This is a genomic window from Brenneria salicis ATCC 15712 = DSM 30166, from assembly GCF_003315515.1.
Taxonomy (GTDB): Bacteria; Pseudomonadota; Gammaproteobacteria; order Enterobacterales; family Enterobacteriaceae; genus Brenneria; species Brenneria salicis.
Genome location: NZ_QNRY01000001.1, coordinates 115344 through 317770 on the forward strand (window position 1 = coordinate 115344; position 202427 = coordinate 317770).

Genomic DNA, 202427 nt, shown 5'->3' on the forward strand with positions numbered 1-202427 from the left:
GCCGCCGATATGAAAGGTTCGCTGGCCGCGATGGTGGTGGCGGCGGAACGGTTTGTTGCCGCCAATCCCGATCATCAGGGACGTTTAGCCTTTCTCATCACCTCGGATGAGGAAGCCAGCGCCGTAAACGGTACGATCAAAGTAGTCGATGCGTTAATGGCGCGCGACGAGCGGCTCGATTATTGTCTGGTCGGCGAGCCATCCAGCACCAATGTGGTCGGCGATGTGGTGAAAAACGGTCGCCGTGGTTCCATCACCGCCAATCTGCGGGTACAAGGCGTGCAAGGTCATGTCGCTTATCCGCATCTGGCGGATAATCCCGTACACCGCGCCATGTCCGCGCTGCATGAACTGGTGGCGACGGAATGGGATCAAGGGAATGAATTCTTCCCGTCAACCAGTATGCAGATCGCCAACATTCATGCCGGCACCGGTAGCAATAATGTGATCCCTGGGGAGTTATCGGTACAGTTCAATTTCCGTTTCGGCACGGAACTGACGGATGAGCTTATCAAACAGCGTGTTGCGGATCTGTTTGATCGTCACCAACTGAACTACACTATCGACTGGAATCTTTCCGGTCAGCCATTTCTGACCACCCGTGGCGAACTGGTTGATGCGGTGGTTAATGCCGTAGAACATTACAACGAAGTGACACCCACACTGCTAACCAACGGCGGCACATCCGACGGACGTTTTATCGCTCGCATGGGAGCACAGGTCGTGGAACTCGGTCCGGTTAACGCCACAATACACAAAGTGGACGAGTGCGTCAGCGCGGCGGACTTACAGTTATTAAGCCGGATATATCAACGCGTTATGGAGCAACTAATCGCATGATGACGCATGCCATGCTTACCGGTAAAAGCGACCGTCATCTGGCCACATTAAGTGGCCTTCATCGTCTGCACCCTGACACCATCATCGCATTTCAGGCGATGCAGCAGGCGGCGGCCAAAGACGGGTTTAATCTGCAACCGGCCAGCACCTTTCGTGACTTTGAGCGCCAGCGTTTAATCTGGAATGGAAAATTCACCGGCGAGCGCCCGGTCATCGGCCATGATGGTCAACCGTTGGATATCCTGACCTTGAATGAAGGCGATCGCTGCAAGGCGATCTTGCGCTGGTCAGCGATGCCCGGCGCCAGCCGACATCACTGGGGCAGCGATCTGGATGTTTACGACCCGGATTTATTGCCGGAGGGGAAAAAGCTCCAGTTGGAGCCTTGGGAATATGAGGATGGCGGTTACTTTTCGTTGCTGAATATCTGGTTGAGCGAGCATATGCACGAATATGAATTCTATCGTCCGTATGCTCACGATCTTGGCGGCGTCGCAGCAGAACCCTGGCACATCAGCTATTATCCACTGGCGCAGTATGCGGAAGAACAGCTTACCTCAGAGATTATCCGCTCGGCATGGCAAGGCGAAGATATCGAAGGTTCTGAGTGGTTATGCCGACATCTGCCCCTGCTGTTTACCCGTTTTATCCATAACGTTGATGGAGCTTAATCATGGCATGGCTGGCTGACTACTGGTGGATAATCCTGATTATCCTGATAGGCATGTTGATCAACGGCATCAAAGAACTGCGCAATGTTGATCACACTGGCTTTTTACTCAATAAACCAAAACTTCCCCCACATCGCGACAATAACGATAAATGGGATGACGAAGACGATGACTGGCCGCAGAAAAAGCCCTGATGGCACAGTCATCAGGGTGCCGGAACAAAGCTTTCCGCCCGTTTATGCCGTCATGCCTTGCCGTAAATACCCCAGCGCATGATTCAGCATCTGTTCATTAATACCATGCCCGACGCCCGGTAAGGTATCCAGCGTGAAATGGGTTCCCAACGCCTCAAAGCACTGAGCGACGGCGCGGGCATGCTCTACCGCGACCACGCCATCCGCTTCGCCGTGAATCAGATGTACCGCGACATCCTTGAACACGTTATCGGGCAGCACGGCAAAACGTCCGCTGAAAGCCACAATCTGTCCGGCGAGTTGCGGTGCGGACTTTAAAGATTCCAGCGACATAATGCTGCCTTGCGAGAAACCAATCAGCGCCGTATGGGTGAAATCCACCCCGCTTTTCTGTTGCCAGAAACGGACGGTTTCCACAAACAGCGGGACAGCCGGTTCAACGCGCGCGTGACGATTTTCTTCCGTCACGCCTTGTACGGAAAACCACTGGCGCCCGTCCCCATATCCGGTGCTGAACGGCCCGCCAATGCTGACCACCAGCGCATCAGGAAACGCCGCGGCGAAATAGCGGCCAATCGGCGCCATGCCGCCCGCCGTATCGCCGACGCCATGAAAGAGTAAAAAAAACTGTTTTGGCATCGTGGGATTTTGTACCACAAGATAGTGCTGATTCACTTTGTTGCTCCTGCAAGCAACCGCTGCGTGATGGATATCGGCAACGGCCAGGTCATGATTTGACATTTACTATACGCCACGCGTCACAGGGAGAAATCGGGATTTATTGAATGAGATGTTCCATTTTTTGCAACAACGCGGTATTCCATCAACCCGCCGCCGGTCCAAATGTCGTCCAGTCGCGCCAATACGCATAAGATGCAACATCCTCATCATGCAGTGCGGCGGCGGTTTCCTCACGCCACTGCCGTAATAACGCCTTTTTCCCCGACCAGCCGGACAGAGTTGTTGACGACGCTTCATCAAGCGATTTTTCAATCAGCAGACGCAATGCCGGCAACGCCAGCCGGGAACGATAAACCAAGCGGCACAGCGACGCATAACAAGACGCCATCGGGCGGCTGGCAAACGCGAATCCGGCTAATGTGCGCCAGTCCTGCTCATCCAGCCCGGCGTTCTCATCCAGCGGCAGCGATAAATCAAGCGGAATGATGCGCCGCAGCCAGCCCCAGTCCCGCGCCAGTTGTCCCACGGCCTGTTCTACACATTGCCGCCCGGCGTTACTCAGGGGAAATAACGCCATCGCGTTGTAACAGCCGCTGCTGGATTCAAGATGGCTGCCGATACGCACCAGTTGAAAACCACATGACTGCCAGAACGCCGATAAATCCGGCTGATAACCAAAACTGACGGACAAATAATCCAGCCCCTGCGTCTGAGCCAGGCGTTTTTGTTGTTCAATCAACGCGTGCCCAATGCCTTGCCGACGGTGCGCCGCGGCGATGGCGATACGGCTAATACGCCGCGCCCGCAACATTGGCGCGTACCATAATCCGCCATGCGCCGCCAGCGACTGCGCCACCAGGTTTCCGCGAGGACGCCGCACCCCGGCCCAAACCGCATGCGCCAGTTCCGCGCACAACCCGCCCTCATCCACCATCCACAGCACGCCGCTTACCTCACCCGATGCGCGGGCGCTGTACACATGCATGCCGGGCGCATCCAGCAAGCGCCGCAGATCCAGCGGCGAGGTACGATAATGGGCGCTGCACAATAACGCGTAACATTGCCGCATCCGCGACGGCTGGCGCAGCCAGTCATCGGGATGCTCTTTGGTGATGTCCCATGACGAACACGACTCGCTAGTCGCGCCATCCGTCTGATTTTGCGCATGGGATAACGGTTCAGCGAACAGCAACGCATTATCCAGCACCCGCTCCAGCGGATCGTGACGCGCCCAACGCAACGGTTCGTCCAGCGTAAATGCCTGCCACTGCGGTAAACCCGCACAGAACTTCAGCAGAAACCCGCGTCCGGTGCCCTCATATCCCTGCACGGTGGTCGTCATCAGTATGCGGGGAAAATAGTGGAGCAGCGCGCTCAGGCGCGGCGATGGGATCGCCGCGGCTTCATCAATCAACAGCCAGTCAATCTGCGGCTGTGGATTGAGTCGGCAATACTCCAGCAGCGCATCGGGCGCCCAGAAGCGGACATCAGAGCGCGCATAGTGTTGGAGCACCGCCGTCGCCGAACGTGACGGCGCGGTTATCCAGCAGGGGCCGGCACAGCGTTGCGTCAACATGCCTGCCAGCGTCGATTTTCCCCGTCCGCGCGGCGCGGTAATGACATAAACGCCCGGCTGGGCGGCGAGCAGTTGAGCCAGAATATGTTGTTGTCCGGCGGTAGGTTCTCCGCTGACGGGCCGCCAGTCGGGTCGCCGGGTCAAGGGGGTGATCGTCAACGCCTGCCCCTGACGCCAGATCGCGACCTCATCATCCGCGAGCAGATGGCGCTGGGAATACTGAATAAATCGCGGTGCGGCAATCGGCTGCGTCTGTTCGCTCCAGCGCAGGCTGTCTTCATCCGGCAAGTGTCGCCACGTCCGCCACGGGGGAACCAACAATAATAGCCAGCTTCCCGCCTGAAGCGTCCCGGACAACATCGCCAGCGCCTCGACATCCAGCCCATAACGGGCATCAAACACCACGTGACCAAGTTCATGCCCAAGCCGTGTGCGAACTTTACCTGGGGCTAACGAGGTTACGCCCGTCGGCGCACGATCGCTGAGCCATAGCCAGTTTCCCCCGGCGTGAGCCGTGAGCGACAACGCCTGGGCCGCGCTCCACTCCTGCTCGCCGCTCAATACCAGCATGCGGCGAACACCGTAGCGGCATTGTTGAGATTGGCTGCTTAAAAAGTCACGCAACATGCCAGTCACCGCGAGATCAGTTCTTGCCGATCAGCAGAGACAGCAAACCGGCGGCGATTAATGGCCCGACAGGAACGCCGCGAAACAGAGCGACGCCCATCACTGTGCCGACCAGCAACCCCGCCACCACCGAAGGCTGGCTGCTCATCAGGGAAACACCGCGCGCGCCCAGCCACGACACCGCGACGCCAATCAACATCGCCAGCAGCGATTTCCAGTGCAGGAACGCGCTCATCACCTCGTTAGCGCTGATTTTTCCGCTGGCGATAGGCGCCATAACGCCAATGGTCAGAATGACGATCCCGATACTCAGACCGTATTTTTCCACCCACGGAAAATAGTTATTCAGCGGTGTAATACGCACCGCCAGTAAAATCAGGATCGCCAGCGTCACCGTCATGTTATGGCTGATAACGCCCAGTGCTGCCAGCGCCAGTAAAATTAACAAGGTCGGATCAAAATAGGCCATGAAAAATCCTTGCCCATGAATCAGAAAAATGTCGGCATTATTTCAACAACGTTCAACTCATCATCCACCAGACTGACCTGACGCCACTTATCGAACGTCAGGCACGGATGAGAGGCGCCAAACGCAATGATGTCGCCGACACGCAGGCCATGTTGCGCCGGTATTTGCAAAAAGACGTGCTGATCCATTATTGCCGTGACGCGGTAATCCGCCCCGAAGACCACGGCCTCGCGCTCATCCTCTCCAACGGGATAATGGCGCAACGGTTCGGGATAGTGCGCGTCAAACGCAATATCTCGTTTACCCAGCGCGATAATGGCGCATCCCGCTTCGGGCAGAGATTGCACATGCGCCCACACTTCCATGGCTGGCTGCAAGGCGCCGTCCATTTCCGGGTGACGGTGCAATACGCCAGTCTGCGCTGCTTTATATAACCCATGATCGTGAACCAGATAACATCCGGGCCGCAACAACGGAATAAAGCGCGAATCCACCTGTAAGCGCGTAAACTCGCCCGCGATCAAATCGTACCAGGCGGAGCCGGATGCGGTGACATAAGGATGACCGATGCCAAATTTTCCCTGTTCCTGTAACGACACCGCGGTTTCCACCAGATAAGCGGCAAACGCCCGGATCGCGCTTTCCGGTTGTTCGCCGTGGATCACGCCTTCATAGCCTTCAATGCCCGTCAGCGTCAGTGCAGGCGCGGCGTCGATAGCGGCCAACACCGCGTTAATCTGCTGATCGTTGCGGCACCCGCAGCGCCCCTGCGACACGCCGATTTCCAGCATCACGTTCAACTGCAATCCCTGAGCGCCAAAGTAATCTCCCAGCGCCCGCACATTATCCGGGTTTTCCACCAGACAGTGGAACTCCAACCCGCCTTGCTTCAGCAAACCGGCGATAATCGCCATATTGGGCTCGCCGACAAGCTGATTAGCCATCAGAATTCGCCGCACGCCGTGCTCATAAGCCACTGTGCTTTGTACCGCCGTCGCCAGCGTAATGCCCCATGCGCCCTGGTCTAGCTGACGCTGAAAAAGTGCGGGCGTCATGGTGGTTTTTCCGTGCGGCGCCAATTGCGCACGATGTTCATCAGCATAATTCTGCATCCAGCGCAGATTGTGCTCCAGCGCCCGTTGGTGCAGCACCAGTGCGGGCAGACTCACCTGTTTCAACAAGCTATCTTCCGGTCGGGCGGCGCCTTTCTCTCTATAGGACATGTCATGTACTCCAGTTTACCTTCTAACCAGGATCATCCGGTCCGTTCGATGTTCTACAGTGGATCATTTATGCGTCAATGCACAGAGAATGCGCCACTCATGAAACAAACGGGCATACGTGACCAGTGAGCGCAAGGCATCAGGGTAATGGTAATCAGAAGAGGATCATAGATTGATAAATTATAGATCGAAGCACACAGTCAGTCTGTCAGACGCATCACCAGTCTGACGGACCGCTACGTAAACGATTGCGCTGTTAGTCCAGTTTTACACCGATACGGAGTGCGACTTCTTCATACGCTTCAATCAGACCACCCAGACTCTGACGGAAACGGTCTTTATCCATTTTATTCAGCGTCGCTTTATCCCACAGCCGACTGCCATCAGGAGAAAACTCATCGCCCAACACGATTTCACCGTTGAATAAACCAAATTCCAATTTGAAATCCACCAGAATCAAACCGGCATCGCCAAACAGTTTGCTCAGCACATCATTCGCTTTGTAACTGAGTTCTTTCATGCGAGCCAGATTTTCTTCACTCACCCAGCCGAACGTCTTGCAGTAAGACTCGTTCACCATCGGATCGTGCATCGCATCGTTTTTCAGGAACAAATCAAATAGCGGCGGGTTCAATTCGATACCTTCCTCGATCCCCAGACGTTTTACCAGCGACCCGGCGGCACGGTTACGCACCACACACTCTACCGGCACCATCTCCAGTTTTTTTACCAGCACTTCCGTATCGGAAAGCAGGCTTACCATTTGCGTGGGGATCCCGGCTTCTTCCAGTTTGCTCATGATGAAATGGTTGAACTTGTTATTCACCATCCCTTTACGATCAAACTGTTCAATACGAGCACCATCCCCTGCTGACGTATCATTGCGAAACTCCAGCACCAGCAGATCAGGATCTTCAGTGGTGTAGACTGTTTTCGCCTTCCCACGATACAACTCAGCTAGCTTTTGCATCTTTTATTACTCCGCACAGTGAGGGCCAACCACAGACGGCCCGAGAATTTAACGCTTATCCCCTTCTTATTTGAAGCGACTACCGCCAGCGGTATTGGCGCCTCCCGCCCACTTGTCTGCACAAGCTCGTCAGGATGCCTGGTTTACTGCCGGACAGCGACTTCAATTACTTTGGGTATCAGGTTGTTGAATAATGAAGAAGGGCCGGAAAATCCGACCCTGACACGTTACTAATTAAACGCCGCCTGAAGTACGGCCACCAGCGCATCGTTTTGCGATTGGCTTAGCGTATGTCCTTTGCCGTCAATAAATTGCAGACTGCTGCGGTTATCAAGATCGCCGACCTGCAATTTGTAATCGCCATTAGGCAGTTCAGGATCTTTCGCGCCTAAATCATCCCAGGTGCCGCTGCCGGGCGCCTTGTAGGTGAGGGAAACCGAACCCTGCGGACGACTGCGATCATTGATGGTCATGCCGATCTTGCTCAAGGCCGCGGGCAGACGCTCCCACACCACGGTGTAAGGGCCACGGACAATCAACAGCGGCAAGCCGGTATCGTCCGAACCGCTCTGCACATCCAGCGATCCGCTGGCGCGGTTTGCCAACGCATTCTCGCGGGCGGTCGCCTGGCTGTCCAATGCTTCGCTGAGGGTGTTCAGCATCAGTCCGGTATAGCGCTGAATCTGGTCGGGCGCGGCGACAGGATTATTGTTCAACTGCAACGCCAGCAGTTTTACCACCAGCGCTATTTGGTAGCCCTGCTGCTGAACCGCAATCTGGTAACGTCCCTGATACGGGACATCTTCATCCTGACGTGGCCATGAGATCCAGTCCGTCGTCAATGTCTGACTGGCATCCTGACGATCGGCGATAGTGAACGATTTCTCTTGTAAAACACGGATGACCTGAGACCAAAGCTGGCTATTTTGCGCGTTGTTTTCTAACAACAACGTTGCCGTACCACCCGCAATCTGGGTTCGGGAACCATTCAACAAAGCCAATGGCTGCACCGGCGGGCGGATATCCAGATCTTTGCCGATAGCGCCCTTCAGGGTAGCGGGCGGTATATCATAGTCTCCGTTCTGAACCGGTAGAATGATCCCGCCCGGCGTGTTCAGCGCCTGGTGCTCCGGCGTCTCCAGATAGGATTCATCGCCGCTGACCTGACGCTTATAGCGTTGATCGCTGGAACAAGCCGCTAACAACATAACCAATGATATGCCAACGACTTTCGCCACCATCGACTTTTGTAATGAATAACTCATTAAATCTCCCTAACGATTACAGCAAACCCGCCTGCTTTAGCACTTGCCCGACCACCGTGCGACCAGAATCGGTTAACGGCGTCATCGGCAGGCGAAGCGTATCGGTCGCCATCAGTCCCAACTCCTTGCAAGCCCATTTCACCGGGATAGGATTGGGTTCGATAAATAATTTTTTATGCAACGGCATCAGACGCTGATTCAAACGACGCGCTTCAACAAAATTCCCCTGCGCCGCCAGCTTGCAAAGCTCGGCCATTTCACGGGCCGCGATATTGGCGGTGACGGAAATGACGCCTTTGCCGCCAAGCTGCATAAAGTCCAGACCACTGGCATCATCACCGCTCAGCAGAATAAAGTCTTCTCTGACCAGTTCTTGGATCTGACTAACCCGGCTTAAGTTCCCCGTGGCCTCTTTAATCGCAACAATATTTTTAATTTCAGATAAACGCGCGACCGTCTCCGGCAGCATGTCACAGCCAGTGCGGGAAGGCACGTTATATAGGATCTGCGGTAAGTCGGTATGCTCGGCAATCGCTTTGAAATGCTGATACAACCCTTCCTGAGTCGGGCGATTGTAATACGGCGTGACCGTCAGGCAACCCACCACCCCCGTACCGTGAAAACGTTTGGTTAATGAAATACCTTCTGCGGTAGCATTGGCGCCCGTGCCGGCAATAACCGGAATACGGCCATCACTCAGTTCCAGCGTCATCATCACCACATCGCCATGCTCATTATGGCTCAATGTGGCCGACTCCCCTGTCGTTCCGACAGAGACAATCGCTGATGTTCCGCTAGCGACATGATAATCAATCAGTTTTTTCAGGCTCGCACGATCGACGGCGCCTTTGGCGTCCATCGGTGTAACCAGCGCAACAAGACTTCCCGTAAACATTGGCCATTCCCTCCACAAACAAGTGCTTCATGGTACTTTTGACGTCTATGCAAAAGCAAGCGCGCAACAGCGTTGTCGGCGTCCGGCGCAGGTTTTTTTATGATACTGCGATCAACATTAAAAACGCTTCTGACGTTTTCTTCCACAGGCCGCCGCAAGCGGCGTTAAAAATGGCTCCCGGCAATTTTTTATGTTTACCATGTGGTTTTGATGAAGAAGGACAGGAAGCATCATTTTGCCGAGCTCACAAGAACATTATCTGGTCATTACGGCTCTGGGCGTCGATCGCCCCGGAATTGTCAACGCGATTACCCGCCACGTCAGCAGTTGCGGATGTAATATCGAAGATAGCCGTCTTGCCATGCTGGGCAAAGAATTCACCTTTATCATGCTACTTTCTGGAAGCTGGAACGCGATTAACCTGATCGAATCCACCCTGCCGCTAAAAGGGGCGGAAATGGATCTGCTGATCGTCATGAAACGCACCGAATCCCAGGCCCGGCTCCCCATGCCTTCCACCGTGTGGGTGAAAGTGGATGTCGCCGACTCGCCTCATATCATCGAGCGTTTTACCGACTTGTTCGATTCCCACCAGATGAACATTGCCGAACTGGTTTCCAAAACGCAAAGCGCCGAAGGCGACAAACCGCCGCAGTTGTATATTCAAATCACTGCGCACAGCCCTGCCATGCTGGACGGTTCAATAATTGAGTCGGCCTTCCATCAGCTATGTACAGAACTGCACGCACAAGGCAGTATTAGCGTCGTGAACTATCCACAGCATGAAGAGAAAAGACGGAGAGTAGTGATGAATACACTGAAAGCCGGTGATATCGCACCGAAATTTAGCTTGCCCGACCAGGATGGCGAACAAGTAAATTTGACCGACTTCCAGGGACAGAAAGTGTTGGTGTACTTCTACCCCAAAGCCATGACGCCGGGATGTACCGTACAAGCCTGCGGACTGCGCGACAATATGGATGACCTGAAAAAATATGGCGTTGAAGTGCTGGGCATCAGCACCGACAAACCTGAAAAATTGTCCCTCTTCACCGAAAAAGAGCTATTAAATTTCACGTTGTTATCGGATGAAAATCATGAGGTCGCCGGCGGATTTGGCGTCTGGGGCGAAAAAACCTTCATGGGGAAAACCTATGACGGCATTCATCGCATCAGCTTTCTGATCGATGAAGACGGTAAAGTGGAAAAGGTTTTTGACGATTTCAAAACCAGCAATCATCACGACATCGTTCTCAATTATCTGAAAGGCATTTAATCTCGCGTTTTCGGGTAATCCAACCGGCACCTTATCTTGGGGTGCTGGTTTCCATTGTGCGGTTTGCCACCCGCATTTGCTGTCTCCGCCGTGTTTTTCCCATCCGAATATTTCTTTGTTTGCCGCTGCTGGCTAAGATGGTTAGCTACTCTCTTTCATGTTGGCTGTTGAAAAGGTTATTTTCCGTTATGTCTAACCGGTTGAGAAAAACGGTCGCCGCCATTCTGCTTGGGACGCTACTGGCCAGCCCCCAGCTTCCCGTTCAGGCCGACATACAAGATCGGCTGCCAGATATCGGCACCACTGCCGGCGGCACGCTCAGCATCAATCAGGAACTGGCGATGGGCGATTTTTATGTCCGTCAGTTACGGGCCGGGGCGCCGCTGATTAACGACCCTTTGTTGTCCAATTACATTAATCAGTTGGGCAATCAGTTGGTGAAACAGGCGGATTCGGTGCGAACGCCTTTCCACTTTTTCCTGATCCGCAATGATGACATCAACGCTTTCGCCTTTTTTGGCGGTAACGTAGTGCTGCATTCCGCGCTGTTCCGCTACGCGGATAACGAAAGCGAACTGGCTTCGGTACTGGCGCATGAAATTTCACACGTCACACAGCGTCATCTGGCGCGAACGATGGAGTCGCAACAGCGCAACGCGCCGCTGACCTGGGTGGGCGCGTTGGGCTCCATTCTGCTGGCGATGGCGAATCCGCAGTTGGGTATGGCGGCGTTAAGCGGGACGATGGCAGGCGCCCAACAAGGCATGATCACGTTTACCCAGGCCAACGAACAGGAAGCGGATCGCATCGGTATCCAGGTGTTGCAACGCGCCGGCTTTGATCCGCAAGCCATGCCGAACTTCATGCAAAAACTGGCCGATCAATCACGCTATGCGTCAAAGCCGCCGGAAATTCTGCTTACTCATCCCTTGCCTGAAAGCCGTCTGGCGGATGCGCGAAACCGCGCCAATCAGATGCGTTCCACATCGGTTCAATCCTCACAGGATTTTCTGTTCGCCAAGGTCCGTACTTTCGGCATGTATGGTTCGCCGGACCGACCGCTTAGCGACGACCTGCTGGATGCCTGGGCAAAAGGAAATGCGCGTGAACAACAGGCCGCCCAATATGGGCAGGCTATCCGTCTGTATCAGGCCAAAAAATACGATGAAGCCCGTAATATCTTACAGCCGCTATTGAATAAGGCCCCCAATAGCCCGTGGTTTCTGGATTTAATGACAGATATCGATCTGGGGCAAAACCGTGCGGCTCAGGCCATCGTCCGGCTGCAAAACCAGGCGGGCGTACAAAGCAATCCGGTACTGCAACTTAACCTGGCCAATGCCTACGTTGAAGGGAAACAACCTGAGGCGGCAAGTAGAATTCTCTATCGCTATACCTATGCGCATCCTGACGATCCCAACGGTTGGGATTTGCTGGCGCAAGCCTCGGCCGCTAAGGGATCGCGGGCGGAAGAGTTATCGGCCAGAGCGGAAAGCATGGCGTTGAACGGACAACTGGATCAATCCATCCGGCTACTCGGCAATGCCAGTTCATTGGTGAAACTCGGCAGTCTGGAACAGGCCCGCTACGATGCGCGCATCGACCAGTTGCGCCAACTTCAGCAGCGTTTTCGTCAATATCAGAAATCCTGACACCAGACAGACTTTGAGGATGATTTACCGTGACCAAACACGTAACGATTTACCATAATCCGCGCTGTTCCAAAAGCCGAGAAACGTTGGCGCTGCTACAGCGACATGATATTAACCCTGAAGTCGTGCGCTATCTGGACACCCCGCCCGATGCCGCCACGCTCACCCGCCTGCTGCATCAGCTCGGCATGAAGAGCGCCCGCGATTTGATGCGCCGGAAAGAAGACATTTATCAGCAATTAAATCTTTCCGATTCGTCACTGACGGAAGCGGAACTGATTCAGGCGATGGTCGATAATCCCAAACTGATTGAACGCCCTATTGTGGTGGTCGGACAACAGGCTCGCCTTGGGCGTCCGCCGGAGCAGGTGCTGGAGATACTGTAAATTACAGTCCGAGGATCTCTTTTACAAAAGGAATAGTCAGTTTGCGCTGTGCGGTGATGGAAGCATGATCAAGCTGATCCAGCGTCATAAACAACGTGCGCATCTCACGATCCAGACGTTTGAGCAAAAAGCGGCTGACATCCTCCGGCAGTTCAAAACCACGTAGTTTCGCCCGCAGTTTCAGCGCTTCGCCCTTTTCCTCGTCGGACAAGGGTTGCAGTCTGTAAATCTGTCCCCAGTCAAGACGTGATGAGAGATCGGGAAGGCCGAGATTGAGCTGACGCGGAGGACGATCGCCGGTAATCAGCAAACGGGTGCGTCCGGTTTCCTGAATACGGTTATAGAGATTGAAGACGGCCATTTCCCAGGCTTCGTCGCCGGCAATGGATTCAATGTTATCGATGCATACCAGCGCCAGTTGTTCCATGCCATCCAGCACCTCGGGCACGAAATAGGCCCGTTTATCCAACGGCACGTAGCCAACCGCCTGTTCACGACGAGATAAATCGGCGCAAGCGGCATGCAGCAGATGGCTGCGACCGCCCCCTTCCCGCGACCAGAAGTAAATGTAACTTCCGTGTTCCTGACGCAACGCGTTGGTAATAGCGGCCAGAAGAGATGCGTTCTCTCCCGGATAGAAACTGGCGAACGTTTCGTCATCCGGTAAATAAAGTGGCAATGAAAGCTGTGCCGGCGTGTTCAGAATCACCTCAAGCAAGACAGGCAGGAAAACCAGCCGAGTCTATCACAGAAACCCGGCCCTGTTGAGGGCGTTCCTCAACAGGGGAAACAAGGCGGATTGCCACGGCTGAACAGCGCGTTAACGATGGGCGGTGTCTTGCGCATCAGGCGCATCAAGAATCACTTCTTCTTTGTGAAACAGACTAATCACCTTGAATAACAGGCTCATACCAATACCCACCACGGTAGCCAGCGCCATACCTTTCAGTTCGGTCGCGCCCAGATGAACTTTGGCGCCGCTGACGCCGATGATCAGGATCACCGAGGTCAGGATCAGGTTCTGCGCTTTGTTGTAATCCACTTTGGACTCAATCAGCACGCGGATCCCCGATGCGCCGATAACCCCATACAACAGTAGCGACACGCCGCCCATTACCGGCACCGGCACCGCCTGAATCGCCGCCGCCAGTTTACCCACGCAGGAAAGCAGAATGGCGATGATCGCCGCACCGCCAATCACCCAGGTACTGTATACCTTGGTGATCGCCAGCACACCGATGTTTTCGCCATAGGTGGTATTGGGCGTTGAACCAAAAAAGCCGGATAATACGGTAGAGAGGCCGTTGGCGAACATGGAACGATGCAGCCCCGGATCACGCATCAGATCTTTTTTGACGATATTGGCCGTCACAACCAGATGGCCGACATGCTCGGCGATAACCACCAATGCGGCGGGAAGAATCGTCAGAATGGCAAACCATTCGAAACGCGGCGTGTAAAACGTCGGCAGCGCGAACCAGCGCGCCTCACTGATGGCAGTAAAATCCACCACGCCCATGACAAATGACAGCGCATACCCCGCCAACACGCCAATCAGAATCGGGATAATCGCCAGAAAACCACGAAACATCACCGATCCGAGGATCGTCACCACCAGCGTGGTCAGCGAAATCGTTACCGCCGTGGTATCCCTAGGCGTACCGTCGGCGGGCAATAATCCCGCCATACCCGCAGCGACGCCCGCCAGTTCCAGGCCGATTACCGCGACAATCGCGCCCATTGCCGCAGGCGGAAATAACACATTCAGCCAGCCTGTCCCGGCCTTTTTGACAATCAGCGCCACCAGACAAAACAGCACGCCGCATAGGATAAAACCGCCCAGCGCAACCTCATAACCCAGCGGCAATAGCAGCAATACCGGAGAAATAAAGGCGAAGCTTGAACCCAGATAGGCGGGAATTTTGCCTTTACAGATAAACAGGTAAAGCAACGTCCCGATACCATTGAATAACAGGACGGTCGCTGGATTGATCTTGAACAGGATCGGCACCAGAACAGTGGCGCCAAACATCGCGAACAGATGTTGGAAGCTCAGCGGGATGGTTTGCAGCAAGGGCGGTCGTTCACTTACCCCGATGGCGCGACGAGTCATCTTTTATATCCTCTGTAACGTTGCTGTTTATTGTGTGCGGATTAATGTCCGCACCTGTTATGACAGCCAGACTCGCCCGCCGCGACGCAGCCGGTCCAGTCAGACTTTATGTTATTGCGGCGCGGTTCACGCCAAAAAAAAGCCGACTAATTCAGTCGGCCTGCCTGCTATTTAGTACCAAATATTTTATCGCCCGCGTCGCCCAGTCCTGGCATGATGTAACCACGCTCATTAAGCCCCTTATCGATCGCCGCCGTATAAAGCTCAACATCCGGGTGCGCGTTCTCCAGCGCGGCGATCCCTTCCGGGGCGGCAACCAGCACCAGCACTTTGATGCTTTGACAACCCGCTTTTTTCAGCAGGTCAATCGTGGCGATCATCGAACCGCCCGTTGCCAGCATCGGGTCAACCACCAGCGCCATACGCTCTTCGATGTTGGAAACCAGCTTCTGAAAATAGGGGACCGGCTCCAGCGTTTCTTCATTGCGGTAAATACCGACGACGCTGATACGGGCGCTGGGCACATTTTCCAGCACGCCCTCCATCATCCCCAGACCGGCTCGCAGGATAGGCACGACAGTAATTTTTTTGCCTTTGATTTGATCGACTTCAACCGGGCCGCACCAACCGTCAATGGTCACTTTTTCGGTGGCTAAATCAGCCGTTGCTTCATAGGTCAACAAACTTCCGACTTCTGAAGCCAACTCACGAAAACGCTTGGTGCTGATATCATTTTCGCGCATCAGGCCAAGTTTATGTTTGACGAGCGGATGTTTCACCTCGACGATCTTCATCATTATTCTCCCCGGGACAGTGGACGGACAAAAACGTCCAGGACGTTGCTAAACGCCGTTTACGGCGGCCCGCAGGACGGCGGGCGGGATAACCATCGCAAAAAAAATCGCCGGATTATACCGCTTTTTTACCTGGCGCTATACGGTAAGCCTGATCCAGATCAACCGATAAGGGAAATTACTGCGGATGCCCGATTGATTGCAAGCCGGGGAAAAATCGGCAACCGGCGACACATCACTCGCAAACGTTTGCCCACACTGCTAGAATTAGCGCGCTCAATTTTTTTAACCACAAATTGTAACCTCCGTGGGGACTCCGCAGTGACCGACAAAACCTCTCTCAGCTATAAAGACGCAGGCGTGGATATTGATGCTGGCAACGCATTAGTAGACCGTATCAAAGGTGTAGTGAAACAAACCCGTCGCCCGGAAGTCATGGGTGGGCTGGGTGGTTTCGGCGCCTTATGCGCCTTACCGCAAAAATACCGTGAACCGATTCTGGTTTCCGGCACTGACGGAGTCGGCACCAAGCTGAGTCTGGCAATGGATCTCAAACGTCACGATACGATCGGCGTCGATTTGGTCGCCATGTGTGTGAACGATCTGGTTGTTCAGGGCGCCGAGCCGCTGTTTTTCCTCGACTATTACGCCACAGGCAAGCTGGACGTGGATACGGCCGCCAGCGTGATCACCGGTATCGCGGAAGGCTGCAAACAGTCCGGCTGCGCGCTGGTCGGCGGCGAAACGGCTGAAATGCCGGGTATGTACCACGGCGAAGATTACGATGTCGCCGGTTTCTGCGTTGGCGTGGTTGAAAAATCCGAAATCATCGACGGCAGCAAAGTACAAGCCGGCGACGTTCTGATCGCCCTCGCCTCCAGCGGGCCGCACTCAAACGGTTACTCGCTGGTACGCAAAATTCTTACGGTCAGCCAGACCAATCCTGAGCAGTTTATGCTGGAAGGCAAAACATTGGCTGACCATCTGCTGGCGCCGACCAGAATTTACGTGAAATCGATCCTGTCCCTGATTGAACAGGTCGACGTACACGCGATCTCCCATCTGACCGGCGGCGGTTTCTGGGAAAATATTCCACGCGTGCTGCCGCAAGGTATGCAAGCGACGATTGATGAATCCAGTTGGCAATGGCCGGCGATCTTTAACTGGCTGCAACAGGCCGGCAATGTCAGCCGACACGAAATGTATCGCACTTTTAACTGTGGTGTTGGTATGATCATCGCAATGCCGACCGAGCAGGCAGACGAGGCCATCGCTTTATTGAACGGCAGTGGCGAAAATGCATGGAAAATCGGCGTCATTACGCAAACCGATGCCGGAGACTCAGTGGTTATTAACTGATGAAAAACATCGTTGTCTTAATATCTGGTCAGGGAAGCAACTTGCAGGCGTTGATTGACGCCTGCAAGCATGGACGAATGAAAGGGAAGATAGCCGCGGTATTCAGTAATAATCCCGACGCGTACGGTCTACAGATTGCACTGGAAGCCGATATCCCGACACATATCCTCAGCCCGGAAGCCTTTCCCGATCGCGTCGCCTATGATGCGGCGATGGCGCAGGAAATCGAGCAATATCACCCCGCGCTGGTTGTTCTGGCGGGCTATATGCGGATACTGAGTCCAGATTTCGTCGCGCAGTTTGCAGGCAAAATGCTCAACATCCATCCCTCGCTGTTGCCGAAATATCCCGGTCTACATACGCACCGCAAGGCGCTGGAAAATGGCGATGCCGTACACGGAACCTCGGTACATTTTGTCACCGACGATCTGGATGGCGGCCCGCTAATTATACAGGCGAAAGTGCCGGTCTTTAGCAATGATACGGAAGAAACGCTGAGCGCCCGCGTACAAACGCAGGAACACACTCTTTACCCTATGGTGGTGAATTGGTTCCTGAATGGACGTTTGGTGATGTGTGAAAACAAGGCATGGCTTGACGGCACGCGCATTCCCGCACAGGGTTATGCTGCGCAATAGCATAGCAACGATGAAATTGTCAGCCCGCCCTTAATCTGGCACGCCAGATTAAGGGTTTTCTTTCCCCTCCTCCCAGGCGCAACAGCCCCAGTGCCGCACAACGCTTTCAATAGTTAATTATCCTTACCCGCCCTACATAACCCATCGATATAAAAAGACATTCCTTTTTCCCCACAATTCCCCTACTCAATGTACGTTGTAAACAAGAATGACAATGATTATCTTTCGCTACCTGATTTTTTACCGATGCCATTATGCGTACCCTCTTACTCATTTCCCTATTACTGCTCAGTCCGTTTTCACTGGCTAAAACCGTTACCGATATTCAGGGCCGACAGGTCGAGATCCCGGATAACCCTCAGCGTATTATTCTGGGTGAAAGCCGGATGTTGTACACATTGGCGCTGCTGGAACCGGGTGATCCGGCAAAAAATGTGGTGGGTTGGCCGGGTGATATGCCGCGTTACGATGCACAAAGCTGGACGCGCTACACAGAAAAATTTTCACGAATTGCCCGCATCCCACAATTAGGTAACGGTAGTCTGCAAACCGTGAACGCGGAATCACTGCTACCGCTTAAACCCGATCTGGTGATTTTACCGCGTCTGGCAAAACACTCGGCTAACGAAGCGCAGTTGGAACAAACACTGGCACGCGCCGGGGTGCCGGTGATTTATGTCGATTTGCGCGTGGATTTGCTCAACAACACGCTGCCAAGTCTGCGCCTGCTGGGTGAAGTCCTGAATCAACAACCAAGAGCCGCCGCCTTCAGCGCCTTCTATCAGCAACATATGGCGGTGATTAAAGAGCGAATCGCCCAACATTACGGTAAAAAAACCACCGTGATGCTGCATCTGCATCTCGGCCGCCGCGATACCTGTTGCACCACGGCCGTCGGTGGAAATCTTGGCGATTTGCTGACGTTTGCCGGTGGTGAAAATATCGCCGCCGGCGCTATCAACAGCGTCTACGGCGAACTTAGCCCGGAACGCGTACTGGCGGCCAAACCCGATGTTTACATCGCCACCGGCATGGCGGGTCCCGACGGCAAGCGGTTCTCCAGCCTGATGCTGGGGCCAATGGTAACGAAAGCGCAAGCGCAAATCAGCTTCAGCAACCTGATCCGTCAGGAACCGATTCTTTCTCATCTTGAAGCGGTACAGACAGGCCGCGCCTGGAGCATGTGGCACAACTTCTACCTCAGCCCCTATCACGTGGTGATGGTGGAGATGTTTGCCAAAGCGTTATATCCCGACCTCTTTGCCGATCTTGATCCGCAACGCACCCTACAAGAACTTTACCAGCAATTTTTACCTATCGATTTTTCAGGGACTTATTGGAGCCAGCTTTCGCATGAATAACAAGACATTCCGTAACGGGTGGCCGTTGCTCGTTCTGCTGCCGTTTGGCGCGCAGGCGGCCAGCGCCGCCAAAGACGATACCCTGTTGGTTACCGCCACCAGCGAAGCACCCGCAGATACCGATTACCAACCGCATATGACTACTACCGGAACCCGTAGCGAAAGCCGCCTGCTTGATGTGCCGCAAGCGGTGAATGTGGTGCAAGCACAGGTACTCAAAGACCGTGCGGTGCGCAATATTGACGAAGCCTTGTATAACGTCAGCGGGATCACCCAATCCAACACGCTCGGCGGCACCCAGGATGCGCTTATCAAACGCGGCTTTGGCGATAACCGTGATGGTTCACTGTTTCGGGACGGCGTTCGCTCGATTCAGGCACGTAATTTCACGCCCACCAGCGAACGCGTCGAGGTACTGAAAGGCCCGGCGTCGATGTTATACGGCATGGGTGAGCCCGGCGGGATCATCAACATCATCAGCAAAAAACCCGAACTGCAACAGAAAACCCATATTGAAGGCTGGGGCAGCAGTTTTAACGGCGGCGGCGGTCAGTTGGATGTTACCGGGCCGCTGGGCGCGTCCGGGCTGGCTTACCGTATGGTGGTCGATCATAATGAAAACGACTACTGGCGTAACTTTGGCCGCAACCGCCAGACCACTATCGCGCCGTCGCTGATGTGGTACGGCGAAGACACCACCGTGCGGGTGGCATACGAACATATGGAATACCTGACGCCATTCGATCGCGGCACCGTTATCGACACCAACACCGGTAAGCCGGTGAATACCCCGCGTGATCGCCGTTTCGACGAGCATTACAACGCCACCCGCGGCGATCAGGATAGCATCACCCTGCAAGTCGAACGCAATCTGACCGACCGCTGGAAAAGCAGCCTGACTTACGCCTATAACCGCAACCGTTACAGCGATAATCAGGCGCGGGCGATGAGTTATGATGCCGATACCGGCAATCTGTCTCGCAGAGCAGACTCCACCGGCTATGCCCATGCTCAGACGCAGGCCGTGCAGTTAACGCTGAACGGCGATGTGGATTGGGGGCGCATCAATCACCAGTTGCTGTTCGGTTTTGTTTACGAAGCCGACCGCACATACCGCGGCGATATGCTGCAAGGATCCGCCTCTGACGTCTTTAATATTTACAACCCGGTCTACGGCAATCTTGCTGAATCCAGTTCGGTTATCGCCTCACAGAGCGATCAACGGGAAAATATCGACAGTACCGGCTTCTTTATGCAGGATGTGATCCGCCTGAACGACCGCTGGCAATTGTTGGGCGGTCTGCGCTACGACAGCTTCGATGTCATGGCCGGTAAAGGACGGCCGTTCGTTACTCGTACCGATAGCGCGTACAATCGCGTCGTGCCGCGCGCCGGAATTATTTACTGCCTGACGTCCTATTCTTCACTCTATGCCAGCTACAGCGAATCATTTAAGCCCAACTCGTCTATCGCGACGCAAATCGGCGCGCTGCCGCCTGAGATCGGCACATCCTACGAGATCGGCGCCAAGCTGGACTTGCCTAACCGTATTACCGGTAATCTGGCGCTGTTTGATATTGAAAAAAGTAACGTGATGGTCAGCGAAAGCATTGATGGCGAAACCGTTAGCCGCACCGCCGGGAAAGTTCGTTCACAGGGCGTTGAACTGGATCTGGCCGGCAAACTGACCGACTCGCTCAGTTTGATAGGTTCCTACGCTTATACCGATGCCCGCGTGACCGCCGATCCCGACAATGACGGCAACAGAATGCCGAATGCCGCCCGCCATACCGCGTCTTTATTCCTGACACAGGATTTCGGCAATATTGGTCTGGCTGGCGGCGATAACCTGCGCGCCGGCGCCGGGGCGCGTTATGTAAGCCGTCGCGCGGGCGATGCGGCAAACAGCTTCTATCTGGATGACTATACGGTGGCTGACGCGTTCGTGGCCTATAGCCTGCCGCTTAACGGCTATAAGGTAAAATGGCAGATCAACGTGAAAAACCTGTTTGATAAAACCTATTATCCGTCCAGCGGGAATAACCTGCGCGTCGCCATCGGTGAACCGCGTCAGGTGGTGCTGCGCGCCAGCGTGGATTTCTAATCGCCACGTACTGTTCGCCCCAACAGGTTCTGCGCTTATAACAGCAATGTGTAACAGCAATGTGGCCGGCATCGTCGGCCACATCATTATTTTATCCCGCGAACTGCCGGAACAGCGCTTTGCCGCGCAGCAATCGCACCCCCAGCCAGCCACCGCACAGCGACAACAGCAAGGCGGCGGACAACGGCAATGCCGCCCACATGATGAAGTTGGGTTCCCAGGCGAAGTTGAAGACCTGACGTTGCAGCGCCCACAACGCCGCTTCCGCGCCAATGGCGGCGGCGGTTCCCGCCACCAGTCCCAACACCGCAAACTCACACCAAAGGGTGGTGCGCAACAAACGCAGCCCCGCGCCCAACGTGCGGTAAACCATCAATTCCTGACGCCGCTGACGCATCCCCACCTGAATTTGCGCCAGCAACAGTAGCACGCCGCAGAACAGCACCAGTACCAACATGATTTCCAGCGCCCGGCTCACCTGCTGCAATACCTGACCGACCTGACGCAGAATGCTGCCGACATCCAGCACGCTCAATGTCGGGAACTGACGGTTAAGTTGCGTAATCATCTTCTCGTCGCCTTCATAGCGGAAACTGGTCAGCCAGGACTGCGGCTGGTTATCCAACGCGCCAGGCGGAAAGATAAAGAAGAAATTCGGGCGCAGGCTTTCCCAATCCACCTGCCGGAAACTGGTCACTTTGGCGCTGAACGGCTGCGTATCGGCGGTAAAGGTCAGCGTATCGCCGATTTTAATGCCCATCTCTTTGGCTTCTTCCCCGTCCATCGACACTTCACCCGCTTTCGGCGCTTGCCCCTCAAGCAGCACATTGTGTTCAGGAAGACCGTCCAGCCAGGTCAGATTCAGTTCCCGGTTGACCGTGTCGCCGCCGGGATCATCCTCACGGATCACTTCCGTCGCCGTCTGCTGATTAATCTCGGTCAGACGCGCACGAATAATCGGGTAAAATTGCGCCGGTTTAACCTGATGCTGTTCAAGGAAGGTTTTTACCTGCGGCACCTGCTCCGCGGTCATATTCAACAGAAAGTAATTCGGGCTGCCCGGCGGCAACTGCTGTTGCCAGCGATCCAGTAAATCTCCCCGCATCACCAACAGCAAAGCCAGCAACATGAACGATAATGAAAAAGCCGCCAGTTGGCTGAGCGTCGACCAGGGTTGACGCAGCAGACGGCTAATCGCCAGCCGCATTGACAGCCGCTGAACCGTCAGGCGGCGCAGCAATAGCAATCCGCCCCAGCCAATCACTCCCAGAAGTAGCGCCAGCACCGCCATGCCGCCCAACACGGCCCACAGAAGCGGACTGCCGCCGGACAGTATGGCAAGCAACCCCACCACGATCGCCAATACCACCGGCAGGTAATAGCGCAACGGCCAGACGTTCGCCACCACATCCTGACGCAATACGCGCAGCGGTTGTGTCGCCAGCAACAGGCGATAGGGGCGCAATCCGACCAGCAGTGAAATCAACACCAGCGAACCCAGCGCCCATACCCACGGCCACCACCCCGCGGCGGGCAGCGCCACGGGCAACACCGGCGCCAGCATTTTCATCAACAACGCTTCAAACCCCAGCCCGACCAGGCCGCCGCACAACGCCGCCAACCCCAGCACCGATAGCCATTGGCCGACGATCAGCCGCTGTAGCGCCGTTCTGTCGGCTCCCAGCGTTTTAAGCACCGCCACCAGATCATAACGACTACGGCAATAGTGGCTCATGGAAACCGCCACCGCCGCGATGGACAACAACAACGTCAACAAAGCCGAAAGCAGTAGGAATTGCTGCGAACGCTTCAACGATTGACTCAGCGCGCCTTCGGAATCCTCCATGCCGTACCAGCGCTGATCGGGCTTGAGCAACGGCTTGATAAAAGCGCTGAATTCACTGATTTGCTGCTCATTTCCGGTAAACATATAGCGCCAGGTAATACGCCCGCCGGGCTGGATGGCGCCGGTTTTTTCCACATCGTCCAGACTCATCAGAATTCGCGGCGCCGTTTGAAACGGATTAAAGCCGGCGTCCGGCTCCTGAATCACTTCCCCGCTAATCCGCAGAGACGTGTCACCCACATCCAGCATGTCACCGACCTTCAACCCCAGCAACGCCAGTAATCTTGGCGCCACCAGCACGGTGCCGGGCTCAACGCGCAAACCGGCTGGCCGCGTCTGCAACTCGCCGTATAACGGATAACGCTGGTCGGTCGCTTTTACCCGCGCCAGTTGCGGCGTATCGTCCGCGAACGTCATGGTCATGAAAGAAATCTGCCGGCTAAGCGTCAATCCTTGCTGCTGCGCTTGCGCAAGCCACGCTTCCGCCACCGGACGCGCGGCCCTCAGCACCCGATCGCCCGCCAGAAAATCACGGCTCTGCTGGCTCAGCCCTTTTTCCATTCGATCGCTGATCGTCCCCAGCGCCAGCACGCACGCCACGGCCAGCGTTAACGCCAGCCAGACAATCAATAAAGAAGGAGAACGCCATTCGCGCCAAAACCACCGCCAGATCATGCATCCTCCCTCAGCTTGCCATCCACCAGCCGCAAGCGGCGCTCGCAGCGGGCGGCAAGTTGTTCATCGTGCGTGACCAGAATCAGCGTGGTGGCGTAATCCCGATTGAGAGAAAACAACAGATCGACAATCCGCTCGCCGGTTTTACGATCCAGATTGCCGGTCGGCTCATCGGCAAACAGCACTTTAGGACGACCGCTAAACGCCCGCGCCAACGCGACGCGTTGTTGTTCGCCGCCGGAAAGCTGGGCCGGCAGATGATGTAAGCGTTCACCCAGCCCTAATTGCTGCAACAGTTGCGCGGCTTGCCCTCGGCTGTGGCTATCGCTCTCGCCGCGCAACAGCGCGGGAAGCTGGACATTTTCCAACGCATTCAACGTTGGCACCAGCATGAAAGACTGAAAGACAAACCCCACGTATCTGGCGCGCAGCGCGGCGCGCCCTTCCTCATCCAGTTTGCTCAGGGATTCTCCCATCAGGCTGACGTCGCCTTCACTGCCGTAATCCAGACCGGCCAGGATCCCCAGCAGCGTCGATTTCCCCGAACCGGATTCGCCGATCAACGCAATTGTCTGCGCGGGTTTGACAATGAGCTCAACTCCGGTAAGGATGGAAAGCCGATTCTCCCCTTGACCAACGTGCTTACTAAGATGATGAACTGCAAGAATGTTTTCCACGGGCCCGGTTTTGGTTGGCATAGCGCTCGCTGGACTGGTTTTCGCAAACATGTATCCGTCCTTTTCCTTCTGGGATTATGCAGTGTCCGCGCTTTGGCGGCGGACACTTTATTAATTCTGGGCGATAGCCTCAGTGCGGGCTACCAGATGCCGGTGGCTGAGGCCTGGCCTGCCGTGTTAAACCAACAGTGGCAGACACAGCGCAAAAACGCCAATATCGTTAATGCCAGTATCAGCGGAGATACCGCCGCTCAAGGGCTGGCGCGTCTTCCGGCCTTGCTGAAACAACATCAGCCGCGCTGGGTTCTGATCGAACTCGGCGGCAATGATGGACTACGGGGTTTTCCCGCTCCAAATATCGAGCAGGATCTGACCAAAATCATCACGCTGGTCAGGCAGGCCAAGGCCAAACCCCTGCTGATGCAAATCCGTCTGCCGACCAACTACGGACGCCGCTATACTGAATCGTTCAGCGCCATCTATCCACGGCTGGCGCGGCAGTTTGATCTTCCGCTGTTGCCTTTCTTTATGGAGCAGATCTATCAAAAAACCGAATGGATCATGGAAGACGGCATCCACCCAACCCGTGACGCCCAACCCTTTATCGCTGACTGGATGGCAAAACAGCTTGAACCATTAGTTAACCATGAGTCTTGATAAATAGGGCTTTTGAATTAGGTAAAGTTATGCAAAAAACGGTTTTGATTACCGGTTGCTCCAGCGGTATCGGCTTGATTGCCGCCCAGGATCTGCAACAACGCGGCTACCGTGTGCTTGCCGCCTGCCGCCGTGCCGATGACGCGGCGCGAATGACCGCGCTGGGTCTTGAAGGGATTGAACTGGATCTGGATGACGCCGCCAGCGTTGAGAAAGCCGCCGCGGAGGTGATCCGGTTGACCGATAACCGGCTGTATGCCCTATTTAATAACGCCGGATACGGCGTATACGGGCCGCTGAACAGCCTCTCCCGCCGGCAGTTTGAACAACAGTTCGCCAGTAATCTGTTCGGCACGCATCAGTTGACGCAACGATTATTGCCCGCCATGCTGCCCCACGGCGAAGGCCGAATTATTCAGACCAGTTCGGTGCTGGGACTGGTCGCCACGCCGGGACGCGGCGCGTACGCCGCCAGCAAATTCGCGCTGGAAGCGTGGTCGGATACGCTGCGGATGGAACTGTATGGCAGCGGGTTGCACGTCAGCCTGATTGAGCCCGGCCCGATCAGCACGCGTTTTACCGATAATGTCGCTCAGGCGCAAACGGATAATCCGGTCACCAACCCCGGCATCGCCCAACGATTTACGCTGCCGCCGGAAGCCATATTGCCTAAACTGCATCACGCGCTGGAAAGCCCGCGGCCAAAGCTGCGTTACCCGGTGACAGTGATTGCGCATTCGATGTCATGGCTGCGCCGTTTGCTGCCCGGGCGCTTACTGGATCATGTATTACGGCTCCGTTCCTGACATTTGGCTTGAAGTGGCGCATTCCGCCCCCACCTATGCCAAAACGGACGAGGATAAGAGAGAACGCATTATGTTAGAACAACAAGCCAATATTATGGATGTCAACGAATCCAACCTGCATGAGGTGCTGGAACACTCCGCGACACTGCCCGTGCTGTTTTATTTCTGGTCTGAACGCAGCCAGCACTGTCTGCAACTGGAACCGGTGCTGAACAAACTGGCGCAGGAATACGCCGGACAATTTATTCTGGCGAAAGTCGATTGCGATGCGGAACAGCGCGTCGCCGCCCAATTCGGCCTGCGCGCCATTCCAACCGTCTACCTGTTCAAAGACGGCCAGCCTTTGGATGGTTTTCAGGGGCCTCAACCGGAAGAAGCGGTTCGTGAACTGTTGCAGCGCGCGCTGCCGAAAGAAGAAGAGTTGAAAGTCGCCGAAGCGCAGCAGTTGATTCAGGAGGGCGATTTGCCGCAAGCCTTGCCGTTGCTCAGAGAAGCCTGGCAGTTAAGCCAGCAGCGCAGCGACATCGGCCTGATGCTGGCGGAAGTGCAGATTCAACTTAATCGCAGCGAAGACGCCGAAGCGGTGTTGGCGACGATCCCCTTGCAGGATCAGGACACCCGCTATCACAGCCTGGTCGCGCAGATTGAATTGCTCAGACAGGCCGCCGATACGCCGGAAATCCAACAACTACAGCAGCAGTTGGACGCTGATCCGCAAAACGCGGATCTGGCGGTGCAACTGGCGTTGCAACTGCATCAGGTGGAGCGAAACGAAGAGTCCCTTGAGTTGTTGATGGGCTTCCTGAAAAAAGATCTGGGCGCCGCCGAAGGCAACGCGCGCAAGACGCTGATGGATATTATGGCCGCATTAGGCACCGGCGACGCACTGGCCGCCCGCTATCGCCGCCAGCTTTACTCGCTGCTTTACTGATTTCAGCCCGACAGCAAGACGTAACGGCACGATATCCACCCGGATCGTCGTGTCGTTGTGATCTGAATACGTCACGCCGGATAAGGCGACAAGGTGGCGAAATAGCTCACCAGCAGCAGCACCAACATCACCTTAGCCAGCAACAACACGCTGTACAGGCTGAATGGCGGCGGCCACCCTAACAGCAGCCAGCCGCTGATCACGCCGGTGATGATATTCAACATCACCCAGACATGGCCGTACGGGAAAAACGCATCATGGTGGCAATGGCATCCCTGCGCGTTGCCGGATGGCGTCCCGCAGCCATCAGGAAGAACGGCGGAGGCAGGCCGCCGGCCCATAGTGCCGACGAGATCAGGTGCAGCACATGATTAATCCGCTGAATCATGCCCAACCCGCCTTCAAACGCCGCCGCGTGTCCGATGTACGCCATGCCGCACCACTGCGTCACGCAGACCAGCAAGATGATCCGATAGCGGGAAACGCCATGCGCGGCCAGCCCCAGACACGCCAGGAACGCCAGCACGATCTGCGCGCCCCATCCCCTGCCGACCGTCGTGCTCAGCACCGCCAGCCAGATAACGCTATCCGTCAGGCTGCGCCAGTCGCCGCTCATGATGACCAGTTGCAGCGACAGCATCGCGCTGGCGCACCCCAGCGTCATCCACAGAGTAATGCGCAATACCCGATCCAGCCGTTCAGCCAGATAATACCTGAAATCGCCCTGAGCCAGCCAGACGACATAAACCGCGCTGCCGGTGGTCAGCATCAAGGCGGAAAAATATCCCCAGCGCAGCGCCACATAGAGACTGTCCAGCGCCACGAACTACTTCACCGCAAAACGGTAACTGCCTTTAAGTTTATGGCCGTCAACCGACAGAACATGCCAGTTAACCTGATAGCGCCCGCTTGCCAACGGTTTCGCCAGCGTGACATTCATCTGATTGCGGGTTTCAGGCATAACCGAAGTGTTGCTGACCGATGGCGATTTTCTGGCGTCATCGACGATCTCAACGCCGCTGAACGCCGGTTCGATATTTTCCGAGAAAGTGAGCGTGAGCGTGTCGGGTGCGGTTTCGACGATACTGTCGGCTGCCGGGATCTGGCTTTTCAAATGAGCGTGAGCCCATATCGAGGGAGAAAATGCCATCGCCGTAACGGACAACAGCGCGCACCCGATCTTCAGTTTTAACGTCATATTCATTCATCCTGTCACATTAGTAATGGAAAACCAGTAAACACCACGACAAAGCCCACCAAGGGAAAAAAGAGAAATTACGCCAACGTTTCCACGACGTTGATCCAACCGTGACCACCGTAAACCGGCCAATCATTCAACCAGCGCCGCAGCATGTTCATGGCAAGCATCGCCACCACCTCCTGATGCGTGTTCAAGCTATAACGGGGAACGTTGTATTGTATCATTTGAGCGAATGTGCCTTGCGGCGTATGCAAGGCAATCATTAGTCGGTCATCTCGTCGGCCTCCGATCCGCAACGCCAGTTGACCGGTTTCCCCGGCAAACTGCGGTAAATCCAGCGCATCATCGTTCACCCGTAGTTCACCGCCCGCCAGCGGGACACTGGCCGACTGCAACCGCCAGTTCAGCAACCCCGCGGTAAAATCCTCACTGATTGCCAATACCAGGTTGTGCTCACGCAACCGCCGCGCTAGCTGGGCTGGCAACCCTTCCGTCCCTTCAAAGAGAGTATTTTCACCCGCAACGGCGCGTACCTGCTCCCACAACGCTTCCATTGCCGCCCGTTGCGAGGCCGGGCCGGTCAACTTCAATTCAATGATCGGCATGGCGGAGCGGTAGCCCAGCACCACGCCCGGCGGGAGAGACAGCGCATCCAGTTGGCTGGCCAGATCGCTTTCAGAACGGCCAAACGTGGTTAATCGCAAACATAATGGCGGCGCGGAGATAGCAAAACGATCGCGCAGCCGCGGCATGATCTGTTGGTCCACCATCACCTTGAATTCCGACGGCACGCCGGGCGTAAAAAACATCAGGCATTTATTGAGTCGCAACGCAAAACCACATGCCGTCCCCACTGGATTATCCACCATTTCGGCACTGGCGGGGATCTGCGCCTGCTTGCGGTTGCTGGGCGCCATGACCCGGCCCCGTTCGGTAAAGAAAACCTCCATCCGGGCCAGCCATTCGGCATGTTCAACCAGACCTTCCCCCGCGGCGGTGGCCGCCGCCAACGCGCTGAGATCATCACTGGTCGGCCCCAGCCCGCCATTGACGATCAAGACATCCGCAATCCGACTGCGTTGGGTAATCGCCGTCACCAGGGCATCGAGATCGTCTCCCACCGTCATCCGGCTGGTCATCGGCAGCCCGGCATGAAACAGATAATCCGCCAGCCAAGCCGCATTGGTATCAATAATCTGACCATGCAGCACTTCATCGCCGGTACATAACATCTCAACCCTAAGCATCGTATGCTCCTCGTGATTACGCCCTACCCACTTTAGAAACTCGGTTGGCGAAAGACAATTTTTAGTAAAAGAAAATTTTAGTAAAAGAAAATGTCTCTTTCTGATAACGTCGCTGACGGCTTGCGGATGTGAAAAGAGCGTGAATCGTCACGCTCTTCATTCGGCTCTTTATCGGTAACTATCAGAAATTCAGGCCGACACCGACATAAGCAGAGTCAGCCAGTTTGTTATCGGAGCGACCGCTTTCACCCGCCAGGTTGATGTAGCGATAGCCCACATCCACATTCAACGGGCCGAAGACCTGCCAGCGAACGCCGGCTTTGCCTTCAACGTAGTAATCGACATGGCTGGAAAAGGCGTCCGGGGAATAATAGCCTTCGCCGTACACAGAGAAGTAACGGTTAATCGGCCATTGCACACCACCGCCCAGCGCCAGCGCATGCCCGTCGCTGCCGCGATCCTGATTCAGATACAGCGCTTTGCCGCCGAGTGTCAGTTTTAGCGGGCCAACCGGAACGGTATAGCCCAATCCAAATCCGTAGAAGTCGTTATTGTCGTCGCCGTGAGCATAACTGACGTTAGCGCCCAATCCGGGTACGCCCAAACCAAAACCGACGCTGGCGCCGGAATAGTCACGTCCCGCCTCCCCGGAAAGGCTAATGGCATGAACTGAAGCGCTGGCCAGCAGCAAGCTTCCGGCACAGGCAATGACAAACTTTTTCATCTCAATATCCTTAAAATAGTAAACGCACGTGCAAAACCTATTGATATTTCCAGCGATTTTACCGCAACCACCCCGCCGCTCCAGCACAAAATTATCCTGAAGCCCGATTTATTCTTTTAATCAACTGAAAATATCGTCACATCTGCCGTCTGGCACGCACCTTCACCGGATCAGATCTTTTGATATTTTGCCTGCGCCCACGCGCTAACCTGCTGACGGGAGATTTTAATTCCGCCATTTTTCAATTCCGCAGGCAGTAAAAAATAGGCGACCGGACGCTGAAATCCGGCTAGCTGCGGCGCAAGCCAGTCACGGATGTCCGTCAGCGTGGCGGCGCCTGAGACGTCGAGCACCGCAACGGGCCGCTGACCAAACTCGGAGTCATCCACCGGCACCACGCAGGCTTGCCGGATATCTGGATGCGCCAGCAACACCGTTTCAATATTTTCCGGTTGAACGCCTTCCCCGCCGCTGAAAAACTGGTTATCCAGACGCCCAAGAATGCGCCACTCGCCTTCATCGAAAACGCCGCGATCCCGTGTGTGGAACCACCCCTGCGCGTCCGTCAGCGGAAGCAGGCGGCCATCACGCCAATAGCCCGACGCCAGCGTGCTGCCGCGCAACAACACTTCCTCGCCGAGCAAACGAATCTCACGTCCGCGCAGCGGCAACCCGACGCCAGCCCGACCATCGGCGCGTTTGGCGCATACCGTCGACGCCAGTTCCGTCAGACCATAGCCGCACCAACAGCGCACGCCGAGGGATTCGGCCTGCCGCGTCAGCGCCTGCGGGATCATCGCGCCGCCCAGCAATACCGAGCGTAACGAAGGGGGCAGCGTATTTTGCGCTAACAGCCGCCATAACTGCGTCGGCACCAGCGAAGCGTGAGTACAATCGCGCAGCGCGGATGCCAGCGGTTGCTGCGCCCGCACCACAATGGTTGCCCCGATCGCCAGCCAGCGCCACACAATCCCTTGCCCGGAAACATGAAATAGCGGCAACGACAGCAACCAGCTATCGGCCGCCGAGAAAGCCATCATCTCCAGCACGCCCTGCGCACTGGCAAGATGGGCGGAAAAAGTATGCGCGGCGGCTTTCGGCAATCCGCTGGAACCTGACGTCAGCGTCAGTGTCGCCAGTTGCTCAGGCTGCCAGCGCCGCTGAACGAATTGCGACGCAGAGGAAGGATCATCGGACACGCATGACAAGGCGGTCAAATCACCGGGCAACGGTTGCCCATCCAGACACACGCCGTACTGCATATCGAGCGAAGGCAGCAGATCATCGGTTAATGATCCGGGCAGTTTCGGGTTAAGCGGCAATAATCGCGCGCCGCACTGCAATAGCGCCAGATAACAGCACAACATCATGCCGCTGTTTTTGCCGCGCAGCGCCACGCCGCAACCGGGCGTCACGCCTTGCCGGGCAAAACCGGCGGCCAACTGATTGACCCGCTGAGCAAGCTGCCGCCAATCCCAGCGCGTCTCTCCGTCGATTAGCGCGACGGAAAGCGGCGTCTGTATAGCCCAATAGCGCCAGGGCCAGTCGGTCAGAATTGCCATACCGGTTCCAGTTGCTCAACCGCCAACAACGGCAAAGCGCTTGCCGGCCACGGACGTATGACTTGCGCCTGCATCAGATCCAGCGTATCAAGACCGGGGATAGTGTCTGGCGTCAGCCAATGCGCCAGCCGCGCCAGTTGAGTCAGCCCCAGACTGGATTCAATGCTGGAACTGATCACCGCCGTTAATCCCGCCTGATGCGCCTGTCGCACCAGTTGCCGACAGCGATCGAGGCTGCCCACCAGCGTAGGTTTGATCACGATCGCGCTCACGCCCGGTTCGGCCTCCACCCGGAAATCCGCTTCGCGCACGCTTTCATCCCAGGCGATATTAATCCCGGTTGCCTGCGCAAATTCGCGGGATTCCTGACGGGTTTTGCAAGGCTCTTCCAGAAATGCAATACGGGAACGCAAGGCGGGCGCGACATAACGGGCAAAGCCATCCGCTTTGGCGCGCGTCCAACTGCGGTTGGCGTCCAGACGCAGCTTCAGATCCGGCAGCGCTTCCAGCAACACATTGACGATCATGCCATCGCGCACCGCCTCATACAGACCGACTTTTACCTTCGCCACTTTTTCACCGGGCAAGGCCTGCAACGTGGCGAACAGTTCGTCAGGATCGCCGTTGCACAATGGCGCTTTGCGGTAATCCGCCGCCATCGGCAAGCGTTGATCCAGTTCGGCCTGAGCGCAACTTAAGCCGAACGCGACGGACGGCGGCAGGTCGTCAGCCCAGGCTTCCCCAGCCCGCCAGCGCGTGAGTTGTTCATGCGCGGCGCATTCCGCTTGCGCCAGCGTTTCGACACTGAATTCCGGCAGCGGCGCAATCTCGCCCAAGCCTTGCCGTTCGCCCTGTTGCAGACAGACGATCAGCCCGTCGCGGGTTTTCAGGCGCTGGTTACGCAACACCACGCCCGCTTCCATCGGCACACGGTAACGATAAAGCTTAACCTGACGCATTACGGATTCCGTTTGAATTTGCTGAAATCCGGCTGACGTTTTTCATTAAAGGCATTGCGGCCTTCCTGACCTTCATCAGTCATATAGAACAGCATGGTGGCGTTACCCGCCAGTTCCTGCAACCCGGCCTGCCCGTCGCAGTCGGCATTCAACGCCGCTTTCAGGCAACGCAGCGCCATCGGGCTGTTTTGCAACATTTCACGGCACCAGCGAACGGTTTCTTTTTCCAGTTCGCCCAGCGGAACCACGGTATTCACCAGTCCCATATCCAGCGCTTGAGCCGCATCATACTGACGGCACAGGAACCAGATTTCGCGCGCTTTTTTCTGACCGACGATACGCGCCATATAAGACGCGCCCCAGCCGCCGTCAAACGATCCCACGCGCGGCCCGGTCTGGCCGAAAATGGCATTGTCCGCCGCAATCGTCAGGTCGCACATCATATGCAGCACATGACCGCCGCCGATGGAATAACCCGCCACCATCGCCACCACCGGCTTCGGGCAGGTACGAATCTGACGCTGAAAATCCAGTACGTTCAGATGATGTACCCCGCTGTCGTCCTGATAGCCGCCGTAGTCGCCGCGTACTTTCTGATCGCCGCCGGAACAGAATGCCTTATCGCCCGCGCCCGTCAGAATAATTACGCCAATCCCGTCGTCATAACGCGCATTTTCCAGCGCGTGAATCATCTCTTTGACCGTTTGTGGGCGAAAAGCGTTACGTACCTGCGGACGGTTAATGGTGATTTTGGCGATGCCGTCCGTCGATTTGTGAAACAGAATATCGGTGAAATCGCCGCTGCAATCGTGCCATTCCACCGGGGCGTAAAGCCATTCTTCACTGGGATAAAGCATAAGTATTAATCCTTAACGGGATGCGAAATAAAAGAAAATATCCGGGCGGCATACGCCGCCGGATTCGCCTGATGCGCGTTATGACCGGCCTGCGTCACGCGCATTAATGGCAAGTCATACTGCATTGCCAGCATCTGAAATTTCAGGTCTCTGACGCCGCACAGATAACCAAATGGGATAACCAACCGCCGAAGTTTGTCCACCAGCCAGGGCTGACGCCCTAGCGAGGTGGCATCCAGCATTGCCGCCACCGCCGCGCCATGATTGTGGCGACGCAGGGCAACCAGGGCATGGCGCTGTCCGGCATCCAGATCGGCGAACACCGCCTGCCGATACCAATCGTCCAGCACGGTTTCCAGCGTCTCATGGCGAAAGCGCCGCGCCCAACGGAGGTCATGCGCTAATCGCGCCTCACGCAGATGCGCCGCATCAAGCCCCGGATTGCCGCCTTCCACCAATAGACCTTGCATTCCGCACGGCTGTGCGCAACAAGCGTGATACATGGCAAGCCGCCCGCCCAGCGAATAGCCCAGCAGCCAATAACGTTCGATGCCTTGCTGCGCGATGGTAAGCGCCAGTTGTTGGCTGAGTTGCGCAAAATCCCCGGCGGCCACACGCTGCGATGCGCCGTGTCCCGGTAAATCCACCAGCAACAGCGGCCAGTCGCCGCAAAAAGGGGTGATGGGCCGCCAGTCTTCGCCGCTGCCCAGCAGTCCATGCAGACAAACCAGCCACGGTTGTGCGGGCGATACCTTCACCGGCGTAATTCGTTGGCAACTCAATACGACCATAACGCCGCCTGCGACACCAGCGCGTTGAGCGTTTCCACGCCCTCTTTGGGCGGCACCACCACTTCCAGCACCGTGACGCCGCCCCGCGCCCAGCTACTGGCGACGGCATCCGCCAGCGTCTCCCAGCATTCGGCGCGGACATAATTGAGGCCAAACATGGCGGCGGCATGACTGAATTCGACGTGTTGCGGCATGCAGTAAAAAGCTTCCCGCTGCGCGGCGGGCGTCGGCAGCAGCGAAAAAATCTGTCCGCCATTGTTATTCACAATGATCAACACCAGCGGCGCGGACGCCTGACGCAGTAAAGCCAACGCATTGAGGTCGTATAAAGCGGAAAGATCGCCCACGATCCCAAGCGTCGCTTTACCCGTCGCCCGCTGAACGCCGGCCAGCGTCGAGATCAATCCATCAATACCGCTGGCGCCGCGGTTACCATAGACCGGGTATTGCAAAGGTAGTTGCGCCAGCGCGTCAATCAGACGCACCACCAGACTGTTGCCCACAAACAGTTGACCATCGGGCGGCAAAAATTCGGGGAGCCGCTGCGCCAGTTGCGCCTCGCCAAAACGATCACGCAGACAGGCGGCGACTTGCTGCTGGGTATGGCGGGCGATATGGCTCAAATCATCCGCCCAGGCGGTTTGCGTCAGCGCGGGATGCGCCGCCAACCAGTCGCTGACATCGGCAACCAGGCGACGACCACGATGATGCGCGGGATCAAGTCGTCCCGGCAGCGCATCCACCAGCCAAAATTCCTGCGGCTGGCACTGTTCCTGCCACTGCAACAGCCGCTTTCCGGTCAGGCTGGCACCAAATTGCACCACGATCTCAGCCTGCCGCAATCGCGTCAGCGCCGCCGGATTCGCCAGCCAGATATCCGCGCAAGGCAAGGGCTGACCACTTTGCGACAGGACATCGCCAATCAGCGGCCAACCTAATTCGTGTGCCCAACACGCCACTTGCCCCCCTTGCGCCGGACTAAGCCGTCCGGCGATCACCACGCCGCGTTTTTGTCGCCATTGACGCCAATCCGTCTGCACCGCCAGTGTGGTCTGACGCATTTCCCGCAGCCAGGGCGTCTCGCTTTGCCACCAGTCTCCCAGCGTCAGCAGCCAGTCCCGAAAAGCGTCCTCGTCATCGTCACCATATAGCGGCTCGGCAAAGGGGCAATTAATGTGCAACGCGCCGTGCGTCAGCTGCGCCATAGCGCTATCCAGCGAGGAAACCAACCAACTGGCGGGAATATCCGGCGTCGGGCGCGGTAGATCCAATGAGACAGTCGGGTGAGACGCATACAGTCCGTGCTGACAAATAGCCTGATTAGCGCCGCAATCAATCAATTCGGGAGGACGATCCGCCGTCAGCACCACCAGCCGCTCCCCGGTCAACCCCGCTTCGATGATCGCCGGATAAAGATTCGCCGCCGCCGTACCGGAGGTCACCACAATGGCGACCGGCTCATGAGAAGCTTTTGCCAGCCCCAAAGCCAAATGTCCCAACCCCCGCTCATCAAAATGGGTATGACACAACAATGCTCGATGATTGGCCGCCGACAGCGTCAGCGGCGTAGAACGGGAACCCGGCGCGATGCAAATGTGGCGGACGCCATGACGGGTCAGCGCTTCAAGCAGCAAGGAGGCCCAACGACGATTAAATACACTTGTTGCCATGATTGACTCAAAAGCTCAGGTTGCGGTTTCTGACGGTAATTATATTTTTTTTCACAGCGCCAACTTTGACATAAACCCGTGCCGGGTACAACAAAAATAAAACAAAACTATAACATATCGCCGTCTAACAGCGATTTCAGGCCTGCGGTTTTGTTTTCCAACTCCTGCCATTCTTGCTCTGGATCAGATCCGGCCACAATTCCAGCCCCGGCATACAGAATCAACCTATTGTCATGGATGTGCGCCGAACGCAGCGCGACGCAAAACTCCGCCTGCCGACGGGACAAGTAACCGGCAGAACCCGCATACCAGCCGCGATCGAAGGGTTCATTCCCGATAATGAAGCGCCGGGCGATGTGCCTGGGCAAACCGGCGACGGCGGCGGTCGGCTGCAAATCGTCAAGGCAAACGCTATCTGAAGGCTGTCTCAGCGTGGCCTGGATCGTGCGGCGCAAATGTTGTACTTTGCGTAGCCGCACTACTTCCGGCGGCATGACATCCAGCGACAACGCCGACTGTCGCAAGCGCTGACAAATGTCGTCCACCACCAACATGTTCTCACACTGGTTTTTGCTGTCTTTCATCAGCCACTGCGCCAATGCCGCTGCTTTTTCATCACATTTGTCGCTGACGACCGTGCCGGCCAACGCTTCGGTTTCAAGCTGTGTGTCGTGACGACGATAAAGTCGCTCCGGGCTGGAACCGAGAAAAGCCTGTCGCGCATCGTGCGCCAGCATAAAATGAAAACAGTGATGATTTGCCGCACAACTGGCGGCCATAAAGGTGGTTGCCTGCAACGGCTGTTTCAGCGTTAAGGTGGTCTTTCTTGCCAACACCACCTTCTCCATTTCGCCAGCCGCGATATTGTGCAACGCCTGTTGCAACAGATTACGCCATTGCTGACGATCCGGTTGATGCTCGACATCGCTCGCCTGCGTCTGTAAAGGCGGCAATGGACGCATCGGCAGCAAGAACTTGATGAATGCCGCAGCTTTATCAGCATCCTGCCTGAGTGATGTCTCACTGAATAAATTCACTCGCAGGCTCAGCGTATTCTCCTGACGCAATAGCTCCACACGGGGCAGAAAAAGATAACCGGGAGATGTGCCGGTACGAGGGTCACGCGGCGACTGGTCAAAGGCATTCAATCCCCAGACGCGTACAGGGTGGTCGCCGCCATGCCGCACGAGAAAATCTTCCGCTTCCTGAATATGATGAAAACCACAAACCTGGCCACATACCGCGGCCTCTTCACTGTCCTGACGATGCCGCCAGTAGAACTGAGGATAGGCAGGCTGCGTAGCCAGCCATGACAATAGATCAGACGGTTCACTGAGGGTCAATGAATGTGTTATCTGTCTGAACCCCGCATGCTCAGCTTGTGGTTGGCGTAAATCCTGCTGCATATGACGCAACAGGTCGGAAAGTTGTTTCACCCTAACCCCGGTAACCAGCGTAAAGCACAGGATTATACGGCAAAAAAAAGCGTTTTGGGTGAGGGGTTATTGAGGAGAATGAGAAGTAATTGTGGAGAAAACCCTGAAGATATATATCCTTGAACTTAAGCGAAGCTAATAAATACTATTTCATAAATGATGTTCATCATCATTGAAAATAACGATGACAACTATCGATAAAATTAATTTTCGTTATATAAATGTATTAAAAACTCAATTAACAATGCCGGAAAACCTGTCCCGAGAATATAAACCATGAGGTAAAAAAAATAACAAAAAATTGATATCTATAAAAATATCAAACTGCATTTACAAGAGTTGACATTATTTATGTTCACAGCCACCCTCCTTATTTAGTCACCATTAGTGACTATCCCGTTCTGGATATAATATATCAATGAAGATGCGTAATCTGATCGCATGAAATGACAAAAAAATATTACCGCCTAACACTAAAATATTTTTTCATCATTATTACTCTGTTTTTTTTATCTTCCTCGCCGGTTCCTGTAACCGGCTTTTTTTATCGCCGAAAACCCGCCCCCTAAAAAAATAGTGCTGAAAATAATATGGCCTCTACGGGTTACCGCACAGGATTCAACATGCGGCGAGGCCCGCAATAATCGGCGGGTAGTGAGCATCTTTTACACAACTTATGTTAACTTATCTGATAATCCATCGCAGCAACGTCAATAAATCATGAATCCTTCGATTCAATAAGTTAATTATGGTAGAAAGAAACCCTTATTACGTCTATCCGAAAGTGTCGTCAGGGAAATGAGCACAGCGCTGAACTCCGCATCGTTATGTACCGAACAACAACCTGGCCGAAAAGCCCAGGCCGCCACCCGCATCAGTTTTTTCGTCGCAGGCTTTGCTATGGCTGCCTGGGCGCCGCTGGTTCTTTTTGTTAAACATCGTCTGGACATCAACGACGCCTCTTTAGGCATGCTGCTGCTCTCTCTGGGAATTGGCTCGCTGCTGGCGATGCCGTTTGCCGGATTGCTCACCAGCAAGCTTGGCTGCCGCACCATTATCCTAACCGCCAGCGCGTTGCTGAGTGTTATTCTGCCGATGCTGACGCAGGCCGACACCATCCCGCTGATGGCGGTGACGCTGCTCTTTTTCGGCGCGGCGATCGGGATGATTGACGTATCCATGAATATTCAGGCGGTCATTGTCGAGCGCGCAAGCGGTCGGGCCATGATGTCCGGTTTTCACGGTTTCTTCAGTGTCGGCGGGATTGCCGGCGCCGGCGGCGTCAGCGCCTTGCTATGGCTGGGACTGTCGCCGCTGATGGCGCTGCTGGTTATTGTCGCCTTGCTGCTGGTCTTGATGTCAGTGGCGCAATCACACTTGCTGCGCGCCGCCAATAACACCGAAGGCGGCCCGATGTTTGCGATCCCGCGTGGCTGGGTCATGTTTATCGGCGTGTTGTGCTTCATCATGTTTCTCGCCGAAGGGGCGATTCTGGACTGGAGCGCGCTGTTTTTAAGCGCCGAACGCCATCTGAGCAGCGCGCAGGCCGGGATCGGCTACGCCGCGTTTTCTGTGGCGATGACCATCGGCAGACTGAGCGGCGATCGGGTGGTCAACGCCCTCGGACGCTACGCTATCCTGGCGGGCGGGAGCCTTTGCGCCGCATTGGGTCTGCTGTTGACCATCAGTATCGACAATGCGCTGACATCGATTCTTGGTTTCGTCATGGTGGGGATTGGCGCATCCAACGTAGTGCCGATTCTGTTCAGCGCGGCGGGTAATCAGAAAATCATGCCGGCGAGTCTGGCTATCGCCTCCATTACAACGGTAGGTTATGCTGGTATTCTGGTTGGCCCGACGCTACTAGGGTTTATCGCCCAACTCAGCAGCGTGTCGCTCGCTTTCGGTTGCGTCGCGCTGCTGTTGCTGATCGTGTGCGCCAGCGCGCGAGCCATTACCCGTCATCAGGAGCATTGATCAATGCCGGCCATCATCATGCGTTATTTTGCCCTGCTCGCCTTACTGCTGTGCGTCGTAACCGGTACGTTTGTCTATAACTACCTCGGCAACTGGCTGGCGGAAAAGAAACTTGCCTTGACCGATCTGACGCAAGGTATGCAAAAACGCATTGATACCTATCGTTTTTTCACTTATCAGATTTATGGCGGTCTGAATAATGGGCCGTCCTCCGACGAAAATATTGTCAGCGCCATCAGCCTGATGCCTAACGTCTTTTACGTGGAAAAGAATGGTCAGAAAACGGACGCGCTGGTATTTGGTCAGCATGATATATCCACACTGAATGCCGTCCGCCGCATCTCCCGGACGCTGGATATTCTGTGGGGGGCGGAAACTAACGTCTACTCTATGTATTATCTGAATGGGATAGATAACAGCCTGACGATGATCTCAACCCAGACATTGAAGGATATCTCATCTCAATTCCGTGGCAGCTACATTACCGCCATCGCCGAGGCGCGCAGAATGGAAATGCTGCAACAGGCCAATGCGCTGGATGAGCGGGAAAGTTTCTCGCCGATCCGCAAGCTGCGTTTTTATAACGATTACTATTTCACGCTGCGCACCACGTTCAATCAGCCCGGTCATTTGGCCACCATTCTTGCTTTTGATTTACCAATCAACGATCTTATTCCATCCACCCTGCCGCGTGAAAGTCTTCAGTTGCGGCAGGATCTGCCTTCAACCACAAGTTTTGATACCAGCAGCAGCGAAGATATGTCAGTTACCCGGTTAAGCGGCGCGCTGCTTGAAATATCGTCGCCGCTGGTGAATGCGCCGGTGAAAATTGTTTTTCAAATCCCGATAAAAACGCTGCTTACCGATACCCTGCGCAGTAATATCTGGCTGCTATTACTCAATCTGGCTTTATTGATATTCGCCATTGCCGGTTGCTATCTTTTCCGCCAGAAATATGCGCTTCCGGGAGAAGATCTCTCCCACAAGCTGAACAAACAGCTGAATATATATCATGAGACTATCACCCGTATTCCGATGGGCGTCTTGATTTATGACTTCGGCAGCAACAAAGTGATTGTGCAAAATGAACTGGCAGAACATTTATTACCGCATCTGAGTCTGCAAAAAGTCGCTAATATGGCGGATGAACATCAGGGGGTGATTCAGGTAACGGTGAATAATGAGATGTTTGAAATTCGCCAGTTCCGTAGCCAATATTCCGCCGACTATTGCCTGTTCCTGCTGCGCGAGCAAGATAAAGAGATTCTGGTGAATAGAAAGCTCCAACTGGCCCAGCGCGAATATGAGAAAAATGTGCAGGCCAGAAAGCGTCTGTTTAAAAACCTGTTGCACGAATTCAAACAACCCTTGCTGTCAGTGGATAAAAATCTACAGACGATTCGCCACACCCATGACGAGGACGAGCGGCGGCAGTTGACTGAACAACTGGCGATAGACATCGCCTGCGCCATTGAACTGCTGGACAATATCGCCTTGCAGGAAAAGCTGGAAGTTCAAGAGTGGAAACGCGTTAATGAAAGCTTCTCTCCGCTGACGATGATAGACAACCTGTTATTAGCGTGGCTGCCACGAATTAATCAGAAAGGGCTGTACCTGTTTAATCACTATAAACTGGATATCAATCAAACCTATACCGGTGATGGCGAACTACTGAAAAAGGCGCTGTCATTGTTGCTGAATTATTCCATCACCAATACGGAGTACGGCAAAATTACCGTTTCGGTCACCACAGATCCAAACATACCGGAACAACTGATAGTGCAAATCAGTGATACCGGCGCAGGGATATCGGGCACTGAACAGGATAACCTTAACCACCCGTTCCTTAATCCGACCACCAGCGATCGCTTCGGACAAAATTCAGGATTAACCCTATTTCTGTGTAATCAACTGTGTCATAAACTTGGCGGCCAGTTGAATATTAATAGTAAACCGGGACTTGGCGCCCACCATATTCTGACGGTAAAAATGACGCCCGAAGCCCTTCCGGTTGAGGAAGAAAAACTGCTGGACGGCATTACGGTAATGCTGGATATCACCGCCGATGAAATACAGCATATTGTCAGTCACCTTCTGACGGGCTGGGGCGCCAATTATTTCATTGATGATGAACGGCAGATTAATGAGAAAATAGATATCTGTATCACTGACGATCCCGAAAGAGCCACTGATAATTCTATATTACTGAGTGGCGATGATCTGACGTTAATTTCTCTGGCCCCAAACCGGCTGCGGACAAATTACAATATCAGCCAGCTTTTGCTGGAAGCATTACTTAAATTGATTGAACAGCAACTGGAAGCCACAGCGGATACGGAGCCGACGGCGGATAAGCATGATACGGCGTTTTATGCTGCTCAATTGGCGTCAAGTGACTATTATTCGCTGTTTACTGAGACAGTTCCCGATGATTTAAAGAGGCTGTATACTGAAGCGGAAGATGACGATTTTATGTCACTTTCGCAAACGGCACATCGGCTGAAAGGCGTGTTTGCCATGTTGAACCTCTATCCCGGCAAACAGTTGTGTGAGCAGCTTGAACAGCATATTACCGCGTATGACAGTGTACAGATCCAAGATGACCTTCATGAAATTGAACGATTTGTCAGTGCATTACTACAGCAAGGTAGCCAACAATATGAGTAACCTAACCGATGAGTAATCTAAACGTAATTATTGCCGACGACCATCCTATTGTTCTTTTTGGCATCAGAAAGGCGCTTGAACAAATTGAGTGGGTCAACGTTGTGGGTGAATTTGAAGATTCAACCGCACTGATCAATAACCTGCCAAAACTGGACGCCAATGTTTTAATTACCGATTTGTCCATGCCTGGCGACAAATATGGCGATGGCATTACCTTAATCAAATACATTAAACGTCACTTCCCCCATCTTTCCATTATCGTTCTGACCATGAACAATAATCCGGCCATTTTAAGTGTGGTTCTGGATTTGGATATTGAAGGGATTGTGCTGAAACAGGGTGCGCCGACCGACTTACCCAAGGCATTGGCGGCACTAAAGAAAGGCAAAAAATTCACGCCGGAAAGCGTCTCCAGAGTACTGGAAAAAATCAGTTCCAGCGGCTACGGCGACAAACGTCTGTCGCCGAAAGAAAGCGAAGTGTTGCGCCTGTTCGCCGAAGGCTTCCTGGTAACTGAGATTGCCAAGAAACTCAACCGCAGCATCAAAACCATCAGCAGCCAAAAGAAATCGGCGATGACCAAACTGGGCGTCGATAACGATATCGCTCTGCTCAACTACCTCTCTTCCGTCAACGGTGGTCCCGCTTCGACTGAAAGGAGCGAGTAAAGCCGTCGGTGACCGATGCGACATCAGGCAACGGTCACCGTTGCCTGATGGTGATGGCTTGCTTTCCGCCCGCTGTTACAGGAAAGGCGGTAAAGTTTATCAGGTTGCGGAGTTTTCTCTGGATTGACGCACCTCTTCGCTGTAATAGGACAGCGTTTGTTGCAGGATATTCAGCGTGACGGGTTTGGATAAACAGTTGTCCATACCCGCCTGTAAACAGCGCTGCCGCTCTTCGGCCAGCGCGTTCGCCGTCACGCCAATCACCGGGAAGCGTCGTCCCTGCTCTCGCAAGCATTGGGTCAACCGGTAACCATCCATATTCGGCATATTGACATCTGTCAGCACAATGTCGGCATGATGTTTATTTAACACGCTCAACGCATCCACCCCGTCATTGGCCGTCATCGCCATATACCCGAGTGAACCAAGCTGATCCGCCAGCAATCGTCGGTTAATCGGATGATCATCGACCACCAGAATCATGATATCGCCATTTTCGGTACGGTTATAATTGGTCAATGGTGTGGAAAATGAGAACGAAGCGTCTTTCGTTTTCGGACGATATATTCTTTCAAGTAAATCCGGCAAATACTGCGGCATGGAGGTGCTATGCAACCAGTACCCAGGGCTGATTTTCTGCGCGGAGCCCATATGTGAACCACAGAGCTCGATCCGCGTAAATGCATCGAATAACGCAGGCACCGGGTAATCGCTGATAATCACATCGTGGCTACCGATGGTCTGGTGCTGATAACGGAAAACGTGCAAGCCATGTTCCTGCAAAAAGGCGAGCAGATAAGACTCCAGTCGGGTATTGCGCACCATCAGCCAGCAGGTTTTCCCTTGCAGATTGGTATTGATGGAAACCGGAACATAACGCGCTTTATAAAGCGGAATTCGGATACCAAACTGGCTGCCCAGCCCTGGCTCCGAGTCGATTGAGATATCTCCGTCCATCAGATTGACCAGTTTCTCACAAATCGCCAGTCCCAGACCGGTGCCTTGAAAGTGGCGCTGCACGCCGCTTCCGGCCTGAAAGAAGGGATCAAACAGTTTCGCCGCTTCACGAGACTGGATACCCACGCCGGTATCACGCACCAGAAATTCCAGATAACCGTCCCGGCAACCCACCTGAAAAATAATACATCCGGTATCGGTGAACTTGATGGCATTACTCAACAAGTTGGACAGCACCTGCTGCAAACGCACCGGATCGCCCGACAAGCTGACAGGAACATTCGGATCAATAAAACAGTAGAGCGTAAGGCGTTTTTTCACCACCAACGGCAAATAGTTGCTGGTGATGTGGCTGATCACTTCGTGCGGCGCAAACTCGCTGGGTTCGATTTTCAGTTGCTCTGACTCAATCTTGGAAAAATCGAGAATGTCGCTGATGATCTTCAGCAACAGCGCCGAAGAATTATTCATTGCCGCAACCAGACGACTCACGTCCTTGGGCAACGCTTTCGTCTGTAATAAATCCAGGTTACCGATGATGCCATAAAGAGGCGTGCGTAATTCATGGCTGACGGTCGCCAGAAACATCGATTTGGACTGGCTGGCCTGCTCCGCGGCATTGGCCATTTCCTGTAGCGACTCTTCCATTTTCACCCGTGCGCTTACGTCAAGCAGCACACAGATCGCCACATTCTCATTACGATAGCGGGAATGTACAAAGCTGATTTGCAAATGATGATTTCTGCTGGTCATTACATCGACAAATTTCGATTGCTGCTCGCAAATAATACGGGTAATTCGCAGCCGATCTTCATGCGTGAGCAAATGCAGATAATTATGCGCCAGTTCATTACTGAGAATATTCGTGCCATCGTTAATCCGCAGAATACAGATGCCGATCGGCGCGGAAGCGACGATTTTACGGTTGAACTGCTCATTTTCCTCTAGCTGGAACGCATTCACTTCGGCGGGCAACGACATTTTCCGTTCAAAGATCCATGCCAGCACAAACAGTAAGATGGCTGACAGCGTATTGAGCAACGCCATATTAATGATCAGCGTGCTGATATGGGACAACAATACCTTCAGAGGCAGCGAATAAATAATACTGAACGCCGTGGGCGGCAGGCTCTTTTTCAGGATGATTTCATCATACCCGTTCACATAGCCGAAATAGTTATGATCTATCGGGTTGGTGCTGGCGGAAGGAATATAACTGCCTTTACCCTCAGAAAACTGTAGAACAGGCTGATTATATTGGTTAATCAATTGTGCGCTGATCGGGAATTTACCAACTGAAACGAAATAATCCAGACGAATGGTCTGCTCAATTCCCATGATCACTTCAAGCTTATTCCCCACATAAATAGGCGTCAGCGCGTATAAATAACCCACATCGGCTACCTGTGCGGGCGTAATCCAGTAGACCGTTTCATCGCGTGCCGGCATCTGAATCGCATTCTTTTGTTCCTGAAAACGATTCTGGACATTTTTCAGCAGGTTATCGCGATCCAGCGACTGATTGCGAATACCAAAATCCACCATGCACTGTTGATCGCCGCCGACAAAAAATACCCGGTTAAGATCGTATACGGCTGAAAAATTTTCTCGCCAACCATTAAAGAAATCACTTAAGGATTCCAGCGGATGGTAAGTTCCCCCATTGTCGGTGAAGCAATCAGCGCCGGATGCCAGCGAATAAATGGACAGGCCGGAATCTTCCTTTATCGGACGCGCTGATTTTTCCGGCGTCCCCACCAGACGATTGGCGGCCAGATATTTTAGCTCACGAACGATATCAGCGGCATGACGAATATATCCCTGCGATTGATCGAAACTCAGATTATATTCCTGACGCAGTTCAGATTCTTTTTTGTTCAATGCATTACTGATATAAAACACGGATATCAGCGCGCCAAGGGCCCATAGCATAATTGCCAGCACCCGAAACAAATAACGGGAAACTTTTAATGTCGTATGGAACGAAGCGAGATATTTCAAGTGGATACCGTTGAATTGAGAAAAAAATTAACCAGCGTCATAACCCTGCCGATACACTACCGATCCCGCATAAAAAAAGCCAGCGCATCACACGCCGGCCCAAGCTATTATCGATAAAACGGAGACTTATTCGTCGTCTTCCACCACATCATCATCGGTGTCGATATCGTCGGCCACGTCTTCGTCTTCGGCGATTTCGCCTTCAACGTTGACCACGCCATCCAACTCTTCATCTTCCACCGGTTCGGCAACACGTTGCAGACCCACCACATGTTCGTCTTCCGCTGTGCGGATCAATGTCACACCTTGGGTGTTACGGCCCACGATACTGACTTCAGACACGCGCGTGCGAACCAGCGTACCGGCATCGGTGATCATCATGATCTGATCGGCGGCGTCAACCTGCACGGCGCCCACTACTTTACCGTTGCGCTCGCTGACTTTGATGGAGATAACCCCTTTCGTGGCGCGGGACTTGGTCGGATACTCATTGACGGCGGTACGTTTGCCAAAACCATTCTGCGTCACGGTCAGGATATCGTCTTCACCGCGAGGAATAATCAACGAGACGACGCGATCCTCGCCTTGCAGATTGATACCACGCACCCCGGTGGCCGTCCGTCCCATGGAGCGCACCGCTTGTTCAGAGAAGCGCACCACTTTACCTTCCGCCGAGAACAACATCACCTCGTCCTGGCCGTCGGTCAAATCGACGCCGATCAGTTCATCACCCTCATTAAGGTTGACGGCGATAATACCGGCGCTACGCGGACGACTGAACTCCGTGAGGGCGGTTTTCTTCACCGTACCGCTGGCGGTGGCCATAAACACATGGCGGCCTTCTTCGTATTCCCGCACCGGAAGAATGGCGGTGATACGTTCATCCGCTTCGAGCGGCAGCAGGTTGACGATCGGACGGCCACGGGAACCACGGCTGGCTTCCGGCAATTGGTACACCTTCATCCAGTACAGGCGGCCACGGCTGGAGAAGCACAGGATGGTATCGTGGGTATTGGCCACCAGCAGACGATCGATAAAATCTTCTTCCTTAATGCGCGCGGCGGACTTGCCGCGCCCGCCACGGCGCTGGGCTTCATAGTCAGTCAGCGGCTGATATTTCACATATCCCTGATGAGACAAGGTCACGACCACGTCTTCCTGGTTGATCAGGTCTTCGATATTGATATCGGCGGTATTCGCGGTGATCTCAGTACGACGCTCATCGCTGTATTGCGTTTTAATCACTTCCAGTTCTTCACGAATGACTTCCATCAAACGTTCCGGGCTGGTGAGGATATAAAGCAATTCGGCGATTTGCGTCAGCAGATCTTTGTACTCATCCAGCAGTTTTTCATGCTCAAGGCCGGTCAGTTTCTGCAAACGCAGATCCAGAATCGCCTGCGCCTGCTGCTCGGTCAGATAATAACGGCCATCGCGGATACCGAATTCCGGCTCCAGCCACTCAGGACGCGCGGCGTCATCACCCGCACGCTCCAGCATGGTCGCCACCGTACCCAGTTCCCAGGGTTGGGCAAGCAACCCGGTTTTCGCTTCCGCCGGTGACGGCGCACGGCGGATCAGTTCGATAATCGGATCGATATTCGCCAGCGCGATCGCCAGACCTTCCAGAATGTGGGCGCGATCACGGGCTTTGCGCAGTTCAAAAATGGTGCGGCGCGTCACCACTTCACGGCGGTGACGCACAAAGGCGGCCAGAATATCTTTCAGCGGCATGATCTTCGGCTGGCCCTGATGCAGCGCCACCATGTTGATGCCGAAAGAGGTCTGCAATTGCGTCTGGGAGTAGAGGTTATTCAGCACCACTTCACCCACCGCGTCGCGCTTGATCTCAATAACGATACGCATACCGTCTTTATCGGATTCATCGCGTAACGCGCTGATGCCGTCAATACGCTTATCTTTTACCAGTTCGGCAATCTTCTCAATCAGGCGCGCTTTGTTCACCTGATAGGGGATTTCATGCACGATAATGGTTTCGCGCCCGGTTTTAGCATCGGCTTCCACTTCAGCGCGCGCGCGAATGTAAATCTTGCCGCGTCCGGTGCGGTACGCTTCTTCAATGCCGCGTCGGCCATTGATGATGGCGGCGGTCGGGAAGTCCGGCCCTTTAATGTGTTCCATCAGACCTTCAAGGCTGATGTTTTCGTCGTCAATATAGGCCAGACAGCCGTCCACCACTTCGGTGAGGTTATGAGGCGGAATATTGGTCGCCATCCCGACCGCGATACCGGAAGATCCGTTAACCAGCAGGTTGGGAATACGGGTTGGCATGACGTCAGGGATCTGCTCCGTGCCATCATAGTTCGGCACATAATCAACCGTATCTTTTTCCAGATCGGCCAGCAGTTCATGGGCGATTTTCGACATGCGTATTTCGGTATAACGCATGGCCGCGGCGGAGTCGCCGTCAATCGAACCAAAATTGCCCTGCCCGTCAACCAGCATGTAACGCAGCGAAAACGGCTGCGCCATACGCACGATGGTTTCGTAAACGGCGGAGTCGCCGTGCGGGTGATATTTACCGATCACATCCCCGACGACGCGGGCTGATTTTTTATAAGGTTTGTTCCAGTCGTTCCCCAATACACTCATCGCGAACAGTACGCGACGGTGTACTGGTTTTAGTCCATCACGAACATCCGGCAACGCACGTCCGACAATAACGGACATGGCATAGTCCAGATACGAGCTTTTTAGCTCTTCTTCAATGTTGACCGGTGTGATTTCTCTGGCAAGGTCGCTCATGGAGCCGCTATCCCTCTATTTATGCATCTACCCGAGTTCAAAAGGTGAAAAAGTATATCACAAACCGCCGATTCGGGGGAAACTCCCCGCACGCAAGAAACCAGCGACGCGCGCTCAGGCATGCCATTACCCCATTGATGATCGCGACATCGAGCGCTACAACATCGTGAGCGGTATCTATATACTCGCGTGTAATCGAAGATAACAAAGGTCATGATTGACATGAACGCTGAAAATCAAACCCAAAACGTCGACCAGCAGGAAATCGCTAAATTCGAGGCGATTGCTTCCCGCTGGTGGGACCTGGAAGGCGAATTCAAACCGTTGCACCGTATCAATCCCTTGCGGCTGGGCTATATTGCTCAGCGCTCGGAAGGGTTGTTTGGCAAGAAAGTGCTGGATGTCGGTTGCGGCGGCGGCATTCTGGCCGAAAGTATGGCGCGTGAAGGCGCCGAGGTGACCGGCCTGGACATGGGCGCCGAACCCTTGCAGGTCGCACGTTTGCACGCGCTGGAAAGCGGTATGACGGTGAATTATATCCAGGAAACCGTGGAGTCTCATGCCCAGACGCATCAGGGCCAATACGATGTCGTCACTTGCATGGAAATGCTGGAACATGTGCCCGATCCGCAGTCGGTGGTTCAGGCTTGCGCCAGACTGGTCAAACCGGGCGGTCATGTTTTCTTCTCCACCATTAACCGCAATGCCAAAGCCTGGCTGATGGCGGTGATTGGCGCGGAATACATTCTAAAGATACTGCCGCGCGGCACGCACGACATCAAAAAATTCATCCGTCCGGCGGAACTCATCGCGTGGGTTGATTGCACCCCGCTACGTGAGAAACATATCACCGGACTGCATTACAACCCGCTGACGGATCACTTCAAGCTTGGCGGGAATGTAGATGTGAACTATATGCTGCACACCCGGCATGAGGTCTAACCCACCGCTATTCGCGAAAAGCGCTATTGCAACCCGATGATCCCTGCCTGCGCGGGGATAGTAAAATCAGGCGCGGGAACAGGAGAAATGCATACCTGACATTCAGATAATTCCGAGTTTATTTTCCCGCGTTATGATTTGATCAATAACATCATTTTCGGCGCGAACAATAAAACGGCAGTCGATTAATTATTTCGTTTTTTCTTCCTCACCGGTTGACAACACCAGAGGGCCAGAGCAAACAGGCAGTTAGCGATTCAATAACATTTCCTCCCTAAGTTATCCACAAATTCCCCTGCTTTTGTTCACTTGCAATAACCGTTCTTTCTCATTATCTTGTTGTCAAACCAAACCAACACCCCTACATATAGTGTTTGCTGGTAGCAAAAAGACACAACTGTGTCCGGCGCGCCATTTTTCGCATGCGCCAATAATGGGGTAAAAATCGATAGGTGTGACTTCTCATGAACCAGAGCTTGCTCGTTACTAAACGCGATGGCGCCAAAGAAAAAATCAATCTGGATAAAATCCATCGCGTCATCACCTGGGCCGCGGAAGGTTTGCACAATGTCTCTGTTTCTCAGGTCGAGTTACGTTCCCATATTCAATTTTATGACGGCATCAAAACCTCTGATATCCATGAAACCATCATCAAGGCGGCAGCCGATCTGATTTCTCGTGAAAGCCCGGATTACCAATATCTGGCGGCGCGTCTGGCCATCTTCCACCTGCGCAAAAAAGCCTATGGTCAGTTTGAGCCGCCTGCACTGTTCGATCACGTCGCCAAAATGGTCGATATGGGCAAATACGACAAGCATTTGCTGGCGGACTATAGTGCGGAAGAGTTCGCCGAAATGGATGCCTTCATCGATCACTGGCGTGATATGAACTTCTCTTATGCCGCGGTTAAACAGCTTGAAGGGAAATATCTGGTTCAGAACCGCGTGACCGGCGATATCTACGAAAGCGCCCAGTTCCTGTATATTCTGGTCGCCGCCTGCCTGTTCTCCGGCTATGCCAAAGAAACGCGTCTGGGTTACATCAGACGCTTCTACGACGCGATTTCCACGTTCAAGATTTCGCTGCCGACCCCTATCATGGCGGGCGTGCGCACCCCGACCCGACAATTCAGTTCCTGCGTACTGATCGAATGCGGCGATAGCCTGGATTCCATCAACGCCACTTCCAGCGCTATCGTGAAATACGTATCTCAGCGTGCGGGCATCGGCATCAACGCGGGCGGTATCCGGGCGCTCGGCAGCCCGATCCGCGGCGGGGAAGCGTTCCATACCGGTTGTATTCCGTTTTATAAACATTTCCAGACCGCCGTGAAGTCCTGTTCTCAGGGCGGCGTGCGCGGTGGTGCGGCAACGCTGTTCTATCCGCTGTGGCATCTGGAGGTGGAAAGCCTGCTGGTGCTGAAAAACAACCGTGGCGTTGAAGGTAACCGCGTTCGTCACCTCGACTACGGCGTACAGTTAAACAAATTGATGTATCAACGTCTGGTCAAAGGCGGAGACATCACGCTATTCAGTCCGTCCGACGTACCGGGTTTGTATGACGCTTTCTTTGCCGATCAGGATGAATTTGAACGTCTGTATGTGCAATACGAGCAGGATGACAGTATCCGCAAACAACGGATCAAAGCGGTCGAACTGTTCTCACTGATGATGCAAGAGCGCGCATCAACCGGTCGTATCTATATTCAGAACGTGGATCATTGCAATACGCATAGCCCGTTTGATGCGCAAATCGCGCCGGTTCGCCAGTCCAACCTGTGTCTGGAGATTGCGCTGCCGACCAAGCCGTTGAATGACGTCAATGACGAAAACGGTGAAATCGCCCTGTGTACGCTGTCCGCGTTCAACCTCGGCGCTATCGAAAGTCTGGACGATCTGGAAGAACTGGCGACGCTCGCCGTTCGCGCGCTTGATGCCTTGCTGGATTATCAGGACTATCCGATCCCGGCGGCCCAGCGTGGCGCAATGGGACGCCGCACGCTGGGTATCGGCGTGATTAACTTCGCTTATTATCTGGCGAAGAATGGCGTGCGTTATTCCGACGGCAGCGCGAACAACCTGACTCATCGCACCTTTGAAGCTATTCAATACTATCTGTTGAAAGCCTCCAACGTGCTGGCCCGCGAACAAGGCGCCTGCCCGTGGTTTAATGAAACCACCTACTCTCACGGCATTCTGCCGATCGACACCTACAAGCGCGATCTTGACGCGATTTGTAATGAACCGCTGCATTATGACTGGGAAACGCTGCGTAAAGACATTCAGGAATTCGGTCTGCGCAACTCGACGCTGTCGGCATTGATGCCGTCCGAAACGTCTTCGCAAATTTCCAACGCCACCAACGGCATCGAACCGCCGCGCGGCCACATCAGCGTCAAGGCGTCAAAAGACGGTATCCTGCGTCAGGTGGTGCCGGAGTATGAAAGGCTGAAAGACGCTTACGAATTGCTGTGGGAAATGCCAAATAACGATGGTTATTTGCAACTGGTCGGCGTGATGCAGAAATTTGTCGATCAGGCTATTTCGTCCAATACCAACTATGATCCGTCACGCTTCCCGTCAGGAAAAGTGCCGATGAAACAGTTGCTGAAAGATTTGCTGACCGCGTATAAGTTCGGCGTAAAAACGCTCTACTACCAGAACACCCGTGATGGGGCGGAAGACGCGCAGGACGACCTGCTCGCCGAACCGCAGGATGACGGCTGCGAAGGCGGCGCGTGTAAGATTTAAGCTTTTAATGAAGGGTGCGCCGCAGCTTTCATACTTTTATGGCGGGCATGGCGGGTAATCCCTACCCGCCCTTACGCGCCGCAAGCGGCGTTAAAAAATGCTCCGGGCATTTTTTTGGAGATACCATGGCCTATACCACATTTTCACAGAATAAAAACGACCAGTTGCTTGAACCGATGTTCTTCGGTCAGTCGGTTAACGTCGCCCGTTACGATCAGCAGAAATATGAAATTTTCGAAAAGCTGATTGAAAAACAACTCTCCTTCTTCTGGCGCCCGGAAGAAGTTGACGTTTCCCGCGATCGTATTGACTACCAGGCGTTGCCGGAACATGAAAAACACATTTTTATCAGTAACCTGAAATATCAGACGTTGCTGGATTCCATTCAGGGCCGCAGCCCGAACGTCGCCCTGCTGCCGCTGATTTCCATTCCTGAACTGGAAACCTGGGTGGAAACCTGGGCGTTCTCCGAAACCATCCACTCACGTTCCTACACCCACATTATCCGCAACATCGTTAACGATCCGTCACTGGTGTTTGACGATATCGTGACCAATGAAGAAATTCTTAAACGCGCCAAAGATATTTCCTCCTACTATGATTCGCTCATCGAAATGACCAGCTATTATCATCTGCTGGGCGAGGGCACGCATCAGGTGAACGGCAAAACGATTACCGTTGATCTGTATGCGTTGAAAAAGAAGCTGTACCTGTGCCTGATGAGCGTTAACGCCCTCGAAGCGATCCGTTTCTATGTCAGCTTTGCCTGTTCATTCGCTTTTGCCGAACGTGAATTGATGGAAGGCAACGCGAAAATCATCAAACTGATTGCCCGCGATGAAGCACTGCACCTGACCGGCACCCAGCATATGCTCAACCTGATGCGCGCGGGACACGATGACCCGGATATGGCGAAAATCGCCGAAGAGTGCCAGCAGGAGTGCTATGATCTGTTCGTGCTCGCCGCACAACAGGAAAAAGAGTGGGCGGAATATCTGTTCCGTGATGGCTCCATGATCGGCCTTAACAAAGATATTCTGTGCCAATATGTGGAATACATCACCAACATCCGCATGCAGGCCGTTGGTCTGGCGCTGCCGTTTGAAATACGCACCAACCCGATCCCGTGGATTAACGCCTGGCTGGTTTCCGATAACGTTCAGGTCGCGCCGCAGGAAGTCGAGGTCAGTTCTTACCTGGTTGGTCAGATTGATTCTGAAATGAATGCCGACGATCTGAGTGACTTCCAGCTTTAACCATGAATAACGCCACTATCACACTGCGCCCGTCAGGTACGCAGCTTGCCTGCCCCGATAAAGGACGTTCATTGCTGGATGTACTGGAGTCGCATCAGGTGAGCGTTGAGTACCAGTGCCGTTCCGGTTATTGCGGCTCCTGCCGTTTGCGTCTGCTCAAAGGCCGCGTGGCTTATCGCCAGACGCCGCTGGCCTGTATTCGGCAAGACGAAATTCTGCCCTGTTGCTGTATGCCGTTGAGCGATATCGAACTGGATATGTAACCCCGGCGCCTGCCCCCGGCGCGCCTTCTCCCATCCGCTTAGATAAATCCTGCTTTTGTCGTGAACTACTGACTGTTTTTTGCCACTCACTAACACTTGTTACATTTCTGCCTGAATGTCATTCGCATCAGGCGTTTTTCAGTTACCGATCAAAAGGATGATATACAATGAAAATTCCACATATTAGTATAAACTCCCTGACCTCCTCCCACGCTTCCGCAAGCGCCTCATCTTCCTCAAAGACCAAAGCCCAAGGCACTATCGATAAAATCAACAATAACCTGGATACATTACGCGAGTTACAGCACTCACTATCGCTGCTGACCACCAAACGTGCAGCCAACTCCGCCGATCCGCTTATTCAGAAATTCGCCACCGATGCCATCGAGCTCAACAATCAAACGTTTAAGGCAACCGAAAATGCCGATGCCATCCTCAAGCAGTTGAAAAAAGGCAAACTGAATCATGAACACGCGGGTCCACACCATAATCTGCTGGCCGCAACGGATACCCTGATTGCAAACTGGGAATCATTAAAAGAGGGTTATGATGGTTACAGAAGGTGATGACAGAAAAAGTGAGTTATTGAACCAATACCTATAAAGCAACGGTGGTTTGACAACCGGCAGCAATCTTATAACTTTCTGCTTGAACGCATAATATCAGGTAAAAATACTCTCTATAGCGTGCTTAATCCCTTAAACTAAAGCATGCCAAAGATCAAAAAGGAAAGTAAGCATGCTGACATTTATTCCCGTTGTTATCTTCGTGGCGCTGATTATCGTCTGGTCCGGCGTCAAGATCGTACCGCAGGGCTATCAATGGACCGTCGAGAGCTTTGGCCGTTATACCAAAACGCTGATGCCCGGACTTAATCTGGTGATCCCTTTCATGGATCGTATTGGCCGGAAAATAAATATGATGGAACAGGTATTGGATATCCCGTCCCAGGAGGTGATTTCACGCGATAACGCCAATGTCGCCATTGATGCGGTGTGTTTTATTCAGGTTATCGATCCTGCGCGCGCCGCGTATGAAGTCAGCAATCTGGAACAGGCCATCGTCAACCTGACCATGACCAATTTTCGAACCGTGCTGGGTTCGATGGAACTCGACGAGATGCTTTCTCAGCGTGACAGCATCAACAGCCGCTTGCTGCATATCGTCGATGAAGCCACCAATCCGTGGGGCGTTAAAATCACCCGCATTGAAATCCGCGATGTACGTCCGCCTGCCGAACTGATTGCGGCGATGAATGCCCAGATGAAAGCGGAGCGTAACAAGCGCGCCGAGATCCTTGAAGCCGAGGGCGTGCGTCAGGACGCCATTTTGCGGGCCGAAGGAGAAAAACAGTCGCAGATCCTGAAAGCGGAAGGCGAACGACAGTCCGCCTTTTTAGAGGCGGAAGCGCGTGAGCGCGCTGCGGAAGCGGAAGCGCAGGCCACAAAAATGGTATCAGAAGCGATTGCCGCCGGTAATATTCAAGCGATTAACTATTTTGTCGCTCAGAAATATACCGATGCCCTGCAACAGATTGGTTCATCCAACAACAGTAAGGTCATCATGATGCCGCTGGAAGCCAGTAATCTGATGGGGGCTATCGGCGGTATCACCGAATTGCTCAAAGACAGCAAAGAGAGCCGGGGCCAATAATGGAAATCGAACTGGTGATGGAAAATGCGCACTGGTTCTGGCTGTCTCTCGGCGGTCTGTTACTGGCTGCCGAAATGTTGGGAGCCAGCGGCTATCTGCTGTGGAGCGGCGTCTCGGCGATACTGGTCGGACTGTTGGTGTGGGCCATGCCGTTTTCGTGGCCGTGGCAAGGCATCGCCTTTGCCGTGCTGACGATCATCACCGCCCTGCTCTGGTGGTACTGGTTGCGCAAGAGAACGCTTGCGCAACCACAGAACGCGCTAAATCAACGTGGACAACAACTAATTGGTTTGCGCGCGACGTTGAGCGAGCCCATCGTGGATGGTTTAGGGCGGGCCAGAATCGGCGATAGCACCTGGCGAGTCGCGTCACAACAGGATCTGGTTGCCGGGACGCATATTGAAGTGATTGCCGTTGAAGGCATCACGCTTTACGTGCGCGAAGTGAAACCTTAATCTCAGGCGGTATCATCGGCGGGACGCGTTGCCTCTGTGTGGCAACATCCCGCCAGATTGTTAATGATTGGGCAATCGGCGCCGCTATCGCCCGGACACTGCTCCGCTAATGCCAGTAAATGCAGGCGCATCGCCTTCAACTCTTCAATATGCGCTTCTATTTCCCGCACCTTGTTCATCGTGCGCGCTTTCACATCCGCACTATGGCGCTGCGGATCGTTAAACAGCGCCACCAGTTCACGACACTCATCAAGATTGAATCCTACTTGCCGCGCCTGACGCAGTAACGTCAACTCTTCGATATGATGGGCGTTATAGCTACGATAGCCATTTTCAGAACGTAGCGGCGCCGTCATTAATGATTTCTCTTCATAGAAGCGAATCGTCTTACTGGTAAGACCGGTTTTTTTAGCCACATCGCTAATATTCATCATCTCCCCCCTTGGTGGAAGAACGTAAGTCCGCCTCTATCAGAATGCCCCAGGGCGCACGGCAATGCGATCATGCTCCCGCCCTTGATGATGAATTGAGTGGCGAAAGTGTGATGCAAAGCACAGAGTATCATTGTGTGAACGCTGATTTTAACGTTTCCTGTTGCCAGAAAAATAAAACCTTGACCCTCCCCTTGATGGAAGGTTTAACCTGTTCAATGTGTCACAGAAACCCAACAACAGGTCAAGGCCGCCTATTGTTTACAACTTGCTCTTTTCTGCATCCGATAAGAAGACAAGCTGAATCCTGGCATTAACCTCGGCTGAACTCACAGGAGAAAACGATTATGTCGCACACCACCGTATTGTCATTGCAGGGACTCACCTGCGGACATTGCGTACAACGCGTAAAAACAACGCTGGAGGCGCTGCCCGCTGTCGAACAGGCCGAGGTCACGCTCGACAGCGCCACCGTCACCGGCGAGGCGGACGTTCAGGCGCTCATTAGCAGCATTGAGCAGGCCGGTTATCAGGCAAGCGTAGCGGAGTCCGCTCACCCAAAAACTGAGCCGCTGGCACAGGTAGCGATCACGCCGGAAGCGCTGCCAGCGGCCCAGTCCCCTCTTCCGGCAAACCCCACCACGGATAACCAGAATGACGACACGGTGCAACTGCTGCTTCAAGGCATGAGTTGCGCCAGTTGCGTTAATCGCGTTCAAAATGCGTTGCAACGCGTTGCAGGCGTCACGCAGGCGCGCGTCAATCTGGCGGAACGCAGCGCGCTGGTCAGCGGACACGCCGCGCATGCTGCTTTGATTACGGCGGTGGAACAGGCGGGCTACGGCGCGGAGATCATTCAGGATGAAGATAAACGGCGGGCGCGTCAGCAAGCAACGGCGCAGCAAACTATCCGCCGCTTTCAATGGCAGGCCGCGTTAGGGCTATTGTTAGGTGTACCGCTGATGCTCTGGGGCCTGCTCGGCGGCAGCATGACCTTGACGCCGGAAAGCCGCACGCCGTGGCTGGTGATTGGTCTGCTGACGCTGGCGGTGATGATTTTCGCGGGCGGACATTTTTATCGCAATGCCTGGCGCAGCCTGAAAAATGGCGGCGCGACAATGGATACGTTGGTGGCGCTCGGCACCGGCGCGGCCTGGCTCTATTCCATTACCGTCAATCTGTGGCCGGATATGTTTCCTATGGCGGCACGGCATCTTTACTATGAAGCCAGCGCCATGATTATCGGTCTGATTAATCTCGGTCATGCGCTGGAACAGCGCGCCCGGCTGCGCTCTTCACACGCGCTGGAAAGGCTGCTGGATCTCACCCCGCCCACCGCCCGTGTGGTGACGCCGGACGGCGAAAAAACCCTGCCGCTGACCGACGTGCAAACCGGCATGACGTTGCGGCTGACCACCGGCGATCGCATCCCTGTTGACGGCGAAATTCTGCAAGGAGAATTGTGGGTCGATGAAGCCATGTTGACCGGCGAACCCCTGCCCCGGCAAAAAGCGCCAGGCGATGCGGTGCACGCTGGTACGCTGGTACAGGATGGCAGCGCATTATTCCGGGCGGAGGCTATCGGCAACCAAACCACGCTGTCGCGCATTATCCGCCTGGTCAGACAGGCACAGAGCAGCAAACCCGCGATCGGCCAACTGGCGGATCGTATTTCCGCCGTGTTTGTTCCCGTAGTCGTTTTGATTGCCATCATCAGCGGCACAATCTGGTATTTCGTCGGCCCGGCGCCGCAAATCGTCTACACATTGGTCATCGCCACCACAGTGCTGATCATTGCCTGCCCATGCGCGCTGGGGCTGGCCACACCGATGTCGATCATTTCCGGCGTCGGGCGCGCCGCCGAACTGGGCGTACTGGTGCGGGATGCCGATGCGCTGCAACAGGCCAGCAAACTGGACGTTCTGGTATTCGATAAAACCGGCACGCTCACGGAAGGTCAGCCACGCGTCGTCGATATCCACACGTTTGGCGCGATAAGCGAACAACAGGCGCTAATCTGGGCGGCATCGCTGGAACAAAGATCTCATCATCCGTTGGCTAAAGCGCTGGTCGAACGGGCCGAAGGGTTGACATTAGCCAGCGTTGAGCAATTCCGCACCTTGAGAGGACTGGGCGTCAGCGGAGCAATCGCACAGGTTCCGCTGTTGCTCGGCAATCCGGCGCTGCTGGAACAACGCCAGATTGATACAGAAACCGGAGAGGCCCTGATTAATGCGCAGGCGCGGCGCGGTATTACGCCCGTGCTGCTGGCGGCGGACGGTCATATTGTCGCGTTGTTTTCCATTCAGGACCCCATGCGTCAGGATAGCGTTACCGCATTGCGACGTCTGCATCGGCAAGGTTACCAGTTGGTGATGCTGACGGGCGATAACCCGTTGACGGCAAACGCCATCGCCGAAGAAGCGGGGATCGATCAGGTGATCGCCGGCGTGCTGCCGGACGGTAAAGCCGACGCCATCAAACATCTGCAAGCACAGGGAAAGCGCGTTGCCATGATTGGCGACGGCATTAATGACGCACCGGCGCTGGCACAGGCCGACGTAGGGATCGCGATGGGCGGCGGCAGCGATATCGCGATCGAAACCGCGGCTATTACGTTGATGCGTCACAGCCTGCACGGTGTGGCCGATGCGCTGGCGCTTTCCCGCGCCACGCTGAGCAACATGAAACAGAACCTGCTTGGGGCTTTCATGTATAACACGCTGGGTATTCCGATCGCGGCAGGCGTGCTCTATCCCCTCACTGGTACGCTATTAAGCCCGGTGATTGCTGGCGCGGCGATGGCATTGTCCTCGATTACCGTCGTCAGTAACGCCAACCGGTTGCTGCGCTTCAAACCCAAAGACCGGTAGATGAATCGCTTGTATTGTCTGCCGTCTGGCGTTTAGCATGGTTGCCTCACTTCTGGAGACCGGATTTATGGGGCAACTGCTGCGTAGAATAGCGACTTTTCTTGGGTTTATTTCGCCTCTGACTTACGCCTATCCCGCGATTGATGTTCAACTCGCCAATCAACGCCTGTTTCATCTGGTTGGCAGTATCCATATGGGCAGTCTGGATATGGCGCCGTTACCCGATGAACTGTTGCAACAGCTACAGCATGCCACGGCCCTGATTGTCGAAGCCGATATTTCTGATATCGGCTCGCCTTTCACACAGACTGAAACCGAGCTTCCGCTGTCACAGCGACTGAGCCCGGCCAACTATCATCAGTTACGACAAATCTGCGCATCGCTGGCTGTCAGTGAGGACAGCATTGATGCGCTTCCCGCCTGGCAGGTCGCCTTGATGTTACAAGCTTATCAGGCCCAGAGGCTGGGGCTCAGACCGGATTACGGTATTGATTATCAACTGATTACGGCGGCAAAATCTCAGGGACTGCCCATCATTGAGCTTGAGGGGCAAGATACCCAGATCGCGTTGCTGCAACAGTTGCCGCAGGGTGGGCTGCGGTTGCTGGAAGATACGATTAAACACTGGCACATCAATGCCCGTCTGTTGCAAACCATGATTGGCTGGTGGCTGGAGCGCAAGCCCGGCAAACTTCCGCCTGACATGCCAGCCGCTTTCAGCAATGAGATGACCGATTTATTGATGAACCAGCGCAACCGTCGCTGGCAGCAGCAGCTTCAGGCGCTACCGCCCGGTAACTATGTGGTTGCCGTAGGCGCGCTGCATTTATATGGTGATGACAACCTACCGACATTATTACAGGCAAATTGAGCGCAACGTCGCCCGCAAGGACACTTGAATCATGACACCGGCAGTAAAACTACTTGAGAAAAACAGCATCGCTTTTACGCTGCACAGCTATCACCACGATAGTGAAGAAACCAACTTCGGTGAAGAAGCCGCCAAAAAACTGGGGCTAAATAAAGGGCAGGTTTATAAAACGCTGCTGGTTTCGCTGAATGGCGACGCTAAAAATCTGGCGGTGGCGGTAACGCCGGTCGCCGGTATGTTGGATTTAAAGAAAGTCGCCCGTGCGCTGTCGGCGAAAAAAGCGGATATGGCCGATCCGGTCATTGCACAGCGGGTTACGGGTTATCTGGTGGGCGGCATCAGCCCGTTGGGACAGAAAAAACGGTTGCCGACCGTGATTGATGAACCGGCGCGCCAGTTCCGCACCATTTATATTTCCGGCGGTAAACGCGGGCTGGATATCGAGTTGGCTGCCGATGATTTGGCCCGGTTGCTGCACGCCACCTTCGCCGATATTGCCAAACACGATTAAGCTACCGAAAAAAAAGCGGATGCGCGGATAATATAAATCAGACGCAGACGATCGGCGCCGCTTTTATTACCGGTCAAAATCAGGCCGACCTGACGGCCAGCCTGATAAGATGATTCATGCCGTCAGTCGGGCAAAGGCTGCGCGGATTTCCTGCTCAGACAGATCCAGCCCGATGAAAACCAACACGCTTTGCCGGACTTCGTCAGCTTGCCATTCTCTGTCCCAGTCGGCGCTATATAAACGCTGAACCCCCTGAAACAATAGGCGGCGGCTATCATCCTTAATCGCCAGAATGCCTTTATAACGCAGCAGATTATCGGAAAACTGTAGCAACAGGTTTTCCATCACATCCGATACCGCGGATAATTCAACCGGTTGATCCAGACTGACCACAATCGACTGAACGTTGTTTTGAGCAGGCGCGATAAAGCGAAACACCGGCGTTTTTACCGCCAGCCTGTCGTTGAGGATAAAACCGTCGATATTGAACAGCACGCTCAAATCAATATCGCCGTGTATCACCGGGTAAATCGGCGCTCTGGCATTGATGCGTTGAAGACGCTGCATCAACGCGTCGTCTTCGCCCGCCACATCGGTCTTGGTTAACAATATGCGATCGGCATAGCCTATCTGCGACTGAGCGATAGTGAACTGATCAAGCTGTTGCTGGGCATGTACCGCATCCACCAGCGTGATAATGCCGTCCAGCACAAAGCGTTCGCAAATCACCTCATGGGAGAAGAATGTCTGCGCCACCGGGCCGGGGTCGGCCATGCCGGTACATTCAATAATGACGTGATCGAAATTCAGGGTGCCGTTATCCACGCCATCGAGCAAATCAAGCAGCGCATCCGCCAACGCATTGGATTGCGTACAGCAAATACAGCCGTTGCTCAGCGTCGTGATCTGGCTCGCCCGTTCGCCAATCAGCACGTTGTCGATCGGTACTTCGCCGAATTCGTTTTCAATCACCGCAATGTTGTAGCCGTGATCGGCGTTCAGAATGTGTCGTAATAAAGTGGTTTTGCCCGCGCCCAGAAAGCCGGTCAGAATGGTGACATAAAGTGGTTGAGTCATAACAGGTTCCGATTCGTTAACAGCAACGCATACCGCCTTTGCCATCGCCGCCGTAACGCGCCTGCTGGCGCTCGCGGAAAAATTCTTCGTAAGTCATCATCGGTTTATCAGGATGATTGGTTTGCATATGCTGAACATAGGTGTCGTAGTCCGGCATACCCACCAGCATTCGCGCCGCCTGGCCCAAATACTTTCCCGCCTTTCCCAGATTACCAAACATCATTACCTCCGAACGGCCACCAGCGACGACCGCGATATAAAAATACCCTGTATAACGTTTATACATTATACAGGGTAGGCATACCCGTCATCTTTTGCGATCCGGCCATGTTAGCCGTCTCGCAAAATCCGACGGGGCGGCAACGCTTAGTGACCGGAAGAAACTTTCACGCCGCCTTCAGGAACCGGGATATACGGCGTTTCCTGATCGGTACGCTTATCGATCTTACGGGCTTCCAGCGCGGCTTTGATGCCGTAAGCAATAATGCTGTATACCACAATCAGGAACAGGATGCTCAAACCGGCGTTGGTATAGTTGTTTGTGACGATATGGTTCATGTTGGCAATCTGCTGCGCGCTCAAATCCGCGCCGCCTTCGGCAATCTTGCCTTTGAACATGTTGGCCATATAGAAGAAGCCTTCCAACTGCGGATTATCGCTGAACAGTTTCAGACCCAGCGCCCAGGTGGTGCAAATCAGCAACCAGATAGCCGGCAGCAACGTCACCCAGATGTACTGCGTGCGTTTCATCTTGATCAGGATCACCGTTCCCAGCACCAGCGCCACCGCAGCCAGCATCTGGTTGGAGATGCCGAACAGCGGCCACAAACTCTTCACGCCGCCCAGCGGATCCACAACGCCCTGATACAGCAGGTAACCCCACAATCCGACGCAGCCCGCCGTACCGATCATACCCGCCACCAGAGTGTCGGTTTTCTTCAGGAACGGTACGAAGTTGCCCAGCAGATCCTGCAACATAAAGCGACCGGCGCGCGTTCCCGCATCCAGCGCGGTCAAAATGAACAGCGCCTCAAACAGAATACCGAAGTGATACCAGAAGCCCATGTCCGCGCCCGGAATGATCTGGTGGAATACGTAGGCGATACCTACCGCCAGCGTCGGTGCGCCGCCTGCACGGTTGAGGACGGAAGGTTCACCGATATCTTTCGCCGTTTGCAGGATCTGATCAGGAGAGATCACGAAGCCCCAGGAACTCACTACTGCTGCGGCTTGTGTCGATACGTCCTGCAACTGCGCCAGGATCATCGGCGCGTCAGCCGTACCCAGTCTGTGCAGATCAGGCATGGTAATGCCCAGCGCCGCAGGCGGGGTATTCATCGCAAAATACAGGCCGGGTTCGATAATGGAAGCCGCAACCAGCGCCATGACCGCCACGAACGATTCCATCAGCATCGCGCCGTAACCAATGAAACGCGCATCCATTTCGTTAGCCAGCAATTTAGGCGTGGTGCCGGAAGAGATCAGCGCGTGGAAGCCGGATACCGCGCCACAGGCAATCGTAATAAACAGGAACGGGAACAGCGTGCCTTTCCATACCGGACCGGTGCCATCCACAAATTGCGTCACCGCTGGCATTTTCAGATCCGGGTTCAGGATCACGATGCCGATCGCCAGACCGACAATCACCCCGATTTTCAGGAACGTCGCCAGATAGTCACGCGGCGCCAGAATCAACCATACCGGCAGCAAGGCGGAGATAAATGCATAACCGATCAGCGTGAAGGTAATGGTGGTGTCTTTAAAGGTCAGCGCCGGGCCCCAGAACGGGTCGTGCGCCACAATACCGCCAAACCAGATGGACAATACCAGCAACACGATACCGATCACCGATACCTCGCCCACACGACCAGGGCGGATATAACGCATGTAGATCCCCATAAACAGGGCAATCGGCACGGTAGAACAGACGGTGAACACGCCCCACGGACTTTCCGCCAGCGCTTTTACCACAATCAACGCCAGCACCGCCAAAATAATAATCATGATCAGGAAACAGCCGAACAAGGCGATGGTGCCCGGCACCGGACCCAGTTCTTTCTTGACCATTTCACCCAGCGACGCGCCGTTACGACGCGTGGACAGGAACAGCACCATGAAATCCTGTACCGCGCCCGCCAGCACCACGCCACCCAGCAACCAAAGCGTACCCGGCAAGTAGCCGATCTGCGCCGCCAGAACCGGCCCCACCAGCGGCCCCGCACCGGCGATAGCCGCGAAGTGGTGTCCAAACAACACATTACGGTTGGTCGGCACATAGTTGAGGCCGTCGTTATTCACCACCGCCGGCGTCGCTCTGGTCGCATCCAACCTCATGACCTTCTGCGCGATATACAGACTGTAGTATCGATAGGCCACCAGATAGACGGCGACGGAAGCGACGATAATCCATAATGCACTGACATGCTCGCCGCGGCGCAGTGCGACCACGCCGAGGCAGGCAGCCCCGATGACCCCCAGGATCATCCAGGGGATGTGTTTAAGAAAGGTACTGCTCTTCATAAGACATCCTTCAATTTCAAATTGTAATTGTTTGATTTTGCTAGCGATAGAAAAGTAAACCCTGGTAACGCTTTAATGCGGCAACATAGGTTGCCGCGGATTTCGGATAAGGAAAATAATGACGGCACATTACGGTATCGCGCGTGCGTGCGTGGCGGGTATTTGGCTGGGCGGCAGAATAACGCGCTAAGCGGTTAAAATCGCCCGGTGAGTGGTTAGCGGAAAATGTCATGCCAACGCGGTGACGGTAATATCAGCGTTAACGCCGTGAAACATTCAGTTGGGGAGTCAGAAACGCATTGCGGAAATACTCACGGAAAGCCTGCATCGCCGGGGTAAACGCCGCATCGCGGTGCCAGGCCAGGCCGACGCACATCGGATGCACGACATCTTTCAAGGCGCGGGTTTCGATACGCCGTCCTTCCAGCGACCACGGACGATAAACCAGATCCGATAAAATCGCCACGCCCAGTCCGTTCGCCACCATGCTGCGCACCGCCTCCACCGAACTGGTGTGCAGCATGGCGCGCGGCCGGTGTCCGCTCAGATCCCAGTAGCGCATGGCGCTGTGATCCGCTTCATCAACCGTGAGCATAATAAAGGGCTCTTTCTCAACATCCGCCAGACTCACTTCCGACTTTTCACACAGCGGATGACGGCTCGGCAGCCATAAACGTCGCTCGGAATTAAACAGCTTCTCGGCAACAATTTCCGGGTGAGTCAGGTTATCCGTCAATACCAGCGAGATATCAAAGGCGCGATCGATCAAGCCCTGTTCGATATCGCTGCGTTCACGTTCATTGAGATTGATGGTGATGTGCGGAAAACCATAGGACAGGCGTTGCAGGTGAAACGGCAGAAAATAGCCCATTACCGTGTAACTCGCCGCTACATTCAATGCGCCGTTGATGCGGTTATCCGTGAGCGGCATCATCATCGCATCATCAACGCTGCGTAGAATGGAATAGGCGTGATTGAGAAAATAGCTGCCGTTTTCGGTCAACGTCATCCCGTGAACCGAACGAATAAACAACGGTTTCCCCAGCATATTTTCCAGTTCCTGGATCGCCGTGGTCACCGCCGATTGTGAAATATTCAAATGAATGGCGGCCTGAGATATTTGTCCCATTTCGGCGGTGGCGACGAAATACCGGACTTGACGTAATGTAATCATCTCTTTCTCTTATTTGTTTCAGCGTTCTGTTTTTCAGATATTCAGCCATCTAAAAATACGTCTTTCCGAATGGAAAAAATTCACTTTATATTATTTTTAAACAAAGCCATCACAAATAAGAAATAATTATGAAATATGAAATCGATCTGAATTCCGATATGGGTGAGAATTTCGGGCCGTGGGCGATAGGCGATAACATCGATAAAGAAATGATGTCTTATATAAGCTCCGCGAATATCGCCACCGGTTTTCACGCCGGCGATCCCAATACCATGAACCAGACCATTGAATGGGCGAAATATCATGGCGTAGCGATTGGCGCGCACCCTGGTTTTCGTGATTTAGTGGGGTTCGGCAGGCGGCACATTAATATTCAGCCGCAAGAGATCATCAATGACATTATTTATCAATTAGGCGCATTGCGTGAATTCGCCACCCTGCATCAATTACCGCTGCAACATATCAAACCGCACGGCGCGCTGTATATGCATCTGGCGCGAGATCAGGCCGCCGCACACTTATTTGTGCAAACACTGCATACGCTGGCCCCCGATTTATTGCTGTACTGCATGCATGGCTCCCATGTATGGCAAGCGGCGCAAAAACTACAACATCCGGTGGTTTGCGAGTTTTATGGCGACCGGGATTATGACCGCAACGGATCGATTGTGTTTGTTCGTCAGACCGGTCAACTCGACCCCGAACACGTGGCGCAGAAAGTATTACGCGCCTGTCGGGAGGGAAAAGTCCGCACCGTTGAAGGCGACGATATTCCCGTGGCGTTTGATTCGGTCTGTATACACAGTGATACGCCAGGGGCGCTGGCATTAATTAAAGCCACACGCGAACAACTTGATGATGCGGATATTCATGTTACCCCGCCTGCCAGAATAATTTCTTATCCCAAAAATTAATAACTCAAGGAGTGTTTTAGATGAAAGAATATGAGGTATGTTCTCCTTTACCCGGTATTTTTTATCGGCAACCCGCACCGGATGCAGCCGCGTTTATTGAGGAAAACGATATTGTTACTGAAAATACCGTCATTGGGTTAATTGAAGTCATGAAGCAATTCACCGAAGTTTATGCGGAACAGGCCGGACAATTAATTTCTTTTCACATCAATAACGGCGATGCTGTCGAACCCGGGCAAGTCATCGCCATCATAAAAACGCCGACATAAATACAACAAGAACGTTTTTCTGAGGAGGGAGAGATGAAAAGAACAATAACAAAACTACTTATCGCCAATCGTGGTGAAATCGCCGTTCGTATTATCCACGCGGCCAAAAGTCTGGGGATCCCGACGGTGGCGGCGTGCAGTGAGGCGGATACGGATTCTCTGCCCGCCCGTCTTGCCGATGAAGTCTATATTCTTGGTACGGCCCGCGCGGATCAAAGTTATCTGAATGCTGATGCGCTACTCCAGGGAGCCCAACACTGCGGCGCCAACGCGATTCATCCGGGATACGGTTTTCTGTCTGAAAATGCCGACTTTGCACAGGCGGTCGAACAGGCCGGTTTGATGTTTATCGGCCCGACTGCGCAAACCATCCGCATGATGGGAGACAAAGCGGTTGCCAGATGCACCGCGCAGGCGGCTGGCGTTCCCGTGGTGCCAGGCTCCGCCGCCGCGTTGGGTAATATTGATGAAGCCGTGCGTTGCGCGCAAGAGATTGGTTATCCGCTGTTGATTAAAGCGGCGGCTGGCGGCGGTGGCCGCGGCATCCGCGTTGTCGCCAATGAGACGGAACTGGCGCGTGATTTCCCCATTGCGCAAAACGAGTCCAATGCCGCATTTGGTTGCGGCGATGTCTATCTGGAACGTTTTATTCAACATGCCCGGCACATTGAGGTGCAAATACTGGGCGACGGCGAGCAGGTCGTGCATCTGTATGAGCGGGAGTGCTCGCTGCAACGTCGACGTCAGAAGATATTTGAGGAAGCGCCATCGCCTGCCCTTTCTCCCACGCAGCGCGACGCCATTTGCCAGAGTGCGCTGCAACTGGCGCAACAGCTAGGCTATCGCGGGGCGGGCACGCTGGAATACCTGTTTGACGCGGATACCGGCCAATTCTACTTCATTGAAATGAATACCCGCATTCAGGTCGAGCATCCGGTAACCGAGATGGTCACCGGCGTCGATCTGGTGCAATGGATGCTACGCATCGCACAAGGCGAAAAGCTCACGCTGCGTCAGCAAGATATTGCGCTCAGCGGCAGCGCCTGCGAGATGCGCATCAATGCCGAAGACCCGGCGCGCAACTTTTTTCCTTGCCCCGGCGTAGTCGACATACTGGTGTGGCCGCAGGGCGATGGGATCCGTATTGATAGCCATCTATTCAGCGGCTATCGTATCCCGCCCTATTACGATTCCCTGCTGGCAAAACTGGTGGTGCACGGCCACGATCGCCGACAAATGCTGGCGCGAGCCGAACAAGCCTTAGGCCAGTTGCGTCTGACCGGCGTCACCACCACCCAATCGCTGCACCAGTGGCTAATCGCGGACCCGCGTCTGCAAGCCGGCGAGTTTGATACCACGGCGCTGGAAAATTGGCTGCAAGAACGCACGCAAACCAAAACACCGCTTTGCCGGGAGGCCTGAAATGGAAAACTCTGCCATTCGTTACAGTTTTGGCGGTGATGAGCATCTTTTCGCCGAAATTGATCAAGCTATGTCGCTGACGGCCTTCTTCCGCGGCCTGGCCATCACCCACGCGGTTGAACAACGGGCGATCCCCGGCATCCTGGACATCTGCCTGGCTAATGCATCGTTTCAGATCCGCTTTAATCCCGATATCGTTGCGCCGCAAGCGCTGCTCGAAGCCGTGCAACTGGCGGAAAGCCAGGCGCAAAGCGTGAATCGGCTTGAGACGCGCATCATCGAAATTCCGGTGCTATACAACGACCCGTGGACGCGGGAAACACTGATGCGCTTTCGCGATCGCCATCAGGCGCCCGATGCGACCGATCTGGAATACGCCGCCAGCATCAATGGTTATCAGGATATCGACGCTTTTATCGGTGCTCATAGCGGGACGCCGTGGTTTGTGTCGATGGTCGGTTTTGTCGCCGGTTTACCGTTTATGTTCCAGATGGCCGGACAGGAAAAACAGATTCAGGTGCCCAAATATCTGCGCCCGCGCACCGACACGCCGCGCCTGTCGCTAGGGCATGGCGGGTGTTTCGGCTGTATCTATTCGGTGCGCGGCGCGGGCGGTTACCAGCTATTTGGCGTCACGCCCGCCCCTATCTATGATCCGCAACAGCGCCTGGACTATCTTCAGGAATCGCTGGTGTTTTTCCGTACCGGCGACATCGTGCAGTTTAAACCCATCGACCCGCAACGCTATGACCGCGATATCCAGGCGGTTGAGGCCGGAACCTTTGATCTGCGCATCCGGCCCGTAACATTCGAACTGGATAAATTTGTCGCCGATCCCTACGGGTATAAACACTATCTACAGGAGGTGCTCTATGCAGATTAATGTCCTCAAACCCGGACTGGCGACTTCCGTGCAGGATACGGGACGCGAAGGCTATTATCATCTCGGCATACCCCCCTCCGGCGGCCTGGATCAATATTCTCTGCGGATGGCGAATCTGCTGGTAGGCAACCCACAATCAGCCGCTGTGCTTGAAATTACGTTACTGGGGCCGGAACTGGAATTCACGGATAAAGGGTGGGTGGCGCTCTGCGGCGCGAGCATGAAACCGCAACTGGATGGGATGGAAATGCCCATGCATGCCGCTTTCAGCGTCAAGGCCGGACAGATCCTGCGTTTTGGTTATGCCGCCGCGGGGTGCCGCAGTTATCTGGCCGTGGCTGGCGGTATCGCCGTACCTGCCGCATTGGGCAGCCGCTCCACTTATTCATTGGGCGCGCTGGGCGGCCATCAGGGGCGTCGGCTGGAAGCGAATGACGTGCTGCCGATCGGAATTCCGAGCACCACAGTCAAACCGGGGATCAGCATCCCTGCTGATTATCTGCCGGTGCTTAGCAAGGAGGTATCGTTGCGCATGGTGCCTGGCTTGTACATTCATCGTGTGACCCCGGACGCGATAGAACAATTTTTTGCCGATAGCTGGTCAGTGGGAACGGAGGCGGACCGTATCGGCTACCGGCTGAAAGGCGGCAATCCGCTGGTTTTCCAGCCGCGCACGCCGCCGTTTGGCGCGGGCTCGGATCCCTCCAACATCGTGGATGCCTGTTATCCGATTGGTTCGATACAGGTCCCCGGCGGACTGGAACCGATTGTCCTATTGCGTGATGCGGTATCCGGCGGCGGTTATATGACGCTGGGAACGGTGATCAGTGCCGATTTGGATATCATCGGGCAGTTGCAGCCCAATTATCGCGTGCGTTTTGTGCCGATCTCACTGGAAGAAGCGCTGGAAGCGCGACGGCTATATCGTCAACGGCTGGATGGACTTGAACATTTATTTGTGAACTAAATCCATGAGGCCCATACGCAGAAACCAGCGACTGACGACGTTGAGCAAAGTTTCTTTCACCAGACGGCGCTTGAAAGGAATACCGAAGAGGTAACCCAATAACATCATTTTAATCAATCGCATGGATAAATGGCTGGTCGGTCATTATCGGGCAATTGAGATGGATTGCTTGTCGCGGATAAATTCGAAGTCGATGGCGGCATCAATTTTGCGCGCCAACGCCATCAGAAATTGCATGCCGGATTGAGCTACTTTTTTTAACATTTAACCAGAACTGGTTCCTGACGGTCCTTATGAAATAATAGTTATGATTTTGTTCAGACGCATAATCTCACCTCCTGCTTTACCGTAGCGCGGTGTGATTAACGGGAAAAGAAAAAGCTCTGTCGTAGCAGAGCCTTGAGGTTTCTTATGCGTTAAGTTGCTTAGCGTATAGTGATTTGGGTTAACGCATTTACGCGGCGATCAGTTCCAGGCGTTTGCCTAACGCCGCGATCGCCTTCTGGATGGTGTCGATTTTTGTGGAGTGATGCAGATCAAATAGCCGAGTTACTTCCTGTTTTTTAATCCCCATACGCGACGCCAGTTCAACCTGAGTTAAACCGGAATCGATAAAGACATTCAGCATGATGACTTTCGCCGCGACGCTGGATGGCACCTCAACATAATCACCGGTAACTTCTCCCGGCAACGGTACTCGCTGGTTATCCTCAAAGTAGAAATCAAAGGATGTCATCAGCGCATCAAGGGCCATCGCCAGCGCTTCTTCTCGCGTGTCGCCCTGAGTTAGGGCCTCCGGTATATCCGGGAACGAAACCACATAGCCGCCTGAATCCGGGTCTAACTCTAAATTTACTGGATATCGCATATCGATATGATGAATCTCCGCGAGTACCAGCCCCGAAGGGCTGGTTTGTTATTTCAGGCCAAGTTGCTTAAGAATTGCCTTTCTTAGCGGTTCCTTTATCTCAGCGCCGGGATGTCTTGGCATTACGCTTCGCCTCCCGTTGTATCTCAGTTTCAGATGGTTAGTACCGTTTGAAACCTCGACTCCTTGAGATTCAAGCCACCGCCTGAACTCGCTTTGCTTCACCATTCCTCCATTCTGTTGAATATGGGATTAAAGTAATCATTTATGCTTACCATATCAACATTTTTATTTACGTTTTTAAATGCAATTCTATCTGCACTGCCAGCCAATTAATGACAGGAACGGACATAAGACGAATCTGAATGAAAAATGATCTTTATCCGAGCGGCTATACCGGAAACAAGGCGTTGATATGAAAGTCCTGCTTGGACATAAGAACCAATCAATGACCGACATGTACAACGATGACCGGGGTAAAGAATGGATAACCATTGCCGTTTAAATAGCTCAGATTATACATTGTTTTAAGAAGAATTTTGACGGAAGTAAAAACAGCGGTTTTTGCCATCATCACAGAGGCAAAAACCGCTATTCCTATAAGTTACTTATAAACAATCTCACCTTTCGGCGCATAGGCTTGCGCATCCAGTGGGGAATGCTTCTGGATATACTGTTTCAACACTTCGGCATCGACAAAACCGGTATTTACGTAGCTGGGTAAGCTATCAATACGCGGATAGCCATCCCCGCCCATCGCGTAAAAATTCAGCGTAGCCATGCGATAAACTTTATCCGCCCGTAATGGCTCGCCTTTAATTTTAACATTTTGTACGCCTTTGCCATCGGCAATCAGGCTGACGTTAAGGAACTGCGCATAGGCGCCGGAATCGACCTGTTTATTGGCGACAACGGCCAGATATTTTTCGATTTCGCTGCCTTGCATATCCACATAAACCAGGGTGTTGGCAAAAGGCTGGACTTTCAGCACATTTTTATAGGTGATATCACCGGATTCAATGGAATCACGCACGCCGCCGCCACTCATGACCGCAAAGTCCGCGTTGGCGCGTTCAAGCTGCGCCGACAACAATACCCGCGCCAGATTGGTCTGGTGGAAACGAACCTGACTGCGATCGCCTTCCAGTTTTCCTTTGACGCTGCCGATTTTCACGTCCAGTTGCGTCTGGCCCTTCTCCTGGAACGGCGTCAGCATTTTCAACATCGCGGGGTCCTGCTCGATTTCCTGCGTGTAGAAAACCCGCTCGGTTTTGCCGTCCGCCGTCTCAACGTTTTTCTTCAGGTTGATCGGAACAAGCTGGTAATGCTCCAGTTTCAATTCACCATTACGAAAGGTAAAATCCGCACGGCCGACATATTTACCCCACTCATGCGCCTGAACAATCCAGGTGCCGTTTTGACGATCCGGGGCACACGGCGTACCCGGCACATAGTTCGCCTGTTTTTTATTTTCGCCGGCCATACAAACCGGATCTTGTGAATGACCGCCGACAATCATGTCCAGATAGCCCGCAGGCAGGCTGCGTGCCATTTCAACATCACCCGGCGCGTTGGAACCGTGATTACCGTCGTCATAATGTCCCATGTGCGTCGCGGCAATGATCACATCCGGTTTTTCCGCCCGACGCAGTTGCTCCACCACCTGTCGGGCCTCGGTCGCTGGCTGACGAAATTCGATATCCGTAAAAAACTCAGGATTGCCCAGTTTGGCGGTATCGTCGGTTGTCAGGCCGATAACCGCAATTTTCACCCCTTGTTTATCAAACAAGGCATAAGGCTCGAACAGACGCTTATTGGTGCTCTTTTGATAAATGTTGGCGGAAAGCAACGGAAAATTGGCCCATTTCTGCTGCTGACGCAGCACGGAAAGCGGATTATCAAATTCGTGATTACCTAGCACCATCGCATCATAGCCAACCATGCTCATACCACGAAAATCAGGTTCCGCATCCTGTAAATCCGACTCAGGCACCCCGGTATTAATATCGCCGCCGGAGAGCAACAGGACACTACCGCCCTTGCCGGCGACCTCCTGACGAATTTGCTCCACCAGGGTTTTCTGCGCCGCCAGCCCATACTCGCCATACTCGTTCTGCCAGAAATGCCCGTGGTGATCGTTGGTATGCAATACCGTGATGGCATACGTTTTATCTTTTTCCCAGGCCATTGCTCCCACGGACGTTAGCGCCAGCGATACCGCAACCGCACAGCCCAGAGCTTTTATTGAAAAACGCATGAAAAATCTCCCTTTATTTTTTAAATACCCAACAGAGATGGATAAAAGAATCCGGCCCATCAGACTAGCACAGACAGCCCCAGTCCGCTGGGAAGCGGCGAAAAGGCCATGATAACGGTATTTCTCAACCGATTCTCAGATCCAATTTAGATGATCCGCAGTCGCAGTGTCTTTCGTTGTCATGAATTCTTCCTAATATGGCGGGTTCATCAGAATAATCCATTTTCATGACGGTTATTCGCCATTTTCTCTGGCTTTCGGCTCACCGATGACGCGGTTTTATCGAGTAAGTGAAAAAACAGCGCAGGATGTTCACCAAGATACGCGCTTTATGGTAATAATTACGCATGTTTATCAATGCTTATCAGAAGAAACCGTGTCTAAATCTGTGTTACATTATGAATAGACGGGTAAGCTAACATTTTTCATAAAAAACCATTTTTTACCAAGCAAGATTTCTCTATATACAATAGAATTTATATATTGCCGCTGTTGCTGGCCTTGACGTCAGACAAAACCTACGAATTTATCTGCCTTTGCGCAAGCAGGGAATTCCGATGGATAGGAAGTCATTCAATCTGTTCTCATCATGTTTCGGTTGTGACGTCAGAGAAAAAAGAATAAATCCGCTCATTCACGTTTCACCTCATGGCACAAGGAGTCGGGATGCATGCTGCAACACCTCTAATTTCAACTATTTCCGCAGGACTGGTACTTGCCTTCCTTCTTGGTCTTCTGGCAAACCGCCTGCGCATCTCTCCTCTTGTTGGCTATCTGGTTGCCGGTGTGCTGGTCGGGCCGTTTACGCCAGGATTTGTCGCTGATACCTCGCTGGCGCCGGAGTTGGCCGAGTTAGGCGTTATTCTTTTGATGTTCGGCGTCGGTTTACACTTCTCCCTGAAAGATCTGATGGCGGTAAAATCCATCGCCATCCCCGGCGCCATCGCGCAGATCGTCGTCGCCACGCTGCTGGGCATGGGGCTTTCCGCCATCCTGGGCTGGAGTCTGGCAAACGGTCTGGTGTTCGGTCTCTGTCTTTCCACCGCCAGTACCGTTGTCCTGTTGCGGGCGCTGGAAGAGCGGCAGTTAGTTGACAGCCAGCGCGGTCAAATCGCCATCGGCTGGCTGATTGTCGAAGATCTGGCCATGGTGCTGACGCTGGTTCTGTTGCCCGCATTTGGCGACATGGTCGGTTCGGAAAATGCTGATACCGGTAAACTGCTGCGCGATCTGGGCTGGACCATCGGTAAAGTCGTTGCCTTTATTACCCTGATGATTGTCGTCGGACGTCGTCTGGTTCCCTGGGTACTGGCGAGAAGCGCCAGTACCGGTTCCCGCGAACTGTTTACGCTGGCAGTGCTTGCCATGGCACTGGGTATCGCTTTCGGCGCGGTGAAATTGTTTGATGTCTCTTTTGCGTTGGGCGCGTTCTTCGCCGGCGTGGTGCTGAATGAATCGGAACTCAGTCAGCGGGCGGCGCACGATACGCTGCCCCTGCGTGATGCTTTCGCGGTGCTGTTCTTTGTCTCCGTCGGTATGCTGTTCGACCCGATGATCCTGATCAACGACCCGATTGCGGTATTGATTACGCTGGCGATCATTGTGTTCGGCAAGTCGGCGGCGGCCTTTATGCTGGTACGGCTATTTGGTCACTCAAAACGCACCGCGTTGACGATTTCCGCGAGCCTGGCGCAAATCGGCGAGTTTGCTTTTATTCTCGCCGGTCTCGGCATCGCGCTTGGTCTGCTGTCGGAGGAAGGACGCAGTCTGGTGCTGGCCGGAGCAATCCTCTCCATCATGCTCAACCCGTTGATTTTTGCGCTGCTTGAACGCTATCTGGAAAAAAATGAAACCATTGAAGAACAGATTGTGGAAGAAGCGATTGAGGAAGAAAAACAGATCCCTGTCGATTTGTGCAACCATGCGCTGCTGGTCGGCTATGGTCGCGTCGGCAGTCTGATTGGCGCCAAACTGCATCAGGCTGGCTTTCCGGTCGTGGTGATTGAGAATTCCAGGGCGCGCGTCGATGCGCTGCGTGAGCAAGGCATCAAGGCCGTTCTCGGTAATGCGACGAAACCTGAAATCATGGAAATCGCCCGACTGGACTGTGCTCGCTGGCTGCTGCTCACCATTCCCAACGGCTATGAAGCGGGAGAGATCGTGGCGGCCGCCAGGGAAAAAAGGCCGGATCTGGAGATTATTGCGCGTGCGCATTATGACGATGAAGTCAGCTATATTACAGAGCACGGCGCCGATCAGGTTGTGATGGGCGAACGTGAAATCGCCAATAGCATGATCACATTGCTGAAACTGGATGAACAACCGACAACGCCACAGGAATATCCGATCTGATTATCGAAAAGCGTAATCAATTTTTCACCAAAAACAAGGCGGGACTGTCCCCGCCTTGTTTTTGAGCTTACTCTGCTTTGGCGACCAATTGCTCAAGCATATCAATGTGTAACGGATCATCGTTCAGCGCGGGAATATAGTGAAATGCTGCGCCGCCCGCATGCAGAAATATCTCCCGGTTCTGTTCCTGAATCTCTTCCAGCGTTTCCAGACAGTCCGCGGCAAAGCCGGGACACATGATCTGAATGTGTTTAACGCCTTGCGCCGGTAACCCCTGCAAGGTTTCATCCGTATAAGGCGTCAGCCACGGCTCGCGCCCGAAACGTGATTGAAAAGTCATCATCACTTTTTCTTCAGGCAAACCTAACGCGGCGATCAACGCATCGGTCGTCGCACGGCAACGCAGCGGATAATCATCCCCTTCAGCAGCGTAACGCTTAGGAATACCGTGGTAGGAGAGCACCAGTCGATCTGGCTCGCCATGTTCGGCAAAGGCCTGTTCCACCCGATGCTGCAACGCGGCAATATAGGCAGGGTGCTCAGCATAATCGCGAATGAAACGAATCGCGGGTAATTGTCGATAACGGCGTAACAGTGTCGCCAGACCATCCCAAACCGCAGCCGTGGTCGAACAGGAATACTGAGGATACATCGGTATCACCACCAGTTGCGTAACACCCTGCGATAGCAGTTTATCCAGCGCCGAATGCAGGCTGGGCGAACCATAACTCATCCCCAATTCAACAGGGACCTCAGGCAGACGCGCCGCCAGCGCCTGTTGCTGGCGGCGGCTAATCACCAGCAACGGCGATCCCCCCGCCATCCAGACGGACTGGTAGAGTTTTGCCACACGCGGAGAACGGAAAGGCAGAATGACGCCGCGCAGCAGCGGCCACCATAACAGACGAGAAGTATCCACCACACGTCTGTCGCTCAGGAACTCGGCCAGATAGCGCTTTACCGCCTGCGGCGTTGGTGCATCGGGCGTACCTAAATTCACCATTAGAACGCCGAGTTTCTCTAATCTCATACCTTCCCCTTAAGGCCAGCCGACTATCTATACGTTCAGCCCGCTATGCGACATATCAGAATCTTTATTGTAGCGAAAAAAACAAACAAATACGGGTAGATAGCATGGCTAAAACCAATGTCATCAATAGAGGAAAGCGAACAAAGCGGACGGCTGACGGACTTGTCCGCCATAAAAAATGCCAGACGTTGTCCGGCATCGGAAATGTTGAGTATCGTTGCGAAATCAGCCCAGGATGGTTTCCAGTTCAGCGCGGACTTCATCAACTTTGCGCGTGCCTTCCACTTTAAAATAACGGGTATTGCCCGCTTCGGCTTCTTTCTGGTAGTAAGCCACCAGCGGCGCGGTTTGCTGATGATATTCCACCAGACGTTTACGCACGGTTTCTTCCTGATCGTCTTTACGCGTCGTCAGATCTTCACCGGTGACGTCGTCTTTGCCTTCAACTTTCGGCAGATTGAATTTCACATGATAAACACGGCCTGACGCCGCGTGAACGCGACGGCCAACAATACGATCGACAATCAGTTCATCAGGAACAGCAAATTCGATTACATAATCCACATTGATGCCAGCCTCTTTCATGGCATCAGCCTGCGGGATGGTCCGTGGAAAGCCATCCAGCAGAAAACCGTTACGGCAATCATCCTGGGCGATACGTTCTTTAACCAGCGCAATGACCAATTCATCGGTAACCAGTTTACCGGCATCCATGATTTCTTTAGCTTGCTTACCCAGTTCAGAACCTGCTTTTACCGCGGCACGCAACATGTCACCGGTGGAAATCTGCGGGATCCCATATTTTTCCATGATGAATTGAGCCTGAGTACCTTTGCCTGCGCCCGGAGCGCCCAGCAGAATAATACGCATTGCGTAAATCCCCTTGCTATATAGTATTTATAAAATAAATTTGAAAAGCGCTAAACCATACCATTCCAGGCGGTTATCCTCAAGGAACGGACTCGCTTCAGCTTGTCGCCAACAGGTGAAAAAGTTGGCAAATCTTAATAGCGCGATGGCGATATCGATGAGTGTAGACGAATAAGGCCTGTTCAGTGAGGTAATGCGGGAGAAGACAGGTAGCCGCAAGCGGCGTGTTAAGACCCCGGTAGTCCGGGGTCGGGGAGCATCAAGCCGTCAGCAACTGGTTCATGCGACGGATGAATTGGTTAGGATCGTCCAGCGCACCGCGTTCCGCCAATAAAGCCTGATCAAGCAGCAGTTCCACCCATTCGGCGAATCCGGCTTCATCACTGACATCGGCAGCGCGCTTAACCAGCGGATGTTCCGGGTTAAGTTCAAAAATGTATTTCACTTCCGGGGCCTGTTGACCAGCAGCGGCAAACAGTTTCGCCATCTGCGTACTCATCTCATTAGCGTCAGTGACCACAATCGCCGGCGTATCCGTCAGACGGTGCGTCAGACGCACGTCTTTCACCCGCTCACCCAACAGCGTTTTCACGCGATCGACAAAAGGCTCCAGCGCTTTTTCCGCTTCTTTCTGCGCATCGTTTTCTTCATCCGCCAGCTTATCCAGCGCTTCATCCGCCTTACTGACCGACTGGAATGACTTGCCATCGAACTCGGTCAGATAGCTCATCATCCATTCGTCGATACGATCAGACAGCAGCAGTACCTCAATGCCTTTCTTGCGGAAAAGTTCCAGGTGCGGGCTGCTCTTCGCGGCGGCATAGCTATCCGCCGTGATGTAATAAATTTTTTCCTGACCTTCAACCATACGGCCAACATACTCTTCCAGCGACACCGTCTGTGCCGAGCTATCGGATTGTGTTGTCGCGAAGCGCAACAGTTTCGCGATCGCTTCACGGTTGCCGCCATCTTCAGCTGGGCCTTCTTTCAATACCAGGCCGAACTGCTGCCAGAGGGTCTGATATTTTTCGGCATCGTCTTTCGCCAGTTTTTCCAGCATCTGCAACACGCGTTTGGTCAGGGCATTTCGCAGATTCTGGGTGACGCGGCTATCCTGCAAAATTTCACGGGAAACGTTGAGCGGTAAATCATTGGAATCAATCAGACCGCGCACAAAACGCAGATAGTTCGGCATGAACTGCTCGGCGTCATCCATGATAAATACGCGCTGCACATACAGTTTCAAACCGTGTTTGTGGTCGCGGTTCCACATATCCCACGGCGCACGGGAGGGAATATACAGCAGGCTGGTATACTCCTGCTTGCCTTCGACACGGTTGTGGCTCCAGCTTAGCGGATCAGTAAAATCGTGAGCAATGTGCTTGTAGAACTCGTTATATTCTTCGTCGCTGACTTCAGATTTGCTGCGCGTCCACAGGGCTCGCGCCTTGTTGATCTTCTCCCAACTGACGGTTGCCTCGCCGCCTTCCTCTTCACTTTCCGTGCGCGTCTCGATCTCTACCGGCAACGCAATATGGTCGGAGTATTTGCTGATGATGGAACGCACGCGCCAGTCATCAAGAAACTCATCTTCCCCTTCACGCAGGTGCAACGTAATTTCAGTACCGCGATCGTCTTTGACGATATCGGCGATGGTATAGTCTCCCTCGCCCGCCGATTCCCAGAACACGCCCTGATCGGCAGCCGCGCCAGCCGCACGCGTGCGCACCGTCACTTTATCCGCCACGATAAAGGCGGAATAAAAGCCGACGCCGAACTGACCGATCAGTTGGCTGTCTTTAACCTGATCGGAACCCATTGATTCCAAAAAGGCTTTAGTACCGGATTTGGCGATGGTGCCCAGATTGTCAATCACCTCATCACGGCTCATACCAATGCCGTTGTCGGAAATCGTCAGAGTGCGTTTTTCTTTATTGGTCGAAACGCGCACGCGCAAGTCACCGTCGCCGGCATACAGTTCGGGGGCTGACAGTGCGCGAAAACGTAATTTATCTGCTGCATCGGAAGCGTTGGAGATCAATTCACGCAGGAAGATTTCTTTGTTGGAATACAGCGAATGGATCATCAAATGCAGCAGTTGCTTTACTTCGGACTGGAATCCACGGGTTTCTTGGCCTTTCATACTCATTGTTGCTTACCTCAATCCTAATATTATTCAGGCTGATGACGATGAGCATAGAGATGGGGATAAGCCATGATAATTTCAAGGGCAGAAGAAGCAAGACAATGCTAAACACGCGGAGAAATAGCGTATTCAACCGGCAGCCAGCCGCAACGCCGACCGCCGGTTGGCTTTAAAACCGGAAAGGCTGACGACCGGCAAGCGAATGGGAAAGCGTGGTGCCATCCACCATTTCCAACTCGCCTCCGACCGGCACGCCGTGCGCGATGCGGCTTGCCATCACACCGTGCTGCGCGCACAGTTCAGCTATGTAGTTGGCCGTCGCATCACCTTCCACCGTCGGATTGGTGGCCAGAATGACTTCATTGATCGATTCGCTTTGCAGCCGCTCTTCCAGTCGGCCCAGACCAATATCATCCGGCCCAATGCCATCAAGCGGCGACAAATGTCCCATCAGCACAAAGTAACGTCCGGCGAACTGCCCGGTCTGTTCGACGGCATGAATATCCGCCGGACTTTCCACCACGCAAATCTGACCATTTTGTCGACGGCGCGGGTTTGCACAAATGGTGCACATGTCCTGTTCGGTGAAGGTACGGCAATCGGCGCAATGGCCGATTTCAGACATCGCGCGGGTCAGCGACTGCGCCAGACGCATCCCCCCGCTTCGGTTACGCTGTAAAAGATGAAAAGCCATGCGTTGCGCCGATTTCGGCCCAACGCCCGGCAAGCAGCGCAACGCCTCCATCAGCGCTTCAAGCAGCGGACTGGTTTGCATCAGAACGGCATCTTAAAGCCTGGCGGCAACTGCATTCCGCTGGAAACAGAGGCCATTTTTTCTTTCTGCGTTTCAGCGATACGACGAGCCGCATCGTTGAATGCCGCCGCGACCAGATCTTCGAGCATTTCTTTGTCGTCTTCCAACAAGCTTTGATCGATCTCAACGCGACGACAGTTGTGCGCGCCATTGATAGTCATCTTCACCAGACCCGCGCCCGATTCTCCCGTGACTTCCAGATTGGCAATCTCTTCCTGCATCTGCTGCATTTTTTCCTGCATCTGCTGGGCTTGCTTCATCAGATTGCCAATTCCACCTTTACCAAACATAGTTTTCTCTCTATCGCTTCGGGCTGCGCACTCGCAGCGGTTAAACAGGGCGGATACTCTCTTCGTCCAGTTCCGCATCAAAGAAACGCCGCAGCGTTTGAATCGTATTATCAGCCAGAATCGACTGGCGCGCCTGCGCCAGCTTTTCTTCATAAATAACCTGACGCCACTCCAGCGGCGTCAGCACCGCCGGATTATCATCTTCGGTCACCAACAGTTCTATCGGATGTCCGTAGTGTGCGCTCAAGGCATCGGCCAGCGTTTGCTGCGCCGCCAATGAGTTTAGGTGACGCTGGGAAGAACGCAGATGCAGATGTATTTTACCTGTCTCCGGGATTTCCCTAAATGCATTTAACGCCAGTTGTTGTACCAGTTTTGGTAACGTCAGGCGATGAATTTCCGCCGCCCACTCATCACGTTGCAACGATTCTTCCGCCAGACGAGCCGCCAGTTCCGGCGTTTTTTCATGCTCCAAGGCCGAACGCAGCGCTTTCGGCGTGGTGACGTCCGCTTTTACATGCTCCGCTTTATTTTGCGCGCGCCAACGATAGGCTTCTGGCTTTTTAGGCGCGGCAGAGGCCAAATTTTTCTCGTTTTGCCGTTGCGTGCCGCGCTCGGTCACCGAAGCTAAACGCTCAAGTGCCGCGGTTGCCGGCCGCGTTTTATCAGACGCCGCCGGTTCAGCCTTTTTTGGCGGCGTCGCTCTCTGCTTGCGCAATAGCTGGCTACGCGCCTGCAACAGTTGCGATGTCGCGTCAGACAGATTGCCGTCGGCCGGGCTTTCAGAGTTCGGGGGGACAGGGTCATGTTCCGCCAGCACCGGCGGGATGAAAACCGCATCGTCAGGCGGTACGGAATCTGATGGATAAGGCGGCGGCGCAAACCCATTATCCGGCGGCGCTGGGGCGTGCAACGGATTATTTTGCAACGCATTGCCTTGAAAATAATTATTCTGAGGCAGATCATTTTGAGACAGATTATTCTCAGACTGATTACCCTGCGGCGCGGCCTTTGCTGGCTTTACCGTGGCCGCTAAAGCAGGCGCCTCGATTATCTGTTGCGGATGAAACGCCAGCGCTCGCAGTAACGCCATTTCTACCCCCATGCGGGGGGCCGGGGCATAAGGCAATTCTTTGCGGCCAATCAGCAACGTTTGGTAGTAAAGCTGCACATCCGCTGGCGGCAGCGTGCGGGCCAAATCTCGCAAGCGAGCTTCAACCTGCGCGTAATCCTGGCTCAACGCGCTCGGCAGCAGTTGCACCATAGCAATACGATGCAGCAACGTCAGGGTTTCCACCAGCAACGCTTCCCAGTCAACCCCGCGCTCTGCTGCATGATCGAGCAAGGACATCACCTGCGCGCCATCGGCTTTCACCAACGCTTCGATAATCGCCAGCGGTTGCTCATCATCCAATGTACGCAGCATCTGGCTGACCGCCCCGGTCGTCACCTGCCCTTGCCCCATGGCGATCGCCTGATCGGTCAGGCTCAGCGCATCACGCAGGCTGCCGTCGGCGGCGCGCGCCAGCAATTGCAATGCTCTGGGTTCGCTTGCCAGTTGTTCGGCTTCCAGCACTTGCTCCAGATGCGCCCGAATCTGTTCGACATCCAGCGCTTTCAGATGGAATTGCAGGCAGCGCGATAAAATCGTCACAGGCAGCTTTTGCGGATCGGTGGTAGCCAGCAGGAATTTGACGTGCGGCGGCGGTTCTTCCAGCGTTTTCAGCAACGCATTGAAGCTGTGCCGCGACAACATATGCACTTCATCGATCAGGTAGACCTTGAAGCGCCCGCAAGCCGGCGCATATTGCACATTGTCCAATAGTTCGCGGGTATCTTCGACCTTGGTGCGTGAAGCCGCGTCAATCTCGATTAAATCGACAAAACGGCCCTGCTCGATTTCACGGCAATTCTCGCATTGTCCGCAAGGGGTCGCCGTGACGCCCTGCTCGCAATTCAGCCCCTTTGCCAGCAAACGCGCGATAGTGGTTTTCCCCACGCCGCGCGTGCCGGAAAACAAATAGGCATGATGAATTCTGCCTAAAGAAAGGCCATTGGCCAGCGCGGTCAGGACATGCTCCTGACCAACGACATTGGCAAAGGTTTGAGGGCGCCACTTACGGGCAAGAACCTGATAGCTCATCAATACCGCAGCAGTTGAGTTATTGAGGAGATCATGCTAACACAGCCGCGCCGCTATCGGCGAGGCTGTTATGATTAATGTCCGGGGAAGTCAACCAGGCTATAGCAGTTTACGCCCATCGCTTCCAGACGTTGCGCGCCCCCCAGATCGAACAGATTAATGACGAAAGCGGCGTCGGTAACCTTGCCGCCTAACCGACGGATCAGTTTAACCGTCGCTTCAATCGTTCCGCCGGTTGCCAGCAGATCATCAATAACCAGTACGTTATCCGTGGAATTAATGGCATCACAGTGAATTTCCAGCTTGTCAGTGCCGTATTCCAGTTCGTAGCTCTCGTTGATGGCCGGACGCGGCAATTTTCCCGGTTTGCGAACAGGAACGAACCCAACACCCAACGCGAGCGCCACAGGCGCGCCAAACAGAAACCCGCGCGCTTCCGTTCCCACGACTTTTGTAATCCCCGCAGCACGGTAGCGATTAGTCAGCATCTCAATGCTGGCGGCATACGCAGTGGGATCTTCCAACAGGCTGGTTACATCACGGAAAAGAATTCCCGGTTTTGGATAGTCGGGAATGCTTTTGATACTGTTTTTAATCAATTCGGGCTGCTGCGCTGTCATCATCTCGGTGCCTGATAAAACGTTCCAATCATACTATGCCTGCCCACCCCGTCTTCCTGCGCTTCATCTTCGGATGACCCATGCAATGGCAAAAAAAGGAAATGGCGGCCTGCGCACGAAAACGGTCAAATCTAGTCAAACTGGCAGATAAAAGCAACCATACGGCGCTTCGCCAGCATGTTTTTGTGACGGGCTGACGCTAAGCGCCATTAAAAATTTCTTTCAGAAATTTTTTGTTGTTTCGGATCAATAACCGGTAGACGAAGCATAAAAGTCAGTAAAATTACCAGAATAACCAGGATCAATATTCTTACCCAATTCATTTTAACCAGCCAGAGCGAGAGCGCAAACGTGCATAAAATGACGATAATCGCCTTCCATTTCGCCCCCGGCGGCAACGCCCGGTATTGCTGCCAATGACGTAAATAACCGCCGAACCACGAGCGGTAAAGCAGCCAATAATGAAAGCGCGGCGACGAACGGGCAAAACACCACGCCGCCAACAATAGAAACGGCGTTGTAGGCAGCAAGGGCAGCACAACGCCAAGCGTTGCCAGAATGACGGCAATCCACCCCACTATTATCAACGCCACACGATACATATTCACCCTTGCGCTCTAAAAACATCGGCTACGACAATCACACTTTATCACCAACTTTTCCGGCGGGTTAGTTAAGATATACTCACGCAGAATAACCACAATAACTTGTACCAGCCGATCATTGCAGGCAAGCTGGGCTATCTGCCCGGCGTAGGGGAATCATGTGAACACTCACCAACTGCTGCTGGCTCTTGAACAGCAGATAGCGATGCTGGCAAAAGAAATTGAGCCGATGGCGGACAAATCCGTTTCTCAGTCGCGTTTCGATCGCCAGTTATTCAGCAGCTATGGTACGCGCCTGAAAGATTACTTTGCGGAAGTCGGTGAGAATTTGCATCTGATCCGACATCTGGTGGCGGAACAACGCACAGAGCGGGTCGCGTTCATGACCGAAAAACTGGTCAGGCAAATTACCGCGCTGCAACGCGAATTGGCGACACAATCCTTACGGCGCCGGGAACAGCCTGCAACAACCGCAACAGAGGATCATTATCACAAACTGGCGGAACATCAGGATTACGAACGCCGCCTGCTGGCCATGATCCATGACAAAGAAAGTCTGTTAAGTCGGCAAACACGGCTCAATGAACAACAAAGATTGCAAAAAGAACTGGCTGCGCTGGAAGGCCGGTTATCTCGCTGCCGTCAGGCCCTCACCCGGCTGGAACGCTTGATCGAGCGCCACGAGCAAGGCCTGTAAAACCCGCGTCCTTTCTGCTATATCTGCAAACCCATGCAGAATAAGATTGAGGGAAATTCGCATGTCACTGGAAAACGCCCCGCCAGAGGTCAAACTGGCAGTCGATCTGATTGTGTTATTGGAATATAACAAAATCGAACCTAAAATTGCGCTAACCGCACTGGAAATTGTACGGGCAGATTTTCAAAAGAAAGCAAAGCGGGAAGAAAAAACCAGCGGGAGCTAAGACTTACCGGATCTAGGCTCACACCGTGGTTTGACGAAGCGCCATGCTGGAACAGAGCATATCAATAAATGCATCGGTCAACGCAGGCGCTTCCTGTTCAAGATTGAAACTCTCAGGCATGAACAACCAATTTTCCATAATGCCTGAGAAATAAGCGCGCAAGGCGATAGCGGCGCGGCGGGGATGAATATCCGCTGGCAACATGCCCATACGGATGCACCGTACCAGATTATCTTCAATATCGATATAGCAGGAAAGATACAATGCCTTGCGCGCATTATGCGATTGCAACATTTCGCCAACAAACTCGCATTTATGAAAGATGATTTCCATCATCGAGCGCCACTGGGTGTCACTGACGGTCAAGCGAAGCATAAAAATCATTAATTCACGCATCACATGGAGTGGATCATCAGGAAATTTTGTCTGATAATCTATTTCAAAATCATTAATTTTTGATTCTGCCAGTGTCCAGATTTCATCGAATAACTCAGCTTTGTTTTTGAAGTGCCAGTAAATCGCACCACGGGTAACCCCAGCAGCAGCGGCGATGTCAGCCAGTGACGTGGCAGAAACACCGTGCTCTGAGAATACTCTCAACGCTGCATCAATGATTTGCTGTCGGGTTTCCTGAGCTTGTTGTTTGGTTTTTCGTGCCATATCGCTGTCTTTGAAAGAAAGTGTGATTTACATACATTCGAGTATGTATGTAACATAGCATCAATAGAAAATTATCGCAGCAATGGGTTTTAAGCTTGTGATCCATTGGTCAATTTCAAATCGGACACTTGAGGTTTATCTATGAACAAAAACAGAGGGCTGAAGCCTCTGGCGGCAGTTCTGATGCTTTCTGGCGGCTTAATTCTCGCAGGATGTGATGATAGTGGAAATCAACAAGGGGAAGGAAGCCAGCAGGCGCCGGAAGTCGGTATTGTAACACTGAAAACCCAACCTTTGAATGTCACGACTGATTTGCCTGGCCGCACCAATGCTTACCGCATTGCGGAAGTTCGTCCTCAGGTTGGCGGAATTATCCTGAAACGTAACTTTGTCGAAGGAAGTGACGTGCAAGCCGGCGATTCATTGTATCAGATCGATCCCGCGACTTATCAAGCCAATTATAACAGCGCTAAAGGCTCACTGGCACAGGCACAGGCCAGCGCCGAAATCGCCCGTCTGACTGTTAATCGTTATAAGCCGTTGCTGGGAACGAATTACATCAGCAAACAAGATTACGATCAGGCGGTTGCAACCTCCCGTCAGGCTGATGCCGCCGTGCAAGCGGCAAAAGCGACGGTAGATACGGCGCAAATCAATCTCGCTTATACCAAAGTCATTTCGCCGATATCAGGCCGGATTGGTAAATCCACGGTCACTGAGGGCGCGCTGGTTTCCACCGGTCAAACCAACGCATTAACCACCGTACAGCAGCTTGATCCGATTTATGTAGATGTCACGCAATCCAGTAATGATTTTCTGCAACTGAAAAAAGATTTGGAAAGCGGCGCGCTGAAACAGAGCGAAGGTAAAGCAACCATTCGCCTGCTGCTGGAGGACGGTTCAGAATACAGCCTGCCGGGGACGCTGGAGTTTTCTGATGTTACCGTTGATGAAACTACGGGTTCCATCACCTTGCGTGCCATCCTTCCTAACCCGCAACACAACCTGCTTCCCGGCATGTTTGTCCGTGCACGGCTTGAAGCCGGCGTAAACACCAATGCGCTGTTGGTTCCGCAACAAGGGGTTACCCGCGATCCCCGTGGCCAAGCGACGGCGATGGTGGTCGGAGAAGGCGATAAAGTCGAAGTGCGCGCCCTTAAAACCACCAAAGCAATTGGTGATAAATGGTTGGTGGCGGAAGGCCTGAAAGAAGGTGATCGCGTGATTGTCACCGGTCTGCAAAAAATCAGGCCGGGCGTGCAAGTGCAGGCAAAAGAAGTGGCTCAAGGCAGTGAGCAGACGCAGCAATCAGCAACTGAACCCGCGAAGTCTTAACAGGAGCCGGTAATTCATGGCTAAGTTTTTTATTGATCGACCCATTTTTGCATGGGTTCTCGCCATTATGGTGATGCTGACGGGGATGCTGGCAATTGTAAAATTGCCTATTGCCCAATATCCGACGATCGCGCCGCCAGCGATTGAAGTGACGGCAACTTATTCTGGGGCCGACGCATCGACGTTGCAAGACTCCGTGACGCAGGTTATTGAACAAAACATGAACGGTATCGATAATCTGATGTACATGTCGTCAAGTAGCGATTCGTCAGGTACCGTCCAGATTACTCTGACCTTTGATGCCGGCACCGATGCGGATATTGCGCAGGTTCAGGTACAGAACAAATTGCAATTGGCGATGCCTTTGCTGCCGCAGGAAGTTCAACAACAAGGGGTGAACGTCCAAAAATCCAGCAGCAGCTTCCTGATGGTTGCCGCCTTTATTAGTGAAGACGGCAAATTATCCCAGGAAGATATCGCCGACTATGTCGCAGCTAATGTCAAAGATCCAATCAGCCGAACCTCCGGCGTGGGTGACGCCCAGTTGTTTGGAGCGCAATACGCGATGCGTATCTGGCTGGACCCGAATAAACTGAACAACTATCAGCTGACAACGAGCGATGTCACTTCGGCAATCACGGTACAGAACAACCAGATTGCCGCAGGTCAGTTGGGTGGGGCGCCGCCGGTGCCAGGTCAGCAACTGAACTCATCAATCATTGCACAGACCCGTCTGAGCTCGCCGGAAGAATTCGCCAAAATTCTGCTAAAGGTGAATACTGATGGTTCACAGGTTCGGCTAAGAGATGTGGCGCGAGTCGAACTCGGCGCCGAAAGCTATGACATTATCGCCCGCTTCAACGGCCAGCCGGCTGCGGGGATTGGTATCAAACTGGCTACTGGCGCAAACGCGCTGGATACCTCAACCGCGGTAAAAAATGAACTGTCCAAGCTGGAGGAGTTCTTCCCTGACGGGTTAAAAGTGGTTTATCCCTATGACACTACCCCCTTCGTACAAATCTCGATTAACGAAGTGGTAAAAACACTGATAGAAGCTATCGTTCTGGTATTCCTGGTGATGTATCTGTTCTTGCAGAACTTCCGCGCCACGCTGATCCCCACGATAGCCGTGCCGGTTGTTCTGTTGGGGACTTTCGCCATTCTGTCAGCGTTTGGTTACTCCATTAACACGTTAACCATGTTTGCGATGGTGCTGGCGATCGGGCTTCTGGTGGATGACGCCATCGTGGTGGTAGAAAACGTCGAGCGCGTCATGGCGGAGGACGGCTTGCCGCCGAAAGAAGCGACAAAACGCTCCATGGAACAGATTCAGGGCGCGCTGGTGGGTATTGCCCTGGTGCTCTCCGCCGTGTTTGTGCCGATGGCGTTCACAGGTGGTTCCACCGGGGCCATTTACCGACAATTCTCGATAACCATCGTATCTGCAATGGTGCTGTCGGTATTAGTGGCGCTGATTTTGACTCCGGCTCTGTGCGCGACCTTATTAAAACCGATCGCTAAAGGCGACCACGGGGAGAAGAAAGGTTTCTTCGGTTGGTTTAATAACCTGTTTGAAAAGAGCACGAACCACTATACCGATAGCGTGGCCAACATTCTGCGCAGCACGGGGCGCTATCTGGTCGTTTATCTGCTGATAGTGGTGGGACTGGCTTTCCTGTTCCTGCGCCTGCCCAGCTCATTCCTGCCGGATGAAGATCAGGGCGTTCTGCTTAACATCGTGCAATTACCCGCCGGCGCCACGCAGGAAAACACGCAAAAAGTGCTCGATACCCTGACCCAGTACTATATGGAATATGAGAAAGACACCGTTCGTTCCGTCTTTGCCATCAACGGGTTTGGCTTCTCAGGTCGGGGACAAAATGCGGGGCTGGCGTTCGTCAGCCTGAAGGACTGGAGCGAACGTAGCGGGACTGAAAATAAAGTCAACGCCATCGCTCAACGCGCAAACGCTGCGTTCAGCCAGATCAAAGAGGCTATTGTGGTGGCCGCTAACGTGCCGGCGATTGTCGAACTGGGTACCGCCACCGGCTTTGACTTCCAGTTGATCGATCAGGCCAATCTGGGACACCAAAAATTGACCGAAGCGCGTAACCAACTGCTGGGCATGGCCGCACAACGTCCTGACATGCTGGTGAAGGTGCGTCCTAACGGCATGGAAGATACGCCGCAATTCCGTCTTGATATCGATCAGGAAAAAGCGCAAGCGCTTGGCGTCTCCCTGTCCGACATAAACTCGACGCTGGCGACGGCGCTCGGCGGCAGCTATGTGAATGACTTCGTCGATCGTGGCCGTGTGAAAAAAGTGTATGTGCAGGCGGATGCGCCTTTCCGTATGCTGCCGGATGATATCAAGAACTGGTACATACGCGGCGGTAGCGGACAGATGGTGCCCTTCTCGGCCTTCACCAATAGTCATTGGGAATATGGCTCGCCACGTCTGGAACGTTACAATGGCCAACCTTCAATGCAGATTCAAGGTGAAGCCGCGCCAGGAAAAAGTACCGGAGAAGCAATGGCGCTAATGGAAGAACTCGTTACCAAGTTACCGCAAGGCATTGGCTACGAATGGACGGGAATGTCTTATCAGGAACGGCTATCGGGTAATCAGGCACCGGCAATCTACGCGATCTCGCTTATTGTGGTCTTCCTGTGTCTGGCTGCGCTTTATGAAAGCTGGTCCATTCCGTTCTCCGTTATGCTGGTTGTCCCTCTGGGGATCATCGGGGCATTGATTGCAGCCAACATGCGCGGTCTTGAAAATGACGTTTACTTCAAAGTGGGGCTGCTGACCACCATCGGGCTATCGGCGAAGAACGCCATATTGATAGTCGAATTCGCCAAAGACCTGATGGAAAAAGAAGGCAAAGGGCTTATCGAAGCGACGCTTGATGCGGTACGGATGCGTTTACGTCCCATCCTGATGACGTCACTGGCCTTTATCCTTGGCGTGGTTCCCCTGGTTATCAGTTCCGGCGCGGGCTCAGGGGCGCAGAACGCGGTGGGAACAGGCGTGATGGGCGGGATGATCACGGCTACCGTTCTGGCGATATTCTTCGTTCCGGTATTCTTTGTGGTGGTACGCCGCCGCTTCGGAAAGAAGATTGATGATTCAGAACAACCTGCCAAGGTAGAGCATCACTAAGATTCCATTCACTTATATCAAAGGGCCGCGTAAATGCGGCCTTTTTTAATTGCCATCATCTTTACCGCTTTAGACACGTCTTCAAGTAAAAGAAGAGTTATTTACATGCGGGCTCATCGCAATACGAGGCGGAGAAAAGAGAAGCGACTAACCCTTCCCTATCGAGTTATCACCGTTATGTTATGCACGTTATGAATATTTTTATAACTCATCAGATAAAAACTGCTAAAACAATAAGATAACCAAATCTCATCGCGAATGCGATCTCCTTATCATCTTGCGTTTATAGTCGAATTAATTTAATTATCTAATATGAGTATTATTATCTGACTATTTACATATCAATATGCTGAACAGGTAAACCTGGGAAATAGCGGCGAAAAGCTTATCTATTAACCGCGAATCTTGCTGACTCTTTTGCTATAGTCATAAGAGAATGACGTGATTTGTATCAACATGGCACGGTTTAAACGCCATATGTTAGTATTTGAATGGAAAGTGAACTTGTTGATATCAGGAGGTACAGTAACCGTTGTTGCCCAATTTATGACTGCCAGAATCATAGACCTAACGATTTTGATCGCAACATCATGAATACAGAAGCATGGCTAAAATCTTTTATGAATTTCGTCAGTCTACCTGTTTACCAGGTGTTAACCGCAGTAACACTGAATAACGGCTTGACGGAGGATTGATATGGATGAGTACACACCGAAACATTATGATATTGCCCAACTCAGATTCTTATGTGAGAATCTATGCGACGAAAGTATTGCAACGTTAGGTGATAGCAGTCACGGTTGGGTCAATGACCCTACATCTGCGATCAATCTCCAATTAAATGAACTTATTGAGCATATAGCTACATTTATTCTCACATTTAAAATAAAATACCCTAACGAAAGCGAGCTTTCTCAGCAGGTTGAAAAGTATTTAGACGACACCTACGTTTTGTTTAGCAACTATGGAATCAATGATGCTGAACTACGTCGCTGGCAGAAATCTAAAGCTGAACTATTCGGAATGTTCTCAGAAGCGGACATCTGTACGCCTGCTAAAACTTAAGCAATAATTTGTTTTATATTAATTAACCACCAGGCATTGTTTGCATAAAGGACATTATGAAAAAAATCGATTATTTGATGCGTTTACGTAAATGCACGACCATTGATACGCTTGAACGCGTTATTGAGAAAAACAAGTATGAACTCTCCAATGACGAACTGGAGATGTTCTATTCCGCTGCGGATCACCGTCTGGCAGAACTGACGATGAACAAGCTTTATGACAAAGTCCCCACCGCTGTATGGAAATACGTCCGTTAATTCTCAGCCACAAAGTTTACAAACGTTGATATAAAAACATTGTGCCGATACTTTTATCGGCCAATGTCTTCTTTCGTTCTTTTATGTATTAATAAAGCAAGAGTTGTAACAAAGTGTACACCCTGCGCGAGAAATAATTCGAATCGCATGTTTTTATAAACAATATTAACTTTTTATCCTGCATAACTTTTATCAATCACATTGATAGTTTCCGAAAATAACAAAAATTATTCTTTATATAGGATCATAGGATATAAACCGGTTCGGGTTTACATCGGCTAATGGTTTACATCATTGACAATTCGTCTGGAGCGGATTGGAACACGACTAGTTGCAGCACTAAGAAAGCCAGATCATGCATCATCACCCTTAAACATTTAACTAAGGATGTTTAGATAGCAATCTATTATGCAAGATGATATTGGGGTGGGAGATAAATGGGTGGAGGCCCTGCCAGCTACATCCCGGCACACACGTCTCCTGCTGCGGCTGCTTCCTTCCAGACCTGACCGAGTCCACAGGTTAATGTTGCGGGAGAACCGACAGGGCCTCCATTGACGACTCAATGACAAGATATTTGCTATCTCATTAGAGAGCGGAGGGCATTATCGGTGATGGGATAGTCAATTGCAAGCTAACACCTTCCAACCGTTGTTTTCTTGCCCAGACACCTATGTCACTATACATTTTTCTGCGCTAGAAATTTTCCGCACTACAGCAAACTCAGGAAGACAGGAACACCTTGATGACAGGAGAGAATGACAATTTTCGCCAACGTATATTCCAGATTGTAGCGGCTATTCCTTATGGCAGAGTTACAACGTATGGCGAAGTCGCGCTGCTGGCAGGTTCTCCGCGCGCTTCCAGACAAGTTGGCGGCGTGTTAAAGCGGTTACCGGATGGCAGCAAACTTCCCTGGCACCGGGCGATCAATCGTAAAGGTGAAATATCGCTTTTTGGCGACGACTATCAGCGCCAGAAATCCGCGCTGATAGCCGAAGGGGTTGTTTTTGACTGCTACGGCAGAATCGATCTGCAACGCTTCAGATGGCAGTACGCACCGTAGCGCAGTGCGTACTGCGGGCGGATTACCAGTTGGTTTGTACTGATGGCGCCGACATCTCTGGCGATGTCGTGACGGATGGCTGTAGCCCCACCGAAGGTTGGGATTGTTGTGTTGGGGCGAGCGTCGACTCGGACTGTTTGGTCGGTAATGGAACGGAAGCGACCGGAACCAGGATCAGATCGGCTTTACTCACGCCGTTGTAGATAACCGGCGACACATTCTCTGTCACCATGACGATTCTGTTATCTATCGCAATCGCCGCACTCAGCAGGATACGCGCGTTAGGCTGGATATCAGCCGGTTGATACGGCAAGGAAAACTGGAAAGGCGCCTGCTTGCCTACTGTGCGCATTACATGCTGGGCAATGACTTTTGAAGGCGCATCAGCGAGTGAGGCATCGGATACCGTCACCGTTAAAACCGCATTGGGCGGCAAAGCAATACGCTGACGAATATTCACCGTGCCGCTGACAGCCGGCATGGAAATGGCGGGATATTGAGACGATGCGCTGGTGACTGGCGCGCCGGTTTGTGGAGAAACGCCATAGTCGCCCCTTTCGGCGCACGCTGACAGCGCCATGGATAACGTGATGCAGCCTAAGGTATGCCATAATTTCATTCGGACAGTCTCCTCTTATTCTTGTCAGACTACTGGCATCAGAAAAAACCAGCGTTCATTAAAAGTATGGTTCACTTAACACATCAATTATGGTGCAAAATTCTGATATTTTCATAAAAGGTGATTTTAATAACTAAACCAAACGCATAAACCATCCATGTCATGGTAAATTATCTCATAATGCCTGATTTTATAAATCCTAACCATTTCAACCTGTTGAAAGGAAGAAACGCAGTAATTCCTGACATTCAGGCTGGATCATCAATAACTAATGAGGCCGAATAATATGAGCCAGGCACTACAAAATCTTCTCGACCTCCTGAATCTGGAGAAAATTGAGGAAAGATTATTCCGGGGACAAAGTGATGATTTAGGGCTGCGCCAGGTGTTTGGCGGTCAGGTCGTCGGTCAGGCGCTCTGTGCGGCGAAACAAACCGTGCCCATTGAGCGCGGCATCCACTCATTCCACAGTTATTTTCTCCTGCCTGGCGATAGCCAGAAACCTATAATCTATGATGTAGAGAATCTGCGGGATGGCAACAGCTTTAGCGCCCGTCGGGTGAACGCCATTCAAAATGGCAAACCGATTTTCTCCATGACCGCCTCATTCCAGAGTCCTGAACAGGGTTTTGAACATCAAAACGTGATGCCTGTCATCACTCCCCCGGAAAAACTTAAATCTGAGCAGGACATTGCAGAAAGCATGGCGCACTTATTACCACCCCAGTTTCGAGATAAATTTACCCGACCGCGGCCAATTGAGATGCGCCCGGTGAAATCTCATAATCCGCTAAAAGGGGAAGTCGAAGAACCAGTACGGCATGTGTGGTGCAAAGCCAATGGCCCGTTACCGGACGATACGCGAATCCACCAGTATCTGCTCGGTTACACGTCTGACTGCAATTTTCTGTTAACGGCCCTGCAACCTCACGGCGTAGGATTTCTCGAACCCGGAATGCAGGTTGCGACCATTGATCATTCTATGTGGTTCCATCGTCCTTTCCGTCTGGATGACTGGTTGTTGTATACCGTGGAAAGCACTTCGGCGTCGGGCGCAAGAGGTTTTGTGCGTGGACAGTTTTATACACGTGCAGGCGTACTGGTCGCATCCAGTGTTCAGGAAGGCGTAATCCGCCGTCACCCCCATTAAAAACTCGTTGGTGGCAGGACAAAAAACAGGGCGCGAGATCATTCTCGCGCCCTGTTCCATTTATATCAGCATGACTGATAAGCCAGACTGCATCACTTACTGGTTGTAAGCATTTTCGCCATGGCTGTTGACATCCAGACCTTCGCGCTCTTGTTCTTCCGGTACACGCAGACCAACAACCATATCTGCAACCTTGAACGCGATAAACGCGGCGACGCCAGACCACACGAACGTAACAATAACGCTGAACAGCTGTACCCAAACCTGGTGAACCATCGTGACGCCTTCAGCGTAGCCTGTACCACCCAGAGAAGCGGAGGTGAACACACCGGTCAGGATGCAGCCAACGACGCCGCACACACCGTGAACACCGAACACATCGCACGGGTCATCAACACGCAGCCATCTTTTCAGTACGGTACATCCCCATAGACCAGCAATACCACCCGCCAGACCGATGATCAACGCGCCACCGACGCCAACTGTACCCGCTGCCGGCGTAATGGCAACCAGACCGGCGATACAACCAGAACACGCACCCAGCAGAGAAGGCTTGCCACGCACCATCCACTCGCCAGCAACCCATGCAAGAATCGCCGCTGCGGTGGCAATTACCGTGTTCAGGAAAGCCAGCGCCGCAATACCGTTGGCCGCACCAGCAGAACCGGCGTTAAAGCCGAACCAGCCGATGTACAGGATCGCCGTACCAATAAAGACCATCGGCAGACTGTGCGGTTTAAACGCTTCTTTACCGAAACCAGCGCGTTTGCCCAACAGATAGGCGCCAACCAGACCGGCAACCGCGGCGTTGATATGCACAACAGTACCGCCCGCGAAGTCCAGCGCGCCATCAGCGGCCAGATAACCACCGCCCCAAACCATATGGGTCATCGGCAGATAGGAGAACGTCAGCCACAGTGCGACGAAAATCAACACGGCGGAGAAGCGGATACGTTCAGCAATCGCCCCCACAATCAGCGCAACCGTGATGCAGGCAAAAGACGCCTGATAAGCCACATGCACAAACTGATAGAAGGTTCCTGTTACCGATTCAACACCGATACCTTTGAGCATAAACGCGGAGAAATCGCCAAAGAACGCGTTGCCCTCGCTGAATGCCAGGCTATAGCCGTACACCACCCACAGGATACATACCATGGCAAAGGCGACGGTAACCTGAGTCATCATGGAAAGTACGTTCTTCGAACGGATCAGACCACCATAAAACAGTGCGATGCCAGGTATAGTCATAAAAAGTACCAGAGCGGTACAAATCATAATAAATGCATTATCTGCTTTATCGATCGTTGGAGCGGCTGCCATCGCCCAGGACGGGAGCAAAGTCGCTACACCAAGACCTAATGAGGAGACAAGTTTTTTCATTTTCATCCATCCCTATTTACGAATCTAAGTCAGGTGTTAAAGTGCGGCTTCGTCGGTTTCACCAGTACGAATACGAATAACCCTTTGTAATTCAGAAACAAAAATCTTGCCGTCGCCAATTTTTCCGGTATAAGCCGCTTTGCTGATCACATCAATGACTTCGTCCAGCTGATCATCAGCAATAGCGATATCGATTTTTACTTTTGGTAGAAAGTTAACGCTGTACTCCGCGCCACGATACAATTCAGCATGTCCTTTCTGGCGTCCAAATCCCTTCACCTCGGTGACGGTGAGCCCCTGGATGCCGACAGAAGACAATGCTTCACGCACATCCTCCAGCTTGAATGGTTTTATCACCACAGTAACCAGTTTCATTCATCTTCCCCCTAACCATTAAGTTCAGACTTACGCCCGCCACTATTTAGAATTACGTTTTTTTCGGATTACGATCATCTCGAATGATCTACACGCGATTATTAAAGCAAAGGATGTGCCATAAATGATTTATCTGATTCAGATCAATGAGAGAACACTGATAAGGTCTACTACAAGCTGAAAAAAACGCCAACTGGAGAAAAAAAGCCAAAAAAGCGGCGCAATGGAAGCACCAAAAAAGTGCATTGCGCCATTTTTTGGTGCATATAGGCAAAAAACAGAAGGGATATGCCTAGTGATGGTGCGAAGTCATGGGAAGGCAGTCGTTCTGCCCCACATGCTCAGGTGCATTGGCTGCTTATTAAGCCAGGAGCGATTGCTTATTCCCTTCCGCCGTCGCCAGCGCTTCGCCAACCAATTGCAACTGGTACATTTGATAATACCGTCCTTGCTGGCGCAGTAACTGTTGATGGGTTCCCTGCTCGACGGTTTGTCCGCGATGAAGCACCATGATGGTATCCGCATCGACAATGGTTGAGAGTCGATGTGCGATGACAATCAGCGTCGTTTGTTCACGAATGACCTTAAGCGCTTTCTGAATCGCCTGCTCCGTTCCTGAATCGATATTCGCTGTTGCTTCATCAAGGATCAAAATCCTGGGGGGTTGCACCAGCACACGGGCGATAGCCAGCAATTGCTTCTGCCCGGTGGACAGGTTATTCCCCTGCTCACCGATACGCGTATGCAATCCTTCTGGAAACGAGCGTACCAATTCAGACAGTTGCACGATATCCAGCACTCGCCAGACGTCGTCCTCGCTGATATCGCGTCCCAGCGTCACATTCATATACATCGACTCCGCCAGCACCACCGGATCCTGCTGCACCATAGCCACATTTTGCCGCAATACCTGATGTGACAACGTTTGCAGTGGGCGGCCATCCAGACGAATTTCTCCCTTACTGGGCGAATAATAGCCCATCAGCAAATTCGCCAGCGTACTTTTGCCGCTGCCCGTATGCCCTACCAGCGCGACAAATCCTCGTTCGGGGATCGTCAACGAAATATGCTGCAAGACGCGCGTCTGGTCCGCGTCATAAGAGAATGAAACGTTATCAATCTCGACGCTGCCGCCAGCCAGCGCACGCGTATCCTGACCGTAATCCTGTTTCACGCCATCCATCAGTTCGAATATACGTTCGCCCGCGACAACAGCCTGTTGCAGCATGGACTGTTGCGTGGTCAGTTCAATGAGCGGTTCATTCAGACGGCCAAGATAGTTAATGAATGCATACAGAACCCCGACGCCGACCGAACCCACGGAACTGAAACCGAATTGCAGCAGCAAACCGCACAACACCATGGCAGAAAACAGGCTGAGCAGCGGACGTAAAAGAAAACCATCCAGACGTAGCGTCTGCATGCGCGCCCGATAATGTTCACGGCTGGCAGCCCCCAGCCTTGCGCCAAAACGCGCCTGCTGGCTGAATTGCTGTATTACGCTCATACCGCTGATGACTTCGTTAAAGCCATCATTGATATCCGCCAGATAACTGCGCACCCGCCGCACAATCGGCGTACTGTATCGCTGATAAATCATCATAACGATGATGACCGCCGGGAAAATGGTCAACGCGACCAGCGCCATGCGCCAGTCCAGACTGAACATCGCCACCATCATGGCGCCGATAAGCGCCGCGCTGCGCAATACCGTCGAAACAACCATGACATACAGATCTTTCACGACTTCGGTATCGTTCGTGACACGCGAAATCAATTGGCCCACCGGTTGGGTGTCAAACGTGCTGAGCGGCTGACGTAACGCGGCATCCATCACGTCGGTTCGCAACTGCTGTACCACGCCCACGGCGATCCGGTTGAACAGCAGAGCCTGAAAATAGTGCAGGACGGCGGCCAAAATCTGCAACAGGATATACGCCATGGCGAGTCCGGCAGCTATCGCCAGCGGGAATTCGCCTTTAGCCACCAGATGGTCAATGAAATAACTGACCAATACCGGGCCGGAAACCTCTGCCGCCGCCGCGATCCAAAGCATCACCACGCCAAACGCCAGCGGCTTACGCCACGGAGAGCCATAAGCCAGCAGTCGTTTTAACGTCGGCCAAAGCTGTTTAGGGCTATTCATCCTTTGCTCCTTCCGCCTGCGGCGCGTCATCCAGCGCAGCCTCCAATTGTTGATAGCGATACATATCGCGATACCAACCCGCCTGCGTCACCAGATCACGATGATGACCGCGCTGAGCCACATGCCCTTGTTGCAGAACCAGAATTTCATTGGCGTCAGTCAGCGCCGACAGACGGTGCGCACTGATAATCAACGTGCGCTGTTCACCCCATTGCTTCAGATTCTGCAAAATCTGGTGCTCTGTCCGTCCGTCGACCGCTGACAGCGCATCATCCAGCACCAGAATCTCAGCTTCCAGCAACAGGGCGCGGGCAATGGCAATCCGCTGCTTCTGACCACCGGACAGCATCACGCCCCGCTCGCCCACTTCCGTGTTATATCCCTGGGGAAGCCGCAGAATATCTTCATGCACGCTGGCGAGCCGTGCCGCCTGTTCTATCTGCGACTGCGTCGCATCAGGTCGCCCTAACGCAATATTGCTCGCCACGGTATCGGAAAACAGAAAAGGCGTTTGTCCGACGACGGCAAAACGATGACGCCATTCATCCAGCCGGATAGCGGACAACGGCAGATTGTGATACTGGATATCGCCTGATTTGATATCAAAATGTCGAAGAATCAATGCCAGCACCGTGCTTTTCCCCGAACCGGTCGGGCCGCAGAGCCCAAGCATGCTGCCAGGCGCCAACGTAAAGCGGATATGGTCCAAAACAGGACGTGAGCTTTCAGGATAGTGAAATTCATCAATATTGACGCTCAGCGTTCCCCGACCATCAGGCAGGGAGGCAGAACCTTCCGCGACCACCTGTTCTTCCGACAAAAGCTGCCGAATACGGCTATAGGCGGCGCTTCCCCGCTCAACGATATTGAACATCCATGCCAACGCCAGCATCGGCCAAATCATCAGACCAAGATACATCACGAAGCTGGTCAACAACCCCAGCGTCAACGAACCGTTGATAACCATCCAACTGCCGCCACCGATAGCCAACAGGTGCGACAAGCCCACGGCGATATAAATGGTGGGATCAAAGCGCGCATCAACCCTTGCGACGCGCATATTTTTAGCGCCGGCATCCGCCGCAACATCGGCAAAACGCCGGGATTGATAGTCTTCCAGCCCGAATGATTTAATCATGCGAATACTGGTCAGGCTTTCCTGCGCTTGATCATTAAGAGACGAAAACGCCGCCTGAGCCGCTTTGAAACGCTGGTGCAACTGCGTGCCGTAATGTGTGATTACCAGCGCCATCACCGGCATGGGCAATAACGCCAGCAGTGTCAGTTGCCAGCTAATCTGGGTACACATTACAATCAGAACCGCACACCCCATCACCATGGAGTCCACCAGCGTGAGTACGCCCTCCCCCGCGGCAAAGACCACACGGTCGACATCATTGGTGGCGCGCGCCATCAAATCGCCCGTGCGATGACGAAGGTAAAAGGCAGGATGCTGGCGGCTCAACTGGTGGTAAAAGTCTTCCCGTAGTTCAACGGCCAACTGATAGGACGCACCGAATAGCAACACGCGCCAGACATAGCGCAGCAGATAAACCATGACAGCCGTCAGCAGCATCACGCCGATCCACTGCATCACCTCAGCCGTCGACATACCACGCTGAGTGACCCCGTCAACAATGACGCCGACCAGTTTTGGCGGCAGCAGTTGCAGGATGGCGATCACAATCAGCAACGCCACCGCCCCGACATAACGTCGCCATTCACGACGAAAATACCAGCCTAGTTGAGCAAACAGTCTCACGCAGTTTTAATTCCAATATCCAGAGGAGTCGTTACAAACTCAGAAAAACGATTATACCGAAAGCTTATGAATGATAATCAATCATAATGATAAAGGCAGTGCGGTAGTGTGCTTAATACGCTCCATGGCAAAACTGGATGTAACATCAACCAGGCCGGGAATACCATTCACCAAACGTTTATAGAAATCATCATAACTTTTCATATCAGCGACCTGAACCTGCATCAGATAATCATACTCTCCCGCCATGCGATAGAAAGACAAGACTTCGGGCATTTCTGATACCACACGGGTAAACGTTTGATACCATTCACTGTTATGCTGCTGTGTCTTCAACAGAACGAACGCGGTAAGCCCCAGGCCCAATAGTTCGTTATCCAACAAGGCGACGCGCGCCCGGATGTAGCCCTCTTCCTCCAGACGCTTCAACCGTTTCCAGCATGGCGTTGACGTAAGATTGACCGACTCCGCCAGCGACTGAAGCGACAGCGTGCAATCCTTTTGCAGCAAACTCAGCAAAGCACGATCTATTTTATCTAACATGAGCTTATTCCGTAGAAAAACTTTCTCTAATTTCACGATTCAGAAGATAAAAAAGCAATCTTTTTTTCTGGAAAACTCGTTAAGCTAATTCCATCGCCGCTTAAACGGGTTTACATCATGAACACTAGCTGGGTAAAACAGGCCATCAGCGCCATAGAAGCTGACTTCCAACGCTCCGCCGATACGCATCTCATCCGTCTGACATTACCGAATTACCCCGGTATCTATTTCTATTTAAAAGATGAAAGCACGCACCCCAGCGGCAGCCTGGAACACCGTCTGGCGCGTTCTTTATTTCTGTACGGCCTGTGCAATGGTTGGATCACCGAAGGCACGCCGATTATCGAGGCATCCTCCGGCAGCACCGCCGTCTCCGAAGCCTATTTCGCACGTCTGCTGGGATTACCCTTTATCGCCGTTATGCCGGCCTGCACAGCCAAACGGAAAATAGAGCAAATCACCTTTTATGGTGGCCGCTGTCACTTTGTCGAACAAGCGGGGCAGATCTATGCCGCCTCCGAGCAATTGGCCAAAGAACTGAACGGCCATTATATGGATCAGTTTACCTACGCAGAGCGAGCCACCGACTGGCGCGGTAACAATAACATCGCCGATAGCATCTACCGCCAGATGTCTCGCGAGCCCAATCCAGTGCCAGATTATATTGTCATGGGTGCAGGCACCGGCGGCACATCCGCAACATTGGGGCGTTATATCCGCTATCAAGGCTTTAATACACAACTGGTGGTCGTGGACCCGGAAAATTCGGTTTTCTACGACTGCTATCAACAACGTGATCGTTCGCTTACCGGCGCATGCGGCAGCCGAATCGAAGGGATCGGTCGTCCAAGGGCGGAACCGTCGTTCATTCCTGAGGTCATCGACAGCATGATCAAAGTCCCCGACGCCGCCAGCATCGCCACACTCTACTGGCTGGAAGGTATTCTGGGCCGCAAAGTCGGCGCATCCACAGGCACTAATGTCTGGGGAATGCTTCAACTGGCAACACAGATGGTCGCTCAAGGTAAACAAGGCGCGATTGTCACCCTGTTGTGCGATAGCGGCGAGCGCTATCTGGACACTTACTACAATAGCGCCTGGGTCGAAAAAAATATCGGTGATCTTAAGCCTTATCTCAATAGGCTTAATACCAAAGCGGAATACACCCTCGCCGTGGAACCGGCTAGGGCCTGAGCAGGTTCCCGCAGAAGACGCCGTCATCGCTGAATGGCGACGGTTTTTCAGGTAACATACCCGCTTTATCCTCATAGCCTCGTTACAGATTGAGGTTCACACTGCGTCAAGGTGAATGAAGAATGAAGCGCGCTGTTGTTGTTTTTAGCGGTGGACAAGATTCCACAACCTGCCTGATTCAGGCGCTGCAAAACTACGATGAAGTCCACTGTATAACTTTCAATTACGGGCAACGTCATCGGGCAGAAATTGATATCGCCAGAGAGCTTGCGCTGACTTTGGGCGTCGCCGCCCATAAAGTTCTCGATGTGGGTTTGCTCAATGAATTAGCCGCCAGCAGTCTGACGCGGGAAAATATTCCTGTTCCTGACTATGACGCCAATGCGCAAGGCGTACCCAGCACCTTTGTTCCCGGAAGAAACATCCTTTTCCTGACACTGGCATCCATTTACGCCTATCAGGTTGACGCGCAAGCCGTCATTACCGGTGTATGTGAAACCGATTTCTCCGGCTACCCCGACTGTCGGGATGAGTTCATCAAAGCATTGAATCAAGCCATTGTGCTTGGCATCGCGCGCGATATTCGCTTTGAAACGCCGCTGATGTGGCTCAATAAAGCAGAAACCTGGGCGCTGGCGGATTATTATCAACAGTTGGATACTGTCCGCTATCATACCCTGACGTGCTATAACGGCATTAAAGGCGACGGTTGCGGTCAATGCGCGGCCTGCCATTTACGCGCTAACGGGCTGAAACAATATCAGGACGAACCGGCTAAAATTATGTTGGCGTTAAAGCATAAGAGCGGTTTGAAATAATCAGGCTAAGTCAGAGGTTCAGGCAAGAACGTTGACCGTCTTGCCTGAATTTCCCTGATGTCAACAATAAGACGCAAACACCGTACAAACCAGAAGGCGCTCAGCCAGAGACTTCTGAATGATATCCCGCTTCCTCCTTTCCCTCGGCGATATCCCACATGACGAATAGCATTCATGTACTCGCGTCGCTCACCTTCAAGCTGCAGGGCCTTTTGCGTTAGGCCAGCCAAAGCTCGCAACCGAATCGCATTTCATCGCCCGGTTGCAAACAGCATCACAGTTTTAAGCGAGAGAGATTACGCTCCACCAGCGCGGCGCCAATCCCCGGCACTTCTTTTAATTGCTCGATCTGCGTGAAAGGACCATTTTGTTCGCGATAATTGACGATAGCTTCGGCTTTCTTAAGACCTATGCCGTTCATCACCTCAGCTAATTCGGTCGCCGTTCCCGTATTGATACTTACTTCATCCTCATCAACATTCGGCAGTTGCGCTTTCTCCGCTTTTTGCCCAGATAAAGCCGGTTTTACCACCGCCGCATTATCAGCCTTGGCAACGGCCTGAGCGAGTAGCGGTAACCCAGACAGACTCATTCCCATTATCAGACAAAACGCTTTTATTGCTGATTTCTTCATGCTGTTTCCTCCTTGTGTTTGACAGCACGGCTACCTTGCCGAAGCACGCGGTTTATCGCAAACAGCAGAATTTAAATGTGGAAAAGGCCGCGAAAGCGACCTTTTGTTGTTGCAACAGTTTGCAAATTTATGCGGAGCTTATTGCTATTCCTGCGCAGCGTTACCCATCTTGATTTTGGCTTCGCTACGCAAGCTGGTCAGCAAGGCATCAAACAGAGAACCCAGCGAACTTTGCTGTATCTGGCTGGCAAACTGCGCCTTCTGCTGATCGTTGAGCGCATGAGGCGTCACACCATCCAATGCGACGAGGACCACATTGCCCGCCTGATCCTGAGAAATACCATAAGACGGCTTATCGTTGACCGGATAAGGCAGTGCGAAGACAGACTCCGCCATCACGTCGCCTTGAGAAATAGAAGACATCGTTTTGGCCTCGCCAAAGATCAGATTTGCCGCTTTCAGCGCATCATCTTTACCCTGTTTCAGTTCGGCCAGAATTTTTTCCGCATCAACGCGGGCCTGCTGTTCCGCTTTCTGACGTTTAACCGTCTGCATCACCTGATCGCGAACCTGATCCAACGGACGCGTGGTTTCCGCTTTATGGTCAGTAATACGAATAACGAAAGCACGATCGCCATCCACATTGATCACATCGGAGTTACTGCCCGGAGCGCCGTTATCGCCCAGCAGCGCGCCATCAAAGAGCACCTGAGTCACCGGCTGGAAATTCAATACAGCAGGAACCTGCTCGCGAGTAAACCAATCCGTTTGCAGGGCCTTGACGCCAGCGGCTTCTTCGGCAGAAGCCAGAGACTCGTTGTCGTTGCTTGCCGCCTCGCTGACCTTCTGTTGCAGCGCGTAATACTCATCCAGCGCTTTTTCCTGCTTAACTTTAGCGGTAATCTCCGCTCGAACTTCACCCAGCGGTTTAATCTGTGACGGCTGAATATCATCCAGACGCACAATCAAATACCCCACGGAGGATTTTATCGCCGCAGACATCTGACCTTTTTCAGCCAGATTAGCCTGCCTGAGTTCATCTATCGTAGAGTTTTCGTCCATCCAGCCCAAATCGCCGCCGTTGCGACGTGAAATCACATCAGTCGATTTTTCTTTCGCCACGGTCGCAAAATCGGCGCCTTGCTTCAACTCATCCAGAACCACCTGTGCGTCGGTTTCGGTTTTCACCTGAATAACACTGAATTTCTTACGTGCTGGCTGCGTGTAGTCGGCTTTATTTTTTTCGTAAAAATCGGCGATATCACTGTCATTGACCGTGGTTTTATCCATGATCCCCGCCGCATCCAGCGTGATATAACTTACTTTAAACGCTTCAGGCGCAATAAAACGGCTCTTGTTCTGGTCGTAATAACTCTGAATTTCTTCATCAGCAACAGTCTGCCCTTTGGCGATGGCTTCAACATCGATCGTCGCCTGCCGCACCACGCGATCCTGAGCCGCCTGCTTCACCAGATTGTCGATTTCCTGAGGCAGCATGAACGAACTATTACCGAAACCACGAATCAGTTGCTGCGACATGAGTTGTTTACGCAACACTTGGGCATACATATCCGGCGTCAGCCCCAGACGACGGATCTGATCCAGATATTTTTCGTTATCGAAACGGTTATTGGTTTGAAACGCAGGGACTGCGAAAATCGCCTGCTTGATCTGTTCATCACTGATATTCAGCCCAAGTTTATTGGCATATTGGTCCAGCAATGCTTCGTCAATCAATTGAGCAAGAGCCTGCTTGCGCAAGTTCTGCATATAACCGTCATTGCTCGCCAGAATAGAGAAATTCTCGCCCAATGCTTCCTGCTGACGATTGCGCTCGTTCTGTACCGCTTGCTCCAACTGGGAACGGCTAATTTCCTGTCCATTAACCTTTGCCGCATAGTCCCCGGAACCACCAATAAGATAATCACCAACGCCGGTTAAAACGAATGATGCAATGATCAAAGCAAGAATAATTTTGAGCACGACGTTGTTAGCGGCCGCGCGTAAATTGTCCATCATAATGTGACAATACTCCGCTGTAGAATGGATAAAACTCCCTGCGCTGGCCGAGGCCATGCATCCTTGCGCCTTGCGATTGCCTTAGCCGGGAAACCAGACCAGGACACACTTAAGCTGTTGTCCGGCACTTGAATTGCCAGTAAAAAACATCAGGAATGCTTCTTAGCGTTGCGTTGGCAACGACCCGCAGGGTGTTGGCATGAATAGTCCCTTATAAATAAAAGGCACATCATAAAATGATGCGCCTCGTATCTTACCCTACCAATATCTCTGCGTCAGGTAATGTTTGGCGGTATGAAGTGATGTCTGCCAAACCTGTGACGCAATAATCAGTTAACGGCGTCTTTCAGCGTCTTACCGGCACGGAAACCCGGTACTTTCGCTGCGGGAATACTGATTTCTTTACCAGTTTGCGGGTTACGACCGGTACGAGCAGCGCGTTCACGCACTGAGAACGTACCAAAACCAACCAAAGCAACATCATCCCCGTCTTTCAGAGATTCGGTAACGGAACCAATAATTGCATCTAACACACGCCCTGCCGCCGCTTTGGAAATGTCAGCATCTGCGGCAATTTTGTCGATCAATTGTGACTTGTTCACTCTCTCATCCCCTCTGGCATTCTCTCATCGCGCTGAATATCCCAAGACGCGACACGTAGCTTTATATCAATCCTGTCAGACCTTAGCAAGTTACAGCTAAAACCAACAGTGCTCTAAGTTAGCGGTACAAAAAAAAGCTGGCAAGCATGATTTGACTTACCAACTCTGATTTTCTCAAGGGTTTATGCGATAGGTCACTATTTTGCCTTGGCCTTTGCTTTCGGGGTGGAAACCACCTGCATGCCATAAGGCGCATTCTGCAACGCTAATGCCAGAACTTCTTCGATACGCTTCACAGGATGAATATCCAGATCGGCAATCACGTTCTGCGGAATTTCTTCAAGATCACGTTTGTTATCATCCGGGATCAATACCGTTTTGATACCGCCGCGATGAGCAGCCAGCAGTTTCTCTTTCAGACCGCCGATGGGCAGCACCAAACCACGTAACGTGATTTCGCCGGTCATCGCTACGTCAGCCCGTACCGGGTTGCCGGTCAAACAGGATACCAGCGCGGTACACATTGCTATACCGGCACTTGGCCCGTCTTTTGGCGTCGCCCCTTCCGGCACGTGAACGTGAATATCGCGTTTTTCATAGAAATCCGCATTGATACCCAATTTCTCCGCTCTGGCGCGAACCACGGTGAGCGCGGCCTGGATAGACTCCTGCATCACTTCACCCAGCGAACCGGTGTAGGTCAGTTTGCCTTTACCCGGAACGCAGGCCGTTTCGATGGTAAGCAGATCGCCGCCCACTTCCGTCCAGGCCAATCCGGTCACCTGACCAACGCGGTTTTCATCGTCCGCCCGGCCATAATCAAAACGTTGCACACCGAGAAAATCTTTCAGATTATCGCCCGCTATCTGGATATGTTTAACTGATTTATCCATCAATAACGTTTTCACCGCCTTACGACACAGTTTGGAAATTTCACGCTCCAGACTACGCACTCCCGCTTCACGGGTATAGTAGCGGATAATACCGACAATCGCGCTGTCATCCACCGACAACTCGCCTTTTTTCAGCGCGTTGCGTTCAATCTGTTTGGGCAACAGATGCTGTTTGGCGATGTTCAGCTTTTCGTCTTCGGTATAGCCGGACAGACGAATCACTTCCATACGATCCAACAACGGCGCTGGAATGTTCATCGAGTTGGATGTCGCAACGAACATGACGTCCGACAGGTCGTAATCGACTTCCAGATAGTGATCGTTAAACGCCACATTCTGTTCTGGATCAAGCACTTCCAACAAAGCCGATGCCGGATCGCCACGCATGTCGGAAGACATTTTGTCGATCTCATCCAACAAGAACAGCGGATTTTTCACTCCGACTTTCGCCATTTTCTGGATCAGTTTGCCCGGCATGGAACCAATGTAAGTACGGCGGTGACCACGAATCTCGGCCTCATCGCGCACCCCGCCCAACGCCATACGCACATACTGACGTCCGGTGGCTTTGGCGATGGACTGTCCTAATGAGGTTTTACCTACCCCCGGCGGCCCGACCAGACACAGGATTGGCCCTTTGATCTTGCTGACGCGGCTTTGTACGGCCAGATATTCCAGAATGCGTTCCTTAACGCGCTCAAGGCCATAATGGTCGGTATCAAGCATTTCCTGCGCTTTGAGCAAATCTTTCTTCACTTTGCTGCGCGCATTCCACGGCACCTGCACCATCCAGTCGATGTAGCTGCGCACCACAGTCGCTTCTGCCGACATCGGCGACATCATTTTAAGCTTTTGCAGTTCCGCTTCGGTTTTTTCACGCGCTTCTTTCGGCATTTTCGCCGCTTCAATCTTGCGCTTTAACGCTTCATGTTCATCTGGCGCATCGTCCATCTCGCCAAGTTCTTTCTGAATCGCTTTCATTTGCTCATTCAGATAGTACTCGCGCTGACTTTTTTCCATCTGCTTCTTAACGCGGCCACGGATGCGTTTTTCGACCTGCAACAGATCGATTTCAGACTCCATCATCGCCATCAGATACTCAAGACGCTCCGTGATATCGGACATTTCGAGTACAGACTGCTTATCCGCCAATTTCAAAGGCATGTGCGCCGCGATGGTATCAGCCAGACGCGCGGCGTCATCAATGCTGTTTAGAGAGGTCAGGACTTCGGGCGGGATCTTTTTATTCAGTTTGATATATCCCTCAAACTGATTGATTGCCGTGCGCATCAGAACTTCCTGCTCACGCTCCTCAATCGCCGGGGAGTCCAGGTATTCCGCCTGAGCAGCAAAGTGCTCACCGCTGTCGGACAATGTCGTAATGCGCGCGCGCTGCAACCCTTCGACCAGCACTTTGACCGTGCCGTCCGGCAGTTTCAGCATTTGAAGAATCGAGGCTACCGTCCCTACCGAGAAAAGATCGTTAATACTTGGCTCATCCGTTGAGGCTTCTTTCTGTGCCACCAGCATGATCTTTTTATCATGATCCATTGCGGCTTCAAGGCACCGAATCGACTTCTCCCGACCAACAAACAACGGAATGACCATGTGCGGATAAACCACCACATCGCGCAGCGGCAATACGGGGATTTCTATGCGTTCGGAACGCTCAGGGTTCATAGAGCTCTCTCTTAGTTTCGTTTCCGCCAGGTTAAGGGAATCACGTGAAACACGATCTTCACGGGTTTCACCAAATAGGTATTCGAGTATATGGGGATAAATATCTTACATTCAACGACCAGAATACGCGTAAAAGCGAATGGGGGATAAAATCCCCCATTTTTATCTTTCAAAACGTCTGTTTTGGCTAATTATTCGCCGGACGCCTGCTGAGCTTCAGGCTTGCCGTAAATCAGAAGCGGTTCGGATTGGCCGTCAATCACTGATTCATCAATGACAACCTTATCAACGCTCTCCAGTGATGGCAGGTCGTACATGGTATCCAGCAAGGCCGCTTCGACAATCGAACGCAGACCGCGAGCGCCGGTTTTACGCGCCATGGCTTTCTTCGCGATTGCCGTCAGCGCTTCGTCACGGAACTCCAGTTCAACGCCTTCCAGGTTAAACAGCGCCTGATACTGTTTGGTCAGGGCGTTTTTCGGCTCACGCAGAATCTGAATCAGCTCTTCTTCGTTCAGTTCCCTGAGCGTGGCGACCACCGGCAAACGGCCAATAAACTCAGGAATCAAACCAAATTTGATCAAATCACCCGGTTCAACCTGGCCCAGCAGTTCCCCCTCGGTGGTTTTTTCCGCCGAACCTTTCACCGTGGCGCCAAAACCGATGCCGCGGCCAGTATCGGTACGCTGCTCAATCACCTTATCCAGACCGGCAAACGCCCCGCCGCAAATAAAGAGGATCTTGGAGGTATCGACCTGCAAGAACTCCTGCTGGGGATGTTTACGCCCGCCTTGCGGCGGAACGGCGGCGATCGTGCCTTCGATCAGTTTCAGCAAGGCTTGCTGCACACCTTCGCCCGACACGTCGCGTGTGATGGACGGATTGTCGGATTTGCGTGAAATCTTGTCGATTTCATCGATATAGACAATACCGCGTTGTGCTTTCTGCACATCGTAATCACATTTTTGCAGCAGTTTCTGGATGATGTTTTCAACGTCCTCACCCACATAACCGGCTTCAGTCAACGTTGTCGCATCGGCCATGGTAAATGGCACATCCAGGAAACGAGCCAGTGTTTCAGCCAGCAGGGTTTTACCGCTACCCGTCGGGCCAATCAGCAGGATGTTGCTTTTGCCCAGTTCAATGCCGTTGCTGCTGTCGCCGTTGCGTAACCGCTTGTAGTGGTTGTATACCGCAACGGACAGCACTTTCTTGGCCTGTTCCTGTCCGATGACGTAATCATCAAGATGACGGCGGATTTCATGTGGCGTCGGCAACGCGCTACGCTCACGATGCGGCGCAACTTCTTTAATTTCTTCGCGAATAATGTCGTTACACAAGTCAACACATTCATCGCAGATATACACTGACGGCCCGGCAATCAGCTTGCGTACTTCATGCTGGCTTTTGCCGCAGAAAGAGCAGTACAGCAACTTTCCTGAACCGTCTTTGCGCTTATCTGTCATCAGTAAACCTCTTTTTAGTCTTTTGCCCGCAGGCCAACCACAGCGATATCGCTACAGCGAACGCCGATATTTTATAGCCAATACGCGCAAAAAACATCGCATCACAGACTATCGGCCTTACACTGATTTTTGCCACTATAGACAATCAACATAGCAGAGTATTATTCACGATGCGTGAATACAGAGTCCACCAGACCATAGTCTACTGCTTCATTGGCAGAGAGGAAACGGTCACGCTCGGTGTCTCTCTCTATCACATCAATAGACTGACCTGTATGTTTCGCCAATAGTTCATTCATTCTGGCTTTTACTTTCAGTATTTCTTTGGCATGAATTTCAATATCCGTGGCCTGCCCCTGAAACCCGCCCAGCGGCTGATGGATCATCACCCGCGAATTCGGCAGGCAGATACGTTTGCCTTTTGCGCCGGCGGCCAGCAGGAACGATCCCATGGAACATGCTTGTCCCATACAAATAGTGCTGACATCAGGCTTGATGAACTGCATTGTGTCATAAATGGACATGCCCGCAGTAATGACGCCGCCTGGCGAGTTAATGTACAGGAAAATATCTTTTTCCGGGTTTTCGGCTTCAAGGAACAGCATCTGCGCCACTACCAGATTCGCCATATGATCTTCGACCTGACCGGTCAGAAAGATTATCCGTTCTTTCAGCAGGCGGGAATAAATATCGTAAGAACGCTCCCCACGTGAGGTTTGTTCAACCACCATCGGCACTAAAGCCATATGAGGTGCTTGTTTTTCTTGTTCGCCACTGTATGACATTCACGTCTCCTAGATAAAAGGCGTCCGGCGCCATTCCTGCCCGATTCTACTTGAGATAAAGGGTAATGACCATGCTCACGCACTGGCGTCACTCATCAGCATGGCGGCAGGATTAGGATTATACCGCTGCGCCATCATGCGCCCGCTGTTATTGCGATTATTTGGGGGTTAATGCATCGCTTTTCAAGCTTACACTACCCATTGTTTTATATTAAAGAGTTATCAGCAATAACCCAGCCGCCATTCTTTAATATAGTGCAAGTCAACTTATCCTGTTCAAAGAAAACAACTAATCCATGATGGAGTTCAAACAGAAAAAAAGCCCGCGCCATCAGGCTACGGGCTTTATAGCCGGAAAATAGACTCTTCCGGCGCTGGCAACAGCAGAGAGACGTAATGGACTTATGCGGTCGCGGTCTGATTCATCAGTTCGTTGAAGCTGACTGATTTTTCAACCACTTTCGCTTTGGCAAGCACGGTTTCCACCGCTTGCTCTTCCAGTGCGACATTACGCATGTTGTTCATCATTTCTTTGTTTTTGCTGTAGAACTCGATAACTTCCTGCGGATCTTCGTAAGCGGAAGCCATTTCTTCGATCAACGAGTTGACGCGCGCATCATCGGCTTTCAACTCATTGGCGCTGATCACTTCACCCAGCAGCAAACCAACAACGACGCGGCGTTTTGCCTGCTCTTCGAACAGTTCGCGCGGCAGTTCCAAGGCCTGTTTTTCGTTACCGCCAAAGCGCTGTGCCGCCTGACGACGCAGCACATCAATTTCGCTTTCAATCAGTGCGGCTGGAACGTCGATCTCATTCGCGTTAACCAGGCCGTCCAGAACCTGAGTCTTGATGCGGTTACGGATCGCGCCTTTCAGTTCACGCTCCATGTTTTTGCGCACTTCAGCACGCAGGCCTTCCTGAGAACCATCAGCCACACCGAAACGCTTGATGAAGTCTTCAGTCAGTTCCGGCAGTTCACGCTCTTCAACTTTCTTCAGCACGATAGCGAACTGAGCCGCCTTACCTTTCAGATTTTCAGCGTGATAATCTTCCGGGAAGTTAACGTCGATGGTGAATTCTTCACCAGCCTTATGGCCGACCACACCGTTTTCAAAGCCAGGGATCATGCGGTTCTGACCCATTGCCAGTACGAAATCGGTGGCCTTGCCGCCTTCGAACTCTTCACCGTCGATAGAACCGATGAAATCGATGGTGACGCGGTCTTCAGCGGCAGCGGCACGATCAGTTTCTTTCCAGGTTGCCTGTTGTTTACGCAGCGTTTCCAGCATGGTATCAACATCAGCTTCAGTCACTTCAACAACTGGTTTTTCAACTTCAATCGCATCCAGACCTTTCAGCTCCACTTCCGGGTACACTTCAAACTCAACGGAGTAAGTGAAGTCTTCCCCCTGTTTGTATTCGCCCGGAACATAGTTCGGCGCACCAACCGGGTTAATCTTTTCTTTGATGATGGCGTCAACGAAGTTACGTTGCATCAAATCGCCCAGCACATCCTGACGCACAGAGGCGCCACAACGCTGAGCAACAACCGTCATCGGCACTTTGCCTTTACGAAAGCCGTCAATACGTACTTTTTTGGCCACGTTGACCAGTTCGCTCTTAACCGCGCTCTCGATGCTGTCAGCAGCAACGGTAATCGTTACACGGCGCCCAAGGCCTTGAGTGGTTTCCACAGAAACTTGCATCTTGTTACCTCAAAAAATCACAGTGCTCGGTCAACCCCAAAACTATTCTCACCACAGCAAAGCCTGCTCCAAACATGCTCGACATGAGTGACAGTCGACACAAGTGAAAAAAGCCTCACAAAACCGGGACGTCGGTGTCTTACCAGACCCTGTTCCCTGTAGTCAGAAGCGTCCCGAATACATTCTGGAAAAATAGACGCGGCATTATAGCGGTATAGATAGGATGAGTCGAGGACGGCGGATTGACTATTACAGCAAGCTATTCGCACTTTTATCTATAACCCGTTCCGAAACAGACCGGAACGGGTTATACAGGCGCGCAATGACATGGTGCCCGCGCCGCCGCAAGGAGGAGATGAAGGCACTGCATTCTGCAAACCGCTCCATTCCTGCGCCGTGTAAGTATGCAGCGCCAGCGCGTGCACCGACCCAGCCAGTTCCGCCGCCAGGACGCGATAAATAGCCCGATGACGCCCTAACATCCGCTCCCCGACAAAACGATCGCTGACCATCACCACCTTGAAGTGGCTTTCCGATCCCGCCGTTACGTTATGACGATAGCTTTCATCAGTGACTTCCAGGTGCACAGGCTCAAACGCCACACGCAACTTTTCTTCTAACGTTTTATGCATCATACGGCTACCCTTTCGGCTTTGGAAAAGTTTAGTCTCAGCTAAACGCCCTCTGTCATTTACCGCGCTTCCGATTCCCTTCGATTTTAACTGTTTTCAAACCGTTATGCTTTAACACCGCAGGCAACAGATAATAAATAACAATGCCATGCCGTATCCCCGGCGGCACTGATGTGATAAAAAACCAGCTTGCCAACGCAATGGCGCGGAAAAGACAAATTTCAGAACAATTTACCGGTGCTCTGCTCTTTTCCCAGGCGGTGGCGATGATATGATATCAGTAATTTTTACCGGCTCACCACTCCAATCATCACTGAGAAAAGACGAATGTTAAAAAAATTATTTTTCCCTCTTCTTGCCGTCATCCTGCTTGCCGGATGCGCCGCCAAAAGCAACACCTTGAACATTACGCCTAACATCACGCTTCCTTCACAGGATCCGACCCTGATGGGCGTCACTATCAGTATTAACGGCGCGGATCAACGTGCTGATCAAGCGTTGGCCAAAGTGAACCGCGAAGGACAATTGATCACGCTAACCCCGTCACGCGATCTGCGTTTCCTGTTGCAGGAGGCGCTGGAAAAACAAATGACGGCGCGCGGCTATATGATTGGCGCCGGCGGTCCGGTTGCGCTACAAATCATCGTTAATCATCTGTATGCCGATGTCTCTGAAGGCAACCTGCGCTATAACATCACCACCAAAGCCGATATTTCTATCGTCTCTCAGGCGGCAAATGGCAACAAGCAGGTGAAAAACTATCGTGCGGCCTATAACGTTCAGGGCGCCTTCACAGCGACCAATGAAAAAATCACCAATGCGGTCAACACGGTGTTAGGCGATGTCATTAACGACATGGCGCAGGACACCAGCGTCAGTGACTTTATCAAGACTAACGCTCGTTAATTACTTTAATCCGCTTCCGTTGCGCACAGGCTTGCCTCGCAGCGCAAAGGAAAGGACTCTCCATGTTTAGTGGTGTCATCAATCTGTTCAGCCAACGTAATTCGCGTTTTCTGCTATTGCTTGGCTTCGCCTCCGGTTTACCGCTGGCGCTCACTTCCGGCACGCTGCAAGCCTGGATGACCGTGGAAAATGTGGATTTGAAGACCATCGGTTTTTTCTCCCTGGTCGGTCAAGCCTATGTATTCAAATTCCTCTGGTCGCCGGTGATGGATCGTTATACGCCGCCATTTCTGGGACGCCGACGCGGATGGCTGCTGCTGTGCCAACTGTTGCTTATAGTCGCCATTGTCTGTATGGGGTTGATGAATCCCGCCCGCGATCTGTGGTTGCTGGCGGCGCTGGCGGTCATGGTCGCCTTCTTTTCAGCCTCGCAGGACATTGTTTTCGACGCTTATAAAACGGACCTGCTGGCGCCGCAAGAACGCGGCGCCGGGGCCGCCACATCGGTGCTCGGCTATCGTCTGGCGATGCTGGTTTCCGGCGGTCTGGCGTTATGGATTGCCGACAGGTTGTTAGGCTGGCAGGCAACCTACTGGCTTATGGCCGGATTAATGCTGATGGGCGTGATCTCGACGCTGTTGGCGCCGGAACCGAATAATACCCAGCCGGCGCCGCGCTCCCTGGAACAGGCGATCGTCGCCCCGTTGCGCGACTTTTTCGCACGTAACAACGCCTGGCTCATTCTGCTGCTGATTGTGCTGTATAAACTCGGCGACGCCTTTGCCATCAGCCTGACCACCACGTTTCTGATCCGCGGCGCCGGTTTTAACGCCGGCGACGTCGGTTTGGTCAATAAAACGCTGGGGCTATTCGCCACTATTGTCGGCGCCTTATACGGCGGCTTGCTGATGCAGCGCCTGAAACTGTTCAGCGCCTTAATGCTGTTCGGCATCCTTCAGGCGGTATCCAACGCGGGATACTGGCTGCTGGCAATAACCGATAAGAACCTATTCACCATGGGCAGCGCCGTGTTTCTGGAAAATCTGTGCGGCGGGATGGGAACCGCCGCTTTTGTGGCATTATTGATGACGCTGTGCAATAAATCATTTTCCGCCACTCAATTCGCCCTGCTTTCCGCCCTTTCCGCCGTGGGACGCGTATATGTAGGCCCGATAGCGGGTTGGTTTGTCGAATCCTATGGTTGGGCGTGGTTCTATCTCTTCTCGATTATTGCCGCGCTGCCCGGCCTTTTCCTGCTGCTGATATGCCGCAATACGCTGGACTACACGCAGAAAACCGATAGTTTCCAGCTACGCAGCGCTTTTCCTTATTGCTACAAGGCGGCGCTGCGCGTGCTCGCTATCGGGTCAATCCTGCTGGGATTGTGGTTGATGCTGTTAATCACTAATGCATTGGGATGGACGTCGCAGGCGCGGATGGCGGAGTATTTACTGAGCGCCGGTGGCGGGCTGGCGCTGCTTGGCATTCTGTCAGGCAGTCTGTTGGACTATCTCGCGCTGCGATCCCCCTTCGCGGATAAGCGGTGAACGCAGGTTATGCAGATAAGTGGATAACAAGTCGAATCCGCACTTTTATCCACTTATTAAATTAAGTTTTTCTTCATAATCGGACGAAAAAAAATTTTTTACCCTGCGAAGAATATTTTTTTGCACTACTCTGCTTTATGGCGCATAAGCGTTTCACAGCGGAAAATACCAGCGAACAGAAAATAATCTCGCATACAGTGGTAATTTTTTATTATCCATCCATACTTTTTATCAGCGTGTCGGCTTAATCCTCTGTTTTTTATAATCATTTTTATTTTCATGTTACCGTTGTGATAATAAGGGCAAAAAACAGCAACAACAGGCTGACATACTCTTAATCATGTTTACAGTACAGTAACCTTCCCGTAAAATGCCCGCTCGCGTGAAATGACAATAGAGCCCTTGCTATTGAGGTCGCTAGATGAGACTCAGGAAATACAATAGAATTTTTGGGATGTTGTCTTTATTTGCCTCCGCTATTTTGCTCAGCGGTTGCGATATGGCACTGATGAACCCCAAAGGACAGGTCGGGTTAGAGCAACGATCGTTGATACTGACGGCCCTTGGGCTGATGTTGATCGTCGTCATCCCCGTCATCATTATGACGATTGCCTTTGCCTGGAAGTTCCGTGCTTCCAACGACAAGGCGAATTACACACCAAACTGGTCACACTCCAACAAGATAGAAGCGGTTGTCTGGACCGTGCCCATCATCATTATCGTTATCCTCGGCGTCATTACCTGGAAAACAACCCATGCGCTTGATCCTTACAAGCCGTTGGAATCCGACGTCAAGCCGATTAACGTCGAAGTCATTTCGCTCGACTGGAAATGGCTGTTTGTTTACCCGGATCTGGGCATCGCCAGCGTTAATGAACTCGCTTTCCCAGCCAACACGCCAGTGGCGTTCAAAATCACTTCTGACTCGGTAATGAACTCGTTCTTCATTCCTCGTCTTGGCGGACAGATTTACGCTATGGCCGGTATGCAGACCAAGTTACACCTGATTGCCAATGAGCCGGGAAAATATGACGGTATTTCCGGGGGGTATAGCGGAAGAGGCTTCTCCGGCATGAAATTTACCGCCATTGCTACGCCAAGCCAGCAGGAATTCGACCAGTGGGTTGCCAACATCCGTGCGTCTTCCAAGACACTTAACAGCATGGATGAATTCAACAAACTGGCTCAGCCGAGTGAATATCATCCCGTGGAATACTTCTCCAGTGTTCAACCGGATTTGTTCAGGAATATTATTATCAAATTCACAGGCAACGGCATGATCATGCAACATCATAGTGAAGGCATGAAGCAAGACCAAAACATGCAGCACAATGAGAGTATAAACATGAGCGAGCATAGCTCGCACCAAGGAGCCGAGGGATAATACGATGTTCGGAAAACTTACACTCGATGCGGTTCCGTATCATGAACCCATCATCATGGTCACCGTGGCGGCGATCATTGTCGGCGGCCTGGCGCTGCTGGCGGCAATAACCTATTTCGGCAAGTGGAAATGGTTATGGTCTGAATGGTTCACCTCCGTGGATCACAAGAAAATCGGCATCATGTATATCATCGTCGCGTTGGTGATGATGGTGCGTGGTTTTGCCGATGCCATCATGATGCGCGGTCAACAGGCGCTTGCCTCGGCCGGACAAGAAGGCTTCCTTAACGCCCACCACTACGATCAAATCTTTACCGCCCACGGCGTTATCATGATTTTCTTCGTAGCAACGCCGTTTGTGGTGGGTTTGATGAACCTGGCGGTGCCGTTGCAAATCGGCGCGCGCGACGTAGCCTTCCCGTTCCTGAACTCCCTGAGTTTCTGGCTGTTTGTGGCTGGCGTGGTTCTGATCAACGTCTCGCTGGGCGTGGGTGAGTTTGCTCAGACCGGCTGGGTGGCTTATCCGCCGCTTTCCGGTAAGGAGTACAGTCCCGGCGTCGGGGTCGATTACTGGATATGGAGCTTACAGATATCCGGTCTGGGCACCACGCTGACGGGGGTCAACTTCTTCTCCACGATTATGAAAATGCGCGCGCCTGGCATGACGCTGATGAAAATGCCGGTCTTTACCTGGACTGCATTGTGCACCAACGTGCTGATTATTGCCGCGTTCCCGATCCTGACGGTGACGATTGCGCTGTTGACGCTTGACCGTTACCTCGGCACCCATTTCTTTACCAATGATATGGGCGGCAACATGATGATGTACATCAACCTGATATGGGCCTGGGGTCACCCTGAGGTTTATATTCTGGTGTTGCCGGTATTTGGTATCTATTCGGAAGTGGTCGCCACCTTCTGTAAGAAACGGCTGTTTGGCTACACTTCCCTGGTGTGGGCGACGATCGCGATTACCGTTCTGTCGTTCGTGGTTTGGCTGCACCACTTCTTTACCATGGGCTCCGGGGCGAACGTAAACGCTTTCTTTGGGATCGCCACCATGATTATTTCAATCCCGACCGGGGTTAAAATTTTCAACTGGCTGTTCACCATGTATCAGGGGCGCATTCAGTTACATTCCACCATGCTGTGGACCATTGGTTTCATCATCACCTTCTCCATCGGTGGGATGACCGGCGTGTTGTTGGCGGTTCCCGGCGCTAACTTCGTGCTGCATAACAGCCTGTTCCTGATTGCTCACTTCCACAACGTGATCATCGGCGGCGTGGTGTTCGGATGCTTTGCCGGTATCACTTACTGGTTCCCGAAAGCGTTTGGCTTCACTCTGAACGAAACCTGGGGCAAGCGTGCGTTCTGGTTCTGGATCATCGGTTTCTTTGTGGCCTTTATGCCGCTGTACGCGCTGGGTTTCATGGGCATGACTCGTCGTCTGAGCCAACAAATCAACCCGGAATTCCATCCGTTGCTCTTGGTGGCCTCGATGGGCGCCGCGCTGATTGCCCTAGGGATTCTGTGCCAGGTCATTCAGTTCTATGTCAGTATCCGCGATCGTCATCAGAACCGCGAGCTGACGGGCGATCCTTGGGGTGGCCGTACACTGGAGTGGTCAACCTCCTCTCCGGCGCCATTCTATAACTTCGCCACCGTACCGCACGTTGATGATCGCGATGCCTTCTGGGATGCCAAAGAGAAAGGCGAAGCCTACAAGAAACCTGCTGGTTATGAAGAAATCCACATGCCGAAAAACACCGGCGCCGGTGTGATTATCTCCGCATTCAGTCTGGTGTTCGGTTTTGCCATGATCTGGCACATCTGGTGGATGGCGATCATCGGGTTTGCCGGCATGATTGTGACCTGGATTGTGCACAGCTTTAATCAGGATGTTGATTACTACGTCCCGGTTAAAGAAATTGAACAAATTGAGAATCAGAATTTTGATCAACTCAGCAAAGCAGGTCTGAAAAATGTCAACTGAAACTCTGACTAACCAAAACGCCCATGCCGAGCATGGGCACCATGACGCAGGCGACACCAAGGTATTCGGCTTCTGGATCTACCTGATGAGCGACTGCATCCTGTTTGCGTCTTTGTTCGCAACCTATGCGGTGTTGGTTAACGGAACGGCGGGCGGACCGGCAGGCAAGGACATTTTCGACCTGTCCTTTGTGCTGGTGGAAACGTTCTTCCTGCTGTTCAGCAGTATTACCTACGGCATGGCGATGATCGCCATGAACAAGGGCAACAAATCTCAGGTCAATACCTGGTTGGGTCTGACCTTCCTGTTCGGTCTGGCGTTCATCGCGATGGAAATCTATGAATTCCATCACCTGATCGCCGAAGGCTACGGCCCGGATCGCAGCGCTTTCCTGTCCGCCTTCTTTGCCTTGGTCGGTACGCACGGCATCCACGTTACCGCTGGTCTGATCTGGCTGGTCATCATGATGATTCTGGTAGCCAAACGTGGCCTGACCGCCGTTAACAGAACCCGTCTGATGTGTCTGAGCCTGTTCTGGCACTTCCTTGACGTGGTCTGGATTTGTGTCTTCACCGTTGTTTATCTGATGGGGGCGATGTAATGATTCCTTCAACAACCGATCATGCAGGCGCCAGCCACGGTAGCGTAAAATCCTATCTGATTGGCTTTGTTCTGTCCGTTATTCTGACCGTCATCCCTTTCGGCCTGGTAATGGCTGGTTCAGCTTCACCAGGCGTTATCCTGCTCACGGTTCTGGGATGCGCGGTTATTCAGATAGTGGTGCACCTGGTGTACTTCCTGCATCTGAATACCTCGTCGGAACAACAGTGGAATGTGGTAGCCCTGGCGTTTACCGTCCTGATTATCGCAATTGTCGTGGTGGGCTCCATCTGGATTATGATGAATGCGCACCAGAACATGATGCTCCAGTAACCGAGCCGTAAAAGATGATTAAGCAATACCTGCAAGTCACTAAACCAGGAATTATTTTCGGTAATCTAATTTCTGTAATCGGCGGATTTCTCCTTGCTGCCCAAGGCAGCATTGATTATCCCCTGTTTCTCGCCACCCTCGTTGGGGTATCGCTGGTTGTTGCGTCTGGTTGCGTGTTTAACAACGTCATTGACCGCGATATCGACAAAAAAATGGAGAGAACCAGAAATCGTGTTCTGGTTAAGGGACTTATTTCACTGAAGGTAACGCTGGTTTACGCTTCATTGTTGGGTATTGCAGGCTTCACGCTGCTGTACACCGCGGCCAACCCGCTGGCCATGTGGCTGGCGGTAATGGGATTTGTGGTTTATGTCGGTGTTTATAGTCTGTATATGAAGCGTCATTCTGTTTACGGCACGCTGATTGGCAGTCTGTCAGGCGCCGCGCCGCCGGTTATCGGTTATTGCGCCGTCAGTAACCAGTTCGATGCGGGCGCCCTGATCCTGTTGCTGATTTTCAGCCTGTGGCAAATGCCCCACTCCTACGCGATTGCCATTTTCCGCTTCAAGGATTATCAGGCCGCCAATATCCCGGTTTTACCGGTGGTGAAAGGGATTTCTGTGGCGAAAAATCATATTACGCTCTATATCCTGGCGTTTATGATTGCCACGTTGATGCTGTCTCTGGGCGGCTATGCGGGTTATAAATATCTTGTTGTCGCCGCCGCCGTCAGCGTATGGTGGCTGGGAATGGCATTGTCTGGCTATAAAAATGCCAATGATGATCGGATCTGGGCCAAAAAACTGTTTGTGTTTTCCATTGTCGCCATCACCTCGCTGAGTGTGATGATGTCCGTTGATTCCATCGCGCCAGCACAGGAAGCATTGCTGACCTATTTGCGCTAACAGACATTGCCTTTACGATCTTCATGCTGAAAACAGGCGGCCCACCGCCTGTTTTTTATTGCGGGCTATCCCTGCCCGCCCCCCTTCGGGCCGCCGCAAGCGGCGTTAAAAATCGCTCCCGGCGATTTTTTATTTCTGTGCACATTTTCCCGCCTTGCTATATCACCTAACTAAGCGATAGCCGATCATCTGCTGTCGGGAACTTATTTTACGCCGGGGCCACTCAGAGAAAATAAGCGTGGCCCTTTGCTACGTGTAAGGAAAACAACGGAGAGAATTAATGAAAGGCATTTCAACTTATCAAGACTCAGGACGCTTCGAAGAAATATCATTAGCCTCTTCAAGTTATGTTTCGACATTATATAACAATATACTTGATAAGCCTGACTTTAAAGCTGGCTTAACCGAGCATGCGCACCTATCGGCAAAATTTGAATCTGAAGCCAAATGCAGCATATTGGAAGGATTTGGCTATATAGCAAAACACGTCAATCCACATAAAACATGGAAAATATTGACTAATCTTACGACTTTTATGAAGGATGGTAATTTTTCCTTTAATCGTAATTGTATTTATTGCAGTAAAGCGGTTGATTTGAATATCTATGCGATGGTTAGCAATAATTACAATACATTCTATGTAGCAGATAAAGCAGAGTCGGGAAAACTGGACGAGGACATCGCTATGATGCAACAGCATGCCGTTACCTCGCAATCAGCTGTTTCCACATTACTTTTCTCCAATATTAAACAGGGAGAAAGGGCCATCATCGCCGTACCATTAAAAAACAGAAACTTTAGCCACTGTATGAATTTCGTACACCACAGCGGCGGCGGTATTGTCATCGATGGGCAACAGAATAAATTGTATAACTTTAATATCGAAGCAGATAAAAAAAAATTTGACTCACTCTATGGTGTCGAATCCAGTGTCATAAAAGCAGCGCGAATATATATAACGGGGAAAGCGCCAGAAATGAATAATCAAGCCTGGGAAATGGTTAAGTACCCTCATTCTCTGGAATCTGACTGGAAGAAATTGTAAAAGAAACGCCATCCAGTCGACCCGACCATCGCCAACCCGATGATGTTCTAACCAATATTCGTCGTCTTAATCGCCGCTGAATAAGTCGCAAATGGTTTGCGCCAGCCCCTGCAAGACTATAACCCGCCATTCTAATGCCGTTGGCCGGATAATGAAGCCAATAGACTCGCCAATTGAACGATGAAAGGGATATCGTTTACGGCGTGCCGAATAAAGAACTAGAATAGCGCCGACAGTTTTCCAGAGGTATGAATGAACGATAACAAGATGACGTCAGGCGAGTTGCGCGCCACATGGGGTTTGGGAACGGTATTTTCGCTACGCATGCTCGGCATGTTTATGGTGCTGCCGGTTCTGACCACCTATGGCATGGCGCTGCAAGGCGCCAGTGAAGCGCTTATCGGTATCGCGATCGGCATCTATGGTCTGATGCAGGCGGTGTTTCAGATCCCGTTCGGGCTGTTGTCGGATCGGGTGGGCAGAAAACCGTTAATCGTCGGGGGATTGCTGATTTTCGCGCTGGGCAGCATTATTGCCGCCCTCAGTGATTCAATCTGGGGGATTATTCTTGGTCGGGCTTTGCAGGGGTCGGGCGCGATTTCGGCGGCTGTCATGGCCTTGCTTTCCGATCTGACTCGCGAACAGAACCGCACCAAAGCCATGGCGTTTATAGGCGTCAGCTTTGGCGTCACCTTCGCCATCGCCATGGTTGTCGGCCCTATCGTCACCCATGCATTTGGCTTGCAGGCGCTTTTCTGGGGTATCGCGGTGCTGGCTCTGCTGGGGATCGTCATCACGCTCACCATGATCCCCGCAGCGCCGGCGCATATCCTCAATCGGGAATCGGCCATTGTTCAGGGCGGTTTTCATAAGGTGATGGCTAATAGCCGGTTGCTAAAACTGAACTTCGGCATTATGTGTTTGCATACCTTGCTGATGTCCAGTTTCGTTGCCCTGCCACGGGTGCTTGAACAAGCAGGCTTGCCCGCGCAGGATCACTGGAAAGTCTATCTGGTTACCATGCTGATCTCATTCGCCGGGGTCGTGCCGTTTATCATTTATGCCGAATTAAAACGGCGGATGAAGCAGGTTTTTGTCGGTTGCATCGTCGTCCTTATCGCGGCTGAATTGGTGTTATGGCAGGCGGGAAGCCATCTCTGGCAGATTATTTTTGGGGTGCAGTTGTTCTTTCTGGCCTTCAATGTGATGGAGGCTCTGCTGCCCTCACTCATCAGCAAAGAATCCCCTGCGGGCTATAAAGGTACGGCGATGGGCGTCTACTCGACCACGCAATTTCTTGGCGTTGCGCTAGGCGGCAGTCTGGGTGGAGGAATTTTCGAACTGTACGGGGCGTCTTGGGTATTTATCGCGGGTGCCGTGATTGCCGCCATCTGGCTACTGATCGGATTTACCATGCAGGAACCGCCCTACCTGAGCAGCCTCAGAATTACGCTTTCCGATCTGGCATTAAGAGATCGCGGACTTGAGCAGAAAATGCGTACTCAACCGGGCGTGGCCGAAGTGGTCATCGTACCTGATGAGTACAGCGCTTACGTCAAAATCGACAATAAAAAAACCAGCAGAAAACAACTGGAACAACTGGTCAACCCGTTATAAAAAATCGCCGGGAGCGATTTTTAACGTTGCAAAGCAACAGCCTTCAGTAAATCAAACAGGCCAGCTTACGCTGACCTCAAAATCAGTTAATCGCGAAAATTGGTGAACTGGAACGGCTGGCCAAGATCGGCGCCGCGTACCAACGCCATTGCGCCTTGCAAATCGTCACGAGATTTCCCCGTCACGCGGATCTGTTCACCCTGAATCTGCGCCTGCACTTTCAGCTTGCTGTCTTTAATCAGTTTCACAATCTTTTTCGCCAGCGAGCTTTCAATGCCCTGCTTCAGTTTCGCCTCAACGCTGTAGGTTTTCCCACTATGATCCATTTCTTCAGGCACTTCCAGCGATCCGCCTTCAATGCCGCGCTTCATCAGCTTCTCACGCAAGATATCGATCAATTGCTGCACCTGAAAATCCGACTCGCTGGCTGCCTTGATACTCTGTGATTTTTCATTCAGTTCAAAGCTGGCCGGAACATTTCGGAAATCCCAACGGGTGCTGAGCTCTCGTGTCGCATTTTCCACCGCATTGCGGACTTCCTGCATATCAATTTCCGAAACAATATCGAAAGATGGCATAATTGTTCTCCTGACAAGTTTGATCCGGCGAGCATAATAACCGCTCTGTTGTTACAAACAAAATGCATAAACAAAATGTATAAATAAAATGCGCACCGCGATCAGATTTATTGCGCTCAGATTTTACTCTGTTACCCTGATTTGCCCGTAGCCTCTGATATTGGAAAACGCACCGTGTGCGCATGACCGGCATGAGAACGACCGTTCCCGTATCAATTACAAAGGGAGAGTCCAATGAAAATAACCGTTCTTGGTTGCGGCGCCCTCGGTCAGTTATGGCTTGCCGCCCTGAATCAACAGGGACACGACGTTCAGGGGTGGCTGCGTATCCCGCAACCTTTTTGCTCCGTCAATGTGACCATGCTGAATGGTCATCACTGTAATCTGAACCTGACGGCGAACGATCCGGATCATCTGGCGCATAGCGAACTCTTGCTGGTAACGCTGAAAGCCTGGCAGGTTTCCAATGCCGTCGCCGCATTGCTGCCGCAACTCAATCCGCATTGCACCATTTTGCTGTTGCATAACGGTATGGGTACGCTTGAAGAATTGCCCGCGCACCAGCAACCGTTGATTGTCGGTATTACCACTCACGCGGCGCGGCGCGATGCCACCACGGTGGTGCATGTGGCCGCCGGCACCACCCATATCGGCTCAATGAAGAATGGCGAACAGCAAAGCCAGTTTGCCGAGATTCTGCACCAGGCATTACCTGACGTCGCCTGGCACAATAACATCACGGCGACGTGTTGGCTTAAACTGGCCGCGAACTGCGTCATCAATCCGTTGACCGCCATCTACCATTGCACCAATGGTGAATTACAGGCTTATTCAGCGCAGATCCAAACGCTTTGTCAGGAAATTGCCGATGTGATGGATCGCGAAGGATTCCATACATCGCGCGACAGTTTGCAAATCTATATTGGCCAAATTATTCAGAATACGGCAGCCAATACGTCATCAATGCTGCAAGACATTATCGGGCAGCGTCATACCGAAATTGACTACATTACCGGTTATCTATTGCGCCGAGCTCGCGTCCACGGCCTGACACTGCCCGAAAACAGCCGCCTCTTTGAACAAATCAAGCGTAAGGAAAATTAATATGAGCGCATCGGTGCTGGTATGTCTGGCTCCTGGTAGTGAAGAAATCGAAGCCGTCACGACTATCGACCTGCTGGTCAGAGCGGGAATTCAGGTCACGCTTGCCAGCGTTGCCAATGACGGTAACCTGGAAATCGCCTGTTCCCGCGGCGTGCGATTACTGGCGGATGCGCCATTGGTAAAAGTGGCGGATCGTCATTTTGACGCGCTGGTGTTACCCGGCGGGCTAAAAGGGGCCGAATGTTTTCGTGATAGTCCAATTTTGGTGGAGTGTATTCGTCAGGCCAATCAGGATGGAAAAATTGTGGCGGCGATGTGTGCGACGCCCGCGCTGGTGCTTGAATACCATCAGCTTTTCCCGATCGGCAATATGACCGGTTTCCCGGATTTAAAAGATAAGATCGCCGCCGAAAAATGGATGGAAAAACGGGTGGTTTACGATCCGCGGGTCAATCTCTTAACCACCCAAGGGCCGGGAACCAGCATGGATTTTGCCCTGAAACTGATCGACCTGTTGCTGGGCAAGGAAAAAGCGGCAGAAGTCGCCGCGCAACTGGTACTGCCGCCCGGTATTTACAACTATCGGGATTGATCGGCCGCCTTTCCGATCCATCCAGGCAATACCGAAGCGTACTTCTCCCTTTAACAAACCACGGCAGGGTTCGCCGCTTTCAACAGCCGATAAAGCGCCCGGGGATCAAGCGCCTTACAGATCCCCTTTGGTTTCTGCATCGCGGTGTCTTCCGCAGCCAACATAGCATTGACAATCGCTTCATGCGTGCTTTCCACCGCCGCCAGATAAATCTCGTCGAAGCACTCATCATTTACATAGTGGAAAGATTGATGGGCCGCTGAAAGCTGAGGCAGCGGCGCGGCATTCGCGGTGCTAAACGCCAGAAAGATATCCCCGGAGTTATTCCCGCCGGGGCTACCCGATTGCGAGATCCCCAGCCCGGCACGTCTGGCCAGACGCTGTAACTGATGCGGCATCATCGGCGCATCGGTCGCCAGTATCACAATGATCGAACCACGTTCTCGCGTCAGTGCCTCCGGCGGTTCGTCATCAATCATTTTACCCAGTGGAACACCAAACAGATTAAACCACGAGCGCTGGCCGTAATTCGCCTGCACTAAAGCGCCTAACATATATTTTTCATCCCCGATATAAAAACAGCGCGAAGCTGTTCCGGTTCCACCTTTAAATCCATAACAAATCATACCATTACCGCCGCCCACATTTCCTTCCGCCACCGGCCCGTCATGCGCGGAATTCAACGCGGCAAGAGCATCATCAACGGTCACATGCAATCCATTGATATCGTTGATAACGCCATCATAGGTTTCGGCAACGACCGGCATCGCCCAGATATGATGCTGCTCCCAGACATCATGGTAACGCTCAATCATCCAGCGCACGGCGGCCTGATGCACTGTGCCCGTGGAATGCGTATTGGTCAGACAAATGGGGCCGACAAAATAACCGCCATCCTTTATCCAGTGGGTGCCGGTCATTTCGCCATTACCATTGAGCGCATGATAGCCTGCCCAAACCGGCTGCGGCTCAGTTTGATGACCACGCGGTAAAATGGCGCTAACACCCGTTTTAATTTGTTTTCCAGTCTGGCTGGTACCATTTATGGTCTGGTAGCCAACCAACACCCCCGGCACATCGGTAATCGCATTATGGGTTCCCGTCTGGCCTGCGAATTTTAATCCCAACTGACGCGCTCTTGGTTTAGACATAACTATTTCCTTTAATCCTGTACACGCCGGCTTCTTATATAGAGCCCGACAGCCGCGATAAATAAAGAGCCAAGAATTAATAACGTCGCAATCACATTGATTTCCGGTTTTATTCCCCGCCTGATCATGCCGTATATCTGTACCGGCAGCGTAGTGGCGTCGACGCCGGAAATAAAATAAGTAATAACCAGATCATCCAGCGAAATAATAAAAGCCAGCAATGCGCCGCCAATCACACTGGGCAGAATCATTGGTAATGTAATTCGTCTGAACGTTATCCATCTCGTCGCGCCCAAATCCGCCGACGCCTCCTCCAACCGGGAGTCCATGCCCGCTAGCCGTGCGCTGACAATGAGAAAAACGTAACTGCACAAGAATGTACAATGGCCGATAATAATGGATATTTTCCCCAACGTAATCCCGACATTAACAAAAAATATCAATAATGCGATCCCCAGAACGATATCCGGCATCATCATCGGCATATATAACAGCAACCGATAAAAGCCTTGTAGTCTAAAGCGATATCGTGCCAGCGCCAAGGCGGTTGTCGTGCCGATGATCGTCGATATGATGGTGGTGCTTAGTGAAATAACCAGACTATTTTTCAGCGCCTGCAGTAATTGATTGGTCGAATCGATATATAACGCACTTTCATTTAATTTATTGTCAAAACCAAACAATGACAAATACCAGTCAAAACTGAATCCCTGCCAAATCATCATATTGATAGGGTTAGCGTTAAATGAATAGATCACAATCAATAAAATTGGACAATAAAGAAAAATAAAAAAGGCAAGACCATAAAGATCCAGCGACCACTTCATCCAGCGAGTAAAGATATGCTTTTTCATACGTTACCCTATTTAATCTGACTGACCTAATCAATACCAGAACGATGCTGAGTGAGGTAAAAATTGAGTATCAGTACGCATAACACCATTAACATTAACAACATTGATATGGCAGAGCCAAAAGGCCAGTTGCGGGCGGACAAGAATTGCTGCTCGATCAGACTGCCGACCATAATGACTTTGGCGCCGCCAAGTAATGAGGGAACAATAAAATTGCCTAATACCGGAATAAAAACCATCACCGAACCGGCAATAATACCGGGCAACGTTAATGGGAAAGTGATGCGCCAGAAGGTTTGCCAGTAATTGGCGCCCAGATCATAAGAGGCATAAATCAAACTCCGATCAATCTTTTCCACACTGGCATAAACCGGCAAAAACATAAAAGGAATATAGATATAAATCATACCGATTAATACGGCGGTCTCTGTATAAATAAGATTAAGCGGTTGCTCGGCAAACCCAATACGCTGTAAAAAATTATTAAGAAATCCGGTTGGCCGTAGAATAAGCACCCACGCATACAGCCGGACAACCAGGCTGGCGAAAAAAGGCAGTGTAATCAGAAATAACAAAAAATTACGCACCTTTACCGGCTTGCTGCTTACCCAGAAAGCGATGGGGTAACAGATAAGCAAAGAAATAACGACACTGGTTAACGCAATGCGTATTGAGGTAACAATGATCTCCAGATACAGAATATCGAACGCTTCAAATTGACCATCAGCCCAGCCTAATATCCGGCCATAATTATCGGAATAGAAATTCCATTCCACGCCGCCATACAGTCCAGGGGTTAGCAAACTAAACAGGATCATGATAGCCAGCGGTATTAAAAAGAATCCGCCCAGCAGTAGCGTGATCGGTGATAATAACCCGATCAATCTCACTTTATGCATGAAAGCCAGGTTAAACATTCGCATCCTCCTGACAAGGTAATAAATGACAGGAAGCGATGTCATACCAGAGCGTAATGGTATCGCCAGATTTGAATGCGTGCTCTGTCGTCAATGAACGATTACCAATTAATACCTTAAGCGATTCATTTTTTCCTGAATCAAAAATGACCTCAATGTCTTTTCCCATGAAGATGACTTGCCGAATAATACCGTCAATTCTGGCGTATTGAACATTATCGTCATTGGGTTTTTGCAAAAGAAAATGTTGCGGCCGCAACAATAACTGCCAGCGCGCGCCCCGTTTATAGACAACGCCGGCTTTCACCCTGGCGTTAAAAACATCGCCAGCCAGACTGGTTAATACCAAATGATCCGGCGCGATATCAGTAATACAGACATCGATCAGATTGCTTTCGCCAATAAAACCAGCCACAAAGCGATTTGCGGGTTGATCATAAATCGCCGTCGGATCGCCGTTTTGCTGAATTTTTCCGCCGTTCAGCACAATAATGCGATCTGACATGGTCAGGGCTTCTTCCTGATCATGGGTGACGAAAATAAAAGAGATTTTCAGTTCAGTTTGCAGTCGCTTAAGCTCAAGCTGCATATTTTGCCGCAGATGACGATCTAATGCCGACAGAGGTTCATCTAACAATAACAATGTCGGCCGGTTGACTATCGCCCTGGCCAGCGCCACTCGCTGCTGCTGACCGCCGGAGAGTTGCGAGGGCTTGCGCTTTTCCATACCCAGCATCCCCACCATCTCAAGCGTTTCGGCCACCCGGCGATTGCGCTCACTCCGCAGCACGCCCTGCACATCCAACCCGTAGCCCACATTATCGGCAATATTCAGATGCGGAAATAAAGCATAACTCTGAAATACGGTATTTACCGGCCGCCGGTGGGCGGGAATATCATTAGCCTTGTTTCCCAGTATTTGCAATTCACCACTGTCCAGCGACTCAAATCCACTGATAACTCTGAGCAACGTGGTTTTTCCACACCCGGACGGCCCCAGCAATGTGACAAATTCATTATCCCGCACTTGCAAATTAATGCCGTCCAGGGCTTTGACATTCCCCCCTTCCGGCGTCTGATAGTATTTGACGGCATTATCCAACGTAACAACCGAACGGAAGTTATGGCTATCATTCATAATTACTCCGGCGTGGGTAAGTAAAAAATAAAGAGCTACATTAATTCGCGCTGCGGAACCGGGTCCAGACACGATCGTACTGGCGCAAATAGGGACCCAGATCCTCAAATATTTGCAGCCGATCTCTGACTTCCGCCGACGGGTTGGCCGCCGGATTGTTTTTTAAACTTGCCGGTAATAAATCAATCGCTTTACGATTGGGTATGCCATTCATTTGCTGAGCCGTGTTCATTGCCGCAATTTCCGGTTTCAGAAAGAATTGCATGAATTTTTTAGCATTCTCTTTATTTGGCGCATTTTTTAGCACACACATATTTTCCTGATACATGGTGGCTCCCTCTTCGGGAATAACATAGGCGAGATTATCGGGATCCTGAGAGACGTACATCAGCGCGCCGACAAAATAATGCGCGGCAGCGACATCGCCGGACTGAACTAACGGAATACTTTCATAAGTGAAGGCTGATATCAGCGGCTTTTTCGCCGTCAGCCAGTCAGCCGCCAGTTTTAAATCATCGCTGCTGTGGGTATTGACCGATTTATTATTGACGATAAGCCCAACGCTAAGCGTTTCGCGCATATCATCAAGCATAATGACCTTTTTGCCGCGCTCCGCTTCGGCAAAAAAATCACGCCAGGACGTGATGGGTTTATCTACCTTGTTTTTATTATAGAAAATGCCGACGCTGCCCCAGGCATACGGCAGACAATATTCCCCTTTGGGGTCTGTTTTGGCGCGCAAAAACTGCGGATCAATATTGCTGAAGTCTGCGACCTGATTGATATCCGTTTTTTCCAGCAACTTGAGCGTTGCCATAACATCCTGCATATGAACCGAAGGAAAGACGATATCGTAACCACTGGCGCCCGCCTGAATCTTGGCCAGCATCTCTTCATTATTGCCATACGTATCCAGTTTCACCTTGATGCCGGTTTCCTGGGTAAACGCCGTCAATACCGCCGGATTAATATAATCTCCCCAGTTATACAGTCGTAACTCACCATCAGCGTATGCCGACAGACTGGTCAGCATGGCGGATGCCAGCACAGATAAACAGATACGCTTAGCGGTTTTTGCAACACGAATAGACATATTGACTCTCCGTCTGAGTGGCGACTGCCTTGAGATATCAGACAAATAAACCATCCCTGATAAGACAGACGCCGGATTGAACGGCTGATAGAAACATGATGTGTGACAGGCTTCATCTTTGCTACCAGCGAAATTTATGACATATTTATGTCTTCGCTCAACAGACTGCAATCTTTATGCCATTACAAAGCATTTAATGGTATTTATTTACCAAAATAATATCAAAAGGTATTTTGATGTCAGAAGATCAACCGGGTGGACGTATGATTACAGAAAGAATAGAAAGTCTGGATGGCAAGCTAACCCCGGCGGAACGCACCCTGTGGGCCTATATCCAGGCCAATCTGGAAGGGATTGCGTTTGAAAATGGTGCAACCCTTGCCCAAAAAAGTGGCGTTAGCCCCAATACCGTCAGCCGCTTTCTGCGACGCCTGGGCTATAAAGGATTACAGGGTCTGAAAGAAGATCTGCGTGATGACGTCCGGGTTCAGTCATTGCTGAACACCACATTGCTGTCACGGGTTGAACAGCAATCGGATGACTTGAGCATCCATCTCAATAAAGAGATCGATGCGCTGGTTAAATTCTGGGAACAGCTTTGCAGCCAGCATTGGCAGGAGATTGTCGATCGCGTCCGCCATGCGGAGAAAGTGTTTATCTGTGGTTTTCAGACCATTCGCGGGATGGCGGAGGATTTCTCCAATCGCTTGTCCCTTGTCCGCTCGGATGTTGAATTTCTGGATTTATACAGCGGCGTGCTGGGGCAATGGCTGGATAGCTATGAAAAGCGTTGCTGCGTCATTTTAATCGACATTGCGCCTTACGCCGAGGTCGGGGTCGCTTTTGCCAATGAATGTATAAAAGATAACGCCGATCTGGTGGTTTTTACCGATGAGTATGGCATTGCCAAATATATGAATACGCCCTACATCGTGACCATGACCACTAAAACCGGGTTGATTCTGGAATCAACCGGTGGTTTAGCCAGCGCCCTCAATGTGTTGCTGCATTGTGTCGCCTCTAAAAATAAAGTGCAACTTAAACAGCGACTTGAGGCGTATGAAAATCGGGTGAAATGTCTGAAGCTTTATCGCTCATAAAGCAGTCCCTGCCCTGATCCCAAGATCAGGACAGGGCGGTGCGCTTACGGGCGATACACTTTTACGTTAGTGAACCCTTGCTCACGCAGATAAAGCGCTTGTAAGCGGCTCATCACGCCGCGCTCGCAATAGAGCAGATAGGTTTTATTCTGATCCATAGAGCCGAACTGCGTGCTCAGCTTATAGAACGGCAGCGCCTTGACTTCTATCTCCGTCAGCGACAACGGCTTATCTTCCTGTTCATCCGGCGCACGGATATCCAGCAGCACATCTGTCGGCGCAAACGCCACCACGGTTTCCACTTCAACCACTTCCTGCCGGGTTTGCTCGGCAATTTCACGGATATCAATATTGCGGGCTTCGCTGACGACCCGCTCCAGGATCGCAAAATCAAAGTGGCTTTCTTCCTCTTCAATTTTCGACTTCACCGCTTTTACCGTCGGGCTTCTGGAGATCACGCCGCAATATTCCGGCATCGTTTTGGCGAAATCTTCCGTACCCAGTTCACGCGCTTGCTTGATGATGTGCTCTTTGTCATGGGAAATCAGCGGACGCAAAATCAGCGTATCGGACGCGTTATCAATCAGACGCAGATTAGTGAGCGTCTGGCTGGAAACCTGACCAAGCGCCTCTCCCGTCACCAGCGCCTGCACTCCATAGCGTTCCGCCATCTGCGACGCCGCACGCACCATCATACGTTTAAGCACCACGCCCATCTGACCATCGTCGACTTTCTCCAGGATCTCACCGACCACCGGTTCAAAATCAATGGCGATAAATCGCACCCGGTGCGAACTGCCATAACGATTCCACAAATAGTGCGCCACCTGTTTAACGCCAATTTCATGCGCCGCGCCGCCCAGATTAAAGAAGCAGTAATGCACGCGGCAGCCGCGGCGCATCAACATATAGCTGGATACGCTCGAATCAAAACCGCCCGAAATCAGCGACAGCACATCTTCCTGCGTCCCGATCGGGAAACCGCCGAGCCCCTCATGGCGGGCGTTAATCAGCAGCAGACGCTCCTGATCGATTTCCAGATGAACCGTTATCTGCGGCGACGTGAGGTTCACCCGCGCCGTTTCGATATGCTGATTTAGGCCGCCGCCGACATAGCGTTCTACGTCCTGAGAGCTAAAGTCATGCTTACCGCGGCGTTTTACCCGCACACAGAAGGTTTTTCCAACCAGTTGCTCGCGATACAGCGCCAGCGTCTGCTCAAAAATGTCGTGAACATCGGTATAGGTTCGCTCTTCAACATCAAGAATGTGATGGATGCCGGGGATCCGCGTCAATGCATTAAGGATGGCTTCACGCCGGCTTTCTTCTTTTGCCCGAACTTCGATATGATCCCAATGACGGACAATCGCCAGTGTTGCATCCTGGTGTTTTAAAATGTTGCGAATGTTACCGGTTAGAATTTTGATAAAACGCAACCGCACGGATTGGCTTTTGATGGTGATTTCCGGGAACAATTTAATGATAAACTTCATGGTGGCTGTCGTTACTTGGTCAGACAGCGGTAAATAAATTCACCGCTGAGCGCTAAAATCACGTTATCGGTAAAATCAGCATCACTAAGGAGGATTTTACCCATAGCATCCAGGGCGCGGAGTATATCATTATATGAAGCTATACTGTGCGCTTTCACCGTATAATCGTATGGTCATCCTTGGGTGATCAAACGCAAAATAATGCTATGCCGCGATCAAGGTCGCAGCGTATAAATCAGGACTCAAAACCTATGCCCAAAAAAACAGCGCTGCCGGTCAGCTTTGAAAACGCACTGAACGAACTGGAAAAAATCGTTACCCGGCTGGAATCGGGCGAGTTGCCGTTGGAAGAGGCGCTGAATGCGTTTGAGCATGGAATACAGTTGGCGCGTCAGGGTCAGCAGACATTACAGCAGGCGGAACAACGGGTACAGATCCTGCTGAGCGACGAACCGGATGCAACTTTGTCGCCGTTTAGCCCGGATAGTGAATCGCTATGACCGATTTCACAACGCAGTTGAATGCTCACTACCAGCGTACAAACCGTGTATTAAGCCACTATCTCGCCGCTCTTCCCTTTCAGAGTAGTCCACTGGTTAACGCCATGGGTTATGGTGCATTGTTGGGCGGCAAGCGGCTGCGGCCATTTCTGGTCTATAGCACAGGTGAACTGTTCGGCGTGTCTTTGGCAAGCCTGGATGCGCCAGCCGCGGCGGTGGAATGTATTCATGCCTATTCGTTAATCCATGATGACCTGCCGGCAATGGACGATGATGATTTGCGCCGCGGTCAGCCGACCTGCCACATTAAATTTGGCGAAGCCAGCGCTATTCTGGCCGGCGATGCGCTGCAAACGCTGGCCTTTTCTATTTTGGCCGATGTCCCCATGCCGCAGGTTGCCGATCGCGATCGGCTGGCGATGTTGTCCGAACTGGCGCAGGCCAGCGGCGTGGCCGGTATGTGTGGCGGACAGGCGCTGGATCTGGCCGCGGAAGGCCATCAGGTGGATTTAGCCGCGCTGGAGCAAATTCACCGTCACAAGACGGGCGCCTTGATCAGAGCGGCGGTAAGGCTGGGCGCGTTGGCGGCAGGCGAAACGGGCCGTGCCGCGTTGCCGTATCTTGATCGCTACGCCAATGCGATCGGTCTGGCCTTTCAGGTGCAGGACGATATATTGGATGTGGTGGGCGATACCGCCACGCTTGGCAAGCATCAGGGTGCCGATCAACAGTTGGGTAAAAGCACTTATCCCGGTTTATTGGGGCTGGAGAAGGCGCGTGAAAAAGCATGGGATCTCTATCAGGAATCACTGGACTCTTTGGATGATTTAGCGGCCTCCAGTCCGATACCATTGGACATCGCGCCATTACAGGCGTTGGCGAATTTCATCGTTGAGCGCGATAAATAATAAATTTCAACCTAATACCCGATAGCTTTCGATATGCGATCAGACAGCAGCAACAACCGCTATCGCAACATTTTGAAAAATAAAAGGTATAAAAACCTCTGAATGAGTCTCTAATGCGTTTTGATACAGCGAAATATCCTACTCTGGCGATAGTGGAAACACCTGACGAACTTCGTCTGTTGCCGAAAGAAAGTCTGCCGAAGCTATGTGATGAACTTCGTCAATATTTGCTGGACAGCGTCAGCCGTTCAAGCGGTCATTTTGCCTCAGGATTAGGGACGGTTGAGCTCACGGTCGCCTTGCATTACGTTTACAACACGCCTTTTGATCATCTGGTGTGGGATGTGGGACATCAGGCCTACCCGCACAAGATCCTGACCGGACGCCGCGATCGTATTTCCACCATCCGGCAGAAAGGCGGCCTGCATCCCTTCCCGTGGCGCGATGAAAGCGAATACGACGTATTAAGCGTCGGTCACTCATCCACCTCCATCAGCGCCGGATTAGGTATGGCCGTCGCCGCCGAGCGTGAGGGAAAAGGCCGCCGCACCGTCTGTGTTATTGGCGATGGCGCGATCACCGCGGGCATGGCTTTTGAAGCCATGAACCACGCCGGTGATATCCGTTCCGATCTGTTGGTGGTGCTGAACGACAATGAAATGTCGATTTCGGAAAACGTCGGAGCGCTGAACAATCACCTGGCGCAATTGCTGTCCGGCAAGCTTTACGCCAGCCTGCGCGAAGGCGGTAAAAAAGTGCTGTCCGGCCTGCCGCCGATCAAGGAACTGGTAAAACGCACCGAAGAGCACCTGAAAGGCATGGTGGTGCCGGGTACGCTGTTCGAAGAGCTTGGCTTTAATTATATCGGCCCGGTTGACGGTCACGATGTGCAGACACTGGCGCAGACCCTGAAAAATATGCGCGGCCTGAAAGGTCCGCAACTGCTGCATATCATGACTAAGAAAGGCAAAGGCTATGCGCCAGCCGAACAGGATCCGATTAGCTGGCATGCCGTGCCGAAGTTTGATCCTGCCAGCGGCACCTTGCCGAAAAGCAAAGACGGCGCGTTGCCGAAGTATTCGCAGATTTTCGGTCAATGGCTACAGGAAACCGCCGCCAAAGACAGCAAACTGATGGCCGTCACGCCGGCCATGCGTGAAGGCTCAGGCATGGTGCAATTCTCAAAAGACTATCCACAGCAATACTTTGATGTGGCGATTGCCGAACAGCACGCCGTTACTTTTGCCGCAGGTCTGACGGTGGGCGGCTATAATCCGGTTGTCGCCATTTACTCCACCTTCTTGCAGCGCGCCTACGATCAAGTCATCCATGATGTCGCCATTCAGAATTTACCGGTGATGTTCGCCATCGATCGCGGCGGTATCGTCGGTGCGGATGGACAAACCCATCAAGGCGCATTCGATCTCTCTTTTTTGCGCTGCATTCCAAACATGATCATCATGACGCCCAGCGACGAAAACGAATGCCGTCAGATGCTCCACACCGGCTATCACTATCAGAAAGGCCCAACGGCGGTGCGCTACCCGCGCGGCAGCGGTACGGGAGCGGAACTGACCCCGTTGGTTGAGTTGCCGATCGGCAAAGGCATCGTCCGGCGGCGGGGAGAAAATCTCGCCATCCTAAACTTCGGCACGCTGCTGCCCGAAGCGCACAAAGTGGCCGATAAACTGAACGCGACGCTGGTGGATATGCGTTTTGTCAAACCGCTGGATGAAGCGTTGATTCTGGAACTGGCCGCGACGCATCAATCGTTTATCACGCTGGAAGAAAACGCCATTATGGGCGGCGCTGGTAGCGGCGTTAACGAGTTCGTGATGGCGAAACGTCTTGCTATCCGCGTACTTAACCTTGGTCTGCCGGATACATTTATTCCACAGGGCAGTCAGGAAGAAATTCGTGCCGATCTCGGTCTGGATGCATCAGGCATTGAGTACCGCATCGCGGCATGGCAGGCATGAACACCGCCTCAATCGCGGAATAACGTTATCATCTCCGTTATTCCGCACCCTTCCCATTTTTATCATTCTGACGGAACCACAAACGCTGCCTTGCCACCCAGAATTAAAAAGGGGAGACAGCATGAGTAATATGCGTGGCTTTCATTTCGTCATAGCCAAATTAATGAAGCAGTACCAGATTAATGCAGCCAAGGCAGCGGAAAACGGACACGATGTCTATATCATTACGCTGGAAAATGGGATGCAGGTTTTTCTGTTGGGCAATCAGCCGGAATACCTGAATATCTTAAGCCCGGCATCAACATTCACAGAGGTAGAGACGATCCCTCATCATGTGCTGCTATCGCTGCTATCCATGAACATGTGGAACACTAAACATCCGGTTTTCAATATCAGCTTTGACATCCACAAGATGCAGATCATGCTTTCATGCCGGCAGGCACTGGCTGAGTTGGATCAGGCAGAGACTTATCAACTGGTGGGCACCTTTATCAACACAGCATTAAAGTTGAAAGAGTGGATAGACCAACAAATGGAAACCATCTCCGCCAAGAAATAGACCACGCGGCATACCGTATACAGGGATGAGCTTTAAATAGATTTTAACATATTTAAATTTAATAAGGAAAACATATGTTTAACGCTTCACACAACAGATATTTTCCCGGTGGCGTTACAGTAAATCCGCTGGAACTTTTCAATCAGGAACCCGTCGTCAAATTACATGAGGCCGTCAGCGCCCAGGAATTGGGCATCGGCGTTTATGAAGGCAAACACATACGCGTGAACTCATCCACCACGGAGCACCTGCAACTGGCGCAGGAAACTTTGCGTAAGACTAAAATGATGATGCCCTACGGCGCGGGGAATCAAAAAGTAGAGATGGTTTATACCAGAGGAGAAAGTTCGGCGCGAGTGATAATGCACAGAGCAACAACCAAAAAGAGCGCCGCCATCCCTAATGCATTAATGGCGGCTCGTTATCAGGCCGGTAACTGTAACGAAATGGCTGATGTAAGCTACACGTTGCTGGCGCAAAAGCGCATCAATGCGCCGGTGCTGTTGCTAGACGACAATGATTGGGATCATAAATACGTCCTTATCGGCGATCCGCGCGATCAAATCTGGGGAGAGAAAAACACCGTGGTCGTCGATCCCTGGGTCAGATATCCTTCGGCAACTACGCTGGATCAGAGCATCAAACGCAATCCTTCCTCCAACGTGCAATATCAAAGAGCGCCCAATGCGGCCCCCTTACCCAGCGCCCAGGAGTTGAACAGCATCAATCACATTACTACCGCGGAAATCAATCAATTTCTCGTGGCGGAAAAACTTCCGCCAATAGGCGTGAATCTTCTGCGGCATTTTTACCAAACTGTTCTTCAGAACATGAGCGACGAGAAAATCGTTGCTCAAGATCCGAGCACCCGCTACTCATCAGATAACGTCAACGCCAGAACGATGGATGATATCGCGCAGGCAACCGTGTCCAGGCAACGTGCGGCACAACAAGTCTGGGATACTTTATCTAACGACTGATAATAACCAATCTTTCGCGGCGTATGCCGATACCCCACGGGGACACCGTTGATTACAGCCAATAATATCCCATGCCATACAGGACTCCGGCGGCAATGACACCGGCGACAATATCATCAATCATGATCCCCATGCCGCCGTGGACATTACGGTCAAACCAGCGGATAGGCCACGGTTTCCAGATATCCAGACCACGAAACAACACAAAACCCGCCGCAACCCATTGCCACTCATTCACCGGCAACGCCATCAGTGTTATCCACATGCCGATAAACTCGTCCCAGACGATGCTGCCGTGATCGTGCACGCCCATATCTTTGGCCGTCTGATGACACAGATACACGCCGATACAGATGCTGAACATCACCAGCAGCGAGTAAAGCTCAAGTGGCAGAAATGATATCAGATACCACAATGGGATCGCCGCCAGCGAGCCCATTGTGCCAGGCATCCAGGGTGATAAACCGCTACCGAATCCGGTCGCCAACAGATGCCATGGATTAGCCAGATGCAGCCGTTGCCTGGCGGTGTCAGGCACTTTAGTTTTGCTCGCTAAAATGGTCATAACCCTTCCAGTTAAACTCAATTTCTTTCTCACCCTGGAAGAATCGTAATCCCTCAGATGAAGGCCCGATTTGCCCGATACACGTAAAGTCCGCGCCAGCGTGTCCGAGCGCGATATCCAAAGCGCCGCGATTAATCTCAGGTACGGTAAAGCACAGTTCGTAATCCTCACCACCGGATAAGGTCCAACGCAGCGCCTGATCCGCATCAATGCGCCGTTCATCCATACAACTGCGCAACCAGGGAGATTGAGGGAGTGTATCCACATTAATACGTGCGCCGCATTCACTGGCTTTCAGGATATGTTGCAAATCAGAAATCAAACCGTCGGAAACATCAATCGCCGAACTTGCCAGATCGCGCAGCGCCTGACCTTGCAGTATTCTTGGTTGCGGGCGTAGATGGCGTTGAAGCAACGCTTGCCGGGTTTCGCTATCGGCAATGTGTAATCGGTTCTGAAGGATCGCCAGTCCAGCGGCGCTGTCGCCCAATGAACCCGTCACATAAATCCAATCGCCGATTCGCGCGCCACGCCGGGTTAACGCTCGTCCCGCGGGAACCAGACCGTGAACCGTCAGCGTCAAACTTAACGGGCCGTGCGTCGTATCGCCGCCGATAAGTTGCATACCGTAATAGTCGAGTAACTCGAACAGGCTATCGCTATAGGCGCAAAGCCAGTCGCTTTTGTTTTCAGGCAGAGTGATGGCCAGAGACAGCCAGGCGGGATCGGCCCCCATCGCGGCCAGATCGCTAAGATTCACCGCCAATGATTTGTAACCCAAATCAGCGGGATTAATATCGGGAAGAAAATGAACACCGGATACCAGCGTATCGGTACTCACCGCCAGCCACTGCTTTTCAGCCACCGTCAGCAACGCGCAATCGTCACCGATACCTAACTCAACATCCCGACGTGAACTTCCGACCCGATTGAAATAGCGGGCAATAAGGTCAAACTCACCTTCAACCATAACCTTTCCAGCCAGCGTTTAATTCAAAAGACCAGGGCCGGATATCCGGCCCTGACTCACTTATTTCTTTATCTTTCTTACAGATGGCGCGGCCTTGTCGAGTACGCCATTGACAAACTTATGGCTATCCTCCGCACCAAACACCTTAGCCAGTTCGATGGCCTCGTTAATCGCCACCTTGTAGGGAACATCGTCGCGCTTACTGAGCTCAAACATCGCCAGACGCAGAATCGCTCTTTCCACCTGCCCCAGTTCATCAAGCTGACGTGACAGAAAAGGCTCCATCAACAGATCAAGCTTCTCAGCCTGAGTAGACACCCCTGCCAGCAACTCACGAAAATAGGTGATGTCGACATCTTTGACATCCTGCTCGCTCAGGAATTGGTGTTCAATATCGGCAATATCGTTCTGAGACAACTGCCAGGAATAAAGCACTTGAACCGCACATTCACGGGCGCGGCGACGAGCAGCAGGTTTCACGGACTTCCCCTTAACTTAATAATCAGGCTTACTTGATATATCCAAGTTGCAGGTGCGTTGGCTTTCCTGCAACTCGAATTATTCAGGATATCGCTTTTAATACATTAATCATTTCCAGCGCGGTCAGGGCAGCTTCTGCACCTTTATTACCCGCTTTCGTGCCAGCACGTTCAATCGCCTGCTCAATGTTTTCCGTCGTCAGCACCCCAAATGCAACGGGGATTTCACTGCTCATGGCAACCTGAGACAAACCGGAACTGCATTCGCCGGCAACAAATTCAAAATGGGCGGTTCCGCCACGGATAACCGTTCCCAGCGCAACCACCGCATCATAGCCGCCATTTGCCGAACTCTTGGTCAGTGCACGCACGGCTAAAGGCAACTCATAGGCGCCTGGCACCCAGACGACGGTAATATTGTCGTCTTTCACCTGACCAATACGCTTTAATGCATCGATCGCGCCTTCTAACAGGCTGTCATTAATGAAGTGGTTAAAACGCGCAATTGCAATCGCCACGCGGGCATCAGGAGTAGCAACAACACCTTCAATAACGTTCATAGCTTTCCTTTATCTGGTCTTATACCCCGCAGGGGGCGGATTCTATCATATTCTTCCGATTACGTATCCGGTTTTGTCTGGCGTCACGTTTTCGGCATCAACCGTAAACGCAGGTCCGGCCCGATCTGGCGGACATCATTGATGGTAAACGCCGGCGCCTGCGACAGTTCATTCAACCCCGGCAACACGCATAACGGACGAGCGCTATCGCCTAAAAGCTTCGGCGCGAGATATACGATAAGCTCGTCAACCACGCCCGCGTTGAGTAAGGCGCCCGCCAGCGTCGCCCCGGCCTCCACCCACACCGAGTTGATCTGCCGCTTACCGAGGATCATCATCAATGCGACCAAATCCACACCGCCTTGGTACGGCGGCAACCGTAGTTGTTCGACACCGTCAGGCCAACGCTGTTCATCCTGCTGAAGACGCGCCAGCCAGGTTTGGCCTAGCTGAGAAATAACCCGATGCTGTGGCGTTACACGCTGTTGGCTATCAACAATAATACGTACAGGCTGACGGACATGCGCTTGAGGGTAAATCCGCTGCGTCTGTGCGCCCAGTTCCGGCCAACGCACTGTTAATGAGGGATCGTCGGCCAGTATGGTTGCGCTGCTGCTGAGAATTGCGGCGCTTTCGGCACGAAAACGCTGCACGTCATGCCGCGCCTGCGCCGAGGTGATCCACTGGCTTTCGCCTGACGCCATTGCCGTTCGTCCATCCAGCGACGCCGCCATTTTCAAACGCACATAAGGCAGTCCGGTGCGCATCCGCTTCAGAAAACCAGGATTAATATTCTCCGCTTCAGACATCATCAGGCCATGATTCACCTCGAGACCGGCCTGTTGCAGACGATGCAAACCGCGTCCCGCCACCTGTGGGTTTGGGTCCTGCATCGCGGCGACAACGCGTGCAACTCCCGCAGCGATAAGCGCATCGGCGCAAGGCGGGGTTCTGCCATGATGACTACATGGCTCCAGCGTGACATACGCGGTCGCGCCACGAGCTCGCTCTCCCGCCATCCGCAGCGCATGCACTTCCGCATGAGGCTCTCCCGCGCGCAGGTGATAGCCTTCACCGACAATTTCGCCGTCACGCACAATCACACAGCCGACATTCGGATTAGGGGAAGTGGTAAAACGGCCAAGACGCGCCAGTTCAAGCGCCCTGGCCATGTATGGCTCATCGTGCGCCGGCATCGCTTTACATTGCGGAATTGCCATTCCCTGAACCTCTTGTTTTTGACGACCAATAAACCGTTACATCAGACTTAATCTTGTAAGCGGGCAATTTCTTCACCAAATTCACGAATATCCTCAAAGCTGCGATACACCGATGCAAACCGGATATAAGCCACCTTATCCAGTTTTTTAAGCGCATCCATAACCAGATTGCCCACCATTTTGGCGGTCACTTCACGCTCGCCCGTGGCACGTAAATGAGATTTGATGTGATTGATCGCCATCTCAACATCATCGGAACTGACAGGCCGCTTTTCCAGCGCTTTAAGCATGCCGCTTCGTAATTTATCCTCGTTGAAAGGCTCACGCACATCGTTGCTTTTTATGATGCGCGGCATGACCAACTCCGCGATTTCGAATGTGGTAAAACGCTCATTACACATCAGACATTGCCGACGTCGGCGCACCTGCGAGCCCTCACCCACCAGACGGGAATCAATAACTTTGGTATCAACAGCGGAACAAAATGGGCAATGCATGATGTTTTCTGACCAGAGATCCTTTACGTAGAGACAGTTTACCCTGAATTAAGCAAGTAACCAAAACTCCTGCGCGTTGTTGCGAGGGGACTCGCATGCTCAGGCAACAGCATGAAAAAAGCCGGTCGTCTATGACTTACCCGTAATCGCAGCTACACTGTCAGAAAAAGGAATCAAGGATTAGTATTAATAAAACATCCAAGGGGAACAGCAGAGATGAGAACCCGAACCCGATATCGTATGTTGGCGATTTTACCCGCTTTATTTATTCTGGCTGGCTGCACACAACAACGCCAGGCGCCGGCATTACAGAATCAGTTGAGTCAGTTAAATCAGCAGTTGCAAACACTTACTGACCAGTCCATCGCCCTGGAACAACAGAACTCACTGAATGTTCAATCGACTGTTGGCGTGTATCTGCTTCCTGCCGCGCAAAGTCATGCGATTTTGCAGAGCGGTATTGGCAAACTCAGCATCTCACTCAGTCATGTCGAATCCGAAGCCAACGGCACGCGTGCCTTGCTGCATATTCGCACCAGCGACGCGAGCGGTCTTCCGGCGTTCAGCGCGCAACTGGACTGGGGACAAATCGATCCCGTCAGCGGCAAGCCATTAACCCGTGATATACAGACGCAATCATTTATCGTAACGCCCACGCTGTTGCCGAAATCTGAAGCGGTGGTTGAACTACGTCTCAGCGGATTGTCACCGGAACAGTTAGGCTTTATTCGTTTACATCGTCTGGAAGAAGTATCGGCGCCGCCGCCCGTCGCGGCCATCGAAGCGCCGTGATCCGGTCAATTTCAGACGTGCAGACGTAAAAAACCCCGCGCGCAGCGGGGTTTAAATTGCATCTGATTGATTAAGGCAGAATCGAAGGCTGATCCGCGCCCTCTTTTTCGACTTTCTGTATCAGCAAGTGTTCGCGCTTCATACCCAGTTTCAACGCCAATGCCGATGCGACATAGATGGAAGACACCGTACCGATCGACACGCCGATCAGCATCGCCAGCGAGAAGCCTTCCAGCATCGCGCCGCCAAAGATATACAGCATCAACACCACCACCAGCGTGGTGGCGGAGGTCATGATGGTACGGCTCAGCGTCTGGGTCAGCGAGATATTCATGATTTCATAAGGCGTCCCGCGGCGGATCTTGCGGAAGTTCTCACGAATACGGTCCGACACCACGATGCTGTCGTTCAGCGAGTAGCCGATAACCGACATCAACGAGGCGACGATCGTCAGGTCAATCTCTATCTTGAAAAGCGACAATACCCCCAGCGTGATAATCACATCATGCGCGAGCGCAATCACCGCCCCTAGCGCCAGACGCCACTCAAAGCGAAAACCGACATAGATCAGGATACAGATCAGCGCGCTCAGCAGCGCCATGCCGCCTGCCTGCGCCAGATCGCTGCCCACGCTGGGACCAACAAACTCGATTCGTTTTACTGTCGCGTGTTGTTCCGTCCCGGCGTTGATCACGCTCAACACCCGGCTCCCCAACTCCTGACCGGATGTACCGACGCTTGGCGGCATACGCACCATGACGTCACGGCTGCTGCCGAAATTCTGGATCAGCGGATCGTTAAAACCGGCTTTTTCCAGCGAATCACGGATCTGATCCAGATCGGCGGGTTTTTCGAGGTTGATCTCAATCACCGTACCGCCGGTGAAGTCCAACCCCCAGTTAAAACCACGTACGCCCATGACGATCAGCGAGAGGATCAGCAACGAACCTGAAATCAGGAACGCCACATTGTCCCAACGCATAAAGTCATACACCTTGCGGCCGTAGTTGAGTTGTTCAACAGTATAGTCCTGTGCCACAACGCACTCCTCAGATTGACAGCTTGTTAATGCGTTTGCCGCCGTAAAGCAGGTTAACGATGGCACGAGTACCGACGATCGCCGTAAACATCGAGGTCGCCACCCCGATTGCCGTGGTGATGGCAAAACCTTTGATTGAACCCGTCCCCACAGCATAAAGGATCACGGCCGTAATCAAGGTCGTCAGGTTGGCATCCACGATACTGGAGAATGCGCCTTTGTAACCTTCGTGAATCGCTTGCTGGACTGAACGTCCGTTTTTCAGTTCTTCTTTAATACGCTCGTTTATCAATACGTTCGCATCAACAGCCACCGCCAGCGTCAATACAATACCGGCAATACCCGGCATGGTTAACGTTGCCCCCGGCAACAAGGACATGATGCCGACGATCATCACCAGATTCGCCACCAGCGCGGTTGTCGCAATCACGCCGAATTTACGGTAGTACACCACCATAAAGACGATGGATGCGATCAAGCCCCACAAACAGGCTTCCAGACCCTGAGTGATATTCTGCATCCCCAGCGTCGGCCCGATGGTCCGCTCCTCCACAATCTGGATGGGCGCAATCAATGCGCCGGCGCGCAATAACAGGGAAAGCTGGCGGGCTTCATTCGGATTGTCGATGCCGGTGATACGGAAGCTGTTCCCCAGACGCGACTGGATCGTCGCCACGTTGATCACTTCTTCCTGTTTCTCCAGAATCGCCCGTCCGGCGGCGTCTTTCTTGCCGCTGTCTTTGTATTCGACAAACAGCGTCGCCATCAGTTTGCCGATGCTGTCTTTGGTGAAGTTGGACATGGTGTTGCCGCCGGCGCTGTCCAGCGAAATATTCACCTGCGGACGGTTGTATTCATCCGTGCTCGACGTTGAATCCGTGATGTGATCGCCCGTCAGAATCACACGCTTGAACAGCACGACCGGCGAACCGTCACGCATGTTTTTCACTTCGGAATCGCCCGGCACACGGCCATTGGCCGCCGCGGTCGCATCGGCATCGCTGTTCACCAGCCGGAATTCCAGCGTCGCCGTCGCGCCCAAAATTTCTTTGGCCCGCGCGGTGTCCTGGATGCCCGGCAATTCAACCACAATGCGATCCGCGCCCTGACGTTGCACCAGCGGTTCGGCGACCCCCAGTTGGTTCACCCGGTTACGCAGGATATTGATGTTCTGCTGAACGGCATATTCACGCGCTTCACGCAGACGTTCATCGCTCATTACCGCCCGCAGCAGATTGCCGCTGCCGCCGCTGATGACCAAATCACGGTGGCGGGGCGTCAGATAGCTGACGCCTTCATCACGCGTCTGCCCATCGCGGAAACGGATTTCGACGCCATAGTTGTCGGTTTTACGCACTGCGGCGTAAGGAATATTTTTCTCACGCAGATCGCTGCGTAAAGAATCCATCGCCTGCTCTTGCAGTTTACCCAGCGCCGTATCCATATCCACTTCCATCAGGAAGTGAACGCCGCCGCGCAGATCAAGGCCGAGCTTCATCGGCTCCGCGCCCAGAACACGCAGCCAGGTCGGGGTAGCCGGCGCCAGGTTGAGCGCCACCACAAATTTGTCGCCCAATTCGCTCAGGAGGGCTTCGCGCGCACGGATCTGTACGTCCGGATTAGAGAAGCGAGCCAGAATCGCACCATTTTCCAATGCAATTGACTTACTGGTGATATTTTGTTCTTTTAGGACATTCTGGACTTGGATCAGCGTCGTTTCGCTGGCGGCGGTTCCCCGCGCGCCAGTAACTTGTACCGCCGGATCCTCACCATAGAGGTTAGGAAGCGCATAAAGCAGACCGATGACCAAAGCCACGATCAGCGTCAGGTACTTCCACAAAGGATAACGGTTTAACACGGCAGTTCCCTTCGGGAAAATCAAAAATTACAGAGCCTTGATAGTGCCCTTCGGCAGCACGGCAGCCACGAAATCACGTTTGATGACCACTTCATTGGTTTCGTTCAGCGCAATGGCGATGTAGCCCGTCTCGGAAACTTTGGTCACACGGCCTACCAGACCGCCGGTGGTCAGGACTTCATCGCCCTTGCTGATGGAATCCATTAACTTTTTATGTTCCTTGGCGCGCTTTTGCTGAGGACGCAGGATCATAAAGTAGAAAATCAGACCGAAAACGGCCAGCATAATAACCAGAGAGTACGGGCTTCCCTGAGCCGGAGCGCCAGTTGCTGCCACAGCATCGGAGATAAAAAGACTCATTTATATTTCCTCTTTTTTGTCAAAAAGATAAGTTATCAAGACGACGAAATTGAATAATACAGGATCCACATTAAAGCCAGCCGTTAATTGCTCTGCGCAACGTCTTTTTCAGCAAGCGGCGGAATGGGTTTTCCTATCCGTTGGTAAAACTCCACCACAAAGTGCTCTAATTTACCCTCTTCAATGGCCTGACGTAAACCCGCCATCAAACGTTGATAATAACGCAAATTATGAATGGTATTGAGCCGTGCGCCGAGTATTTCGTTGCAACGGTCAAGATGATGCAAGTAAGCGCAGCTATAACTGCGACACGTATAACAATCACAATGTTCATCAAGCGGGCTGACATCATCCTTATGCCTGGCATTACGGATTTTCACCACGCCGTCAGTCACAAACAGATGACCGTTACGCGCATTACGCGTCGGCATAACACAGTCGAACATATCAATGCCGCGCCGGACACCTTCCACCAAATCTTCCGGCTTGCCGACGCCCATCAGATAACGCGGCTTATCTTCCGGTATCTGCGGGCAGACATGTTCCAGAATGCGATGCATGTCCGCTTTCGGTTCGCCGACCGCCAAACCGCCCACAGCGTACCCATCAAAACCAATGTCTACCAGCCCTTTTACCGATACATCTCGTAAATCTTCGTAAACACCACCCTGAATAATGCCGAACAGCGCATTGTGATTATTCAATGCGTTGAAACGCTGACGACTGCGCCTAGCCCAACGCAATGACATTTCCATCGAGCGCTTGGCGTAATCCCAGTCGGCGGGGTAAGGCGTGCACTCATCAAAAATCATGACGATGTCGGAACCGAGATCATACTGAATCTCCATTGATTTTTCCGGGCTGAGAAAAATTGCATCGCCATTGATGGGGTTGCGGAAGTGAACGCCCTCTTCCGTAATTTTGCGGATATCGCCCAGGCTGAAAACCTGGAAACCGCCGGAATCGGTGAGGATCGGGCCATGCCACTGCATGAAATCATGCAAATCGCCGTGCAGCTTCATAATTTCCTGACCAGGACGCAACCACAGGTGGAAGGTATTGCCGAGCAGGATCTGCGCGCCGGTGTCTTTTACCTCTTCCGGCGTCATGCCTTTGACCGTACCGTAAGTCCCCACCGGCATAAAAGCCGGGGTTTCCACCACGCCACGTTCAAAAGTCAATTTGCCGCGCCGGGCGCGGCCATCTGTTGTTTGTAACTGGAACTTCACTTAGCCTCCGGCATCAGAAAAACAGTCTGATGGATAGCAAAAAGAGGCGCATTCTAACAACCATCAAACCCGCACCACAAGCCAGCCATCGCGCCTATTTAACTTTCACTTGTGTAAATTTTTATAGATTTATACCGACAGGGTGCGCCTTCTGTCTAATTAGAGAACAACCATCAGTGCAAGGACGCGCCGTCTCCCTGACCTAAGATAACAATAAGCAAATAAGATTATAATTGACAATAAAGCTTATTTGCTTATTGTGTATAAGTATTACCAAGCAAGGTATGGTTCTGTAAAAACTGAGGGATTATGGTTCTGGTTAGTTGGTCAAAACGGGCATTAAAACAACTCGGCGCGATTGACACCAGATACCGGAAACGCATCAAGGATAAAGCAGGCGAATTAACCCGCTTTCCTGATGTGAAACTGGATCTGAAAAAGCTCGAATTATCCGGCAAACAGTATAGATTAAGGGTTGGCGATTACCGTATCCTCTTTGAGTTAATCGACGGCACACCGCAAATTTGCGAGATACTTGAAGTCAAGCGCAGAACGTCAACAACATACTGAAGCGGGGAAACCAACCCAATTCCTAAATTGAAAGATATTTCGCCAACCGAAATTAAATGTTGGAGCGACAATGAGCATACAAGTTATACACGACAAAAATGGCAACCCTGAGTACGCCGTGGTTCCATACGAACTGTATCAACGCCTGATTGCCAATTCAGATGATGGCGCGCTTTATGAGAGTGTTCCTTATGTGTCTGACGATGATGATGACGTTACCATTCCTCACAATGTGGTCAGTATCCATATCGATCAGGATGTGAGCATACAGGCAGCATGGAGAATTTTACGAGGAATGTCGCAACAGGAAGTGGCTAAAGCTCTCGGCATTACCCAGGCCGCCGTTTCTCAACTGGAGTCACCTGATTCAAAACCACAGAAACGCACCAGAAAAAAACTGGCTGAACTGTACGATTGCAAACCAGAACAATTAATTCTGTGATCAGCAGCCCGGTCCCGTCCGGGTTATACGTTCCCTTTTCTCGCGCTACGCTCCCGATCGCCTCTGCAATAACCGCGTACATAGTGCCGGAGTTCGTTACGCCATCAATTTCAATTTAGCGGCGAAGGCAGGTAATTCAGGAATCGACCTGTTCCTGTTCAGCCTGCGGATTTCGCGTGATGAACATCGCGTCTCCATAGCTGAAAAAACGATATTGCTCAGCCACCGCTTGCCGGTAGGCGGACATCGTATGTTGATATCCGGCGAACGCCGCGACCAGCATAATCAATGTCGATTCAGGCAGATGGAAATTGGTGATGAGTGCGTCGATCACCTGATAGCGGTAGCCGGGATAGATAAAGATACGGGTATCGCCAAAAAACGGGGCGAGCAGCGCGTCCTGACTGGCCTGGGCCGCGCTCTCCAGCGAGCGGACCGAGGTGGTTCCCACCGCGATGACCCGATTGCCGCGGGCTTTACACGCCAGCACCGCATCGACGACATCCTGCGGTACTTCGGCATATTCAGCGTGCATCACATGATCCTCGATCGTCTCAACGCGCACCGGCTGAAAAGTTCCCGCGCCAACGTGCAGCGTCACGAAGGCCATCTGCACGCCTTTTTCCCGTAAAGCCGCCAGCATCGGTTCATCGAAATGCAACCCCGCGGTGGGCGCCGCCACCGCGCCCGGACGCTGACTGTAGACCGTCTGATAGAGTTCGCGGTCAGACTCCTCGTCTGGCCGATCAATATAAGGCGGCAACGGGATATGGCCGATATCATTGAGGATCGCCAATACGTCGCGGGCATCATCAAAATGCAGTTCAAACAACGCATCGTGACGCGCCGCCATCGTTGCCCTGACGCTTTCATCATCACCCAGCAACAGCGCCGCGCCAGGCTTCGGCGCTTTTGACGCGCGCACATGCGCCAGAACGCGGTGCTCATCCAGTACACGCTCAACCAGCACTTCGAGCTTGCCGCCGCTAGCCTTGCGGCCAAACAGCCGGGCCGGGATCACCCGCGTATTGTTGAAGACCAGCAAATCGCCGGCATCCAGTTCATCCAATAAGTCGGTAAAGATGCCATGCGTCAGATTTCCCGTCGGCCCATCCAGCGACAACAGGTGGCAACCGCTGCGCTGCGCTTGCGGATAACGGGCAATCAGTGATTGGGGAAGGTCAAATGAAAAATCGGCAACGCGCATGGCAATTCACTTAGCTGTTTCATACATTAAAAATGGGCGGCCTAGTCTAGAGCCGTGCGCGTCCGGCTGCAAGAAATAAGCACTGCGTCACAGAATGCATTATACTGGCGCGATGAATTTTCTTGCTCACCTCCATTTAGCCACGCTCGCCGACAGTTCGCTGTTAGGCAATTTGATGGCGGATTTCGTTCGCGGTGATCCTCAGGATAGTTATGCGGCGGAGGTTGTCTCCGGTATCCGTTTACATCGCCGGGTTGATGTCCTGACCGATAGCCTTGCGGAAGTCAGACTGGCGCGTCAGTATTTCAGCGACATTCACCGCCGGGTCGCGCCGATCACGCTTGACGTGCTGTGGGATCATTTTCTGGCGAAACATTGGCAGCAGGTGGAACCCGCGCTTCCGCTGGCTGCGTTCGTCAACCAAGCCCGGTTGCAAATTACGCCGCATCTGGCGCAAACGCCCGAGGGCTTCCAGCATCTGAATCGCTATCTTTGGCCGGAGCGTTGGCTGGAACGGTACGCGGAGTTGCCGTTTATCGCCGATGTTCTGCACCGAATGGCGGTAAGACGGCCCAAACTGGCAGCCTTATCCGGTTCATTCAGCGATATTGAGCGGCACTATCTTCAATTTGAAACGCTCTTCTGGCAATTTTATCCGGTGATGATGCATCTAGCGAAGATACGGCAACTATAAGAAAGTCGGTTGTTCGGTCATTGGAGCAGGTTATATAAGGCGTTGATATGTTCTGCCGATTTATTCAATCGTTGAAAGCTATCTCATCGATTGGTTCGTTTGACTATATTCGCCCGGCCAGAATCCCCATACTGAGTGTTGATTTCGGTAATCCATCCACCATTAACAACAATTTACAGGAGTAATTATGGTCCTGGTAACTCGTGAAGCCCCTGACTTCACCGCTGCCGCTGTTTTAGGTAGTGGCGAAATCGTTGAAAATTTTAATCTGAAAAAACACATCAACGGTAAACCGGCGGTGATCTTCTTCTGGCCGATGGATTTCACTTTCGTTTGCCCGTCAGAACTGATCGCCTTCGATCACCGTTATGCTGAATTCCAAAAACGCGGCGTTGAAGTGGTCGGCGTCTCCTTCGACTCTGAATTCGTTCACAACGCATGGCGTAAAACCCCGGTAGACAAAGGCGGCATTGGTGAAGTGAAATATGCCATGGTTGCTGATATCAAGCGTGAAATCCAGAAAGCCTACGGCATCGAACACCCGGACGCGGGCGTGGCGCTGCGTGGTTCTTTCCTGATCGATAAAAACGGTATTGTTCGCCACCAGGTGGTTAACGATCTGCCGCTGGGCCGTAACATTGATGAAATGCTGCGTATGGTTGACGCGCTGCAATTCCACGAAGAACATGGCGAAGTCTGCCCTGCCCAGTGGGAGAAAGGGAAAACCGGTATGGGCGCATCGCCGGACGGCGTAGCGAAATACCTGTCTGAAAACGCAGACAAACTGTAATTCTCCGCTCGTTCCTGCTTAGCACGCGACAGCCAAAAGCCGGTTGGTTCAAACAATCGGCTTTTTACTTTTGATACCCGCCCCACTCGGTCGTCCTCATTTCCGCTCATATGCAGCATGACGCTATTTTTCATCTTTCCCTAAAACAAATTTCCCCCCAACAACCCTTCTCAGAACAAAAGGTTGACTGAACACGCCGATCCCTTAGCCTTACATTGACTTACTATTAACGCAGACGGGAAAAAAGGAGAATACATGCAACAAAACCTGGCGCTGTGGCTGGAAAATGAAGGGATGCAACACGCGGGCATCATTGCATTACTGATTGTTGTCGGACTGATCCTGCTGATTTCAGCCATCATCCATCTGATTTTTCATCAGATAGTGTTGAAAAAGATGGTATTACGTTCAGTACATAAAACGGAAACCACCGGCGCGCCCGGTTGGAAACAAGCGTTAAGCCAACATAATCTGTTTAATCGTCTGGCCTTTCTGCTTCAGGGCGTCATTCTCAATATTCAGGTCGTGCTGTGGCTGCCGTCCCAGAGTGAAACCCGTGAAGCGCTGGTGATCTGTTCCCAGGTCTGGATCATGGTTTTCGCGTTGCTGGTGCTGTTCTCACTCCTTGATATTCTGCTGGCCGTCTCCGCGCGTTCAACTATCGCCACCCAACTGCCGCTGCGGGGGATATTTCAAAGTCTGAAACTGATCGCCACCATCGTGATCGGCATCATGGTGGTGTCATTGCTGATTGGAAAATCGCCGTTGATTCTCATCAGTGGCTTGGGTGCCATGACCGCCGTCCTAATGCTGATTTTCAAAGATCCGATTATGGGCCTGGTGGCCGGTATCCAGCTTTCAGCCAACGACATGTTGTTGTTGGGGGACTGGCTGGAAATGCCGAAATACGGCGCCGACGGCGCGGTAATCGATATCGGGCTGACCACGGTTAAAGTCAAAAACTGGGACAATACCATCACCACCATTCCTACCTATGCCTTGATATCGGACTCATTCAAAAACTGGCGCGCGATGTCGGAATCAGGGGGACGGCGCATCAAGCGTAGCGTCAACATTGATACCACCAGCGTACATTTCATGACCGAAAGCGAACGTGAGCGGCTGCTGCGCAGCAAGCTGCTTTCACCCTATATCGAGAATAAAACCAGTGAGTTGCAGCAGCACAATACGCAATCGAATATTGACCTCAATTCACCGCTCAACGGACGTCGGCTAACCAATCTGGGCACCTTCCGCGCTTATCTTCAGGCTTATCTGCGGGCGCATCCGGGGATCCATAACGGCATGATGCTGATGGTGCGTCAGTTGGCGCCAACGCCGGAAGGCCTGCCGCTGGAAATTTATGCCTTTACCAATACTACCGTCTGGGTGGAGTACGAAGGCATACAGGCGGATATATTTGATCACCTGTTTGCGGTGCTGCCCGAATTCGATCTGCGCGTGCATCAGACGCCCACAGGACATGATATGCAAGCGCTGGCGCAGCAGGTCATTTCGGCCCGTTAAAAACAAACGGGGATGAAGCGTTCACTTCATCCCCGCGCCACCCCGCATCAGCGGATTTTTATATCATTGCCGCTGATATCGCGTCTTAATCATGTAGCCAATCAGCAGCAGGACAATCCAGATAACGCCGACATAAAGCGAAACCCGCGTATCGGGGAAGTAACCGATCAGGCCAATGATAAAGATCAGGAACAGGATGCCGAAAGCTGAAGTGATGGCCCCGCCACGCAACGGGAACGCCAGCGCCTTCACTTCATCACGGCTCAGACCGAGGCGAAAAGCAATCTGGGAGAACAGGATCATGATCCACACCCAGACGGTGGCGAACGTCGCCAGCGATGCGATCACCAGGAATACTTTCCCCGGCATGATGTAGTTCAGGTATACCGCGACCAACAATGCCAGCATCATGACGACGACCGTCACCCAGGGAATGCCGCGCGTCGAAATGCGGCTGAACACTTTCGGCGCATGGCCTTGTTGCGCCATACCGTGCAGCATACGTCCCACGCCAAATACATTGCTATTGATAGCCGAAAGGGACGCGGTGATGACGACGAAATTCAGGATACCGGCGGCGGCGGGAATGCCCATATTCTGGAACGTCAGCACAAAAGGACTACCGTTGGTGCCAACTTGATCCCACGGGTAAATCGACATGATGACGAACAACGTGCCGACATAAAACACCAGAATGCGCCACGGCACCGAGTTAATGGCGCGCGGGATGGATTTCTTCGGTTCCTGCGCTTCACCTGCCGTAATCCCGATGATTTCCACGCCGCCATAAGCGAACATCACCAGTTGCAGAGAAAGGATCATGCCCATCACGCCATTGCTGAAGAACCCGCCATTGGTCCACAAATTATGGATCCCGGTCGGTTCGCCGCCGTTGCCGATCCCCCAGATGATGATGCCGAAACCAGCGACGATCATGATGATAATGGTGGCGACTTTGAAGAAAGAGAGCCAGAACTCCAGTTCACCGAAGGCTTTCACATTCATCAGATTGATGGCGCCGATGATCAGCACCACGCTCAGCACCCACACCCAATGCGGTACAGCCGGGAACCAGACGCCCATATAAATGCCGAAAGCGGTCACATCGGCGATGGCGACAATCAGCATCTCGAAACAGTAGGTCCAACCGGTGATATAGCCGGCCAACGGGCCAAGATAATCCTGCGCATAACGCGAGAAAGAACTGGACTGCGGGTTATTGACGGACATCTCTCCCAGCGCCCGCATGATGATATAAGCCACCACCCCGCCGATCAGGTAAGCCAGCAATACGCTGGGTCCCGCCATTTGAATGGCGCTGGCCGAACCATAAAAAAGGCCGGTACCAATCGCCGAACCCAGAGCGATAAAACGAATATGCCGCGTACTTAACCCACGCCTGAGCTTAGCGGATTGTTGTTCCATAGATAAGTAACCTGTCTGCCAAAAGAAAAACCACAGGCGCCCGGCCTGTGGTACGTAAATCAAAAGCGAACCCGATTATTGATGGACCGTCACTTCCTGACGCCCGCAGAGGCGGTCATAAATCACGGCTGCCAGCAGCACCAGCAGAGATGGCGGCACCCACGCCAACCCTTGCTCGCTCAGCGGCAGATTCAACGCCCACTCAGGCAACCCTGTTTTGAAAGAGGAGGATTTTATGCCATCAATGACGCCGAACAACAGACTAATCAACATCACCGGCGCCACGATACGCGAAGGGTTATTCCACCAACGCAGCGTAAAACTCAGCAGAACCAGAACGATGCAAGGCGGATAAATCGCGGTCAGCACCGGGATGGACAGTTGAATCAAGTTGCTCAGACCAAGATTCGACACCACCATCGAGAACGCGCCCAACACGAATACCAGCGAACGGTAAGAGAACGGCAGGTATTGAGAGAAAAACTCCGCGCAGGCGCAGGTCAGGCCCACCGCCGTCACCATACAGGCGATGAAAATCAGCAATGCCAGGAAGCTGCTCCCCATATTGCCGGAGGTGTACTGGACATAGGCATGCAGAATTTCCGCCCCATTACTCGCTTCCGGCACCAACGAACCGCTGGCCGCACCTAACTGGAACAGGCTGAGATACACCAGCGTCAAACCAATCCCCGCAATCAGACCGGCCAACACGGTATAGCGCGTCAGCAGCGCTGCGCTTTCAACCCCGCGCGAACGCGCGGCATTGACGATCACAATCCCGAACACCATTGCCCCAAGGGTATCCATAGTGAGGTAACCGTTCACAAAACCGCTGGAAAACGGCACTTGCTCATAGGCTTCGACTGCCGGAACATGCGTGCCGGCAGGCAGGAACACGGCGGCAATGCCAAGCACCGTCAGCGCGGCGATTTTCAGCGGGGCCAGCACATGTCCGACCGAGTCCAGCAGTCGTCCTGGGTACAACGACACCCCGATGACAATCGCAAAGTAAATCAGGCTATAAATCAGTAACGGAGAAGCCTCATTGCCTACCAGCGGCGCAATGCCCACTTCAAAAGAAACCGTTGCCGTGCGCGGCGTGGCAAATAACGGGCCGACAGCCAGATAACAAACCGTCGCCAGCAGCACACCCGCTTTTTTGCCAATAGGTGAACTGAGCGCGTCAATGCCTCCGCCGACACGCGCCAGCGCAATCACGGTCAGCACCGGCAAGCCCACCGCGGTCAGCAGGAAACCCATTGCCGCGCTCCACATCTGTTCGCCAGCCTGCAACCCGACGATCGGCGGAAAAATAATATTCCCCGCACCGACAAACAAGGCAAAGGTCATAAACCCCAATGCCACGATATCCTTGGATGTTAAACGATGACTCATAGTGATGTTGTGTTGCCTGTTTCAATCGAAAAAAGGAATACCTGTGCCGCGACCGCTGTGCATCAGGGCAGTCAGTCGCACGGTCAATATGCAGGTTTGGACATTACATTTTGGCTGGCAGCCATATTGGGGGCTAAGTAAACCGTTTATAGCGAGAAAAGACAAGGCGAGTTCTAAAAACCAGAACTTTAAACCAAACAATGTCTATAATCTGGCATATAAGGCTTTAAATCGAAAATCAGATAACACATGATTTGTGCATATATTAGTACATCAGCGCAATAAAACTGATGCAAATTAACCAATGATGCGTGAAATTGATCATAAATAAAAATTATTGCACAAAAAACATACCACCATGTTGATTGCGGCTGAAATGCGCCATCTTTTCATCGTGTCGAAAGGGCATTAAGTCGAGAAGGAATTAAAGAACAAAGGCCATGTAGAAGAGGATAAACCCCGGCGCTGGAACGCCAGTCTCCGGGGTTGGCTTTTAGTGAACATCACCACACGCGGCTGGCAATATCAACCACCCGTTTCAGTTTGTCCCATTGCTGCGCTTCCGTCAGGGAATTACCCTCTTCAGTCGAAGCAAATCCGCATTGCGGGCTGAGGCAAATTTGATTGATATCCACAAATCTGGCCGCTTCAGCAATACGCGCCTGTACCGTTTCCACATTTTCCAGGGCGCCGGTTTTGGTGGTGATTAATCCCAGCACCACTTGCTGATGTCCCGGTTTGATAAATCGCAGCGGCTCGAAGCCTCCCGCACGTTCAGTATCATATTCGAGGAAGAACGCATCCACGTTGACTTCGCCAAACAGTATTTCCGCCACCGGTTCATAACCGCCCTCTGAGATCCAGGTGGAGCGGAAATTCCCACGACACACATGTAACCCTATCGTCAGATCATCAGGCTTATCCGCCAGCGCTTTATTCAGCACATCGGCATAAGTACGCGCCAGCCGGTCAGGGTCTTCTCCCCGCTCGCGGATTTGGCGTTTTTGATCGTCGGAACACAGATAACCCCAAACGGTATCATCCAGTTGCAGATAACGGCATCCCGCCTGATAGAACGCATGAATCGCATCACGCCAGGCTTGCGCCAGGTCGTCAAAATACGCGGCCAAATCCGGGTAAACCTGCTTATCAATCGCTTTGCGGCCACCCCGGAAATGCATCACACTGGGGCTGGGGATGGTCATTTTCGCCACCGCATCACCGGCGATACGGTTCAGATAGCGGAAATGGTCCAGCATGGGATGCTGCGGATTAAATCTGACTTTATCGACCACCCGAATCGCATGAGATTTGGTCTGAATGCCGTTAAATTGAATACCTTGTTCCGCTTCATAGCGCTCCACCCCATGCAACCCGGCAAAGAAATCAAAATGCCACCAGGCGCGGCGAAGCTCGCCGTCGGTTACCACCTGCAGGCCGGTCTGACGCTGTAACTCAACCACCCGCAAGATCTCCCGATCCTCGACTTCGCGCAGTTGGGCGGCATTAATATCGCCTGTCTGAAACTGAATACGGGCCTGCTTGAGTGCTTCCGGGCGTAGTAAACTGCCGACTACATCCGCACGAAAAGGCGGAAGTGTTTTCGCCATATGTCGCTCCTTACCATCCCTATGCCATTAACAGCGGCTGACAGATGGTCTTTTTATGAAAGAATTACCGGATTAAATAGTTGCTTGGTTAAATAGTTACGCGCAAACATAATAGCCGTCTGGACGTCTAAAAATACAAATATCCTTTCATGCATGGAAAAATGGAGCAACAGAAGATTTTTCACCTGCCATGAATTTTTTTCATGACAGGTCAGCTTGCACGCCGTTAACGTCTGCAACGTTAACGACAAATTTCATGCAGCGTGTTTTCCGTCAGACAGATGGTTTCACGGTGTTTTCAGCCAGCGAGACAGGGACGATCAACCGGTTAGGCAGCGTAAACCCAAAGCGGGACCCCAAACCTTCTTCGCTGATGATTTCCAGCCGTGAATCATGGTGGCTAAGCGCATGTTTCACAATCGCCAGCCCCAATCCACTGCCGCCCGTCTGTCGCGAACGCGCTTTATCAACGCGGTAGAAGCGCTCGGTCAGGCGCGGCAGATGCTTAGGCGCAATGCCCAGCCCATTATCACTGACCTGAAACTGCGCCCCTTGCGGACTCTTCTGCCAGCACACTTCAATGCGCGTTCCGGCTGGCGTATGATTGACCGCGTTATATACCAAATTCGACACCGCGCTACGCAACTGCTCTTCATTTCCAAAGACCTGAAGATTATCATTGACGCGAAACACCACTTCATGACGCCCCTGACTCAGGGTTTGCGCTTCGCGCTGCAAGACACGCAATATCAGCGGCATATCGACTTTCTCATTCAAATCAATGGCGGCGGCGGCTTCAATCCTTGAGAGCGTCAGCAGTTGCTTCACCAATCCCTCCATACGGCGCGTATGCTCCTGCATGGTGTTCAGCGCCTTATTGCGTAGCGAGCTATCCAGCGTTTCATCCTGCATCATCTCCAGATAGCCTTGCAACACCGTCAAAGGAGTCCGTAATTCATGACTGACATTGGCAAAAAATTTGCGTCTGGCCCCCTCAAGCTGATGCATCTGCGTAATATCACGCACCACCATCAGTAGCTGCCCCTCTGAATACGGCATCACGCGAAATTCAACATGATGGCCGTTGTTCAGTTGCAGGGTCAGCGGCTTGCTGAAATCACGCGTTTTCATATAACGAGCAAATTCAGGGTAGCGCAGCAGGTTGAGGATATTCTGGCCGTTATCTTCCGGCCAACGGAAGTTCAACAGATGCTGCGCCAAATGGTTGCACCAGAAGATGGAACCCACTTCGGTGGTGATGACCAACGCATCCGGCAGAGATTCAGCGCCGCTGCGAAAGCGCTTTATCAACAACGCCAACTCACGCCGACGCCGGCGATTGCGCAATTGCATCTGATACAAGCCATAAAACAACGGTTCCCAACTCCAGCGGCCAGACGGCGGAGTCATACTGCGGTCAACCCACAGCCAATAGGAAAGTTTTAGTTGATTATAAAAGTTCCAGCACAGGAGGGCTAAAACTGCGGCCAGTAAAAACCAGGGCAAATAACCAAAAATCAGCCCTAGCAATAAAGCGGGCAAGCAAAAAAAAGCCAGCTCCAACGCCAGCCTTTTCCACGATAGAGGTTCTAGCACGTTGATGTTTCTCCGGCACAATTACCTTCAGTAACGCGTTGAAAAACGATATCCCGTTCCCCGAACGGTCTGCACCATTTTTTCATGACCGCTGGTTTCCAGTGCTTTGCGCAACCGCCGGATATGCACATCGACGGTACGATCTTCAACATAAACGTTAGTGCCCCAAACGTTATTCAGCAACTGTTCCCGACTGTATACCCGCTCCGGGTGAGTCATAAAGAAATGCAGCAACTTAAACTCTGTCGGCCCCATATCCAGCGCGTGTTCTTCGGTCGTCACCCGGTGGGAAGTCGGGTCCAGACTCAAGCCGCGCATTTCAATGACTTCTTCCACCGCCATCGGTGAAATTCGCCGCATCACGGCCTTGATGCGCGCAACCAACTCTTTCGGGGAGAACGGTTTGATAATGTAATCATCCGCCCCGACTTCAAGACCGCGAACACGATCCTCTTCCTCGCCGCGCGCGGTCAACATCATAACGGGGATATCGCGGGTAAGCGCTTCCCGCTTCATATGCTTAATGAATTGCAGCCCCGATCCGCTGGGCAGCATCCAATCCAACAACACCAGTTCTGGAAACGGCTCCGCAAGCCGCTTAACCGCACTGTCATAATCTTCAGCTTCGACTGGCTGATAGCCATTCTGCTCCAAAACAAAGCAGACCATTTCACGAATCGGTGCTTCATCCTCTACGACCAATATGCGTCTTGCCATGGTTAATCCTGTCGTTAGTCATCGTCGCGGTTAGCATACGCCGAGCATTATGCGTCAGTTTTGTGACATTTTTATTAAAATGTCATGTAGTGAGAACTCGGCCTCTACTCGACAACATATTTTCGACCCGCTTTCCAAAAACAGGTTTTCGCGGCGACAGCCGTCGCGGTGGTTGTTTATAATCACCGGCATTGCAATGACAGCCATTCAGGGAGTTCCATGCGTATTATTCACACCGCCGACTGGCATTTGGGACAGTATTTTTATACCAAAAGCCGTGCCGCCGAGCATCAGGCCTTCCTGCATTGGCTGATCGCCCAGGTTGAACAGCATCAGGTGGATGCAGTAATAGTAGCTGGCGATATCTTTGATAACGGTTCGCCGCCCAGTTACGCCAGAGAAATGTATTACCGTTTCGTGGTCGAACTGCAACGCACAGGCTGCCAACTGGTGGTGTTGGGCGGTAATCATGATTCCGTCGCCACGCTGAACGAATCACGGGATCTGCTGGCCTGCCTGAATACGCGCGTCATCGCCAGTACCGATGGCGATCCCGATAAGCAAGTGATGGTGCTGGAAAACCGTCAGCATCAGCCCGGCGCCATCCTCTGCGCTATCCCGTTTTTACGTCCGCGAGATCTGATGAGCAGTCAGGCCGGACAATCCGGTGAGGAAAAGCAACTGACTTTGCTGAATGCCATCGCCGCACACTACCAACAGTGTTATCAACTGGCGTGCCGCCAGCGTGATGCGCTGGGGCTGCCATTGCCCATCATCGCCACCGGCCACCTGACCACCGTCGGCGTCACCGCCTCCGACTCGGTGCGGGATATTTACATCGGCACCCTGGATGCGTTCCCGGCACAAGCGTTCCCCCCCGCCGACTATATCGCGCTCGGCCATATCCACCGACCGCAACGTGTGACGCAAAGCGCGCATATACGTTACAGCGGCTCGCCCATTCCGTTGAGCTTCGATGAATTGGGCAGCGAAAAATCCGTTTGTCTGGTGACATTCGCGCCGGACAGTCCGCCGATCATCGACGCGCTGCCGGTGCCGGTCACCCAGCCGATGCAACTTATCAAAGCCAACCTGACGGACATAGAGCGCCAGCTTGCCGTCTTTGCCGATTATCAAGGGGAAAAACCGATCTGGCTGGATATTGAAATCACCACGCAAGCTTATCTGAGCGATATCCAGAAACGCATTCAGGCGCTGACCGACGGCTTAGCCGTTGAGGTATTGCTGCTGCGCCGCAACCGTGAACAACATCAGCAAGCCATCGCCCGACAGGAAAAAGAGACGCTGGATGAACTGACCGTACACGACGTGTTTGAACGTCGGCTGGCGACCGCCGTTGATCTGGAGGAATCCCGCCAGCAGCGGGTACGCGTGCTGTTTGGGCAGGTAATTAATGAATTGGAACAGGGTGAACTCGCCGAATGAAAATCCTCAGTCTGCGCTTAAAAAATCTCAATGCCCTGCAAGGGGAATGGAAAATCGACTTCACCCAGGAACCGTTCTCCAGCAACGGCCTGTTTGCCATTACCGGGCCGACCGGCGCCGGGAAAACCACGCTGCTGGACGCCATTTGTCTGGCGCTCTACCACGAAACGCCGCGGCTCAAAAACATTTCCGCCGGTCAAAACGAACTGATGACGCGCGGTACGGCGGAATGTCTGGCCGAGGTGGAATTCGAGGTCAGAGGCGTTGGCTATCGCGCCTTCTGGAGTCAGCGACGGGCCAGAAACGCGGCGCAAGGCAATCTGCAAACGCCGAAAGCGGAACTGGCTCTGATTGAGAACGGCAAGATCCTGAGTGAAAAACTGACGGACAAACTGGCGATGACCGCGGACATCACCGGTCTGAATTTTGACCGTTTTACCCGCTCCATGATGCTGTCGCAGGGGCAGTTCGCCGCCTTTCTTAATGCAAATGCGAATGATCGGGCGGAACTGCTGGAAGAACTGACGGGCACAGACATCTACGGCCTGATTTCCGAGCGTGTCTTCGACAGGCACAAGCAAGCCAGAAACGCGCTGGATACCTTACAGGCCAAAGCCGCCGGTATTGAACTGCTTAATGACGAACAGCGTCAGCAACTGGAAAACGAGCTTGCCGCCCTGCTCCGGCAGGAGCAAAACGTTAACGCAGAACGTGAGCTAGCGCTGACTCATCAACGTTGGTTTGATCTGTTGGCGCAGCGCCAGTCATCCCTCGCCACGGCGAAAACACAGCATGCCGCGGCTGAAACCGCCATGTTGCAGGCCCAGCCGCAATTGGCAAAGCTGGCGCAAAGCGAACCGGCGGAAAAACTCCGCCCGCTCCAACAGGAGCGGGAACGCTATCAACGCGAATCCGCCGACCTGACGCAGCAGGTTGTCCGGCTGATGGAACAGCAGCAAACCCAGACTGCCACGCTCGCCGCACTACGCGAACAAGAAGAACAAGCCGTTCAGACACTACGCGAACATGCAAATTTTCGTCAACAGCAAGAAACGCTGATTAATGAGCAAGTGATCCCGCTCGATCATCAGATCAAGACGCTGCAACAGCAGGCGGAGAAACAACGGCAGGAACGCGAACAGGCCGTGGCGCGTCAACAAGCGACGCAACACCAACAGGCCCAAAACGAGCAGCAACGGCAAACGACCCGGCAGCAGATTGAACAGCTTACCGCCTATCAACAGCAGCATGTCCATCATCAGCATTGGGGAGAACATCTCTCGCTGTGGCGCGCGCAATTTCAGCGACAGCAACAATTGCAGGATGAGACAACCAACCTGCGGCAAAAGCAGACCGCCTTTGCCGGACAAGCGGAACAGTTAAGGCAAACAGCCGGATCGTTAACCGCACAGCAGAGTGCGCGGCAAGCTACCGTTGAGGAAGCGCAACGGCAGTTCACGCAACATCAGCAGACAATGGACGCTCAGGAGGCCGCTCAGCCTCTCGCCGCACTGTATCAGCAGCTAAGTCAGTCCATCTCCTGGCGTCCTGAGCGTCAGCAACTGGCAACCACACTGGCGTTGTTCCAACGGTTAACACTGCGTCAGCAACAGGTGGAAAAGCAGCAGAATCCGTTGCGGGAATCGATCCAACAGTTGGAAACAGAGCAGAAACAGCAGCGGAAAACATGGGAACAACGGCGCGATCATCTGGCCGATATGGAAAAATGTTATCAGTTGGAATTGCGCATTGTTCAGTTGGAAGCCGAGCGGGATCGCTTACAGCCGGGCGAAGCATGCCCGCTGTGCGGCTCAACCCATCACCCGGCGATTGCCAGCTACCAGGCGCTGCGACCCTCACAAACCGAGCAACGCCTGCTTCAATTGCGACAGGAAACCAGTCAGTCGGAAAATGCGCTGACACATGGCGATGCACGACTTGCCTCATTAAATCAACAGTTTCAGCAACAATCCGAGGAGGCTTGCCGGCTGGCTGATGAATACCAGACGCTGCTGCAACAGTGGCAAGAGGTCAGTAAGCGCTTACAAGTGGAGTTTCCCCCTGATCAAGCCGCTGAAGTGACCGACTGGCTGACGCAAAGTGAAATCAGGGAGCAACAGATTCAACAGCAGATCGTCGTCCGGGAGCAGGCGCAAAAGCAGTGGCAGGAAAGTAAGGATTCACTGACTAACGCCAATGCCGCGCTGCAAAATACCCAACCAGCGATCGCCCTGAATAATCAACAGCAGCAGACGCTGCAACAGGCGCAGGATGAGGTTCAGCAATCACTACAACGGCTGCACACACAGCAAACGCAGCATCAACAGTCATTGGCGGATACGTTAAAGACGTTCGCCCTGCCCCTGCCAGCCATAACGGAACAAGCGGATTGGCTGGCGCAGCGAACGGATGAATGGCAACGCTGGAGAAATACCGAACAGGCGTTGCAACAGAACGTAAACCAACTCACGGCATTAGAGACGCAATATCACCATCTGACCAATATGCTGGCGGAAACGACGCAACAGGCGCAAGCGCTGACCCAGCAACAGGCCTTGCTATGCAAAGCGTTGGAGGCATGCCGACAGCAACGGCGGCAGATTTTTGGCCGCCAACAGACAGCGGAAGTCAGCAACCAACTGCGTCAACTCAGCCAGCACTATGAACAAGCCTGTCAGCAGGTACAGCAACAACGTCAACAGACCGAGTCAACCCTCAGTCGTCTGAACGGTGAGCTAAGCAGCGTCATACAGCAGCACACCCGCGTTGCCGCGTTGACTCAACAGGCCGCACAGCACTTCGCGCAAGCGTTGCAACAAAGCGGCTTCTCCGATGAAACCGCCTTCAACCATGCCTTACTTGATGAGCAAGAGTGTTGCCGATTACAGGAATGGAGAGAAAAGCTGTCTCAGGCGCGCCAGCAGGCCATTGCCTTATATCAGCAGGCAGAACAGCAATTACTGACTCACCGGCAACAGCGACCCGCCACACTCGCCGAGGACGCCACACCGCCCGCCATTGAGCAGGCGTTGGCCGCGCATCAGGAAAAAATGAAAGCAAATCATCAACAACAGGGTGAAATCCGCCAGCGGCTCAATGACGATCAGCGGCATCGGCAAAACCAGCAGGCGCTGTTGACCGAAATCGCGCAAAGTCAGCAACACTATGATGACTGGAGTTGCCTCAATGATCTGATTGGCTCACAGAAAGGCGATAAATTCCGCCGTTTCGCCCAAGGTCTGACGCTGGATCATCTGGTATATCTGGCTAATCGGCAGCTTTCCCGCTTACATGGCCGCTATCAGCTACAGCGGAAAACCAGCGAAGAACTGGAGCTTCAAGTGGTGGATACCTGGCAGGCAGACGCCATCAGGGATACCCGTACCCTGTCTGGCGGCGAGAGCTTTCTGGTCAGTCTGGCGCTGGCGCTGGCGCTTTCCGATCTGGTGAGTAATAAAACCAGTATTGATTCGCTGTTTCTGGATGAAGGCTTTGGTACGCTGGATGCAGAAACCCTCGATATCGCGTTGGACGCGCTGGATAATCTTAACGCCTCCGGTAAGACGATCGGCGTCATCAGTCATGTCGAGGCGATGAAAGAGCGCATCCCGGTGCAGATCAAAGTGGAAAAAGTAAACGGTTTGGGACTTAGCCGTCTGGCGCCGCAGTTTGCGCGGTGCGGCGGCGCTGAATGATCTCATTTTATGCTACATAAGCCCGCCGAATTGGTTATCATGCGCGCTGCATCAATAAACCCGCGTGCAAACCTGCGCGCCCAGTCAGGGATAACACCATGCTGTGGTTTAAAAACTTAATGATTTACCGCTTAAGCCGGGACGCTGTTTTATCCAAAGGGAACGTTCTATCGGCGGATGAACTGGAAAAACAGCTTGCCAGCTTTGCTTTTACGCCCTGCGGTAGTCAGGACATGATGAAAACCGGTTGGGTATCGCCCATGGGTTCTCACAGTGATGCATTGACGCACATCGTGAATGGACAGATCGTTATCTGCGCTCGCAAAGAAGAGAAAATTCTGCCTTCACCGGTAATTAAACAAACGCTGCAAGCCAAAATCGAGCGTCTGGAAGCGGAACAACACCGCAAGCTTAAAAAGACCGAAAAAGACTCCCTGAAAGACGAAGTGCTGCACAGCCTGCTGCCGCGCGCTTTCAGCCGGTTCAGTCAGGTCTGGTTATGGATTGATACGGTAAATGGCCTGATCATGGTGGATGCGGCCAGCGCTAAAAAAGCCGAGGATACGCTGGCGCTGTTGCGTAAAACGCTTGGTTCGCTGCCTGTCGTGCCGCTTACCCTGGAAAATCCAATAGAACTGACGTTGACCGAATGGGTGCGTTCCGGCGAACCGCCGGCGGGTTTCACCTTACAGGATGAGGCCGAGTTGAAAGCCATTCTGGAAGATGGCGGGGTTATTCGCTGTAAGAAGCAGGATCTGGTGAGCGACGAGATAGCCGTCCACATTGAAGCCGGTAAGTTGGTCACCAAACTGGCGTTGGAATGGCAGGAACGTCTGCAACTGGTGCTGTCGGACGACGGGTCGCTGAAACGACTGAAATTCTCCGATACGTTGCGTGAGCAGAATGATGACATTGACCGGGATGATTTTGCGCAGCGTTTCGATGCCGATTTTATTCTGATGACCAGCGAACTGGCGGCCCTGATCAGTAATCTGATTGAAGCGCTGGGCGGCGAGGCGCAGCGCTAATCTCGCTATGAATGTACGGCCCTTAGTGATGCCCGCCGTTAACCAACATGGTTGCGACGGGCATCATGCCTATACTTTGAAGTGTCCAATTACCGCCGTCAAATCGTCGGCCTGAGACTGCAACGCAGCGGATGCCGCCGCAGACTCCTGAACCAACGCCGCATTCTGCTGCACCATCGAGTCCAACTGCGCGACCGCTTTGTTGATTTCATGGATGCCGCGCATCTGTTCATCGGCCGCATGGGTGATCTCAGACATCACCGTCGTTACCGTTGAGACCCCGCCAACAATTTCATTCATGGTACTGCTGGCCTGGCGCACCTGTGTCGAACCGGATGTGACGCTGGCAACGGTCGATTCAATCAGCGCTTTAATCTCTTTCGCCGCCTGCGCGCTGCGCTGCGCCAGATTACGCACTTCACCCGCGACTACGGCGAAACCGCGCCCCTGCTCGCCAGCCCGCGCCGCTTCCACCGCCGCATTGAGCGCCAGGATATTCGTCTGGAAGGCGATGCCGTCAATCACGCCGATAATATCGCCGATTTTGCCGGACGCGGCCACAATATCCTCCATTGTGACAATCACATCAGACACGACCTTTCCGCCCACCCCGGCATCTTTCGCCAGCGTCAGCGCTTTTGCATTCACCTGCTGCGCAGAACCGGCAGATTGCGTCACCGTTGCGGAAATCTGCTCCAACGCCACCGCCGTTTGCTGAATACTCGACGCCGCAGACTCAGTGCGCGACGACAGGTCATTATTTCCCGCCGAGATTTCATCCGCCGCCATCTGTAACGAGGCGCTGATATCACGGATCTGAGACATGACCTGGCCAAGCTTATCGATAAAGATATTAAATGAACGCGCGATCTGCGCGACCTCATCATGCCCTTCATCCGGCAAGCGCTGCGTCAGATCGTTGTTGCCATGACTGATGTCGTCCATCGCATCACGGATCAACAGCAAGCGCTTCAGCGTTGACGTAATGATGAATCCAACCACCAGCGAACCGAGTAATGCAATCACCAGCAGCGTACCGACCGAGGTGAACAGCAAAGAGCGCATGCCTTCGGTGGCTTCGGCTCTATCCAGCGCCACCAACATATACCAATCCGTGCCGCGGATCGGCCGGGCGAGCACCAGTTTTATCGCGCCCGCGACATCAATGGCCAGCGGACGTGTCGCCGCGATTAACGCACTCAGATCAATACCCGGCGCGATCCCGGCAATATTCTTCAATGTGAGCTTTTCATCGGGATGCGCAATAATCGTGCCGTCACGCGCGATCAACACGCCAAAGCTGGCAGGCGTTGGATGGATTGACTTCACGTTCTCAATCACACTCTGCATGGTCACATCGCTGCCCAGCACCCCCTTGACCGTGCCGCCATCCGACACCGGCGCGGCGAAAGAAACAATCAATTCTTTGGTCGAAACATCGACATAAGGCGCGGTGACAATCGGTTTGCCTGCTTTCACCGCCTGTTGATACCAGGGACGGATCGTCGGGTTATAATCCGCGGGGATCCCCGCAGGATCGGAAAATTTCGCGGTTTTATCCTCATATCCCATATAAACATTAATGAATCCGCCAGAAGCGGCTACCTGTTTAAACAGAGGAATAGGATCGCTATTGGTCAGCACGTTGTCGTTGAGCGCGGTAACCATCAGGGTTTTAGATTGCACCCATTCGCCAATCGCCATACTGTGGCTGGTCGCTACCGCATTCAGCATGTTATCGATGGAATCCTCATTAGAGTTATTTGCTATGGTGTAATTAAGAAAAGTATTAATGGCGAGAGAAAGTACAACGATTGTCGTACAAGCCGCCAAAATGCGGCCACGTGTTGTTTTCAGCATAGGAGACTCTTAGCATGGAATTGTAATATCTTTCATAACGGCATAATAAAATAAAACTTGAGCCAGATCTCATTAAGCCGTGTTAATTTACCGAGACGCGCGCAGAAGTAATTAAACAGTTTAACCAACCTTTTAATAAAAATAAAACATTAACATTCATAATTAAGAATGTAACGAATTAAATTTTTAAGAATAATGAAACGGACAGCAGATAAAACCACACACAAACAATAAGAAAAAATATATCACCTGATAATTAAAATAACTTATAACCCATATTATATATTACAGATGGCAGATTATACGCTAAAAAATACTATGGGAGCGAAAATAAACAAAAACACCGCTTTTCATAAACAAAAAAAGCGGCGCATAATAACCAACTTTAGCAGAAGAGCAGCATTACAGATATTTACATAAATAAGAAGAGGCTTCCACCACCTGCAAATTGAACTCGCTCTGGGCAGGAACAAAAAACGAATCCCCCGGCATAAATACCTGCCAGTCAGGTGCGCCCGGCAACAAGACTTTCAGCGCGCCGGTAATCACCGTCATTTCTTCCGCACCTCCCGTCGCAAACGTATACTCTCCCGCGTCCATCACACCAACACTGGCGCGGCCAATGCTACCGCTATCAAAGCCAATGGATTTCACTTTCCCTGCAAAATACTCGTTTACCTTCAGCATAACGCGGCACCTATCGTCGGAAAAAATCAAGAAAAGTCATCTTAAAAGGAGAACCGCGCCACTGTCACTATCTATTCAATAAAAGTGCGCTATCGGTAACACCAACTGATGATTATTTTGCTAGCCGCGTTATGCGGCCGACAGGCGCAGCACCTGTATCACATCCGCTACAATCATCGCCGGCGCTTGCGTCGCATCCACAATATGATGGGCGACGCCACGGTAAAGCGCTTCGCGCGCGGCCAGCACATCCGCCATCTCTTCGGCGATAGGCCGACCGGTGAGCGTGGGCCGCTGCTGATCCAGCGGATTTACCTCAAGGCGTTGCGCCAGTAGCTCAGCGCTGGCGTGCAGATAAATCACAATACCGCGTTCATGCATAAAACGCCTGTTGGCTTCCGCCAACACCATACCGCCGCCAGTGGCAATGACGCGGCGATTAGACGCAACCTGCTGTAATGCCAGACTCTCGCGTTGCCGAAACCCCTGCCATCCTTCCTGCGCCACCACCTCGGCCACCGTCATCTTACTGCTCTGTTGCATAAACACATCAGTATCGACGAAGTCATATCCTAACGCCCGCGATAGTTGCTCCCCGACCGTGGTTTTCCCACAGCCTCTGGCGCCAACCATAAAAATGGGTTGTGTCATCTAATGACGTATCCTTATTTTCACCAAACCCGTTTTGACAACATCATGATACGGTCAGGTCATCAACGTTGGTTAAACCCACTGGCAATGTCTTGTGATGTAACAGCCATGCGCTGCTTTTATCATCAGCCATTGCCACAGAAAGCAGCCCCGAGATAAATAACGGGGCCGTCGCACTTCGCTATAAATAACCGTCAGCTTGCAAGATAGCACTGCTTGCGCGCACGTGCCGGCATCGGTTAATAAGTATGGAAATATTCCTGAATCACCGCCGGATTCGTGGTTTTCGTCAACGCCAGCATCAGCAGAATACGTGATTTAGCCGGATTGAGCGAATCCGACACCAGCCCCGGCTGACCAGCATCCGGCGGAACAACGCCACTACCGGTACGGCTGGAACGAACCACGACAATACCTTTGCTTTCCGCCTTGCGGATACCGGCGTTACTGCGTTTGGAAACGCTGCCCGCGCCCATGCCCGCATAGACGATCCCTTTTACGCCATGTGCTATCGCCGGATCATACAGGTATTCAGGATCATCCTGATAGCCATAAATAATATCGACTGGCGGCAGTTTTTCCAGTTGGCTTACGTCAAAAATCGAACGGGTGGTGTGGATCTTGTCCAGACGGTTCTGGTAATAGATTCTGTCACCGATAATCACGCCGAGGTAGCCCTCTTCCGGCGCTTTGAACGTGTCCAGGGTTGATGCATTGGTTTTAGTGATAAAACGCGCCGATCCAATACGATCGTTCATCACCACCATCACCCCGCGGCCACGCGCGTTTTTATCCGCCGTACAGATTCATCGGGCCATCGGCGCTGATCGACGTGGCTGGCCGCATGGCCGCCGCAAAAACAACCGGTTTGTCGCTTTTTACCGTCAGGTTGAGAAAGTAAGGCGACTCATCAAGCGTATCCGTACCATGCGTGATGACCACGCCATCAACATCCTCACGCGCCAGCAGTGCATTAACCTTTTTACCGAGCTTCAACAGCACATCGCTGGTCATGTTTTCACTACCGATATTGGCCACCTGCTCGCCTGTGATATTGGCCAGCGTTTTCAATTCAGGGACGGCATTGATCAGCGTATCCACGCCCAACGCCCCGGCCTGATATCCTGTGGTTTGCGTATTCGCCGCCGCAGAACCGGCGATGGTGCCGCCCGTCGCCAAAATCACAATGTTGGGCCGATGTTCCGCCGCGCCGACCAGCGCAGAAAAACACACCACTACGATCACAAACAATGATTTAAACATCCTTTCCATAATCTATACCAACCTACTGGTCTTGCCGACAAGCCGAACCGCGCTGCCCGGAACGACCGTCCGTGAGTGGATGACGTATGCTTCTGTCAGAGGAAAGCTGACATCGGGCCGTATGATGCCCCAGCCACTGCTGACTGTATAGCGTTGGTCATCGCATCATGGATGATTGCCTATTGCCCACCGGCAAGCCGCAATAGTCGGTGCAGGGGAGGAATGCCCTATGCAGAATAAGCCGAATACGGCGGAGTCCGGTATTTCCTTTTTATTCAGGTTAACAATCTGAATATCTCGTTAAAAACGAATAAAATATTTTTATAAAAATAAAATAATAAATAAAAGGAGAGGAAAACCACAATCAGCCAGACAATACATAAACTCCGCCATGAGTTTCATTTAATTATTGTCATAACGTCTTTTCATTATATAGTCATATTGATGTGCGTCAGGAATCACCCAGTATTTCCCTCGGTTATAGAGGAAATAATATTCGTGTGATACAAGGAATAAACTAATGTTTAAGTATCTGACATCACTATTTTTACTTACAGCGGCTTTTTCTTCTCAAGCCACAGACACCCTGCTCATGCTGCTCAAGGAGGATAATGTCTCCAACTTAATCCGTGCTGCCGTACCGATTTACCTGCTCGCCGCCCATGCGTCACATGACGTTTAGAAAGAAGGAAACAGACGACAGATGAAACTATCATCGAAGGGAAAGCCAGCTTTCTTCTCAGCCCCGGCAATCCTGGCCAATCTGATTGTCGCTGTTGCCCTGCTGTTTATCGCGGGTTGCAGCGAAAAATCCTATGACATCACACCGCTTGGGCAAACCTCATTTGCTCGTTACCAACAGGAAACCACACGTTGGGTGGAGCAAAATCGGGTATTCCAGACCGATGACAAAAGTATGGTTCACCAACTCGCGTAGCCGACTCATCTGGTATGGCAATCCGCCCGCCGATACCGCTTCTTCACGGGTGCTCATCCGCAGCGATCGTCTTCCCGAATGGCGTATCAGTCAGTTTTCACCTATGTCGATCCTGTTCTCGCCAGAGAACGAAACCTATGGTCCGGCAGGCGTGGTGGTTATTTGCGCCAATGGGCAAACCAGCAACAGTCCGCAACAATGTCAGGACCGGCGCTCACTCTGGTACTCCGATTGGGGCTATCAGGAAGAGGGAAAAATCCACATATGTCTGACTTTCAATCCCTATTTCGACTGGCAAACCCAGATCATGAATGAGGTGCTGGCGGAAGGTTGAGCCGTAATATGCTCTTGGGTGATTGTCATTATTCGGTCATCAACATCGTCTATCATGGCAAGCAAATCTGTCAGCCATTAAGGAACTTATGGCCACCATATCTGCTCCGAGCATTCAAAAAAGCATCTGGTTCCCACCCACAGCACTGGATCTTTGCATCCCGACGCCGGATGTGTCCCCCAATACCAATAACGCCACAGTATTAGAGATTTTCGGCAAGAACAAAGCGTTGGTTAGCCTGCCGGTGGTGGAGAATGGCCGTCCGTTCGGGCTGATTAATCGCCATATTTTCATGTCGCAGATGTCGCGGCCTTTTTACCGCGAACTTTATGATAAAAAAAGTTGCATTGCCTTTATGGACAAAAATCCGCTGATCATTGATGCCGCGGCATCACTGAACAGCGTCGCGGATCAGACGGTGACGAATGGCGATAAATCGCTGACCGATGGCTTTATCGTCACTCAAAACGGTCGTTATATCGGCATAGGTTTAGGGATTGACCTGATCAAAGCGGTGTCCGCCATGCATCTCCATCAACACCAGCAGATCATGCAAAGCATTGAGTATGCACGGGTGATCCAGGAAGCGATGCTCACCACCTCACGGCAAGCCATGTCGCGTTCACTGACAGACTGGTGTCTGACCTGGGAACCACGCGATTGTGTCGGCGGCGACAGCTATTACTTCAAAACCTACCAACAAAGCTGGCTTGCCGTCATTGCGGATTGCACCGGCCACGGCGTACCCGGCGCGTTTATGACCCTGATTTTTTCCTCAGCGCTGGAACAGGCGCTGACGCAACATGGCCCGCAGACACCGTCGCTGTTGCTCCAGGGCATTAATCAACACATCAAGAATACGCTTGGCCAGCGTGGTGAGACACACCAGTCCGTCGCCTCCAACGATGGTTGCGATGCGATAGTGATGTTTTGCGACGCCGCCACCAATACCCTCGCCTGGGCCAATGCCCGTATGACCGCGTTCAGCGTGGCGCGGCACACCGCTCAGATAAGCGTGCTTGACACTGATCGCATGGGCGTCGGCTATACGGATACGCCATACGATTATCAATGGCCAAACCACCAATTGAAGCTAAATGACGGCGATCTCGTTTTTACCGCCACGGACGGGATGACGGATCAAATTGGCGGTGAACGACGGATTATGTTCGGCAAGCGTCGGCTACAGGCATTTTTGCTGCGTCACCAGACACAGCCAATGCGCGAACTTGCCAGCCAATTATTACAAGAACATAAAATCTATCAGGGACATCAGATCAGAAGGGATGATTTAACCTTTTGGGGCTTTCGATATTTTCTTAATCAGGCGAAGCGCGATTATGTCAGAGACTAAGTACACCGAGTTCTTCGACACCACACATCAGCATGATATCACCCTGTATTACGTGGGGTATTTTTCACAAAACATCATTAGCTCATTGGCTGAAACGGTGCGGTTGCAGCTTGAAAAAAAACAGGTGCCGGCGGGCATCCGCCGCAAACTCTTTTCGGCTTTTATTGAAATGGTGCAAAACATTATCCGCTATTCCGCCGCCGATCTCGCCATCGTCGATCAAGCGCATGAAGTTCGCCACGGCGCCGTATGCATCGGTTATGAAAACGGGAAATATTTTTTACTTTCCGCCAATCAGGTCACCCCGGAAGATATTGAGAAACTGCGGGTGCGCCTTGAACCTCTACGTTATATGACCATCGATGAAATCAGGCTTGCTTACAAAGCCTCTCTGCGCGATCAGGCGCCGCCCTGGAGCAAGGGCGCCGATATCGGGTTACTGACCGTCGCGCGCGATGCCAGTGAGCCGCTTCAGTTCACCTTTCAGGCGGATGCATCAACGGGCCTGCCTACGTTTTATCTGAAGGCGATTATTTGAAATGACAAACATAACCAACATGGACAATCTCAATATCGCAGGAACGCCTTGTACGCCGACCGTGGATTTCGACTTTACGCTTCACCGTCTTGCTTTATCCGGTGAATCCTATCCTGAAAATGCGGCCGCGTTTTATCGTCCTCTGATTGCGCAAATCGAAAATTATCTCCACCAGCTACTCGCCAGCAACCAGGGGGATACGTCGCCCTCCCCGATTGCTATCGAGATTCATGTGTCGCTGGTTTATTTCAACAGTTCCAGCACCAAGATGCTCTTCAGTCTGTTCGATACCTTGAACCAGGCGGCTGAACAGGGGCTGGAAATAATCTTGTATTGGTACTATGACAAGGACGACGATATCGCGGCGGAATTTGGCGAAGAACTGCATATCGATTTTCCGGCACTTACTTTCCACAGCCAGATTCAGGAGTAAATACGCCATGAGTACGTTTGAATTATTTACACCGGAATATGACATTTTGCTCGCGGCCCGCCGGGTCGCCAACCAGCAGGATATGCCGGCGGAGGTGTATCGGGATACGCTGCTGACGCTTGCGGAGCACTACCAGCGTTTAGTCAGAGAATCCCACCGGTTGATCTCGCGCAGCGATCGCGCGGAAAAGGAATTAAACCGCCTGAACCATCAATTACACAAGCTGGCCACCGAACTGGAATATAAAGCCACGCACGATCCGCTGACCAATGTCTATAATCGCGGCGCCATTATTGATCGTATCAATCAGACGCTGGAACAGAATCAGGCCGGGCTGATTGTTCTGGATATCGATAACTTCAAACGAATCAATGATGCCTACGGTCACCCCACCGGCGACCGCGTCATCTGCGCGTTAATGGCGCGGGTACAATGGGTGCTGGCAGAGATAGGGAGCATTGGCAGAGTCGGCGGCGAAGAGTTCACGATTTTGCTGGATGGCTTTACGCTGCAACAAGCCGTGAAGATTGCCGAGGATATTCACCAGAGCCTCAACAGCACGCCAATCGAGGTCTTGCCGCAGCAGTTAATAACCGCAAGCTTCGGCGTCAGTTGGGCGCCGCCCAAAACCGGGTTCGACGCGCTCTATGGCTGCGCCGATATTGCGTTGTACCGGGCCAAAAATCAGGGCAGAAACCGGGTTGAATATCAATAGCGCCCATGTTGACGCTATTTATCACCACCGCGGCGAGCAGACTGAGACGTTAACCCGTCAGGCCCTGTTGCGACAAATCAATATCCTTGCCGCGCCCGGCCAACCGCTTCACCCAGTTGCCACACAGCCATGGCGTAGTGAGTGCTGTGGTTGTAACGGGTAATGACATAGAAATTCGGCAGTCCATACCAGTATTGGTATCCACTACCGATATCAAGACGCAGTAAACTGGCTTCATCATAACCGCCCAGCGTGGTCTGTGGCCGTAACCCGGCGGCCTGTAACGTGGCGACGGCGTAGCGCGTATTGAAGCCCGTACTCAATGACGGCGCTTGCCCGCTGGCCGGAACCGCGATCGCACCCCCGCTGACCCAACCATGCGCCTTGAAGTAGTTGGCCACGCTGCCGATGGCATCAACCGGGTCCCACAGATTGATATGGCCGTCGCCATCGAAATCCACCGCATAATTCTTGAACGAGGACGGCATAAACTGACCGTAACCCATCGCCCCGGCATAGGAACCGCGCAGGCTGAGGGGATCATTGTCTTCGGCGCGCGACATCAGCAGAAAAGTTTCCAGTTCGCCGGTAAAGTACGTGGCGCGACGCGGATAGGCGAAAGACAACGTCGCCAGCGCATCAATAATGCGGGTTTTGCCCATGATCCGGCCCCAACGGGTTTCCACGCCGATAATACCGACGATAATCTCCGGCGGCACGCCATAGATTTGTCCGGCGCGCTGCAATGCATCCTGATACTGATCCCAGAACGCCACGCCATTTTGCACATTATCCGGGGTAATAAACTTATTGCGGTAACGGAGCCACGCGCCGTTCGGCCCTGACGGAACACCGCTGCTCGGCGCCTGGCGATCCATCAGGCGAATCACCCAGTCGAGCCGTTTTGTCTGACCCAGCACTTCGAGCAATTGCTGGCGATCGAAACCATGTTCTCGCACCATTTTATCGACAAAGGCCGCCGTTGCCGGATTAAAAGCAAAATCACCGTCTTGCAGATGCTGCGCATGCGCAGGCTGAAGCAAAAAACCACCTTTGACCACCGCAGCGCTCTGGGGCGCCGCCAGGGAAGGCGCCGGTTTGCTGCTACAGGCACAGAGCACGGCAAACAGCGGAAGGAGAATCACCAAATGACGCATCAGATATCCGTATTACCAGCCAGGGAAAAGGTTATGACTATGTTAAAGCATTGTCTGACGGGAAAACACCGGAATATGCGCTTATTGTTGCGCCCTGTCCCGACTGACTTCAGGGGCGCGGCGCATCAGTTTTTCTTCACAAATTCGGATTTCAATTTCATCGCGCCAAAGCCATCAATCTTGCAATCAATGTTATGGTCGCCTTCCACCAAACGAATGCCTTTTACGCGCGTACCAATTTTCAGCGAGGAAGAACTGCCTTTTACTTTCAGATCCTTAATCACCGTAACGGTATCGCCGTCGGCCAGCAAATTACCGTTGGCGTCCCTGACGATCAATCCTTCTTCCTGGGTCGCCGCCTCAGCGCCGGCGGCCCATTCATGACCACATTCAGGGCAGTTGAGTAATTCACCGTCCTGCCAGGTATATTCGGAACTGCATTTTGGGCAATTAGGTAATGGCTGCATCATTAAACTCCTGAAAAAATAATAACAAAGATAAGTAAAATCATAGGTTAATTACCATATAGGCGTGATTTTACCTTTTTCTGGTGTTTTTTGATAGTGATGCCATATTTATGACATTCTTACGGTGGAACGCACCGAACGGGAGTGAGAAGTGAGAATGAAAATTGAGGATGCGGATTGAGAAGAATGTGTCGATGCGGGACGACGCATCGACACATTGCAGGCTGACTAGTTATTCAACATGCTGTTTAGCAGGATCGTGGTGATTATCCCCGTCGCTGCCGCAATCAACACATAGTTTCCGTCAATATACGCCCAATGTTGACCTGACGGCGGTTTATATAAACCGCGATCGCGCCAGTCAGTCACGCGATAATCATCGCCCCGGAAACGTTTGGGAACCGCATGTCCTTTTCTAAAATCACGCCCATTCCAGGAAAAATGATCACGTTCCGCACCGGCACGGCCACGGCGATCTCCGCCCCTTACATCATTAGCATTTGCGCCGGATCTCACCGATTGCCGCTGATTTCTTTCACCCTCACGCTGAACCTGCTGTTTTTGCTGCCCCGGTTGGCTGAGTTGCCGCTGATCTCCCTGCTGCCCACCCGGTCCTTCCGCCCAGGATACGGTCGAAAAACCACTGGTTACGGTAAACATCGCCGCCACCAGCGCTAATATTTTTTTATTCATCATCGACTCCCCTTCATCGTCAGCTATACCGGCTAGTGAAGGCACTATCGTTGACCGCGCCGCCAACTGAAATAACGAAATATCTTAAAAAATCCCTTATTAACGATGATTTACCCAAGGCTGACGCTTTTCTGACATCTGAAACAATTTTTTACCTTTTGTTCCCGACACCGGGGGGCGACATGGTGGCTTAATCCCGCCTTTCGGTCTGAACGTCTTCTCTCATCAGTCATTTTTTTTCTCTCCACAAATGGTGCAATTGATTAACAATTATTCCGCAGCCGCTGGCATCGATAGTGATTGAACCCTCCAGGATCAGTTCTCTTTATGAGGGTGTTCCGTCAGTTAGCCCGCCTCGGCGCGCGGCAAGCGAACTGTTCATTTTTCGTGCAGTCAGCGCCCCGATTCAGTGCAGCGGCCTCATGATTTACCATTTGATTTTTATTGGAAAATTTATCATTGACAACGCTTTGAATCGCTTCTTATAGTGACCGGGACTTATCCGCAAGAACGCCAACGCTGTCGGCTTGTGGTTATGGCAATAGAGCCCTCGCAATGTCATCTGACTTTGCCGGGCTTTTTTTTTGCTTTTTTTTCAGACCCATTTTTCGCACCCATTCTTCACACCAACGCCAGGGGTATTTATGTCCAGAATGAAATGTCATTACGCCGCGTTACCGCTCGCACTGGCAGCCGCATTTGCCGTGACCTACTCAGGTCTGGCTGGCGCGGCGGAAAAACCGGTAAAAATAGGTTTGCTGGAAGATGCATCAGGTAACTTTGCCTTACCCGTCATACCCAAGATCCATGCGACAGAACTCGCCGTTGAAGAGATCAATGCCAAAGGCGGTATCCTCGGTCGCCCAATTGAACTGGTGAAATACGATACGCAATCCGATAACACCCGCTTCCAGCAAATGGCGCGGCGTTTGATTAAAAACGACAAAGTCGATGTCGTATTCGGCGCCTTTTCCAGCGCCTCGCGCGAAGCCATCCGTCCCATCATGGATCGTGAAAAGCAGATGTACTGGTACAACAACCAGTATGAAGGCGGGGTGTGCGACAGTAACGTCTTTGTGACTGGCGCGGTGCCGGAACAACAGTTTTCCACGCTGATCCCGTGGATGATGGAGAAATACGGCAAGAAAGTGTACACCATCGCGGCTGATTATAACTTTGGTCAGATCTCCGCCGAATGGGTACGTAAAATTGTGACAGAGAATGGCGGCACTATGGTGGGGGAAGAGTTTATTCCGCTCAGCGTGTCGCAGTTCGGTCAAACCATCCAAAATATTCAGAAAGCCAAACCTGACTTTGTGATGACGTTATTGGTGGGGGCCAACCAATCCTCCTACTACGAGCAAGCCGCCGCCGCCAAACTCGGCCTGCCGATGGGCAGTTCAGTTAACGTCGGTCAGGCTTACGAGCACAAACGCTTCAAGCCGCCCGCGCTGAAAGACATGTATATCACCGCCAACTACATTGAAGAAGTGGATACACCGGCCAGTAACGATTTCAAACAGCGTTTCCGCGCCAAATTCCCTAACGAGCCGTATATCAATCAGGAGGCCGCCAATGCCTATGATGCGGTTTATCTGTACAAGTTGGCGGTGGAGAAAGCGGGCAGCACCGATATGGTCGCCGTGCGCAACGCGCTGGAAGCCGGGGATATCTGTACGGACGGCCCGTCAGGAAAAGTTTGTATCGATCCGAAAAGTCATCACCTGAGCCACACCATCTATCTGGCCCATGTGAAAGACGACCACTCCATCGAGATACCGAAGGTATGGAACGACATCAAGCCATACTGGTTGGGTGAAGCAGGCTGCAATCTGCCGGTTAAACCGGATACCAGCCAGTACACCCCGTCTAATCCGCCGAAAGCCTGATTTACGTTCTGCGTCAGAGAGAAGCCGTATCCTCTCTGACGTCATCGGTTTATTTGCTGTGTCAGTCAGGACACTGAGGATTGCCCGCAGATGTTAACGCTATCCTTTCTTTATTCCGTGATTTACCCGTTCGGCGATAACGTCGCCTATCTGGTGCTGGCCGCACTCGGTCTGGCGGTGATCTTCGGCATGATGGGCGTGATCAACCTCGCCCACGGTGAATTCATTATGTGCGGCGCTTACGTCACCATTCTGATGAACAAGGCGGGCCTGCCGCTGCCGTTAGCCATGCTGAGCGGCACGCTGGCCGCCGCCTTCGCCGGCGGTGTGGTGGAGCGTCTGGTGGTACGCCATCTTTATGGCCGATTGTATGACTCCGTCGTCGCTACCTGGGCGATCAGCCTGATTGTGCAACAAAGTATGCTGCTGATTGCCGGCCCCTCGCTGGAAGGGCTTTCCACCCCGTTCGGATCATTTACCCTCGGCGATTACTCTTTCGCCACTTATCGGGCCATCCTGCCGTTGATCGCGATTGCGGTATTGGCGGCGCTATATTGGCTGTTCTTCCATACCAATTACGGCGTGTGCGCCCGCGCCACCATTCAAAACGCGAAGATGGCCGCCTGCCTCGGACTGGAAACCGATCGCATCTATACGCTGACCTTCGCCCTCGGCGCCGGGCTTGCCGGGTTAGCCGGCGCGATCTACGCCCCAACGTTGACGGCGGTTCCGACCATGGGAAGCAGCTTTATTGTGCAGGCCTTTGTGTCGGTGGTGGTTGGCGGCGCAAACGTACTGGTCGGCACTATTCCCGCAGCCATGGCTTTAGGCGCGATCCAGACCGGACTCAACGCCTGGTACGGACAGTTGGCCGGACAGATTGGCCTGCTGCTGACGGCGGTATTGGTGATCCGTTTATTGCCCAACGGCGTTGGCAGCCTGTTTACCCGCAATCGCTAGGAGAGCAACGTGACGATGACTTCAGTTAATGTTTCTACCGGCAGTGCGTCCAAGCGCAGTCTGAACAACAGCATAGTGATAAGCGGAATTATTCTGGCCATCGCCCTGCTGTTGCCGCTGGTGCTGGATAGCGCGTTGATTGGCGACTTCGCCTATTTCCTGTTGTGGACCTTTTGCGCCATCGGGCTGGCCGCCATGTGGGGCCACGGCGGTATTCTTTCATTCGGCCAAACCGCTTTCTTCGGGCTGGCCGGTTATACCTACGGCGTGATGACGCTCAATTTCGGCGATGGCGTGCTCTCCACCTGGTCCGGGTTGTTGTTCGCCTTGTTGCTGGCCGCCGCTGTCGCCGCGGCGTTGGGTTACCTGATGTTCTACGGCGGCGTCACCGGGATTTTCATCGGTATCGTCACGCTCTCTTTCACCCTGGTGCTTGAAACGTTCATGTCGCAAACGGCGGGACCGCAGTGGGTGATTGGCAGTGCGCGCCTCAACGGTTTCAATGGCATGTCCGGCATGCCGCCGCTCTCGTTGCCCGGCGCGGACGGCGAACTGTTTACGTTGGAAGGAAACGCCTTTTACTACCTGATTGTCCTGCTGCTGGCGGTGATTTATTGGGGCGTTCGCCGTCTGCTGCGCTCCAATTTTGGCTTGACGCTGGCTTCCATTCGTGAAAATCCCCGGCGGGCGGAAATGCTTGGCATAGATATCCGTCGTTATCAGTTGCTGGTGTTCGTGCTGGGGGGCGTGTTGTCCGGTTTATCCGGCGCGCTGTACACCATCTGGGGATCTTACATCACGCCGTCATCAATGGGATTAACCGCCGCCGCGATGCCGGTTATCTGGGTCGCCACCGCGGGACGGAAAAATATCTTCGGCACCGTGGTCATCACCGCGCTAATGGTATGGCTGTCGCAGTGGCTGGCGGTTTACGGCAGCGAATACGCCATGATCCTGCTGGGTTTTATCCTGCTGTTTGTGGTTCTGGCCGCGCCAAACGGATTGCTGCCGTGGCTGGCGGAAAAAATCCGCCGCCTGACCGTCAGGCATCAAACCAAACGCAATGTGCAACATAAAGGGGCCAGGCCATGAACCAACACCAGCAGGATCTGATCCTTGAAACCAAAGGGCTGAGCAAACGCTTCGGCGGCGTTCAGGTCATTAATCAGGTGGATATGCAAATCCACCGCGGCGAAGTGCGCTGCGTCATCGGCCCGAACGGGGCGGGGAAAAGCACGTTTTTCAAATTGCTCACCGGGGAGCATGCGCCGAGCGGCGGCGAGATCCGTTTCTTTGAACATCGGCTGAATTCGCTGGCGCCCTTTCAACGTATCCAGATGGGCATGAGCATTAAGTTTCAAATTCCGGGAATTTTTCCCGATCTCAGTGTGGAACAACATTTGCAACTGTCGTTGAGTCACCTAAGACCGCAAGTTCGGCATGAGGCCGCCGGCATTGATGAACTGCTGCAACGCTTCAAGCTCAGTACGGAAAAGCGTCAGTTGGCGGGAAATTTATCGCACGGCAAAAAACAGTGGCTGGAAATCGCCATGGCCGCGTCGTTGCGTCCGGCGTTGCTGATGCTCGACGAACCCGTAGCCGGGTTGTCGGTAGAAGAAACCTACCTCACCGGCGAATTGATTAAAGCCATGCAGCAAGACGGTCTGACGTTGATGGTGGTTGAGCATGATATGACCTTTGTGCGTCAAATCGCATCACGGGTTACCGTGCTGCACGGCGGTCGCGTATTCGCTGATGGCGAAGCCGCGCAGGTACTGGCGCAGGACGATGTCGCGGGCATTTATTTGGGGAAAGCCGGATGAACGACGTGTTATTGCAGGTGAATGGGATCACCGGCGGTTACGGCAGCGGGCAGGTGCTTAACGGCGCGACGCTGCAACTGCACGCCGCCGAAGTGTTAGGACTGATTGGCCGTAACGGGGTCGGCAAAACCACGCTGATGCGCACCCTGATCGGCGTCGTCCCCGTCAGGCAAGGCTGCATCATGCTGGGGGAAACGGATATCACGCAGGCCACCGCACAGCGCCGCGCCAGATTGGGCATCGGCTATGTGCCGCAGGGACGCGAGGTCTTCAGCGGTTTAACGGTGGCGGAGAACCTTCAGGTAGGTATGCAGTTTGTCCGTGAGCACCGCGAATTCGCTCAGGATCTGCTGGAGCGGGTGCTGGAGTATTTCCCTATTTTGCGTCAGCGCCTGAAACAAAAGGCCGGCACCATGAGCGGCGGTGAGCAACAGCAACTGGTGATCGCCAGAGCGCTGGTCGGTTCGCCCAAAATCCTGCTGCTCGATGAGCCCTCTGAAGGCGTTCAGCCTTCCATTGTTCATATTATCGCCGACACGCTGGTGCGGATCGCCCGTGAACTGCGAGTCGCCGTGATCCTGGTCGAACAGGATATCGCCATGATCCAACGCGCCGCCCAGCGCTGCTGCGTGATGGATAAAGGCCAGGTGATTGAAACCCTGACACAGCGCCAACTTTCCGACGACCTTTTGATGCGTCATCATCTGGCGTTGTGATTCGTGTCGGACTAACCCGGTTTATTCGGTGGAGAACTACCTATGAAATGGCTTGAAGACTCAATTATGCGCAAACGCGGCGTGGGGGCCGAACGTAAACCGGTCACCCACCACCTGACCGAAGAAATGCAAAAAGAATTTCACTACACTATCGGGCCTTATTCCACGCCGGTGCTGACGATTGAACCGGGCGACCGGGTGATCGTCGATACCAGAGATGCATTTGAAGGCGCGATCAAATCCGAACAGGATATGCCCAGCGCGTTACTGAACATGCCGTTCCTTAACCCGCAGAACGGCCCGATCATGGTCAACGGCGCGGAAAAAGGCGATGTGCTGGCGGTGTATATCGAATCCATGCTGCCTCGCGGCGCCGACCCCTACGGGATCTGCGCCATGATCCCGCATTTCGGCGGACTGACCGGCACCGACCTTACCGCGATGCTCAACGATCCGTTGCCGGAAAAGGTACGCATGATCAAGCTCGACAGTGAAAAAGTGTATTGGAGCAAACGCCATACCCTGCCTTACAAACCGCATATCGGCACGCTCAGCGTTTCGCCGGAAATCGACTCCATCAACTCGCTGACGCCGGATAATCACGGCGGCAATATGGATGTACCGGATATCGGCCCCGGCAGCATTACCTATCTGCCGGTACGCTCGCCGGGCGGACGCTTGTTTATCGGCGATGCTCACGCCTGTCAGGGCGACGGCGAAATCTGCGGCACGGCGGTAGAATTCAGTTCGATTACCACCATTAAAGTAGACTTGATCAAGCACTGGAAGCTTTCATGGCCGCGCATGGAAAACGCGGAATCCATCATGAGCATCGGCAGCGCCCGCCCGCTGGAAGACGCCACGCGCATCGCTTACCGCGATCTGATCTACTGGCTGGTGGAAGATTTTGGTTTCGAACAGTGGGATGCCTACATGCTGCTCAGTCAGTGCGGCAAAGTCCGCCTCGGTAATATGGTCGATCCCAAATACACCGTCGGCGCCATGCTCAACAAGACATTGCTGGCGCAATGATGATTCGCCCGGACACGTCGGGTGCCGGGCGAACCGTAACCGTTTTCCAAGCCAAACAAGCAGGTTTATATGGGTTCAGCCACACCAGTCAACATTGGTTTACTTTATTCTTCCAGCGGCGTAACCGCCGCGTTGGAACTGTCGCAATGGCGTGGAGCTACCCAGGCCATTACGGAAATCAACCAGAACGGCGGGATCAATGGCCGGTTGCTGAACGCGATACATTACGATCCGCAATCTGAGGATGCCCAGTTCCGCGCTCTGGCCGAACGGCTGATCGTCTCAGACAACGTCAATGTGATCTTTGGCGGCTATACCTCCAGCAGCCGCAAGGCGATGTCGCCGATTGTGGAAAAGTATCAGCGCCTGCTGTTTTACTCCCAACTGTATGAGGGCTTTGAGTTTTCAGAAAATATTCTCTATGGCGGGGCGGCCCCGAACCAGAACTGCGTGCAACTGGCGGATTATCTCGCCACGCATTTTGGGGCAAGGGTTTACATGGTCGGTTCACGTTACGTTTACCCTTACGAAAGCAATCGCAATATGCAGGAGTTGATACTGCAATATCCCGATGGCGCCGTTGTCGGGGAGCGCTATCTGGCGTTGAACGCCCCTTACGAAGCGTTTTTGCCGGTGGTGGAGGATATCAGAAAGAAACAGCCGGACTTTATTTTCAGCACCGTCGTCGGCCAGACAGTGCCTTTTCTTTACCGCGCCTATCACGAAGCCGGGCTTGATCCTGCCCATATGCCGATCGGCAGTCTCAATACCTCGGAAACCGAGATCGCCATGATGGGGGCGGAACTGGCTGTCGGTCATTACACCTCCGCCCCTTATTTTCAAAGCATCAACAGTAAGGCTAATCAGGCCGCGCTTGAGCAATTCCATCGACAGTTCGGGCCGGACGTGAATACCGACCTGAACTGGGAGGCCACCTACAGCCAGGTGCATATGTTTGCCAGAGCGATGCAGGAGTGCGGCAGCGATAGCATTCATCATCTGTTGCCCGCGCTGCGCGGCAGCGAATTCGATGCGCCGCAGGGCCGAATTCGCATCGATCCACTCAATCAGCACACCGGACTCTATCCCCGAATCGGCAAAGCGAACGCATCAGGACAATTCACCGTGGTCAGCGAGTCACGCCGTATCGTCGCGCCGGATCCCTATATGACCAATCAGATTCAGGGAGACTGGGTCACCAAACTGACAAAAGTGGAGTATCCCAATGCGCCATAACGACGACCCGCGAACCAGTGCCACCGCCTTACTACTCAGCCGGGGAATTCGTTGTGTGGTGCTGCATCCTGACGATGACGATGGCGAAACCCTGACCAATCACCTGCGGCGAATGGGCTTTAAAGTACGGGCATACTGGCCCGTGCCCGATACGTTGCCCGCTGATACTGATTTGGTGTTCTTTGCGCTGCAATTCGATCGCGCCGAACCGGAGATGTCCTGGCTCGACCTGAATAAGCATGCGTTGATCACCATCAGCAGTTATGAAAACCCGACGTTTATCGATAAAACGCTGAGTCTGGGCGCCAGCGCGACCATTACCACCCCGGTCAGAGCTTCCGGGCTGCTGTCTACCATGGTGTTTGCTTTGCACCATGCTCAGCAGCGCCGGCAAATGACCGATCGTATTGAACGACTGGAAAAAAAGATGGTCGGCCTGCGTCAGGTCAGTGAAGCCAAAGCCATTTTGATGCGTATGCATAACATTGGTGAAGAACAGGCTTACGAGATCCTGCGTCATCAGGCGATGGACAAACGCATCACTGTCGATGAGATGGCCCGCGCCTTGATTCAGGCAAACGACATTTTTTCGTGGACTACGCCGGACAGTACGTCTGGCCGCAAAAACGGATGAGCACGCTTAACCGATGAACGCCGGGATGCCGTAAACCTGCGCCAACACCAGAACCACTAACCGTTTGTGAGGATAATGATGTCTATCGCCCCTTTTCTCGCCGCTGCCGTACAGTTTGAACCGACGTTAGCCGCTAAAGACGACAATATTCGTCAGTTGCTGACAATGGTGGAACAAGCTGCCCAACAAGGCGCAAAACTGATCACCACCCCGGAAATGGCCACCACCGGTTACTGCTGGTATGACCGCCATGAAATTTCGTCCATGGTGGAAACCATTCCCGGCGATACTACCGGACGCTTTGCTGCCTTAGCACAGCGTTATCAATGCTATATCGTGCTCGGTATGCCGGAAGTGGATGCCACGACGTCATTGTATTACAACAGCGCCGTGTTGATTGGTCCGCAAGGCGTTATCGGCTGTCACCGCAAAAGTCATCCCTATATTTCCGAACCCAAATGGGCGGCGGCGGGCGATCTCGGTCATCAGGTCTTTGATACGCCGATTGGCCGCATCGGGATGCTGGTCTGCATGGACATTCATTACCCGGAAACCGCACGCTTACTGGCTCTGGACGGTGCGGACATCATTTGCCACATCAGTAACTGGCTGGCGGAACGTACTCCCGCCCCTTACTGGATTAGCCGTGCCATGGAAAACAGTTGCTACCTGATTGAAAGTAACCGCTGGGGGCTGGAACGCGGCGTACAATTCAGCGGCGGCAGTTGCATCATCGAACCCGACGGTCATATCGCTGCTGTTATTGATGATGGCGACGGCATTGCCTTTGCCGACATTGACATTCGCCGCAGCCGCCAACATCAGGTACTGGGCCAACCGGTATTCAGCCAGCGCCGTCCCGACCATTATCAGCCGCTGCTCAGCGATAGCTTCTTATGGAACCCGCAGGATTTCTTCGGCCTGTACGGATATCGCCCGCTGCCCGCCGGACGTCAAAGCCGCATCAGCGTGGCGCAATATTCACCGGATGAACAGGTAGAGGATAATCTGGCGCGGATTATCGCGCTGACCGAAGCGGCGCTCAGCGAACAAGGCAGCGAACTGCTGATATTTCCCGAACGCGCGCTGACGGGTAACGCCGCGCCAGAAGTTAATGCGCAAAGCGCGGAGAGCCCCGCCGTACAAAGCCTGACGCGCTTAGCCATGAAACGGCGCATACATCTGGTGGTAGGGATGGCCGAACGCGAAGGCGATACGTGTTACAACACGCAGATGTTGTTCGGCCCGCCGGGTATCATTGGGCGTTACCGCCAGATGCATCTGTCCGAAGCCGACCAACGGTGGGCAACCGCGGGAGATGAGTGGACAACCCTGGACACCCCGCTGGGACGCATTGGTTTGCTGCTGGGCAATGACCTCCTGCTGCCGGAAGCGGCGCGAATTCTGGCATTGGAAGGATGCGACATCCTTGCCTGTTCCGCCGCGCTGTCCGGCGGTTTTACCGGTTCACACCCCGGTAGCGCGGTAAAACAGAATTACCCGATCCCAACGGGCGCCGATCCGTTGCACTGGCACCTCGCACGCACACGGGCCGGGGAAAATAACCTCTACCTGGCCTTCGCCAATGCGGTAGACGCGAACAACGGCGGCTTCAGCGGCATTTTCGGCCCAGAAACCTTCCGTTTTCCCCGTAATGAACAGCTATTGTGGCAGGAACAAGCGATCGTCACACAGACGATCGATACCCGTCCGGTCGCCAACAGCGATTACCCAACCAACGTAGTACGCAGAAAGGATCTGGTCGCCATGCGCCTGCCCCATCATTATACCCTGTTGATTATTGGTTAAGTTTTATTTAACCAAACCGGACGGCGCAACATCAGATTATCTGGTAATGGCATACCATTGCAGCATCTCACGTCTGCCATCGAGATATTGCGCATGGTTGTAGGTGCCACGGATAGCATTCTTATCAACATGCGCCAGTTGGGTTTCAATCCATGCGGTGTTGTAGCCCTGTTCGTGAAGAACGGTGCTCATGGTATGACGGAAGCCGTGACCCGTAACCCGGCCTGTATAGCCAATTCGCTTGAATACCTGATTGATACTGGCTTCGCTCATGGTCTTGCTAGGATCATTGCGTCCCGGAAACAGTAAAGGAAATTGCCCCGTCATTGCTCTGATTTGTTCGATAATGGCTAACGCTTGGGTAGATAGCGGGATGATATGGGGACGGCGCATTTTCATGCGTTCAGCAGAAATTTCCCATAGCGCTTTATCAGTATCGATTTCAGACCATAATGCACCGCGCAATTCCCCTGTTCTCAGGCCAGTAATGATCAGCAATCTTGCTGCCAGCACCATCAATTCACTACCAGAGTAGCCAGCAAGGGCTTTAAAAAAGGCGGGAAGCTCTTCTATGGTCAGGAATGGGTAATGATGTGTAGACTCATGCCCCTGCATGGCACTGGTGAGATCAGGCGCGGGATTATACTCGGCTCTGCCTGTCACGATGGCATAGCGAAACACTTCACCGCAGCGTTGATGCACTTTCTTGGCTTTCTCGGTCGCCCCTCGGTCTTCCATCTTTTTAAGCACATTTAGCAGTTCCAACGGCTTGATGTCTGCAACAGGGCGTTGACCAATGAACGGGAAGACGTCTTTGTTGAAGGCTTCAAGAATGTCAGAGTCATACCCCGCAGACCATTTCTTCACTTTCATGCTGTGCCATTCGAGCGCAATTTGCTGAAAGGTATTTTTCACTTCTTCGATTTGGGCTTGTTTACTTTCTTGCTTAAACGCACTCGGATCAACCCCATTAACCAGCAGCTTTTTAGCATCATCTCTTTTGCTTCTGGCATCGGCTAAGGTAATGGTCGGGTAGACACCAAACACCACACGTTTTTCTTTACCTGCGATACGGTATTTCATGCGCCAGCTTTTGGTGCCGTTAGGGAACACCTCCAGATACATGCCCCCACCATCTGCTAACTTGTAGGGTTTATCTTTGGGCTTGGCAGTCTCTACCTGTCTGGCATTGAGCTTCATTTGGGGGCATCTCCTTTAGACCGAACACGATATGCCCCCACCGATGCCCCCAACTCACCGTAGATTTCTGTGAACGTGAGTAGACGAGTAGAGACAATAAGGGCCGTGAAACCGCGTATTATAAGGGTTTAAAGGGTGTTTGAGTAGACTTAGGGAGACGTTAAAATAGGTAGGATGGTGCCGATAATAGGAGTCGAACCTACGACCTTCGCATTACGAATGCGCTGCTCTACCAACTAAGCTATATCGGCCTTAAGACTCGTCGTGGCGAATGCCAGACGTGAACTACGGGGTGACAAACTAGTGAAAACGACACATCAAGTCAAGCGTTTGGCTGTCGTCTGCTGGTTTTATAATCGTCTTGAGCCCGATAAGGATCCTCTGATAATTTTCCAAGCTAATAACAGAGGATCCTATAACTTTCAGGTTTAAAAGAGAGGTTATGGACGCACCAGATCATCGCCGTAACCAATCCATTTGTAGGTGGTTAGCGCTTCTAATCCCATCGGGCCGCGAGCGTGCAGTTTCTGTGTGCTGACCGCGACTTCCGCGCCCAGACCAAACTGTCCGCCGTCGGTAAAGCGCGTGCTGGCATTCACATAAACCGCCGAGGAATCCACTGTCCGAACGAAGCGTTCCGCGTTGCTCAGAGAGCGCGTCAGAATCGCATCCGAGTGCTGCGTACCATGCTGGCGAATATGGGCGATGGCCTGATCCAGGTCGTCCACCAGCGTGACATTCAGGTCGTTGGAAAGCCATTCGTCATCATAGTCAGCTTCTTCCACCGCAACCACCTTCGCCGGGCCTTCACTCAGATATGGCATCGCCGATGTGCTGGCATGTAGCGTCACGCCGGCCTGCGCCATTTTCCTGCTCAGTTCCGGCAGGAAGGTGGCGGCAATGCTTTGCTGAACCAGCAGGGTTTCCAGACTGTTACAGGCGCTGGGGCGCTGAACTTTAGCGCTCTCGATGACCGTCAGCGCGTTGTCAAAATCAATGCTTTCGTCCGCGTAGATGTGACACACCCCGATGCCCCCGGTAATCACCGGGATGGTCGATTGCTCACGGCACAGTTTATGCAAGCCCGCGCCGCCGCGAGGAATGAGCATGTCCACATAACGATCCAGTCTGAGTAACTGATTCACCAGTTCGCGATCGGGACTTTCAATCGCCTGAACCGCGGCGGCAGGCAGGCCGCATTGTGCCAGCGCCTGTTGAATGACTTTTACCGTCGCCGCATTGGTGCGATAAGTCTCTTTACCACCGCGTAGAATGACCGCATTACCTGTTTTCAGGCACAGGGAAGCCACATCAATCGTTACGTTGGGCCGTGCTTCATAAATCACGCCAACCACGCCGAGGGGTACACGCCGACGCTCCAGCTTGAGGCCGTTATCCAACATGCTGCCATCAATGATTTGCCCGACCGGATCAGTTAAACGGCACACCTGGCGTACATCGTCGGCGATAGCCGTCAGACGCGCAGGCGTCAGCAGCAAGCGATCCTGTAACGCGTCGCTCATGCCGTTCTGTCGCGCATCGGCCAGATCCCGTTCGTTGGCGGCCAATATTGTCGCGCTCTCCGCTTCGAGCAAATCCGCTATCATCAGCAACGCGCGATCTTTTTCAGCCGTGCTCAGCACCGCTAACTGATAAGACGCCGCTTTTGCCGCTTTGCCCATCTGTTCAAGCATGGCTTGCTCCTTAATTGATAATCATGTCGTCCCGATGAACTGCCACCGGGCCGTATTCATAACCGAGAATATCGTCAATCTGCTGGGAGTGATGCCCGGCAATCATACGCAGCGCATCACTGTTATAGCGGGTGACGGCGTGGGCGATATCGCGCCCCATCAGGCTGCGAATACGGATAACTTCACCACGGGAGAAATTCCCCGCCACGTCGCGGATACCTTTGGGCAGCAACGAACTGCCGCGTTCGAGAATGGCCGACAATGCGCCATCATCCACGGTTATCTCACCGGCTGGCGGCGCGCCGAAGATCCAGCGTTTGCGCCTTTCCAATGGCGCTTCCAGCGCATGGAAGCGCGTGCCGACAGAAACGTCGGCAATCACATCCCCAATCACCCCCGGCTTGCCGCCCGCGGCAATCACGACATCGATACCCGCACGGCAAGCCACATCCGCCGCCTGGAGCTTGGTCGACATGCCTCCGGTGCCCAATCCCGATACGCTATCGCCCGCAATGCTGCGCAACGCATCGTTAATTCCGGTTACTTCACGGATCAATTCCGCCGCCGGATTTTTACGCGGATCGGCGGTAAACAGCCCGGCCTGATCGGTTAGCAGCAGCAATTTATCCGCATCAGCGAGAATGGCAGCCAACGCGGAAAGGTTATCATTATCGCCGACTTTGATTTCAGCCGTCGCCACCGCATCATTTTCATTGATAACCGGAACAATGTGGTTATCTAGCAGCGCCCGCATGGTGTCACGCGCGTTCAGAAAGCGTTCGCGATCCTCCAGATCCGCACGGGTCAGCAACATCTGTCCGATGTGGATACCATAAATGGAAAATAGCTGTTCCCAGAGTTGGATCAGGCGGCTTTGCCCCACGGCTGCCAGCAGTTGTTTGGTCGCAATGGTCGCGGGGAGCTCAGGGTAACCCAGATGCTCACGACCAGCGGCAATCGCCCCTGACGTGACAATCACGATTTTGTGTCCCGCCGCATGTTGCTGCGCGCACTGACGAACCAGTTCAACAATATGGGCGCGATTAAGACGGCGTGAACCGCCCGTCAACACGCTGGTGCCAAGTTTCACAACCAAGGTCTGGCTGCCGCTCATAATTTCTCTACCGTTAGTCGTCATAAAAAAGACAAATCAGGGAAACGTTGTAACAGGACAGACGCGTTATGCCAACAGGCTCAACGCGAAAACCTGTGAATAAAATAGGGGATCAAAGGGGAAATATCACGGTCGTGCGGTTAATGCACAGGCGGGTTCCAACGATTTCAGCAATTTTTCCAAACGAACATGGAATGCTTGTTGGGTTTTTTCAAGTTGAGCCATCACGTCTTTATCTTTGATTTTCTCTTCACACCAGTTACCGCTTTTATCATACAAACCAAAATGGTAGTCATAGCTAAAAACATGTCCCTGATCTTCCAGCGTCAACCACCAGCCCCAGAACTCCCGTTTCTCAGGCGCAGGTTTGACGTTGACGCAAACGGCCAGACAATCGAAGAAAAAATGTTGGTGTTCGCACTGCCCTTCACGCAAGTAGGGTCCCAACGATGCAAAGTTCTTCATGAGCCTGCTTTTCGGGTGTCCACTCGGTAACATCATCAGCAATCTCCTCAGGTTGAATCTTCTTTTTAGCAGAGAATGGCGATTTATCAACTCACCGGCGAAATAATGCAGCAAGGACAACCGTATGCACTAAGCTAATTGTTTGCCCAGCCAGTTGCTGATCTCCTGCAATGCTCGATGAAAGTTTTGATAGACCGGTGAAAAATTAACCGGCAACAATTTCCCCCTCGTGGACGAGTTGACGATTAAGGCAGCCTCTTCCTTCGGACTCACCACATCATTATCCCAGTATCCGGCCAGCATGGGTGTGGGACAACGGCGGCCCAGCAATCCTTGCGTTTTCAGTGAATAGCGTCCCAGTTCCGTTTTCAATGCCATATCGGTAGAGAATGGCATCCCCAGCCGACTGGCCAGCACATCCATAAACATATCCGGCACCTGTTGCTGGCGCTGCGTATCACACAGTAAGTGATGCACCACCGGCCCCAGACAGGCGACCGCACGTAAACGCTGCGATTCGAGATAGGCCAGGCGCACCGCGATATTGGCGCCAAAGCGAAAACCAAACGTGCCGACGCGACAGTGATCAACCCAGGGCACATCCGCTAACGCCCGTAAAACCTGTTGATGCAGGAAACTCGAATCCTGATCCAGCTTCCAGCGAGACGAGAACCCCACGGAGGGAACATCGATAGTCAACATCGCCATACCCGCCGGCGCCAGGTAATCACGAAACAGGCGATGATAATCGCTTTGCAGCGTATCCAGACTGCCGCACACCAGAATGGTGGGGAAAGGCGCTTCGTCTTGTTGAGGTAAATGCAGGAAGCCGGTCAGTGATCCGCCTCCCTGAATCGGAAAAGTGAGCTCTTTTAACTCATAAGGAAGATATTTCGCCGCTTCTTCATAAGCGCGGTTAGCAAGGGTCTGCGCCTGCTCTGCCAGTTCATCGCCTTTAATATACGGATAAGCCGCAATACTATAGAGATTGGCGGCATTCAGCCAGTATTGGCCGTTTTGCGCGCAATCGGTTCTGTCCATGGCTTGCTGTTGCCAGTTTGCGCCCTGCTTAGCCCACTCGTAAATCCAGTTGCCGCTACGGTAACCAATCACGGTGTCCAGCAAATGTTCGCTGCTTCTTTTCTCATTGCTCACGGCGATACGCGCCAATACCGCTTCAATATCCCACGGATCGACTCCGCGCCAGATCCACATCAACCGGTTGATCATTCGATACCAGTTACGGGTATTCTCGCCTTCCAGCGTGTAATGCACACCCAACGCTTCCGATGTATGACGCGTCCGCCTGACCAGCGTGGAGGTTTCCGCGTGTTTAAAGGAGGGTTTGAAGAGGGTTTCAGACAGATTAGCTTGCGCCAAAGCGACCTCCATTAATGTAAACCGCCGTTAGCGGACCAACAAACCATTGCCATATTAACAATACCAGAATTAATAAACCTGAATTAATAAACACAGAGTGTAACGGACTCACGGTGATGAAGACAAACGGCGCAGCGCAGAAGTGCAAACGCCACTCAAAGCGCCGCCTGTTGCCTCGCGCATGATGCATTCAACGATTCGACAGCCGCTATAAAAAACAATCGCCATAAACAACAATGCCCGGCGGAACCGGGCATTGAAGCAGACAATAAATAGCGATTAACGGCCAGACAACGGCGGCACAAATACCACGCCCATATCCCACGGCTGTTCGATCCAGGTATCCTGCGGGATATCGACGATGTAGTCGTCAACCAGCGGTTTGCCTGCGGGTTTAGCGAAAATGGTGACAAACCTCGCTTTAGGGTACATGTCGCGAATCGCTTTGGCCGTACCGCCGGTATCAACCAGATCATCGACAACGATAAAGCCTTCGCCATCACCTTCTGCGCGCTTGAGCACTTTCATTTCACGCTGGTTATCATGGTCATAGCTGGAAATGCAAACGGTATCAACATGACGGATCCCCAGTTCACGCGCCAGCAGCGCTGCGGGAACCAACCCGCCGCGGCTAACAGCAATAATGCCTTTCCATTGTTCGGCAGGCAATAAACGCTGCGCCAGTTTGCGGGCCTGGATTTGCAACATATCCCAGGTTACAACGTACTTTTCGCTCATAAAATATATCCCAGCCGAATCGAAGATAATTGGCTTAATTTGAGTCTGAGGGGAAAAAAGGTTGCGCGAGATTATAGATATCCAACGCCATAAAAACCAGTATTTCTCAGCCTGAGAATCAGGTTTTCGCACTATCCATGCTGTCCAAATCAAAATTCAGCGTTACGTCAGTACAAATAAGGGTGGCAAGCGCGTCGCCAATTTTCCCCGCTCCCGGCAGAAAGTGATATTCTGTCGCAACAGGCCATATCGGATGGCTGATCGTGATTAACCTTCCACCTGTCGCGCCTGAACACCAGACGCCCAAAACAGGCTCGATGATAAAGGAGACGCAAAAAGTGTCTGAATTGTCTCAACTTGCCCCGCAACCGTTGTGGGACATTTTTGCCAAGATCTGTTCTATTCCTCATCCGTCTTACCATGAAGAAGCGCTGGCGGCACACATCCTTGAGTGGGCGAAAGAAAAAGGCATTCATGCCGAGCGCGATCAGGTTGGCAATATCCTGTTGCGCAAAGCGGCTACCGCGGGTATGGAAAAGCGCAAACCGGTGGTGCTACAGGCGCACCTGGATATGGTGCCGCAGAAAAACAATGACACCGTGCATGATTTCACCACCGATCCCATCCAACCGTATATTGATGGCGAATGGGTAAAAGCCCGCGGCACCACGCTGGGCGCCGACAATGGCATCGGTATGGCGTCGGCGCTGGCAGTGCTGGCGGATAGCAGCGTCAAACACGGTCCGCTGGAAGTTCTGCTGACCATGACCGAAGAATCCGGTATGGATGGCGCTTTTGGCCTGCAACCGAACTGGCTGCAAGGTGAAATCCTGATCAACACCGATTCGGAAGAAGAAGGCGAAATTTACATGGGTTGTGCCGGCGGCATTGACTTCATTACCCGTTTACCGTTGGTGCGTGAAGCGCTGCCGGCTGGCTATCAGACGCTGAAACTGATCATCAAAGGTCTGAAAGGCGGTCATTCCGGCTGTGATATTCATCTCGGTCTGGGTAACGCCAACAAATTGCTGGCCCGTTTCCTGTTTGAACAGGCGGAAAAACTGGATCTCCGTATTCTTGATTTGAACGGTGGTACGCTGCGTAACGCTATTCCTCGTGAATCCTTTGTCACGCTGGCATTGCCGGCAGCCAACGTCGATCACCTGAAAGCATCAGCGCAGGCGTATCTGTCTACGCTGAAAAATGAACTGGCTGCCGTCGAGAAAAATTTGAACATCCTGATGGAAACCCGTGATGCTCCAGCACTGGCGCTGACCAAAGATAGCCGCGATCGGCTGCTGGCATTGCTGAACGCCATGCCAAACGGGGTGATCCGCATGAGTGATGCCGTAAAAGGCGTGGTGGAAACCTCATTAAATCTCGGCGTCGTCACCATGAACGAGCGGGAAACGGAAATCGTCTGTCTGATCCGCTCACTGGTCGATAGCGGCAAAGACTACGTTGTGAGCATGCTTACTGCGCTGGGACAACTGGCGGGCGCGCATGCCTCGCCCAAAGGCGGCTATCCAGGCTGGCAGCCGGATGCAAACTCACAAGTGATGCAATTGGCGCGCGAAACATACCAGAAGCTATTCAATAAAACGCCGAGCATCATGGTGATCCATGCCGGACTGGAATGCGGTCTGTTCAAAAAGCCCTATCCAGATATGGACATGGTTTCCATCGGGCCAACCATCACCGGGCCGCATTCACCGGACGAACAAGTTCATATCGCCAGTGTGGGCCAGTACTGGCAACTGCTTACGGCGTTGCTGAAAGCCATTCCTGAACGCACGTAATCATCAGGTGATAAGAGGCGGCGGCAAAGGCCGCCTCTTTGCAGCAGACACCGGCAATTGCTTATTCCCAGTTCAGCACCAGTTGCCGTTCAATTTGCGGATCAAGCAGCGTGACATGCAACCCTACCAGCCGCACGCCACGCGTCTCCCGCCGTTCCTCCCAGGTTTGCCGCGCCAGCCTGACCAGATCCTGTTTGTTCAATACCGGCCACACATGTTCCTGCGTCGTTTGCCGAAAATCATCAAACTTTAGTTTAACGCCCTGTCGGGCGATATGCAGATCGGGTTTTACCCGTTTTAACCGCAATTCAAGTTCCTGATACAACTGTTCAATCAGCCCTTCGCATTCATGCCAGTGATGGATATCTTTCGCCAACGTTTTCTCAACCCCCACCGACTTGCGCAACCGATCGGGCGAGACAGGCCGCTCATCAATGCCGTGACAGCGCTCCCACAGGATACGGCCAAATTTTCCGAAGCTTTTCAGCAGCTGCGCCAGTTCATGGCGGCGCACATCAGCACAGGTCAGCATTCCTTTTTCCTCCAGGCGTTTGGCGGTGACCTTACCGACGCCGGGGATCTTCTCCAGCGGTAGTTGCAAAATAAAGGTATCCACCTGATCAGGCGGGATCACATATTGACCGTTGGGTTTATTGATCTCGGAAGCGACTTTGGCGAGGAATTTGATTGGCGCCACGCCTGCCGATGCGGTCAGGCCCAGTTCCCTGAAAATCGTCTGCCGGATTTCTTCCGCCATCAACGTCGCAGATCCATTGCAATAAAGGCTGTGGGTAACATCCAGATAGGCTTCATCCAGAGAAAGCGGTTCAATAAGCGAGGTATAGCGAGCGAAAATATCTCGGATCTGGCGGGACGCGGCCTTGTAAACCTCCATTCTGCCGGAGAGCAAGGTCAGATGGGGACAGAGACGTAACGCCGTGGCCGTCGCCATCGCGCTACGCACACCATAGCGACGCGCAGGGTAATTCGCAGTGCTGATTACGCCCCGGCGTTCGGAACTGCCGCCAATCGCCAGCGGAATATCGCGCAGACGCGGATTATCACGCATCTCAATGGCCGCGTAGAAGCAATCCATATCCACATGAATGATTTTTCGCATGCTCACCCCCGAAAGACTGTACAAATATACAGAAAAATAAGAAATCAGACAAGCAGTGAAGCCTGTCGGGGGTTGATTGCCGCAATCGTCATTCTTTTCCACTCATCGAATGTTCGGCATTAACGTATTAAAAAAAAAGCCGTTCATGCTTGATTAAAATGAAAGCAATGATAATGTGAATTTGTTTTTCATTCGCCTAAAGGCATCAGGAATACGGGACGAAATTCACCGTATAGAACACAGCATTTATTTCATCAGGATCCATAATGCAAAAAATTGCGTTATCTTTTGCGATGTTGTTTTTTTTGCCCGCCATTGTTCTTACCAGTGCAGCCAGTGAGCCCGCGCCGGTAGCCATAGCAAAAGAATTGAAACAGCAATTATCAGGCTCGCCGATTTATATTCAAATATTTAAGGAAGAGAGAGTATTAGAACTCTATGCCAAAGTCGGAAATAGTTATCGCTTATTGGATAATTATCCAATTTGTAAATATTCAGGCGGATTGGGGCCGAAGCGTATCGAAGGTGATTTTAAAAGCCCTGAAGGGTTCTATCAGGTTGATGTTCGGCACCTTAAGCCAGACAGCCAATATTACCGGGCGATTAACATCGGTTTTCCCAATGACTATGATAAATCGCAGGGATACTCCGGCAAATATCTGATGATCCACGGCGAATGCGTATCCGTCGGCTGTTATGCCATGACCAACCAGTATATGGAAGAAATCTATCATTACGCGGAACGCGCGTTTCAAAACGGTCAGATGAAAATCGATATCGCCATTTATCCGTTTCGCATGACGGAACAAAACATGCGGCGCCATCGCAATTCAACCTATTACAGTTTCTGGCGCCAGTTACAGCCGGGTTACGCGTATTTCAATCAGCATTTTCAACCGCCAAGCGTCACGGTATTTAATGGACAATATGTCGTTAACCCACCGCTGATGGCCGGTCAGTCAACATCAGATTATGCGTTCACCAAAGCAGAATAAGACAAACTCGCCTGGCATGATTTGCTGCCAGGTTTCATTGCCGGTCAGCGGCTGGGTCGCCAGCACCGTCACCACATCATTCGGTGTCGTCTGCTGCTGAAAATCGATTTCCACATCCTGATCCAGCAACGTCGCTTTGCCAAATGGCGCCCGCCGGGTGATCCAGTACAATTTGGTTGAGCAGTACCCCATGACGAAACGGCCATCCGACAACAGCATGTTGAACACGCCTTTCTGACGCAAGAAATCCGCCTGTTGCGCGATATAACGGAATACCGCCGGCCAGTTTCCCGGCGTCCGGGGATAGCGCTGTGACAACTGGAGCAGCAGCCAGCAGAAAGCAAACTCGCTGTCGGTTTGTCCCACGGGTCGAAACATCCCCGTTTTTAACGAACGATATCCTTTCAACTGTCCGTTGTGGGCAAATGTCCAGTTTCTGCCCCATAACTCGCGGGTAAAAGGGTGGGTGTTTTCCAGCGATACCGCGCCCCGGTTGGCTTGCCGAATATGTGACACCACCGAACAAGACTTGATGGGATAATCCTGCACCAACCGGGCAATCGGCGAGTTGTAGCTTGGCAGCGGATCCTTGAAGGTTCGACAGCCATTCCCTTCATAAAACGTGATGCCCCAGCCATCCCGGTGCGGCCCGGTGCGACCGCCACGCTGAATCAGTCCGGTAAAACTGAAACAGATATCCGTCGGTACATTGGCGCTCATCCCAAGCAGTTCACACATCTTGACTCTCCTACCCTCTCCCGCGTGTTTGTTGCGCCTATTTGCCAGCCATCTCTTTTTCAATCAACTGAATCAGGATATGAATCGCCTTGATATGAATTTCCTGAATACGATCCGCGTAACCGAAGTGAGGGACACGAATTTCGACATCCGCCATTCCCGCCATTTTACCGCCGTCTTTACCCGTCAGCGTAATCACTTTCATGCCTTTGGCTTTCGCGGCGGCGATTGCCTTGATGATATTGCCTGAATTGCCCGACGTGGAGATGCCCAACAACACATCGCCTTCACGCCCCAGCGATTCAACATAACGAGAAAACACAAAGTCATAGCCGAAATCGTTGCTGACACAAGAAAGGTGGCTGGGATCAGAGATGGCGATAGCCGGATAACCGGGACGGTTTTCACGGTAACGGCCCGTCAGTTCTTCGGCAAAATGCATCGCATCACAGTGTGAACCGCCATTACCGCAGGAAATGACTTTCCCCCCCGCTTTAAACGCGTCGGCCAGCAGCACCGCCGCATTTTGAATTGATTGAATATTCGCATCATCGCTCAAAAAGCTATTCAGCGTGTATGCCGCTTCTTTCAGTTCATTACGGATTAAGTCCTGATACATAGGATCCTCTCATTATGTAGGGTGACATCATTCTATTCTGCCATGCAGTGTAGCGGATCGAGGAAACAGCGAGAAGCGCGCAATCGCACGATCAGCAGGATCGCTGATAGCAATCAGAAAACCCTGAACGGTTGCGGAGTTTGTGAATCAACTTGTAATTATGATGTAAATAAATTGATAAAAAGAAGCAGATAAACTACAACAAATACAGACCAACAGGTCAGACCTCTTGTCACTCAGTAACCCTTTTTACCGCTATTTGTGCCTGAAAATGCGGCGTAAATGCGGATGAAAGGTTCCTTCAGTCGACGACAACTCTGGAGACGCACTATGGTTGCTGTCAGTATTTTGCTTTTACTGATTATTATCGGTGCCATGTTCTATCACCGTATCAGCCTGATTATCAGCAGCGGGATACTTGTCGCCTACTTCGTCGCCATGTCCGCCATGCTGCTGTGGCCGGTCTGGACAGTGATCCCGCTGGTTATCGCGCTGATCCCCGTTAACCTATTGCCGCTCCGCCGCCGACTATTCTCTGCATCCGCGCTGCGTCTGTTCCAGCAGGTCATGCCGCCGATGTCCAACACGGAAAAAGAGGCCATTAATGCGGGCACCACCTGGTGGGAAGGCGATCTTTTCCGCGGCGTTCCCGACTGGAAAAAACTGCACAACTACCCGCAGCCGCGGCTGACCGCTGAAGAACAAGCCTTCCTTGACGGCCCGGTGGAAGAAGCCTGTCGCATGGCCAACGATTTTGAGATCACCCACGAACGCGCCGATCTGCCGCCGGAATTATGGGCATTTCTCAAGCAGCACCGCTTCTTCGCCATGATCATCAAAAAGCAGTACGGCGGACTGGCGTTTTCCGCCTATGCGCAAGCGCTGGTTCTGCAAAAACTGGCTGGCGTCTCCAGCATTCTGGCGATTACCGTCGGTGTGCCGAATTCACTCGGCCCTGGTGAATTGCTGCAACATTACGGCACCGACGAGCAGAAAGATTACTACCTGCCTCGTCTGGCGCAGGGCCAAGAAATCCCCTGTTTTGCCCTGACCAGCCCCGAATCGGGCTCGGATGCCGGATCAATCCCGGATACCGGCGTCATATGTTATGGCGACTGGCGAGGCGAACAGGTGCCGGGGATGCGCCTGACCTGGAATAAACGCTACATCACGCTGGCGCCGGTCGCCACGGTGCTCGGTCTGGCCTTTAAATTGTACGATCCAGACCATCTGCTGGGCGAAACCGACGATTTGGGTATTACCTGTGCGCTGATCCCTACCGACATCGATGGCGTGAAGATTGGCCGTCGCCATTTCCCGCTGAACATTCCTTTCCAGAACGGGCCAACGCAAGGCGAAAATATTTTCGTGCCGCTGGATTACATCATTGGCGGCCCGAAAATGGCCGGACAAGGCTGGCGAATGCTGATGGAATGCCTCTCCGTCGGACGCGGCATTACGCTGCCCTCCAACTCGACCGGCAACCTGAAATCGATCGCGCTGGGTATCGGCGCGTATGCCTATATTCGTCGTCAGTTCAAGGTGTCTATCGGCAAAATGGAAGGGATTGAAGAACCACTGGCGCGTATCGCCGGTAATGCGTATGTCATGGATGCCGCCGCGACGCTGATTACCTGCGGCATTATGCAGGGCGAGAAACCCGCCGTGCTTTCCGCTATCGTGAAATATCACTGTACCCAACGGGGTCAGCGGGCAGTGATGGATGCGATGGATATTGCCGGCGGGAAAGGCATCTGCCTCGGCCCCGCCAACTTCCTTGCCCGCGGCTACCAGGGCTCGCCGATTGCCATCACCGTGGAAGGCGCGAATATTCTGACCCGCAGTATGATCATCTTCGGTCAGGGCGCGATCCGTTGCCATCCTTACGTGCTTGAAGAGATGGATGCCGCGCGGAATAACGATATTCCACGCTTTGATCGTGCGCTGTTTGCACATATCGGGCATGTGGGCCGTAGTGCTGTGCGTAGTTTCTGGTTAGGGCTGACCGACGGTCGTCTGAGTCAGGCGCCGGTCAGTGATAAAACGCGACATTATTATCAGCGTCTGAATCGGCTTAGCGCGAATCTGGCGTTGCTGGCGGATGTCGCGATGGAGGTGCTCGGCGGCAGCCTGAAACGCCGGGAACGTATTTCGGCACGTCTGGGCGATATCCTCAGCCAGCTTTATCTGGCCTCGGCGACGCTGAAACGCTACGACGATGAAGGCCGGCAGAAAGCCGACTTGCCGCTGGTTCACTGGGGCGTGCAGGACAGTCTCCATCAGGCGGAACAGGCGCTGACCGATTTGTTACGCAACTTCCCGAACCGCATGCTTGCCACGCTGCTGAGATTTATTCTCTTACCATTGGGCCGCCGCAGCCATGCGCCGTCCGATCGTCTGGATCATGACGTGGCGAAATTATTGCAAACGCCATCGGCCACGCGCAGTCGTCTGGGGCGCGGACAATATCTGGCCGCCAGCGAACATAATCCGGTCGGTCTGTTGGAACAAGCGCTGAAAGACGTCATGGCGGCGGAACCCATCCATCAGCGCTTATCAAAGGCCAGCGACAAACCGCTGCCGTTTATGCGCTTGGATCAATTGGCGGAACAGGCATTGGCTGAAGGCAATATCACGGCAGAGGAGGCCGACATATTGGCGAGAGCGGAGGCCAGTCGCTTACGCTCGATCAATGTCGATGATTTTGCCGCAGATGCGCTGGCGGCGGGAAAGCCGTGGCCTGGGACTGAACCACAGCAGAAAATAGCAGCGGCGTGATCGAACACTTACTGTCTAAAACTCACTGTTTTTCACAGTAAGTGATTAGCGTCAATAATTATAAAACGCTTATTTTTTAAGATAAAAGTAATGGTGCAGATTAGAATATGAAATGACGGTTTTCAGAATAGATTACGTTCAGTTGTATTCCCTACCTTTTTGAACGGAAAAGGAAATGGTGTTCTCAGTATCATTTTGTAAAATATTAATGATGTCATCTTTCTTTCTCCAAAATTCATTTTTATCATTTTCACTCCAAATTTTATCCTCATATTTTTGAAACCCCATATTTTCAATATAGCTAACCAATTCTGACTTACGGCTTAAGTTAACATTTAAAAAAATTACACTATTCGTCGTTGGCGTGGTTCCATCTGGCGATTCATAATAAATAATGTAATCATCAGAAATAAATGGCATCTTCTTTATTTCGTCAAAAGTAAACACATTATACTTTATATAATTATTTTTCGTATATGACAAATCAATATTAACGAATAAAATAGGTATGATTGCCCCACCCCCAAAAAATATCAACACAAGAACTATCTTTTTTATAAAGTTACTCAACCTCAATGCCAACATCTTTTTCCACTCCTATGTTATATCCAGTCTTATCGTTAATGTGTATTAATATTTGGCTTTTATTTATATCATGTATTGGTGATATAGTATTCATAAATGATGGTAAAGATGAGTAATAAGGCTTGGAATTTTTCGGATATTTTTCAGGATCAGGGGAAAGCAAAGATTTGAACATTTTATTTTTATATCTACCTATAGGTCCATAATAATCCCATCGTTTTAATGCGTCATTTTTACTAACAGGATTAAGTTGGGGTAAATAGTTTTTTTGATTTATCGCTTGATAAAAACCAAGTAAATTAGAAACCAAATCTTCACCACTATACCCGCTATCCGTATACCAATTGAAAGGAAATGAATCCTGATGTGACTCAAACAAATGGCTTGAATACATCATAACAGTAAGAGCAACGCTCCACTTATCATGTAAAGACAATCCTCTTTTTATCTTCCACCTTGTTACTCTGGATGTGCCGTATTTCAATCCTCACCCCATATATTGTGAATATTTAATAATAAAATAAGCTTCCATAGTATCATCACCTGAATTTATAACAGCCATTAATTTTCTGGCATCGTCTCCCTTGGCATGCCCCATATCTACCCATCCTAATTTTTCGGTATAAACTAAATAACTGCGCCTAATAGTAGATCACTGAAGGGAACTCAATCCGGTTTGAGCGATCTGATCAATCGCCAAATCAAAACAAATCACCAACCGGACTGAGTTATGCCGATCATAGCATTCA

General features: G+C 52.6%; 183 protein-coding genes, 1 tRNA gene, 1 other RNA gene and 4 pseudogenes (1 of these 189 only partly in view). 89 read left to right on the forward strand and 100 right to left on the reverse strand.

Features of this window, described 5'->3' with window-relative positions; genetic code table 11:
• The 3 genes in view from dapE to DES54_RS00605 are tightly spaced (at most 2 nt apart) and all read left to right on the forward strand, a layout consistent with a single transcriptional unit that may run on beyond the window.
• Window positions 1–840 carry the 3' portion of a succinyl-diaminopimelate desuccinylase gene (dapE, locus tag DES54_RS00595; protein WP_113864687.1) on the forward strand. 288 nt of this gene lie to the left of the window's left edge, so only the last 840 of its 1128 coding nucleotides appear in the window; its start codon lies off the left edge, out of view; the stop codon is at window positions 838–840.
• On the forward strand, window positions 837–1511 hold the full coding sequence (locus DES54_RS00600) for a M15 family metallopeptidase (RefSeq protein ID WP_113864688.1): 675 nt from the start codon (window positions 837–839) through the stop codon (window positions 1509–1511). Before dapE ends, DES54_RS00600 begins: the two co-directional genes overlap by 4 nt.
• Window positions 1512–1513: 2 nt before the next feature.
• The gene (locus tag DES54_RS00605; RefSeq protein WP_113864689.1) at window positions 1514–1705 is read left to right on the forward strand and encodes a YpfN family protein; all 192 of its coding nucleotides are present in this window, start codon (window positions 1514–1516) and stop codon (window positions 1703–1705) included.
• Between the two features lie 42 nt (window positions 1706–1747).
• Here the strand turns inward: DES54_RS00605 and ypfH are convergent, their stop codons facing one another.
• The 7 genes from ypfH to dapA form a co-directional block, all read right to left on the reverse strand.
• Window positions 1748–2380, reverse strand: coding sequence for an esterase (gene ypfH, locus DES54_RS00610; RefSeq protein ID WP_113864852.1), 633 nt, complete (start codon window positions 2378–2380; stop codon window positions 1748–1750).
• A 148-nt stretch (window positions 2381–2528) separates the two neighbouring features.
• Entirely contained in the window at window positions 2529–4589 is a 2061-nt protein-coding gene (locus DES54_RS00615) for a tRNA(Met) cytidine acetyltransferase TmcA (RefSeq protein WP_113864690.1), read from the reverse strand.
• Between the two features lie 16 nt (window positions 4590–4605).
• Window positions 4606–5058: a DUF441 domain-containing protein gene (locus DES54_RS00620; RefSeq protein ID WP_113864691.1), complete on the reverse strand. Its 453-nt coding sequence runs from the start codon at window positions 5056–5058 to the stop codon at window positions 4606–4608.
• 20 nt (window positions 5059–5078) lie between these two features.
• Complete coding sequence (locus DES54_RS00625) at window positions 5079–6281, reverse strand: amino acid deaminase (protein WP_113864692.1); 1203 nt, start codon at window positions 6279–6281, stop codon at window positions 5079–5081.
• 256 nt (window positions 6282–6537) lie between these two features.
• Entirely contained in the window at window positions 6538–7251 is a 714-nt protein-coding gene (purC, locus tag DES54_RS00630) for a phosphoribosylaminoimidazolesuccinocarboxamide synthase (RefSeq protein WP_113864693.1), read from the reverse strand.
• 230 nt (window positions 7252–7481) lie between these two features.
• A complete protein-coding gene (bamC, locus tag DES54_RS00635; protein ID WP_113864694.1) occupies window positions 7482–8516 on the reverse strand; it encodes an outer membrane protein assembly factor BamC in 1035 nt (344 codons plus the stop codon).
• 16 nt (window positions 8517–8532) lie between these two features.
• On the reverse strand, window positions 8533–9411 hold the full coding sequence (gene dapA / locus DES54_RS00640) for a 4-hydroxy-tetrahydrodipicolinate synthase (RefSeq protein ID WP_113864695.1): 879 nt from the start codon (window positions 9409–9411) through the stop codon (window positions 8533–8535).
• 232 nt (window positions 9412–9643) lie between these two features.
• On the opposite strand from dapA, the pseudogene DES54_RS00645 reads away from it, so the two are divergent.
• The 4 genes and pseudogenes from DES54_RS00645 to arsC all read left to right on the forward strand — a co-directional run.
• A pseudogene (locus DES54_RS00645) lies at window positions 9644–10204 on the forward strand (glycine cleavage system transcriptional repressor); the annotation flags it as partial.
• 15 nt (window positions 10205–10219) lie between these two features.
• Window positions 10220–10687: a thioredoxin-dependent thiol peroxidase gene (gene bcp / locus DES54_RS00650; protein WP_113864853.1), complete on the forward strand. Its 468-nt coding sequence runs from the start codon at window positions 10220–10222 to the stop codon at window positions 10685–10687.
• A 188-nt stretch (window positions 10688–10875) separates the two neighbouring features.
• Window positions 10876–12339 carry a beta-barrel assembly-enhancing protease gene (gene bepA / locus DES54_RS00655; RefSeq protein WP_113864696.1) on the forward strand — a complete coding sequence of 488 codons (1464 nt, stop codon included), beginning with the start codon at window positions 10876–10878 and terminating at the stop codon, window positions 12337–12339.
• A 29-nt stretch (window positions 12340–12368) separates the two neighbouring features.
• The gene (gene arsC / locus DES54_RS00660) at window positions 12369–12725 is read left to right on the forward strand and encodes an arsenate reductase (glutaredoxin) (protein ID WP_113864697.1); all 357 of its coding nucleotides are present in this window, start codon (window positions 12369–12371) and stop codon (window positions 12723–12725) included.
• Window position 12726: 1 nt separating this feature from the next.
• Here the strand turns inward: arsC and hda are convergent, their stop codons facing one another.
• The 3 genes from hda to upp all read right to left on the reverse strand — a co-directional run bounded on the left by hda (window position 12727) and on the right by upp (window position 15632).
• Window positions 12727–13434 (reverse strand): DnaA inactivator Hda, encoded by a 708-nt coding sequence (gene hda / locus DES54_RS00665; protein ID WP_169050512.1) that lies wholly within the window; start codon window positions 13432–13434, stop codon window positions 12727–12729.
• Window positions 13435–13545: 111 nt separating this feature from the next.
• Window positions 13546–14838, reverse strand: a complete 1293-nt coding sequence (gene uraA, locus DES54_RS00670) for a uracil permease (RefSeq protein WP_113864699.1) — start codon at window positions 14836–14838, stop codon at window positions 13546–13548.
• Between the two features lie 167 nt (window positions 14839–15005).
• The gene (gene upp / locus DES54_RS00675) at window positions 15006–15632 is read right to left on the reverse strand and encodes a uracil phosphoribosyltransferase (protein ID WP_113864854.1); all 627 of its coding nucleotides are present in this window, start codon (window positions 15630–15632) and stop codon (window positions 15006–15008) included.
• Window positions 15633–15953: 321 nt separating this feature from the next.
• On the opposite strand from upp, the gene purM reads away from it, so the two are divergent.
• From purM to DES54_RS00695, 4 genes are all read left to right on the forward strand, one after another.
• Window positions 15954–16991 carry a phosphoribosylformylglycinamidine cyclo-ligase gene (purM, locus tag DES54_RS00680; protein WP_113864855.1) on the forward strand — a complete coding sequence of 346 codons (1038 nt, stop codon included), beginning with the start codon at window positions 15954–15956 and terminating at the stop codon, window positions 16989–16991.
• Entirely contained in the window at window positions 16991–17629 is a 639-nt protein-coding gene (purN, locus tag DES54_RS00685; RefSeq protein ID WP_113864700.1) for a phosphoribosylglycinamide formyltransferase, read from the forward strand. Before purM ends, purN begins: the two co-directional genes overlap by 1 nt.
• A 254-nt stretch (window positions 17630–17883) precedes the next feature.
• The gene (locus tag DES54_RS00690) at window positions 17884–18990 is read left to right on the forward strand and encodes an ABC transporter substrate-binding protein (protein WP_113864701.1); all 1107 of its coding nucleotides are present in this window, start codon (window positions 17884–17886) and stop codon (window positions 18988–18990) included.
• Window positions 18983–21094 (forward strand): TonB-dependent siderophore receptor, encoded by a 2112-nt coding sequence (locus tag DES54_RS00695; protein ID WP_113864702.1) that lies wholly within the window; start codon window positions 18983–18985, stop codon window positions 21092–21094. Before DES54_RS00690 ends, DES54_RS00695 begins: the two co-directional genes overlap by 8 nt.
• Window positions 21095–21185: 91 nt before the next feature.
• Here the strand turns inward: DES54_RS00695 and ybbP are convergent, their stop codons facing one another.
• Complete coding sequence (gene ybbP, locus DES54_RS00700) at window positions 21186–23615, reverse strand: putative ABC transporter permease subunit YbbP (protein ID WP_113864703.1); 2430 nt, start codon at window positions 23613–23615, stop codon at window positions 21186–21188.
• Complete coding sequence (gene ybbA / locus DES54_RS00705) at window positions 23612–24313, reverse strand: putative ABC transporter ATP-binding protein YbbA (protein WP_205680154.1); 702 nt, start codon at window positions 24311–24313, stop codon at window positions 23612–23614. The genes ybbP and ybbA overlap by 4 nt, the downstream gene beginning before the upstream one ends.
• Between ybbA and tesA the strand changes: the two genes are divergently transcribed.
• The 3 genes from tesA to DES54_RS00720 all read left to right on the forward strand — a co-directional run bounded on the left by tesA (window position 24269) and on the right by DES54_RS00720 (window position 26686).
• Entirely contained in the window at window positions 24269–24949 is a 681-nt protein-coding gene (gene tesA, locus DES54_RS00710; RefSeq protein WP_205680159.1) for a multifunctional acyl-CoA thioesterase I/protease I/lysophospholipase L1, read from the forward strand. The genes ybbA and tesA overlap by 45 nt on opposite strands.
• 29 nt (window positions 24950–24978) lie before the next feature.
• The gene (locus tag DES54_RS00715; protein WP_113864705.1) at window positions 24979–25755 is read left to right on the forward strand and encodes an SDR family oxidoreductase; all 777 of its coding nucleotides are present in this window, start codon (window positions 24979–24981) and stop codon (window positions 25753–25755) included.
• A gap of 70 nt (window positions 25756–25825) precedes the next feature.
• On the forward strand, window positions 25826–26686 hold the full coding sequence (locus DES54_RS00720) for a co-chaperone YbbN (protein ID WP_113864857.1): 861 nt from the start codon (window positions 25826–25828) through the stop codon (window positions 26684–26686).
• Between the two features lie 71 nt (window positions 26687–26757).
• Here the strand turns inward: DES54_RS00720 and DES54_RS18530 are convergent, their stop codons facing one another.
• From DES54_RS18530 to menF, 11 genes are all read right to left on the reverse strand, one after another.
• On the reverse strand, window positions 26758–26910 hold the full coding sequence (locus DES54_RS18530; RefSeq protein ID WP_169050465.1) for a hypothetical protein: 153 nt from the start codon (window positions 26908–26910) through the stop codon (window positions 26758–26760).
• Entirely contained in the window at window positions 26910–27509 is a 600-nt protein-coding gene (locus DES54_RS00725; protein WP_113864706.1) for a CopD family protein, read from the reverse strand. The genes DES54_RS18530 and DES54_RS00725 overlap by 1 nt, the downstream gene beginning before the upstream one ends.
• Before the next feature lie 3 nt (window positions 27510–27512).
• The gene (gene copC / locus DES54_RS00730) at window positions 27513–27884 is read right to left on the reverse strand and encodes a copper homeostasis periplasmic binding protein CopC (RefSeq protein WP_113864707.1); all 372 of its coding nucleotides are present in this window, start codon (window positions 27882–27884) and stop codon (window positions 27513–27515) included.
• 77 nt (window positions 27885–27961) lie between these two features.
• Window positions 27962–29134, reverse strand: coding sequence for a nicotinamide mononucleotide deamidase-related protein YfaY (locus DES54_RS00735; RefSeq protein WP_113864708.1), 1173 nt, complete (start codon window positions 29132–29134; stop codon window positions 27962–27964).
• Window positions 29135–29315: 181 nt separating this feature from the next.
• On the reverse strand, window positions 29316–29858 hold the full coding sequence (locus DES54_RS00740) for a YfaZ family outer membrane protein (RefSeq protein ID WP_113864709.1): 543 nt from the start codon (window positions 29856–29858) through the stop codon (window positions 29316–29318).
• A 170-nt stretch (window positions 29859–30028) separates the two neighbouring features.
• Window positions 30029–31420 carry an o-succinylbenzoate--CoA ligase gene (gene menE, locus DES54_RS00745; RefSeq protein ID WP_113864710.1) on the reverse strand — a complete coding sequence of 464 codons (1392 nt, stop codon included), beginning with the start codon at window positions 31418–31420 and terminating at the stop codon, window positions 30029–30031.
• Window positions 31408–32379: an o-succinylbenzoate synthase gene (menC, locus tag DES54_RS00750; RefSeq protein ID WP_113864711.1), complete on the reverse strand. Its 972-nt coding sequence runs from the start codon at window positions 32377–32379 to the stop codon at window positions 31408–31410. The genes menE and menC overlap by 13 nt, the downstream gene beginning before the upstream one ends.
• Window positions 32379–33236 (reverse strand): 1,4-dihydroxy-2-naphthoyl-CoA synthase, encoded by an 858-nt coding sequence (menB, locus tag DES54_RS00755; protein WP_113864712.1) that lies wholly within the window; start codon window positions 33234–33236, stop codon window positions 32379–32381. The genes menC and menB overlap by 1 nt, the downstream gene beginning before the upstream one ends.
• Window positions 33237–33241: 5 nt before the next feature.
• Window positions 33242–34027, reverse strand: coding sequence for a 2-succinyl-6-hydroxy-2,4-cyclohexadiene-1-carboxylate synthase (menH, locus tag DES54_RS00760; protein ID WP_113864713.1), 786 nt, complete (start codon window positions 34025–34027; stop codon window positions 33242–33244).
• Window positions 34015–35697: a 2-succinyl-5-enolpyruvyl-6-hydroxy-3-cyclohexene-1-carboxylic-acid synthase gene (menD, locus tag DES54_RS00765; RefSeq protein WP_113864714.1), complete on the reverse strand. Its 1683-nt coding sequence runs from the start codon at window positions 35695–35697 to the stop codon at window positions 34015–34017. Before menD ends, menH begins: the two co-directional genes overlap by 13 nt.
• 107 nt (window positions 35698–35804) lie before the next feature.
• On the reverse strand, window positions 35805–37133 hold the full coding sequence (menF, locus tag DES54_RS00770; protein ID WP_113864715.1) for an isochorismate synthase MenF: 1329 nt from the start codon (window positions 37131–37133) through the stop codon (window positions 35805–35807).
• 798 nt (window positions 37134–37931) lie between these two features.
• Here menF and DES54_RS00775 point away from each other — a divergent pair.
• The 3 genes from DES54_RS00775 to rcsB are packed head-to-tail and all read left to right on the forward strand — an operon-like array spanning window position 37932 to window position 42445.
• Window positions 37932–39110, forward strand: a complete 1179-nt coding sequence (locus DES54_RS00775) for an MFS transporter (protein WP_113864716.1) — start codon at window positions 37932–37934, stop codon at window positions 39108–39110.
• A 3-nt stretch (window positions 39111–39113) separates the two neighbouring features.
• Entirely contained in the window at window positions 39114–41777 is a 2664-nt protein-coding gene (rcsD, locus tag DES54_RS00780) for a phosphotransferase RcsD (protein ID WP_113864717.1), read from the forward strand.
• Between the two features lie 8 nt (window positions 41778–41785).
• Entirely contained in the window at window positions 41786–42445 is a 660-nt protein-coding gene (gene rcsB, locus DES54_RS00785; protein WP_113864718.1) for a response regulator transcription factor RcsB, read from the forward strand.
• Between the two features lie 99 nt (window positions 42446–42544).
• Here the strand turns inward: rcsB and rcsC are convergent, their stop codons facing one another.
• Both rcsC and gyrA read right to left on the reverse strand, forming a co-directional pair.
• The gene (rcsC, locus tag DES54_RS00790; RefSeq protein WP_113864719.1) at window positions 42545–45403 is read right to left on the reverse strand and encodes a two-component system sensor histidine kinase RcsC; all 2859 of its coding nucleotides are present in this window, start codon (window positions 45401–45403) and stop codon (window positions 42545–42547) included.
• A 126-nt stretch (window positions 45404–45529) separates the two neighbouring features.
• Window positions 45530–48169, reverse strand: coding sequence for a DNA topoisomerase (ATP-hydrolyzing) subunit A (gene gyrA / locus DES54_RS00795; protein ID WP_113864720.1), 2640 nt, complete (start codon window positions 48167–48169; stop codon window positions 45530–45532).
• A 222-nt stretch (window positions 48170–48391) separates the two neighbouring features.
• Here gyrA and ubiG point away from each other — a divergent pair, with 222 nt between their 5' ends.
• From ubiG to DES54_RS00830, 7 genes are all read left to right on the forward strand, one after another.
• A complete protein-coding gene (gene ubiG, locus DES54_RS00800) occupies window positions 48392–49111 on the forward strand; it encodes a bifunctional 2-polyprenyl-6-hydroxyphenol methylase/3-demethylubiquinol 3-O-methyltransferase UbiG (RefSeq protein WP_113864858.1) in 720 nt (239 codons plus the stop codon).
• A gap of 464 nt (window positions 49112–49575) precedes the next feature.
• Window positions 49576–51861, forward strand: coding sequence for a class 1a ribonucleoside-diphosphate reductase subunit alpha (gene nrdA, locus DES54_RS00805; RefSeq protein ID WP_113864721.1), 2286 nt, complete (start codon window positions 49576–49578; stop codon window positions 51859–51861).
• Between the two features lie 125 nt (window positions 51862–51986).
• Entirely contained in the window at window positions 51987–53117 is a 1131-nt protein-coding gene (gene nrdB / locus DES54_RS00810; RefSeq protein ID WP_113864859.1) for a class Ia ribonucleoside-diphosphate reductase subunit beta, read from the forward strand.
• A 2-nt stretch (window positions 53118–53119) separates the two neighbouring features.
• Window positions 53120–53380 (forward strand): class I ribonucleotide reductase maintenance protein YfaE, encoded by a 261-nt coding sequence (gene yfaE, locus DES54_RS00815; protein ID WP_113864722.1) that lies wholly within the window; start codon window positions 53120–53122, stop codon window positions 53378–53380.
• Window positions 53381–53547: 167 nt separating this feature from the next.
• Entirely contained in the window at window positions 53548–53946 is a 399-nt protein-coding gene (locus tag DES54_RS00820) for a hypothetical protein (protein ID WP_113864723.1), read from the forward strand.
• A gap of 172 nt (window positions 53947–54118) precedes the next feature.
• A complete protein-coding gene (locus DES54_RS00825; RefSeq protein WP_113864724.1) occupies window positions 54119–55033 on the forward strand; it encodes an SPFH domain-containing protein in 915 nt (304 codons plus the stop codon).
• Window positions 55033–55488, forward strand: a complete 456-nt coding sequence (locus tag DES54_RS00830; protein WP_113864725.1) for an NfeD family protein — start codon at window positions 55033–55035, stop codon at window positions 55486–55488. Before DES54_RS00825 ends, DES54_RS00830 begins: the two co-directional genes overlap by 1 nt.
• 2 nt (window positions 55489–55490) lie before the next feature.
• On the opposite strand, the gene cueR is transcribed toward DES54_RS00830, so the two are convergent.
• Entirely contained in the window at window positions 55491–55919 is a 429-nt protein-coding gene (gene cueR / locus DES54_RS00835; protein ID WP_113864726.1) for a Cu(I)-responsive transcriptional regulator, read from the reverse strand.
• A gap of 347 nt (window positions 55920–56266) precedes the next feature.
• Here cueR and copA point away from each other — a divergent pair, with 347 nt between their 5' ends.
• The 3 genes from copA to ybaK all read left to right on the forward strand — a co-directional run bounded on the left by copA (window position 56267) and on the right by ybaK (window position 60174).
• The gene (gene copA / locus DES54_RS00845) at window positions 56267–58792 is read left to right on the forward strand and encodes a copper-exporting P-type ATPase CopA (RefSeq protein WP_113864727.1); all 2526 of its coding nucleotides are present in this window, start codon (window positions 56267–56269) and stop codon (window positions 58790–58792) included.
• A 67-nt stretch (window positions 58793–58859) separates the two neighbouring features.
• Window positions 58860–59663, forward strand: coding sequence for a TraB/GumN family protein (locus tag DES54_RS00850; RefSeq protein ID WP_113864860.1), 804 nt, complete (start codon window positions 58860–58862; stop codon window positions 59661–59663).
• Between the two features lie 31 nt (window positions 59664–59694).
• On the forward strand, window positions 59695–60174 hold the full coding sequence (ybaK, locus tag DES54_RS00855) for a Cys-tRNA(Pro)/Cys-tRNA(Cys) deacylase YbaK (protein WP_113864728.1): 480 nt from the start codon (window positions 59695–59697) through the stop codon (window positions 60172–60174).
• 114 nt (window positions 60175–60288) lie between these two features.
• On the opposite strand, the gene yjiA is transcribed toward ybaK, so the two are convergent.
• The 4 genes from yjiA to DES54_RS00875 all read right to left on the reverse strand — a co-directional run bounded on the left by yjiA (window position 60289) and on the right by DES54_RS00875 (window position 64945).
• Window positions 60289–61251 carry a GTPase gene (gene yjiA / locus DES54_RS00860; RefSeq protein WP_113864729.1) on the reverse strand — a complete coding sequence of 321 codons (963 nt, stop codon included), beginning with the start codon at window positions 61249–61251 and terminating at the stop codon, window positions 60289–60291.
• 16 nt (window positions 61252–61267) lie between these two features.
• Window positions 61268–61471 carry a YbdD/YjiX family protein gene (locus DES54_RS00865; RefSeq protein ID WP_109052933.1) on the reverse strand — a complete coding sequence of 68 codons (204 nt, stop codon included), beginning with the start codon at window positions 61469–61471 and terminating at the stop codon, window positions 61268–61270.
• 146 nt (window positions 61472–61617) lie between these two features.
• Complete coding sequence (locus tag DES54_RS00870; protein ID WP_113864730.1) at window positions 61618–63771, reverse strand: carbon starvation CstA family protein; 2154 nt, start codon at window positions 63769–63771, stop codon at window positions 61618–61620.
• Between the two features lie 259 nt (window positions 63772–64030).
• Window positions 64031–64945: a LysR family transcriptional regulator gene (locus DES54_RS00875; protein WP_113864731.1), complete on the reverse strand. Its 915-nt coding sequence runs from the start codon at window positions 64943–64945 to the stop codon at window positions 64031–64033.
• A gap of 128 nt (window positions 64946–65073) precedes the next feature.
• On the opposite strand from DES54_RS00875, the gene DES54_RS00880 reads away from it, so the two are divergent.
• From DES54_RS00880 to DES54_RS00900, 5 genes are read left to right on the forward strand one after another with little or no spacing between them, the layout of a single operon-like run.
• Complete coding sequence (locus tag DES54_RS00880; RefSeq protein WP_113864732.1) at window positions 65074–65859, forward strand: 5-oxoprolinase subunit PxpA; 786 nt, start codon at window positions 65074–65076, stop codon at window positions 65857–65859.
• A gap of 20 nt (window positions 65860–65879) precedes the next feature.
• Complete coding sequence (locus tag DES54_RS00885; protein WP_113864733.1) at window positions 65880–66128, forward strand: acetyl-CoA carboxylase; 249 nt, start codon at window positions 65880–65882, stop codon at window positions 66126–66128.
• 33 nt (window positions 66129–66161) lie between these two features.
• Window positions 66162–67550: an acetyl-CoA carboxylase biotin carboxylase subunit gene (locus DES54_RS00890; RefSeq protein WP_113864734.1), complete on the forward strand. Its 1389-nt coding sequence runs from the start codon at window positions 66162–66164 to the stop codon at window positions 67548–67550.
• Between the two features lies 1 nt (window position 67551).
• Window positions 67552–68433, forward strand: a complete 882-nt coding sequence (locus tag DES54_RS00895) for a 5-oxoprolinase subunit B family protein (RefSeq protein WP_113864735.1) — start codon at window positions 67552–67554, stop codon at window positions 68431–68433.
• Window positions 68423–69400, forward strand: a complete 978-nt coding sequence (locus tag DES54_RS00900; RefSeq protein WP_113864736.1) for a 5-oxoprolinase subunit C family protein — start codon at window positions 68423–68425, stop codon at window positions 69398–69400. Before DES54_RS00895 ends, DES54_RS00900 begins: the two co-directional genes overlap by 11 nt.
• Here DES54_RS00900 and DES54_RS00905 read toward each other — a convergent pair.
• The 3 genes and pseudogenes from DES54_RS00905 to DES54_RS00915 form a co-directional block, all read right to left on the reverse strand.
• Window positions 69401–69619: pseudogene (locus DES54_RS00905) on the reverse strand (transposase); the annotation flags it as partial. It abuts the gene before it with no gap.
• Window positions 69620–69854: 235 nt separating this feature from the next.
• Window positions 69855–70268, reverse strand: coding sequence for a type II toxin-antitoxin system HicB family antitoxin (locus DES54_RS00910; protein WP_113864737.1), 414 nt, complete (start codon window positions 70266–70268; stop codon window positions 69855–69857).
• 48 nt (window positions 70269–70316) lie between these two features.
• Window positions 70317–70493 carry a type II toxin-antitoxin system HicA family toxin gene (locus DES54_RS00915; protein ID WP_113864861.1) on the reverse strand — a complete coding sequence of 59 codons (177 nt, stop codon included), beginning with the start codon at window positions 70491–70493 and terminating at the stop codon, window positions 70317–70319.
• 151 nt (window positions 70494–70644) lie between these two features.
• Here DES54_RS00915 and DES54_RS18735 point away from each other — a divergent pair.
• Window positions 70645–70773: pseudogene (locus DES54_RS18735) on the forward strand (integrase); the annotation flags it as partial.
• A gap of 99 nt (window positions 70774–70872) precedes the next feature.
• On the opposite strand, the gene ushA reads toward DES54_RS18735, so the two are convergent.
• Complete coding sequence (gene ushA, locus DES54_RS00925) at window positions 70873–72525, reverse strand: bifunctional UDP-sugar hydrolase/5'-nucleotidase UshA (protein WP_113864738.1); 1653 nt, start codon at window positions 72523–72525, stop codon at window positions 70873–70875.
• 666 nt (window positions 72526–73191) lie between these two features.
• Between ushA and ybaL the strand changes: the two genes are divergently transcribed.
• Window positions 73192–74877: a YbaL family putative K(+) efflux transporter gene (gene ybaL, locus DES54_RS00930; RefSeq protein WP_113864739.1), complete on the forward strand. Its 1686-nt coding sequence runs from the start codon at window positions 73192–73194 to the stop codon at window positions 74875–74877.
• Between the two features lie 67 nt (window positions 74878–74944).
• Here the strand turns inward: ybaL and hemH are convergent, their stop codons facing one another.
• The 8 genes from hemH to DES54_RS00970 form a co-directional block, all read right to left on the reverse strand.
• Window positions 74945–75907 carry a ferrochelatase gene (hemH, locus tag DES54_RS00935; RefSeq protein WP_113864740.1) on the reverse strand — a complete coding sequence of 321 codons (963 nt, stop codon included), beginning with the start codon at window positions 75905–75907 and terminating at the stop codon, window positions 74945–74947.
• Window positions 75908–76132: 225 nt separating this feature from the next.
• The gene (adk, locus tag DES54_RS00940; protein ID WP_113864741.1) at window positions 76133–76777 is read right to left on the reverse strand and encodes an adenylate kinase; all 645 of its coding nucleotides are present in this window, start codon (window positions 76775–76777) and stop codon (window positions 76133–76135) included.
• 259 nt (window positions 76778–77036) lie between these two features.
• On the reverse strand, window positions 77037–78920 hold the full coding sequence (gene htpG, locus DES54_RS00945; protein WP_205680158.1) for a molecular chaperone HtpG: 1884 nt from the start codon (window positions 78918–78920) through the stop codon (window positions 77037–77039).
• Window positions 78921–79092: 172 nt separating this feature from the next.
• Window positions 79093–79698: a recombination mediator RecR gene (gene recR / locus DES54_RS00950; protein WP_113864743.1), complete on the reverse strand. Its 606-nt coding sequence runs from the start codon at window positions 79696–79698 to the stop codon at window positions 79093–79095.
• Window positions 79698–80027 (reverse strand): YbaB/EbfC family nucleoid-associated protein, encoded by a 330-nt coding sequence (locus tag DES54_RS00955; protein ID WP_113864744.1) that lies wholly within the window; start codon window positions 80025–80027, stop codon window positions 79698–79700. Before DES54_RS00955 ends, recR begins: the two co-directional genes overlap by 1 nt.
• A 40-nt stretch (window positions 80028–80067) precedes the next feature.
• A complete protein-coding gene (dnaX, locus tag DES54_RS00960) occupies window positions 80068–82170 on the reverse strand; it encodes a DNA polymerase III subunit gamma/tau (RefSeq protein ID WP_113864745.1) in 2103 nt (700 codons plus the stop codon).
• A gap of 74 nt (window positions 82171–82244) precedes the next feature.
• Window positions 82245–82793: an adenine phosphoribosyltransferase gene (apt, locus tag DES54_RS00965; RefSeq protein ID WP_113864746.1), complete on the reverse strand. Its 549-nt coding sequence runs from the start codon at window positions 82791–82793 to the stop codon at window positions 82245–82247.
• 206 nt (window positions 82794–82999) lie between these two features.
• The gene (locus DES54_RS00970) at window positions 83000–83392 is read right to left on the reverse strand and encodes a DUF454 family protein (protein ID WP_113864747.1); all 393 of its coding nucleotides are present in this window, start codon (window positions 83390–83392) and stop codon (window positions 83000–83002) included.
• A gap of 163 nt (window positions 83393–83555) precedes the next feature.
• On the opposite strand from DES54_RS00970, the gene priC reads away from it, so the two are divergent.
• Window positions 83556–84092 (forward strand): primosomal replication protein PriC, encoded by a 537-nt coding sequence (gene priC, locus DES54_RS00975; protein ID WP_113864748.1) that lies wholly within the window; start codon window positions 83556–83558, stop codon window positions 84090–84092.
• Between the two features lie 61 nt (window positions 84093–84153).
• Window positions 84154–84318: a pleiotropic regulatory protein RsmS gene (rsmS, locus tag DES54_RS00980; protein ID WP_113864749.1), complete on the forward strand. Its 165-nt coding sequence runs from the start codon at window positions 84154–84156 to the stop codon at window positions 84316–84318.
• 18 nt (window positions 84319–84336) lie between these two features.
• Here rsmS and acrR read toward each other — a convergent pair whose 3' ends face one another.
• The gene (gene acrR, locus DES54_RS00985) at window positions 84337–84978 is read right to left on the reverse strand and encodes a multidrug efflux transporter transcriptional repressor AcrR (RefSeq protein ID WP_113864750.1); all 642 of its coding nucleotides are present in this window, start codon (window positions 84976–84978) and stop codon (window positions 84337–84339) included.
• Window positions 84979–85119: 141 nt separating this feature from the next.
• On the opposite strand from acrR, the gene DES54_RS00990 reads away from it, so the two are divergent.
• The 4 genes from DES54_RS00990 to DES54_RS01005 all read left to right on the forward strand — a co-directional run bounded on the left by DES54_RS00990 (window position 85120) and on the right by DES54_RS01005 (window position 90801).
• Complete coding sequence (locus DES54_RS00990; RefSeq protein ID WP_113864751.1) at window positions 85120–86313, forward strand: efflux RND transporter periplasmic adaptor subunit; 1194 nt, start codon at window positions 85120–85122, stop codon at window positions 86311–86313.
• A gap of 16 nt (window positions 86314–86329) precedes the next feature.
• Window positions 86330–89476: an efflux RND transporter permease subunit gene (locus tag DES54_RS00995; RefSeq protein WP_113864752.1), complete on the forward strand. Its 3147-nt coding sequence runs from the start codon at window positions 86330–86332 to the stop codon at window positions 89474–89476.
• 696 nt (window positions 89477–90172) lie between these two features.
• The gene (gene tomB / locus DES54_RS01000; RefSeq protein WP_113864753.1) at window positions 90173–90541 is read left to right on the forward strand and encodes an Hha toxicity modulator TomB; all 369 of its coding nucleotides are present in this window, start codon (window positions 90173–90175) and stop codon (window positions 90539–90541) included.
• Window positions 90542–90597: 56 nt separating this feature from the next.
• Window positions 90598–90801, forward strand: coding sequence for an HHA domain-containing protein (locus DES54_RS01005; RefSeq protein WP_009114000.1), 204 nt, complete (start codon window positions 90598–90600; stop codon window positions 90799–90801).
• Between the two features lie 448 nt (window positions 90802–91249).
• Here DES54_RS01005 and ffs read toward each other — a convergent pair.
• Window positions 91250–91346: signal recognition particle sRNA small type (gene ffs, locus DES54_RS01010), an RNA gene on the reverse strand.
• A 200-nt stretch (window positions 91347–91546) separates the two neighbouring features.
• On the opposite strand from ffs, the gene DES54_RS01015 reads away from it, so the two are divergent.
• Window positions 91547–91867, forward strand: a complete 321-nt coding sequence (locus DES54_RS01015; RefSeq protein ID WP_113864754.1) for an MGMT family protein — start codon at window positions 91547–91549, stop codon at window positions 91865–91867.
• Window positions 91868–91889: 22 nt separating this feature from the next.
• On the opposite strand, the gene DES54_RS01020 is transcribed toward DES54_RS01015, so the two are convergent.
• The gene (locus DES54_RS01020; RefSeq protein ID WP_113864755.1) at window positions 91890–92486 is read right to left on the reverse strand and encodes a YbaY family lipoprotein; all 597 of its coding nucleotides are present in this window, start codon (window positions 92484–92486) and stop codon (window positions 91890–91892) included.
• 286 nt (window positions 92487–92772) lie between these two features.
• On the opposite strand from DES54_RS01020, the gene tesB reads away from it, so the two are divergent.
• Window positions 92773–93636 (forward strand): acyl-CoA thioesterase II, encoded by an 864-nt coding sequence (tesB, locus tag DES54_RS01025; RefSeq protein ID WP_113864756.1) that lies wholly within the window; start codon window positions 92773–92775, stop codon window positions 93634–93636.
• Window positions 93637–93732: 96 nt separating this feature from the next.
• Here the strand turns inward: tesB and amtB are convergent, their stop codons facing one another.
• The 5 genes from amtB to DES54_RS01050 all read right to left on the reverse strand — a co-directional run bounded on the left by amtB (window position 93733) and on the right by DES54_RS01050 (window position 99845).
• A complete protein-coding gene (gene amtB, locus DES54_RS01030; protein WP_169050466.1) occupies window positions 93733–95019 on the reverse strand; it encodes an ammonium transporter AmtB in 1287 nt (428 codons plus the stop codon).
• Window positions 95020–95055: 36 nt separating this feature from the next.
• Window positions 95056–95394, reverse strand: a complete 339-nt coding sequence (gene glnK / locus DES54_RS01035; RefSeq protein WP_113864758.1) for a P-II family nitrogen regulator — start codon at window positions 95392–95394, stop codon at window positions 95056–95058.
• A 361-nt stretch (window positions 95395–95755) separates the two neighbouring features.
• Window positions 95756–97540: a SmdB family multidrug efflux ABC transporter permease/ATP-binding protein gene (locus tag DES54_RS01040; RefSeq protein WP_113864759.1), complete on the reverse strand. Its 1785-nt coding sequence runs from the start codon at window positions 97538–97540 to the stop codon at window positions 95756–95758.
• On the reverse strand, window positions 97533–99302 hold the full coding sequence (locus tag DES54_RS01045; protein WP_113864760.1) for a SmdA family multidrug ABC transporter permease/ATP-binding protein: 1770 nt from the start codon (window positions 99300–99302) through the stop codon (window positions 97533–97535). Before DES54_RS01045 ends, DES54_RS01040 begins: the two co-directional genes overlap by 8 nt.
• An 81-nt stretch (window positions 99303–99383) precedes the next feature.
• Window positions 99384–99845: an Lrp/AsnC family transcriptional regulator gene (locus DES54_RS01050; RefSeq protein ID WP_113864761.1), complete on the reverse strand. Its 462-nt coding sequence runs from the start codon at window positions 99843–99845 to the stop codon at window positions 99384–99386.
• A 117-nt stretch (window positions 99846–99962) separates the two neighbouring features.
• Between DES54_RS01050 and DES54_RS01055 the strand changes: the two genes are divergently transcribed.
• The gene (locus tag DES54_RS01055) at window positions 99963–101039 is read left to right on the forward strand and encodes a PLP-dependent cysteine synthase family protein (protein ID WP_113864762.1); all 1077 of its coding nucleotides are present in this window, start codon (window positions 99963–99965) and stop codon (window positions 101037–101039) included.
• 122 nt (window positions 101040–101161) lie between these two features.
• Window positions 101162–101857, forward strand: coding sequence for a 7-cyano-7-deazaguanine synthase QueC (gene queC / locus DES54_RS01060; protein WP_113864763.1), 696 nt, complete (start codon window positions 101162–101164; stop codon window positions 101855–101857).
• A gap of 274 nt (window positions 101858–102131) precedes the next feature.
• Here queC and DES54_RS01065 read toward each other — a convergent pair whose 3' ends face one another.
• The 8 genes from DES54_RS01065 to bolA form a co-directional block, all read right to left on the reverse strand.
• Window positions 102132–102491 (reverse strand): ComEA family DNA-binding protein, encoded by a 360-nt coding sequence (locus DES54_RS01065; RefSeq protein WP_113864764.1) that lies wholly within the window; start codon window positions 102489–102491, stop codon window positions 102132–102134.
• A gap of 144 nt (window positions 102492–102635) precedes the next feature.
• On the reverse strand, window positions 102636–104510 hold the full coding sequence (ppiD, locus tag DES54_RS01070) for a peptidylprolyl isomerase (protein ID WP_113864765.1): 1875 nt from the start codon (window positions 104508–104510) through the stop codon (window positions 102636–102638).
• A gap of 329 nt (window positions 104511–104839) precedes the next feature.
• Window positions 104840–105112 carry a nucleoid-associated protein HU-beta gene (hupB, locus tag DES54_RS01075; protein WP_113864766.1) on the reverse strand — a complete coding sequence of 91 codons (273 nt, stop codon included), beginning with the start codon at window positions 105110–105112 and terminating at the stop codon, window positions 104840–104842.
• Between the two features lie 197 nt (window positions 105113–105309).
• On the reverse strand, window positions 105310–107685 hold the full coding sequence (gene lon, locus DES54_RS01080; protein ID WP_113864767.1) for an endopeptidase La: 2376 nt from the start codon (window positions 107683–107685) through the stop codon (window positions 105310–105312).
• A 191-nt stretch (window positions 107686–107876) separates the two neighbouring features.
• Window positions 107877–109151 (reverse strand): ATP-dependent protease ATP-binding subunit ClpX, encoded by a 1275-nt coding sequence (gene clpX, locus DES54_RS01085; RefSeq protein ID WP_113864768.1) that lies wholly within the window; start codon window positions 109149–109151, stop codon window positions 107877–107879.
• A gap of 161 nt (window positions 109152–109312) precedes the next feature.
• Complete coding sequence (gene clpP, locus DES54_RS01090; RefSeq protein WP_113864769.1) at window positions 109313–109936, reverse strand: ATP-dependent Clp endopeptidase proteolytic subunit ClpP; 624 nt, start codon at window positions 109934–109936, stop codon at window positions 109313–109315.
• A 402-nt stretch (window positions 109937–110338) separates the two neighbouring features.
• On the reverse strand, window positions 110339–111643 hold the full coding sequence (tig, locus tag DES54_RS01095; protein WP_113864770.1) for a trigger factor: 1305 nt from the start codon (window positions 111641–111643) through the stop codon (window positions 110339–110341).
• Window positions 111644–111918: 275 nt separating this feature from the next.
• Window positions 111919–112278: a transcriptional regulator BolA gene (gene bolA, locus DES54_RS01100; protein ID WP_113864771.1), complete on the reverse strand. Its 360-nt coding sequence runs from the start codon at window positions 112276–112278 to the stop codon at window positions 111919–111921.
• Window positions 112279–112602: 324 nt separating this feature from the next.
• Between bolA and DES54_RS01105 the strand changes: the two genes are divergently transcribed.
• The 9 genes from DES54_RS01105 to DES54_RS01145 all read left to right on the forward strand — a co-directional run bounded on the left by DES54_RS01105 (window position 112603) and on the right by DES54_RS01145 (window position 122608).
• The gene (locus DES54_RS01105) at window positions 112603–113181 is read left to right on the forward strand and encodes a lipoprotein (protein WP_113864772.1); all 579 of its coding nucleotides are present in this window, start codon (window positions 112603–112605) and stop codon (window positions 113179–113181) included.
• A 62-nt stretch (window positions 113182–113243) separates the two neighbouring features.
• Window positions 113244–114728, forward strand: coding sequence for a muropeptide MFS transporter AmpG (gene ampG / locus DES54_RS01110; protein WP_113864773.1), 1485 nt, complete (start codon window positions 113244–113246; stop codon window positions 114726–114728).
• A gap of 421 nt (window positions 114729–115149) precedes the next feature.
• Window positions 115150–116112, forward strand: a complete 963-nt coding sequence (gene cyoA, locus DES54_RS01115) for a cytochrome o ubiquinol oxidase subunit II (protein ID WP_113864774.1) — start codon at window positions 115150–115152, stop codon at window positions 116110–116112.
• Between the two features lie 4 nt (window positions 116113–116116).
• The gene (gene cyoB / locus DES54_RS01120; RefSeq protein WP_113864775.1) at window positions 116117–118108 is read left to right on the forward strand and encodes a cytochrome o ubiquinol oxidase subunit I; all 1992 of its coding nucleotides are present in this window, start codon (window positions 116117–116119) and stop codon (window positions 118106–118108) included.
• Window positions 118098–118709 carry a cytochrome o ubiquinol oxidase subunit III gene (locus tag DES54_RS01125; RefSeq protein WP_113864776.1) on the forward strand — a complete coding sequence of 204 codons (612 nt, stop codon included), beginning with the start codon at window positions 118098–118100 and terminating at the stop codon, window positions 118707–118709. The genes cyoB and DES54_RS01125 overlap by 11 nt, the downstream gene beginning before the upstream one ends.
• Window positions 118709–119041 (forward strand): cytochrome o ubiquinol oxidase subunit IV, encoded by a 333-nt coding sequence (locus tag DES54_RS01130; RefSeq protein ID WP_113864777.1) that lies wholly within the window; start codon window positions 118709–118711, stop codon window positions 119039–119041. The genes DES54_RS01125 and DES54_RS01130 overlap by 1 nt, the downstream gene beginning before the upstream one ends.
• A 14-nt stretch (window positions 119042–119055) precedes the next feature.
• Window positions 119056–119946: a heme o synthase gene (cyoE, locus tag DES54_RS01135; RefSeq protein ID WP_113864778.1), complete on the forward strand. Its 891-nt coding sequence runs from the start codon at window positions 119056–119058 to the stop codon at window positions 119944–119946.
• Window positions 119947–120226: 280 nt separating this feature from the next.
• Entirely contained in the window at window positions 120227–120991 is a 765-nt protein-coding gene (locus DES54_RS01140; protein WP_113864779.1) for a hypothetical protein, read from the forward strand.
• A 252-nt stretch (window positions 120992–121243) separates the two neighbouring features.
• On the forward strand, window positions 121244–122608 hold the full coding sequence (locus DES54_RS01145) for an MFS transporter (protein WP_113864780.1): 1365 nt from the start codon (window positions 121244–121246) through the stop codon (window positions 122606–122608).
• A gap of 86 nt (window positions 122609–122694) precedes the next feature.
• On the opposite strand, the gene DES54_RS01150 is transcribed toward DES54_RS01145, so the two are convergent.
• Entirely contained in the window at window positions 122695–123186 is a 492-nt protein-coding gene (locus DES54_RS01150) for a YajQ family cyclic di-GMP-binding protein (protein WP_113864781.1), read from the reverse strand.
• A gap of 234 nt (window positions 123187–123420) precedes the next feature.
• On the opposite strand from DES54_RS01150, the gene panE reads away from it, so the two are divergent.
• Window positions 123421–124290, forward strand: a complete 870-nt coding sequence (gene panE, locus DES54_RS01155; protein ID WP_113864782.1) for a 2-dehydropantoate 2-reductase — start codon at window positions 123421–123423, stop codon at window positions 124288–124290.
• 1 nt (window position 124291) lies between these two features.
• The gene (yajL, locus tag DES54_RS01160; RefSeq protein ID WP_113864783.1) at window positions 124292–124882 is read left to right on the forward strand and encodes a protein deglycase YajL; all 591 of its coding nucleotides are present in this window, start codon (window positions 124292–124294) and stop codon (window positions 124880–124882) included.
• Between the two features lie 50 nt (window positions 124883–124932).
• On the opposite strand, the gene DES54_RS01165 is transcribed toward yajL, so the two are convergent.
• The 5 genes from DES54_RS01165 to DES54_RS01185 are packed head-to-tail and all read right to left on the reverse strand — an operon-like array spanning window position 124933 to window position 130035.
• Entirely contained in the window at window positions 124933–126033 is a 1101-nt protein-coding gene (locus DES54_RS01165) for a DmpA family aminopeptidase (protein ID WP_113864784.1), read from the reverse strand.
• An 11-nt stretch (window positions 126034–126044) separates the two neighbouring features.
• Complete coding sequence (locus DES54_RS01170; protein WP_113864785.1) at window positions 126045–126887, reverse strand: ABC transporter permease; 843 nt, start codon at window positions 126885–126887, stop codon at window positions 126045–126047.
• Window positions 126888–126913: 26 nt separating this feature from the next.
• The gene (locus DES54_RS01175) at window positions 126914–127804 is read right to left on the reverse strand and encodes an ABC transporter permease (protein ID WP_205680153.1); all 891 of its coding nucleotides are present in this window, start codon (window positions 127802–127804) and stop codon (window positions 126914–126916) included.
• Complete coding sequence (locus DES54_RS01180) at window positions 127797–128942, reverse strand: ABC transporter ATP-binding protein (RefSeq protein ID WP_113864787.1); 1146 nt, start codon at window positions 128940–128942, stop codon at window positions 127797–127799. The genes DES54_RS01175 and DES54_RS01180 overlap by 8 nt, the downstream gene beginning before the upstream one ends.
• A 40-nt stretch (window positions 128943–128982) precedes the next feature.
• Window positions 128983–130035, reverse strand: coding sequence for a polyamine ABC transporter substrate-binding protein (locus DES54_RS01185; protein ID WP_113864788.1), 1053 nt, complete (start codon window positions 130033–130035; stop codon window positions 128983–128985).
• Window positions 130036–130271: 236 nt separating this feature from the next.
• Between DES54_RS01185 and DES54_RS01190 the strand changes: the two genes are divergently transcribed.
• Window positions 130272–131135: a MurR/RpiR family transcriptional regulator gene (locus tag DES54_RS01190; RefSeq protein WP_205680152.1), complete on the forward strand. Its 864-nt coding sequence runs from the start codon at window positions 130272–130274 to the stop codon at window positions 131133–131135.
• Window positions 131136–131179: 44 nt separating this feature from the next.
• Here the strand turns inward: DES54_RS01190 and thiI are convergent, their stop codons facing one another.
• A complete protein-coding gene (gene thiI, locus DES54_RS01195) occupies window positions 131180–132628 on the reverse strand; it encodes a tRNA uracil 4-sulfurtransferase ThiI (RefSeq protein ID WP_113864789.1) in 1449 nt (482 codons plus the stop codon).
• 251 nt (window positions 132629–132879) lie between these two features.
• Between thiI and xseB the strand changes: the two genes are divergently transcribed.
• From xseB to DES54_RS01220, 5 genes are all read left to right on the forward strand, one after another.
• On the forward strand, window positions 132880–133128 hold the full coding sequence (xseB, locus tag DES54_RS01200) for an exodeoxyribonuclease VII small subunit (RefSeq protein WP_113864790.1): 249 nt from the start codon (window positions 132880–132882) through the stop codon (window positions 133126–133128).
• A complete protein-coding gene (gene ispA, locus DES54_RS01205; RefSeq protein ID WP_113864791.1) occupies window positions 133125–134036 on the forward strand; it encodes a (2E,6E)-farnesyl diphosphate synthase in 912 nt (303 codons plus the stop codon). The genes xseB and ispA overlap by 4 nt, the downstream gene beginning before the upstream one ends.
• 113 nt (window positions 134037–134149) lie before the next feature.
• Window positions 134150–136015, forward strand: a complete 1866-nt coding sequence (dxs, locus tag DES54_RS01210) for a 1-deoxy-D-xylulose-5-phosphate synthase (RefSeq protein ID WP_113864792.1) — start codon at window positions 134150–134152, stop codon at window positions 136013–136015.
• A 121-nt stretch (window positions 136016–136136) separates the two neighbouring features.
• The gene (locus DES54_RS01215; RefSeq protein WP_169050467.1) at window positions 136137–136574 is read left to right on the forward strand and encodes a CesT family type III secretion system chaperone; all 438 of its coding nucleotides are present in this window, start codon (window positions 136137–136139) and stop codon (window positions 136572–136574) included.
• Window positions 136575–136648: 74 nt separating this feature from the next.
• Window positions 136649–137554, forward strand: coding sequence for a type III effector (locus DES54_RS01220; protein WP_113864794.1), 906 nt, complete (start codon window positions 136649–136651; stop codon window positions 137552–137554).
• A 52-nt stretch (window positions 137555–137606) separates the two neighbouring features.
• Here the strand turns inward: DES54_RS01220 and pgpA are convergent, their stop codons facing one another.
• The 6 genes from pgpA to nrdR form a co-directional block, all read right to left on the reverse strand.
• Window positions 137607–138119, reverse strand: coding sequence for a phosphatidylglycerophosphatase A (gene pgpA / locus DES54_RS01225; protein ID WP_113864795.1), 513 nt, complete (start codon window positions 138117–138119; stop codon window positions 137607–137609).
• Window positions 138094–139089 carry a thiamine-phosphate kinase gene (thiL, locus tag DES54_RS01230; protein WP_113864796.1) on the reverse strand — a complete coding sequence of 332 codons (996 nt, stop codon included), beginning with the start codon at window positions 139087–139089 and terminating at the stop codon, window positions 138094–138096. The genes pgpA and thiL overlap by 26 nt, the downstream gene beginning before the upstream one ends.
• Before the next feature lie 60 nt (window positions 139090–139149).
• Window positions 139150–139569 carry a transcription antitermination factor NusB gene (gene nusB, locus DES54_RS01235; protein WP_113864797.1) on the reverse strand — a complete coding sequence of 140 codons (420 nt, stop codon included), beginning with the start codon at window positions 139567–139569 and terminating at the stop codon, window positions 139150–139152.
• An 82-nt stretch (window positions 139570–139651) separates the two neighbouring features.
• Complete coding sequence (gene ribH, locus DES54_RS01240) at window positions 139652–140128, reverse strand: 6,7-dimethyl-8-ribityllumazine synthase (protein ID WP_113864798.1); 477 nt, start codon at window positions 140126–140128, stop codon at window positions 139652–139654.
• Between the two features lie 83 nt (window positions 140129–140211).
• Window positions 140212–141348: a bifunctional diaminohydroxyphosphoribosylaminopyrimidine deaminase/5-amino-6-(5-phosphoribosylamino)uracil reductase RibD gene (gene ribD, locus DES54_RS01245; RefSeq protein WP_240634897.1), complete on the reverse strand. Its 1137-nt coding sequence runs from the start codon at window positions 141346–141348 to the stop codon at window positions 140212–140214.
• A gap of 47 nt (window positions 141349–141395) precedes the next feature.
• The gene (gene nrdR, locus DES54_RS01250) at window positions 141396–141845 is read right to left on the reverse strand and encodes a transcriptional regulator NrdR (RefSeq protein WP_113864799.1); all 450 of its coding nucleotides are present in this window, start codon (window positions 141843–141845) and stop codon (window positions 141396–141398) included.
• 216 nt (window positions 141846–142061) lie between these two features.
• On the opposite strand from nrdR, the gene DES54_RS01255 reads away from it, so the two are divergent.
• Entirely contained in the window at window positions 142062–142637 is a 576-nt protein-coding gene (locus DES54_RS01255) for a SadB/YajI family lipoprotein (protein WP_113864800.1), read from the forward strand.
• Between the two features lie 70 nt (window positions 142638–142707).
• On the opposite strand, the gene secF is transcribed toward DES54_RS01255, so the two are convergent.
• The 4 genes from secF to tgt all read right to left on the reverse strand — a co-directional run bounded on the left by secF (window position 142708) and on the right by tgt (window position 147123).
• Complete coding sequence (gene secF, locus DES54_RS01260; RefSeq protein ID WP_113864801.1) at window positions 142708–143676, reverse strand: protein translocase subunit SecF; 969 nt, start codon at window positions 143674–143676, stop codon at window positions 142708–142710.
• A gap of 10 nt (window positions 143677–143686) precedes the next feature.
• Window positions 143687–145534, reverse strand: coding sequence for a protein translocase subunit SecD (secD, locus tag DES54_RS01265; protein ID WP_113864802.1), 1848 nt, complete (start codon window positions 145532–145534; stop codon window positions 143687–143689).
• Between the two features lie 27 nt (window positions 145535–145561).
• Entirely contained in the window at window positions 145562–145894 is a 333-nt protein-coding gene (gene yajC / locus DES54_RS01270; RefSeq protein WP_012773703.1) for a preprotein translocase subunit YajC, read from the reverse strand.
• Between the two features lie 83 nt (window positions 145895–145977).
• On the reverse strand, window positions 145978–147123 hold the full coding sequence (gene tgt / locus DES54_RS01275) for a tRNA guanosine(34) transglycosylase Tgt (RefSeq protein WP_113864803.1): 1146 nt from the start codon (window positions 147121–147123) through the stop codon (window positions 145978–145980).
• A 309-nt stretch (window positions 147124–147432) separates the two neighbouring features.
• Here tgt and DES54_RS01280 point away from each other — a divergent pair, with 309 nt between their 5' ends.
• Both DES54_RS01280 and DES54_RS01285 read left to right on the forward strand, forming a co-directional pair.
• Window positions 147433–147693 carry a type II toxin-antitoxin system RelE family toxin gene (locus DES54_RS01280; protein WP_113864804.1) on the forward strand — a complete coding sequence of 87 codons (261 nt, stop codon included), beginning with the start codon at window positions 147433–147435 and terminating at the stop codon, window positions 147691–147693.
• Between the two features lie 70 nt (window positions 147694–147763).
• Window positions 147764–148135, forward strand: a complete 372-nt coding sequence (locus DES54_RS01285) for a helix-turn-helix domain-containing protein (RefSeq protein WP_113864805.1) — start codon at window positions 147764–147766, stop codon at window positions 148133–148135.
• A 136-nt stretch (window positions 148136–148271) separates the two neighbouring features.
• Here the strand turns inward: DES54_RS01285 and queA are convergent, their stop codons facing one another.
• Window positions 148272–149342, reverse strand: coding sequence for a tRNA preQ1(34) S-adenosylmethionine ribosyltransferase-isomerase QueA (queA, locus tag DES54_RS01290; RefSeq protein ID WP_113864806.1), 1071 nt, complete (start codon window positions 149340–149342; stop codon window positions 148272–148274).
• 112 nt (window positions 149343–149454) lie between these two features.
• Between queA and DES54_RS01295 the strand changes: the two genes are divergently transcribed.
• The 3 genes from DES54_RS01295 to DES54_RS01305 all read left to right on the forward strand — a co-directional run bounded on the left by DES54_RS01295 (window position 149455) and on the right by DES54_RS01305 (window position 152353).
• Window positions 149455–150036: an acyl carrier protein phosphodiesterase gene (locus DES54_RS01295; protein WP_113864864.1), complete on the forward strand. Its 582-nt coding sequence runs from the start codon at window positions 149455–149457 to the stop codon at window positions 150034–150036.
• Window positions 150037–150223: 187 nt separating this feature from the next.
• A complete protein-coding gene (locus tag DES54_RS01300) occupies window positions 150224–150826 on the forward strand; it encodes a peroxiredoxin C (protein WP_113864807.1) in 603 nt (200 codons plus the stop codon).
• Between the two features lie 255 nt (window positions 150827–151081).
• The gene (locus DES54_RS01305; protein WP_113864808.1) at window positions 151082–152353 is read left to right on the forward strand and encodes a mechanosensitive ion channel family protein; all 1272 of its coding nucleotides are present in this window, start codon (window positions 151082–151084) and stop codon (window positions 152351–152353) included.
• 63 nt (window positions 152354–152416) lie between these two features.
• On the opposite strand, the gene proY is transcribed toward DES54_RS01305, so the two are convergent.
• The 5 genes from proY to phoB all read right to left on the reverse strand — a co-directional run bounded on the left by proY (window position 152417) and on the right by phoB (window position 159096).
• On the reverse strand, window positions 152417–153778 hold the full coding sequence (gene proY, locus DES54_RS01310; protein WP_113864809.1) for a proline-specific permease ProY: 1362 nt from the start codon (window positions 153776–153778) through the stop codon (window positions 152417–152419).
• A 75-nt stretch (window positions 153779–153853) separates the two neighbouring features.
• Window positions 153854–155173, reverse strand: a complete 1320-nt coding sequence (brnQ, locus tag DES54_RS01315) for a branched-chain amino acid transport system II carrier protein (protein ID WP_113864810.1) — start codon at window positions 155171–155173, stop codon at window positions 153854–153856.
• A 503-nt stretch (window positions 155174–155676) separates the two neighbouring features.
• Window positions 155677–156783, reverse strand: coding sequence for a cobalamin-independent methionine synthase II family protein (locus DES54_RS01320; RefSeq protein WP_113864811.1), 1107 nt, complete (start codon window positions 156781–156783; stop codon window positions 155677–155679).
• A gap of 273 nt (window positions 156784–157056) precedes the next feature.
• On the reverse strand, window positions 157057–158379 hold the full coding sequence (phoR, locus tag DES54_RS01330; RefSeq protein WP_113864813.1) for a phosphate regulon sensor histidine kinase PhoR: 1323 nt from the start codon (window positions 158377–158379) through the stop codon (window positions 157057–157059).
• Window positions 158380–158406: 27 nt separating this feature from the next.
• Window positions 158407–159096 (reverse strand): phosphate response regulator transcription factor PhoB, encoded by a 690-nt coding sequence (gene phoB / locus DES54_RS01335; RefSeq protein ID WP_113864814.1) that lies wholly within the window; start codon window positions 159094–159096, stop codon window positions 158407–158409.
• Between the two features lie 219 nt (window positions 159097–159315).
• On the opposite strand from phoB, the gene sbcD reads away from it, so the two are divergent.
• The 3 genes from sbcD to rdgC all read left to right on the forward strand — a co-directional run bounded on the left by sbcD (window position 159316) and on the right by rdgC (window position 165265).
• Complete coding sequence (gene sbcD, locus DES54_RS01340) at window positions 159316–160542, forward strand: exonuclease subunit SbcD (RefSeq protein ID WP_113864815.1); 1227 nt, start codon at window positions 159316–159318, stop codon at window positions 160540–160542.
• Window positions 160539–164237: an AAA family ATPase gene (locus DES54_RS01345; RefSeq protein ID WP_113864816.1), complete on the forward strand. Its 3699-nt coding sequence runs from the start codon at window positions 160539–160541 to the stop codon at window positions 164235–164237. The genes sbcD and DES54_RS01345 overlap by 4 nt, the downstream gene beginning before the upstream one ends.
• A 98-nt stretch (window positions 164238–164335) precedes the next feature.
• Window positions 164336–165265 (forward strand): recombination-associated protein RdgC, encoded by a 930-nt coding sequence (gene rdgC / locus DES54_RS01350; RefSeq protein ID WP_113864817.1) that lies wholly within the window; start codon window positions 164336–164338, stop codon window positions 165263–165265.
• A 69-nt stretch (window positions 165266–165334) separates the two neighbouring features.
• Here the strand turns inward: rdgC and DES54_RS01355 are convergent, their stop codons facing one another.
• From DES54_RS01355 to DES54_RS01370, 4 genes and pseudogenes are all read right to left on the reverse strand, one after another.
• The gene (locus DES54_RS01355; protein ID WP_113864818.1) at window positions 165335–167125 is read right to left on the reverse strand and encodes a methyl-accepting chemotaxis protein; all 1791 of its coding nucleotides are present in this window, start codon (window positions 167123–167125) and stop codon (window positions 165335–165337) included.
• Between the two features lie 402 nt (window positions 167126–167527).
• On the reverse strand, window positions 167528–167812 hold the full coding sequence (gene ppnP, locus DES54_RS01360; RefSeq protein ID WP_113864819.1) for a pyrimidine/purine nucleoside phosphorylase: 285 nt from the start codon (window positions 167810–167812) through the stop codon (window positions 167528–167530).
• 129 nt (window positions 167813–167941) lie between these two features.
• The gene (aroL, locus tag DES54_RS01365) at window positions 167942–168463 is read right to left on the reverse strand and encodes a shikimate kinase AroL (RefSeq protein ID WP_113864820.1); all 522 of its coding nucleotides are present in this window, start codon (window positions 168461–168463) and stop codon (window positions 167942–167944) included.
• A 239-nt stretch (window positions 168464–168702) separates the two neighbouring features.
• A pseudogene (locus DES54_RS01370) lies at window positions 168703–169735 on the reverse strand (type II asparaginase).
• 511 nt (window positions 169736–170246) lie between these two features.
• On the opposite strand from DES54_RS01370, the gene DES54_RS18535 reads away from it, so the two are divergent.
• The 7 genes from DES54_RS18535 (at window position 170247) to DES54_RS01400 (ending at window position 174037) form a co-directional block, all read left to right on the forward strand.
• Entirely contained in the window at window positions 170247–170408 is a 162-nt protein-coding gene (locus DES54_RS18535) for a hypothetical protein (protein ID WP_169050398.1), read from the forward strand.
• Window positions 170409–170429: 21 nt separating this feature from the next.
• Window positions 170430–170663, forward strand: a complete 234-nt coding sequence (locus tag DES54_RS01375; protein ID WP_113864821.1) for a hypothetical protein — start codon at window positions 170430–170432, stop codon at window positions 170661–170663.
• The gene (locus tag DES54_RS01380) at window positions 170632–170997 is read left to right on the forward strand and encodes a hypothetical protein (RefSeq protein WP_205680151.1); all 366 of its coding nucleotides are present in this window, start codon (window positions 170632–170634) and stop codon (window positions 170995–170997) included. Before DES54_RS01375 ends, DES54_RS01380 begins: the two co-directional genes overlap by 32 nt.
• Before the next feature lie 88 nt (window positions 170998–171085).
• Entirely contained in the window at window positions 171086–172351 is a 1266-nt protein-coding gene (locus DES54_RS01385) for a SpoIIE family protein phosphatase (RefSeq protein ID WP_113864822.1), read from the forward strand.
• A complete protein-coding gene (locus DES54_RS01390; RefSeq protein ID WP_211185907.1) occupies window positions 172338–172889 on the forward strand; it encodes a SiaB family protein kinase in 552 nt (183 codons plus the stop codon). The genes DES54_RS01385 and DES54_RS01390 overlap by 14 nt, the downstream gene beginning before the upstream one ends.
• Before the next feature lies 1 nt (window position 172890).
• Window positions 172891–173322 carry a DUF1987 domain-containing protein gene (locus DES54_RS01395; RefSeq protein ID WP_113864824.1) on the forward strand — a complete coding sequence of 144 codons (432 nt, stop codon included), beginning with the start codon at window positions 172891–172893 and terminating at the stop codon, window positions 173320–173322.
• 7 nt (window positions 173323–173329) lie between these two features.
• Entirely contained in the window at window positions 173330–174037 is a 708-nt protein-coding gene (locus DES54_RS01400) for a GGDEF domain-containing protein (RefSeq protein ID WP_113864825.1), read from the forward strand.
• A 77-nt stretch (window positions 174038–174114) separates the two neighbouring features.
• On the opposite strand, the gene mltB is transcribed toward DES54_RS01400, so the two are convergent.
• The 3 genes from mltB to DES54_RS01415 all read right to left on the reverse strand — a co-directional run bounded on the left by mltB (window position 174115) and on the right by DES54_RS01415 (window position 176354).
• On the reverse strand, window positions 174115–175194 hold the full coding sequence (gene mltB, locus DES54_RS01405; protein ID WP_113864826.1) for a lytic murein transglycosylase B: 1080 nt from the start codon (window positions 175192–175194) through the stop codon (window positions 174115–174117).
• Between the two features lie 125 nt (window positions 175195–175319).
• Window positions 175320–175661, reverse strand: a complete 342-nt coding sequence (locus DES54_RS01410) for a zinc ribbon domain-containing protein YjdM (RefSeq protein ID WP_113864827.1) — start codon at window positions 175659–175661, stop codon at window positions 175320–175322.
• 228 nt (window positions 175662–175889) lie between these two features.
• Window positions 175890–176354, reverse strand: a complete 465-nt coding sequence (locus DES54_RS01415) for an RcnB family protein (RefSeq protein ID WP_113864865.1) — start codon at window positions 176352–176354, stop codon at window positions 175890–175892.
• A 644-nt stretch (window positions 176355–176998) separates the two neighbouring features.
• On the opposite strand from DES54_RS01415, the gene DES54_RS01425 reads away from it, so the two are divergent.
• From DES54_RS01425 to DES54_RS01465, 9 genes are all read left to right on the forward strand, one after another.
• Window positions 176999–178243, forward strand: a complete 1245-nt coding sequence (locus tag DES54_RS01425) for an urea ABC transporter substrate-binding protein (protein ID WP_240634896.1) — start codon at window positions 176999–177001, stop codon at window positions 178241–178243.
• 90 nt (window positions 178244–178333) lie between these two features.
• Window positions 178334–179203, forward strand: a complete 870-nt coding sequence (locus DES54_RS01430) for an ABC transporter permease subunit (protein ID WP_113864829.1) — start codon at window positions 178334–178336, stop codon at window positions 179201–179203.
• Between the two features lie 15 nt (window positions 179204–179218).
• Entirely contained in the window at window positions 179219–180295 is a 1077-nt protein-coding gene (locus tag DES54_RS01435) for a branched-chain amino acid ABC transporter permease (RefSeq protein ID WP_211186022.1), read from the forward strand.
• A complete protein-coding gene (locus tag DES54_RS01440) occupies window positions 180292–181026 on the forward strand; it encodes an ABC transporter ATP-binding protein (RefSeq protein WP_113864831.1) in 735 nt (244 codons plus the stop codon). The genes DES54_RS01435 and DES54_RS01440 overlap by 4 nt, the downstream gene beginning before the upstream one ends.
• Complete coding sequence (locus DES54_RS01445) at window positions 181023–181742, forward strand: ABC transporter ATP-binding protein (RefSeq protein WP_113864832.1); 720 nt, start codon at window positions 181023–181025, stop codon at window positions 181740–181742. Before DES54_RS01440 ends, DES54_RS01445 begins: the two co-directional genes overlap by 4 nt.
• Window positions 181743–181784: 42 nt before the next feature.
• Complete coding sequence (locus tag DES54_RS01450; RefSeq protein ID WP_113864833.1) at window positions 181785–182774, forward strand: acetamidase/formamidase family protein; 990 nt, start codon at window positions 181785–181787, stop codon at window positions 182772–182774.
• Window positions 182775–182843: 69 nt separating this feature from the next.
• Window positions 182844–184010: a transporter substrate-binding domain-containing protein gene (locus DES54_RS01455; RefSeq protein ID WP_113864834.1), complete on the forward strand. Its 1167-nt coding sequence runs from the start codon at window positions 182844–182846 to the stop codon at window positions 184008–184010.
• Complete coding sequence (locus DES54_RS01460; RefSeq protein ID WP_113864835.1) at window positions 184000–184644, forward strand: ANTAR domain-containing response regulator; 645 nt, start codon at window positions 184000–184002, stop codon at window positions 184642–184644. The genes DES54_RS01455 and DES54_RS01460 overlap by 11 nt, the downstream gene beginning before the upstream one ends.
• Before the next feature lie 78 nt (window positions 184645–184722).
• Window positions 184723–186453: a nitrilase-related carbon-nitrogen hydrolase gene (locus DES54_RS01465; protein WP_113864836.1), complete on the forward strand. Its 1731-nt coding sequence runs from the start codon at window positions 184723–184725 to the stop codon at window positions 186451–186453.
• A 36-nt stretch (window positions 186454–186489) separates the two neighbouring features.
• On the opposite strand, the gene DES54_RS01470 is transcribed toward DES54_RS01465, so the two are convergent.
• The 7 genes from DES54_RS01470 to gpt form a co-directional block, all read right to left on the reverse strand.
• Window positions 186490–187653: a tyrosine-type recombinase/integrase gene (locus DES54_RS01470; protein ID WP_113864837.1), complete on the reverse strand. Its 1164-nt coding sequence runs from the start codon at window positions 187651–187653 to the stop codon at window positions 186490–186492.
• Window positions 187654–187828: 175 nt separating this feature from the next.
• A tRNA-Thr gene (locus DES54_RS01475) sits at window positions 187829–187904 on the reverse strand.
• 189 nt (window positions 187905–188093) lie between these two features.
• Window positions 188094–189347, reverse strand: coding sequence for a glutamate-5-semialdehyde dehydrogenase (gene proA / locus DES54_RS01480; protein ID WP_113864838.1), 1254 nt, complete (start codon window positions 189345–189347; stop codon window positions 188094–188096).
• 10 nt (window positions 189348–189357) lie between these two features.
• Window positions 189358–190461 carry a glutamate 5-kinase gene (proB, locus tag DES54_RS01485; protein ID WP_113864839.1) on the reverse strand — a complete coding sequence of 368 codons (1104 nt, stop codon included), beginning with the start codon at window positions 190459–190461 and terminating at the stop codon, window positions 189358–189360.
• Between the two features lie 126 nt (window positions 190462–190587).
• Window positions 190588–190962 carry a sigma factor-binding protein Crl gene (gene crl / locus DES54_RS01490; protein ID WP_113864840.1) on the reverse strand — a complete coding sequence of 125 codons (375 nt, stop codon included), beginning with the start codon at window positions 190960–190962 and terminating at the stop codon, window positions 190588–190590.
• A gap of 93 nt (window positions 190963–191055) precedes the next feature.
• Window positions 191056–192306 (reverse strand): esterase FrsA, encoded by a 1251-nt coding sequence (gene frsA, locus DES54_RS01495; RefSeq protein WP_113864867.1) that lies wholly within the window; start codon window positions 192304–192306, stop codon window positions 191056–191058.
• 279 nt (window positions 192307–192585) lie between these two features.
• Entirely contained in the window at window positions 192586–193044 is a 459-nt protein-coding gene (gene gpt / locus DES54_RS01500; RefSeq protein ID WP_113864841.1) for a xanthine phosphoribosyltransferase, read from the reverse strand.
• Between the two features lie 338 nt (window positions 193045–193382).
• Between gpt and pepD the strand changes: the two genes are divergently transcribed.
• The gene (gene pepD / locus DES54_RS01505; protein ID WP_113864842.1) at window positions 193383–194843 is read left to right on the forward strand and encodes a beta-Ala-His dipeptidase; all 1461 of its coding nucleotides are present in this window, start codon (window positions 193383–193385) and stop codon (window positions 194841–194843) included.
• A 61-nt stretch (window positions 194844–194904) separates the two neighbouring features.
• On the opposite strand, the gene dinB is transcribed toward pepD, so the two are convergent.
• Complete coding sequence (gene dinB, locus DES54_RS01510) at window positions 194905–195963, reverse strand: DNA polymerase IV (RefSeq protein ID WP_113864843.1); 1059 nt, start codon at window positions 195961–195963, stop codon at window positions 194905–194907.
• A gap of 266 nt (window positions 195964–196229) precedes the next feature.
• Here dinB and dpaA point away from each other — a divergent pair, with 266 nt between their 5' ends.
• The gene (dpaA, locus tag DES54_RS01515; protein ID WP_113864844.1) at window positions 196230–196958 is read left to right on the forward strand and encodes a peptidoglycan meso-diaminopimelic acid protein amidase; all 729 of its coding nucleotides are present in this window, start codon (window positions 196230–196232) and stop codon (window positions 196956–196958) included.
• On the opposite strand, the gene DES54_RS01520 is transcribed toward dpaA, so the two are convergent.
• Together DES54_RS01520 and lpcA are read right to left on the reverse strand one after the other, a co-directional pair.
• Window positions 196929–197696, reverse strand: coding sequence for a class II glutamine amidotransferase (locus tag DES54_RS01520; protein WP_113864845.1), 768 nt, complete (start codon window positions 197694–197696; stop codon window positions 196929–196931). The two genes, dpaA and DES54_RS01520, sit on opposite strands and share 30 nt — an antisense overlap.
• A gap of 37 nt (window positions 197697–197733) precedes the next feature.
• Entirely contained in the window at window positions 197734–198315 is a 582-nt protein-coding gene (gene lpcA / locus DES54_RS01525) for a D-sedoheptulose 7-phosphate isomerase (RefSeq protein ID WP_113864846.1), read from the reverse strand.
• A gap of 330 nt (window positions 198316–198645) precedes the next feature.
• Here lpcA and fadE point away from each other — a divergent pair, with 330 nt between their 5' ends.
• Entirely contained in the window at window positions 198646–201093 is a 2448-nt protein-coding gene (fadE, locus tag DES54_RS01530; protein WP_113864847.1) for an acyl-CoA dehydrogenase FadE, read from the forward strand.
• Between the two features lie 138 nt (window positions 201094–201231).
• Here fadE and DES54_RS01535 read toward each other — a convergent pair whose 3' ends face one another.
• Window positions 201232–201678: a hypothetical protein gene (locus DES54_RS01535; RefSeq protein WP_205680150.1), complete on the reverse strand. Its 447-nt coding sequence runs from the start codon at window positions 201676–201678 to the stop codon at window positions 201232–201234.
• Window positions 201656–202162 (reverse strand): hypothetical protein, encoded by a 507-nt coding sequence (locus DES54_RS01540; RefSeq protein WP_240634895.1) that lies wholly within the window; start codon window positions 202160–202162, stop codon window positions 201656–201658. The genes DES54_RS01535 and DES54_RS01540 overlap by 23 nt, the downstream gene beginning before the upstream one ends.
• Window positions 202163–202427: the final 265 nt, after the last annotated feature.

What these genes read in the sequence shown, in the direction of transcription:
- DES54_RS00900 (WP_113864736.1), top strand. Translation starts at nt 68,423, where the DNA reads ATGCAGATTAATGTCCTCAAACCCGGACTGGCGACTTCCGTGCAGGAT.
- DES54_RS01460 (WP_113864835.1), top strand. Translation starts at nt 184,000, where the DNA reads ATGCGCCATAACGACGACCCGCGAACCAGTGCCACCGCCTTACTACTC.
- bcp (WP_113864853.1), top strand. Translation starts at nt 10,220, where the DNA reads ATGAATACACTGAAAGCCGGTGATATCGCACCGAAATTTAGCTTGCCC.
- DES54_RS00695 (WP_113864702.1), top strand. Translation starts at nt 18,983, where the DNA reads ATGAATAACAAGACATTCCGTAACGGGTGGCCGTTGCTCGTTCTGCTG.
- DES54_RS00910 (WP_113864737.1), bottom strand. Translation starts at nt 70,268, where the DNA reads ATGCGATATCCAGTAAATTTAGAGTTAGACCCGGATTCAGGCGGCTAT.
- copA (WP_113864727.1), top strand. Translation starts at nt 56,267, where the DNA reads ATGTCGCACACCACCGTATTGTCATTGCAGGGACTCACCTGCGGACAT.
- thiL (WP_113864796.1), bottom strand. Translation starts at nt 139,089, where the DNA reads ATGGTTGAAGGTGAGTTTGACCTTATTGCCCGCTATTTCAATCGGGTC.
- menE (WP_113864710.1), bottom strand. Translation starts at nt 31,420, where the DNA reads ATGGCAATTCTGACCGACTGGCCCTGGCGCTATTGGGCTATACAGACG.
- queA (WP_113864806.1), bottom strand. Translation starts at nt 149,342, where the DNA reads ATGCGCGTTGCCGATTTTTCATTTGACCTTCCCCAATCACTGATTGCC.
- DES54_RS00605 (WP_113864689.1), top strand. Translation starts at nt 1,514, where the DNA reads ATGGCATGGCTGGCTGACTACTGGTGGATAATCCTGATTATCCTGATA.
- ybaL (WP_113864739.1), top strand. Translation starts at nt 73,192, where the DNA reads ATGCATGCTGCAACACCTCTAATTTCAACTATTTCCGCAGGACTGGTA.
- proY (WP_113864809.1), bottom strand. Translation starts at nt 153,778, where the DNA reads ATGGAACAACAATCCGCTAAGCTCAGGCGTGGGTTAAGTACGCGGCAT.
- ybbA (WP_205680154.1), bottom strand. Translation starts at nt 24,313, where the DNA reads ATGCCAACCAAAACCGGGCCCGTGGAAAACATTCTTGCAGTTCATCAT.
- DES54_RS00990 (WP_113864751.1), top strand. Translation starts at nt 85,120, where the DNA reads ATGAACAAAAACAGAGGGCTGAAGCCTCTGGCGGCAGTTCTGATGCTT.
- DES54_RS01345 (WP_113864816.1), top strand. Translation starts at nt 160,539, where the DNA reads ATGAAAATCCTCAGTCTGCGCTTAAAAAATCTCAATGCCCTGCAAGGG.
- DES54_RS01190 (WP_205680152.1), top strand. Translation starts at nt 130,272, where the DNA reads ATGTCAGAAGATCAACCGGGTGGACGTATGATTACAGAAAGAATAGAA.
- hemH (WP_113864740.1), bottom strand. Translation starts at nt 75,907, where the DNA reads ATGAGATTAGAGAAACTCGGCGTTCTAATGGTGAATTTAGGTACGCCC.
- DES54_RS00825 (WP_113864724.1), top strand. Translation starts at nt 54,119, where the DNA reads ATGCTGACATTTATTCCCGTTGTTATCTTCGTGGCGCTGATTATCGTC.
- tesB (WP_113864756.1), top strand. Translation starts at nt 92,773, where the DNA reads ATGAGCCAGGCACTACAAAATCTTCTCGACCTCCTGAATCTGGAGAAA.
- lon (WP_113864767.1), bottom strand. Translation starts at nt 107,685, where the DNA reads ATGAACCCTGAGCGTTCCGAACGCATAGAAATCCCCGTATTGCCGCTG.
- ybaK (WP_113864728.1), top strand. Translation starts at nt 59,695, where the DNA reads ATGACACCGGCAGTAAAACTACTTGAGAAAAACAGCATCGCTTTTACG.
- yajC (WP_012773703.1), bottom strand. Translation starts at nt 145,894, where the DNA reads ATGAGTCTTTTTATCTCCGATGCTGTGGCAGCAACTGGCGCTCCGGCT.
- DES54_RS00865 (WP_109052933.1), bottom strand. Translation starts at nt 61,471, where the DNA reads ATGTTTGGTAATCTGGGAAAGGCGGGAAAGTATTTGGGCCAGGCGGCG.
- DES54_RS01445 (WP_113864832.1), top strand. Translation starts at nt 181,023, where the DNA reads ATGAACGACGTGTTATTGCAGGTGAATGGGATCACCGGCGGTTACGGC.
- xseB (WP_113864790.1), top strand. Translation starts at nt 132,880, where the DNA reads ATGCCCAAAAAAACAGCGCTGCCGGTCAGCTTTGAAAACGCACTGAAC.
- DES54_RS01215 (WP_169050467.1), top strand. Translation starts at nt 136,137, where the DNA reads ATGAGTAATATGCGTGGCTTTCATTTCGTCATAGCCAAATTAATGAAG.
- rcsB (WP_113864718.1), top strand. Translation starts at nt 41,786, where the DNA reads ATGAGTAATCTAAACGTAATTATTGCCGACGACCATCCTATTGTTCTT.
- tesA (WP_205680159.1), top strand. Translation starts at nt 24,269, where the DNA reads ATGAACTGCAAGAATGTTTTCCACGGGCCCGGTTTTGGTTGGCATAGC.
- yajL (WP_113864783.1), top strand. Translation starts at nt 124,292, where the DNA reads ATGAGCGCATCGGTGCTGGTATGTCTGGCTCCTGGTAGTGAAGAAATC.
- DES54_RS01520 (WP_113864845.1), bottom strand. Translation starts at nt 197,696, where the DNA reads ATGTGTGAACTGCTTGGGATGAGCGCCAATGTACCGACGGATATCTGT.
- menB (WP_113864712.1), bottom strand. Translation starts at nt 33,236, where the DNA reads ATGCTTTATCCCAGTGAAGAATGGCTTTACGCCCCGGTGGAATGGCAC.
- DES54_RS01415 (WP_113864865.1), bottom strand. Translation starts at nt 176,354, where the DNA reads ATGAATAAAAAAATATTAGCGCTGGTGGCGGCGATGTTTACCGTAACC.
- rdgC (WP_113864817.1), top strand. Translation starts at nt 164,336, where the DNA reads ATGCTGTGGTTTAAAAACTTAATGATTTACCGCTTAAGCCGGGACGCT.
- DES54_RS01285 (WP_113864805.1), top strand. Translation starts at nt 147,764, where the DNA reads ATGAGCATACAAGTTATACACGACAAAAATGGCAACCCTGAGTACGCC.
- ribD (WP_240634897.1), bottom strand. Translation starts at nt 141,348, where the DNA reads ATGGCAATTCCGCAATGTAAAGCGATGCCGGCGCACGATGAGCCATAC.
- DES54_RS01450 (WP_113864833.1), top strand. Translation starts at nt 181,785, where the DNA reads ATGAAATGGCTTGAAGACTCAATTATGCGCAAACGCGGCGTGGGGGCC.
- DES54_RS00690 (WP_113864701.1), top strand. Translation starts at nt 17,884, where the DNA reads ATGCGTACCCTCTTACTCATTTCCCTATTACTGCTCAGTCCGTTTTCA.
- DES54_RS00615 (WP_113864690.1), bottom strand. Translation starts at nt 4,589, where the DNA reads ATGTTGCGTGACTTTTTAAGCAGCCAATCTCAACAATGCCGCTACGGT.
- tig (WP_113864770.1), bottom strand. Translation starts at nt 111,643, where the DNA reads ATGCAAGTTTCTGTGGAAACCACTCAAGGCCTTGGGCGCCGTGTAACG.
- DES54_RS00970 (WP_113864747.1), bottom strand. Translation starts at nt 83,392, where the DNA reads ATGTATCGTGTGGCGTTGATAATAGTGGGGTGGATTGCCGTCATTCTG.
- DES54_RS00820 (WP_113864723.1), top strand. Translation starts at nt 53,548, where the DNA reads ATGAAAATTCCACATATTAGTATAAACTCCCTGACCTCCTCCCACGCT.
- cyoE (WP_113864778.1), top strand. Translation starts at nt 119,056, where the DNA reads ATGATTAAGCAATACCTGCAAGTCACTAAACCAGGAATTATTTTCGGT.
- DES54_RS01125 (WP_113864776.1), top strand. Translation starts at nt 118,098, where the DNA reads ATGTCAACTGAAACTCTGACTAACCAAAACGCCCATGCCGAGCATGGG.
- DES54_RS01180 (WP_113864787.1), bottom strand. Translation starts at nt 128,942, where the DNA reads ATGAATGATAGCCATAACTTCCGTTCGGTTGTTACGTTGGATAATGCC.
- gpt (WP_113864841.1), bottom strand. Translation starts at nt 193,044, where the DNA reads ATGAGCGAAAAGTACGTTGTAACCTGGGATATGTTGCAAATCCAGGCC.
- proA (WP_113864838.1), bottom strand. Translation starts at nt 189,347, where the DNA reads ATGCTTGAACAGATGGGCAAAGCGGCAAAAGCGGCGTCTTATCAGTTA.
- DES54_RS00720 (WP_113864857.1), top strand. Translation starts at nt 25,826, where the DNA reads ATGTTAGAACAACAAGCCAATATTATGGATGTCAACGAATCCAACCTG.
- dnaX (WP_113864745.1), bottom strand. Translation starts at nt 82,170, where the DNA reads ATGAGCTATCAGGTTCTTGCCCGTAAGTGGCGCCCTCAAACCTTTGCC.
- lpcA (WP_113864846.1), bottom strand. Translation starts at nt 198,315, where the DNA reads ATGTATCAGGACTTAATCCGTAATGAACTGAAAGAAGCGGCATACACG.
- ribH (WP_113864798.1), bottom strand. Translation starts at nt 140,128, where the DNA reads ATGAACGTTATTGAAGGTGTTGTTGCTACTCCTGATGCCCGCGTGGCG.
- phoB (WP_113864814.1), bottom strand. Translation starts at nt 159,096, where the DNA reads ATGGCAAGACGCATATTGGTCGTAGAGGATGAAGCACCGATTCGTGAA.
- DES54_RS00955 (WP_113864744.1), bottom strand. Translation starts at nt 80,027, where the DNA reads ATGTTTGGTAAAGGTGGAATTGGCAATCTGATGAAGCAAGCCCAGCAG.
- nrdB (WP_113864859.1), top strand. Translation starts at nt 51,987, where the DNA reads ATGGCCTATACCACATTTTCACAGAATAAAAACGACCAGTTGCTTGAA.
- DES54_RS01425 (WP_240634896.1), top strand. Translation starts at nt 176,999, where the DNA reads ATGTCCAGAATGAAATGTCATTACGCCGCGTTACCGCTCGCACTGGCA.
- ispA (WP_113864791.1), top strand. Translation starts at nt 133,125, where the DNA reads ATGACCGATTTCACAACGCAGTTGAATGCTCACTACCAGCGTACAAAC.
- copC (WP_113864707.1), bottom strand. Translation starts at nt 27,884, where the DNA reads ATGACGTTAAAACTGAAGATCGGGTGCGCGCTGTTGTCCGTTACGGCG.
- DES54_RS00895 (WP_113864735.1), top strand. Translation starts at nt 67,552, where the DNA reads ATGGAAAACTCTGCCATTCGTTACAGTTTTGGCGGTGATGAGCATCTT.
- DES54_RS01255 (WP_113864800.1), top strand. Translation starts at nt 142,062, where the DNA reads ATGAGAACCCGAACCCGATATCGTATGTTGGCGATTTTACCCGCTTTA.
- DES54_RS00995 (WP_113864752.1), top strand. Translation starts at nt 86,330, where the DNA reads ATGGCTAAGTTTTTTATTGATCGACCCATTTTTGCATGGGTTCTCGCC.
- DES54_RS00715 (WP_113864705.1), top strand. Translation starts at nt 24,979, where the DNA reads ATGCAAAAAACGGTTTTGATTACCGGTTGCTCCAGCGGTATCGGCTTG.
- DES54_RS01455 (WP_113864834.1), top strand. Translation starts at nt 182,844, where the DNA reads ATGGGTTCAGCCACACCAGTCAACATTGGTTTACTTTATTCTTCCAGC.
- DES54_RS01280 (WP_113864804.1), top strand. Translation starts at nt 147,433, where the DNA reads ATGGTTCTGGTTAGTTGGTCAAAACGGGCATTAAAACAACTCGGCGCG.
- ampG (WP_113864773.1), top strand. Translation starts at nt 113,244, where the DNA reads ATGTTTAGTGGTGTCATCAATCTGTTCAGCCAACGTAATTCGCGTTTT.
- bolA (WP_113864771.1), bottom strand. Translation starts at nt 112,278, where the DNA reads ATGATGCATAAAACGTTAGAAGAAAAGTTGCGTGTGGCGTTTGAGCCT.
- menH (WP_113864713.1), bottom strand. Translation starts at nt 34,027, where the DNA reads ATGGTCGTATTGAGTTGCCAACGAATTACGCCGGTGAAGGTATCGCCC.
- yjiA (WP_113864729.1), bottom strand. Translation starts at nt 61,251, where the DNA reads ATGACTCAACCACTTTATGTCACCATTCTGACCGGCTTTCTGGGCGCG.
- DES54_RS01140 (WP_113864779.1), top strand. Translation starts at nt 120,227, where the DNA reads ATGAAAGGCATTTCAACTTATCAAGACTCAGGACGCTTCGAAGAAATA.
- DES54_RS01185 (WP_113864788.1), bottom strand. Translation starts at nt 130,035, where the DNA reads ATGTCTATTCGTGTTGCAAAAACCGCTAAGCGTATCTGTTTATCTGTG.
- DES54_RS01220 (WP_113864794.1), top strand. Translation starts at nt 136,649, where the DNA reads ATGTTTAACGCTTCACACAACAGATATTTTCCCGGTGGCGTTACAGTA.
- ppiD (WP_113864765.1), bottom strand. Translation starts at nt 104,510, where the DNA reads ATGATGGACAATTTACGCGCGGCCGCTAACAACGTCGTGCTCAAAATT.
- DES54_RS00850 (WP_113864860.1), top strand. Translation starts at nt 58,860, where the DNA reads ATGGGGCAACTGCTGCGTAGAATAGCGACTTTTCTTGGGTTTATTTCG.
- thiI (WP_113864789.1), bottom strand. Translation starts at nt 132,628, where the DNA reads ATGAAGTTTATCATTAAATTGTTCCCGGAAATCACCATCAAAAGCCAA.
- DES54_RS01295 (WP_113864864.1), top strand. Translation starts at nt 149,455, where the DNA reads ATGAATTTTCTTGCTCACCTCCATTTAGCCACGCTCGCCGACAGTTCG.
- DES54_RS00885 (WP_113864733.1), top strand. Translation starts at nt 65,880, where the DNA reads ATGAAAGAATATGAGGTATGTTCTCCTTTACCCGGTATTTTTTATCGG.
- DES54_RS00740 (WP_113864709.1), bottom strand. Translation starts at nt 29,858, where the DNA reads ATGAAAAAGTTTGTCATTGCCTGTGCCGGAAGCTTGCTGCTGGCCAGC.
- DES54_RS01050 (WP_113864761.1), bottom strand. Translation starts at nt 99,845, where the DNA reads ATGTTAGATAAAATAGATCGTGCTTTGCTGAGTTTGCTGCAAAAGGAT.
- DES54_RS01430 (WP_113864829.1), top strand. Translation starts at nt 178,334, where the DNA reads ATGTTAACGCTATCCTTTCTTTATTCCGTGATTTACCCGTTCGGCGAT.
- DES54_RS00875 (WP_113864731.1), bottom strand. Translation starts at nt 64,945, where the DNA reads ATGATTACATTACGTCAAGTCCGGTATTTCGTCGCCACCGCCGAAATG.
- gyrA (WP_113864720.1), bottom strand. Translation starts at nt 48,169, where the DNA reads ATGAGCGACCTTGCCAGAGAAATCACACCGGTCAACATTGAAGAAGAG.
- bamC (WP_113864694.1), bottom strand. Translation starts at nt 8,516, where the DNA reads ATGAGTTATTCATTACAAAAGTCGATGGTGGCGAAAGTCGTTGGCATA.
- yfaE (WP_113864722.1), top strand. Translation starts at nt 53,120, where the DNA reads ATGAATAACGCCACTATCACACTGCGCCCGTCAGGTACGCAGCTTGCC.
- ybbP (WP_113864703.1), bottom strand. Translation starts at nt 23,615, where the DNA reads ATGATCTGGCGGTGGTTTTGGCGCGAATGGCGTTCTCCTTCTTTATTG.
- DES54_RS01395 (WP_113864824.1), top strand. Translation starts at nt 172,891, where the DNA reads ATGACAAACATAACCAACATGGACAATCTCAATATCGCAGGAACGCCT.
- DES54_RS01465 (WP_113864836.1), top strand. Translation starts at nt 184,723, where the DNA reads ATGTCTATCGCCCCTTTTCTCGCCGCTGCCGTACAGTTTGAACCGACG.
- menC (WP_113864711.1), bottom strand. Translation starts at nt 32,379, where the DNA reads ATGCGTCAGGTTAAGCTTTATCGTTACCGTGTGCCGATGGAAGCGGGC.
- amtB (WP_169050466.1), bottom strand. Translation starts at nt 95,019, where the DNA reads ATGAAAAAACTTGTCTCCTCATTAGGTCTTGGTGTAGCGACTTTGCTC.
- DES54_RS01355 (WP_113864818.1), bottom strand. Translation starts at nt 167,125, where the DNA reads ATGCTGAAAACAACACGTGGCCGCATTTTGGCGGCTTGTACGACAATC.
- ushA (WP_113864738.1), bottom strand. Translation starts at nt 72,525, where the DNA reads ATGCGTTTTTCAATAAAAGCTCTGGGCTGTGCGGTTGCGGTATCGCTG.
- apt (WP_113864746.1), bottom strand. Translation starts at nt 82,793, where the DNA reads ATGATGACAGCGCAGCAGCCCGAATTGATTAAAAACAGTATCAAAAGC.
- dxs (WP_113864792.1), top strand. Translation starts at nt 134,150, where the DNA reads ATGCGTTTTGATACAGCGAAATATCCTACTCTGGCGATAGTGGAAACA.
- cyoA (WP_113864774.1), top strand. Translation starts at nt 115,150, where the DNA reads ATGAGACTCAGGAAATACAATAGAATTTTTGGGATGTTGTCTTTATTT.
- DES54_RS00890 (WP_113864734.1), top strand. Translation starts at nt 66,162, where the DNA reads ATGAAAAGAACAATAACAAAACTACTTATCGCCAATCGTGGTGAAATC.
- DES54_RS01390 (WP_211185907.1), top strand. Translation starts at nt 172,338, where the DNA reads ATGTCAGAGACTAAGTACACCGAGTTCTTCGACACCACACATCAGCAT.
- upp (WP_113864854.1), bottom strand. Translation starts at nt 15,632, where the DNA reads ATGAAGATCGTCGAGGTGAAACATCCGCTCGTCAAACATAAACTTGGC.
- fadE (WP_113864847.1), top strand. Translation starts at nt 198,646, where the DNA reads ATGGTTGCTGTCAGTATTTTGCTTTTACTGATTATTATCGGTGCCATG.
- nrdA (WP_113864721.1), top strand. Translation starts at nt 49,576, where the DNA reads ATGAACCAGAGCTTGCTCGTTACTAAACGCGATGGCGCCAAAGAAAAA.
- rcsD (WP_113864717.1), top strand. Translation starts at nt 39,114, where the DNA reads ATGCCGGCCATCATCATGCGTTATTTTGCCCTGCTCGCCTTACTGCTG.
- DES54_RS18535 (WP_169050398.1), top strand. Translation starts at nt 170,247, where the DNA reads ATGTTTAAGTATCTGACATCACTATTTTTACTTACAGCGGCTTTTTCT.
- panE (WP_113864782.1), top strand. Translation starts at nt 123,421, where the DNA reads ATGAAAATAACCGTTCTTGGTTGCGGCGCCCTCGGTCAGTTATGGCTT.
- menD (WP_113864714.1), bottom strand. Translation starts at nt 35,697, where the DNA reads ATGGCAACAAGTGTATTTAATCGTCGTTGGGCCTCCTTGCTGCTTGAA.
- purC (WP_113864693.1), bottom strand. Translation starts at nt 7,251, where the DNA reads ATGCAAAAGCTAGCTGAGTTGTATCGTGGGAAGGCGAAAACAGTCTAC.
- DES54_RS01020 (WP_113864755.1), bottom strand. Translation starts at nt 92,486, where the DNA reads ATGAAATTATGGCATACCTTAGGCTGCATCACGTTATCCATGGCGCTG.
- mltB (WP_113864826.1), bottom strand. Translation starts at nt 175,194, where the DNA reads ATGCGTCATTTGGTGATTCTCCTTCCGCTGTTTGCCGTGCTCTGTGCC.
- cyoB (WP_113864775.1), top strand. Translation starts at nt 116,117, where the DNA reads ATGTTCGGAAAACTTACACTCGATGCGGTTCCGTATCATGAACCCATC.
- purN (WP_113864700.1), top strand. Translation starts at nt 16,991, where the DNA reads ATGAAAAACATCGTTGTCTTAATATCTGGTCAGGGAAGCAACTTGCAG.
- aroL (WP_113864820.1), bottom strand. Translation starts at nt 168,463, where the DNA reads ATGACACAACCCATTTTTATGGTTGGCGCCAGAGGCTGTGGGAAAACC.
- DES54_RS01150 (WP_113864781.1), bottom strand. Translation starts at nt 123,186, where the DNA reads ATGCCATCTTTCGATATTGTTTCGGAAATTGATATGCAGGAAGTCCGC.
- pgpA (WP_113864795.1), bottom strand. Translation starts at nt 138,119, where the DNA reads ATGACCATTTTAGCGAGCAAAACTAAAGTGCCTGACACCGCCAGGCAA.
- DES54_RS01440 (WP_113864831.1), top strand. Translation starts at nt 180,292, where the DNA reads ATGAACCAACACCAGCAGGATCTGATCCTTGAAACCAAAGGGCTGAGC.
- DES54_RS01015 (WP_113864754.1), top strand. Translation starts at nt 91,547, where the DNA reads ATGACAGGAGAGAATGACAATTTTCGCCAACGTATATTCCAGATTGTA.
- queC (WP_113864763.1), top strand. Translation starts at nt 101,162, where the DNA reads ATGAAGCGCGCTGTTGTTGTTTTTAGCGGTGGACAAGATTCCACAACC.
- DES54_RS01400 (WP_113864825.1), top strand. Translation starts at nt 173,330, where the DNA reads ATGAGTACGTTTGAATTATTTACACCGGAATATGACATTTTGCTCGCG.
- DES54_RS00620 (WP_113864691.1), bottom strand. Translation starts at nt 5,058, where the DNA reads ATGGCCTATTTTGATCCGACCTTGTTAATTTTACTGGCGCTGGCAGCA.
- DES54_RS00870 (WP_113864730.1), bottom strand. Translation starts at nt 63,771, where the DNA reads ATGAAGAGCAGTACCTTTCTTAAACACATCCCCTGGATGATCCTGGGG.
- tomB (WP_113864753.1), top strand. Translation starts at nt 90,173, where the DNA reads ATGGATGAGTACACACCGAAACATTATGATATTGCCCAACTCAGATTC.
- DES54_RS01300 (WP_113864807.1), top strand. Translation starts at nt 150,224, where the DNA reads ATGGTCCTGGTAACTCGTGAAGCCCCTGACTTCACCGCTGCCGCTGTT.
- dinB (WP_113864843.1), bottom strand. Translation starts at nt 195,963, where the DNA reads ATGCGAAAAATCATTCATGTGGATATGGATTGCTTCTACGCGGCCATT.
- DES54_RS01165 (WP_113864784.1), bottom strand. Translation starts at nt 126,033, where the DNA reads ATGTCTAAACCAAGAGCGCGTCAGTTGGGATTAAAATTCGCAGGCCAG.
- DES54_RS01385 (WP_113864822.1), top strand. Translation starts at nt 171,086, where the DNA reads ATGGCCACCATATCTGCTCCGAGCATTCAAAAAAGCATCTGGTTCCCA.
- dapA (WP_113864695.1), bottom strand. Translation starts at nt 9,411, where the DNA reads ATGTTTACGGGAAGTCTTGTTGCGCTGGTTACACCGATGGACGCCAAA.
- DES54_RS01065 (WP_113864764.1), bottom strand. Translation starts at nt 102,491, where the DNA reads ATGAAGAAATCAGCAATAAAAGCGTTTTGTCTGATAATGGGAATGAGT.
- DES54_RS01535 (WP_205680150.1), bottom strand. Translation starts at nt 201,678, where the DNA reads ATGTTGGCATTGAGGTTGAGTAACTTTATAAAAAAGATAGTTCTTGTG.
- DES54_RS00775 (WP_113864716.1), top strand. Translation starts at nt 37,932, where the DNA reads ATGAGCACAGCGCTGAACTCCGCATCGTTATGTACCGAACAACAACCT.
- DES54_RS01380 (WP_205680151.1), top strand. Translation starts at nt 170,632, where the DNA reads ATGACAAAAGTATGGTTCACCAACTCGCGTAGCCGACTCATCTGGTAT.
- DES54_RS01470 (WP_113864837.1), bottom strand. Translation starts at nt 187,653, where the DNA reads ATGAAGCTCAATGCCAGACAGGTAGAGACTGCCAAGCCCAAAGATAAA.
- recR (WP_113864743.1), bottom strand. Translation starts at nt 79,698, where the DNA reads ATGCAAACCAGTCCGCTGCTTGAAGCGCTGATGGAGGCGTTGCGCTGC.
- adk (WP_113864741.1), bottom strand. Translation starts at nt 76,777, where the DNA reads ATGCGTATTATTCTGCTGGGCGCTCCGGGCGCAGGCAAAGGTACTCAG.
- DES54_RS01435 (WP_211186022.1), top strand. Translation starts at nt 179,219, where the DNA reads ATGACTTCAGTTAATGTTTCTACCGGCAGTGCGTCCAAGCGCAGTCTG.
- ppnP (WP_113864819.1), bottom strand. Translation starts at nt 167,812, where the DNA reads ATGCTGAAGGTAAACGAGTATTTTGCAGGGAAAGTGAAATCCATTGGC.
- DES54_RS01175 (WP_205680153.1), bottom strand. Translation starts at nt 127,804, where the DNA reads ATGTTTAACCTGGCTTTCATGCATAAAGTGAGATTGATCGGGTTATTA.
- clpX (WP_113864768.1), bottom strand. Translation starts at nt 109,151, where the DNA reads ATGACAGATAAGCGCAAAGACGGTTCAGGAAAGTTGCTGTACTGCTCT.
- brnQ (WP_113864810.1), bottom strand. Translation starts at nt 155,173, where the DNA reads ATGAGTCATCGTTTAACATCCAAGGATATCGTGGCATTGGGGTTTATG.
- glnK (WP_113864758.1), bottom strand. Translation starts at nt 95,394, where the DNA reads ATGAAACTGGTTACTGTGGTGATAAAACCATTCAAGCTGGAGGATGTG.
- DES54_RS01305 (WP_113864808.1), top strand. Translation starts at nt 151,082, where the DNA reads ATGCAACAAAACCTGGCGCTGTGGCTGGAAAATGAAGGGATGCAACAC.
- DES54_RS00600 (WP_113864688.1), top strand. Translation starts at nt 837, where the DNA reads ATGATGACGCATGCCATGCTTACCGGTAAAAGCGACCGTCATCTGGCC.
- crl (WP_113864840.1), bottom strand. Translation starts at nt 190,962, where the DNA reads ATGATGTTACCGAGTGGACACCCGAAAAGCAGGCTCATGAAGAACTTT.
- DES54_RS01320 (WP_113864811.1), bottom strand. Translation starts at nt 156,783, where the DNA reads ATGGCGAAAACACTTCCGCCTTTTCGTGCGGATGTAGTCGGCAGTTTA.
- DES54_RS01410 (WP_113864827.1), bottom strand. Translation starts at nt 175,661, where the DNA reads ATGCAGCCATTACCTAATTGCCCAAAATGCAGTTCCGAATATACCTGG.
- rsmS (WP_113864749.1), top strand. Translation starts at nt 84,154, where the DNA reads ATGTCACTGGAAAACGCCCCGCCAGAGGTCAAACTGGCAGTCGATCTG.
- ubiG (WP_113864858.1), top strand. Translation starts at nt 48,392, where the DNA reads ATGAACGCTGAAAATCAAACCCAAAACGTCGACCAGCAGGAAATCGCT.
- DES54_RS00625 (WP_113864692.1), bottom strand. Translation starts at nt 6,281, where the DNA reads ATGTCCTATAGAGAGAAAGGCGCCGCCCGACCGGAAGATAGCTTGTTG.
- DES54_RS01170 (WP_113864785.1), bottom strand. Translation starts at nt 126,887, where the DNA reads ATGAAAAAGCATATCTTTACTCGCTGGATGAAGTGGTCGCTGGATCTT.
- DES54_RS01055 (WP_113864762.1), top strand. Translation starts at nt 99,963, where the DNA reads ATGAACACTAGCTGGGTAAAACAGGCCATCAGCGCCATAGAAGCTGAC.
- sbcD (WP_113864815.1), top strand. Translation starts at nt 159,316, where the DNA reads ATGCGTATTATTCACACCGCCGACTGGCATTTGGGACAGTATTTTTAT.
- uraA (WP_113864699.1), bottom strand. Translation starts at nt 14,838, where the DNA reads ATGACTCGTCGCGCCATCGGGGTAAGTGAACGACCGCCCTTGCTGCAA.
- DES54_RS01130 (WP_113864777.1), top strand. Translation starts at nt 118,709, where the DNA reads ATGATTCCTTCAACAACCGATCATGCAGGCGCCAGCCACGGTAGCGTA.
- DES54_RS18530 (WP_169050465.1), bottom strand. Translation starts at nt 26,910, where the DNA reads ATGTTGAATATCATCACCGGCGTGATCAGCGGCTGGCTGCTGTTAGGG.
- acrR (WP_113864750.1), bottom strand. Translation starts at nt 84,978, where the DNA reads ATGGCACGAAAAACCAAACAACAAGCTCAGGAAACCCGACAGCAAATC.
- DES54_RS01105 (WP_113864772.1), top strand. Translation starts at nt 112,603, where the DNA reads ATGTTAAAAAAATTATTTTTCCCTCTTCTTGCCGTCATCCTGCTTGCC.
- proB (WP_113864839.1), bottom strand. Translation starts at nt 190,461, where the DNA reads ATGAGCGGCAGCCAGACCTTGGTTGTGAAACTTGGCACCAGCGTGTTG.
- bepA (WP_113864696.1), top strand. Translation starts at nt 10,876, where the DNA reads ATGTCTAACCGGTTGAGAAAAACGGTCGCCGCCATTCTGCTTGGGACG.
- cueR (WP_113864726.1), bottom strand. Translation starts at nt 55,919, where the DNA reads ATGAATATTAGCGATGTGGCTAAAAAAACCGGTCTTACCAGTAAGACG.
- DES54_RS00735 (WP_113864708.1), bottom strand. Translation starts at nt 29,134, where the DNA reads ATGCTTAGGGTTGAGATGTTATGTACCGGCGATGAAGTGCTGCATGGT.
- DES54_RS00880 (WP_113864732.1), top strand. Translation starts at nt 65,074, where the DNA reads ATGAAATATGAAATCGATCTGAATTCCGATATGGGTGAGAATTTCGGG.
- DES54_RS01005 (WP_009114000.1), top strand. Translation starts at nt 90,598, where the DNA reads ATGAAAAAAATCGATTATTTGATGCGTTTACGTAAATGCACGACCATT.
- DES54_RS01375 (WP_113864821.1), top strand. Translation starts at nt 170,430, where the DNA reads ATGAAACTATCATCGAAGGGAAAGCCAGCTTTCTTCTCAGCCCCGGCA.
- DES54_RS01145 (WP_113864780.1), top strand. Translation starts at nt 121,244, where the DNA reads ATGAACGATAACAAGATGACGTCAGGCGAGTTGCGCGCCACATGGGGT.
- nrdR (WP_113864799.1), bottom strand. Translation starts at nt 141,845, where the DNA reads ATGCATTGCCCATTTTGTTCCGCTGTTGATACCAAAGTTATTGATTCC.
- htpG (WP_205680158.1), bottom strand. Translation starts at nt 78,920, where the DNA reads ATGAAAGGCCAAGAAACCCGTGGATTCCAGTCCGAAGTAAAGCAACTG.
- clpP (WP_113864769.1), bottom strand. Translation starts at nt 109,936, where the DNA reads ATGTCATACAGTGGCGAACAAGAAAAACAAGCACCTCATATGGCTTTA.
- dpaA (WP_113864844.1), top strand. Translation starts at nt 196,230, where the DNA reads ATGCAAAAAATTGCGTTATCTTTTGCGATGTTGTTTTTTTTGCCCGCC.
- DES54_RS01040 (WP_113864759.1), bottom strand. Translation starts at nt 97,540, where the DNA reads ATGAATAGCCCTAAACAGCTTTGGCCGACGTTAAAACGACTGCTGGCT.
- DES54_RS00830 (WP_113864725.1), top strand. Translation starts at nt 55,033, where the DNA reads ATGGAAATCGAACTGGTGATGGAAAATGCGCACTGGTTCTGGCTGTCT.